212 protein-coding genes and 11 pseudogenes (2 of these 223 only partly in view) are annotated in these 229,447 nt (G+C 69.9%); 102 read left to right on the top strand and 121 right to left on the bottom strand.

Features of this window, described 5'->3' with window-relative positions:
• Both OG828_RS47535 and OG828_RS47530 read left to right on the top strand, forming a co-directional pair.
• Positions 1-1,812 carry the 3' portion of a hypothetical protein gene (locus OG828_RS47535; RefSeq protein WP_328504717.1) on the top strand. It extends 246 nt beyond the left edge of the window, so 1,812 of the gene's 2,058 nt are visible here — the last part of the coding sequence; its start codon lies beyond the left edge, outside the window; it ends in the stop codon at positions 1,810-1,812.
• Positions 1,813-2,593: 781 nt separating this feature from the next.
• Entirely contained in the window at positions 2,594-4,963 is a 2,370-nt protein-coding gene (locus OG828_RS47530; protein ID WP_328504716.1) for a hypothetical protein, read from the top strand.
• A 206-nt stretch (positions 4,964-5,169) separates the two neighbouring features.
• Here the strand turns inward: OG828_RS47530 and OG828_RS47525 are convergent, their stop codons facing one another.
• Both OG828_RS47525 and OG828_RS47520 read right to left on the bottom strand, forming a co-directional pair.
• A complete protein-coding gene (locus OG828_RS47525; protein WP_328504715.1) occupies positions 5,170-5,451 on the bottom strand; it encodes a hypothetical protein in 282 nt (93 codons plus the stop codon).
• An 80-nt stretch (positions 5,452-5,531) separates the two neighbouring features.
• Complete coding sequence (locus OG828_RS47520) at positions 5,532-6,689, bottom strand: RNA-guided endonuclease InsQ/TnpB family protein (RefSeq protein ID WP_328371276.1); 1,158 nt, start codon at positions 6,687-6,689, stop codon at positions 5,532-5,534.
• Between the two features lie 23 nt (positions 6,690-6,712).
• Here OG828_RS47520 and tnpA point away from each other — a divergent pair, with 23 nt between their 5' ends.
• Entirely contained in the window at positions 6,713-7,141 is a 429-nt protein-coding gene (gene tnpA, locus OG828_RS47515) for an IS200/IS605 family transposase (protein WP_328371273.1), read from the top strand.
• Positions 7,142-7,323: 182 nt separating this feature from the next.
• Here tnpA and OG828_RS47510 read toward each other — a convergent pair whose 3' ends face one another.
• From OG828_RS47510 to OG828_RS47485, 6 genes and pseudogenes are all read right to left on the bottom strand, one after another.
• Positions 7,324-7,914 (bottom strand): hypothetical protein, encoded by a 591-nt coding sequence (locus OG828_RS47510; protein WP_328504714.1) that lies wholly within the window; start codon positions 7,912-7,914, stop codon positions 7,324-7,326.
• A gap of 235 nt (positions 7,915-8,149) precedes the next feature.
• Positions 8,150-8,599: a hypothetical protein gene (locus tag OG828_RS47505; protein WP_328504713.1), complete on the bottom strand. Its 450-nt coding sequence runs from the start codon at positions 8,597-8,599 to the stop codon at positions 8,150-8,152.
• Positions 8,600-9,332: 733 nt separating this feature from the next.
• Positions 9,333-9,526, bottom strand: a pseudogene (locus OG828_RS47500) (helix-turn-helix domain-containing protein); the annotation flags it as partial.
• Between the two features lie 143 nt (positions 9,527-9,669).
• Entirely contained in the window at positions 9,670-10,332 is a 663-nt protein-coding gene (locus tag OG828_RS47495; protein ID WP_328504712.1) for a 3-oxoacid CoA-transferase subunit B, read from the bottom strand.
• Positions 10,329-11,024 (bottom strand): 3-oxoacid CoA-transferase subunit A, encoded by a 696-nt coding sequence (locus OG828_RS47490; RefSeq protein WP_328504711.1) that lies wholly within the window; start codon positions 11,022-11,024, stop codon positions 10,329-10,331. Before OG828_RS47490 ends, OG828_RS47495 begins: the two co-directional genes overlap by 4 nt.
• Positions 11,021-12,226, bottom strand: a complete 1,206-nt coding sequence (locus OG828_RS47485; RefSeq protein ID WP_328504710.1) for a thiolase family protein — start codon at positions 12,224-12,226, stop codon at positions 11,021-11,023. Before OG828_RS47485 ends, OG828_RS47490 begins: the two co-directional genes overlap by 4 nt.
• 71 nt (positions 12,227-12,297) lie before the next feature.
• Between OG828_RS47485 and OG828_RS47480 the strand changes: the two genes are divergently transcribed.
• On the top strand, positions 12,298-13,179 hold the full coding sequence (locus tag OG828_RS47480; RefSeq protein WP_328504709.1) for a LysR family transcriptional regulator: 882 nt from the start codon (positions 12,298-12,300) through the stop codon (positions 13,177-13,179).
• A gap of 203 nt (positions 13,180-13,382) precedes the next feature.
• Here OG828_RS47480 and OG828_RS47475 read toward each other — a convergent pair whose 3' ends face one another.
• Together OG828_RS47475 and OG828_RS47470 are read right to left on the bottom strand one after the other, a co-directional pair.
• On the bottom strand, positions 13,383-13,805 hold the full coding sequence (locus OG828_RS47475; protein ID WP_328371253.1) for a GlcG/HbpS family heme-binding protein: 423 nt from the start codon (positions 13,803-13,805) through the stop codon (positions 13,383-13,385).
• Between the two features lie 175 nt (positions 13,806-13,980).
• Complete coding sequence (locus tag OG828_RS47470; protein WP_328371252.1) at positions 13,981-14,622, bottom strand: TetR/AcrR family transcriptional regulator; 642 nt, start codon at positions 14,620-14,622, stop codon at positions 13,981-13,983.
• A gap of 296 nt (positions 14,623-14,918) precedes the next feature.
• On the opposite strand from OG828_RS47470, the gene OG828_RS47465 reads away from it, so the two are divergent.
• The 7 genes from OG828_RS47465 to OG828_RS47435 all read left to right on the top strand — a co-directional run bounded on the left by OG828_RS47465 (position 14,919) and on the right by OG828_RS47435 (position 21,855).
• On the top strand, positions 14,919-16,214 hold the full coding sequence (locus OG828_RS47465; RefSeq protein ID WP_328504708.1) for a Rieske 2Fe-2S domain-containing protein: 1,296 nt from the start codon (positions 14,919-14,921) through the stop codon (positions 16,212-16,214).
• 9 nt (positions 16,215-16,223) lie between these two features.
• A complete protein-coding gene (locus OG828_RS47460; RefSeq protein ID WP_328504707.1) occupies positions 16,224-17,186 on the top strand; it encodes a PDR/VanB family oxidoreductase in 963 nt (320 codons plus the stop codon).
• A complete protein-coding gene (locus OG828_RS47455) occupies positions 17,183-17,587 on the top strand; it encodes a nuclear transport factor 2 family protein (RefSeq protein ID WP_328504706.1) in 405 nt (134 codons plus the stop codon). Before OG828_RS47460 ends, OG828_RS47455 begins: the two co-directional genes overlap by 4 nt.
• Before the next feature lie 170 nt (positions 17,588-17,757).
• A complete protein-coding gene (locus tag OG828_RS47450) occupies positions 17,758-19,248 on the top strand; it encodes an aldehyde dehydrogenase (RefSeq protein ID WP_328504705.1) in 1,491 nt (496 codons plus the stop codon).
• On the top strand, positions 19,248-19,838 hold the full coding sequence (locus OG828_RS47445) for a nuclear transport factor 2 family protein (protein WP_328504704.1): 591 nt from the start codon (positions 19,248-19,250) through the stop codon (positions 19,836-19,838). Before OG828_RS47450 ends, OG828_RS47445 begins: the two co-directional genes overlap by 1 nt.
• Positions 19,838-20,905 carry a maleylacetate reductase gene (locus OG828_RS47440; protein WP_328504703.1) on the top strand — a complete coding sequence of 356 codons (1,068 nt, stop codon included), beginning with the start codon at positions 19,838-19,840 and terminating at the stop codon, positions 20,903-20,905. Before OG828_RS47445 ends, OG828_RS47440 begins: the two co-directional genes overlap by 1 nt.
• Positions 20,906-20,916: 11 nt before the next feature.
• Positions 20,917-21,855 carry a dioxygenase family protein gene (locus OG828_RS47435; protein WP_328504702.1) on the top strand — a complete coding sequence of 313 codons (939 nt, stop codon included), beginning with the start codon at positions 20,917-20,919 and terminating at the stop codon, positions 21,853-21,855.
• A 154-nt stretch (positions 21,856-22,009) separates the two neighbouring features.
• Here OG828_RS47435 and OG828_RS47430 read toward each other — a convergent pair whose 3' ends face one another.
• Both OG828_RS47430 and OG828_RS47425 read right to left on the bottom strand, forming a co-directional pair.
• Positions 22,010-23,707 carry a thiamine pyrophosphate-binding protein gene (locus OG828_RS47430; protein WP_328504701.1) on the bottom strand — a complete coding sequence of 566 codons (1,698 nt, stop codon included), beginning with the start codon at positions 23,705-23,707 and terminating at the stop codon, positions 22,010-22,012.
• 246 nt (positions 23,708-23,953) lie between these two features.
• Positions 23,954-25,153, bottom strand: a complete 1,200-nt coding sequence (locus OG828_RS47425; protein ID WP_328504700.1) for an FAD-dependent monooxygenase — start codon at positions 25,151-25,153, stop codon at positions 23,954-23,956.
• Between the two features lie 147 nt (positions 25,154-25,300).
• On the opposite strand from OG828_RS47425, the gene OG828_RS47420 reads away from it, so the two are divergent.
• Positions 25,301-26,080 (top strand): IclR family transcriptional regulator, encoded by a 780-nt coding sequence (locus tag OG828_RS47420; RefSeq protein WP_328442196.1) that lies wholly within the window; start codon positions 25,301-25,303, stop codon positions 26,078-26,080.
• Positions 26,081-26,108: 28 nt separating this feature from the next.
• Here the strand turns inward: OG828_RS47420 and OG828_RS47415 are convergent, their stop codons facing one another.
• On the bottom strand, positions 26,109-26,297 hold the full coding sequence (locus OG828_RS47415) for a hypothetical protein (protein ID WP_328504699.1): 189 nt from the start codon (positions 26,295-26,297) through the stop codon (positions 26,109-26,111).
• Positions 26,298-26,461: 164 nt separating this feature from the next.
• Complete coding sequence (locus OG828_RS47410) at positions 26,462-27,964, bottom strand: MFS transporter (RefSeq protein WP_328504698.1); 1,503 nt, start codon at positions 27,962-27,964, stop codon at positions 26,462-26,464.
• Here OG828_RS47410 and OG828_RS47405 point away from each other — a divergent pair.
• The 3 genes and pseudogenes from OG828_RS47405 to OG828_RS49790 form a co-directional block, all read left to right on the top strand.
• Positions 27,954-28,286, top strand: a complete 333-nt coding sequence (locus OG828_RS47405) for a hypothetical protein (RefSeq protein WP_328504697.1) — start codon at positions 27,954-27,956, stop codon at positions 28,284-28,286. The genes OG828_RS47410 and OG828_RS47405 overlap by 11 nt on opposite strands.
• A gap of 139 nt (positions 28,287-28,425) precedes the next feature.
• Positions 28,426-28,935: a hypothetical protein gene (locus OG828_RS47400; protein WP_328504696.1), complete on the top strand. Its 510-nt coding sequence runs from the start codon at positions 28,426-28,428 to the stop codon at positions 28,933-28,935.
• A gap of 331 nt (positions 28,936-29,266) precedes the next feature.
• Positions 29,267-29,386: pseudogene (locus tag OG828_RS49790) on the top strand (helix-turn-helix domain-containing protein); the annotation flags it as partial.
• A gap of 49 nt (positions 29,387-29,435) precedes the next feature.
• Here the strand turns inward: OG828_RS49790 and OG828_RS47395 are convergent.
• From OG828_RS47395 to OG828_RS47370, 6 genes are all read right to left on the bottom strand, one after another.
• Positions 29,436-30,500: a quinone oxidoreductase family protein gene (locus tag OG828_RS47395; protein ID WP_328504695.1), complete on the bottom strand. Its 1,065-nt coding sequence runs from the start codon at positions 30,498-30,500 to the stop codon at positions 29,436-29,438.
• A 41-nt stretch (positions 30,501-30,541) separates the two neighbouring features.
• Complete coding sequence (locus OG828_RS47390) at positions 30,542-30,829, bottom strand: hypothetical protein (protein WP_328504694.1); 288 nt, start codon at positions 30,827-30,829, stop codon at positions 30,542-30,544.
• 905 nt (positions 30,830-31,734) lie between these two features.
• Positions 31,735-32,832, bottom strand: a complete 1,098-nt coding sequence (locus OG828_RS47385) for a sensor histidine kinase (RefSeq protein ID WP_328504693.1) — start codon at positions 32,830-32,832, stop codon at positions 31,735-31,737.
• 22 nt (positions 32,833-32,854) lie between these two features.
• Positions 32,855-33,559 carry a response regulator transcription factor gene (locus OG828_RS47380; protein ID WP_328504692.1) on the bottom strand — a complete coding sequence of 235 codons (705 nt, stop codon included), beginning with the start codon at positions 33,557-33,559 and terminating at the stop codon, positions 32,855-32,857.
• 382 nt (positions 33,560-33,941) lie between these two features.
• Positions 33,942-35,093: an amidohydrolase family protein gene (locus OG828_RS47375; protein WP_328504691.1), complete on the bottom strand. Its 1,152-nt coding sequence runs from the start codon at positions 35,091-35,093 to the stop codon at positions 33,942-33,944.
• 773 nt (positions 35,094-35,866) lie between these two features.
• Positions 35,867-36,469 (bottom strand): TetR/AcrR family transcriptional regulator, encoded by a 603-nt coding sequence (locus OG828_RS47370; protein ID WP_328504690.1) that lies wholly within the window; start codon positions 36,467-36,469, stop codon positions 35,867-35,869.
• A gap of 143 nt (positions 36,470-36,612) precedes the next feature.
• Between OG828_RS47370 and OG828_RS47365 the strand changes: the two genes are divergently transcribed.
• Complete coding sequence (locus tag OG828_RS47365) at positions 36,613-37,407, top strand: alpha/beta fold hydrolase (RefSeq protein ID WP_328504689.1); 795 nt, start codon at positions 36,613-36,615, stop codon at positions 37,405-37,407.
• 84 nt (positions 37,408-37,491) lie between these two features.
• A complete protein-coding gene (locus tag OG828_RS47360; protein WP_328504688.1) occupies positions 37,492-37,863 on the top strand; it encodes an antibiotic biosynthesis monooxygenase family protein in 372 nt (123 codons plus the stop codon).
• A 64-nt stretch (positions 37,864-37,927) separates the two neighbouring features.
• Here OG828_RS47360 and OG828_RS47355 read toward each other — a convergent pair whose 3' ends face one another.
• The 6 genes from OG828_RS47355 to OG828_RS47330 are packed head-to-tail and all read right to left on the bottom strand — an operon-like array spanning position 37,928 to position 45,828.
• Positions 37,928-39,589 carry a (2,3-dihydroxybenzoyl)adenylate synthase gene (locus OG828_RS47355; protein ID WP_328504687.1) on the bottom strand — a complete coding sequence of 554 codons (1,662 nt, stop codon included), beginning with the start codon at positions 39,587-39,589 and terminating at the stop codon, positions 37,928-37,930.
• Complete coding sequence (locus tag OG828_RS47350) at positions 39,579-41,639, bottom strand: acetate--CoA ligase family protein (RefSeq protein WP_328504686.1); 2,061 nt, start codon at positions 41,637-41,639, stop codon at positions 39,579-39,581. The genes OG828_RS47355 and OG828_RS47350 overlap by 11 nt, the downstream gene beginning before the upstream one ends.
• Positions 41,636-43,189 carry an FAD-dependent monooxygenase gene (locus tag OG828_RS47345; protein ID WP_328504685.1) on the bottom strand — a complete coding sequence of 518 codons (1,554 nt, stop codon included), beginning with the start codon at positions 43,187-43,189 and terminating at the stop codon, positions 41,636-41,638. Before OG828_RS47345 ends, OG828_RS47350 begins: the two co-directional genes overlap by 4 nt.
• 16 nt (positions 43,190-43,205) lie before the next feature.
• Positions 43,206-43,928 carry a maleylpyruvate isomerase family mycothiol-dependent enzyme gene (locus OG828_RS47340; protein ID WP_328504684.1) on the bottom strand — a complete coding sequence of 241 codons (723 nt, stop codon included), beginning with the start codon at positions 43,926-43,928 and terminating at the stop codon, positions 43,206-43,208.
• On the bottom strand, positions 43,925-44,755 hold the full coding sequence (locus OG828_RS47335; protein WP_328504683.1) for a fumarylacetoacetate hydrolase family protein: 831 nt from the start codon (positions 44,753-44,755) through the stop codon (positions 43,925-43,927). The genes OG828_RS47340 and OG828_RS47335 overlap by 4 nt, the downstream gene beginning before the upstream one ends.
• Positions 44,752-45,828, bottom strand: coding sequence for a cupin domain-containing protein (locus OG828_RS47330; protein WP_328504682.1), 1,077 nt, complete (start codon positions 45,826-45,828; stop codon positions 44,752-44,754). The genes OG828_RS47335 and OG828_RS47330 overlap by 4 nt, the downstream gene beginning before the upstream one ends.
• A gap of 119 nt (positions 45,829-45,947) precedes the next feature.
• Here OG828_RS47330 and OG828_RS47325 point away from each other — a divergent pair, with 119 nt between their 5' ends.
• The gene (locus OG828_RS47325; protein ID WP_328504681.1) at positions 45,948-46,721 is read left to right on the top strand and encodes an IclR family transcriptional regulator; all 774 of its coding nucleotides are present in this window, start codon (positions 45,948-45,950) and stop codon (positions 46,719-46,721) included.
• An 84-nt stretch (positions 46,722-46,805) separates the two neighbouring features.
• Here OG828_RS47325 and OG828_RS47320 read toward each other — a convergent pair whose 3' ends face one another.
• The 7 genes and pseudogenes from OG828_RS47320 to OG828_RS47295 all read right to left on the bottom strand — a co-directional run bounded on the left by OG828_RS47320 (position 46,806) and on the right by OG828_RS47295 (position 55,790).
• Positions 46,806-48,296 carry an aldehyde dehydrogenase family protein gene (locus OG828_RS47320; protein WP_328504680.1) on the bottom strand — a complete coding sequence of 497 codons (1,491 nt, stop codon included), beginning with the start codon at positions 48,294-48,296 and terminating at the stop codon, positions 46,806-46,808.
• A gap of 85 nt (positions 48,297-48,381) precedes the next feature.
• Complete coding sequence (locus OG828_RS47315) at positions 48,382-49,302, bottom strand: NADP-dependent oxidoreductase (protein ID WP_328504679.1); 921 nt, start codon at positions 49,300-49,302, stop codon at positions 48,382-48,384.
• A 62-nt stretch (positions 49,303-49,364) separates the two neighbouring features.
• Positions 49,365-50,555, bottom strand: coding sequence for an amidohydrolase family protein (locus tag OG828_RS47310; protein WP_328504678.1), 1,191 nt, complete (start codon positions 50,553-50,555; stop codon positions 49,365-49,367).
• A 116-nt stretch (positions 50,556-50,671) separates the two neighbouring features.
• Positions 50,672-52,207 (bottom strand): aldehyde dehydrogenase family protein, encoded by a 1,536-nt coding sequence (locus OG828_RS47305; RefSeq protein ID WP_328504677.1) that lies wholly within the window; start codon positions 52,205-52,207, stop codon positions 50,672-50,674.
• A 223-nt stretch (positions 52,208-52,430) separates the two neighbouring features.
• A complete protein-coding gene (locus tag OG828_RS49785) occupies positions 52,431-52,799 on the bottom strand; it encodes a transketolase-like TK C-terminal-containing protein (protein WP_443062481.1) in 369 nt (122 codons plus the stop codon).
• A 236-nt stretch (positions 52,800-53,035) separates the two neighbouring features.
• Positions 53,036-54,574 (bottom strand): annotated as a pseudogene (locus OG828_RS47300) (pyruvate dehydrogenase); the annotation flags it as partial.
• A gap of 424 nt (positions 54,575-54,998) precedes the next feature.
• Positions 54,999-55,790, bottom strand: a complete 792-nt coding sequence (locus OG828_RS47295; protein WP_328504676.1) for an SDR family NAD(P)-dependent oxidoreductase — start codon at positions 55,788-55,790, stop codon at positions 54,999-55,001.
• A 72-nt stretch (positions 55,791-55,862) separates the two neighbouring features.
• Here OG828_RS47295 and OG828_RS47290 point away from each other — a divergent pair, with 72 nt between their 5' ends.
• The 3 genes from OG828_RS47290 to OG828_RS47280 all read left to right on the top strand — a co-directional run bounded on the left by OG828_RS47290 (position 55,863) and on the right by OG828_RS47280 (position 57,960).
• Positions 55,863-56,318, top strand: a complete 456-nt coding sequence (locus OG828_RS47290; protein ID WP_328504675.1) for a MarR family winged helix-turn-helix transcriptional regulator — start codon at positions 55,863-55,865, stop codon at positions 56,316-56,318.
• A 90-nt stretch (positions 56,319-56,408) separates the two neighbouring features.
• Positions 56,409-56,864, top strand: coding sequence for a MarR family winged helix-turn-helix transcriptional regulator (locus tag OG828_RS47285; RefSeq protein ID WP_328504674.1), 456 nt, complete (start codon positions 56,409-56,411; stop codon positions 56,862-56,864).
• Positions 56,865-56,985: 121 nt separating this feature from the next.
• The gene (locus OG828_RS47280) at positions 56,986-57,960 is read left to right on the top strand and encodes an Lrp/AsnC family transcriptional regulator (RefSeq protein WP_328504673.1); all 975 of its coding nucleotides are present in this window, start codon (positions 56,986-56,988) and stop codon (positions 57,958-57,960) included.
• 203 nt (positions 57,961-58,163) lie between these two features.
• On the opposite strand, the gene OG828_RS47275 is transcribed toward OG828_RS47280, so the two are convergent.
• Positions 58,164-60,590: an MFS transporter gene (locus OG828_RS47275; protein ID WP_328505056.1), complete on the bottom strand. Its 2,427-nt coding sequence runs from the start codon at positions 60,588-60,590 to the stop codon at positions 58,164-58,166.
• A gap of 359 nt (positions 60,591-60,949) precedes the next feature.
• Between OG828_RS47275 and OG828_RS47270 the strand changes: the two genes are divergently transcribed.
• From OG828_RS47270 to OG828_RS47255, 4 genes are all read left to right on the top strand, one after another.
• Positions 60,950-61,888 (top strand): ATP-binding cassette domain-containing protein, encoded by a 939-nt coding sequence (locus OG828_RS47270; RefSeq protein ID WP_328504672.1) that lies wholly within the window; start codon positions 60,950-60,952, stop codon positions 61,886-61,888.
• Positions 61,885-62,730, top strand: coding sequence for an ABC transporter permease subunit (locus OG828_RS47265; protein ID WP_328504671.1), 846 nt, complete (start codon positions 61,885-61,887; stop codon positions 62,728-62,730). Before OG828_RS47270 ends, OG828_RS47265 begins: the two co-directional genes overlap by 4 nt.
• 64 nt (positions 62,731-62,794) lie before the next feature.
• Positions 62,795-64,066: a sensor histidine kinase gene (locus tag OG828_RS47260; RefSeq protein ID WP_328504670.1), complete on the top strand. Its 1,272-nt coding sequence runs from the start codon at positions 62,795-62,797 to the stop codon at positions 64,064-64,066.
• Positions 64,063-64,728, top strand: coding sequence for a response regulator transcription factor (locus tag OG828_RS47255; RefSeq protein ID WP_328504669.1), 666 nt, complete (start codon positions 64,063-64,065; stop codon positions 64,726-64,728). Before OG828_RS47260 ends, OG828_RS47255 begins: the two co-directional genes overlap by 4 nt.
• Positions 64,729-64,899: 171 nt before the next feature.
• On the opposite strand, the gene OG828_RS47250 is transcribed toward OG828_RS47255, so the two are convergent.
• The 12 genes from OG828_RS47250 to OG828_RS47195 all read right to left on the bottom strand — a co-directional run bounded on the left by OG828_RS47250 (position 64,900) and on the right by OG828_RS47195 (position 77,580).
• Positions 64,900-66,042 carry an XdhC family protein gene (locus OG828_RS47250; protein WP_328504668.1) on the bottom strand — a complete coding sequence of 381 codons (1,143 nt, stop codon included), beginning with the start codon at positions 66,040-66,042 and terminating at the stop codon, positions 64,900-64,902.
• 154 nt (positions 66,043-66,196) lie between these two features.
• Positions 66,197-68,383, bottom strand: a complete 2,187-nt coding sequence (locus tag OG828_RS47245) for a xanthine dehydrogenase family protein molybdopterin-binding subunit (RefSeq protein WP_328504667.1) — start codon at positions 68,381-68,383, stop codon at positions 66,197-66,199.
• Positions 68,380-69,360 (bottom strand): FAD binding domain-containing protein, encoded by a 981-nt coding sequence (locus OG828_RS47240; protein WP_328504666.1) that lies wholly within the window; start codon positions 69,358-69,360, stop codon positions 68,380-68,382. Before OG828_RS47240 ends, OG828_RS47245 begins: the two co-directional genes overlap by 4 nt.
• 12 nt (positions 69,361-69,372) lie before the next feature.
• Positions 69,373-69,996: a (2Fe-2S)-binding protein gene (locus OG828_RS47235; protein ID WP_328504665.1), complete on the bottom strand. Its 624-nt coding sequence runs from the start codon at positions 69,994-69,996 to the stop codon at positions 69,373-69,375.
• A gap of 342 nt (positions 69,997-70,338) precedes the next feature.
• Complete coding sequence (locus OG828_RS47230; RefSeq protein WP_328504664.1) at positions 70,339-71,142, bottom strand: hypothetical protein; 804 nt, start codon at positions 71,140-71,142, stop codon at positions 70,339-70,341.
• Between the two features lie 475 nt (positions 71,143-71,617).
• Entirely contained in the window at positions 71,618-72,505 is an 888-nt protein-coding gene (locus OG828_RS47225) for an SDR family oxidoreductase (RefSeq protein ID WP_328504663.1), read from the bottom strand.
• Positions 72,506-72,573: 68 nt separating this feature from the next.
• On the bottom strand, positions 72,574-73,674 hold the full coding sequence (locus OG828_RS47220; RefSeq protein ID WP_328504662.1) for a zinc-dependent alcohol dehydrogenase: 1,101 nt from the start codon (positions 73,672-73,674) through the stop codon (positions 72,574-72,576).
• The gene (locus OG828_RS47215; protein WP_328504661.1) at positions 73,671-74,663 is read right to left on the bottom strand and encodes a hypothetical protein; all 993 of its coding nucleotides are present in this window, start codon (positions 74,661-74,663) and stop codon (positions 73,671-73,673) included. The genes OG828_RS47220 and OG828_RS47215 overlap by 4 nt, the downstream gene beginning before the upstream one ends.
• A 120-nt stretch (positions 74,664-74,783) precedes the next feature.
• Positions 74,784-75,527, bottom strand: a complete 744-nt coding sequence (locus OG828_RS47210; RefSeq protein WP_328504660.1) for a hypothetical protein — start codon at positions 75,525-75,527, stop codon at positions 74,784-74,786.
• Positions 75,528-75,638: 111 nt separating this feature from the next.
• Positions 75,639-76,478 carry a fumarylacetoacetate hydrolase family protein gene (locus OG828_RS47205; RefSeq protein ID WP_328504659.1) on the bottom strand — a complete coding sequence of 280 codons (840 nt, stop codon included), beginning with the start codon at positions 76,476-76,478 and terminating at the stop codon, positions 75,639-75,641.
• A complete protein-coding gene (locus tag OG828_RS47200) occupies positions 76,475-77,122 on the bottom strand; it encodes a VOC family protein (protein ID WP_328504658.1) in 648 nt (215 codons plus the stop codon). Before OG828_RS47200 ends, OG828_RS47205 begins: the two co-directional genes overlap by 4 nt.
• A gap of 20 nt (positions 77,123-77,142) precedes the next feature.
• Positions 77,143-77,580: a nuclear transport factor 2 family protein gene (locus tag OG828_RS47195; RefSeq protein WP_328504657.1), complete on the bottom strand. Its 438-nt coding sequence runs from the start codon at positions 77,578-77,580 to the stop codon at positions 77,143-77,145.
• 173 nt (positions 77,581-77,753) lie between these two features.
• On the opposite strand from OG828_RS47195, the gene OG828_RS47190 reads away from it, so the two are divergent.
• Positions 77,754-79,454 carry an FAD-dependent monooxygenase gene (locus tag OG828_RS47190; RefSeq protein WP_328504656.1) on the top strand — a complete coding sequence of 567 codons (1,701 nt, stop codon included), beginning with the start codon at positions 77,754-77,756 and terminating at the stop codon, positions 79,452-79,454.
• A gap of 64 nt (positions 79,455-79,518) precedes the next feature.
• Here the strand turns inward: OG828_RS47190 and OG828_RS47185 are convergent, their stop codons facing one another.
• The 5 genes from OG828_RS47185 to OG828_RS47165 form a co-directional block, all read right to left on the bottom strand.
• Positions 79,519-80,097 (bottom strand): TetR/AcrR family transcriptional regulator, encoded by a 579-nt coding sequence (locus tag OG828_RS47185; protein WP_328504655.1) that lies wholly within the window; start codon positions 80,095-80,097, stop codon positions 79,519-79,521.
• Positions 80,098-80,301: 204 nt separating this feature from the next.
• Complete coding sequence (locus OG828_RS47180) at positions 80,302-81,249, bottom strand: quinone oxidoreductase family protein (protein ID WP_443062480.1); 948 nt, start codon at positions 81,247-81,249, stop codon at positions 80,302-80,304.
• Between the two features lie 102 nt (positions 81,250-81,351).
• Positions 81,352-81,744 (bottom strand): pyridoxamine 5'-phosphate oxidase family protein, encoded by a 393-nt coding sequence (locus tag OG828_RS47175; protein ID WP_328504654.1) that lies wholly within the window; start codon positions 81,742-81,744, stop codon positions 81,352-81,354.
• A 50-nt stretch (positions 81,745-81,794) separates the two neighbouring features.
• Positions 81,795-82,589, bottom strand: a complete 795-nt coding sequence (locus OG828_RS47170; protein ID WP_328504653.1) for an SDR family NAD(P)-dependent oxidoreductase — start codon at positions 82,587-82,589, stop codon at positions 81,795-81,797.
• A 180-nt stretch (positions 82,590-82,769) separates the two neighbouring features.
• The gene (locus OG828_RS47165) at positions 82,770-83,111 is read right to left on the bottom strand and encodes an alpha/beta fold hydrolase (RefSeq protein ID WP_328504652.1); all 342 of its coding nucleotides are present in this window, start codon (positions 83,109-83,111) and stop codon (positions 82,770-82,772) included.
• Positions 83,112-83,167: 56 nt separating this feature from the next.
• Here OG828_RS47165 and OG828_RS47160 point away from each other — a divergent pair, with 56 nt between their 5' ends.
• The 6 genes from OG828_RS47160 to OG828_RS47135 all read left to right on the top strand — a co-directional run bounded on the left by OG828_RS47160 (position 83,168) and on the right by OG828_RS47135 (position 87,559).
• Positions 83,168-83,629: an SbtR family transcriptional regulator gene (locus OG828_RS47160; protein WP_328504651.1), complete on the top strand. Its 462-nt coding sequence runs from the start codon at positions 83,168-83,170 to the stop codon at positions 83,627-83,629.
• On the top strand, positions 83,626-84,621 hold the full coding sequence (locus tag OG828_RS47155; protein ID WP_328504650.1) for an alpha/beta hydrolase: 996 nt from the start codon (positions 83,626-83,628) through the stop codon (positions 84,619-84,621). Before OG828_RS47160 ends, OG828_RS47155 begins: the two co-directional genes overlap by 4 nt.
• Before the next feature lie 172 nt (positions 84,622-84,793).
• Entirely contained in the window at positions 84,794-85,393 is a 600-nt protein-coding gene (locus tag OG828_RS47150) for a flavodoxin family protein (protein WP_328504649.1), read from the top strand.
• 61 nt (positions 85,394-85,454) lie between these two features.
• Positions 85,455-85,847: a nuclear transport factor 2 family protein gene (locus OG828_RS47145; RefSeq protein ID WP_328504648.1), complete on the top strand. Its 393-nt coding sequence runs from the start codon at positions 85,455-85,457 to the stop codon at positions 85,845-85,847.
• A gap of 24 nt (positions 85,848-85,871) precedes the next feature.
• Positions 85,872-86,570 (top strand): type 1 glutamine amidotransferase domain-containing protein, encoded by a 699-nt coding sequence (locus tag OG828_RS47140; protein WP_328504647.1) that lies wholly within the window; start codon positions 85,872-85,874, stop codon positions 86,568-86,570.
• Between the two features lie 119 nt (positions 86,571-86,689).
• Entirely contained in the window at positions 86,690-87,559 is an 870-nt protein-coding gene (locus OG828_RS47135; RefSeq protein WP_328504646.1) for a helix-turn-helix domain-containing protein, read from the top strand.
• Between the two features lie 395 nt (positions 87,560-87,954).
• Here OG828_RS47135 and OG828_RS47130 read toward each other — a convergent pair whose 3' ends face one another.
• The 4 genes and pseudogenes from OG828_RS47130 to OG828_RS47110 all read right to left on the bottom strand — a co-directional run.
• Positions 87,955-88,488 carry a dioxygenase family protein gene (locus tag OG828_RS47130; RefSeq protein ID WP_328505054.1) on the bottom strand — a complete coding sequence of 178 codons (534 nt, stop codon included), beginning with the start codon at positions 88,486-88,488 and terminating at the stop codon, positions 87,955-87,957.
• 113 nt (positions 88,489-88,601) lie between these two features.
• Positions 88,602-88,688: pseudogene (locus OG828_RS49780) on the bottom strand (hypothetical protein); the annotation flags it as partial.
• 242 nt (positions 88,689-88,930) lie between these two features.
• A pseudogene (locus tag OG828_RS49775) lies at positions 88,931-89,705 on the bottom strand (IclR family transcriptional regulator).
• Between the two features lie 370 nt (positions 89,706-90,075).
• Positions 90,076-90,327: pseudogene (locus OG828_RS47110) on the bottom strand (helix-turn-helix domain-containing protein); the annotation flags it as partial.
• A 539-nt stretch (positions 90,328-90,866) separates the two neighbouring features.
• Between OG828_RS47110 and OG828_RS47105 the strand changes: the two are divergent.
• The 9 genes from OG828_RS47105 to OG828_RS47060 all read left to right on the top strand — a co-directional run bounded on the left by OG828_RS47105 (position 90,867) and on the right by OG828_RS47060 (position 100,155).
• Positions 90,867-91,046 (top strand): hypothetical protein, encoded by a 180-nt coding sequence (locus OG828_RS47105; protein ID WP_328504643.1) that lies wholly within the window; start codon positions 90,867-90,869, stop codon positions 91,044-91,046.
• 36 nt (positions 91,047-91,082) lie between these two features.
• Entirely contained in the window at positions 91,083-92,099 is a 1,017-nt protein-coding gene (locus OG828_RS47100) for a zinc-dependent alcohol dehydrogenase family protein (protein WP_328504642.1), read from the top strand.
• Positions 92,100-92,154: 55 nt separating this feature from the next.
• Entirely contained in the window at positions 92,155-92,526 is a 372-nt protein-coding gene (locus OG828_RS47095; protein ID WP_328504641.1) for a DUF2255 family protein, read from the top strand.
• A gap of 67 nt (positions 92,527-92,593) precedes the next feature.
• Entirely contained in the window at positions 92,594-94,180 is a 1,587-nt protein-coding gene (locus tag OG828_RS47090) for a Na+/H+ antiporter (protein WP_328504640.1), read from the top strand.
• A gap of 56 nt (positions 94,181-94,236) precedes the next feature.
• A complete protein-coding gene (locus OG828_RS47085) occupies positions 94,237-95,196 on the top strand; it encodes an amidohydrolase family protein (RefSeq protein WP_328504639.1) in 960 nt (319 codons plus the stop codon).
• 661 nt (positions 95,197-95,857) lie between these two features.
• On the top strand, positions 95,858-96,844 hold the full coding sequence (locus OG828_RS47075; protein ID WP_328504638.1) for an aldo/keto reductase: 987 nt from the start codon (positions 95,858-95,860) through the stop codon (positions 96,842-96,844).
• Positions 96,845-97,683: 839 nt separating this feature from the next.
• On the top strand, positions 97,684-98,805 hold the full coding sequence (locus OG828_RS47070; RefSeq protein WP_328504637.1) for a DUF6192 family protein: 1,122 nt from the start codon (positions 97,684-97,686) through the stop codon (positions 98,803-98,805).
• A 3-nt stretch (positions 98,806-98,808) separates the two neighbouring features.
• On the top strand, positions 98,809-99,237 hold the full coding sequence (locus OG828_RS47065; protein ID WP_328504636.1) for a RacP protein: 429 nt from the start codon (positions 98,809-98,811) through the stop codon (positions 99,235-99,237).
• Between the two features lie 63 nt (positions 99,238-99,300).
• A complete protein-coding gene (locus tag OG828_RS47060) occupies positions 99,301-100,155 on the top strand; it encodes an IS5 family transposase (protein ID WP_328504635.1) in 855 nt (284 codons plus the stop codon).
• 92 nt (positions 100,156-100,247) lie between these two features.
• Here OG828_RS47060 and OG828_RS47055 read toward each other — a convergent pair whose 3' ends face one another.
• A complete protein-coding gene (locus tag OG828_RS47055) occupies positions 100,248-100,664 on the bottom strand; it encodes a hypothetical protein (RefSeq protein ID WP_328504634.1) in 417 nt (138 codons plus the stop codon).
• Between the two features lie 148 nt (positions 100,665-100,812).
• On the opposite strand from OG828_RS47055, the gene OG828_RS47050 reads away from it, so the two are divergent.
• Positions 100,813-101,070 (top strand): hypothetical protein, encoded by a 258-nt coding sequence (locus OG828_RS47050; RefSeq protein ID WP_443062479.1) that lies wholly within the window; start codon positions 100,813-100,815, stop codon positions 101,068-101,070.
• 265 nt (positions 101,071-101,335) lie between these two features.
• Here the strand turns inward: OG828_RS47050 and catC are convergent, their stop codons facing one another.
• The 24 genes from catC to OG828_RS46930 form a co-directional block, all read right to left on the bottom strand.
• A complete protein-coding gene (catC, locus tag OG828_RS47045) occupies positions 101,336-101,614 on the bottom strand; it encodes a muconolactone Delta-isomerase (RefSeq protein WP_328504633.1) in 279 nt (92 codons plus the stop codon).
• Positions 101,615-101,631: 17 nt separating this feature from the next.
• Entirely contained in the window at positions 101,632-102,492 is an 861-nt protein-coding gene (gene catA / locus OG828_RS47040) for a catechol 1,2-dioxygenase (RefSeq protein ID WP_328504632.1), read from the bottom strand.
• Between the two features lie 38 nt (positions 102,493-102,530).
• Entirely contained in the window at positions 102,531-103,634 is a 1,104-nt protein-coding gene (locus OG828_RS47035; RefSeq protein ID WP_328504631.1) for a mandelate racemase/muconate lactonizing enzyme family protein, read from the bottom strand.
• Positions 103,631-104,842: an amidase gene (locus OG828_RS47030; RefSeq protein ID WP_328504630.1), complete on the bottom strand. Its 1,212-nt coding sequence runs from the start codon at positions 104,840-104,842 to the stop codon at positions 103,631-103,633. The genes OG828_RS47035 and OG828_RS47030 overlap by 4 nt, the downstream gene beginning before the upstream one ends.
• Complete coding sequence (locus OG828_RS47025) at positions 104,839-105,354, bottom strand: flavin reductase (protein ID WP_328504629.1); 516 nt, start codon at positions 105,352-105,354, stop codon at positions 104,839-104,841. Before OG828_RS47025 ends, OG828_RS47030 begins: the two co-directional genes overlap by 4 nt.
• A 95-nt stretch (positions 105,355-105,449) precedes the next feature.
• Positions 105,450-106,403: a PDR/VanB family oxidoreductase gene (locus OG828_RS47020; RefSeq protein WP_328504628.1), complete on the bottom strand. Its 954-nt coding sequence runs from the start codon at positions 106,401-106,403 to the stop codon at positions 105,450-105,452.
• Between the two features lie 39 nt (positions 106,404-106,442).
• Positions 106,443-107,204, bottom strand: a complete 762-nt coding sequence (locus OG828_RS47015) for an SDR family NAD(P)-dependent oxidoreductase (RefSeq protein WP_328504627.1) — start codon at positions 107,202-107,204, stop codon at positions 106,443-106,445.
• Positions 107,201-107,725, bottom strand: a complete 525-nt coding sequence (locus tag OG828_RS47010; RefSeq protein ID WP_328504626.1) for an aromatic-ring-hydroxylating dioxygenase subunit beta — start codon at positions 107,723-107,725, stop codon at positions 107,201-107,203. Before OG828_RS47010 ends, OG828_RS47015 begins: the two co-directional genes overlap by 4 nt.
• Positions 107,715-108,974 (bottom strand): aromatic ring-hydroxylating oxygenase subunit alpha, encoded by a 1,260-nt coding sequence (locus OG828_RS47005; protein ID WP_328504625.1) that lies wholly within the window; start codon positions 108,972-108,974, stop codon positions 107,715-107,717. The genes OG828_RS47010 and OG828_RS47005 overlap by 11 nt, the downstream gene beginning before the upstream one ends.
• A complete protein-coding gene (locus OG828_RS47000) occupies positions 108,971-109,330 on the bottom strand; it encodes a hypothetical protein (RefSeq protein ID WP_328504624.1) in 360 nt (119 codons plus the stop codon). The genes OG828_RS47005 and OG828_RS47000 overlap by 4 nt, the downstream gene beginning before the upstream one ends.
• A 13-nt stretch (positions 109,331-109,343) precedes the next feature.
• Entirely contained in the window at positions 109,344-110,456 is a 1,113-nt protein-coding gene (locus OG828_RS46995) for an acyl-CoA dehydrogenase family protein (protein ID WP_328504623.1), read from the bottom strand.
• Positions 110,457-110,526: 70 nt separating this feature from the next.
• Complete coding sequence (locus OG828_RS46990; protein ID WP_328504622.1) at positions 110,527-111,756, bottom strand: metal-dependent hydrolase family protein; 1,230 nt, start codon at positions 111,754-111,756, stop codon at positions 110,527-110,529.
• A complete protein-coding gene (locus OG828_RS46985) occupies positions 111,663-113,234 on the bottom strand; it encodes an ATP-binding protein (protein WP_328504621.1) in 1,572 nt (523 codons plus the stop codon). The genes OG828_RS46990 and OG828_RS46985 overlap by 94 nt, the downstream gene beginning before the upstream one ends.
• Positions 113,231-113,857: a response regulator transcription factor gene (locus tag OG828_RS46980; RefSeq protein WP_328504620.1), complete on the bottom strand. Its 627-nt coding sequence runs from the start codon at positions 113,855-113,857 to the stop codon at positions 113,231-113,233. The genes OG828_RS46985 and OG828_RS46980 overlap by 4 nt, the downstream gene beginning before the upstream one ends.
• A gap of 1 nt (position 113,858) precedes the next feature.
• Complete coding sequence (locus OG828_RS46975) at positions 113,859-114,119, bottom strand: hypothetical protein (RefSeq protein WP_328504619.1); 261 nt, start codon at positions 114,117-114,119, stop codon at positions 113,859-113,861.
• Positions 114,116-114,565 (bottom strand): nuclear transport factor 2 family protein, encoded by a 450-nt coding sequence (locus OG828_RS46970; protein ID WP_328504618.1) that lies wholly within the window; start codon positions 114,563-114,565, stop codon positions 114,116-114,118. The genes OG828_RS46975 and OG828_RS46970 overlap by 4 nt, the downstream gene beginning before the upstream one ends.
• Complete coding sequence (locus OG828_RS46965; protein ID WP_328504617.1) at positions 114,562-115,416, bottom strand: ATP-binding cassette domain-containing protein; 855 nt, start codon at positions 115,414-115,416, stop codon at positions 114,562-114,564. The genes OG828_RS46970 and OG828_RS46965 overlap by 4 nt, the downstream gene beginning before the upstream one ends.
• Complete coding sequence (locus tag OG828_RS46960) at positions 115,413-117,143, bottom strand: dipeptide/oligopeptide/nickel ABC transporter permease/ATP-binding protein (protein ID WP_328504616.1); 1,731 nt, start codon at positions 117,141-117,143, stop codon at positions 115,413-115,415. Before OG828_RS46960 ends, OG828_RS46965 begins: the two co-directional genes overlap by 4 nt.
• A complete protein-coding gene (locus OG828_RS46955) occupies positions 117,140-118,081 on the bottom strand; it encodes an ABC transporter permease (protein WP_328504615.1) in 942 nt (313 codons plus the stop codon). The genes OG828_RS46960 and OG828_RS46955 overlap by 4 nt, the downstream gene beginning before the upstream one ends.
• Positions 118,082-118,120: 39 nt before the next feature.
• Positions 118,121-119,626 (bottom strand): ABC transporter substrate-binding protein, encoded by a 1,506-nt coding sequence (locus tag OG828_RS46950; RefSeq protein ID WP_328504614.1) that lies wholly within the window; start codon positions 119,624-119,626, stop codon positions 118,121-118,123.
• Between the two features lie 100 nt (positions 119,627-119,726).
• Positions 119,727-120,614 (bottom strand): sugar phosphate isomerase/epimerase family protein, encoded by an 888-nt coding sequence (locus OG828_RS46945; protein WP_328504613.1) that lies wholly within the window; start codon positions 120,612-120,614, stop codon positions 119,727-119,729.
• A 14-nt stretch (positions 120,615-120,628) separates the two neighbouring features.
• On the bottom strand, positions 120,629-121,762 hold the full coding sequence (locus tag OG828_RS46940) for a Gfo/Idh/MocA family protein (RefSeq protein ID WP_328504612.1): 1,134 nt from the start codon (positions 121,760-121,762) through the stop codon (positions 120,629-120,631).
• Between the two features lie 36 nt (positions 121,763-121,798).
• Positions 121,799-122,719 (bottom strand): sugar phosphate isomerase/epimerase family protein, encoded by a 921-nt coding sequence (locus OG828_RS46935; RefSeq protein WP_328504611.1) that lies wholly within the window; start codon positions 122,717-122,719, stop codon positions 121,799-121,801.
• Complete coding sequence (locus OG828_RS46930; RefSeq protein ID WP_328504610.1) at positions 122,716-123,855, bottom strand: Gfo/Idh/MocA family protein; 1,140 nt, start codon at positions 123,853-123,855, stop codon at positions 122,716-122,718. The genes OG828_RS46935 and OG828_RS46930 overlap by 4 nt, the downstream gene beginning before the upstream one ends.
• Before the next feature lie 234 nt (positions 123,856-124,089).
• Between OG828_RS46930 and OG828_RS46925 the strand changes: the two genes are divergently transcribed.
• Positions 124,090-125,325, top strand: coding sequence for an ROK family transcriptional regulator (locus OG828_RS46925; RefSeq protein ID WP_328504609.1), 1,236 nt, complete (start codon positions 124,090-124,092; stop codon positions 125,323-125,325).
• Positions 125,326-125,842: 517 nt separating this feature from the next.
• Here the strand turns inward: OG828_RS46925 and OG828_RS46920 are convergent.
• From OG828_RS46920 to OG828_RS46885, 8 genes and pseudogenes are all read right to left on the bottom strand, one after another.
• Positions 125,843-126,040 (bottom strand): annotated as a pseudogene (locus tag OG828_RS46920) (LLM class flavin-dependent oxidoreductase); the annotation flags it as partial.
• A gap of 154 nt (positions 126,041-126,194) precedes the next feature.
• Positions 126,195-127,466 carry a vanadium-dependent haloperoxidase gene (locus OG828_RS46915; RefSeq protein WP_328504608.1) on the bottom strand — a complete coding sequence of 424 codons (1,272 nt, stop codon included), beginning with the start codon at positions 127,464-127,466 and terminating at the stop codon, positions 126,195-126,197.
• A 115-nt stretch (positions 127,467-127,581) separates the two neighbouring features.
• Entirely contained in the window at positions 127,582-128,664 is a 1,083-nt protein-coding gene (locus tag OG828_RS46910; RefSeq protein WP_328504607.1) for an LLM class flavin-dependent oxidoreductase, read from the bottom strand.
• 71 nt (positions 128,665-128,735) lie between these two features.
• A complete protein-coding gene (locus OG828_RS46905) occupies positions 128,736-129,719 on the bottom strand; it encodes an ABC transporter substrate-binding protein (RefSeq protein ID WP_328504606.1) in 984 nt (327 codons plus the stop codon).
• A gap of 53 nt (positions 129,720-129,772) precedes the next feature.
• Positions 129,773-130,537, bottom strand: a complete 765-nt coding sequence (locus tag OG828_RS46900; RefSeq protein ID WP_328504605.1) for an amino acid ABC transporter ATP-binding protein — start codon at positions 130,535-130,537, stop codon at positions 129,773-129,775.
• The gene (locus OG828_RS46895) at positions 130,534-131,556 is read right to left on the bottom strand and encodes an amino acid ABC transporter permease (protein ID WP_328504604.1); all 1,023 of its coding nucleotides are present in this window, start codon (positions 131,554-131,556) and stop codon (positions 130,534-130,536) included. The genes OG828_RS46900 and OG828_RS46895 overlap by 4 nt, the downstream gene beginning before the upstream one ends.
• A 21-nt stretch (positions 131,557-131,577) precedes the next feature.
• Entirely contained in the window at positions 131,578-132,093 is a 516-nt protein-coding gene (locus OG828_RS46890) for a GNAT family N-acetyltransferase (protein ID WP_328504603.1), read from the bottom strand.
• Positions 132,090-133,226 carry an LLM class flavin-dependent oxidoreductase gene (locus OG828_RS46885; protein ID WP_328442184.1) on the bottom strand — a complete coding sequence of 379 codons (1,137 nt, stop codon included), beginning with the start codon at positions 133,224-133,226 and terminating at the stop codon, positions 132,090-132,092. Before OG828_RS46885 ends, OG828_RS46890 begins: the two co-directional genes overlap by 4 nt.
• A 597-nt stretch (positions 133,227-133,823) precedes the next feature.
• Here OG828_RS46885 and OG828_RS46880 point away from each other — a divergent pair.
• The 18 genes from OG828_RS46880 (at position 133,824) to OG828_RS46800 (ending at position 149,362) form a co-directional block, all read left to right on the top strand.
• Complete coding sequence (locus OG828_RS46880) at positions 133,824-134,066, top strand: hypothetical protein (protein WP_328442183.1); 243 nt, start codon at positions 133,824-133,826, stop codon at positions 134,064-134,066.
• Positions 134,063-136,039, top strand: a complete 1,977-nt coding sequence (locus OG828_RS46875; protein WP_328504602.1) for an FAD/NAD(P)-binding protein — start codon at positions 134,063-134,065, stop codon at positions 136,037-136,039. Before OG828_RS46880 ends, OG828_RS46875 begins: the two co-directional genes overlap by 4 nt.
• 219 nt (positions 136,040-136,258) lie before the next feature.
• On the top strand, positions 136,259-136,837 hold the full coding sequence (locus OG828_RS46870) for a winged helix-turn-helix domain-containing protein (protein WP_328504601.1): 579 nt from the start codon (positions 136,259-136,261) through the stop codon (positions 136,835-136,837).
• Positions 136,838-136,850: 13 nt separating this feature from the next.
• Positions 136,851-138,080, top strand: a complete 1,230-nt coding sequence (locus tag OG828_RS46865) for an acyl-CoA dehydrogenase family protein (RefSeq protein WP_328504600.1) — start codon at positions 136,851-136,853, stop codon at positions 138,078-138,080.
• A 132-nt stretch (positions 138,081-138,212) separates the two neighbouring features.
• Positions 138,213-138,995, top strand: coding sequence for a sulfite exporter TauE/SafE family protein (locus tag OG828_RS46860; protein WP_328504599.1), 783 nt, complete (start codon positions 138,213-138,215; stop codon positions 138,993-138,995).
• Between the two features lie 148 nt (positions 138,996-139,143).
• Positions 139,144-139,233 (top strand): putative leader peptide, encoded by a 90-nt coding sequence (locus tag OG828_RS49770; protein WP_443062537.1) that lies wholly within the window; start codon positions 139,144-139,146, stop codon positions 139,231-139,233.
• Positions 139,234-139,365: 132 nt separating this feature from the next.
• On the top strand, positions 139,366-140,412 hold the full coding sequence (locus tag OG828_RS46855; RefSeq protein WP_328504598.1) for an ABC transporter substrate-binding protein: 1,047 nt from the start codon (positions 139,366-139,368) through the stop codon (positions 140,410-140,412).
• Between the two features lie 4 nt (positions 140,413-140,416).
• Positions 140,417-141,265, top strand: a complete 849-nt coding sequence (locus OG828_RS46850) for an ABC transporter ATP-binding protein (RefSeq protein ID WP_328504597.1) — start codon at positions 140,417-140,419, stop codon at positions 141,263-141,265.
• Positions 141,262-142,212: an ABC transporter permease gene (locus OG828_RS46845; RefSeq protein ID WP_328504596.1), complete on the top strand. Its 951-nt coding sequence runs from the start codon at positions 141,262-141,264 to the stop codon at positions 142,210-142,212. The genes OG828_RS46850 and OG828_RS46845 overlap by 4 nt, the downstream gene beginning before the upstream one ends.
• 324 nt (positions 142,213-142,536) lie before the next feature.
• Positions 142,537-142,695: a hypothetical protein gene (locus OG828_RS46840; RefSeq protein WP_328504595.1), complete on the top strand. Its 159-nt coding sequence runs from the start codon at positions 142,537-142,539 to the stop codon at positions 142,693-142,695.
• 75 nt (positions 142,696-142,770) lie between these two features.
• Entirely contained in the window at positions 142,771-143,670 is a 900-nt protein-coding gene (locus tag OG828_RS46835; RefSeq protein ID WP_328504594.1) for a TauD/TfdA dioxygenase family protein, read from the top strand.
• A gap of 93 nt (positions 143,671-143,763) precedes the next feature.
• The gene (locus OG828_RS46830) at positions 143,764-144,222 is read left to right on the top strand and encodes an RrF2 family transcriptional regulator (RefSeq protein ID WP_328504593.1); all 459 of its coding nucleotides are present in this window, start codon (positions 143,764-143,766) and stop codon (positions 144,220-144,222) included.
• A 142-nt stretch (positions 144,223-144,364) separates the two neighbouring features.
• Positions 144,365-144,466 (top strand): putative leader peptide, encoded by a 102-nt coding sequence (locus OG828_RS46825; RefSeq protein WP_328371191.1) that lies wholly within the window; start codon positions 144,365-144,367, stop codon positions 144,464-144,466.
• A gap of 105 nt (positions 144,467-144,571) precedes the next feature.
• Entirely contained in the window at positions 144,572-145,678 is a 1,107-nt protein-coding gene (locus tag OG828_RS46820) for an ABC transporter substrate-binding protein (protein WP_328504592.1), read from the top strand.
• 40 nt (positions 145,679-145,718) lie between these two features.
• Complete coding sequence (locus OG828_RS46815; protein WP_328504591.1) at positions 145,719-146,537, top strand: ABC transporter ATP-binding protein; 819 nt, start codon at positions 145,719-145,721, stop codon at positions 146,535-146,537.
• A complete protein-coding gene (locus tag OG828_RS46810; RefSeq protein ID WP_328504590.1) occupies positions 146,524-147,450 on the top strand; it encodes an ABC transporter permease in 927 nt (308 codons plus the stop codon). Before OG828_RS46815 ends, OG828_RS46810 begins: the two co-directional genes overlap by 14 nt.
• Before the next feature lie 263 nt (positions 147,451-147,713).
• Positions 147,714-148,670, top strand: a complete 957-nt coding sequence (locus OG828_RS46805) for a redoxin family protein (protein ID WP_328504589.1) — start codon at positions 147,714-147,716, stop codon at positions 148,668-148,670.
• Between the two features lie 47 nt (positions 148,671-148,717).
• Positions 148,718-149,362, top strand: coding sequence for an FMN-binding negative transcriptional regulator (locus tag OG828_RS46800; protein WP_328504588.1), 645 nt, complete (start codon positions 148,718-148,720; stop codon positions 149,360-149,362).
• 191 nt (positions 149,363-149,553) lie between these two features.
• Here OG828_RS46800 and OG828_RS46795 read toward each other — a convergent pair whose 3' ends face one another.
• From OG828_RS46795 to OG828_RS46770, 6 genes are all read right to left on the bottom strand, one after another.
• Entirely contained in the window at positions 149,554-150,792 is a 1,239-nt protein-coding gene (locus OG828_RS46795) for a hypothetical protein (RefSeq protein ID WP_328504587.1), read from the bottom strand.
• A 214-nt stretch (positions 150,793-151,006) separates the two neighbouring features.
• On the bottom strand, positions 151,007-152,257 hold the full coding sequence (locus OG828_RS46790; protein WP_328504586.1) for a TIGR02679 family protein: 1,251 nt from the start codon (positions 152,255-152,257) through the stop codon (positions 151,007-151,009).
• Entirely contained in the window at positions 152,254-156,414 is a 4,161-nt protein-coding gene (locus OG828_RS46785; protein WP_328504585.1) for a TIGR02680 family protein, read from the bottom strand. The genes OG828_RS46790 and OG828_RS46785 overlap by 4 nt, the downstream gene beginning before the upstream one ends.
• Positions 156,411-157,703 (bottom strand): TIGR02678 family protein, encoded by a 1,293-nt coding sequence (locus OG828_RS46780; protein WP_328504584.1) that lies wholly within the window; start codon positions 157,701-157,703, stop codon positions 156,411-156,413. Before OG828_RS46780 ends, OG828_RS46785 begins: the two co-directional genes overlap by 4 nt.
• Positions 157,700-159,253, bottom strand: a complete 1,554-nt coding sequence (locus tag OG828_RS46775) for a TIGR02677 family protein (RefSeq protein ID WP_328504583.1) — start codon at positions 159,251-159,253, stop codon at positions 157,700-157,702. Before OG828_RS46775 ends, OG828_RS46780 begins: the two co-directional genes overlap by 4 nt.
• Before the next feature lie 173 nt (positions 159,254-159,426).
• Entirely contained in the window at positions 159,427-160,308 is an 882-nt protein-coding gene (locus tag OG828_RS46770; protein WP_328371161.1) for a LysR family transcriptional regulator, read from the bottom strand.
• A gap of 417 nt (positions 160,309-160,725) precedes the next feature.
• Between OG828_RS46770 and OG828_RS46765 the strand changes: the two genes are divergently transcribed.
• From OG828_RS46765 to OG828_RS46720, 10 genes and pseudogenes are all read left to right on the top strand, one after another.
• A complete protein-coding gene (locus OG828_RS46765; protein WP_328504582.1) occupies positions 160,726-161,475 on the top strand; it encodes an alpha/beta hydrolase in 750 nt (249 codons plus the stop codon).
• Complete coding sequence (locus tag OG828_RS46760; RefSeq protein ID WP_328504581.1) at positions 161,472-162,323, top strand: sulfurtransferase; 852 nt, start codon at positions 161,472-161,474, stop codon at positions 162,321-162,323. The genes OG828_RS46765 and OG828_RS46760 overlap by 4 nt, the downstream gene beginning before the upstream one ends.
• Positions 162,324-162,357: 34 nt before the next feature.
• The gene (locus OG828_RS46755) at positions 162,358-163,257 is read left to right on the top strand and encodes an ABC transporter permease (protein WP_328504580.1); all 900 of its coding nucleotides are present in this window, start codon (positions 162,358-162,360) and stop codon (positions 163,255-163,257) included.
• A 5-nt stretch (positions 163,258-163,262) separates the two neighbouring features.
• Positions 163,263-163,990 (top strand): annotated as a pseudogene (locus OG828_RS46750) (ABC transporter ATP-binding protein).
• Positions 163,987-164,979, top strand: a complete 993-nt coding sequence (locus OG828_RS46745; RefSeq protein ID WP_328504579.1) for an ABC transporter substrate-binding protein — start codon at positions 163,987-163,989, stop codon at positions 164,977-164,979. The pseudogene OG828_RS46750 and the gene OG828_RS46745 overlap by 4 nt, the downstream one beginning before the upstream one ends.
• Positions 164,980-164,987: 8 nt before the next feature.
• Positions 164,988-166,091 carry an LLM class flavin-dependent oxidoreductase gene (locus tag OG828_RS46740; RefSeq protein WP_328504578.1) on the top strand — a complete coding sequence of 368 codons (1,104 nt, stop codon included), beginning with the start codon at positions 164,988-164,990 and terminating at the stop codon, positions 166,089-166,091.
• Positions 166,088-166,837: an ABC transporter substrate-binding protein gene (locus tag OG828_RS46735; protein ID WP_328504577.1), complete on the top strand. Its 750-nt coding sequence runs from the start codon at positions 166,088-166,090 to the stop codon at positions 166,835-166,837. The genes OG828_RS46740 and OG828_RS46735 overlap by 4 nt, the downstream gene beginning before the upstream one ends.
• Positions 166,834-168,219, top strand: a complete 1,386-nt coding sequence (locus OG828_RS46730) for an FAD-binding oxidoreductase (RefSeq protein WP_328504576.1) — start codon at positions 166,834-166,836, stop codon at positions 168,217-168,219. Before OG828_RS46735 ends, OG828_RS46730 begins: the two co-directional genes overlap by 4 nt.
• 12 nt (positions 168,220-168,231) lie before the next feature.
• On the top strand, positions 168,232-168,786 hold the full coding sequence (gene ssuE / locus OG828_RS46725) for an NADPH-dependent FMN reductase (protein WP_328504575.1): 555 nt from the start codon (positions 168,232-168,234) through the stop codon (positions 168,784-168,786).
• Between the two features lie 355 nt (positions 168,787-169,141).
• Positions 169,142-170,773, top strand: a complete 1,632-nt coding sequence (locus tag OG828_RS46720; RefSeq protein ID WP_328504574.1) for a transposase — start codon at positions 169,142-169,144, stop codon at positions 170,771-170,773.
• 8 nt (positions 170,774-170,781) lie between these two features.
• Here OG828_RS46720 and OG828_RS46715 read toward each other — a convergent pair whose 3' ends face one another.
• The gene (locus OG828_RS46715) at positions 170,782-171,432 is read right to left on the bottom strand and encodes a histidine kinase (RefSeq protein ID WP_328504573.1); all 651 of its coding nucleotides are present in this window, start codon (positions 171,430-171,432) and stop codon (positions 170,782-170,784) included.
• A gap of 143 nt (positions 171,433-171,575) precedes the next feature.
• Between OG828_RS46715 and OG828_RS46710 the strand changes: the two genes are divergently transcribed.
• On the top strand, positions 171,576-172,160 hold the full coding sequence (locus OG828_RS46710; RefSeq protein ID WP_328504572.1) for a TetR/AcrR family transcriptional regulator: 585 nt from the start codon (positions 171,576-171,578) through the stop codon (positions 172,158-172,160).
• Between the two features lie 145 nt (positions 172,161-172,305).
• Here the strand turns inward: OG828_RS46710 and OG828_RS46705 are convergent, their stop codons facing one another.
• Both OG828_RS46705 and OG828_RS46700 read right to left on the bottom strand, forming a co-directional pair.
• Entirely contained in the window at positions 172,306-172,848 is a 543-nt protein-coding gene (locus OG828_RS46705) for a hypothetical protein (RefSeq protein ID WP_328442151.1), read from the bottom strand.
• 62 nt (positions 172,849-172,910) lie between these two features.
• Entirely contained in the window at positions 172,911-173,495 is a 585-nt protein-coding gene (locus tag OG828_RS46700) for a TetR/AcrR family transcriptional regulator (protein WP_328371123.1), read from the bottom strand.
• Between the two features lie 145 nt (positions 173,496-173,640).
• On the opposite strand from OG828_RS46700, the gene OG828_RS46695 reads away from it, so the two are divergent.
• Positions 173,641-174,237 (top strand): hypothetical protein, encoded by a 597-nt coding sequence (locus tag OG828_RS46695; RefSeq protein ID WP_328504571.1) that lies wholly within the window; start codon positions 173,641-173,643, stop codon positions 174,235-174,237.
• Between the two features lie 146 nt (positions 174,238-174,383).
• On the opposite strand, the gene OG828_RS46690 is transcribed toward OG828_RS46695, so the two are convergent.
• From OG828_RS46690 to OG828_RS46680, 3 genes are all read right to left on the bottom strand, one after another.
• The gene (locus OG828_RS46690; protein ID WP_328504570.1) at positions 174,384-176,003 is read right to left on the bottom strand and encodes an MDR family MFS transporter; all 1,620 of its coding nucleotides are present in this window, start codon (positions 176,001-176,003) and stop codon (positions 174,384-174,386) included.
• 308 nt (positions 176,004-176,311) lie between these two features.
• Entirely contained in the window at positions 176,312-176,902 is a 591-nt protein-coding gene (locus tag OG828_RS46685; RefSeq protein WP_328504569.1) for a TetR family transcriptional regulator, read from the bottom strand.
• A complete protein-coding gene (locus OG828_RS46680; protein WP_328504568.1) occupies positions 176,903-177,895 on the bottom strand; it encodes an aldo/keto reductase in 993 nt (330 codons plus the stop codon).
• 366 nt (positions 177,896-178,261) lie between these two features.
• Between OG828_RS46680 and OG828_RS46675 the strand changes: the two genes are divergently transcribed.
• Complete coding sequence (locus OG828_RS46675) at positions 178,262-178,867, top strand: GOLPH3/VPS74 family protein (protein ID WP_328442146.1); 606 nt, start codon at positions 178,262-178,264, stop codon at positions 178,865-178,867.
• 84 nt (positions 178,868-178,951) lie between these two features.
• Here OG828_RS46675 and OG828_RS46670 read toward each other — a convergent pair whose 3' ends face one another.
• The 4 genes from OG828_RS46670 to OG828_RS46655 all read right to left on the bottom strand — a co-directional run bounded on the left by OG828_RS46670 (position 178,952) and on the right by OG828_RS46655 (position 184,941).
• Positions 178,952-180,223, bottom strand: a complete 1,272-nt coding sequence (locus tag OG828_RS46670; RefSeq protein ID WP_328504567.1) for a PP2C family protein-serine/threonine phosphatase — start codon at positions 180,221-180,223, stop codon at positions 178,952-178,954.
• Between the two features lie 124 nt (positions 180,224-180,347).
• Positions 180,348-180,701, bottom strand: a complete 354-nt coding sequence (locus OG828_RS46665; RefSeq protein ID WP_328504566.1) for a hypothetical protein — start codon at positions 180,699-180,701, stop codon at positions 180,348-180,350.
• A gap of 35 nt (positions 180,702-180,736) precedes the next feature.
• Complete coding sequence (locus OG828_RS46660; RefSeq protein WP_328504565.1) at positions 180,737-182,224, bottom strand: FG-GAP repeat protein; 1,488 nt, start codon at positions 182,222-182,224, stop codon at positions 180,737-180,739.
• A 446-nt stretch (positions 182,225-182,670) separates the two neighbouring features.
• Positions 182,671-184,941, bottom strand: a complete 2,271-nt coding sequence (locus tag OG828_RS46655; protein WP_328504564.1) for an MMPL family transporter — start codon at positions 184,939-184,941, stop codon at positions 182,671-182,673.
• Between the two features lie 175 nt (positions 184,942-185,116).
• Between OG828_RS46655 and OG828_RS46650 the strand changes: the two genes are divergently transcribed.
• Together OG828_RS46650 and OG828_RS46645 are read left to right on the top strand one after the other, a co-directional pair.
• Complete coding sequence (locus OG828_RS46650; protein WP_328504563.1) at positions 185,117-186,289, top strand: sensor histidine kinase; 1,173 nt, start codon at positions 185,117-185,119, stop codon at positions 186,287-186,289.
• Positions 186,264-186,926: a response regulator transcription factor gene (locus OG828_RS46645; protein WP_328504562.1), complete on the top strand. Its 663-nt coding sequence runs from the start codon at positions 186,264-186,266 to the stop codon at positions 186,924-186,926. Before OG828_RS46650 ends, OG828_RS46645 begins: the two co-directional genes overlap by 26 nt.
• Before the next feature lie 147 nt (positions 186,927-187,073).
• Here OG828_RS46645 and OG828_RS46640 read toward each other — a convergent pair whose 3' ends face one another.
• The 3 genes from OG828_RS46640 to OG828_RS46630 all read right to left on the bottom strand — a co-directional run bounded on the left by OG828_RS46640 (position 187,074) and on the right by OG828_RS46630 (position 190,197).
• Positions 187,074-187,928, bottom strand: a complete 855-nt coding sequence (locus tag OG828_RS46640; RefSeq protein WP_328504561.1) for an alpha/beta hydrolase — start codon at positions 187,926-187,928, stop codon at positions 187,074-187,076.
• Between the two features lie 10 nt (positions 187,929-187,938).
• Positions 187,939-189,153, bottom strand: coding sequence for an MFS transporter (locus tag OG828_RS46635; protein ID WP_328504560.1), 1,215 nt, complete (start codon positions 189,151-189,153; stop codon positions 187,939-187,941).
• 135 nt (positions 189,154-189,288) lie between these two features.
• The gene (locus tag OG828_RS46630) at positions 189,289-190,197 is read right to left on the bottom strand and encodes an alpha/beta hydrolase family protein (protein ID WP_328504559.1); all 909 of its coding nucleotides are present in this window, start codon (positions 190,195-190,197) and stop codon (positions 189,289-189,291) included.
• A gap of 175 nt (positions 190,198-190,372) precedes the next feature.
• On the opposite strand from OG828_RS46630, the gene OG828_RS46625 reads away from it, so the two are divergent.
• Together OG828_RS46625 and OG828_RS46620 are read left to right on the top strand one after the other, a co-directional pair.
• Positions 190,373-190,963 (top strand): TetR/AcrR family transcriptional regulator, encoded by a 591-nt coding sequence (locus OG828_RS46625; RefSeq protein ID WP_328442139.1) that lies wholly within the window; start codon positions 190,373-190,375, stop codon positions 190,961-190,963.
• A gap of 43 nt (positions 190,964-191,006) precedes the next feature.
• Complete coding sequence (locus OG828_RS46620; RefSeq protein ID WP_328442138.1) at positions 191,007-191,579, top strand: GNAT family N-acetyltransferase; 573 nt, start codon at positions 191,007-191,009, stop codon at positions 191,577-191,579.
• A gap of 27 nt (positions 191,580-191,606) precedes the next feature.
• Here the strand turns inward: OG828_RS46620 and OG828_RS46615 are convergent, their stop codons facing one another.
• Complete coding sequence (locus tag OG828_RS46615; RefSeq protein WP_328442137.1) at positions 191,607-192,866, bottom strand: SLC13 family permease; 1,260 nt, start codon at positions 192,864-192,866, stop codon at positions 191,607-191,609.
• A gap of 243 nt (positions 192,867-193,109) precedes the next feature.
• Positions 193,110-194,039, bottom strand: coding sequence for a UTP--glucose-1-phosphate uridylyltransferase (locus OG828_RS46610; RefSeq protein ID WP_328442136.1), 930 nt, complete (start codon positions 194,037-194,039; stop codon positions 193,110-193,112).
• 313 nt (positions 194,040-194,352) lie between these two features.
• On the opposite strand from OG828_RS46610, the gene OG828_RS46605 reads away from it, so the two are divergent.
• From OG828_RS46605 to OG828_RS46555, 11 genes are all read left to right on the top strand, one after another.
• A complete protein-coding gene (locus OG828_RS46605) occupies positions 194,353-195,456 on the top strand; it encodes a LacI family DNA-binding transcriptional regulator (RefSeq protein WP_328442135.1) in 1,104 nt (367 codons plus the stop codon).
• Positions 195,457-195,533: 77 nt separating this feature from the next.
• Positions 195,534-197,144 (top strand): FAD-dependent oxidoreductase, encoded by a 1,611-nt coding sequence (locus OG828_RS46600; RefSeq protein ID WP_328442134.1) that lies wholly within the window; start codon positions 195,534-195,536, stop codon positions 197,142-197,144.
• 122 nt (positions 197,145-197,266) lie between these two features.
• A complete protein-coding gene (locus tag OG828_RS46595) occupies positions 197,267-199,411 on the top strand; it encodes a hydantoinase/oxoprolinase family protein (protein WP_328504558.1) in 2,145 nt (714 codons plus the stop codon).
• Positions 199,408-200,013 (top strand): hypothetical protein, encoded by a 606-nt coding sequence (locus tag OG828_RS46590; RefSeq protein WP_328442133.1) that lies wholly within the window; start codon positions 199,408-199,410, stop codon positions 200,011-200,013. The genes OG828_RS46595 and OG828_RS46590 overlap by 4 nt, the downstream gene beginning before the upstream one ends.
• Before the next feature lie 3 nt (positions 200,014-200,016).
• On the top strand, positions 200,017-201,303 hold the full coding sequence (locus tag OG828_RS46585; protein WP_328442132.1) for a TRAP transporter large permease subunit: 1,287 nt from the start codon (positions 200,017-200,019) through the stop codon (positions 201,301-201,303).
• Between the two features lie 26 nt (positions 201,304-201,329).
• Positions 201,330-202,325 (top strand): hypothetical protein, encoded by a 996-nt coding sequence (locus tag OG828_RS46580; protein WP_328442131.1) that lies wholly within the window; start codon positions 201,330-201,332, stop codon positions 202,323-202,325.
• 72 nt (positions 202,326-202,397) lie between these two features.
• Entirely contained in the window at positions 202,398-203,009 is a 612-nt protein-coding gene (locus tag OG828_RS46575; protein WP_328371057.1) for a TetR/AcrR family transcriptional regulator, read from the top strand.
• Entirely contained in the window at positions 203,006-203,416 is a 411-nt protein-coding gene (locus OG828_RS46570) for a DUF6069 family protein (RefSeq protein ID WP_328442130.1), read from the top strand. Before OG828_RS46575 ends, OG828_RS46570 begins: the two co-directional genes overlap by 4 nt.
• On the top strand, positions 203,401-203,832 hold the full coding sequence (locus OG828_RS46565) for a hypothetical protein (protein ID WP_328442129.1): 432 nt from the start codon (positions 203,401-203,403) through the stop codon (positions 203,830-203,832). Before OG828_RS46570 ends, OG828_RS46565 begins: the two co-directional genes overlap by 16 nt.
• A gap of 90 nt (positions 203,833-203,922) precedes the next feature.
• Positions 203,923-204,054: a hypothetical protein gene (locus tag OG828_RS46560; RefSeq protein ID WP_328371048.1), complete on the top strand. Its 132-nt coding sequence runs from the start codon at positions 203,923-203,925 to the stop codon at positions 204,052-204,054.
• A 135-nt stretch (positions 204,055-204,189) separates the two neighbouring features.
• Complete coding sequence (locus tag OG828_RS46555; protein WP_328442128.1) at positions 204,190-204,324, top strand: DUF1905 domain-containing protein; 135 nt, start codon at positions 204,190-204,192, stop codon at positions 204,322-204,324.
• Between the two features lie 54 nt (positions 204,325-204,378).
• Here the strand turns inward: OG828_RS46555 and OG828_RS46550 are convergent, their stop codons facing one another.
• Positions 204,379-204,972 carry an ArsR/SmtB family transcription factor gene (locus tag OG828_RS46550; RefSeq protein WP_328442127.1) on the bottom strand — a complete coding sequence of 198 codons (594 nt, stop codon included), beginning with the start codon at positions 204,970-204,972 and terminating at the stop codon, positions 204,379-204,381.
• 58 nt (positions 204,973-205,030) lie between these two features.
• On the opposite strand from OG828_RS46550, the gene OG828_RS46545 reads away from it, so the two are divergent.
• Positions 205,031-205,600, top strand: coding sequence for a dienelactone hydrolase family protein (locus tag OG828_RS46545; RefSeq protein WP_328442126.1), 570 nt, complete (start codon positions 205,031-205,033; stop codon positions 205,598-205,600).
• A 9-nt stretch (positions 205,601-205,609) separates the two neighbouring features.
• Here the strand turns inward: OG828_RS46545 and OG828_RS46540 are convergent.
• Positions 205,610-206,385 (bottom strand): annotated as a pseudogene (locus OG828_RS46540) (IS5 family transposase).
• Positions 206,386-206,530: 145 nt separating this feature from the next.
• Between OG828_RS46540 and OG828_RS46535 the strand changes: the two are divergent.
• The 3 genes and pseudogenes from OG828_RS46535 (at position 206,531) to OG828_RS46525 (ending at position 208,854) form a co-directional block, all read left to right on the top strand.
• A pseudogene (locus OG828_RS46535) lies at positions 206,531-207,279 on the top strand (transposase family protein).
• Positions 207,280-207,391: 112 nt separating this feature from the next.
• Positions 207,392-207,652 carry a hypothetical protein gene (locus tag OG828_RS46530; RefSeq protein WP_328442125.1) on the top strand — a complete coding sequence of 87 codons (261 nt, stop codon included), beginning with the start codon at positions 207,392-207,394 and terminating at the stop codon, positions 207,650-207,652.
• Between the two features lie 65 nt (positions 207,653-207,717).
• Entirely contained in the window at positions 207,718-208,854 is a 1,137-nt protein-coding gene (locus tag OG828_RS46525) for an amidohydrolase family protein (RefSeq protein ID WP_328442124.1), read from the top strand.
• Between the two features lie 246 nt (positions 208,855-209,100).
• Here OG828_RS46525 and OG828_RS46520 read toward each other — a convergent pair whose 3' ends face one another.
• On the bottom strand, positions 209,101-209,664 hold the full coding sequence (locus tag OG828_RS46520) for a hypothetical protein (protein ID WP_328442123.1): 564 nt from the start codon (positions 209,662-209,664) through the stop codon (positions 209,101-209,103).
• Positions 209,665-209,835: 171 nt separating this feature from the next.
• On the opposite strand from OG828_RS46520, the pseudogene OG828_RS46515 reads away from it, so the two are divergent.
• The 4 genes and pseudogenes from OG828_RS46515 to OG828_RS46500 form a co-directional block, all read left to right on the top strand.
• A pseudogene (locus tag OG828_RS46515) lies at positions 209,836-210,202 on the top strand (transposase); the annotation flags it as partial.
• 18 nt (positions 210,203-210,220) lie between these two features.
• Positions 210,221-210,910: a group II intron maturase-specific domain-containing protein gene (locus OG828_RS46510; protein WP_328372745.1), complete on the top strand. Its 690-nt coding sequence runs from the start codon at positions 210,221-210,223 to the stop codon at positions 210,908-210,910.
• 353 nt (positions 210,911-211,263) lie between these two features.
• A complete protein-coding gene (locus OG828_RS46505) occupies positions 211,264-211,800 on the top strand; it encodes an aromatic-ring hydroxylase C-terminal domain-containing protein (protein ID WP_328504557.1) in 537 nt (178 codons plus the stop codon).
• An 85-nt stretch (positions 211,801-211,885) separates the two neighbouring features.
• Complete coding sequence (locus OG828_RS46500; protein WP_328371021.1) at positions 211,886-214,036, top strand: MMPL family transporter; 2,151 nt, start codon at positions 211,886-211,888, stop codon at positions 214,034-214,036.
• 305 nt (positions 214,037-214,341) lie between these two features.
• Here the strand turns inward: OG828_RS46500 and OG828_RS46495 are convergent, their stop codons facing one another.
• The 3 genes from OG828_RS46495 to OG828_RS46485 form a co-directional block, all read right to left on the bottom strand.
• On the bottom strand, positions 214,342-215,793 hold the full coding sequence (locus OG828_RS46495; protein WP_328442121.1) for a HAMP domain-containing sensor histidine kinase: 1,452 nt from the start codon (positions 215,791-215,793) through the stop codon (positions 214,342-214,344).
• Positions 215,790-216,473, bottom strand: a complete 684-nt coding sequence (locus OG828_RS46490; RefSeq protein WP_328371016.1) for a response regulator transcription factor — start codon at positions 216,471-216,473, stop codon at positions 215,790-215,792. The genes OG828_RS46495 and OG828_RS46490 overlap by 4 nt, the downstream gene beginning before the upstream one ends.
• 131 nt (positions 216,474-216,604) lie before the next feature.
• Positions 216,605-217,072, bottom strand: coding sequence for a hypothetical protein (locus tag OG828_RS46485; RefSeq protein WP_328442120.1), 468 nt, complete (start codon positions 217,070-217,072; stop codon positions 216,605-216,607).
• A gap of 685 nt (positions 217,073-217,757) precedes the next feature.
• On the opposite strand from OG828_RS46485, the gene OG828_RS46480 reads away from it, so the two are divergent.
• Positions 217,758-218,117: a hypothetical protein gene (locus OG828_RS46480; protein WP_328442119.1), complete on the top strand. Its 360-nt coding sequence runs from the start codon at positions 217,758-217,760 to the stop codon at positions 218,115-218,117.
• Positions 218,118-218,331: 214 nt separating this feature from the next.
• Here the strand turns inward: OG828_RS46480 and OG828_RS46475 are convergent, their stop codons facing one another.
• The gene (locus tag OG828_RS46475) at positions 218,332-219,012 is read right to left on the bottom strand and encodes an NAD(P)H-dependent oxidoreductase (protein WP_328371009.1); all 681 of its coding nucleotides are present in this window, start codon (positions 219,010-219,012) and stop codon (positions 218,332-218,334) included.
• Between the two features lie 34 nt (positions 219,013-219,046).
• Positions 219,047-219,379, bottom strand: coding sequence for an ArsR/SmtB family transcription factor (locus OG828_RS46470; RefSeq protein WP_328371006.1), 333 nt, complete (start codon positions 219,377-219,379; stop codon positions 219,047-219,049).
• A gap of 177 nt (positions 219,380-219,556) precedes the next feature.
• On the opposite strand from OG828_RS46470, the gene OG828_RS46465 reads away from it, so the two are divergent.
• Together OG828_RS46465 and OG828_RS46460 are read left to right on the top strand one after the other, a co-directional pair.
• Positions 219,557-221,803, top strand: a complete 2,247-nt coding sequence (locus OG828_RS46465) for a xanthine dehydrogenase family protein molybdopterin-binding subunit (protein WP_328442118.1) — start codon at positions 219,557-219,559, stop codon at positions 221,801-221,803.
• 44 nt (positions 221,804-221,847) lie between these two features.
• Positions 221,848-222,324, top strand: a complete 477-nt coding sequence (locus OG828_RS46460) for a (2Fe-2S)-binding protein (RefSeq protein WP_328442117.1) — start codon at positions 221,848-221,850, stop codon at positions 222,322-222,324.
• Here OG828_RS46460 and cpt read toward each other — a convergent pair whose 3' ends face one another.
• From cpt to OG828_RS46445, 3 genes are all read right to left on the bottom strand, one after another.
• On the bottom strand, positions 222,325-222,858 hold the full coding sequence (gene cpt, locus OG828_RS46455; protein ID WP_328442116.1) for a chloramphenicol phosphotransferase CPT: 534 nt from the start codon (positions 222,856-222,858) through the stop codon (positions 222,325-222,327). It abuts the gene before it with no gap.
• Between the two features lie 62 nt (positions 222,859-222,920).
• A complete protein-coding gene (locus OG828_RS46450) occupies positions 222,921-223,916 on the bottom strand; it encodes an MASE1 domain-containing protein (protein WP_328442115.1) in 996 nt (331 codons plus the stop codon).
• A gap of 52 nt (positions 223,917-223,968) precedes the next feature.
• The gene (locus OG828_RS46445) at positions 223,969-224,802 is read right to left on the bottom strand and encodes a PP2C family protein-serine/threonine phosphatase (protein WP_328370996.1); all 834 of its coding nucleotides are present in this window, start codon (positions 224,800-224,802) and stop codon (positions 223,969-223,971) included.
• Positions 224,803-225,148: 346 nt separating this feature from the next.
• On the opposite strand from OG828_RS46445, the gene OG828_RS46440 reads away from it, so the two are divergent.
• Both OG828_RS46440 and OG828_RS46435 read left to right on the top strand, forming a co-directional pair.
• Entirely contained in the window at positions 225,149-226,045 is an 897-nt protein-coding gene (locus OG828_RS46440) for a S1 family peptidase (protein ID WP_328504556.1), read from the top strand.
• A 135-nt stretch (positions 226,046-226,180) separates the two neighbouring features.
• Positions 226,181-228,064: a LamG-like jellyroll fold domain-containing protein gene (locus OG828_RS46435; RefSeq protein WP_328442113.1), complete on the top strand. Its 1,884-nt coding sequence runs from the start codon at positions 226,181-226,183 to the stop codon at positions 228,062-228,064.
• A gap of 55 nt (positions 228,065-228,119) precedes the next feature.
• On the opposite strand, the gene OG828_RS46430 is transcribed toward OG828_RS46435, so the two are convergent.
• Positions 228,120-229,447: the 3' portion of a SpoIIE family protein phosphatase gene (locus tag OG828_RS46430; protein ID WP_328442112.1), read on the bottom strand. The gene runs 1,138 nt beyond the window's last position; 1,328 of the gene's 2,466 nt are visible here — the last part of the coding sequence; its start codon lies beyond the right edge, outside the window; the stop codon is at positions 228,120-228,122.

The raw sequence follows: 229,447 nt of genomic DNA, 5'->3' as shown, positions 1-229,447 counted from the left end.
CGCTTCGACCACCCGATCGGTGAGCGGGCCCGTGCCCACCTGATCGCGTTGAACGATGCCGAGGCCGTCGGCCTGTTGTGCCGTACGGCACTCACCTCACCCGAGGCCACGGCCTTCTGCGTCACGCACCACCTGGCTCCCGCCGACGAAGTGGAACGCGCCGCCTTCTTCCTGCGGACCGGGCAGCACGAGCAGTACAGGGCGCTGGACCCCGACGGGGCCCTGCTGGCGCTCGGCTACCGCGGCGCGTCGTCCGAGGAGCGCAGGGCCCTGCTGGAGACGGTGACGGAGACGGGTGACATCGCTCTGCTGCGTGTGCTGGCGGGCCGGCACTCCGGCCCCGGCGGCTTCGCCTCGCTCGGCGAAACGGAACGCAGGCGGCTGCTGGAGCAGTTCGCGGCCCGTCGTGACTGGGACCACTGGTGGCAGCTGGTCCAGCTGATGCCACTGCTCGACGCCGTGCGGGCGGTCCAGGATGCCGGCGCGGCCTGGCGACCGACGGGCGACGACGACCTGAGGGTGTTCGAGGCGTTGCGGGGCGCCGAAGCCGCTGCCTTGGAGGCGTGGACGCGTGACGGTCTCGGTGACGGGTCGTCGCGACTTGTTCCGGCCCGCATCACCATGCCCGGCCTCGGCGAGCCGGTCACCATCGTCCACGACATGGATTTCGCACCGGACGGCACCCAACTCGCCGTCGCCGGACGCGTGGGCGACCGCGGACTCGCCGGGATCATCGACCTCGGCAGCGGGCAGTTGTCGCAGCGGTATCCCGACGCCGCGCGCCCGCTGGACCAGGTGGCGCACCTGGGAGCCGACACCATCATCGCAGTCGACGCGGAAGAGCCCGGCGACATGCACCATCCCAAGCGGATCCACCGCTTCGCCCCGGACGGCGTACGCCCACTCGGCTTCGCGGCCACCCGGATCAAGAGCCTGCAACGCGTCACCGGCGAGGGCGCCTTCCTCGTCTCCTTCGGACAGATCGACGGGTTCCGCTGGCAGGCGAGCGTGTCCATGGGCGACCGTGACGGCTCCCTCGCCGACAGCGGAATCCTCGACGGACTGCCCGACGTCGTCCCACAGATCATCACCGTGGGTCCCGGCGGTCATCGGATCGCCATGGTGAACACCGACACCGCCGTGGTAGCCGACCGTGAGGGAACCGTCGTGAACGTTCTGGACAACGGGCCCAGGAGCACTCGCCCGAGGCCGCTCGCCGCCATGTCGGACACGGTCCTCATCCGCGCCGACGACCTGCGCGGCACCCTGGACATGTGGCACGAACCGCTCGTGTCCACCCGGGCACCGGTGTCGAGAACCGTCTGGTCGTCCACGACGTCCCTGTACGGCCTCGCATGGTCACCCGCGCTGAACCGGTTCGTGGCGATCGGGAGGCCCGACCTGTCGCTGTTCTTGTGGATCCTCGACATACCCGAAACCCGCGACAGCCCCCTGCCCGACGACCTCGTGGCCCGTCAGGTCGGCCTCACCGGCCACCCGGGCAGCGTGCGACTGTCGCCGAAGGGTGACGTCCTGGCCTCGCTGGACTCCGTAAGCCTGACCCCGACCGTCGAGCTCTACTACCTGCCCCTCCTCGCCCTGCGGCCACGCGTCGTACGGCCCATGGGCCTGATGAGTCTCCAGGATCTGTCCGACGTGACCGCAGCGCTGGAGAGCCCCGCCCTGGACCACACATCCCGGCCGATTCTCCGCGCGCTGCACAGCTGCCTGGAACACCGATTCCGGCACGACGTGGGGATCGGGCAGACAACGGACGCGGGGGACTTCGAGATCGAGCTGGGCGAGGTGTGAGGACAATGGTGCTCAGCACGGAAGACGCAGCCCGGCTGGTACGTCAGGCCGCGCGGCGGCGGGCGAACGGTGCCCGCGGACTGTGGACCCGGAGGGCGTGGCGGCGGCTGGTGCGGAGGTGCGCCGCGGGCGATCCGGCCGCGCAGGAGGCAGTGCGGGCCATAGCCGCCGAACTGCCCGACACCGATGTCCAGGAGCTTGTGGCCGTAGCCCCGCAGGAAACCGCCGACGCCGCCTATCTGGTCCTCATCGGGCAGAGCGCCCAGTACAGGGCACTCGATCCGGACGGCTCGCTGCCGGCCCGGGCCTATCCGGCGGCGGCTGCGCAGGCGCGGGCGCGCCTGCGTACGGTCATGGCATCCGAGGGCGACGCCGAGGTGATCCGGGTGATGGTGACCGGCGATCGGCGCGACCGGATCGCGGAGATGTCCACCAACGAGCTCGACTACGTAAGGCATCAGCTGGCGCGGCATCAGAGCCGGGACGAACTGCGCCGGCTGACGCTCGACCTTCCGCCGGCCGAGGCAGCCGAGGCCGCCCGTCTCCTGCCGGAACGGGAGCGCACGGGCGGCGCGGCCGACTCGCTCTCGATGCTCGCGGAGCGCTCTCCCGAGCAGCTACGGGCCCTTGTCGGCCGGCTGCCGCGGGTCCGCCTGATCACTCACAGCACTCCCGGGAACAGGCTGCCGGCATCCTTCTCGCCGGACACGTCCGAACTGGCCGTCACATCCGTGGTCCGGCAGGCGGCGCAAGAATGGCCTCATGTGGAAATGGTCCGGAGGTGCGGGACGCGCTCGATTTGCTGGGGGCCTGTCTGGCGGACCGCTTCAGCGGCGACATCGCGCTGGGCAAGGGATCCAAGTCGCCGGGGAGCGCCACCGACATCGCCCTGGGCGCGCGGAACGGCGGGATGAGGCCGATGCGCCTGCAGACCGCTTCCTTCCTGCTGCTGATCGCCTCGCCTCGCGTCCCCCGTGGCCGGCGTGCTCTTCAGGTCGTCCTCGGCGTGGCGGACACCGGTGATCCCGCCGCTCTGCGGGCCCTCGCACGAGCCGTCGAGCGCCATGGCCACGAGGTGGTGTGGCGGGTCTGGCTGGCGGCAGCGAAGTCCGGCGGGCCGGCCCGGCCGTGGGACTCCCCGGCACTGGCCGGACTGACGGCCGATGTCTCGACCGTTCCCACCTGGGTCGTCGACACCGCGTGGAGCGCCTGGCTGGCGGATCCCGACCCCGCCCTGTGGTCGCTCCTGCGAGGGTGGAACCGTCCCGCCTCGGCCGCCGCCGGCTCCCGCACCCGGAACCTCAGCAGACTCGCGCTCGGCGCCTCGGACCTGTCCCCGGATCCGCTCATGCTCGCCGGTGCCGCCGCCCGCTTCGACCACCCGATCGGCGAGTCGGCCCGCGAACGGCTGCTCACAGCGGCCGACCCCTTGGCCGTCTCCCACTTCTGCGCGACAGCGGTCGAATTGCCCGACGCGCTGGAGTACTGCCTCACCCACGGACTGGCCCCGAGCGACGAGACCGAGCGCGCGCTGTTCTTCGTCCGGACCGGGCAGCAGGAGCAGTACGAGGCACTGGATCCCGACGGCACGCTGCTCGCCCGCGGCTACCGCGCCGCCGGGACGGAGGAGCGGACGGCGCTGCGGACCGCGATGGCGGCCATGGGCGGCGTCGACATGCTGCGGATCCTGGCCGGACAGCGTTCCGACCGGCACGAATTCGCGACGCTCGCGCAGGCCGAACGTGACTTCCTGGTCACGCAGTTGACGCGCAGGGGTGACTGGGAGCGGCTGTGGCGGTTGGTTCCGCTGATGTCGTTGCCGGAAGCCGTCGACACCGTCGACCGGTTCGGGACATGGCGGCCCCCCGTTGAGGCGGATCGCGAGTTGTTCGAGGCCCTGCGTGCGGCGGACGCATGGGTGGTCGACGACGGCCTCAGGGCCGTGTCCGTCCTGCCGTCGAGCATCGAGCCCGTAGCGGTCGACTTCACCCAGAGCGTCGGGACGGCTCCCCATGCTCTCGACTTCTCCGAGGACGGGCGTCACCTCGCCTTCGTCGGACACTCCTTCGCGGGCGTACTGGATCTGCGCACCCGGACGGTCACGCTGATCCAGCGCGGCTTTTCGCACCGGCTGTCCGCAGTGGCGCACCTGGCACCGGATGCCTTCGTCGTCGTCGAGGACGATCCGCGTGCTGTCGGATCCGCGCAGGCGCAGCGGAAGCTCCACCACGTCGACCGGCGCAGTGTGCGGCAGCTCGGCTCCGCGGCAGGCCATGTCCGCGGGCCACAACGCATCGCGGATGAGCGGTTCATGGTGGTGGCGGAGCAGGACACCACAGGGGCCTCCGCGTCGTTCAATGTCTTCCTGGGCTCGGGTGACGGCCCCCCGGCCAAGACGCGGTTGCTGCGCGGTAAGAACGACTTCTCTCCGCGGGGCACCGCCGTGGCCCCGGACGGGCGGCGCGTCGCGGTGTTCGGCGCGAAGGACATCGTGGTTGCCGATCTCGCCTCCGGTGCCGTCAACGTGCTTGACGTCCCCCGGAACGGAGGGCTCTTCCAGGCACAGGCCGCCCTGTCGCCGTCCGCGCTGGTCCGCGTCACCTTCTTCGGCGAGCTGAACGTCTGGCACGATCCGCTCACCTCCGCATCCCCGCCGGCCACGTCGCATGTCTGGCCCCACGACGACCTCCCGACCGGGCTCGCCTGGTCATCCGCCCTGCACCGGTTCGTGACGGTCAGGGACGGGCACGTGGAGCTCCTCGCCGTACCGCCGGCCCCCGGCCTGCGCTTCCCCGACGATCTCGTGCCCCAGCGGATCCAACTGGTCGGCGCCCTGCGCTGGAAACCATGCGTACGGCTGTCGCCCCAGGGAGACATGCTCGCGGTCGTGGGTAAGGGGCCGACCATCCACCTCTACGACCTCACGCCGCGCGCATCGGCCCTCACCGGCCCCATGGGTGCCCTGAGCCGCCAGGACTTGGCGGAGGTGGCCGGGCTGCGGCGAGGTAAGGGCCTCGGGCACACCGCCCGGCAGGCTCTGACCCTGCTGCTGGCCTGCCTGGAGCACCGGTTCCGGCACGACATCGGGATCGGTGACGCGGTGAGCCAGGCGATCGTGTCTGACTTCGACATCGGGCTGCGTGAGGAGTAGCGCAGTGGCCGAGGGAACCATCGCGGAGCACGTCGGCCTCACTCGTGAACTTCCCTTGGAGGTACGCAGATCGTGTCGGAGGCGGGCACACGTTGAGCTGGCTACCCTGCCCCGACGCGGTCGCCCGCATCGCCGCGAACAGCGACACAAGGGGGATGCCGGGGCGGAGTGCACCCCTGTCACACTCCGGCTCCGGCATCGCGCACTCAGCGCTCGGTGGCCGCCTTCAGCCTCTTGTAGGCCTCATGGTCGGGCGAGCCGTCGGCGTCCTCGATCCAGCCGGACCCGGCATCGAAGAAGTCCATCTCGACCACCTGGATCCCGGGGATTCCGGCGATCCCGGGGAGGGCCTCGCGGACCTCGTCGATGCACCTGCCGCGGTGTTCCGCGGTCCCGCGGTCCTCCTCGTCGCCGCCGTACTCGGCGAAGATGTGTGGCTTGGAGGCGTAGTCGTACCTGCCGTTGTGCTTGGCGGATTCGTCCGTCAACTTGACCCGGCCCTGAAGGACCGGGCTTGGAGGTAGTGCCCAACTGGCTGCTGGGGTGGACTCCTCCGTCCAGACACCCCTTATGGGGTGGCAGGGACGCGTGACTCACGCCCCGCATTCCACACTCTCTCGCCACGGGTGGCGATGTTGTGGGAAGCATTCCGGTCGGCGTGGGCAACGACCCCGCACCCCCGGCAGATGAAAAGCCCCTGGTCGACACGGTTGCGCTTGTCGACGTGGCCGCACTCGGCGCACGTCTGCGACGTGTACGCGGGATCAACGAAGACCAGGGGCACACCGGCCCGCTTGGCTTTGTAGACGATGAAGTCTCCGAGCTGGGCGAACGCCCAGGAGTGGAGTGCGACCCGTTGGGGCTTGCGGAGCCGTACCCGGTTGCGGATGCCCTTGAGTTCTTCGAGGGACAGGCCACGCCCGGTGCGTTCAGCCTCGGTCACGATCGTCCTGGAGATGATGTGGTTCTGGTTGGCAGCGTGCCGCGCCTCTTTGCGGGCACGAGCCTTGAGCCGCCGCTTGGCGCTCTTGGTGCGTTTCTTCTGGAGCTTGGCACGCAGGGCAAGCTGTCGCTTGCGGTACCGGTTGAGCCCCCGCCCGGCCGCGAGGTAGCCGGTGGAGGCAGTGGCGATGTTCTCGATACCGAGGTCCACGCCGATGAAGCCGTCCGGCTCGTACTGCTCGGCCTCGGGCACCTCGCAGGTGGCGACGAGGTAGAACACGCCGTCGCGCTCGATCAGGTCGGATTCGCCCTGCCGGTGCGCCTGGAGCATCTTGAGCGCGTCGGCGGAGCACACGAACAGCACGTTCTTGACCCGGCCGTCCACGGTCCAGATGGACACGGTCCGCTGGTCGTACTGCCAGCTCAGGCACCGGTCGTCATACGGCTGGGCTGCCTCGGGGCGAAAGGTGATGGGCTTGGACTCGGCCTTGCGGCGACGCCTGGAGCCTTCCTTGCCGAGGTTGCCGGCCCGGATGTTGGCCTTGAGCGTGGTGTACGAGTCGCGCACCTTCTTGATGACGTGTTGCGCGGCCTGTGCTCCCAGCCCACGGGTTTTGAGTTCGGCGTAGGTGTGCTTGCGCAGCTCGTACTCACGCGGCGCGCCGTGCTCGAACGCCACCTCCGACACCCAGTTCGCGGCGTTATTGACCGTGCCCAGGGTGCGCTCAAGCGCGGATGCCTGCGCGGCGTCCGGCTTGAGCTTGACCTGCGTCACGATCTTCACGGGCGTGATCGTAGCATTGATCTATGTCACCACGCTGGGAGCCAAACCTCGATATTCGCAGGGGCCGTAGCGTTGTCTACACCCTGCACGCGCACTTGGTCTTCACCCCCAAGTACCGGCGCGGACCGTTCACGGACGAGATCCTCCTGCGCTGTGAAGAAGTCATGCGCGACGTGTGCACCGACTTCGGCGCAGAGCTGCGGGAGTTCAACGGCGAACGCGATCACGTCCACCTGCTCGTGCACTACCCGCCCAAGGTCGCCATCTCCCGACTCGTCGGCTCCCTCAAGGGCGTCTCAGCCCGCAGGCTCCGCCAGGAGTTCCCCGGCCACATCCGCAAGTACCTGTGGGGCGAACACTTCTGGTCCCCGTCCTACTTCGCCGCCTCGTGCGGGGGCGCCCCGCTCGCCGTCATCAAGGAGTACATCGAGAACCAGAAACGACCCGGCTGAGGTCAATAGTGCAGACCCGTGCACCCGTGCAGGTCAGCAACTCAGGGCGGCTTCACCGCCTGCCGTGGGACGGGAAAAATCGAAGGTGCCAGAGCCTTGATGACCTTGGAACCGATCTAATTGCGCGTCAGAGCAATGTTAAGAAGCGCTTCCTCCCGGGCGTGAACGCCCGGGGTTCCGCGCTAGGTCACGCTGAACCACTTGGTCCGCTCGATCATGCGCTTCGGAAGATCCTCCGCCTTGTCGCCCCGGTCGATGTAGGGGTCCTGGCCGACGATGTCCACCTTGTCGTTGCCGGGCCACAGGCTGTTGTAGTGCTTCTGGCGGTCCGGGTTGCCCTGGACGACCCAGGCCAGTTTCACCTTGCCGGCGCCCGCGTCCTCGCGGGCCTGGACGACCTTGTCCCACATGTTCTTGAAGTCGGCGTACGTCCAGCCCGGACAGGGCTTGACGGTGGGGCAGTGGTCCCGCCAATCGAGTTCCGGTTCGTGCACGACGGAGAGCCAGACCTCCGGGCAGCGCTCGCCGCAATGGTCCTGCAGCCGGCCCATGGTCTGCCGGAGCATGTCGCCGCTCACGGTACGAGCCCAGCTCCCGCCGTTGTCCGGGTCTTCATACGGACGCCAGGACAGGTGCAGCTTCTTGCCCGCCTTGAGCGCGGCCTTCTCGGCCTGTCCCGTCGGGTTGTCGGCGAGCGGCGGCGCGCCGCCCGCCGGGTGGTAGCCGCGCCAGTGCCCCTCGAACGGCCCGTAGAGGTCTTCCGCCTGCTGCATGCGCTCGCCCCAGTCGCCGTCCTGGCCGGGGTGGTTGCGGAAGTGGCCCCGGGCGGGTAGGTCGGCACGGGGTGTGCCGCCGCCTTGGCGCCGACCGGTGCCACGGTGCCGGCGGACGCGGGAGCGGCGATGCCGAGCGTGGCCGGAAGGGTTGCGAGGGCGGCAGCGGTGGCCGCGCCGGCTGTACGTCGGCGGATGGTGCTCGGGGTCCTCATGTCGTGTCCTCGTCCTTCGGCTACGTGTTGACGTTGCGCCATGCGGCCCAGTCGCAGAACCCGGGAGGCCCTTCGTCCGCCGTCAAGCAGATCCGGAACCAGAATTTCCGCCCCTCCTTGAGGTTGTACTTGCCGCCGTGGGCCGCGCACCGGTAGGGGTCCCACGGGTCGCTGGCGCCCTCGTTGACCAGCTTGTAGATCAGGTCGCCGCGGGTGTCGGAGTCGATGTACTCGTAGACGTAGCCGACGGCGGCCAGTCCGTCGGGCTGCCGGTCGTATACGTAGGTGCAGTCCGTGTTGGTGTTGAAACGGATCTGCCCGCCGGGCTCGCGGTCCTCCGTCTCCATTTCGTGGACCTTCAGGACGCCGGCGTCGCCCCCCGGGGCCGTGGTGTCCGCGTGGGCCTGTGTGGAGGTGGCGACTGCCAGTCCGAGTGCGGCGGCCAGCACCCACTTCGCTCGTGCTCTCACTTCATTCGTCCCCCTGAGGTGTCTTGCGGATCTCGTGAATGGTGGTGCGGGTCTGTCCGTATCCAGCGCCCATTGGGGGGCCGGAGTCTCGACTGTCGGGGCGGCGAGCATTGTCCGTAAGACCAGTTCACGGGAATGGACAACCGGGCGCCGCTACGGACGGGGGCGTTCCGGTGCTCCGTGACTGGCGGTACGCCGCGTTCCCCGGGGCCGGAGCGCCGCCTTGTCCGCCCGATCAGAGGGTGCCTAGCGTGGACGCCGGGCTCGTCGTGAAGGGGACGGGAGACGGGGGTGCCGTGACGGGACGTCGGGAGAATTCTCTGGACCCGGCAGCGGGGCCGGTGGCGCGGTTCGCGTTCGAACTGCGCAAGCTGCGGCAGAAGGCCGGAGACCTCACCTACCGGGACATGGCACGGAAGGTGCCTTACGCCACGGCGACTCTCGCGCCGGCCGCCACCGGCGTGAAACTGCCGTCGCTGCCCGTCACGTTGGCCTACGTGACCGCGTGCGGTGGGGATGCCGAGGAGTGGGAGCGGCGCTGGCACGTGGCCGCGGCGGCCGAGCGGGCGGAGGTGCTCGACGACGGCGACGCCGTACCGCCCTATCCCGGCCTGCGGCGTTTCCAACCGGAGGTGCACGCCATGGTCGACACCCGTCTGAGCCTGCCGGACGGCGGTCGACGCCCGAGATCGGGCCGTCGGCGGTGCCGGCGACGTCGGGTGCAGCCAGAACGGCCTGGCCGTCGAGGGTCCAGACAGGCCAGGCCGATCTCGTTGAGCCGGTGGATCACATCCCGGACGGTGTCCTCGTCGGCCTGGACCAGCTGGGCGATCACCGGGACCGGGTCCCGCCGGCGGAGGCCAGCAGCATCATCGCCCGGCGGAACCGCACCGAGCTGGTACTGCCCCGGCGCACGAGCTGCTGCAGCTTCTACCCTTCCTGATCACTCAGTCTGCGCACCCGCACAGGCTCGGCCACCACACCTCCAGCGGTCGGAACGGACGTCACCGCCCATCCAACCGCCATGACCGCCAGCTCTGCGAACCTACGCGGTCACTGCACTAGCTGACCTAAGACGGCGTGATGCCGAGTCGCTCCGCCAGCTCGTGGGCGCTGACGCCGTACGTCTCCCGGACCCGTACGCCGTCGGGGCCGACGTCGAAGACGCCGTGGTCCGTGTAGACGCGACTGACGCAGCCGACGCCGGTGAGCGGGTAGGTGCACTGCGGCACGAGCTTCGGCTCGCCGGAGCGGGTGAAGAGCGTCATCATCACGTAGACGTCCTTGGCGCCGATCGCGAGGTCCATGGCGCCGCCGACGGCGGGGATGTCGTCGGGCTTGCCGGTGGTCCAGTTGGCGAGGTCGCCGTCGAAGGCGACCTGGTAGGCGCCGAGGACGCAGACGTCGAGGTGGCCGCCGCGCATCATCGCGAAGGAGTCGGCGTGGTGGAAGTACGCCGCTCCCGGCAACTCGGTCACCGGGACCTTGCCGGCGTTGGTCAGGTCGGAGTCGACCGCGTCGCCCTCGGCCTTCGGGCCCATGTTGAGCATGCCGTTCTCGGTGTGCAGGACCACCCCGGAGTCGGCCGACAGGTGGTCGGCGATCTTGGTGGGCTGTCCGATACCGAGGTTGACGAAGGAACCGGCCGGGATGTCCCGTGCGATGACGGCGGCCAGTTCGTCCATCGAGAGCCGGTGGTCGGCGCGCACCTGATCGCTTGACGTGGTGGTCATCGGGCCCCCTGCACGGTGTAGTGACGGGCCGCCACCTGGACGACCCGGTCGACGTAGATGGACGGGGTGACGACGGCCTCGGGGTCGAGCTTTCCGGGCTCGACGACCTCGTCGACCTGGACGATGGTCGTCGTCGCGGCCGTGGCCATGACCGGTCCGAAGTTGCGGGCGGTCTTGCGGTAGACGAGGTTGCCCATCGTGTCCGCGACGTGCGCGCCGATCAGCGCGTAGTCGCCCTTGATGGGGTACTCCAGCAGGTACTTGCGGCCGTCGATCTCCCGCTCCTCCTTGCCCTCGGCCAGCGGCGTGCCGACCGCGGTCGGGCAGTAAAAGGCGCCGATGCCGGCACCGGCCGCGCGCATCCGCTCGGCGAGGTTGCCCTGCGGCAGCACCTCGAGCTCGATCTTCCCCTCGCGGTAGAGGCCGTCGAAGACCCAGGAGTCGGCCTGGCGCGGAAAGGAGCAGAGCACCTTGCGCACCCGGCCGGCGGCCAGCAGCGCGGCCAGCCCCACCTCGCCGTTACCGGCGTTGTTGGACACGATCGTGAGGTCCTTCGCGCCCTGCCGGATGAGCGCGTCGATCAGATCGAACGGCATCCCGGCCAGGCCGAAGCCGCCGACGAGGACGGTGGATCCGTCCTCGATGCCGGCGACCGCGGTGTCGGCGCTCTCGACGATCTCCGCCCGGCTCATCGGTCCGCCCCCGTGACGTCGCAGTTCTCGAGTACGACGGCCAGGCCCTGCCCGACCCCGATGCAGATCGCGGCGACGCCGTAACGCTGCCTCGTCTCGCGCAGCACCTTGGCCAGCGTGGCGAGGATGCGACCGCCTGAGGCGCCCAGAGGGTGCCCGATCGCGATGGCGCCGCCCTTCTGGTTGACGATGGCGGGGTCGACCTTCCACGCGTCGAGGCAGGCGAGCGACTGCACGGCGAAGGCCTCGTTGAGCTCGACCGCGCCCACCTGGTCCCAGCCGATCCCGGCCCGCGCCAGCGCGCGATTCGCGGCCTCGACCGGTGCGTAGCCGAAGGCCTGGGGCTCCAGCGCCATCGTGCCGCGGCCGGCGATACGGGCGATCGGGTCGGCCCCGATCGTGGCCGCGGCCTTCTCGCTGCCCAACAGCACTGCGGAGGCACCGTCGTTGAGCGGGCTGGCGTTGCCCGCGGTGATGGTGCCGCCCTGTTCCGGGGTACGGAAGACGGGCTTGAGACCGGCCAGCACCTCCGGTGTGGATCCGGCTCGGATGCCCTCGTCGCGTGTCAGGCCGACGCCTTCGACCGGCACCACCAGGTCGTCGTAGAAGCCCGACTCCCATGCCTGGTGGGCGAGTTGGTGGGAGCGGGCGGCGAACTCGTCCTGCCGTTCGCGGGAGATCCCGAAGCGCTCCTGGAGCTGCTCGTTGGCTTCGCCGAGGCTGACGGTCCACTCCTTCGGCATCCGCGGGTTGACCAGCCGCCAGCCGAGCGTGGTGGAGACCGCGGTGACGTCGCCTGCCGGGAACGGCTTCGCCGACTTGGGCAGTACCCACGGCGCACGCGTCATCGACTCCACGCCGCCGGTCAGCACCACTTCGGCGTCGCCGGACTCGATGGTCCGGCTGGCCGTCATGGCCGCGTCGAGGCTCGAGCCGCAGAGGCGGTTGACGGTGGTGCCGGGCACGCTCACAGGGAGTCCGGCGAGCAGCGCCGCCATGCGGCCGACGTTGCGGTTCTCCTCGCCGGCGCCGTTGGCGTTGCCCCACACCACGTCGTCGATCGCGGCAGGGTCGAGGCGCGGTACCCGGGCGAGCGTCGAGGTGATCGCGGCGGCGGCGAGGTCGTCGGGGCGGACGCCGGCCAGCGCGCCGTTGAAGCGGCCGAACGGCGTGCGTGTCGCGGCGTAGATGAAAGCGCTCATGGCAGCGACGCTAGTCCCGGGCCGCGATATTCTGAAGTACGCATATCGGAGCTGATTGATATGGACGACATATGGATCTGCGTCACCTGCGGTACTTCGTGGCGGTGGCCGAGGAGCGCCACTTCGGTCGCGCCGCCGAGCGGCTCCACATGGCCCAGCCGCCGCTCTCCCAGCAGATCCGCCAGCTCGAGGCCGAGCTGGGCGTCGAGTTGCTCCACCGCACCACACGCCGCGTGGACGTCACCGAGGCCGGCCGGGCCTACCTCGAGCGGGCACGTGCGATCCTCGCCGACGTCGACGAGGCAGCCCACCACGCACGGCTCGTCGCCGCCGGCTCGGTGGGCCACGTCGCGATCGGGTGCGTGGGCTCGGCGACGTACAGCCTCCTGCCCGCGCTTTCGCGGCGGCTTACGGAGGAGCTTCCCGGCGTCGACTTCGCCTTCCGCGGCGAGATGCTCGCGCCCGACCAGGTCGAGGCGCTGCGCACCGGCGCGATCGACGTCGCGCTGCTGCGCCCGGTGGCAGCCGACCTCTCCCTCACCGTGCACACGCTGCGCCGGGACCGGCTCGTCGTCGCCGTACCGGTCGACCACCGCCTCGCCCGCCGGAAACGGTTGCGGGCAGCGGACCTGGCGGGTGCCGACCTGATCGTGCACTCCGCCGACCGCCGGTCGGTGATGTACGACGTCGTGCTGGGCCTGCTGCGCGACGCCGGCGTCGAGCCGCACATCCGCCACGAGGTTGGCGAGACCTCGACGCTGGTCACGCTGGTGGCCGGCGGTCTCGGCGTCGCGATCGTGCCCGAGCCCGTGACCGCGTTGGCGCTCGACGGCGTCGCCTACCTACCACTGGTCGGAGCCGACGCACGCGTGGAGCTGGCCGTCGCCCACCGCGCCGATCGCTCCGAGCCGCACTTGGTGCGCACCGTGGGGATCATCCAGGCGATGTTCTGAGACGTCCGCTGACGCCGGACAGCCCCCGGCCTGGCGCGACAACCTGCCCTGGCGATGTCGGACGGCCCGGTGGGCGCCGGACTGCGGAGCTGCCGCCCCAACGGCCCGCAGCCGAACCAAAGGGTGCGTCGGAGTAGCCATACCCAGGTCGCGACGACGGCTGCGACGCTCGACAAAGACGCCGTACCGCCCACGAGGAAGACCTACGCAACGATCTTCGCGACGGAATCGCGAGCCTCCTGCGCGATGCGATCGTCAGTGGTGTCGTCCGCTCCGCCCACGCCGATGGCGCCGATGACCTCCCCGTCGGCCGTCACGATCGGCACGCCGCCGGCGACCGGCAGAAGGTTGGAATCGACCAGATGGGGAGGCGCCACCTGCATCTTGGGGGACGCGGCGAAGGCCGCGAACTTGGCTGTGGGGACACCGCTCACGGCCGAGGTGTAGGCCTTGCGTCGCGCGGTCTCCACGCCGAGGAGCCCAACGCCGTCGTCACTGAGCAGAACCTTCGTGACGCCACTTCGGTTGACCACGACAGCGCACACCTTGTGCCCTTCGGCCCTTCCTGCTTCCAGAGCGGCGAGTGCGGCGCCGTGCGCGATCTCGTAGCTGAGGGGCTCTCGCATGGAGCGGTTCCTTCCCTTGACGACCGAAGAGTCATCGACCGGCCGTCTTGCGCGGTCTTCTCGTGCGCCCTCGGTCCAGGCGTTCGCCACCTAGAGGCGCCAGGAGCTCGCTCAGTATGTCGCCGCCCTGCACGAATGTGAAGGGGGGATCGCATTCACATCAGGACGCCAGGGCTCACCGCGCAGCCGTGCCGAGCAGGTACAGACAGGCGACGTCCACCAGCTCGTCGGTGAGCTGACGCCACGTCATGGGCCGGTCGGACTCGAACAGTTCGCCGTACAGCACGCGGTTCTGACAGGTCCCGTAGATCAAGCGATAGACGACATCCAGGCGCACCTCTGGCTCCGACGCGTCGATCGTCGGCACGATCGGCTCCAGGAACTGCCGGAAGACACGGCCGGCATCAATGGCAGCCTCGGACCCGACCCGAGCCACTGCGGGATCGGTGGCGCCCGCAGCCAAGAAGACGCGCATCAGGCGCTCGTGCGCTTGATACGTCTCGGTGAGTCCGGCGACCGCCGAGGCGACCAGCGCGGCCGGATCCGTGCGCAGCGGAGTGAAGCGGCGAATGATGTCGGCGCGAAACTGATCGATCATGTCGTGCTGCAAAGCCGCGATCAGACGGTCCTTGTCGCCGAACCGCCGATAGACGCTGCCCACCGAGACGCCCGCCCGGGAAGCGACGGCCGCGACGGTGAGCGCCTCGGTACCACCCTCTTCGAGCAGGGCCGTGCCTGCCTCCAGGATCCGCTGCTGGGTCAGCCGGCTGCGCGCCTGTTGTGCCGGCGGCAGATCGAGCGACGGTTCGGTACTCACCGCCCCAGCGTATACACCGCCGACTCCCCCTCCGGCAGCCCCGGTACGCGGCACCGCCTGGCCGCGATCGGCGGTGCACCTGGGCGGCATCCTGCTCAACCAGGCCTTCGGCCGGTCGACCACTCCCCCGGCCGACGAGCACCTGAACGTGACCCTTGACGCACTCGAAGGAGAAATGCGAATGTGAATTAACAATCCTATTCGAGGTCGCACATGACGGTGCCCTCGCAGGTGATTCCCCCACGCCCCTGCACGCGCCACCGACTGTGCGTCCGAGCCGCACGGGAGACAGAACGATGACCACCACTTCAGAGGTCGACACCGGCACGGCCTACGGTCGCCCGAAACCCTCGTACAACGCCCGTCTGCGCGAGGTCGGGCCCGGGACGCCCATGGGCGAGGCCTTGCGCCGCTACTGGCACCCGATCGCCAGCTCGGAAACGCTGATCGCCGGTGCCCTGCCGCAGAAGACCCGCGTACTGGGCGAGGACCTGGTCGTGTTCCGGGACGGGCAGGGCAATCCCGGTGTCGTGATCGAGCGCTGTACCCATCGCGGCGCCAGCCTCTTCTACGGCCGGGTCGAGGACGACGGCATCCGCTGCTGCTACCACGGCTGGAAGTTCGACGTGCAGGGCCGCTGCATCGAGCAGGCGTGTGAGCCGGGCCTGGGGCGCAGGCGCGACGCCGCGCGTCAGCCGTGGTATCCCGTGGCGGAGCGCTACGGCCTGGTCTTCGTCTACATGGGCCCGCCCGAGCTCAAGCCCGAACTCCCGCGCTACGACGCACTGGAGGACCCCGCCGAGGACGAGAGGTACTTCGCCAGCTGGCCGGTCCCCCACGCCTCGGTCCTCGGTATGCCGACGGACTTCAGCTGGCTCAACATCTACGAGAACTCCGCCGACCCGACGCACGTCACCTGGCTCCACTCCACGCACAGCGGGTACCAAATGATGGGCACCGGCACCTTCGGCTACCCCGAGAACTTCTTCGACCCGGCCCTCATCGCCGACCGTGTGACGTACGCGCGTACCGACCACGGCCTGAAGTACACCCAGCGATTCGAGATGGAGGGCGAGGACGGCCGGGTCACCGAGTACGGCTTCGCGGTCGATCAACACCTGCCCAACGTCTTCGGCCTGCCGGACTTCGTGCAGGTCACGCCCGACATGCGGCAGGACCAGTTGCTGTGGGTCGTGCCCTCCGACGACACCAGCCACCGAGTCTTCTTCTCGATCCGCACGAACGATCCCGAGCGCATGGTCCGTTTCGTGATCGGCATCACGCAGAACGGCAAGCAGAACCACGAGCTGACCGACGAGGAGCGCCAGCAGTTTCCCGGTGACGCGGAAGCCCAGGGCTCGCAGGGTGCGATCACGCTGGACTCCGAGGAGACCCTGGCCACCGGAGACCGCGGCGTCGTCATGCTGCGTCGCATGCTTCTCGCGATGGCCGACGACGTCGAGGCCGGGCGCGATCCGATCAACATCATCCGGGACGCCTCGGAGGTCCACCATGTGGAGACCGGCGTCTTCACCCTCGGCAAGCCCGCGACGGGTGACAACGCCGACGCCCCGGCTGCCGCCGGCATCTGAGCCAGAACCATGAGCAACGAGTGGCTCGACACCATCGTGGTGGCCCGGCGCGACGCGACTGCCCGGATCGTGGTGCTCGATCTGGTCAGTCCCGACGACGTCGAGCTCCCGGAGTTCGCCGCCGGCGCCCATGTCGACGTACTGGTGGACGGTGCCGCCGGGCTGGTCCGCCAGTACTCCCTGTGCGGGCCGCCGCACGACCGCGCCCGATACCGGCTGGCGGTGCTGGCCGAGACGGCGTCGCGCGGCGGCTCGCTGGGGATGCACCGGCTTCGCGAGGGCGACAGGCTGCGGATCTCCCGTCCGCGCAACAGGTTCGGAGTCTCGGACCAGGCGCGTCGCCATCTGCTGATGGCCGGCGGAATCGGCGTCACTCCCCTGTTGGCCATGGCACACGAGCTCGAAGTCAGGGGCGCGGAGTACACGTTGCACCACTTCGCTCGAAGCCGGCCGGATTCGGCGTTCCTCGACGAGTTGGAGCAGAACCCCCGCGTTCGGCTCCACTTCGACGACGGCCCGGACGACCAGCGCTTCATCTCCGCCACCGACCTCGGTCCGCCCGACCCCGACACGGCGATCTACGTCTGTGGCCCCGGGGGCTTCATGGACTTCGTGATCTCCATGGCACTCGGAGCGGGATGGCCCGCCGAAGCGATCCACAAGGAGCGCTTCGCACCCGTGGAGGACGCCGCCGCCCACACGGCCGGCGGGACGTTCAGGGTGCGGCTGGCCAAGACCGGCGGCGAGTACGAGGTCAAGGACGGCGAGAGCGTCCTCGACGTCCTGCTCGCGGGCGGCGTCGACGCCCCCTACTCATGCCAGCAGGGAATCTGCGGCGAGTGCATCGTGCGCGTACTCGCCGGAGAGCCCGACCACCGCGACGACATCCTGACCGATCGCGAGCGCGCCGACGGCATGTTCACCACGTGCTCGTCCCGAGCACACTCACCGACTCTGGAGTTGGATCTATGACCACCACGTCCACCGCAACCACCAAGGCCGTCGAGGCGATCGAGCAGCTGGAGGCCGCATGGCTCGTGGCTCTCGTCGAGGGCGAGAAAGCGTTGATCCCCCTCATGCTCGAGGACAGCCGCGTCGTCCATGGCCCGGTCGGGAGGGTCGACGACCGGGAGACCTGGGCCCATTTCCATGTGACCCGCCGCCGCTCGGTCTCCGCGAAGGCCACGGAGCTCGAGATCACGGTGCGCGGCAACACCGCGATCACCACGTGCTTCCACGAGATGTACACCGTCCTCGACGAGAGCATCGCGCCGTTCCCGATGCAGGAGGTGGTGACGAAGGTCTGGGAGGAGACCGCGGAGGGCTGGCGCCTGGCGCACATGGTCATGGGCAGGCGGTTTCCGCCGGTCTGACGTCCCGGGAAGAAGGCCGACGGCATGACCCTCACGCCGCTGTTCGATGAACGGACAAGAGGGTTCAGGGCGTGCCGCCGGTCCTGGAGAGTTCGAGATACATGGTTCGTGCGGCGATCGCCCTGCGTGTTCATGCGGCGATCGCCGCTGTTGTGGAAATGAGGCAGCACATGTCAGCCACTGAAACCGATGCACCCACGACCGGCGCGGTCCGGACCAGCGACCTCCTCATCGCGGGCGAGCACGTCGCGGCCAGGGACGGCCGCTACTACGAGACGACCGAGGCCCTGACCGGTGAACCGATCGCGCGGGTCGCGGCGGCCTCCGTCGAGGACGTCAATCTCGCGGTGGACGCGGCGGCGGCCGCCCTCCCGGAGTGGTCGGGCCTTCCGCCGGCCGCACGGCGGTCGGTTCTGGAGCGTGCGGCGGTCCTGCTCGGCGAGCGCACCGACGACATCGTCGCCACGATGAGCCGCGAGATGGGCGCCACGCTCCCCTGGTGCGGCTTCAACGTGCACGTCGCGAAGGGCATGCTCGTCGAGGCGGCGGCCCAGGCGTACGCGGCCGTCGGCGAGGTCATTCCGTCGGACGTGCCCGGCCTCACCGCCCTCGGCGTGCGTCAGCCGGTCGGCGTCGTCGTCGGCATCGCACCGTGGAACGCACCGCTCATCCTCGGCGTACGCGCCATCGTGTGGCCACTGGTGTGGGGCAACACCGTCGTACTGAAGTCCTCCGAGCAGACGCCGCTCACCCAGGCCGCCATCGTCCAGGTGCTGCACGACGCCGGTGTGCCCGCCGGAGCGGTCAACCTCATCAGCAACGCGCCCGAAGACGGTCCGAGCGTCGTCGAGGCGCTGATCGCCCACCCTGCCGTGACCCGCGTGAACTTCACCGGATCCAGCAGGGTCGGCCGTATCATCGGCGAACTCGGCGGTCGCCACCTCACCCGTGTAGTGCTCGAACTCGGTGGCAAGGCGCCTTTCCTGGTGCTTCCCGACGCCGATCTGGAGGAGGCCGCCGCGGCGGCCAGCTTCGGTGCCTTCATGAACCAGGGCGAGATCTGTATGTCGACCGAGCGCGTCATCGTGGACAGAACTGTCGCCGACGAGCTCTCCTCCCGCCTGGCCGAGCGTGCCGCCAAGCTCGTCGTCGGCCCCCCGAGCGACCCCACCTCACAGATCGGTCCGCTGGTCCACGCCACCGCCCGCGACCACGTGGTCGAGCTGATCGAGGACGCCCGTGCCAAGGGCGCCCAGGTCCTGACCGGCGGCACGTCCGACGGCTTGTTCGTGCAGCCCACCGTGCTGCGCGGGGTCACGCCGGACATGCGTATCTACACCGAGGAGACCTTCGGACCGGTGGTCTCCATCATCGAGGTGGATTCGACCGACGAAGCCGTCGCGGTTGCCAACGACACCGAGTACGGGCTCTCCGCCGCGGTCTTCGGCAAGGACGCGGCCGCGGCGCTCGACGTGGCTCGCCGGATCAAGTCGGGCATCTGCCACATCAACGGCGCCACCGTGCACGACGAGCCTCAGATGCCCTTCGGTGGTGTCGGTGCCAGCGGCTGGGGGCGGTTCGGGTCCCGTGCCGCGCTGGAGGAGTTCACGGAGTTGCGCTGGATCACCATCCAGTCCGGGTCCCGGCACTACCCGATCTGATGACTCACGACGACCACCACGAGATCCGTCGGCTCGTCGAGAACTGGGCGCTGTGGCGCGATGCCGGGGACTGGGGCCGCTTCGCCACGGTCTGGCATCCGCGCGACGGCTGGATGAGCGCCACCTGGTTCCAGGGAAGCGCCACCGACTTCATCAAGGCCAGTCGTGAAGGCTTCGAGAACGGAGTCTGCATCCTCCACTTCCTGGGTGGCCACACCGCGGACATCGTCGGCGACCGGGCCATCGCCCAGACGAAGATGACCATCAACCAGCGCGCGAGCATCGACGGAGTCGAGGTCGATGTCGTCTGCACCGGCCGCTTCTATGACTTCCTCTCCCGCCACGAGGGGCGTTGGACCCTCGTCCGTCGGCAGCCGATCTACGAGAAGGACCGGCTCGACGTCGTAGACCCCGCTGCCTCACTGGCGTTGGATCCCGAGCTCCTGGATCGGTTTCCGACCGGCTACCGGCACTTGGGCTACCTGCAGAGCAAGGCGGGTTTCACGGTGAAGGACGGGCTTCCCGGCCTCACCGGCACAGCAGTCGAGCAGCTCTACGGCGAAGGCAAGCAATGGCTGGCGGAGGTCTGATGAGGTTTACCCACGAGACCCTTCCCCAGCGGGTGGTGTTCGCGGCCGGGGAGTCGCCCGTCGCCGTGGCGGCGGAGGTCGAGGCGCTCGGCGGTTCCAAGGTCATGTTGATCGCGTCGGACCGCGAGAAGGAGCTGGCCGACCCGATCGCCCAGGAGATCCCGGTCGTACTGCGTCACGAAGAGGTCGTGATGCACGTACCGGTCGAGGTCGCAGGGCGAGCCCTCCGGGCGGCCGTCGACGCGGGCGCGGACATCCTGGTCAGCGTCGGCGGCGGCTCGACCACGGGTCTGGCCAAGGCCGTTGCGATGAGCACCGGGCTGCCGATCGTCGCGGTCCCCACCACGTACGCCGGCTCCGAGGCGACCAGCGTATGGGGCCTGACCGAAGGCGAGACCAAGACCACCGGTGTGGACAACAAGGTGCTGCCCGCGTCTGTCGTGTACGACGCCGGTCTGCTGACCACGCTGCCCGGCGAGATGACCGTGGCCAGCGGCCTGAACGCGATGGCGCACTGCGTGGACTCGATGTGGGGGCCGCGTGCCGATCCGATCGACCGGGCGCTGGCCCAGGAGGGCATCCGCGCACTGGCGACCGGCCTGCCGGCGGTGGCCGACGACTCGGCCGGCGTCGAGGGCATCGAGCAGACGCTGTACGGCGCCTACCTCGCTGCTGTCGCGTTCGCCTCGGCCGGCTCCGGGATGCATCACAAGATCTGCCACGTCCTCGGCGGCATGTTCAACCTCCCGCACGCACAGACCCACGCGGTCGTGCTGCCCTACGTACTGGCCTTCAACGCCCCGCACGCCCCCGAGGCGGAGGCGCGTATCGCCCAGGCCTTCGGCACGGTCTTCCGCACCGAGGCGGCGAGCGCAGGCCTGGCCGCCCTGCGCCAGGTGCTGGACGCGCCGAGGGCGTTGCGCGACTACGGCATGCCCGAGGACGGCATCGCCAAGGCGCTGGTTCCGATCACGAAGGCGATCCCGGCCGACAACCCGACCACCGTCACCGACGAGAACCTGACCGCGCTGCTGAGGGCGGCGTGGGCCGGCGACCCGATCAACTGAAGGAGGCCGTCATGGCTACCTACGTCAATCCCGCCTCGGCCCAGGCCGGTGCCCGCGGCACGATCTACCGCGAGGTGTCGCCCAAGCAGCAGGCGGTCGAACAGCAGCTCGTCGACAACGTCGTGGCCTCCTTCGACGCCTGTCAGGACCCGCGGCTGCAGGAGCTCATGACCTCCCTGGTCAAGCACCTGCACTCCTTCATTCGCGAGGTCCGGCTGACCGAAGAGGAGTGGGGGACGGCGATCGACTTCCTCACCCAGGCCGGCCACATCACCGACGAGGTCCGGCAGGAGTTCATCCTGCTGTCCGACACCCTCGGCGCGAGCATGCAGACGATCAACGTCAACAACCAGGCATACAAGGGCGCCACCGAGGCGACCGTCTTCGGGCCGTTCTTCGTCGAGGACTCCCCCGCGATCGAACTCGGCGGTGACCTGGCCTTCGGTGCCCCCGGCGAGCCCTGCTGGGTCGAGGGCACCGTCACCGACACCGACGGCACCCCGCTCGCCGGCGCGCGGATGGAGGTGTGGGAGGCCGACGAGGACGGGCTCTACGACGTGCAGTACGACGCCGGCAAGCGCGCAGGCCGGGCGCACCTCTTCTCCGCGGCCGACGGAAGTTACCGCTTCTGGGGCCTCACCCCGACGCCGTACCCCATCCCCGACGACGGGCCCGTCGGCAAGATGCTCGACGCGGTCGGCCGCTCACCGCTGCGCGCCAGTCACCTGCACTTCATGGTGTCCCACGAGGGTGCGCGCACGCTGGTGACCCACATCTTCCCCGAGGGCGACCCGATCGGCCGCAAGGACACCGTCTTCGGCGTGAAGGACTCACTGATCAAGCGGTTCGAGCGGCAGCCCGCCGGTACGCCCACGCCCGACGGCCGCGTCATCGACGGCACGTGGAGCCGGGTGCGCTTCGACATCGTGCTCGCCCCCGCGGGCGTATGACCGTGCCTGCCGCTCCGGCTTGAGTCCGACTTCAGTCCGACTTGAGGAGGCAGTTCTTGCCGCGGAGGCGGCGCGCAGCGTCGAGGAGCGCTGCGAGGGAACCTCGGTTCCCTCGCAGCGCTCCTCGACTTCGTGGGCGGTTCGGAGCGGTCGCTCATGCCTCGCTCTCGTCGCCACCGAACGGAGCTTCACCATTCATGACGCGCTCCTCCGGAGGAATGGGTGCGAGGCTCACGCGCACGTCGATGCACGTCGGCCGGCGGGCCGCGAGGGCGGTCTCGATCGCCGGGCGAAGCTGGTCCAGCTCTGTGACGTCGACGCCGTCCGCACCGAGAGCTCGCGCCACGCCGCTGTAGGAGCCGTTCTCCAGGCGGTTGTTGGTGACGCGGTCCTGTCCGTAGAAGAACTGCTGGGTGTGCAGGGTGGCGCCCCATGCCTGGTTGTTGAGGACGATCACCACGACCGGCAGTCCCGCCCGGACCAGGCTGTCGAACTCGGCGAGGCTGTAGCCGACCGCGCCGTCGCCGGTGACGAGGATCGTCGCCTTGTCGGGGGTCGCGTACTGCGCTCCCAGAGCCACGCCGAAGTTGCACCCCATCGAACTGAGGTAGCCGTGCCCGAGGTAGTGGGCCAGTGGAGCGAGCGCGATCGTCTCGGAGAGCCACAGTTCGGTCAGTGCGCCGTCGACGAGCACGGTGGCCCCGTCGGGAACACTCTCGGCGATCGTGCGGACCGCGAGGTACGGGTGGATCGCGTCGTCCTCGTGCTTCTCGGTCTCGGCGGCGAGCGCGGACCTCCGGACGGCCGAGACGTCCCGCAGGGTCCCCAGCCATTCGCCCCGCCCCGAGGGCACGGGGCTGTCGCCCAGGCGCTCGTTCAGCAGGCCGATCGTGCCGATCGGGTCGGCCTGGATGCCGAGTTCGACATCCTGCAGCCGACCGAGCTCACGGCCGTCGGGGTCGATCTGAAAGATCCGCGCGCTCTTCGGGAGCAGTTGACCCGTGCCGAACCCGGTCGTCATTCCGAAGCGCAGCCCGAGCAGCAGGACCAGGTCGGGCCGCTCGTCCTCGGGGACGGTGGCCAGGGTCTGGACGAGACCGACCTGCCGCTCGGACCCGACGATCGCCCCGAGGCCCTCCCAGTCGGAGAGGAGGGGCACTCCGGTACGGGCGGCGAAATCGTGCAACCGGGCCCGTGCCTCGGCGGTGACGAAGGACTTGCCGACCAGCGCGATCGGCCGCCGGGCGGTGCTGAGCGCCCCGAGGATCTGGTCGACCGCGGCGGCGGAGGCGATGCCGGTGCCGTCGATCTCGACGCGGTAGTCCTCGACCTCATCGACGTCGACCGTCTGGCGCAGGACGTCCCAGGGAATGTCGAGGAGCACCGGGCCCTTGGGCTCCGACTGCGCGGTGCGGATCGCCTGGGCGACCAGGCGAGGGATCAGGTCGGCACGGGTGACGCGGTGCGCGAACTTGGTCACCGGGGCTGCCATGGCGACCTGGTCGAATCCGGCCTGCTGGTCGTTGGTCTCGTCCCTCTCGAGAGGACCGGAGCCTGCGATGTAGAGCACGGGGGTGCGGTCCAGATAGGCATTGGTGATGGAGGTCAGGACGTTGGTGAAGCCGCCACCGGCCGTGACGACGGCGACGCCCAGGTCCCCGGTGACCCGTGCATAGCCCTCGGCCGCGTGGCCGGCGTTCATCTCGTGGCGCACGTCGACGACCCGAAGCTTGGCGTCCAGTGCCTCCTGAAGAATGGGGTCGATGTGTGCTCCGGGCAGGCCGAAGGCCACGTTGACGCCGGCTCGCTGCAGTGTTCGCACGACGAGCCCACTACCGGTTGCGGGTGCCATTCGATGGTCCGCCTCTCTGGACGCACTCAGGGTTGCGACAAAGGTCGCGGGGACAGGGCCGCATCTCGGCCGCCCGTAGGGAGTCTCGGGCGTGGCCTGGGCGACGACAACGACTGTGTTCGTTGGACGGTCAATGGCTTGTTCGGTGTCGAAAGCTCGAGACCCCGTCGAGCGGACCGTTCGCGGAAGCGATGTGGGGCTTACCGGCAGCCCCTCAGCGGTTCACATGTGCCTCCCGGGGCGCATTCACACCGAGGCTGAAACAGCGACCTCGGGGTCGTACTCGTAGATCCAGCCGTTCGCCCTGAGTGGGTCGGCCTGCGAGTACGCCAGGTCGCGCGCCTGCTGCTCCGGGCCGTCCGGAAGGTGGTTGATGTGCGACCTTCCGTGCGACACCTCCTGCAGGCGTGCCGTGCGGGGGCGACGCAGCTCTTCGTAACGCCCCAGCGCCGCGATCGGGTTGTCCGGTGCCTCCGCGAGGCAGAGGGCCAGGACAGCTCCGTCCTCGATCGCCTGGGCGGCGCCCTGGGCGAAGAACGGGAACATCGGGTGGGCCGCGTCGCCCAGCAGGGTCGCGTTGCCGCGGTTCCAGTGGTCGAGTGGCTCCCGGTCGAGCAACGCCCAGCGCCCCGGCGTGTCGGCCGACCTGATCAGCTCCACCAGACGCGGATCCCAGCCGGCGAACTCGTCGAGCAGTTCCTCGAGCGTCGCGGTGGCCGTCCACGACTCGACACTGCTCACCCCGGCCGGAGCGAAGGCGACGAGGTTGACGTACTCCTCGCCGGAGACCGGGTAGTGCACGAGGTGGCGGTCGGGGCCGATCCAGAGGGTCTGGGCGCGCCGCCTGGCGAAGTCGGGGGCCTTCTCCGCCGGCACGAGGGCCCGGAAGGCGCAGATGCCGGACTCCCTGGCCTGGGTCGGCCCGACGACGGCGCCGCGCACGCGTGAATGGACTCCGTCGGCGCCGATGAGGATGTCCGGGCGAACGGTCTCGCCGTCCTCGAACCACAGGACCGCCTGGTCGCCTTCGAACTCGACCGAGACGCAGCGCTTGCCGAGATGGACCGAGTGCTCGGGGACAGCCGACCTCAAGGCGTCCAGCAGGTCGGCACGGTGGGCGGCGTAGGTGTGCTCGCCGTACAGGCGTATGCACCCCTCCTGAAGGTTCTCCGCGGAGAGGACGGCACCGTTCTCCCAGCGCCGGAACTCCCAGCCGATCTCCATCCGGACCGCGCGCTTGACGAACCGGTCCAGCACGCCGAGACGTCGTAGCAGGCGGGCGGCGTTGGGCGCGATCACCAGGCCGGCACCCACTTCGGTCAGGGCGGCCGCCTGCTCGTAGACGTCACTGTCGAAGCCCTTGTCGCGAAGGAAAGCCGCGGCGGCGAGGCCTCCGATGCCGCCACCGAGGATCGCGATCTTCGGGCCTGGTCCCGTACTCGTCATGCTCTTTCACTCCCGTGGACCTCGAGCGAGGTGGTAACTGGTTGCCTTCAAGAGTCCGGCACAATGCGCGCTGAAAGAACGGCCAAATTCATCCAACGAACATTGAAGGTAGGGTGACTGGGGTCACGCGTGATCAAGGAGAGGCCCATGCCTCGTGCGAACGAGCCAGGACGCACAGTCAGTTCTCGACTATGGGACCTGCTGTTTTCCTTCGACCCCAACAACACCGAGCTGAGCCTCGCCGACCTGGCCCGACGTACCGGCATGCCTCACGCCACCGCCAGGCGTCTCACGCTGGAACTCGTGGAGGCCGGCGCGCTGGAGCGCACCAGCGACAACCGGTTCGCGATCGGTCTGCCGCTGTGGCGACTCGGGACCCTCGCACCGCGTGCCGAGACGCTCCGCAGCGCCGCGCAGCCGTTCGTGGAGGACCTGTACACGGCTCTTCGCCAGCATGTGCAGCTGGCGGTCCTCCAGGGCGACCAGGCCGTGATCATCGAGCGACTCTCGGCGGTCAACGCCGTCGGTCTGACGTCGCAGGTCGGCGGTCTTCTGCCCTTGCACTGCTCAGGTGTCGGCAAGGTGCTGCTGAGCCACAGCAGTCCGGCCTTCATCGATGAGGTGTTGGCGGGGAGACTCCAGCGCTTCACTCCCAGGACGATCGTGGACCCAGCGGAACTCCGTCGCGAACTGGCGTCCTGTCGCTCGACCGGCACGGTGGTCGTCAAGGAAGAGCTGAGCGAAGGGGCCGAGTCGGTCGCGACGCGCATCGTCGACGGCCGCGGCCAGGTCGTCGCTGCTCTGTCCGTCGTGGTGGCCGCGGGCTCGATCAAACTGCAAGCGGCCGTTCCCTCCCTGGTCGCGAGCGGACTGGGACTGTCCAGGAGCCTCGGCTGGCGGCCGGGCGTTCCCATTCGCACCTCGTAACCCTTGGCGGGGCGAAGAGACCGGCGCGTCATGCCGGCGGTTGCCGCAGGGAGAGCTGCATGTGGCCGAGGCTCCGTCCCTCGTCGGGGAGCACGAGTTGACGCTGCTCCTCATCGCCCTTGGTGATCGCTACCAGCCATGCCGCCTCCGCCTGAGCGACCGTGTCCGGCGTGCGGACGTCGTTCGTGCTGGTCGGCACTGGGTACGACATGGTCATTGTTCGACTCCTGTCCGAGTGCGTCTGCTGATCGTTGTGAACCTTGTACGCCGTGGCCCGCCGCGACTGCTGCTCCTGAGGAGGAGGTGGAGTCGCGGCGGACGGTCCGGTTGCCCCTGGCCGAGCTGCCGTCCGTGTGCGGGTGCTGCACGTTCGTCAGGCGGTCAGCCGACGAGGGTGTGCGGGTCGTCGTCGAGATGAGCCTGTTCCAGGCCGCCGCGCGCCCCGACGAGTACAAGTGCCGCCGCCACGAGAGCAGCCACGCCACCGAGCACATATGCGAGGGAGTAACTGCTGCTGAGGGCGTCGAAAGCGACGTCCTTGAGTGGGTTGAAGGGCACGACCTGACCATCCGGCAGGGTGATGTCGGCCGGCACGGAGTTGGCGCCGAGCGGGCCCGATTCCACGGCGTGCACTGCCGCCTCGAGCTGCGGTCTCTGATCCGCGGGAGCATGGGCCGCAGAGGCCTGGAAGGCCTCGTAGGCGCTCCTCAGTTCGGGATCGCCGGCCAGCTTGCCGGCGATCTCGTCGGCGGCCCGGCCCAGTGCGACAGCGCCGGCGATCGCGGGGCCGAGGGCGAACCCGAGGTCCCGGAACGTGCTCGTGACACCGCTCGCCATACCGGCGAGGTGGTTGGGCAACGTGTTGACCGCGACCGCGGTGATGGAGGCGAAGGCGAGTGCCGAGCCGACGCCGGCGAGAATCAGAGGCCCGACGATGGCGCCCAGGGACCGACTGGTCGCCGGAACGCCGGCGAACCACAGCCCGCTGGCGCCGATGAGGGTCAGGGCTGTGCACAGAACCCACCGGGGGTTGTAGCGCTCGAGCAGCTTGGAGGTGAGGGGCAGCAGTACGAAGCCGATGCCTCCGAAGAAGAGGTAGGCGACGGAGCTCTTCAGTGGGCTGAATCCCTGGATGGTGGTGAGGCGGATACTGGTGCCGTACATGATCACGAGGAACGCGAACATACCGATCAGGGTGACCACCGAGTTCATGGCGAACGCGCGGTTCCTGAACACACTCAGGAGAAGCAGCGGCTCGGCCGCACGGCTCTCGGCGAAGACGAACAGCACGAGGAAGACGGCCGCGACGATGAACGCGCTGACGATCTGCGAGCTCCCCCAGCCGCTCTCGGGGCCCTGGATCACGGCGTACATCAGCGCGAACAGGCCGAGCGCGGCAGTGATCTGACCCGGCCAGTCGACGGATCGGCCCAGAGGCGAGGCGGAGTTCTGGGCGAGGGCCAGCGACAGAACCACGCTCACCGCGGCGATGACAAGGACACCGACGAAGGCCCAGCGCCAGTTCGCGTTCCCGGCCCAGCCGAGTTCGACCTTGGCGGCGAGGCCTGCCAGCAGCGGCCCGAGGAAGCCGCCGACCGAGAGCGCGGTGGCCCAGATCGCCACGCCACGCGCGCGGGTGGCGGTGGTGTGCGTACCGGCCGCCACCATGGCGAGGCTCGTCGGGAAGACGGCCGCGGCCCCGATGCCGTTGAGGACCTGGGCAAGGATCAGCAACGTCACCCGAGTGTCGGACGAGGATCCCTCACCCGGCACCAGGACCGCGAGAGCCGAGCCCACGACAATGAGCTTGCAGAACACCGTGCCGCTGAGAGACGTGAGGGCGGCAAGTTCGACGGTGTCCTTCTTCTGTTCAATGGGCGGCACGAACGGTGTCTCCGTGCTCGGCGCGGTACTGGCACGGCAGGTCCAGGACCAGATGACGCACGGTCTCGCCGCGGCCAGCCTGCCCTGCACGGGTAGAGCTGTCGCCGACACTCGTCAGCAACCGGGTGTGGTGCGCGAGATCGTGCGCGTCACCTACGGCGACGCGACGGCCCAGGTCTTCCTTCTCTCGGCAACCGCAGCTGTCCTCGCGGTCGTCGCTGCCCTCCTGATGCTGCCGGTCAGGCTGCGCAGCAGTCTCGACCTTCCCGAGGAAATCGTGTCCACTCCTGAGCTTGTTCTTTATCTTCCGTCCGTGTCATAGGGCGGGGAGGGAAGATAAAGAACAAGCTCAGCCTGCATCTGGCAGAGCAACGCCTCGGCCCGCGCTGATCGCCCGTGCGGCCGCCGCCCCCGCTCTGGTACCACGCCTGTCACTGCTGCTGGTCCTGGCCGAAACCGCGATGGAGCTGCTCAACCTCAAGAGCCCCAACGCAGTGCGGTACACCCTGCTGACCGGCGGATCCCTCCTGCTCGCCGACGATCTCGGCCACGGGATGACCATCGAGCACGCACCGAGCACCGCCAACACCTGGGCGCAGTGCCTCCTCGTGCTCATCACCACGGACATCTACTGGAACAGCGCCTGGCAGAAACTGCGCTACCCACAGTTCCGTACCGGCCTGTACCTCGCCCAGTGGGTTCACGACTTCACACAGGTCAGGCAACAGCTGCCGTACCGGCGCCAGTTCGCCGTACCCGGCCTCGTCCGTCGCCACATGGGCAACCTCACCGACCGCGACGTGCAACGGTGGCGGCTGATCGCAACCGCCGTCATCGTGGCAGAGATCGCGCTGCCGCCGGCGCTGCTCGTCCCCGCGACAATGCCGTACGCGGTCGCCGTCGGCATCGGAATGCACGCGGCGTTCACCTGCCTCAAGCCGCGCCAACTCATCACCTTCTCCGCCTCGTGAAACGACACTCCGAACGGCGGAACGCAGTCGGCCTCCGCCGCGGGGACGTTCGTCACCCGCGCCGAGGTCACCGTCCGATTCGACTGCCACCACCACGAGTTCACCGAGTTCTGGTCCATCGCCCAAGGTCGCGGCACCGTCCTCATCAGTGAGATCGAGCACCAGGTCTTGGCCGGTGACATCCCCTCCAGCGCCGTCGGGCAGAACCACGACATCCTCGGCATCTCCGAGGAGATGCACGCCTTCTACCTCTCCGCCGAGTTGCCGCCCGGAGCTCCCTCTCATCATCTGCACCGGTCCCCCGAGGCAGCGCTCAAGCGCCCCGTCGGCGATCAGCGGCAGGCGGCGGCTGCATTCCGGACGCGAGATCGCTCTGTGGCGTGCTCAGGAGGTCGGCGTGCGCGAGATCGCACGGCGCCTGGGGCGTTCGCCTTCGACGATCTCGCGGAAGGGCTGATGGCGACTCTCCCACCTGCATCCTTCGGCGATTGGCCGGGGCATTAGGGCAGGAGGAGTACTTTGCCGGTCTGTCGTTGGCTTTCCAGGTACGCGTGGGCCTCGGCCGCCTCTTCCAGGGGGTAAGCGCGGTCGATGATCGGGGTGATCTTCTTGTCTGCAAGCAGTTGCAGGCACAGTTGCTGGTCCCGCAGGGTGGCGCCGCGCACGCTGGCGATTTTCACCTGCTGGCCGATAACGGCGAGTGCGTCCAGTTCGAGGCGGGATCCCTGGTCGGTCGGTGTGCCCAGGACGATGACCGTGCCGCCGAGCCGTAGACAGGAAAGGGAGAGCTGGAAAAAGTCGTTGCCGCCGACGCAGTCCCAGACGGCGTCGGCGCCCAGACCGCGCGTCAACTCCCTGACCTGTGTCGGCAGTCGGGGATCGGTGGAGTGCCGGATGTGGTCGTAGCCGAGGCTGGTGAGGGCTTCGCCGCGGTCCGGCTTGGTGGTGGTGCCGATGACGGTGGCTCCGCTCAGCTTCGCCAGTTGGGCGCAGGCGATCGCCATCCCGCCGCTGGCGCCGGTGATGACCACGGTGTCGCCGGGGCCGACGGGTGCCTGCCGCGCACAGTTGAGCGGGGTGGTGTAGGTCCACATGGTGGCCGCGGCTGTCTCGAAGTCGACGCCGTCGGGGATGGGCAGGATCGCGTCCTGGCGACGTACGACGTACTGGGCGTATCCGCCGAAGACCTGGTGTCCGGGGTAGGCGGTGTCGATGCACAGGTTTTCGAGTCCGCGTACGCACAGGGCGCAGTTACGGCACGGCGGGTGCGGAAGCTGCACCACCCGGTCGCCGGGGCGCCACCTGGTGACGTTCTCTCCGGTGGCGACGATTTCACCGGCCGCGTCCCGGCCGAGCTGGAACGGCAGGGGCCATGGCGGGCGTCCCGGGAGGGGCTGCGGCAGGTTGCCCGCGCGATAGCGCAGGTCCCAGCTGTTGACGGCTGTGGCGTGCACGCGCATCAAGATGTCGTCGGGGCCGACCTCGGGGATCGGCGCCTCTATGTACTTGAGCACCTCGGGCCCGCCGTGTTCGAACAGGCGGACCGCCATCATGGTCTGTTCCACTTTCACGTTCCTTCAGATCGTTACGCGGTTCATCGCAGGCTCTACACGGCCGCCTGCACCTCACGTACCAGACCCCGCGAGCGGACCGAGGCCAGGCTGCTTACCAGGAGGCAGACCAAGACACCGAACAACCCGACGATCGGCCACTTGGTTTCGGGGCGGATGAATATCAGTTCGAAGATCGCCCCGCCGCGTTCGGGACGGACGGCGGCGTCGGGTTCGCGAGCAGGTCTACGACTGAGCACGGGTCCAGCGCACTCGACGTTCGGCGCAACCGGATCGGCCATGTCGGCGGACAGCAGTCGGCTGCGGAACAGACCCGCGAGCACGCCACGAAATCCGGCGCCGTCCCCGCACAGGCCGTGCGCAGGTCGGCGGTTCCCTCACGCAACGCATACTCGCCGAGCGTGTGTCCAGCCGGATCCCGGTGCCCGCGCTCCTCCACAGGGAGGAGTACGGAGCAGGGCTGAACCGGACAGCACGGTGCGAACCGCCGTAGTCAAGTGGCGCACAACAGGGTGATCGACGGCGGTCGAAGGCGGGACGAGGAGAGCCTGCATGTCGCCCAGGCAACAGCCGCCTCATAAAACCCGTACCACTCGGCGTATGAAGCCTCCGTGAAGCCAGTCGCTCCCTTCTTTCGACCGAGAAGCCGGTGGTGCCTCCACGGAGGTCGTCGGGACCGACCGATTCCGAGCAACGGAGAAGCTAGGGGAAGCAAGGGCTGCAGCCAGCTGCCGTCGACTCCGCGGTCCGAACTGTTGGCGCGGACAGCTATGCCTGCGGCTGGACCTGGCCGGGGCCGACGTGCGGCTCCTCGATCTCCGCGAGCCGCAGGGCCTGGGAGCCGCCGAACTCCTCGTACAGGACGGCCTTCATGCCTGACGCTTCCCGTCATGTGCGTAACGCTGCCGTGGGGGATTTCGGACGACGCCTCCATTCTCGACAAAGCAGGCGCCACTCCCCCTGTCCCTTCGTAGAGTTCCGGCCGGCCGGAAGAACAGAGGGAGTTCGGGACGGGACGACGCCGCTGGTGGCCATGGCCGCGATCGCCGATCTGGTCCGGGCGTCGCCTGCCAGGGTCCTGCGGGACGCCGGCCGTGGCACGTGCCGCGAGCAGCCGCACGCACCCTCGCCGTCGCCGGAGGCGGCGAGGGCGCACTGAGTGCACTGCTCGGCGTCCTTCGCGACCGCGACCCGCTCACCACCGCCGCTCCGGGAAGGGCCGATGGAGTCAGCGGGAGACCAGAGGCACGCCTGCCCCTGGGGCGGGTTCCTGCGGCAGGCGCAGGGTGAACGTTGCTCCCTTGCCCAGGCCATCGGATTCCGCGGTGATGTCTCCGCCGTGGGCTCGGGCGATGCCCCGGGCGATGGTCAGACCGATGCCGCTGCCGCCGGCGGCAGCGGGTCGGCCGGGATGCTTACGGCGTTCGAAGCGGTGGAAGATGCGCTGCAGGTCGTGTTCGGCGATGCCGACGCCGTCGTCCGTGACGCGGACGATCACGTGGCGGACGGGCGACGGTTCGGTGTGCACGGACAGCGCCACATGCCCGTGCGGATCGCATGCGGCCAGTGCGTTGCCGAGCAGGTTCACCAGGACCTGGGTGATCCGGTCCGGGTCGCAGAAGGCGCCGACGGGTGTGCCTGCGTCCACGGCCAGGGTCACCAACTGGTCGTCGTACTGGGGGCGCAGTCGCTCGGCCGTGGTCCTTGCCACCGTGGCCACGTCGGTGGGCTCGCGGTGCAGGTCGAAGGCGCCCTCCTCCGACCGGGACAGGCTGGAGAGGTCGCCCGCCAGGCGCTGCAGCCGGTCCAGGTCGTCGGCGAGGGAGGCGAACATCGCCTCATCGGGGACGAAGATGCCGTCGGCCATGCCCTCGATCTGGCCGCGCAGGAGGGTGATGGGGGTGCGCATCTCGTGGGCGACCTCGGAGATCAGCCGGGCGCGGCGGCGTTCGGTGTCGGCGAGGGCTGCCGCCAGCGTGTTGACGTCCTCGACCAGCGCTGCCAGGCCCGGCTCGCTGGGGAGTTCGAGGATGTCGTCGTAGTGCCCCTCGGCCAGCCGACGCGTGGCGGCGCGTACCCTGTCGAGCGGACGCAGCAGAAACCGGGACAGGGCGACGGACACCGGGAAAGCCGCGGCCAATCCGAACCACAGACCGACCTGCAGGACCACGTCGCCTTCGACGTCGTCAAACCCGAGCCACACCTCGATCAGCGCGCTGATCGCCGCCATGGCCAGCAGCGCCAGGAGAAGCACCATCACGTGCGAGAGCACCAGCCGGTTGCGCAGTGACAGACGGTGGTAGGCCGGGAAGCGGGAGGGCGGCATGGGCGGGTGTCCTTCCTGGCCGCTAGGCGGGGCGTCCGACGAACCGGTAGCCGATGGTGCGCACGGTGCCGACGAACCGGGGTGCGTTCGCGTCGTCGCCGAGCGCTCGCCGCAGCGTGCGTATGTGTACGTCCACAACGCGCTCGTCGCCGAAGAAGTCCTCGCCCCACACCTGGGTCAGCAGTCCGCGCCGGGTGAAGACCCGCCCGGGGGCCCGGGCCATGGCGAACAGCAGATCGAAGTCGAGGGCGGACAGCTCCACCGTCCGGTCGGCGTCGGCGAGGACGGTCCGTGTCTCGGGATCGACGGTCAGTCCGTCGAAGCGCAGTACGTCGTCCTCATGGGCCGCGTCGGACCGGCTGTCGGTGCGCCGAAGGATGGCGCGTACCCGTAGTGCCAGTTCCCGGGGACTGAACGGCTTGGTGACGTAGTCGTCGCTGCCGGTGGTGAAGCCGATCAGGCGGTCGATCTCCTCGTCGCGGGCGGTGAGCATGATCACCGGGATCTGGCTCGCCTCCCGGATGCGGCGCAGGACCTGGAATCCGTCCAGCCCGGGGAGCATCACATCGAGCACCACGAGGTCCGGCCGGTCACGGGTGACCGCCTGCATGGCGGACGGTCCGTCCGCGGCTTCGACGACGTGGAACCCGTCCGCCTCCAGGTAGCCGCGCACGGTCATGCGGATCTTGGGTTCGTCATCGACGACCAGAACGCGCTGCGTGCTCATCGTGCTCGCTTTCCATCGCCGAGGTGAGGAGGGGAAGGGAGGGGAAGCCGTCATGGCTGCGGGGCAGCCGCGGCATGGAGGCAGAGAGCCTCGAATGCGGCCAGCGTACGGTGTCTGTCGTGGTCGGCGACGGCCTGCGGGGAGGCCAGCCCGTGCGCCGTGATCCCCCTCTCCGCACTGGTCGTTCCCACCGGCCTCCGCCGCCGGGCAGATCAGGCACCGGCTTCCCCCTCCTGCGTCCGCGCTCGCCCGGCCCCCGACGTCGATCCGCCGATGGCCTCCCCCGTCAGCCGGCGTCGTCGGCCTTTGCGCAGAGCCCCGTCCGCGCCCCTCGGCGAGGCAGCGGGCGGAGGGCGGGGCCGGGCTGGCGTACGGTCGCGGTTCAGCGAGAGGCAGCGCGGCGTATACGCGCCCGCAGTTTCGGGAACTGACCGAGGGCGTTGTCCCGCTCGAGAGCGATCCGCTGGCGCCGGCTGTAGACCTCGTCGACGGTCGGCTCGGGGTCGCCTGCCTTGAGAATCGGCAGTCTGCCCTTGAGGAAGGGCATCGTCTCGACGTTGTCCGCCGCGTAGAGGTGTCGGGTCGCCGGCCAGTCGCTGCCGAACATGATGTGGTCGGCGGGCACCAGCGACGACAACGGCTCCAACTGCGCGGCGGTGAACGCCTGCGCGTCGTCGAAGAACATCCGCTTGAGGTAGGTGAGGGGGCCTTCCGGCAGCACCTCGTTGAACGGCGGGAAGGCCGAGTGCCGGGTCGCGAGCCGGTAGGCCAGGAACGGCAGCGCCCCGCCGCTGTGCGTGAAGTGCCAGCGGATGTTCGGGTAGTCCCGCAGGACACCGTTGTAGATCAGGCTCGTCATCGCACGGGTCGCGTCGAAGGTGTACTCGAAGACGTTGTTCCCGGCCGGGATGTCGGGGCCGAAGCAGAGCTTGGGAGCCGGGTTCGTCTCCGGACCCGTCGGGTGGACGTAGACGTAGGCACCGCGGTCGTTGAGGATCTCGTACAGCGGCTTGAAGGAAGGATCGCCCAGGTAGGTGCCCTTGTAGTTGGTGAGCAGGCAGATGCCGTCGAGATCCAGTTCGCCGAGCGCGCGGTCCACCTCGGCCACCGAGCCCTCGATGTCGGGCATCGGGGTGACCGCGAAGATCCCGAACCGGTCACCACGGGTCTGTACGAGGTCGCGGGCCCAGTCGTTGACCGCGCGGGCGGTGGCACGCCGGTCGTCGACCGGGCCGACGGTGACCTGGAGGTCGCCGAACGACAGGACACTGGCCTGGATCCGGTACTGGTCCATGAAGGCCACGTGCCGCTCGACCGACCACGGACCGTACGCCCCGGTGATGGCGCCGAGGAGGCCGTAGCGCTTCAGGTAGTCGTTGTACACGTCCGGTGAGTAGTGCGCGTGAGTATCGATACGCCAGTTGCCCTTCGGCAGCCCCGGCCCGGACGATGCCTCCTCCTGAGAAGCCATGGCGGCCGGCACCGTGGCCGCCGCCGCCGTGACAAGCGCCGCGGCCGATGCGCCTTCGATCATCCTTCGACGCGAGATGTTCCGTCGATGGTTCATTTCCAGGTCTCCTCTGGTTCTGTGTGCGAGTCAGGTCGTATGTGCGTACGACACGGCGTCGTCGCCAGGTCGGCAGGGCCTACGCAGGAGGGCGATGCTCCCTGCGGTCGTGGAGACCGCTCCCTCTCCCCGGGCGCGTGTGCGCGCGGTTCAGGCCGATCGGGGAGCGCAAGCGGCCAAGTCGCCCCTTGGCCGGCCGGTTGTCGCCAGCAGGTCGATCCGGCGCTCAGGCGTGGGAGCCCCACGGCGCAGACGTAGCCGCGTCGGCCGGCAGTCGGCTGTGGAGCGGACCCGCGAGCAACACCGCCGAACAGGCTGGCGGCTCCTTCATGCAGCGCGTCATCGCCGGCCTCCTGCCCAGCGGGGTCCACGTGCCTGGCCGACCGCCAAGACCAAGGAACGTGCCGATCACGACGGAACCGGACAGCGCGGTGCCAACCGCCGTAGTCAGGTGCCGCACAGCAGAGTGATCAACGTTGTTCACCGGCGGGACGAGGGGTACGTGCATGACCGCCAGACAACAGGCGCCTCATAAAGCACCTACCGCTCAGCACATGAAGCTTCCATGAAGCCAATCGCCGCGCTGGCGCCCGTGCGGTCGAAAGCCTCGTACCAGTGGCCGTACGGGTGCGGGGCCTCGCTCAGGTCGGTGGTCGGCCGCACCGGCTCGGCCGGCCAAGGCTCGGCAGTAGCGCCTGGCGACAATCGCGAGACGGGTTGCACGAGTCCGCTTTCGGTGACTACTCCCGGGAGTCCTGCGGTGCGTCGGCGCGCTGCAGGGTGGTGAGCCACTGAGCGACGACCGTGTCGATGAAGGCGTCGGTGACCTGGCCTCGGTCGAGGAAGAGCCGGGCGAGGACGGGCCCGTACAGCAGGGTGAACTCGTCTTCGCTGATCTGGATGCCCGCAGGCTCCAGCAGCTTGTTGAAGCCGGCGTGGCGGTCTTCGCCGATGCGGACGAGCGCCCGGGCGCTGTCGGGGTCGTGGTCGGCCTGGGCGGTGACGGCCAGGGCCGCGGCTCGCACGGCCGGCACGCCGACGCCCGCGCGCAGGCTCTTGAGCCAGGCGGTGGCCACGTCACGCACGTCGCTGCCCGGTTCGGGGTAGGTGCCGAGGTCGGGGCCTTCGAGGACGAGGTCGAAGAGGAGTGCGGCTCGGGTGGGCCAGTGCCGGTAGAGGGTCTGGCGGGTGACGTCCGCCCGTTCGGCGAGCAGGGCGTAGGTCAGCCCGGCCGGTCCAACCTGTAGCAGCAGCTCGCGCGCGGTGGCCAGGACGTGGTTGCGGGTCCGCTGCACGCGCGGATTGCTTTGGGCCGGTCGGCGGCGGTGGGCGGGCTGCGTCATGCCGCCAGCCTACCGGCACATCATACGGCGCGTGTGATTGACGTCACAGGCCCAAATCATACGTTCCGTGTGATAGACCTGAGGAAGTAATCACACGCATTGGATGATTCTTGCGTGCCGACCCACTCGAAAGGCAGACCGCCATGACACCTCGCAACCCGATCGAACCCACGTTCGCCCGCACTCGCCTCGGGTCGGGCCCCGGGCTGCTCCTCGCCCACGGCGCCGGCAGCAGCCTGGCCGGCACCTACGGCCCCGTCCTGGAAGCCCTCGCCGCCCGCCACACCGTCGTCGGCATCGACTACCCCGGCAGCGGCGACACCCCCCGCTCCACCACCCCGCTGTCCGTCGACGACCTCGCCGACCAGCTCATCGCCGCCGCCGACGCGGAAGGCCTCGACCACTTCGCCGTATCCGGCTACTCCCTCGGCGGCCCAGTCGCCATCCGAGCCGCCACCCGCCACCCTGAACGCGTCACCGCACTCGTCCTGACCGCCGCCTTCCCGCACCGCGACAACCGGCTCGCCCTCGCCTCCTCGGTCTGGAGCAAGATCGCCGCGTCCGGCGACCGCGAGCTGCTCGCCGAATTCCAGCTCATGATGGCCCTCGGCACCCAGGCACTGGAATCGATGCCGGCCGAGCAACTGCAGCAGACCCTCGGCTACGTCGCCGCCGGTGCGGCCGACGGCAGCTCCGAGCAGACCGACCTCGTCGGCCAGGTCGACGTCCGCGACGACCTCGCCGGCATCACGGTCCCCACCCTGGTCGTCTCGACCACCGACGACCGGCTCGTCTCCACCGCCCTGCACCGCCACCTCGCCGAGACCATCCCCGGCGCCCAACTCGCGGAAATCGCCACCGGCCACCTGCCGATGCTGGAGCGGACCGAGGAGTGGCTGCAGCTCATCACCGACTTCCTCGACAAGCATCACGCCTGAACGCAGACCACAGGAGGGGCCACAGAGCCTGGCCCCTCACCCGGACCGATCACAACTCACCACACGCGAGTTCATGGAGGAATCATGCTCAGCTTCGGCCAGCTCGACGAGTCCACCCACTTCCACGACCAGCAGAAGGAGAAGGCCGGCCCGGTCACCATCATCAACACCTTTGTCGCCCCGGAAGGCAAGGAGGATGAGGTGGTGGCCGCCTGGACGGGCGACGCGGAGTACATGAAGAAGTCGGGGAGCCTGCTCTCGGTGCAGCTGTACCGGGGTATCGGCGGCAGCCGGCTCTTCACCAACGTCGCGGTCTGGAAATCCACCGAGCACCTCCGTGCGGCACTCGGCACGCCGGAGTTCGCCTCGCACCTGGGGCGCTACCCGGCCGGCACCGTCGCCTACCCGCACCTGTACCGGAAGTTCGCGGTCGAGGGCATCTGCGAAGGCGAATGACGCGGCAGGACGTACGCGACGACGCATGGTGCCGGGTCGACGGTGATGGCGGCGGCGAGCGCCGTCACACCGCCTCGACGGAGTCCGCCTTGCCACGGACGACATCCCGCAGCCGCTTCTTGTCGATCTTGCCGACCTTCGTCAGCGGCAACTCGTCCACGACCAGCAGGTCTTCGGGGAGCTTGTATCGCGCCACCTGCATCGCAGTGAGGGCGGCACGGACCGATTCGAGGCTCAAGTGGGTCCCCGGCTCGACGACCACGACCGCGCACACCCGCTCCCCCACGTCGGGGTCGGCCTTCGCGACGGCCGCGACGCGGGCGACACCGGGCAGGCGATAGATGAGGTTCTCGACCTCCTCGGCGGAGATCTTCTCGCCGCCCCGGTTGATGAGGTCCTTGTCGCGTCCTTCGACGACGAGATTGCCCGACGGGTGCAGCCGGACGACGTCACCGGTGCGATACCAGCCGTCGGGGGTGAACGCGCGGGCGTTGTGCTCGTCGGCCCGGTAGTAGCCGCGTGGGGTGTACGGGCCGCGGGTGAGCAGGGCGCCCATCTCGCCGGGCGGGACCGGGTTGTCGGAGGCGTCGACCACGAGGATCTCGTCGGCCGGGCACATGGGGCGCCCCTGCGTCTCGATCTTGATGTCGTCGGGGTCGTCGGGGCGCGTGTAGTTCAGCAGCCCCTCTGCCATGCCGAACACCTGCTGGAGTGTGCCGCCGAGCACGGGTTCGGCGCGGCGGGCGACCTCCGGCGCGAGGCGGGCGCCACCCACCTGCAACAGCCGTAGTGCGGGCGGGGCGGGGTGTCCGCCGGAGGCCACCGCGTCGATCCAGCGCTGGACGACGGCCGGCACGGCAGCGGTGGCCGTCACGCCCTCGGCGGCCATCAGCGGCAGCACTTTGCCGGGTTCCGGGGTGCGGGCCAGGACGACCCGGCCGCCGTTCATGAGGGTGCCCAGGATGCCGGGGCAGGTCAGGGGAAAGTTGTGCCCGGCGGGCAGTGCCACCAAATACACGGTGTCGGGGCCGAGGCCGCACACCTCGGCGCTGCGCCGCGCGTTGTACTCGTAGTCGTCATGGGTGCGGGTGATGAGCTTCGGCAGTCCGGTCGTACCGCCGGAGAGCAGGAAGACGGCGATGTCACCGCTGTCGGGGGCGAGTTGATCGAGCCTCGCCCGTGCGGCGGCCGGGTCATCGGCCGGTTCGGCCAGGGCGCGCAGGTCCGTGGCGTCGGTGCCTGCTGTGCCACCCGCGACGAGCAACAGCCGTACGCTCGAGGTGGCTTCGGCGACTTCCCGCCCCAGGGCCTTGTGGTCGAAGTCGCCGAGTCGGTCCGGTACGGCGATCGAGGTGACCTCGGCATGCGCGGCCAGGTAGCGCAGTTCGTGACCGCGGTGCGCGGGCATCGCCATCACGGGAGCGATTCCGGCCCGCAGGCAGGCAAGGGTGAGTGTGACGAACTCCCAGCCGTTGGGCAGCTGGACGAGCATCGCGTCACCGGGGTTGAGACCACTGTCCAGCAGTCGGCAGGCCAATCCGTCGGCTCTGTCAATGAGTTGACGGTACGTCAGGCGAATGTCGCCGTCCACGACGGCCACCGCGTCATCGTAGGTCTCGGCCCAATCGTGGAGGTACGAGCCGAGCGGCCTGCCACGCCAGTACCCGGCCTCGCGGTAGCGGTCGGCCGCCTCCTTGGGCCAGGGGACGAATCCCTCACGCGTCATCGGATCCTCCTTGATCCCGGGGGTCACGCAGCAGCAGTACGGCGTCGAGCGCGACGACGTCGCCGTCGGGCAGGACGCGCAAAGGGTTGATCTCGCACTCGGCCACGGCGTTCTCGGCGGCGAGGGAGGCAAGGGCGAGCAGCACGTGGGTGAGGCGCGCGCGGTCGACCGGGGTGGCGCCGCGCGCGCCGAGGAACATCTCGCGGGTGGTGAGTTCGTCGAGCATGGCGTAGGCCTCGTTCGCGGACAGCGGCGCGAGCCGTAGGGAGACGTCGCCGAGGATTTCGGCGGCTGTTCCCCCGGCGCCCAGGGCCAGCACGGGGCCGAAGACCGGGTCGCGGCGTACGCCGACGATGAGTTCGGGACCCGCGGGGGCCATCTGCTCGATCAGCTGCGCGGGGCTCGCGGGCAGGCGGGCGAGGGCATCGTCGAGCTCCTCGTGCGTGCGGACGCCGACCTGGACCCCGCCGACTTCCGTCTTGTGCAGGATCTCCGCGTCGAGGATCTTCACGACGACCGGTCCGCCGAGTTCGTCGAGAGCCGCGTGCGCCGCGGCGGGGTCGGCGCACACGCGCCGCAGCGGCGTACGGATCCCCATGTCCGCGAGGATGCCCTTGGCCGCGTGCTCGTCGACCGGACCCGGCAAGGGAAGGGCGGGTGCGTCGGAGGCGGTGCCGACGGTGGCTTCCAGGCGGGCGCGGGCCGCCGCGTCCTCGACGAGCGCGCGCACCATGACCGATCCGGAGGCAGGTGTGGCCGCGCAGGGGATGCCGGCTTCGCCGAGTTGCCGGCGGGTGACCCGCGCCTGCTCCACGGGTCCGCCGACGACGGCGACGAGCGGGGTGGCGGTACGGGCGGCGGCCAGCGCGGCCGGGAGGTCCACGGCGGTGGGTTCCAGCAGCCCGTACACGGCGGTGACGTCGATGCCGGGATCCTCCGAGACCCGCTCCACGACCTGCGTGATCGCGGGTGAGGGGCGGCCGGTGTCGACGGGATTGTTCAGGTAGGTGAGGGCGGGGAGCAGTTCGCGCAGCTCCTTCACCGTCCGTTCGACCAGGGGTGGCACCTGGATGCCGTGGGAGCGCAGGTCGTCGGTGAGCAGCAGTCCGGGTCCGGCCTGTGCGGTGACCAGGCCGATGCCGGGGCGTGGGTGAGCGGGGAGCCGTACCCGGCTGAGCGCGGTGACGGCGTCGACGAGGTCGCGTTCGTCGTCGACGAGGACGGCCCCGGCCTGGCGCAGGGCCGTCCTGGTTACGCGCCAGGAGGTGGCCAGGGCGCCGGTGTGGGAGCGGGCGAAGTCGCCGATGTCGCTGCGGCCGACGACCAGGGCCACGACGGGGACACGACCGGTCAGGTGGCGTACGGCCTCGGTGAGGCGGCGGCCTTCGGCGGCGGTCTCCACGTGCAGGGCGACGGCCCGTACGCCGTCGTCCTCGGCGAGGTGACGCAGGACGTCGGCCTGTGTGACGTCCAGGCTGTTGCCCAGCCCGACCCCGAGGCGCAGGCCGATGCCGGCCTCGGCCAGGGCGAAGGCCAGCGCGTGGTTCACGCCGCCGCTCGCGGCGACGACCGCCACCGGGCCCGGCTCCAGATCGGCCACGCCCGGCACGAAACTGGCCGTGAGCCGCCGGTGGGGGGCAAGGAAGCCTGACGTGTTCGGTCCGAGGACACGGATACCGGTGTCCTCCACCACCTCGGCCAACGCCTGTTGGTGCCGCGCACCGTCGCCGCCGGCTTCGGCGAACCCGCCGGCGCACACGAGTGCGGCGCGGGCCCCTGCGGCCGCCGCCTCGCGCAGTGCGGCGGCGGTCACGGCGGCCGGAATGCAGGAGACGACCAGGTCCGGAGTGATGCCGTGGGCTTCGGTGGCCTCGCCGATGGTGCGGAAGAAGCCCTGAACGGGGTCCGGGCGACCGGTGTTGACCCTCATCACCGGGCCGGGGAAGGAGGCGAGCGAGTCGGTCATCGCCGCGCCGAGCTTCCCGGGCGTGGCGGAGGCGCCGAGCACGGTGATGGCTCGTGGTGCGAACAGCGGGTCCAGGGCGGTCACTTGACGCCTCCGACGAGGTCGGCACGGCCGGACAGGAGGAGCGTGGTCGCGCTGTCGTCGTCGTACGGGCCGATGACCGCGGCGGGCAGGCCGTGCGCGAGACGGGCCTCCTCCGCGACCAGCACACGGGTCAGCCCGGTGCCACCGCGTACGCCGACGAGCGGGACGCCCGCCCGGGCCGCTTCCCGCACCCGGTCGAGTGCGAGGGGCAGCCCTTCTTCGGTGTCCGGGGCGTCGATCCACACTCCGGCGGCGGAGGACCGGCCGCTGAGCGGCACCATCGGGATCTCGGTGCCGTCGCTGCCGGTCAGCGCGCCGTCGGCCGCCGTGACCCAGCGGGAGGGGAGCCGGAAGGGCCCGCCGCTGTACGGCGTCCGAAGCGGAGCCGCCCCGTTGTGGGCCTGCCACCATGCGTCGACGCGGTCCACGTACACCGCGTCGCGCACGGCGAGTTTGCCGCGCGGGATGCTGCGGCTGAGGAAGTGGAAGGCGAATCGCGTCGGATCGTCGAACGAGCGGACGTAGCGGCCGAAGTGCTCCCACCACGACAGGCTGGGCCGCGCCGAGTTCTGGATCCTCTCCACCTTGGGGCGGCGGCGTCCCTCGTAGATGTCGAGTGCCTTCGGCACGCTGTGCGGCGCCTCCCCCAGTGCCTCGGCCAGCGCGACCGCGTCCTCCATGGCCATCTTGGTGCCGGAGCCGACGGAGAAGTGCGCGGTGTGCGCCGCGTCGCCGAGCAGCACCCACTTGCCGCGCCGCCATGAACGGGCCCTGCGGGTGGCGAAGTTGGACCAGCGGGAGTTGTTGCCGACCAGTGGATGCCCGTCGATCTGCTCGCGGAACAGGTCTTCCAGGTAGCTCTTGGTCTTCTCGTCGCTCGTGCCCGGAGGGGTCGACGGATCGAAGGCGTCGAGTCCGGCCTTGGCCCAGGAGTCGGCGTCGGTCTCGACGATGAAGGTGCTCAGCGAATCGCTGATGGGGTAGGCGTGCGCGGCGAACACACCGTCCGGGCCGTCCTGGTGGACGAAGGTGAGCCCGTCGAACATGTAAGTGGTGCCGAACCAGATGAACTTCGCGCTCGCCACCTCGGCGGTCGGTCCGAAGTCGTCGGCGAACAGCGTGCGGAAACGGCTGTTGGCGCCGTCGCACACCACGACCAGATCGAAGTCGTCCAGCTCGGCGGAATCGCGGACCTCGTGCTGGAAGCGCATCTCAACGCCCTCGGCGCGGGCCCGTTCCTGCAACAGGCTCAGCAGCGTCTTGCGTACGACGGCCGCCATGCCCATGCCGCCGACGCGCTCCCGTGCGCCGTGCACACGGGCCTCGATGTCGTCCCAGTGCCGGCCGTGCTTCTCCAGCGCCTCGCTGAGGACGGGGTCGGCGGCGTTGATGGCGTCGAGGGTGGCGTCGGAGAAGACCACTCCGAAGCCGAACGTGTCGTCGGGGCGGTTGCGTTCGAAGACCACGACCTCGGCGCCGGGCCGGCTCCGCTTGAGCAGGGTGGCGAAGAACAGTCCTCCGGGACCTGCGCCGATGCAGGCAACTTTCATGGCTTTTCCTTCGCGCTCACAGCCACGCGGGCAGTTTCGGCAGGGGTGCCCCGCCGGTCGGGTACAGAGGGCCGGGCACGGGCCGTCCGGTCGCATAGGCGGCCAGGCTGGGCAGGTCACCGCGCACCGCGACCGGCTGCGCGCCGCCGGGTGTACCCAGGAGCCAGGTGCGGTCGGCGTCCTCGGCCCGCAGCTCGACGGGGTGACAGTCCGGGCGCGTCCGGAAGGTGGCGGCCACGTCGTCAACGAGCGCCACGCACACCTCGTGCGGGACGTCGTCGAAGGTGGTGAGGTTCAGGTCGACAGTGTGGACCCACACCTCGCGCACTCGCATCCAGGGCACGTGGGAGGCGGGCACCTCGCGTCCCCGCGCCGTCCGCACGGTCGCGCCCCAGCACTCATCCGGCAAGCCGGCGAATTCCTGGGCCAGTCGTCCGTCGGCCGCGAGGAGGTCCTCACGCAGTTCGCCGGCCGGTTGGCGGGCGCCGTCCTCGATCTCGTTCGCGCGCCGGTCGGCACTTGCGTACATCGGTGTCTCGACACCCGTACGCGCCCAGGTCATCAGGTTGACGAGCGCATCGGCATTGCGGGCGACGTGGGCGACGACGTGGGCCCTGCTCCAGCCCGGCAGGTACGAGGGCCTGGTGAGTCCCGAGTCGGTCAGCCAGTGCACGGCGGCTTCGAAGGCAGCCGTGCCCTTGGCCGCCCGCTCCAGCATCGCGGCGGGGCGTGCGCTCACCGCGTCTCCCGGCGGCAGGTGTTGCGGCACTCGCCGATCCCCTCGATCCGGGTGACGAGGGCCGAGCCATCCTGGAGATAGCGGGCGGGCTTGCGGGCATGGCCGACCCCGCCCGGAGTACCGGTGGCGATGACATCGCCGGGCACCAGCGTGATGATCTCGGACAGGTACGCGACCAGCGTGGCCGGATCGAAGACGAGGTCACCGGTGTCGGCCTTCTGGACCGTGTCGCCGTCGACCTCACAGGTCAGGCTCAGGCCCTGCGCGGCGACCGCGGGGTCGTCGGCGGTCACCAGCCACGGCCCGATGGGGGTGGTGGCCTCGAAGGTCTTGCCCTGGTCCCACTGGGTGGTGCGGTACTGCCAGTCCCGGGCGGTGACGTCGTTCAGCACGGTGTACCCGGCGATCGCGGCCCGCGCCTCCTCCGTGCCGGCGTGCCGGACCTCGGACCCGATGACGACGGCGAGTTCGGCCTCCCAGTCCATCTGTGTGGACGCAGCGGGCAGGGTCACGTCGTCGTACGCGCCGACCAGCGCCCGCGCGTACTTCGAGAACAGCGTGGGGTGCGAGGGGAGTTCGCGGCCCATCTCCAGAATGTGGGTGCGGTAGTTGAGGCCGACGCACACGACCTTCTCCGGCGCGACGACCACCGGGGCGTAGTCCAGGGCGCCTTCGTACGTTTCGCCGTCGGCGTTCGCGGCCCGCGCGGTCCAGTCGCCGTGGCGCAGGAAGGCCACCAGATCGCTCTCGCCCAGGTCCACTGCGTTGTTCTCGTCGACGCGGACGGCGCGCGTGATGCCGTTGACCCGGATGGTGGCGAGCTTCACTTGTGTTCTCCTCGGGCGGTACGGGCGAGGCCCAGGGCCTCGTAGACGGGCTCGTCGCTGAACCGGAACAGGTCGACCTGGGTGCGGGCGGACAGCGAGACCTCGCACCAGGACGGGACGACGAACAGGTCGCCCTTGGCTATCTCGAAGACCTTGTCGCCGACATGGGCGACCGCCTCGCCCTCGAACACCTGCCAGACCGCGGAGCCGACCGTGCGCACCGGGACGGTCTGGGTGCCGGCCCGCAGGCGGCGCATCTCGGTGCGCATCGTGACCAGGGCGTCCCTGCCGGTGGTGGGGTTGGAGAAGCGCACTCCGGCGTGCCCGGGCTCCAGCACGCCGGGGACGCCTTCGTTCTCCAGCTCCAGTTGTGCGGTCAGGGCGGCGTCGGTTTGTTCCCAACGGTAGGCGCCCAGCGGGGAGTTGGGCTGGTCGGGCTGCCCGATCGGGCGCAGTCCGGGGTGGCCCCACAGTCGCTCGCCGCGCGAGCGCTCGGGGGTTTCACGGGTGGAGAGTTCGTCGGGGCCGAACTCGAAGAAGCCGGCGTCCAGTTGGGAGACGAGCGGGATGTCGAGGCCGTCGAGCCAGGCCATCGGCTTGTCGGTGACGTTCTGGTGCTCGTGGAAGGCCCAGCTCGGCGTGAGCAGCAGGTCACCGCGCCGCATCGCCACCGCGTCCCCGTCGACGTTGGTCCACACGCCCTCGCCTTCGACGACGAACCGGAAGGCTCCCTGGCTGTGGCGGTGTGAGGGGGCGACCTCGCGCGGGCCCAGGTACTGGATCGCGGTCCACAGGGTCGCGGTGGCGTAAGGAAGGCCCGGCAGGCCGGGGTTGGACAGGGCCATGGCGCGGCGCTCGCCGCCACGCCCCACCGGTACGAGCTCTCCGGAGCGCTGTGCGATGGGCAGCAGCTCCGCCCACCGCCACAGGTGCGGGACCGCGGCAGGCTGCGGTGACATCGGCATGAGGTCGTCCACCTGCATCCACAGCGGGATCAGGCCCGCTTCCTCGAAGTCCGCGTACAACTCGTCGAGCAGCTTGCGCTCGGTCTGTTCGCTGGTGGTGTCGGTCACGGAAACCTCCACGTCGTGTGTACGGCGACCCAGGAAGAAGCGCCCATCTCTTGGCGCTGATTCAAGACGCTACGCCGATGTTTCCCCCTACCGGAATCCTTTGCGTCTAGGATTCTGCTATGGAGAATTCAGTGGACCGCTCGCCCAGCCCCTCGTATCCGGTGAGTGCCGCCGGCAACGCCCTGCGCGTCGTCCGGCTGCTGCACGAGCTCGACGAGCTGCGGGTGATGGACGTCGCGGACCGGCTCGGTGTCGCGCGTTCGACCGCTCACCGGATCCTCGCGATGCTTGTCTTCGAGGGATTCGCGGCGCAGGACCGCCACAAGGTGTACCGGCCTGGACCGGCTCTCCAGGCGATCAGGGGAAGCCAGGCGGCCCCTCCCCCGGACTTGATCACCATCGCCCACCCCCACCTGCGACGGCTGGCGGACGCCGTCCGCGAGACGACCCACCTGATGGTGCTCGACGGCAACGGCACCCGCTTCCTGGACGGCGTGGAGGGCCCCCAGGCGCTGCGCGTCAGCTACCGCACCGGCACCCTCCTGCCCGCGCACACGACCTCGGGTGGCAAGGCCCTGCTCGCGACACTCCCCGCCGACCGGCTCCGGGCCCTCTACCCCAACGGACTCCCCGAGGACCGGGCCAAGACTCCCAAGGACTTCGAGAGCCTGATGAACGAACTGGTGACCGTCCGCCGCCACGGCTACGCCCTCAATCTCCAGGAGAGCGAGCGCGGCGTGCACGCCGTCGGCGCATGCGTACGCGACCGCACGGGCACCGCCGTGGCCGCCGTCGCCGTGGCGGCTCCGTCGGTCCGGTGCACCCGCGCACGGCTCACGGAACTGTCCCGGCCACTGCTCGCAACCGCGCAGGACATCGGCCAGGGACTGTGAACCGCGGCGGCGTGCGGCACCGCCAGACCACGGGTGCCGCACGCCGTACCTTTGGAAGCGGTTACGCCTCAAGGACCGGGTTGTTCACTTGTCGTGTCCGGTCACCTCTAGGGACGGTGCCCAGCGCGGGATCTCGCCCTGTCCGGAGACCAGGCGGATGTTCTTGCTGTAGCCGTACTCACGCAGGGTTTCCGCCGCGGTCTCCCGGCCGAAGCCGCTCGCACCGACACCGCCGAAGGGCACACCCGTGAAATTCCGGTTGTAGTTGTTCACGAAGACGAACCCGGTGCGCAGGGCGCGGCTGACCCGCAGCGCGCGCTCGGAATCCGGCGTGAACACCGCGGCGACCAGGCCGAAGTCGGTGCCGTTGGCGATCTTGACGGCCTCGTCCTCGTCGCGGAACGGGATCATCGAGATGACCGGGCCGAAGATCTCCTCCTGCGCGATGCGCATGTCCGGGCGAACGCCGGTGAACAGCGTCGGCGCGACGTAGAAGCCGCCTGCCAGCTCCGGGTCGTCGGGGAGCGGCGCCTGCGCCGCGATCGTGGCACCCTCCTGGACGCCGATGTCGATGTAGTCCAGCACCTGCTTGCGCTGGGCCGCGGACACCATCGGTCCGACGTGTGTGCCGAGGTCGGCGCCGTTGCCGACGCGCAGCCGCTTCACCGCGTCGCCGTAGCGGCGCGCGACCTCGTCGTAGATGTCGGCGTGCACCAGGACGCGGGACGCCGAGGTGCAGGCCTCGCCCTGGTTGAAGAGGCCGCCCTCGATCGCCCAGGGCAGCGCCTGGTCGAGGTCCGCGTCCTCGAAGATGATGAACGGATCCTTGCCGCCGAGCTCCATCAGGGTCGGCGTCAGGTTGTCGGCCGCGGTCTTGATGACCGAGACGCCGGTGGTGGGCGACCCGGTGAACGAGATTTTGCCGACGAGCGGGTGGCCTGCGAGCTGCGATCCGATCGAGCCGGTGCCGGGAATAATGTGGACCACGTCGTCGGGCAGGACGGACTGGATGATCTCCACCATGCGCAGGGCCGACAGCGGGGCCTGCTCCGGCGGTTTGATCACCACCGCGTTTCCGACGGCCAGTGCCGGGGCCAGCTTGCTGGCGGTGTGAATCGGCGGCCAGTTGAACGGCACGATCGCGCCGATGACGCCGTAGGGCTCGAGCACCGTGATGTCCAGCAGGCTTCCGCCGTCGTTGACCTGGCCGGGCATGGAGTCGCACAGGCTCGCGAAGAACTCGAAGATCCCGATCGCCGCGTTCACGTCCATATGGCGCGCCTGGGTCAAGGGCTTGCCGTTGTCACTGCACTCCAGGGCGGCGATCTCGTCGGCGTGCTCGCGCACCGCCTGGGCGATCTTCCGCAGCCAGCTGCCGCGTTCGCGGGCGGTGCGGGCCTTCCAGGAGAAGTGCGCGTCGTAGGCCACCTGAACGGCCTGGTCGACTTCCTTGTCGCCGGCGCCCTGCACGACGGCCAGGGTCGCACCGGTGGCGGGGTTGTCGACGGTGAACTGATCGGCGGCGTCCTCGGACGACCACCGGGTGCGGATCGCACCTTCGGGTTGTGACGACATTGCCATGGTCGTGCTCCGCTCAGGGGTTTGCTTCGGTGTGACGACTCGCCCATCCATGCGGCGGCCGCCGGTGTATGACGGCCCCTCAGGGCTTGAGAACGATCTTGCCGTTCGTGTGCCGGCGTTCCAGTTCCCGGTAGGCGTCGCGGACTTCGTCGAGCGGGTAGACGCGGGCGATGGGAATCTCCAGCTCACCGTCGGCAATCAGCGCGGCGAGTTCCCCGAGGACGTCGGCGCTTGCCGCCGCCGCGGTGCCCTCGGCCTTGGTGCCGTGCTTCGCCGCGCCCCGGAAGTCGATGATCGTGTTGATCCGTTCAGCGGGTACGCCGAGTTCCAGCGCCAGTTCGATGTAGGGGGCGCCGAAGGTGTCGATGAAGGCGTCGATCGTGCCGTCGGCCGCGGCGCGGACGCGCTCGCCGACGCCTTCTCCGTAGGTCACCGGGATCGCTCCGTGCCGGGCGAGCCATGCGTGGTGGGGCTCGCTCGCCAGACCGATGACGGTGGCCCCGGCCAGCCGAGCGAGTTGCACGACGAGAGAGCCCACCCCACCGGCGGCCCCGGAGACGACGACGGTCTCGCCACGCCCGACCTCGACGGCGTGCACCGCCGCGTACGCCGTGCTGCCGGCGACGAAGAGCGCGCCGGCCTGCTCCCACGGGACGCCGACCGGTCGGGGGGTGAGGTGGTCCTCCTCCACGATCACGTACTCGGCGTGGCTGGCCCGGTTGTCGGTGAAGCCGATCACCTCGTCACCGACGGCGAATCCGGTGACTCCCGCGCCGAGTTCGTCGACGATCCCGGCGAGGTCGCTGCCCTGGCCCGACGGGAACGTCGCCGGAAACCTGTCGTGGAAGAACCCCTGCCGGATCACGGCCTCGCCCGGATTGATCCCGGCGGCCACCACCTTGACGAGCACCTGCCGTTCACCGGGCGTGGGGCGTGGCGCGTCGACCACGTTGAGTACGTCTATGCCCCCGTACTCCGCGAATCGCACTGCTTTCGGCATCGTGGCTCCTCTCATCGCACTGCCGGGAAAAGGGAGTGGGGACTACGCGGACTGTCGGCCGTTCACAGCCCCAGCAGGCGGTCGGCGTTGCCGTGCGCGATGCGCGCGAGGTCGGCCGGCGCGTACGGTGCGGAACGCAGGAACTTCACTGCCTCGGCGCTGGACTCGAAGGGGTAGTCGATGGCGAACAGCACCCGGTCGACACCGACGGCATGGACGGCTCCCAGCAGTGCGGCATGCGACATGACTCCGCTGGTGGTGACGTACACGTTCTTCCGCAGGTAGTACGAGGGCAGGTGCTTCACCCTCTCCTCGACGGGCACGTGGGGGTAGCGGCTGTCGAGCCGGGCCATCTGGAACGGCAGCAGCTCGCCCATGTGCCCCAACGTCACCGAGGCGCGCGGGAACTCGTCGAACACGCCGCCGTAGATCAGCCGGAGCGCGTGGGCACCCACCGTCGCGGTCCAGCCCCAGGTCGGCCCGACCAGCACGGAGTACCCCTCGAAGACACGCCAGTTGTCGACCGGGATGACGGCCGGATGCAGATACAGCGTCACACCGAGACGCTCCAGCCCGGCCCATACCGGCCTGAACCGCGGCTCGTCCAGGTAGTGCCCCCGTACGTGGTCGTTGTACAGCACGCCCTTGAGCCCGAGTTCCTGCACCGCCCGGCGCAGCTCCACGACCGCGGCCTTGGGGTCCTGCAGCGGCAGGACCGCGAAGCCCGCGAACCGTTTCGGATGCGCGGCGACCATTTTGGCCAGATGGTCGTTGACCCGTCGTGCGACGGCCACCGCCTCCGCCGGGTCCTCGATCACTTCCAGGCCCGGCGTGGAGTACGAGAGGACCTGGACATCGACGCCGTTGGCGTCCATGTCCGCCAGCCGCAGCTCGGTCAGGTCGTCCAGGCGCCGGAACCACTCGTGCTTGATCGCCTCCGGCACGTCCATGCGCTGACGGATCGCCGCCTCCTGCCGGATGGCTCCAGGGATGGAGAACGCCTCTTCCACGGCCACGATGCGCATCTTCTTCTCCTTCTTGGCGTTCCGGTCGTCCTTCGAGCCGCCGGCCGCCGTGGCGGCACGGCTGCCCGGCACCGCGTCGGCGGCGAGCGCGGGTTGTCCCGCGGCCAGCCCGCCGACCACGGCGGCTCCTCCGGCAGCGGCGGTCGCGGCGATGAATCTTCGCCGGGTGGCCGCGGTCGGGGGCTCGGCGGGCGGAGTCACGGCTTGGACGGGACGTTCGTTGGACATGTCCGCTCTCCCTCATTGGTGGCGCGGTGATTGTCTGGACGTGCCGATCGCTGTCGCGCTCCGCGAAGGTGCGCGTCGTTTCCCCCCGGAGTGGTCCGACGGCCCGGGTCAGTCCGTCAGTCGGTCTTCTCGCCGCTCTCGGCCAGGATCCTGTCGCGCACGCCGGCGAGGGCTCCCGCCATCGCGCCCGCGGGCCTGCCGAAGGTGGTGGCCGAGAACTGGGCGGGGCCGGTCTTGGCGGTGAAGGAGTGCGGGTAGGCGAACTCCCGGAGTCCCTCCTCGCCCTGCTTGCGCCCGTAACCGCTGTCGCCGCGGCCGCCGAAGGGCACGGCGGGGTTGATGGAGAAGACCAGGGCGTCGTTGATGCTGGTCATGCCGACGCGGAGCCGGCGGGCGATGTCCTCGCCGCGGTCGCGGCTGAAGACGGCGCTGCCCAGTCCGTAGCGGCCGCCGTTGATGTGCGCGACGGCCTCCTCGGTGTCGGTGACCTTGACAATGGCGAGTGTCGGTCCGAACGTCTCCTCCGCCGCCGCCAGGGCGTCGGGGCTCACGCCGACGAGGATGGTGGGAGAGACATAGCGCTCCCCCACTGCCTCGATGCCACCGACAGTGGCTGTCGCACCGCGGTCGAGAGCATCCTGGATGTGCTCCCGGATGATCGGGATCTGGGTGGGCAGGGGAACAGGGCCGATCTCCGCGTCCTCGCCGCTGCCGACGCGTACCTGCTTGGCGAGGTGGCTTATCTTCTCGACGAACTCGTCGTGAACCGACTCGACGACGTAGGCCACTTCGAGACTGATGCAGCCGTGTCCGGTGTTCTGTATGGCGCCCCAGACGACGTGCTTGGCGGCTTCGTCCAGGTCGGCGTCCTCGGCCACGATGACGCCGTCCTTTCCGCCGAGTTCCAGCAGAACGGGGGTCAGGGTCTGCGCGCACTGGGCGGCCACCGTCTTGCCGGTGTTGACGCTGCCGGTGAACGCGAGCTTGTTCAGGCCGGACTCGATGAGTGCCTGGCCCGTGGCCCCGAACCCGTTGAGGCACTGGAGGACGTCGGGGAAGTCGGGGACCGCGCGCTGCCAGGTCCGGACGAGCCACTCCCCGATGCCGGGCGTGATCTGGCTGGGCTTGAGGATGGCGGCGTTTCCGGCCGCGATCGCCTCGACCAGGATGGCCCCCGGCGTGAGCAGGGGGAAGTTCCACGGGCCGATGACACCGACGACGCCGTAGGGCTGGTATTCGACCCACGCACGCTGGTTGGGCACGGTGCGGCTGCCGGGGACCTCCCGGCGTCCCAGCACGCGCTCGGCGTTCTCGACGGCGTACTGCACGTGCTCCAGAATCCCGAGCACCTCCACGCGGGCTTCGTCGAGCGGCTTGCCGTTCTCGGCGTGGATGAGAGCGACTCCCTCCTCGCCGCTGATGGCCATCTCCCGCTGCCACGCGCGCAGTTGCCGGGCACGGCCCTCGAATCCGAGGTCCCACCAGGGCCCGGAGACCGAGCGGGCGGCGGCGACGGCCGCGGCCGCCTCCTTCTTGCCGGCCGCGGGGTACCGGGCGAACTCCGCCCCGGTGGCCTGGTCGACGGTGACCACCTCGCTCCCGTCCTGTCCGATGACTCCGTCACGCGTGATCGTTGGAGTGTTGTTGGTCATGGGTCTCTCCCACTTTCTTGCGACCGCCTGCGCCCGAGCGGCACCCCGAGGGTGGTGGGCAGGTGGCGGACGCCGTGTTCGGCGCGATGAAGGGCCGCCGTGTGACAGCGGGCGCGCGCCGAGATGAATGGCTTCGGCGATGGCTCGAAGACCTTGGCAAGTACTAGATTATCAAGTCACTGACTAGTGTCAATTGTTTGACAGTTGGTAAGGAACTTGTGAATCAGTCGGTCAGGTCGAGGGCGGCACGGACGATGCTGTCCGCGTCGATCCCGTGCTCGCGGTAGACGTCCTCCAGCGATCCGGACTGCCCGAACCGCGTCACGCCGAGGGAGGAGACAGGCACACGGTTGACGGTGGCCAGGAAGGCCAGGGTGTGCGGATGGCCGTCGAGGACCGTGACCAGAGGTGTGGCGCGCTCGGCCGGGAAGACCTGGTCCAGCACCCAGGACTCGGCCTGCTCGTGGCCCTGCCTGGCACGCACCGCCCGGTACAGGAGATCGGGACTGGTGACACACACCACCTCCGCCGGGACCCCGACCTGTGCCAGACGATCAGCGGCCGCCAGCGCCTCCGGCAGCACCGCGCCCATCGCGGCGATGGTGACCTTGGCTCCGTCGGCGCGCAGCAGGGGATACGCCCCTGCGACGACCTGGCGCCGGCGCCGCTCCCGGGCGGCCGGGTCATCGGGCACCGCGGCCAGCGTCTGGTCGATCGGCCGCGTCGACAGCCGTACGTACGCGGAGCTGCCGTCCGGTCTGCCGAGCCGAGCCGGGCCAGGCCGGCGAGCAGCGTCCATTCGGCGTCGAGGGCGAACGCCGGTTCGTAGGTGACGCAGCCGGGCTGCTCCAGGCCGATGGACGGGGTCTTGATCGACTGGTGCGCACCGCCTTCCGGAGCCAGCGAGACCCCGGAGGGTGTACCGACCAGAAGGGACTGCCCGCCGGCGTAGATGCCGAACGACCAGGGTTCCAGGGCGCGTTCGACGAAGGGGTCGTACAGCACGCCGATCGGCAGGAGCGGCTGCCCCCACTTGCTCCAGCAGGCACCCAGTTCGCCGATCAGGCCGACGAGGTTCGTCTCGGCGATGCCCAGTTCGATGTGCTGCCCGGACGGCTTTTCCCGCCAGTGCAGGATGGTCTCGGCGTCGTCGGAGAACCAGTCGCGCCGTTCGGTGGACGACCACACGCCGACCTTGTTCACCCACCCGCCGAGGTTCGTGCTGGAGCTGACATCGGGGCTGACCGTGACGACCCGTGCGGCCGCCTCCGGGGCCGCTCTGGTCAGGTCCAGCAGAAGCCGGCCGAGCGCTGCCTGGGTGGTCGCGATCCCGGACGGTGTCCGCCCGATGTCGACGGGCACGGCCGGCGGCGCGTGGTGCGCCGGCTCGCTTCTGCGCAGCCGCCCGGCGGTCCGCCGGCACAGCTCATGGGCCGCGCTGTCCTCGTCGAAGGCACGCCAAGGATCCGCCGGGTCGGTGCCGAGCCGCTCGGTGAGCTCTCGCATCTGCTCCTCGGTCAGCAGAGCCGAGTGGTTCTGCGGATGTCCCTGGCTAGCCAGCCCGTAGCCCTTGATGGTGTAGGCGAGGATCGCCGTGGGGCGGCTGTCGTCGATCGCCGAGAAGGCCGCGTCCAGCGCGGCCAGGTCGTGGCCGCCAAGGTTGGCCACCGCGTCCACCAACGCTGAGTCCTCGACCTGGCCGACCAGTGCGCGGATCCGTTCGGCGCCGGGGCCTTCGGGCAGCCGCCGGCGCAGTTGCCCGGCATCGCACCGCAGGAGTCGCTGGTATTCCGGGTTGGTCATCGCGTCGATCCGCCGCCGCAGTTCCTCGCCGCCCGGCCGGGCGAACAACTCCTCGAGCCGCCGCCCGTACTTGAGTGTGATCACCTGCCAGCCGGCCGCAGTGAACATGCCCTGCAGTTTCTCGGCGGCGATGTCGGGCACGACCCGGTCCAGCGACTGCCGGTTCAGGTCGACGACCCAGACCACCTCCCCCAGCTCGCCGACAGCGGGATCGAGCACCGCCTCCCACACCGCGCCCTCGTCCAGCTCGGCGTCCCCCACCAACGAGAACTGCCGCCCGGTACCCACGTCGCCGACCGTGGCGTTGACATAGCGCCGCGAGAGCGCCCCCCAGACCGGCGCGGTCGCGCCTATGCCGACGGACCCGGTCGAGTAGTCGACCGGGTCCGGATCCTTGGACCGGCTCGGATAGCTCTGCAGGCCGTCGAACTCGCGCAGCCTCGGCAGATAGGACGGGTCCAGCTCGCCCAGCAGGTAGTTGATCGCGTGCAGCACGGGCGACGCGTGCGGTTTCACCGACACCCGGTCCTGCGGCCGCAGATGCCGGAACCAGAGCGCCGTCATGATCGACACCATCGACGCCGACGACGCCTGGTGCCCGCCCACCTTGAGTCCCGAGGGGTTCGCGCGGACGCGGTTCGCGTGGTGGGTGATCGCCGACGACAGCCAGAGCACCCTGCTCTCCACCTCGTGCAGAACGCCGAAGTCGTCCTGGGTGTCCGGCGGCGTGGTTACTGGGCTGCTCATGACTGACCAACTCCTGCGGTCGGCGGCGACTTCGGAGAGGCACCCGACCATCAGCGCGTGAGCGGTTCACTCAACCCGCTCTTGAACTGGAGCCAAGTTAGTTATGAGGCATTGATCCAGTCAATACTTAGGACAACGGCGTGGAACCTGTCGTGTCATTCTCATGACTCAGCGCCAAGAGTTGAGATAGTCTCGCCGGGGCGGGCAGGAAGCGATCACCTGCCCGCCGGTCATGACCGCCCTAAGCGCGCGGAGCCGCGTAGCGAGCCGCGAGTGCCGGCTGGTTGCCGCCCGAGACGAAAGCGGTCTCCGCGGCGAGCAAGGCGTCCAGGGCGGCCTCCTGACCCTCCAGGCCGGGGGCACAGACGGTCTCACCGAGGCGCAGCCCGGCCAGGCTGGCCGACGCCACGTCCTCGGGCGTCATCGCCCAGGGGATGTTGCGGCCGGCGCCGCCATTCCACTCCGTTGCCACCACGCCGGGGCACAGCACCTGGACGCGGAGCGGGGTGTCGGCAAGTTCATTGGCGAGGGTGCGGGTGAAACCCAGGGTGGCGGCCTTCGCGGCGACGTACAGGGTGCGCCGGGGCGCTCGCGGGTCCGTGACACCCGCACTGAAGGCGAGGAGCGAGGCGACGGTGACGATGGCGCCTTCGCCCGCCGCGAGCATTCCGGGAAGTGCGGCGTGCACCAGCCGGACGGGAGCGACGGCGTTGAGGGTGAGCAGGCGGTCGATGTCGGCCGACTCGACATCGGTGAGCGGGGCGTAGCCGCCGGCGCCGGCATTGCTGATCAGCGTACGTACGTCCCCGGCGGCCAGGCGGTCGGTGACAGCGGTGATGCCGTCGTGGGTCATGAGGTCGGCGGGCAGCGCCTCGACGGCTGCCCCATGGGCGCGGAGTTCCCCGGCGAGGTCGGCGAGCCGGTCGGCGCGTCGCGCCACCAGGATCAGGTCGTGGTCGTCGGCCAGGAGCCGGGCGTAGGCGGCGCCGATGCCGGAGGAGGCGCCAGTGATCAGAGCGAGGGTACGAGTCATGGGGCCAGTGTTATTCAGATGGTGGAGCAGCGTCAAACGCTTGATGATTATGAAGTGTCGTATCCTTCTCCCGTGATACGAAACAATGAGGAGCTCATCGAGCCCAACGCTCTCGACCGGGTGACCTGGGCGTTGCGCCGCGCGGAACTGGCGGTACTGGCACTCAAGGAGCAGCGGCTGCGCCCGCTGGGCCTGGCAGCCTCGCACTACACCCTCCTGATGTCGGTGCACTCCGACCCGGGGCTGACCGGCGCCGAACTGGCCCGCCGCCTCAACGTGACCCCGCAGGCCGTCGCGTCACTGGTGGCGCGACTGGAGAGCCGCGGGCAGCTGGAGAGACGTGAGCACCCGCGACACCGGCATGTGCAGGAGCTGCACCTCACCGACGCCGGGCGCGAGGTCCTGCGCGCGGCCGACAAAGTGATCGCCGACATCGAGCTGCAGATCACCGGTGGTCTCGGCCCGGAGGAGGCAGTGCAGCTGCGGGGGCTGCTCGACCGGGTGGCCGAGACTGTTCGCGAGGACTGAGCCGCTGCAGGCCTTCAAGAAGGACCAGCGGTCAGGCGCTTGGCTGTGATCAGGCGTTTGACATATGACCAGGTGTCGTATTCTCGCGGCGTGAGACACGATGATGAGGGGCTGATCGCTGCCGACGCACTCGACCGGGTGACCTGGGCGATGCGGCGGGCGGAGTGGGCTGCCCAGGCCTGGAAGGATCAGCGGCTGCGACCGCTGGGTCTCGCGGCCGCGCAGTACACCCTGTTGATCAACGTCCATTCCGATCCCGGCCTGACCGGCGCGGAACTGGCCCGCCGCTTGAACGTCACCCCGCAGGCAGTGGCCGACCAGGTGGCCCGCCTGGAGGAGCGTGGCCAACTGGAACGCCGACCGCACCCGCGCCACCGTCACGTGCAGGAGCTGCACCTCACCGACGCCGGGCGCGAGATCCTGCGCGCGGCCGATGCCGTGATCGTGGAGATCGAACAGCAGATCGCCGAGAAGCTCGGTCCCGAGAAGACCTCGCAGCTGAGGGCACTCCTCGATGAGGTGGCTGACGCGGTCCGGGCGCATTGACCGGTCCCTTTCCAGAGGAGGGGAAGCGGGCCCGTGCCCGGCTGCGCCGAGCGCGCTGCTCACCGCTCGTGCTGTTCCGCGCTTCCAGCGGCGCGTTCCGCCCCTGACCGAAGGAGAACCGGTGGGCGCCCCCACACTCGATTCCCTCGACCTCCAGATCATGCAAGCGCTGCAGCTCGACGGGCGCGCCCCGTTCAGCCGTATCGCCACCGTCCTCGGTGTCTCCGACCAGACCGTCGCCCGGCGGTACCGACGGCTGCGCAGCACCGTCAACGTGCGGGTGCTCGGCATGACGGACGAGAACCGCCTCGGCCGCCAGAGCTGGCTCGTACGCATGCACTGCACCCCAGATGTGGCGGAACAGCTCGCGGACGCACTCGCCAAGCGCCCGGACACGCTCTACGTGAATCTCATCTCCGGTGGCACCGAGGTCGTCTGCGGCATGAAACCACGCAGCCGCAAGGAGCGGGACGAGCTGCTCTTCGACCGGCTCCAGCGCACCCCTCAGATCGTCACGGTGACCGCCCACTGCCTGCTGCACTCCTTCTACGGCGGCCCACTCGGCCGGCTGAACAAGTCCAACGCGCTCAGCCCCGACCAGGAGGCCGCGCTGCGCCTGCCGCCTCCGGTGCCGCCGGATGCGCCCGTCATTCTGGACACGGCCGACAAGGCGCTGCTCGCGTTGGTCCGCCGCGACGGCCGGGCCACCCTCACCGACTTGCAGAAGGCCACCGGCCAGTCGGAGTCCGCGGTCAAACGGCGGCTCGAAACCCTGCTCTCCACCGGCGTGCTGTACTTCGACGTGCAGTACGACCACGGGCCTCTCGGGCAGGACGTCGGCGCCATGCTCTGGCTCACCGTGGCACCCCACGCGCTCGCCGAGGTCGGCCGCAGCCTCGCCGCCCACCCTGAGGTGCACTTCGCGTCCGCCACCACGGGCCAGGCCAACATCGTCGCCTCCGTCCACTTCCGGAGCCCCGACGAGCTGTACACCTACCTGAGCGAGAAGATCGGTGCCCTCAGCGGCATCCAAGCGGTGGAGTCGGCGCTCATCCTGCGCCAGCTCAAGCAACTCACCTACGAACCGAGCCGCTGACCCCGGCACGCGATCGCGTAGAGGTCGGCGTGTGGTGGTCCAGGACCCGCGGGAGTGCTGGTCCCGGACCACGTGCGGGCGCCTTCCCGTCCCCACGGACGCGCCCCGTACCGGTACCGGCCGCTCCATGCCCTCGCTGCGGCCCGGTCCGGTACGTTCTGCGGCCCTGCCTCGCGGACGGGCCCGCCGATCAGGTGGCCGGCTCAGCTCTCCGGATGCGCCAATTCCAGGTCGAGCTCACGTCCCGGCCCGTCCACGGATATCGGCGCGGCAACCGGCGGATAGCCGCCGGCGATCACCGAGTACTCGCCCGCGTCCAGGTCGGCGAAGGCATAGCCACCGTCGGATCCGGTGGTCGCCGTGCCGATCACGTTGCCCGCCTTGTCCACGAGCGTGACCCGCGCGTCGGTCAGCGGCCGGCGATCGGCGCCCGCCCGCACGGTGCCCCGAAGGGCCGCCCCCGGCCACAACGCCACGTCCAGCCGGGCGAGTCGAGGGCCGAACACCCGCACCGGCAGAGCGGCGGGCCGGAATCCCGCCGCGGTCACGATCACCGTGACATCGCCTTGCGGCAGCTCTCCGAACGCGAACGCGCCTGCCGCGTCGGTCGTTTCGGCGGCCAGTGCCTCTCCCCGCGCGTCCGTCACCGCCACCGTCGCACCCTGCACGGGCGCCCCGTCTCCGGCGGTGACGACCGTGCCGGCCAACCCGCTGTTCGCGGACAGCAGGACATCGTGCGACAGCGGCTCCTTCCCCACCACCAGGGTGGACGCCTGCGGTTGGTGGCCCTCCGCCGCCGCGATCAGCACGTACGATCCCGCGCTCGGTGCATCCAGACGGTAACGGCCTCCGGGATGCGCCACGGCCCGGCCCAGTTGTCGCCCGCCCAGTGAGATCAGCGTCAGCGTGGCTCCCTCGACGGCCTCCCCGCCCGTCTCGAGTATCCGGCCGTACAGGGCGGGACCTCGTCCGTCGTCAGGGACGAACGTGTCACCACCGGCTGCGGAGCCGGCCGCGCCGAACTGCTGATCAGGCCCACCCGACCGCCCCCGAGCGTGGGCACCGACCAGCACCGGCTCCGGCTCGAACTCGGACTCGACGGAAGGCCCGGCGCCCTCGGGTGCAACCTGATCAGCAGAGCCGGCGACAGGTGCCATGGTGCGCTGCGGAGTCCGCAGCAGTACCGCGCCGACGAGGGCGGCGGCCAGGGCCAGGCACGCGGCCACGATCAGGCACAGGTAGAGGCCGTCGAGGAAGGCCTCACCCAACGCGCCCATGGCCCGGCCGGTGTCCTGGCCGAGGTCCACGCGGGCCGCCGCTCCCAGGCCGCCCGCGTCCACGGCGTCGGTGATCCGGTGGGCGACGGGTCCGGTGAGGCCGACGTCGCGCAGGTGGCCGGGCAGGGTGTCGGCGCTCTTCGTCGTCAGCAGGGTGCCCAGCACGGCCGGGCCGAGCACAGCGCCGACCTGGCGGAAGGCGTTGTTGCCCGCCGCCGCCATACCGGCCAGGTGGTGCGGCACCGCCGCGACCGCCGTGGCGGTCATCGGGGTGATCACCAGTCCGAGACCGAGGCCGAGCAGGGCCAGTCGCCAGACCAGCGGACCGAAACCGGTCCCGGCGTCGATCGCGGTCAAGGACAACAGCGACCCCGCGGTGACCAGCAGACCGGTCGTGATCATGAATCGGGGCGGGATCCGGTGCATGAGGCGGCCCGCCAGGGCGCCCACGACCAGGGACATCACGCTGACGACCAGCAGCCGGTAACCCGCGTGCAGGGTGTCGAGGCGCTGCACCAGGCCGAGATAGAGACTGAGGACGAAGAAGAAACCGATCAGCCCCAGGAACGTGATCATGGCGATCAGGGTCGTCGCACTGAAGGCCGCGCTGCGGAAGAGCGACAGGTCCAGCATCGGGCTGGGGCTGCGCCGCTCGACCAGGACGAAGGCGATGGCACCGGCCACGGCCAGTGACAGGGCCGCGATCACCCGGCCCTCGGTGAACGACGCGGCACCGCCCTCGATGACGCCGTAGACCAGCGCGGTGATCGTCACCGCCGCGGTGATCTGGCCGGGCCAGTCCAGCCGACGCTCACCGGGCGCGCGGGAGTCCTTCACCAGGGGTGCCGCGACCGCCAGGGTGATGGCCGCCACCGGTATGGCCGGCAGGAAGATCCAGCGCCAGGTGGTGTGGTCGAGGATCACACCGGCGATCAAGGGGCCGACGGCCAGCGCGGCCATCAGCGAGGCCGCCCAGAGCCCGACGAACGTGCCGCGTTTGCGCGGGTCGGGTACGGCATGGCTGATCAGCGCCAGTGTCGACGGCAGCAACGCGGCCGCGCCCAGCCCGGCGCACGCCTGACCGACCCACAGAACCTCGATCGACTGCGCCGACAGCGCGATCACGGCTCCCGCGCCTGCCAGCGCTAGGCCTGTCAGGTACACGTTCTTGCGGCCGTGTACGTCACCGAAGACCCCGGCGGTCAGGATGAAAGCGGCCATGGGGAGCTGGAACGCGGACGAGACCCAGGTCAGTTGAGAGGTCGACGCGTGCAGCGCGCTCTGGATGGCGGGCAGGCTCACCGAGACGGTGGTCACCGGCAGATAGGCGACGAACATCCCGAGACAGGCCATGACCACTGTGGCCACCTGCCGTTCTCGTGGCTCGTTCACCGATGGCGCGACGTTCACGAAACTCTCCCTTGTGGCGCGGCGGGGCCGCACTCGACTGACACGTCGACACCTTCCGGCCGCTCCTGCCTCCCGAGCCAGCCACGGTCTCCAGATCCCGGAAAACCGACATCCGGAGCGGTCTCGCGAGGGATTTCCGACGGGCCGACGGCTTTGGAGCGCATGAGCGGGCGTCACCCTAAGGTCGCTGCCACCGGCAGCGGCGTACCGCGGTCGTGGTACAGGCAGTGAACGCCGCAGGGCGACGCGAAAGCAGACCTCCTTGCACGAGCCTTGAGGCCTAAAGCAACCGGAGGTGGATTGTGATCGAGGTGAACGACCTCAGTAAGAGGTACGGGGACAAGCTTGCGGTCGACACATTGAGCTTCACCGTGCGCCCTGGAGTGGTGACCGGATTTCTCGGGCCCAACGGGGCGGGCAAGTCGACGACGATGCGGATGGTCATGGGGCTGGACCGGCCGACGTCCGGAACCGTCCGCGTCAACGGCCGCTCCTACGAGCAGCACAAGGCCCCGCTGCGGGAGATCGGGGCGCTGCTGGAGGCGAAGGCGATCCACCCTGGACGCTCGGCGTACAACCACCTGCTCGCGCTGGCGGCGAGCAATGGCATCGGCAGGCAGCGGGTGCTGGAAGTGATCGACATGGTCGGCCTGACGGAGGTGGCCCGCAAGCGGGCGGGCGGCTTCTCGCTGGGCATGGGGCAGCGGCTGGGCATCGCCTCGGCGCTGCTCGGCGATCCGCACATCGTCATGCTGGACGAGCCGGTCAACGGCCTCGACCCCGAAGGCGTGCTGTGGATCCGCAACCTCCTGAAGGACCTCGCGGACCAGGGGCGGACCGTCTTCGTCTCCTCCCACCTGATGACCGAGATGGCGTTGATCGCAGAGGACCTCATCGTGATCGGGCGCGGGCGGCTGCTGTCCGCGGGCCCGCTCGCCGACTTCATCGCCCAGTCCGCCGGCCGGAGCGTACGGGTGCAGTCGCCGCAGGCCGCGTCCCTGCGTGACCTTCTGGTCGGTGACGGCGTCTCGGTCAGCAGCAGCCGGCCCGGCGTGCTGGACGTCCAGGGGCTGGAGGCCGCCGAGATCGGCGAACGCGCCGCGGCCGCCGGGCTGGTGCTGCACGAGTTGTTCGTTCAGGAGGCGTCGCTGGAGGAGGCGTTCATGGAGCTGACCCGCGACTCCGTCGAATACCACGCCACCACCGCCGAGTTCGCCACCGCCGGAAGGACGAGCCGATGAGCACTACCGCCCTCGACACCCAGGACGCACAGAAGACGACCGGGACCGCCGGTCGGCATGCGGGCGGTCAGCAGGTCACCTTTCCGCGGGTCGTCCACATGGAATGGATCAAGCTGCGGTCGCTCCGATCGACGCTCTACACGCTGGCGATCACCGTGGCCCTGGTCATCGGCTTCGGGCTGCTGTTCAGCAGTGTGGTCGGTTCGGGAGAGGGCCCCGGAGAGGATGATTTCGGTGACCCGACCTCGATCAGCCTGGGCGGCGTGATGCTCGCCGCGCTGGCCGTCGCGGTGCTCGGGGTGCTGATGAGCGCCGGCGAATACGCCACCGGATCCATCCGCGCCACGCTGGCCGCGGTCCCCTCGCGCCTGCCGGTGCTGTGGGGCAAGGTGACCGTCTTCGCCACGGTGAGCTTCGTGCTCATGTTCGTCGCGGTCCTGGGGGCCTTCCTGGCCGGTCAGTCGGTCCTGTCCTCCCGCGGTCTGGAGACCACAGCGCTGTCCGATCCAGGGGTGTTCCGGGCGCTTGTCGGCGCGGCGGTCTACCTCACCGGAGCCGGGCTGATCGGACTGGCGGTCGGCGTCCTGCTGCGCAACACCGCCGGAGCGATCACCCTCGTGGTGGGCTCACTGTTCGTGGTGCCCGGCCTGATCCAGCTGCTGCCGAGCAGCTGGAACGACGCCATCGGCCCGTACCTGCCGTCGAACGCCGCGAACGCGGTCATGACGGTGCGGACGGCCGGCGACTCGCTGTCACCCGGGTCCGGGCTCGCGGTGTTCGCCGCCTACATCGTCGTGCTCCTGGCCGGCGCGGCCGTACTGTTCAAGCGACGCGACGCGTGACCCCGGTCGCCGTGGGCACTGCGTCGACCCGCACGTACGCCTTGCACTAAGGAACGGTGAAGCCGTGATCGGACCGGCGTCGCTGCAACGGGTCACCGGCGCTCACCCGCGCATGCTGGACGCCGCCCTCGCCACGCTCGTGGGCGGTATCGGCCTGCTCCCCCTGCTGTTCGGACGGTGGCCCGACGGCGTACGGCCGTCGGGCGCCGACGCCGTCGCCGCGGCGGCCGCGTTCCTGCTTCTGCTGGCCCGCCGCCGCGCGCCGCTGCCCGTCCTGGCGCTGACAGTGCTCGGGGAGGTGGCCTTCACCGTCCTCGCGTCGTACCCGTCACGGGTGCTGAAGATCGCCGCGTTGATCGCGGTCTACACCGTGGCCCGAACGGTCCGCCGGCGGACCGCCTTGATCGCCGTCTCGGGCACGGCCCTCTCCCTGTACGCGGTCATCACCTATGCGACGGATTCGGCCGCCGGCCCGGAGGCCGGCGCCGTGTTCGCCTGGACCGGGATGTTCGCCGCCGTCGGGGCCACCGTACGCACCTGGCACGCCTACGCCGCCGCGATGGAGGAGCGAGCGCTGCGGGCGGAGGCGACCAAGGAGGAAGAGGCCCGCCGCCGGGTCGCCGAGGAGCGGCTGCGCATAGCGCGGGAGCTCCACGACGTGATCGCCCACCACATCGCCCTGATCACCATTCAGGCAGGGGTCGCCGGTCACTTCCTGCGGGGCCGGCCGGATCAGGCCGAGGTGGCGCTCGGTCACATTCGTGAGGCCGGCCGAACGGTCCTGGACGAACTGGGCCCGCTGCTGCACGTACTGCGCCAGTCCGGTGACGAGACGACGGACGAGACGCAGCCGATCGAACCCGTGCCCGGCCTGTCCCGCCTCGGCGGGCTCCTCGAATCGCTGACCGCCGCCGGGCTGAGCGTCCGCCAGCGGCAGGCCGGCCACCCGCGTCCCCTGCCGACCGCCATCGACCTGGCCGCCTACCGCGTCGTCCAGGAGGGTCTTACCAACGCGCACAAGCACGGCGCGGCCGCCGAGGCGGACCTGCTCGTCGACTACGGACCCGACGAACTGCGCATCCGCATCACCAACCCACTGGACTCCGGCCCGAATCCGGCGTCGGCCGCGACGGGCACCGGACATGGGCTGACGGGCATGCGCGAGCGCGCCCAGGCGGTCGGCGGCAGCCTCCATGCCGGTGCGGACGCCGACGGTCGTTTTCGTCTCGCTGTGCGCCTACCGCTGCCTACGGCCGGACCACCGACCGACACTCGCACGTCGGACCGACCGGCCACGACCCTGCCTGCGACCGCCGCCGAGGGGAGGCAGGGATGAGCATCCGCGTTCTGCTCGCCGACGACCAGGCCCTCGTCCGCGCCAGCTTCCGCATGCTCATCGAGTCGGAGCCGGACCTGGAGGTCGTCGGAGAGGCGGCGACGGGCGAAGAGGCGGTCGCGCTGGCCCGCAGCAGCCGTGCCGACGTCGTGCTGATGGACATCCGGATGCCGGACATGGACGGCCTCGCCGCCACGCGCGCCATCTCGGCGGACGCGGACCTCGTGGGCGTCCGGGTGCTGATCCTGACGACCTTCGAAGCCGACGAGCACGTCTTCCACGCGCTGCGTGCCGGGGCCAGCGGGTTCCTCGGAAAGAGCGTGGAGCTCTCCTACCTCCTCGACGCCATCCGGCTGGTCGCCCGGGGAGAGGCGCTGCTGTCACCCAGGGCGACCAGGACACTCATCGCGCACTACCTCGCCTCACCCGACAGGACGGGCACTCCGCCCCGGGAGCTGACGGCCCTGACCGACCGCGAGCGCCAAGTACTCGTCCTTGTGGCCACGGGCCTCTCCAACGACGCCATCGCCGAACAGCTCCACATCTCGCCCTCGACCGCCAAGACCCACGTGAACCGCATCATGACCAAGCTCGGCGCCCGGGACCGCGCCCAACTCGTCGTGATCGCCTACCAGACCGGCCACGCCCACCCCGTCGCATGACTGGTCCACGCCAAGACTCCCGAGCCATCCGGCGGGGACGCCCCATGCTTGCGTGGTCGACGTCTTGGACAAAGCCGTCGGAGATCGGCCTCGTAGTTCCCATCCGCCCCCTCCCGGCGTGGGCGTGGGTGCCGATGCGCGTCGCACCGCCGGTCGGCGTCTGTCTGGGGGTTACGGCGTCGGCGCCACCAGGTCGGGCAGGGGCTGCGCGGGACGGTGGATGGGGCCGGTGCCGTGCGACAGGGGCAGGCCCGTGCCGCGGTTGGCGTGGGCGATGATCTCCGCGGTGATGGATATGGCTGTCTCCTCGGGAGTACGGGCACCGAGGTCCAGGCCGATCGGTGAGCGCAGCCGGGCCAATTGGTCCTGGGAGATGCCGGCTTCCCGGAGCAGGTCGATGCGGTGCTCGTGAGTGCGTCGCGAGCCCATCGCGCCGACGTAGCCGACGGGAAGGGTCAGCGCCAGACGCAGCAGGGGGATGTCGAACTTGGCGTCGTGGGTCAGGACGCAGACGGCGGTGCGGGCGTCGGTCTCGGTGGCCGCGAGGTAGCGGTGGGGCCAGTCGGTGACGATCTCGTCGGCGTACGGGAAGCGGGCCCGCGTGGTGAAGACGGGGCGGGCGTCGCAGACGGTGACCCGGTAGCCGAGGAAGCGGCCGGCCTGGCTGAGGGCGGCGGCGAAGTCGACGGCGCCGAAGATCAGCATGCGGGGGCGGGATGCGTGGGTGTGGACGAGGACGGTCAGGTTCCGGGGGCAGGTGGCGGTGTCGCCACCCACTTCGATGCGGGCTGTGCGGCCCACTCGCAGCAGCGCACGGGATTGCGCCACGACCTGCCGGTAGTCGCTCCCGGAGCCGAGCGTGCCGTCGTGGGGCCCCTCGCCAGGGACGTGGAGCGTATGGCCGACGAGTTCGTCGGGGCCGTCGACGATGTGGGCCACGGCTGTGGGGCGCCCCGCGAGCACGGCTTCGAGGGCGGCGACGAGGTGGGGCTCGGCAGCGGGTTCCACGCACTGGACCAGCACCTCGATCTCGCCGCCGCAGGTCAGGCCGACGGCGAAGGCATCGTCGTCGGAGTAGCCGAAGCCGGCGCGGGCGGGCGGGCCGCCGTGTGCCAGGACGTGTCGGCACAGCTCGTAGACCGCCGCTTCGACACAGCCGCCGGAGATGCTGCCGACCGCGGTGCCGTCCGTGTCGACGGCCAGGGCGGTGCCGACGGGCAGAGGCGCACTGCCGCTGACGTGGACGACGGTGGCGAGGGCGAAGGGGCGGACCTCGCGGCACCAACGGTGCAATGTGTCCGCGATGTTCAGCATGGCGGGCTTTCCTTGAGTTGGGTGACTTCAGGGGACCGCCGCCGGCCCTCGGGGGGAGGAGGACACAGCGGCGGCCCTGGTGCCCGGCGGTGTGGCGCAAGGCCGCCGGGCGCTGGTGGGAGCGCCCTGATGGGCCGACCGGCCGCCCGGGTGCTCAGAGCAGTGCTTCGGCGGTGATGGGCAGCTCGCGGATCCGGCGGCCGGTGGCGTTGAAGACCGCGTTGGCGATGGCGGGCGCCACTCCGACGATGACGATCTCGCCGAGTCCCTTGACGCCGATCGGGTCGGCCTCGTAGTCCTCCCCCTCGATGTAGATCGCCTTCATGTCGGGCATGTCCGCGTGGGTCGGCACGAGGTAGTCGGCGAGATTGGCGTTGACGATCCGGCCGTCTCGGTGGTCGGTGACCGTGTGCTCCAGGAGGGCATGACCGATACCGCCGGTCATGGCCCCGATGGCCTGGCTGTCGGCGAGCCTCGGGTTGATGATCCGGGCGGCGTCGTACACGCCGACCATGCGCCGGACCCGTACCAGGCCGAGGCGGGCGTCGACGGCCACCTCGGCGAAGGTCGCGGCGTAGGCGTAGAAGGAGAACTTCTCCGATTCCGGCGCCCCGGCGTACGAGCCCATCCCTTCGAGGTGGGTGAGGTCGTTGCGGGCCAGCAGCCGCTGGTACGTCTCCCCGCGTACGGGGTCGTTGCTCACGTACAGCCGGCCGCCGCGTACCACCACATCGGCGGGGTCGACGCCGTGCAGCGGTGAGTCCTCGTCCTCGACCGCGAGCGTGATGGCCTGCTTGCGCACCTTGTCGCAGCCGTCCTGGACGGCGGATCCGACACTGGCCATGGTCTGCGAACCGGCGTGGACGGGGGCCGGGGGCATGAGGGAGTCGCCGAGCCGAAAGGTCACCTGACGCATGGTCAGACCGAGGGCATCGGCGGCGACCTGGGTCATGGACGTGGCCGTGCCGGGGCCCATGTCGCTGGTCGAGGACTGCACCAGGGCGGTGCCGGCGGCATCCAGCCTGACCGAGGCCTGGGCCTGGCTGCGCTGGGTGTCGTAGACACCGGCGGCCATGCCCATACCGATGAGCCAGTCGCCGTCACGCGTCGAGCGGGGCTTGGGGTTGCGCCGGTGCCAGCCGAACTCGCGGGCGCCCGCGCGGTAGCACTCGCGCAGGCGGCGGGTGGAGAACGGCAGATTGGTGGACTCGTCGGCGGCGGGTTCGTTGCGCAGCCGCAGCTCGATCGGGTCCAGGCCCAGTTCGTGGGCGAGTTCGTCCATCGCCGTCTCGACGCAGTAGGCGCCGCTGGCGTAGCCGGGACCGCGCATGAACCACGGGGTGCTCACGTCCAGCGGGACATGGTGATACGCCTGGCGGACGTTGGGCGTGCTGTAGAGCATCTGGCCGGGACCGAGAACGTGCTCGCTGTGCGTTTCGTAGCGGGAGCTCTCGGTGCGAACGTCGTGTGCCGACGCTGTCAGCCGGCCTTGCCGGTTGCCGCCAAGGCTCAGTTCGTACTCGTATGCGGGCCGGCACCCCACGCCGAAGTACAACTGCCTGCGGGTGAGTACGAGTTTCACGGGGCGTTTCACTTCGCGGGCGGCCAGGGCCGCGATGACGACGTGCACCCAGGCGCGGGCGGCGCTGCCGAAGGCGCCGCCGACGAACGGCGAGATGACGCGGACGTTGCCCGGCGGGATGCCGAACTCACCGGACAGGGTGCGCATGGCGCCTTGCACGTTCTGGGTCTTGTCCCAGACGGTCAGCTGGTCACCGTCCCAGCGGGCGACGGTGGCGGCCGGCTCTATCGGGTTGTGGTGGTTGCGGGCCATCCGGTACGTCAGGTCCAGCCGGACCGGGGCGGATTCCAACGCTTCGTCGGCGTCGCCGCGTGCATAGGTCTCCGGGTCGTCGGCGGGTTCGGCGACGCTGATGTCGGTCGAGACGGGCTCGGCGTCGTAGGAGACCTCCACCAAGCTCGCGGCGTGCTGGGCGGTCTCCAGCGTGGTCGCCACCACGACCGCGACGGGCTGCCCGAAGAACCGGATGCGGTCGTCCTGGAAGGCGCGCAGCGGCCGCCCCGGCGGGAATCCCCCTTGTACGGGCGGCATCTTGGGCGCGTTGAGGTGACTGATCACCTTCAGGACGCCGGTCTGGGCTTCGGCGGCGCGGCTGTCGACGCCGGTGACACGGCCCCGGCCGACGCTGCTGTCGACGATGACCGCGTGCACGACCCCGTCGGGGCTGTTGTCGGCGGCGTACTTCGCTTGCCCGGTCACCCTCAGCCGTGCGTCGACCCGGGGCACCGCCGCACCGACCGCTGCCTGTGGCTGGCTCACTTGGTGCCTCCTACGGTGCGCAGCTGGCGTTCGACGGTGCGTTTAAGCAGCTCGGCCTTGAAGCCGTTGTGCGTGAGGGGGCGGGCCCCCTCGGCGGCTCGCTCCGCGGCGGCCGCCCACAACGACTCCGAGGAACGCTCACCCACGAGATGCAGCTCGACGGCGGGCAGCTTCCACGGCACCGTGCCCACTCCCCCGGCGGCCACCTTCGCCTCCTGGATCACGCCACCGCGCACATGCAGTGCGACGGCGGCCGAGGTGAGCGCGAACTCGTACGACTGACGGTCGCGCACCTTCAGATAGCCGGACCTCAGCGGGCGTGGAAGCGCCGGGATCTCGACCGCCGTGATCAACTCACCTTGTCTGACGGCCTGTTCTCGCTGCGGGGTGCTGCCCGGCCGCAGCAGGAAGTCGGCGAAGGGGACTCGACGCTCCCCGTCCGGACCCAGCAAATGCACGGTCGCCTCCAGCGCCGCGAAGGCCACGGCCACGTCGGACGGGTGGGTCGCCACGCACTCGCCGGAAGTGCCGAGGATCGCGTGCGCGCGGTTGAAGCCGTGCAGCGCGGCGCAACCCGAGCCAGGCTCACGCTTGTTGCAGTCGGCCGTCACATCCCGGAAGTACGTGCACCGGGTGCGCTGCATGATGTTGCCGCCGATGGTCGCCATGTTCCGCAACTGAGCCGAAGCACTCAGCTCCAGCGCCTGCGAGATGACGGGATACAGGGTGCGCACCTTGGGATGGGCGGCGGCCTCGGCCATGGTCACCAGGGCGCCGATGCGCAGCCCCCCGCTCTTGGTGACGGTGACCTCGCGCAGCGGCAGGGCACTGATGTCGACAAGCGAGCTGGGCCGTTCGACGGTCTCCCGCATCAGGTCGACGAGGGTGGTGCCGCCCGCGATGTAACGCCCGCCGCGCCGAGCGGCGTTGAGGGCCTCTCGCGTGTCCGCGGCCTTGGTATAGGTGAAGGGGTGCATGGAGTTCTGCCCTCATTTCCGGCCGGCAGCCTGCTCGACCGCCCGCTCGATCTTCACGTAGCAGCCGCACCGGCAGAGGTTGCCGCTCATCCACTCCCGGATCTCCTCCGGCGAGCCGGTGTGACCCTCCTGGATGCACCCGACGCCGGACACGATCTGCCCCGGCGTGCAGAAGCCGCACTGGAAGGCGTCCTGGTCGATGAACGCCTGCTGGAGCGGGTGGAGCCGGTCGCCCTTCTCCAGACCCTCGATCGTGGTGACCTCGGCACCCTCCAGCCGCACCGCCAGCGTCAGACAGGAATTGACCCGTCGCCCGTCGACCAGGACCGTACAGGCGCCGCAGGCACCGGCGTTGCAGCCCTTTTTCGAGCCGGTCAGGTCGAGATGCTCGCGCAGCAGATCCAGCAGCGAGGTGCGGTTGTCGACCGTGACGGTGCGACGGACTCCGTTGACCGTCAAGGAGATACTGCTGCCGGGCGGCGTCTCGGCGGCGAGCGCGGGCGGCCCCGCGACCAGGCCGCCGACCACGGCGGCTCCTCCTACAGCGGTGGTCGTGGCGATGAAGGTACGCCGGGTGGGCGGCACCGAGGACTCGCTGGCGAAAGTCATGGCTTGGAAGGGACGTTCGGTGGACATGTCCGCTCTCCCTCATTGGTGGCGCGGGTGGTTGTCAAAGGCGTACCGATGGCCCTGCCGCTCCGTATAGGTGCACCGCGCCCGTTGCCCCAGGCAGGCAGCTTCTCCCGGTGGCGTAAGGGCAAAGCATGGTGGCTGTGCCAGAGGACGTGTCGGATTCGGCTCCCAGGAGTACGTCGAGCGCGGCGCACCGGCCCTTCAGTCCCGGGAGGAATATCGACTCCCCCCGGTGCAGCCCGGCAAGACTGGCGGAACAGCGCGAAGCCGCCGACTCCAACGCAGCCTTCCAGCAGCCCCACACCGGGTTCGGAACACCTGCCAAGCATTCACCCTTCGCAACCATCAAGCAAGCGTTGTTGCATCAAGCACCTTTACACTCGCGATCCTCGCGAAGTCCCCTCCGGCACCTCCACCGAAAGCCAGGCGGATACCACCGACGGCCGGAATGGGGTCGGCCGAGTCGTAACCCGATACCACCGACGCAAGCCCGGACGGCGTCCGCGCCCAGCCCAAGGGGCCCGGCTTCGACGGGCGTAGCAGGAGGCTCGTGACGATCAGACGCATCTCCGCCCTGCGCATGGCAGGCCGGGTGAGCACCTCGTGTTCGCTGTCGAACTGGGTGAGCATGCCGCCCAGCAGTTCGCGCACGGCCGACGGGCCGGGCCGCGAGAGATCGAGGACCGGATCGAACCGCACGTCCGACCCAGGGTCCTTTCCGGCCAAAGCCGTCAGCTCCCGGTCCACGAACCGTCGCCCCAGACGGATGGCTAGGGACCCGGTCGGCTGCCGCTCGGGCAGGACGAGCAGCCGCTCATCGGGATTCACCACAGCGGCGACCGAGCGCGTGCTGCTCAGCTGCCGCTTCCCCACCTCCAGGGGCATTTCGCCGAAGACGCCGAAAGCCAGGAAGTACGAGGGGTCGCGTTCAGCGGAGACGTTCGCCTTCAGGCCGAGGTCGGTTGAAATGAAGCCGACGGCGAAGTCCTGGTCGGCGAACCCGTTCAGCCGGAAGTAGCCGGGTTCGGACGACAGCGCCTCGATGCCTCTCACGCTGGCCGGAGCCATGAGTGCATTGACGGAACGCATCGCCTCGGCGGGATCCGGGCATTGCGCCAGCGGCCAGCGGGACAGCAGCGTCTGCCTCATCTCTCCCCCGCTGTCATGAATGCCTCGGCCGGTTCGTACCCGTGATTCCACTCGTAGGTGGCGAGTGGTTCGGCTCCGGTGCACGAATGATCGCGGGCGTGTTGTCGCGGCCCACCGATGCGGCCGCCGATGCCGGCGATCGTGGGGATGGGGATGACGCCAGTCATGAGAGCGCTCCTGCATCAGCCTGGATCCGTCGTGGCGGCCCGTCTGTTCTCCGAACCGGCCGTCACGGTCGCGGATGATCGTGGGCACGACACGGGCCGCGGGGGCACTGATCGTGGTCGTCCCGGCTTCGTACGACACCACTGGCCGCGTACCGTACGCCAGTTGAGGCACTCGTGATGCCATGAGCGGTTGAAGCCTGAGTTCACAGGCCTCACCAACGCCCACACGGTGCTGTGGCCGATGAGCGTCGCAGGCCGTGCGCGGCCGCAGCACCGCAATGTGCCATCCCGCCCCCGAAGGAACGGGACTAACCTCGGGCGGCGAACGCGGTGGCCGCTTCCTCGAAGGACGCGGGTTCACGGCCGAGCAGCATCCGCAGGACGTTGCTGTTGCCGCGCAGGCCATGCCGGTCGTAGTCCTGCCACATGGCACGCATGTCAGGGCCCCGGGACGGATCGTCGGCGACTCCTGGCGGGAGCGGCGCTTGTGCCCAGTCGACCGTCCTCGCCTCGAGTTCCACACCTCGTGCACGTCCCGCGATGCGCAGGGCCTCGGCCGGCGTGGTGGTGGGTCCCGCCAACTCGTAGGTCGCCGCGTCGTGACCCTGCTCGGACAGAACCTTCACGCCGACTTCCGCGAGCTCACGCAGATCGATGAACGAGAACTTGTTGTGGACGTCGAAAGGCAGGTTCACCGTCCCCGCGGGAGCCCTTCCCCACGTCGACAGGACGATCTGGGCGAACATCGAGGGCTGGAGGATCGTCCAGTCCAGGTCCGAAACCCGCATGGCTGCCTCGGCGTTCGCCTTGCGCATGTGGTGGCGGAGCCCCGGGGTGTGCGGATGGAGGACGGACAGGTACACGAACCGGCGCGCGCCCGCGTGTTCGGCCGCCTCCAGCGCCCTGATCGCGAAGACGTCTTCCTCCGGGTGGAACGCCGGAGGGATCATGAACACGAAGTCGGCGTTCTTCACCGCCTGGCGGACGGAATCGGGCTCCGCGAGATCGGCCTCGACGATCTCGTCGGCGCCCAGGGCGGCCACTCGCTCACGGCCCGCCGGCCCGTGCACCACCGCGCGGACCCGGAACGGAGCCCGCCGCGCCGCCTCCAACAGGTACGTACCGCAGAGCCCGGCCGCCCCGATCACCGCGAGCAGGGGCGGCTCTTCGCTGCGTACGGCTTCGGTTTCGGACACTTTCCGGTTTCCTCTCGCTGGCTACTTGATGGCTCCGCAGAACACACTGACGGACTCGTGCCCCGGGATCAGGGATTGATCACGGGCATCCACATGGGTTCGTCACGGCGTCGTACGGCGTCGACGGCCGCCAACGCGTCGCTGAGCGGGAACCGATGCGTGATGAGGTCATCGGCGGTGAGGGCACCGGTCTCCAGCAGGCGCAGGACTTCCAGCGCGTCGTTGCGGGTACAGGCGCGGGTCCCGATGAACCGCCACATGTTCATCATGAGTGCCATCGGTGACTGCTGCAGCGGCGTCATATTGCCTCCCATGTGCACCAGTGCGCCGCCGGTCGCGACCCCGGCCATGGCCTGACCGGTGACCGGCCCGTCGGGGACGTAGTCGAGGACCGCGTGTGCTCCGCCGGGTGCCAGTTCGCGCAGCCGGCCGGCGAGCGCGCCGGTGGTCGCCCAGTCGTCGGGGAGTTCGTCCAGGGCGACGACGCTGGTCGGGATGCCACCGGACAGCCCGGCGACGGCCTTGAGCCGGTCTCTGTGGCGGCCGACGAGGATGAGCTCGGCGACACCGAAGTGCTTCGCCAGCTTGACCGTCGCGCTGCCCATGGCACCCGTCGCGGCGGTGACGACGACGGTGGATCCCATCGGCAGCTCGGCCCACTTGAACGCGCGTACCGCGTTGCCCATGGTGAGAACCTTGGCTGCGACGTCGAACCCGACGGATTCCGGCAGCGGGTCGACCAGCCAGTACGGGATGCGTACGTATTCGGCGAGCACGCCGTTGTGGTACTCGTCGTAGAGGGGCATCGCGGAGTCGTTGAAGGCGGCGTAGCCCATCATCGACTGCTGCGGGCACATCATGTCGCGGTCGGTACGGCAGTAGATGCAGGTGCGGCAGTTCAGGAAGGTGTGCGCCCGGACCCGTTCACCGACGCGGACGCCGGTGGCGTCGCTGCCGACGGCGGCGATGGTGCCGGCGGCCTCGAAGCCGAGGGTGGTGGGCAGGTGCTTGAACGCGCCCATTTTGAGCAACCGCATGATTCCCGGGGCCAGGCCTGCGGAGGCGACCCGCACGATGACATCCATCGGACCGGGCTCGGGGACGGGGATGTCCTCCAGGACCAGGGTGCTGGCGTCACGATGGGCGCGCAGGGCGAGCATCGTGGTCATGAGCGGACCTCCGCGGTGAGGGCCGCGAGCCGTTCGGGCGAGTACGGGTCAGCGGTACGGGAGGTCTTGGCGACCTGCGGAACCTCGCTGCGCGAGAGCAGGCTGACATAGTCACCTGCCTCGGTCGCGACGCTGGCGTGCGAGATCCCGAGCGGGATGCGCACGAAGTCGCCGGGCTCGAGGTCGACCAGGCCGTGCTGGGTGATCAGGGTGCGGTGGCCGTTGGCCTGGTACTGGATCTCGTCGGCGTCGAGGGTACGGCGATAGCGGCGTTCACCGCCGGGCACGGTGGTGACGAGCCCAATGCGGATGCGGTCCGTGCCGTACAGCCAGGTGGTGTCCTGGGAACGGTCGGGGCGCAGGACCTGCAGCCGGCGGTCGTCGTTGTGAACATGTTCAAGCAGCTGCTGTTCGTCGACCCCGAAGATGGTGATGTCGCGGCCGGGTGTGCCCAGGTTCCAGCTGACGGCTTCGTTGGCCGGGGCGGGCTGCCAGCCGGGAAACGGCGGGAACACCGCCTGGGACTCGCGCTGGGCCGCTACCAGCTCGGCGACCGGCGCGGGAATGTAGAACAGCAGGTGACTCGCGGCGCGGCTGTAGTTGTCGTGGGCCACGCCCCGGGGAATGCGGGAGAACTCGCCGGCCCGGTGCTCGACCACGCCGAGTTCGGTCATCAGCGTGCGTTCGCCGGCGATCTGGTAGCAGAGCTCGTCCACGTCGCAGTTGCGGTGGTAGAACGGCTGCCGGCCGTCCAGCTTCTGCCACTCGACGCGGATCTCGTCGTTCTCGTACACCCCGCGCGGCGGGGCGTACGCCTCTTCCTGGTACTCCTGCGGGTAGTGCACCACGGTCAGGGGCGGGTGCTCGTCCCACAGCTTCATGGGCACCTTGGACGGATGCGGTGGCGCCAGCAGCAGGTGCTCGTCGCGGACGACGCTCTGCAGCGGCTGGTCCGATGCCATGACCATGAGGTCCTCGTTGACACTCACGGCAACCTCCTCATTCGGGGTGGCGTCGCTTAATGCGGCTCGGGTTGTCAGCCGATCCCACTGCCCGGAACTCGGCAGGATCGAGGTCTTTTCGGAACGGTTTCGGTGCTGTCTGCGCTGTTATTTCTTTCGTCCCCAGAACATCTCGATGCCGCGCCATTCCATCAACTGCGGGCTGTCGACGGTGTCCCCGAATGCTTCGCGGACCTCCTCGCCGGACCAGTAGGGAATGTCTTCCACCGGGACCTGCTGGAACAGCTTGTCGAACCACTGCCGCAGATGGACGTCGGAGTTGATGCGCGCGGTGAACGTCGGCCCCTTCAGAACCGACTCGGCCAGCACGATGCGGCGCCCCGGCTTCATCACGCGCAGCAGGTTCCGGGCCGTCTCCGCCCAGTCGTCACAGTGCTGGGTCGCCTGGAGTACCGCGACGCAGTCGTACTGTTCGTCGGTCTTCGAGTCGGCATAGTCCCAGCGCCAGCAGCCGGTCTGGCCGTTCCGCCCGGGGAGCTTGCCCAGGACCGCCTTCCGCCCGTCGTGGATGATCTCCACCTCATCCACGGCGCCGTCCGGTCCCACGATCTCCCGCATGTCTTCCAGCCACCCCGCGGGGGCGATGCCCTCGCCGATGAGCAGGACCTTGTCTCCGGCGCGGAGTTCGAGAAGGCCATAGACGATTTCGGAGATCGGCCGGGCCAGCTCCCTCCAGATGTAGGGCAGCCCGCCGGCGATCGACACGGCGGTCCCCCATTTGTGCTGCAGGGTGCTGTCGTGGACTTCCTTCCCGAACATCTCCTCGTCCCACGGCTGGACGTGGTCCCACGGGTTTCCGCCGCCGAAACTGCTCTTGGGATCGCTGCTCACCTGAATTGCCTCCTAAGACGGGGCCGTCACCTATGCGATGGCCGCCAGAATTGACTTTTCCCGACACCGAGGAGGCCGCGGCTCCGGCATCCTCAGGATGGTCTCCACGCGTCAGGCGCAGGTGTTCGCGAGGGTGCCGATGCCCTCGATCTCGATCCGGACCTCGTCCCCGGACCGCAGGAACAGGCCTCGTTTGTGCCCCACCCCGGCCGGAGTGCCGGTGGCGATCACGTCGCCGGGTTCGAGGGTCGTCTGCCGCGACAGGTACGAGACCAGCGCGGGAACCGGGTGAATGAGCTGGGAGGTACGCGCGTCCTGGCGGAGCTCGCCTGCGACCCAGGTGCGCAGGTGCAGGTCATCAGGATCGGCGAACTCGTCGAGCGTGGCCAGGGCGGGGCCCATGGGGGTGAAGGTGTCGAAGCTCTTGGCCGCGGTGACGTTGGCGGCCCGGCCGGGAACGCGCCCCTTCTGGACATCTCGCGCGCTGACGTCGTTGCAGATCGTGAAGCCGGCGACGAACGAGTACGCGGCCGCCTCCAGCACGTCGGTGGCACGCCTGCCGATGACGACCGCGAGTTCGCCTTCGTAGTCGACCTCGTCCGGGGCCGCCTTCGGGAAGCGGATCCGCTCTCCCGGGCCGATCACCGAGGACGGGGCCTTCAGGAAGATGACCGGGTCCTCCGCCATGCCGGCGTACCCCACCTCGGTGCGGTGACCGGCGTAGGCGTAACCCACCGCCCAGATCTTGGAGGGCCTGGGGACGGGCGCGACGAGCTGGGCCTGGGCCATGGGGACCCGGTCGCGAACCGCGGCCGTGGCGATGGACGCGATGTCGAGGCCGGACTGCAGGGCCGCACCGAGGTCGGTCGCGTCGAGGTCGAAAAGGGCTACGGTCTCACCGTCGTCCTCCAGCCTGCCGATCCCCTTGGCCGTGCTGACGAGCCTGGTCACAGGGCCACCGCCTGGTTGTCCAGGCGCAACAACTCGTCCTTGGGGTCACCGGCGCGGTAGCGGGCGACGAAGCGCTCGGGGTTGAGCTCCAGGCCGGAGGGGTTCGCCGCGAAGACGGGGCCGGACATGAAGGCCACCTCCTCCTCCGTGGTGGCGAAGTTGGCGCAGGAGAACTCGACGATGTTCCCGTCCGGGTCGCGGTAGTAGAAGCTGGTGGCCTGGCCGTGGTTGGCGGCACGGTGCGGGCGCGCACCCAGGGACGCCATGTGCTCGTACTGGGTGACCAGGTCACCGAGCGAGCCGACACCGAACTGGAAGTGATGCAGGCCCGGCCCTGACGCGTCGGTCCCGATCAGGCTGTCGATGCCGAACAGCGCGAGGACCTGGCTGCTGTGCGGGGCGTCATGCACACGGAAGAAGCCCAGTCGGACATCGACCGCCCGCTCGGGCATCCCCGCGGGACGCGGCGGGGCGTCGGGGTCCGGGGTCCGCTCGTAGAACGGGCCGTGTCCCAGTACGTGTGTGTAGAAGGCGGCCATGTCGTCGTAGCGGCCGGTCTTGAGCACGAGTTCGGCTATCTGCAGCGCGACGGCCTGTGTCTCGGTGGCCGCGGGGGCGGTCGTGCTCTGGGGGGTGGTCGTCATCGTGAAGGACTCCTTGCCCGTCAGACGGTGGGGTGCAGCGGCCTCGAGGTGCGGCGCGTGATCCGCCACTCCCCGCCGGAGTGGCCGAACCGGTGAACGGTGTTGAGGACGCGATCCAAGACATAGGCGCCGTCAGGCTGCCGAACGTGCAGCAGAACCATGGCCTGCAACTCGACCCGCTCGTGGCCACTTCCGTCGTCCTCGTCGTCCTGACCGGCGACGACCTCGTTGACGAGCACATGGACGGTCTGCCGTGCGGTGTCGGCCTCCCGCGCGTTGAGAAAGCCGAGTATCTCGTCCCGCCCTCGGAAGACCCGGCCGTGTGCCTCGAACTCGGCGTCGTCGGCGAACGCACCGATCCCGGCCGTGGCCCGGCCACTGTCGATGTCGCGGTGGTAGCTGACGACCAGGGCCCGACAGTGGCCCACAGCATCGCTTCGATCGGCCGGAGACACCACGACGTTCTCCTATCTCTTGAACTGGGGTCAGCGTAGCACTGAAGCCATCTTGCCGACAGATGCCTGACCCATCTCGCCCTTCCACAAAACTGCCTGAACATGCGACTCTGACTCGGGTTCAAGAGTTTGGGGTCGCAACTGACCCAACCCGTGTTCAGGAAGGCAGGTCCCCTGTGTCTGACCGCAACGAAAGAGCCGGATCCCGGCGTGTCCTGGTCGTCGGGGCGGGCCCCGTGGGCCTCTCGCTCGCGATCGAGCTGGGGTGGCGCGGTGTGCCGGTGACGGTGATCGACCAAGGCGACGGCCGCGTGCCCTTCCCGGCGGGCGAGGCGATCTTCTCGCGCACCATGGAGCACCTTCGGCGCTGGGGCTGTGCGGAGGAGGCGCGCGCGGAGTCGGCACCGCCCACGGACTATCCGCACCGCACGGTGTTCGCCACGTCAGTGACGGGACACGTACTCGCCGAATTCGACTACGGGGTCACCAACCGGTCTCCCGGCGTGTACGGCTCCCTGACGCCGGAGGGCCCCGCGTTCCTGTCCAAGTTCTCGTTCCTGCCGTTGCTCGAACGGACGGCGCGAGGCCTGCCCTCGGTCGAGATCAGGTTCGCCACACGCCTGGAGACGTTCGACCAGGACTCCGACGGTGTCCTCGCCGTGGTGCGTGACCTGGAGAGCGGCGCCTCCGAGACACTGGCCGGCGCGTACCTCGTGGCCTGTGACGGGGGCCGCAGCGGCGTCCGGCGCGCACTGGACATCGAGTTCGAGGGCATGTTCGCGCAGGGCCAGAACTTCGCGGTGCACTTCCGTGCGCCGCAACTGTCGGCCCTGCTCCGGGAGCGGTTGGGCGGCCCGGCGGTGCAGATCCACACACTGTCGTCGGCGCGCAGGCCGTACATCACGGTGGTCAACGGCGTGGACGAGTGGCGGCTCTCGGTCTACCTGGAGCAAGAGCCGGAACCCGGGGACGCTGTCGCCTGGGTGCGGGAAGCCGTCGGTGCGCCCATCGACGTGGAGATACTCGCCGCCCAGCCCTGGAGCGGGCACTGCGTCGTGGCCCGCAGCTACCGCGCGGGGCGGGTGTTCCTCGCGGGTGACTCGGCACATCTGCTGTGGCCGAAGGGAGGCTTCGGCGCCAACACCGGGATCGGCGACGCCGTCGACCTCGGCTGGAAGCTCGCCGCGGTCCTTCACGGCTGGGCGGGCCCCGCACTGCTCGACAGCTACGAGTCGGAGCGGCGGCCGATCGCCGTCCGCAACGTCACGGAGGCGTCGAGCAACTGGCGGTCCGACTCCCGGCTCGCACCCGACGCCGCACTCGGCCGCGCGGACGCGGAGGGCGACCGGGCCCGCGGTGAGATGGGCGAGACGATCCGCCGATCGAGGGGCAAGGAGTTCCGCTGCACGGGCATCCAGCTCGGATACCGCTACAGCGGCTCCCCGATCTGCGTGCCGGACGGCACCCCGGAGCCGCCCGACGAGCCGGACGACTACGTCCCGTCGACCTGGCCCGGTTGCCGCGCACCGCACGCATGGCTACCCGACGGCAGTTCGGTGCTCGACCACTTCGGCCGCGGGTTCGTGCTCGTGGTCTCGGGGTCGGCGGACCCGTCCGCGCTGGTGGGGGCCGCGCACCAGCGTGGCGTGCCGCTGACGGTGCTGCGCCTCGCCGATCCGGCCGCGGCGAGGCTCTACGAGAGGCCGCTGGTGCTGGTCCGCCCCGACGGGCATGTCGGGTGGCGGGGCGAGCAGGCTCCGGCCGACCCCGGTGCGGTGCTCGACCGGCTGCGCGGGGCGGAGGCCGGGAATCCGGCCGCGGGTTCGGTCATGGTGACGCGGGCGGTGTCGGCGGGAGTCGCCACTCGCCAACTCTGACCACTCGCCGACTCTGGCCGTCGCAACTCCGACCGCCACAACTCCGACCCGCCGCGATCAGCGGTCATGTCCTCTTGATCGGTGAACGCCCCGCCAGGACGGACTCCATCAGGAGGCGGATCATCTCGTGTGCCGGTCTGTTCCGGTCGTTGGGCACGTTCGCGCCTTCGAACACGGCGACCACGGTGTCGCGGAGGAGCGCGGCATCGATGTCGGGGTCGCCGTCGAGGCCGCGCTCGGCCACGACCTCGTCGACCAGTCCGACGATCCAGCCCAGGAAGGTGTTGTGGGCGGCCCGAACCGCCTCGGAATGCGGAAGCCGGTCGTGCATGGCCTGGTGCAGCGGCCGGGAATAGCGCATGTCGGACAGCCCCCGCACCAGCCGGCTCAGCGGGTCGGCGCCCGCCTGCTCCGCGCTGAGGGTACGGATCTCGCGGCTGAGCATCCGGTCCATCACCGCGGCGAAGATGTCGTCCTTCGAGTCGAAGTACCAGTACACATTGCCCCTGGCCACCCCGGCGGCGGCGCTGATGTCCGCCATCGTGGTCTTGGCGTAGCCCTTGGCGAGAAAAAGCTCGGTGGCCGCGGCCAGCAGATCACCTGCCCGCTCTTCACGGGGGATCTGTTGGCGGTTCCGCGGCATCCCGGACTCCTCTGATGTGTTCAGCTCGTCTCAACTGAGTGTAGACAGCCAGCTGAACCGGCCCGACGGCAATGAAGAGTTCTTGCCGAAAGGTAGACATGGCTGTGTCCCCCTGCCTGGGGCAGGGGGACACAGCCATGTCGGTCTGCTGACCGGAGCTTCGGCGGCCGAGAGGTTGTCGGCCGAAAGCGCGGTCCGGTCGCGTCAGGGCACCAGGACGATTTTCCCGCTGGTGCGACCGGTCATGACCTGGCGATGGGCGGCAGCGGCTTCGTGAAGCGGGTAGCGGCCGGCGATCAGGACGTTCAGCCGCCCTGCCTTCGCGGCTTCGGTGAGCCGCAGTCGGGCGGCGTCCCGGACCTCCGTGCCCGGATCCGCGCCGGGCCCGCCGCCGAGGAGCTTGATGCCGGCCTGGGCTCCGCGCGCGAACCCCGCGATGGTGGCGATGCGGGAACGGTCCGCCACGACTTCAACGGAGACGTCAACCGCCTCGTCGGTGCCCACCAGGTCGGCCGCCGCGTGGACACCCTCCGGCGCTGCCGCGCGTACCCGGTCGACCAGACCGGGCCCGTACGCGATCGGAATCGCCCCCAGCTCGCGCAGCATGTCGTGCTTGCCGGGGCTCGCCGTTCCCACGACGGTGGCGCCGCCCGCCACCGCCAACTGCACGGCCAGCAGGCCGACTCCTCCAGCGGCACCATGGATCAGCACCGACTCGTCCTTGCGCAGGCCGATCGCATCGAGAACGTGTGCGGCGGTGACGCCGACGACCATCAGGCCGCCGGCCTGCTCCCAGGACAGCGCGGCGGGCTTCGGCACCACCGACGAGGCCGGAACGACGAGTTCGGCGGCGTACGCGCCGGGTGCACGATAGGCGATCACCTCGTCGCCGACCTCGACCGGACCTGCGGGACCGGTCGCGTGGGCGCCCACCGCGGTCACCACACCCGCCGCCTCGGCGCCGAGCCGCATCGGCAGTTTCGCCGGATCGGTCCCGAAGGTGCCGTCGTACATCTTGTGGTCGAAGGGGTTCACCCCGGCGGCGCGGACCGCGATGCGCACCTGGCCCGGCCCGGGGTCCGGGACTGCCACATCGATCACCGACAGCACCTCGGGATTTCCGTACGCGCTCGCCACTACTACTTCACTCATGTCACCAACTCAGTTCCGAGGGACTCATTCCCGCACCGTCGCAGTCGCTCGCGTCGTCCCGCACGGTGCTGAGCAGCCGTGCCCGCCACGAACCGTGGACTGTCATGCAGGGGTGTCGATGCTCCAGGACGTGACGAAGTCGGGTACTACCTCGACCCAGTTGGGACCGAAGCCCGGCCCGAGCACTTCGCCGCCCTCCGTGTGCAGGACCGCTGCTCCCTTGATGAGGATCCCGCGCGGCTGCCAGGTCTGCCCGTCCACCACGTCGTCGACCACCAATGCCGCCTGTGGGTTGACGGTGAGGTGACGGATGTAGAGCCGCTCCTGTCCACGCCCTTCCAAGACGCGCCCCCCGATCTTGATCACCTCACGCTCCGGATCGAAGTGGTACGCGATGGGCACCACGTGCGGCTTTCCGGACGTACCCGTCGTGGCGAGCCGCCCGAGAAGTCGTTCGCCCAGGTAAGCGACTTCCTGCGCGCTGAACCTACCCATGTCGATCTCCGTTTCGTTGGTTGGCACTCCGACGTCCACGGAACGTCTGCTCACTGCGGCAGCGGCTGCCGGTAGCGGAAGGCGAGGTCGGAACGGCGGCCGCCGGACAGTACGGCGCCCTCGGCGGCGAGCAGCGCGTCAAGTGCCGCGGACTGGTCCTCCAGGCCCGGGATGCAGATCGTCTCGCCCAGCCGGAGCCCGGCGAGGCTGGCTCGCGCCACCTCCTCGGCGGTCATGACGACGGGGACGGTCTGTCCGATGCCCTGGTGGAACTCGGTGGCCACCGGGCCGGGGCAGACCACCTGGGTACGGATCCCGGTGTCCGCGAGTTCGTGGCCCAGGGTGCGGGTGAAGGCCACGAGGGCGGCCTTCGCCGCGGCATACAGGGTGCGGCGGGGCGGACGCGGATCGGTCTGTCCCGCGCTGAAGGCGAGCAGCGAGGCGACCGTGACGATCGTGCCCTCGTCGGCGGCGAGCATGCCGGGAAGTGCGGCGCGGACGAGCTGGACGTGCGCCTCGGCGTTGAGCGTGATCAGGTCGTCGATCCTGGCCGGATCGACGTCGATGAGCGAGGCGTAGCCGCCGACACCGGCGTTGCTGACCAGGACGCGGACGTCCCCGGCGCTCAAGCGGTCCCCCACCTTGGCGATGCCCTCGCGGGTGGAGAGGTCGGCGGGAAGGACCTCCACCGCGGCGCCGGCCTTACGCAGTTCCTCCGCCAGATCCTGCAGCCGGTCGGCACGACGGGCCACCAGGACGAAGTCCGAGTCCGCCGCGAGGAGACGGGCATAGGCGGCACCGATACCGGAGGAAGCACCTGTTATCAGAGCAAGGGGCCTAGTCATGACGACATGGTAATTCAGCAGCTTGCCAACCGACAAATGCTTGATACTCATTAAGGTGCCTAAGCCTTTCCGCGCCTGAATCGGCGAACCGGAGGGGCGGATGAGCCGCGGCGGGCGCTCGGGAGATGGACCGAGGGGCCACACCGCCGTTCGCTGCGTGTCCCCTCCTGTGGTCTGCGTTCAGGCGTGGTGCTTGTCGAGGAAGTCGGTGATGAGCTGCAGCCACTCCTCGGTCCGCTCCAGCATCGGCAGGTGGCCGGTGGCGATTTCGGCGAGGTGGGCGCCGAGGATGGTCTCGGCGAGGTGGCGGTGCAGGGTGGTGGAGGTGAGCCGGTCGTCGGTGGTCGAGATGACCAGGGTGGGGGCCGTGATGCCGGCGAGGTCGTCGCGGACGTCGACCTGGCCGACGAGGTCGGTCTGCTCGGAGCTGCCGTCGGCCGCACCGGCGGCGACGTAGCCGAGGGTCTGCTGCAGTTGCTCGGCCGGCATCGATTCCAGTGCCTGGGTGCCGAGGGCCACCATGAGCTGGAATTCGGCGACCGGGCCGCCGAGGGAGTAGCCGGATACGCATCGCGGGGATGGAACAGCTCGTCATCCAGGCACGTACGGCCCTCACCGAGGAGCCCGACCCCTGGTCGGCCTTCGCCCGCTTCCTGCGGGACGTGCTGTCGGCCCAGGGGGCAGGCGGCCCGCTCCTCCCCCTGGTCGGCGGCCGGTTGCCCGCCACGGACGACAGCGCGGGCGCCGCGGACCGGCTGCGGGGCACCCTCGACGACCTGGTGGGAGGCGCGCACCGGGCAGGGGTACTTTGGACCGACTTCACCTCCGCCGACATCCCGTTGCTGCTCGAACACCTCAGCGCACGGATGCCGGTCGCCGGTGAACGTGCCGCCGCGCTCCACCTGCGGTTCCTCGACCTAGTCCTCGCCGGGCTGCGCACCTCGGCCCCCGACCGGCCCACCGCCCTGCCCGGCCCGGCCCCGCATTGGCGGAACTCAGAGAATGATATCCAGGGGAAAGTTTCTTCCCCCTCACCATGAGTGGACATCATCTCGGCTTCGGCGAATCATGGCGGAAGAACCGCCGGTGGCGGACCAAGGCCGAGAAAAGGAAAGAAGCCATGGTCAAAAATGTTTCCTTCAAGAACAAGGCAGTAAAGATTTCGGGACACCTTCATCTGCCGGACAACTTCAGGGAAGACGAGCAGTATCCGGCTCTCGTCGGTGCTCATCCGGCCGGCGGGGTAAAGGAACAGACCATCGGTGCCTACGCCAAGAGGCTCGCTGCGCAGGGATTTGTCACCGTGGTATACGACTCCTCATACCAGGGAGAGAGCGGTGGCGAACCCCGCCTCCTGGAAGACCCGACGACCCGGGTGGAAGACGCCCGCTGCGCAGCCGACTTTCTTACCACTCTTCCGTTCGTCGACTCCGAGCGAATGGGAGTTTTCGGTATTTGCGCCGGGGGCGGCTATGCAATCAGTGTGGCGCAGACCGAACGTCGCTTCAAGGCAGTGGCCACCGTCAGCGCGGCTCCCATGGGCGAGGGTTCCAGAGGCTTTCTGGGGCACATGTCCCCGGTGGCCGAGCAGATCGGAACGCTGGAAATGGTTGCCCAGCAGCGCACGGCGGAAGCGAGAGGAGGCGCACCCCTCTACGCCCCATTTGTTCCAGAAAAGCTGGATGACATCGACGAAAACACACCGGACCTCCTGCGTGAAGGATTCGACTACTACAGGACGCCCCGAGGTCAGCATCCCAACTCCAAGGGCCGCTTCCTGCCGACCAGCATGGACAAGATGTTCGCCTTCTCGGCGTTCGACCAAATTCCGGAACTGCTGACCCAGCCGATGCTCCTCATCGCAGGGAGCAAGGCGGACACAAAGGTGTTCAGCGATCAGGCCTACGAGCTTTCCAAGGGGCCGAAGGAGTTGTTCGTCGTCGAAGGTGCGACTCATATCGCGATGTACGACGTGCCCGAGTACATGGATCAGGCGGTCACCAAGATGGTGGATTTCTTCGCCGTCCTCTAGCACCGCCGAGGCCCGAGCCCACGACCACTGAGCCGGGCCGCGGCCCCCGACGGGGGAACCGCTTACCCGGAGACCGGTAGGCAGGGGAAAATTTCTTCCCCCTCACAGCGCGCTCTTCCGGTGCAAAGCTTGGTCACGAACCGAGCGAATACATCCGAGGAGCCCGATCACCATGGCCCATTCCGGTCGCCCCACAATCGCCATTGCCTTCCATTCGGGCTACGGCCACACAGCCGTCGTCGCCGAAGCCGTGGCGCGTGGCGCAGCGGGAGCCGGCGCCGAGGTGGTCTCGATCTCCGTCGACACCATCACCGACGAGCAGTGGGAGCAGTTGGACGCCGCCGACGCGATCATCTTCGGTGCCGCCACGTACATGGGTACCGCCTCCGCGGCCTTCCACGCGTTCGCCGAGGCCAGTAGCAGGCGCTGGTTCTCCCATGTCTGGGTGGACAAGCTCGCCGCGGGCTTCACCAACTCCGGCGCCAAGAGCGGCGATAAGTCCTCCACCCTGGGCTATTTCGCCACCTTGGCCGCCCAGCACGGCATGCACTGGATCAGCCTGGGTCTGCTGCCGGGCTGGGACTCGACCACGGGCAGCGAGGACGACATCAACCGGCTGGGCTTCTTCATGGGTGCCGGCGCCCAGAGCCCGACCGACGCCGGTCCGGAAGCGGTCCACAAGTCCGACATCGCCACCGCGGAGCACCTGGGGGCGCGTGTCACGCGCCAGGCCGCGATCTTCCGCGCCGGACGGGCCGCCCTCCCCGCCTGATCACAAGGCCCTCCTTCCCGTATCCGATCCCCCACCCCCACACCCCCGCAAGGAGCGCACCATGTCCGAGTCCCCCGACCTCGCCCTCATCCGCCGGGTCTACGAATCCCGGATGGCGCCCGAGGTCACCAAGGAGGTCATGGCCCCGGACTTCGTCTGGGACATCACCCCTGGCTTTCCGAACAGCGGCGTCTACCACGGCTGGGACAGCGTGGCGAAGGACTTCTTCGGCAGGACGATGCCGAACTACGAGTCGTTCGGCGCGGGTCCCGAGGAGTTCTACGCGGACGACGAAGGCCACGTCTTCGTGTTCGGGCACTACCACGCCCAAACCAAGACCGGGAACAAGGCCGACGTCCGGTTCATCCACCTGTGGACCGTGCGTGATGGCAAGGCCGTCAGCATGCGGCAGGCCGCCGACAGCCACGTCCTCCAAGAAGCCCTCAAGGGCTGAGACCCCCGACCAGGAGAACCCCCCATGGCGAAGATCCTCTTCGTGATCACCGCGTCCGACCACTGGACGCTGGCAGACGGAACCCGGCAGCCGGCCGGCTTCTGGGCCGAGGAAGCCATCGGCCCGTACCAGGTCTTCAAGGAGGCCGGATACGAGATCGCGGCGGCCACACCCGGCGGTGTGCCGCCCACAGCGGACGCGCTCAGCCTCACCGCGGATTTCAACGGCGGCGAGGAAGGCGCGCAGCGCATGCGCATCGCCCTGCGCGAGGCCACCGAGCTGGCGCACCCGATGCGCATCGAGGACGTGGACATCGACGACTACGCGGCCGTCTTCTACCCCGGCGGCTGGGGCCCGATGGAGGACCTGCCCGACGACGCCGCCTCCGGCGGGCTGCTCACCCAGTGGCTCGCCTCGGGCAAGCCGGTGTCGCTGGTGTGCCACGGCCCCGCGGCGCTGCTGGCCACCATCGGCCCCAACGGGACGTCCCCGTTCGCCGGCTACCGCCTGACCGGGCTCTCCAACGCCGAGGAGAAGCTGAACGGCCTCGCGGACCGCGCGAAGTGGCTGCTGCAGGACCGTCTCGTGGGCGAACTCGGAGCGGACTATCGCGAGACCGAGCCGTTCGCCCCGCACGTCGAGGCCGACCGCAACCTGTACACCGGCCAGAACCCGGGCTCGGCGGTCCCGCTGGCCCAGGAGCTCGTCAAGGCCCTGAGCTGACGAGGCACTGGGCCGACGCCGCAGCTGTGTGACCTCTCGGCGGTCCGGTACGCACTCCGGGCCGCCGAGTCCTCTTCCGCTTCCGCCAACCGCCGAGCTTGTGTGCAAGGCTGCAAGGCATGAATCGCAGCCCTCATCTGAACGAGCTGGGTGAGTTCCTCAAGGCCCGCCGTGCCGAGCTCAGTCCTTCCGAGGTCGGACTCCGCGGCGGGCAACGGCGGCGTGTGAGTGGTCTGCGTCGTGAGGAGGTTGCCCTTCTCGCGTCGATCAGCACCGAGTACTACACGCGGATCGAGCAGGGACGTCTCCAGGCTTCGGCTCCCCTCCTGAACGAAATCGCCCAGGCGCTCCGTCTGAACGACGACCAGCGCACCTACCTCTTCGACCTCGCGGCGAAAGAGCGGGTGCGCCCGCCTGCGTCAGACGGCCGCCAGCAGGTGGACACGCAGTTGCAGCGCATGCTGGACGATCTCGCCGCCTCCCCGGCCTTCGTCATCGGCCGGCGTACCGACATCCTGGGCTGGAACCAGCTCGCCGCCGCCCTCTGGGCCGATTTCGGGTGCTACCCGGAGCAGGAGCGCGTGTTCGTCCGGCTGCTGTTCACCGAACCCTGGATGCGCGAGCTGTATGCCGACTGGGAGGAGGTCACCCGGCTGGCCATCGCCCAACTCCGTATGGAGAGCGCGCGCTACCCCGGCGACCAGCGCCTCACGGCTCTGGTCGAGGAGCTCTCCGCCCGTGACGAGCAGTTCCGGGAGTGGTGGACGGCGCACGACGTCGCGATGCGGGGCAAGGGGGTCAAGAAGCTCCGTCACCCGGTGGTGGGCGAGCTGACACTCGACTGGAACACGCTCACCTGTGGCACGGACCCCGACCAGCACATCATCGTGTGGAACGCCGAACCCGGTTCCCCGTCCCACGACGGACTGCGCCTCCTGGCCTCCTGGGCCGCGGACCAGAAGCGGACGGCGTCCGACACCGTCGCGTAGGCCTTCCCTGCCATCTGATCCAGGGGTATGGCATCTCTCGCCAACGTCGCGGCCACCCACCGGATATCGAGTCCATCGGGCGCACGGTCCGACCGCCGACGACCATCGCGGCCGCGGCGGCGTTGTCCGCGATGGTGTCGGTGATCGCGCGCGGCACCTCGGTGCGGTAGTCGATGACCTCGAGCGCGGGGACGACGTACTCCGTGGCCCGTAGGACGTCGTGGACGCGCAGGTCCGGGCCGTGCAGGTCCGCGCCGAGCACGAAGGCGAGTTCGACCTCCAGTCTGGGCTTCATGTAGCGGCTCGCGTCGAGGCAGGCGCCGTCGCCCACGACCGTGTCGTCGGTGAGAAAGCCCTCAGAGCGGCTGCGGCTGCGCGACGTTCTACCTCGGTGATCACAGGGTTCCTCTCGGAAGGTACGGCGTGCTGTCGCGCTTGGCCGACACGGGCGGGGTCGGCAGCCAGGCCTCGCCCGGCTCGACGACGAAGGTGAACTCGAGGCTGTACCAAGGCTCGGTTACAACCGGGTCCGGTACCGGCTCGTGCTCGTGGCGCACATACGTGCCGACGAGGCTCCGCACGACGCCGAACTGGGCGTCGGTCTCCAGGATCGGGTCGTCGTGGCTGTAGAGCTGGGACGCGATCGTCTTGTAACCGGGTTTGTGGATCAGCGCGTGGACATGAGCCGGCCGGAAGAGGTGGCGTTGGAGCGCGGTCAGGAGCTCGCCCACGGGCCCGCCCATCGGTATCGGGTAACCGGAGGGCTTGATACCGCGGAAGGCGAACATTCCTTCCTCGTCGCTGAAGAACCTGCCCCGGAGATTCCACTCGGCCTGCTCGGGGTCCTGGTTCTCGTAGAGGCCGTCCGGCGACGCATGCCAGACGTCGTCTTCCGCGCCCGTGACCGCGTTTCCGTCGGTGTCGACGATCCGGCCCGTGAGAACAGCGGCGGTCCCTCGGTCGGGGAGCGGACGATCGACTCGCCGTTGTTCATCAGGGCGACCAGCGTGGACAGGCCCAGTGAACCCGCCATCAGCCTGGCCTCGTTGTGGCTGGGCGTAGTGAGCCGGCCGAGCCTCGTCACGATGTCGAGGACGGTGTCGAATTCCCTCTCGGTCAGCCGCACTTCGCGGGCGAAATCATGCAGGTGCCGCACCAGCGCCTGGATGATCTCCTTGACGCGCGAGTCGTCGGCCCGCTCCGTCTTGGCGTGTACCACCGCGGAAAGCTGGTGTTCGTCCTGGTTGATCACGTCAGCGTCTCCTCGTGACAGTCGGCCGCCGGCCCGCGGCTCGCACTGCCAGGCGAGTACCCTAAGGCCGTCAGGCCCGCACAGCGCCGCTGTCCATCCAATGGACAACGAGCAAGTGATCAGCTGTTGCGGACCTTGACGCCAGGGCGCCAGCCGAGGAGACGGGAGATGCCGAGACCGCTCGCGATCACCGACGGAAGCACCGCCTGATGCTTCACCGAGTCGGTGCGCACGACCACGGACAGCGCCGCTACGACCCGGCCTTCTGCGTTCACGATGCGCGTGGCCACCGAATCGGCACCGAGGGTCAGTTCTCCTCGCACCGTGGCCGTCCCGGTGCGACGGCAGTCGCCGATCTCCTTGCTCAGCATCTCCGGTGCCACGATGCTTCGCGACGAGTACTCCCGGAGCTCGCCCGACAGCACGGTCTCGATCAGTTCCGTACCGCCGTGGCTGAGCAGCGCCTTGCCCACCCCCGTGCAGTGGAAGCCGCCCACCCACCTGGGAGACGAGCTCGGGTGCCTCCGGCGCGGACAGTCTCTCGATGATCACCGCTTCCTGGCCCTCCAGGACCACCAGTTGCACGTGCTGGTGGAGTGCGGTGTAGAGATCCTCGAGGAACGGCTGGGCCGGCGTGCGCAGTGATTCGGTGAGCGGGGCCAGGGTCCCGAGCTGCCACAGACGCAGTCCCACCGTGAATCTGCCGTCCGGCCGCCGGTCCAGCGCGCCGAAGCCGGTCAGTTCCACGGCCAGTCTCCGCACGGTGGCATGCGGCATGCCCGTCCTGCGCACCAGGTCGGCGAGGCTGAGCGCACTGTGCCCCGGCTGGAACGCGAACAGTACCTCCAGCAGGCGGGAGCTCACCGTCCTGCCGGGCTCGCTGGTCCGGGGCATACGTACCGGCTCCTCGCTGCGCCGTACCGCTCGTCCTGCTGCCGCAGCTTAGCCGCGACTTCGAAGGCGGCCGGTGCCTTCCTGCGCCGCGCGGGGTTGACGGCCACCGTCTACGAGCAGGCGCCCGCACTCACCGAGGTCGGTGCCGGGCTCGTGATGGACCCCAACGCCGTACGGCTGCTGCGGCGCCTCGGCGTCATGGACCGGTTCCTCCACCGGGCCGTACCGCTGGACTGGGGTTGGGAGTTCCGCCACTGGACGGACGGGAGAGCGCTCTCGGTCGAGAAGCCGAGCGGTGTCTGCGAGCGGCTCTACGGAGAGCGGACCTATGTCGTGCACCGGGCCGACCTGCTGGACTGGCTCAGGGCGGCTGGTCGTCGTCGAGGTGCAGGACACGGACAAGGGTGGCGAGCACCGCCGTCGGCACGGGGGAACGCCCCTGCTCGAACCGCGTGTAGTAGTCGGTGCTGATCCCCGCGAGCAGCGCGACCTCCTCCCGACGCGGCCCCGGCACCCGCCGGGGCGCCCCGGACTCGGGCAGACCCACGGTACGCGGACTGATTTGCGCCCGGCACATCTTGAGGAATTCTCCGAGTTCTGACAAATGCGCTTTGCTGTACATAGCAGCTAGTGTCGCAGCGCCGAACTGATAACTTTGGTGGAGAGTTTCCTCCCAGGCTCGGGACAACAGCCTTTCTTTTACCTGAGCGAGGCCCTGAATGCCGGCCGGTCAGGCGACCCGGCCGGCTGCGGACGCGCCGAGCCGACGGTCGGCCCACGAAGCGAGGGTGCGCAGTCCGTCGTACGGTGACGTGCCGGGCTCGCGCGTCGCTGGCCATGACGGCCAGTCTCGCACCGCCCGGTCTTCACGAGGGGGGTAAGGATTCCTCCCCTGGATAAGTCATTCCCAGAGTGGAATTCTCCCCTTTGCGGATTCGCGCGATGGCGGGAGGGTCGATGACACGGTCGGCGACCAGGACGGACCCACGGCGAGCATTCACCCGAACAGGCGGGGCCGCCAACCCCCGGGGTCGTAATTGTTTTCCGAACGTCACCGGTATTCGGTTTTCCCATGCGGCAGGCGGAGGAGGCGGGAAAGGAATGTGCGGACGGATGAGTCCGTCGAGCCCACCTCGGCAAGACGTTGGAGAACGGCACACCATGGAACTGCTGAAGCAGCCCCCCACCACCAGGAAGCTTCCCGCCGAGTGGCGCGGTGCCGCGCCCGGCCAGTTCATGATCCACCTCGCTCTGTGGGAGACGGAGGACATCACCTGGCCGGAGCACGTCCCGGACGACGATTACCACGGCCCGCGCGTCAGCACCCGTACACCTCCCTGACGCCCCGGCAGACCCGCCACGAGTTGAGAAGGCATCATGCGAGCAACCATCATTCACGCGCCCGGTGACATCCGGGTGGAGAACGCCCCGGAACCGAAGATCACGGCACCGACGGACGCGGTCATCCGCACCGTCGCCGCCTGCGTGTGCGGCTCCGACCTGTGGAGCTACCGGGGTGTCCTGCCGGTCGCCGAGCCGCAGCCGATCGGCCACGAGTACGTCGGCATCGTCGAGGAGGTCGGCAGCGACGTGTCGAGCGTCAGGCCGGGCCAGTTCGCCATCGGCTCCTTCGTCGCCTCCGACAACACCTGTCCGATCTGCCAGGCCGGCTACCACACCTCCTGCCGGCACGCGCAGTGGGTCAACGGCTGCCAGGCCGGGTACGTCCGCGTCCCCCTCGCCGACGGCACCTTGGTCGCCACCCCGGAGCAGCCGGGCGAGGAGCTGATTCCGGACCTGCTGGCCCTGTCCGACGTCATGGGCACCGGCTGGTACGCCGCCAAGGCGGCCGAGGTCAAGCTCGGTTCGACGGCCGTGGTCGTCGGCGACGGCGCGGTGGGCCTGTCCGGCGTCATCGCCGCGAAGGAACTGGGTGCCGAGCGGATCATCGCCATGAGCCGGCACGAGTCCCGGCAGAAGCTGGCCCTGGGGTTCGGAGCCACCGACATCGTCACCGAGCGGGGCGACGAAGGCGTCGCCCGCGTCAAGGAACTGACGAACGGCCTCGGCGCCGACTCCGTCCTCGAGTGCGTCGGCACGCAGCAGTCGATGCAGCAGGCCCTGCAGTCCACCCGCCCCGGCGGCAACGTCTGCTTCGTCGGCATGCCGCACGACGTGCGGATCGACGGCCTGCAGCTCTTCTTCTCCCACGTCGGCCTGCGCGGTGGTCCCGCCCCCGTACGCGCCTACCTTCCCGACCTGATCGACCGCGTCTTCAGCGGCCGCATCAACCCGGGCAGGGTCTTCGACCTGACCCTGCCCCTGGACGAGGTCGCCGAAGGCTACAAGGCCATGGACGAGCGCCGCGCCGTCAAGGCGCTGCTGCGTCCGTGACCTGAGGCGGGGAGCCAGGTCGAGGAGACGGATCGAGGAGATCGGAGAGACACCGATGACGACATGGACGAGCGAAGAGCTCGACCGCATCGCCGACGCCGACGAGTTGGAGATCGCTCCGCGCCGCGGTGACGGCACCCTGCGGGGGCCGGTGCCGATCTGGGTCGTCCGCGACGGTGACCACCTGTACGTCCGTTCCTTCCGGGGTACGGACGGCGGCTGGTGGCGCATGGCCCGCGCCACCGAAGAGGGGCACATCCGCTCCGGCGGCGTCGACAAGGACGTCACCTTCGTCGAGGTGGCGGACCCCGAGACCAACGACCGTATCGACACCGCGTACCGCACCAAGTACGGCCGTTTCGGCGGCGCGTACGTCGATCCCATGGTGGCGGCACGCCCCACGACGCTGAAGCTGCTGCCCAGATGAGCAGGACGTGCCCGGTGAAGGCCACTGGACTCTCGCCAGTGGTCCTCCCTACTCAGGAGCAAGCCCCTTGATCGGTCTCGAACTCGTCGTACTCCTGGGCGTGGCCGTGCTGGTCGGCCAGGTGGTCGCACAGCGCCTGGGCGTCGCACCGCCCGTCGTGCTGCTGGTCGTGGGTGCCCTGGTCGGGCTGGTCCCCGCCGTGCGGCAGACGCAACTTCCGCCGGAGGTGGTGCTGCTGCTCTTCCTGCCGGTGCTGTTGTACTGGGAGAGCCTCACCACCTCCATGCGGGAGATCCGTTCGAACCTGCGCGGCATCGTCCTGCTCAGCACGGTCCTGGTGATCCTCACCGCGGGTGCCGTCGCGGTCGCCGGGCACGCGCTCGGGCTGCCGTGGGGACCGGCGTGGGCGCTGGGCGCGGCGGTGGCGCCGACCGACGCAACCGCGGTCGGCGTGCTGGCCCGCGCTCTGCCGCGCCGTCAGGTCACGGTGCTGCGTGCCGAAAGCCTCGTCAACGACGGCACCGCACTGGTCATCTTCGGCCTGTCGGTCGGTATCACCGTCGGCGAGGAACACCTCACCCTTCCGCACGTGGGCGCCCTGTTCCTGCTGGCCTACGGCGGCGGGGCCGCCATCGGCGTGGTGGTCGCCTGGATCAACATGAATATGCGACGCCGCCTGGACGATCCCCTGCTGGGCAACCTCGTCATGATCCTGGCGCCCTTCACGGCATATCTGCTCGCCGAGCTGGTCCACGCCTCGGGTGTCCTCGCGGTCGTGGTCAGTGGGCTGATCATGGCCCACGTGGCCCCGAGCCTCATCCGCGCCGAGCACCGCCGCCAGGCGCTGGCCTTCTGGCCGCTGCTCACGTTCATCATCAACGGCGCGCTGTTCGTCCTGGTCGGAGTGGAACTCCAGTACGCGGTGCGCCACTTGAACCGGTCCGACCTCCAGGACGCCCTGATCGCGGTCGGAGTGATCAGCGTGGTGCTGGTCGCCGACCGGTTCGCGTTCCTGTTCTCCTCCGCCTACCTGATCCGCGTGATCGACCGGCGCCCCGAGCAGCGGCTTCGGAGAATCAGTCACCGGTCCCGCGTCGTCAGCGGATTCGCGGGCTTCCGTGGCGCGGTGTCGCTCGCCGTGGCGCTCTCCGTACCGGAGACCCTCGACTCCGGCGCCCCCTTCCCCGACCGCGCCTTCATCGTCTTCGTCACCTCCGGCGTCATCGTGGTGACCCTCGTGGTGCAGGGACTGCTGCTGCCGGGCGTGGTCCGCTGGGCGCGGCTGCCGCACGACACCTCCGTCGACGAGGAAGAGGTCCTCGCCGACAGCACCGCAACCGAGGAGGCCATCCGGGCCCTGCCGCGACTCGCCGCCGAACTGGGCGCCACCCCGAAGGTCACGGAGTGGCTGCGCCAGGAGTACGAGGCCCACCTGGCAACCGTACGGGCCCGAGGCGCGGGCACCGACGACGATCCCGCCCTGCTGCACAACCGTCACTACACCGACCTCCGCCTCGCCCTGATCACCCACAAACGCGCGACCGTCGTCCGCCTGAGGGACTCGTCACAGATCGACGACACCGTGCTGCGCCGACTTCAAGTCGCCCTGGACAGCGAAGAGGTGCGGCTGGCCGGACGCGAGCCGGTGGAGTGAGCCGGGGTCCGACACCCGGCCTCCGCACAAGACCCGAAAGAAGGGATCCCCCTGTCATGTCCTCCGGCCTCATCGACGTCCACGCCCACCTCCTGCCCGACTTCTACGTCCAGCAGACGACAGCGGCGGGCCATGCGCATCCCGACGGCATGGGCGGCTGGCCCACGTGGTCCGTGCGAACCCACCTGGACCTGATGGATCGCAACGACATCAAGACCGCGATGCTGTCCATGTCCTCCCCCGGTGTGCACTTCGGCGACGACAAGGCGGCCCGTCTCCTCGCCCGGCACGTCAACGAGTACACCGCCGAGCTGACCCGGGACCACTCGGGCCGCTTCGGCAACTTCGTGTCGCTTCCCCTGCCGGACGTGGACGGCTCCTTGGAGGAGATCGCATTCGCCTTCGACGAACTCGACGCCGACGGCGTGGCCTTGCTGACGCACACTCACGGCGTGTACCTGGGCGACCGGCGCCTCGGCCCCATCTTCGCAGAACTCGACCGCCGCCGGGCCGTGGTCTTCCTGCACCCCACCTCGCCGGTGTGCTGGGAACAGTCGGCACTCGGCAGACCGCGGCCGATGGTTGAGTACATCTTCGACACCGCCCGTACCGTCACGGACCTGGTGATGGCGGGCGTCCTGACGCGTCATCCGAACATGCGGGTGATCGTTCCGCACTGCGGTGGCGCGGTTCCCGTCCTGGCCGACCGCATCAACGAGTTCATGAGGCTGTTCCTGCCTTCGGAGCAGGCGCCCTCCCTCGATGCCGTGCAGCAACTGCGCGGCCTGTACTACGACATGGCGGGCACAGCCTTCCCACGCCAGATCCCCGCGCTGCTGGAGCTCGTCGATCCGGACCGCGTGCTGTTCGGCAGCGACTACTGCTGGACGCCTCCCCCACTGGCCGACGCCCACATCGCGGCGATCGACGCGACCGAGTCACCGGTGGAGGGGACCACGTGGCGTTCCCTGACGACGGCCAACGCACAGCGCCTGTTCCCGGGGACAGCGCGGTGAACGACAGCCGCGGCGCACTGCGTCAGGCAGCGCCGTTCAGCGCGTCCGGCCCCGTCTCGATCCCGGAAGCCAGGGAACGCACGGTCGCGTACGCCTGGCTGCCGGGTTCGGCGGTCCACACGGCGACATCATGCGAGGTCCACCACAGGAGGACCTGCGGATCCAGTGCGCGATGGCGTCGAGGACCTCCGCGGACGACTGGACGCGGCCCTGCTCGAGCCGGGTGTAGTAGTCGGTGCTGATCGCGGCCGGCTGAACGACTTCCTCACGGCGCAGACCGGGGACCCGCCGGGACTCACTGGCGGCGGGCAGGCCGACCTCCTCAGAGCTCAGCTGAGCACGGCGCCAGTGGAGGAAGCCTCCGCGGGACAGTCGACCAACCGAACAGGGGGAGAATCTATCCGGGGATGAATCCTTCCCCCCTTCAGATATCAGGTGCGGCGTACCGTAATTGACGGCGTGACGCGAGAACCGCAGATGGGCAAGAGTCTGGGCGATGCATGCCGATGCGCTCGGCGGGTTCAGGCCTGCCGTCGCAGTACGCCTCTTCATTTCGCACCTAGCAGCAGAGGAAGAAAGCGGACTTCCTGAATTCACTCGAACGTGCTCCAGACCATTTCGCGCACGTATATGCCAGGAGCATCGAATACAAGGAGAAAACGTGCACACACGAACGCTCGGGCGAGGCCTGCGTGTCTCGGCCATCGGTCTCGGCGCCATGGGAATGTCCCAGAGCTACGGCCCGAACCCCGGCGATCGAGCGGACATGATCGCTGTGCTCCGCGGCGCTGTCGACCGCGGGGTCACGTTTTTCGACACTGCGGAGGTCTACGGCCCCTACGCCAACGAGGAGCTCGTCGGCGAGGCCCTGACTCCGGTGCGTGACCGAGTGGTGATCGCCACGAAGTTCGGGTTCCGCATCGAGAACGGTGCCTCAGTCGGTCTCGACAGCCGGCCCCAGCAGATCCGGGCCGTCGCCACGGCCTCCCTCAAGCGGCTCAGGGTCGACACGATCGACCTGTTCTACCAGCACCGCGTAGATCCAGAGGTGCCGATCGAAGACGTCGCCGGCACGGTGGGCGAGCTCGTCAAGGAGGGCAAGGTGCGCTGCTTCGGGCTGTCAGAGGCCAGTGCCCAGACCATCCGCCGTGCTCACTCGGTCCACCCGGTGACGGCCGTGCAGAGCGAGTACTCACTGTGGACCCGCGACCCCGAACCAGAGGTGCTGCCGGCGTGTGCGGAGCTCGGTATCGGATTCGTGCCCTTCAGCCCGCTCGGCAAGGGGTTTCTGACGGGGGCGGTGGACGCGTCGACTTCGTTCGCGGACGACGACGTCCGTACGAGCATTCCGCGGTTCTCGGCCGAGAACCGCGCGGCGAACCAGGTTCTCGTCGAGCACGTTGGAAAGCTCGCGCAGGCCAAGGACGCCACACCGGGGCAGGTCGCGCTCGCCTGGCTGCTCGCGCAGAGTCCGTCGATCATTCCGATTCCCGGCACGCGACGTATCACGCGCATCGAGGAGAACATCGGCGCCGCCGCGCTGCCCCTCTCCGCCGACGAACTGGCGGACCTCAACGAACTCGCTGGTCACGTCGGGGTGCACGGAAACCGGTACAACGAGCACCACATGTCGCTGGTCGACAAGTAGCCGACTGATCCCGAAGGGTTCACGGTGTTGCTCACGTCCAGATCGGGGCCCAGGCCGGTCCGCGGGCGGACGCCCGCCTCGGCCAGGGTGAACGCGCGCGGTGGCCGACTTGGCCGGCAGGGCAACGGTTGCCCCTGCCGCCCTACGCGGCAAGGCCCACCAGACCCGCGTACGACTCGGCGGTCTCGCCACCTGCAGCGCCTGCCGACCGCGAACAGGGACGCGTTCGGTGCCCTGTTGGGCGGATTCAAGTGGTCGTCGCAACACCTTGATCACAGAGGTGTCGCGTGGGAAACCATCGGGTTGGATGAGTGCCTGTTTTCGATCCTCGGTTTTGGGTAACTTTGAGCCCTAGTCTGGTCGGGTGTCCGAGGGCGCCAGGGAGGCCGCGGGACGGGTGTGCGAGGGCTGTGGTGAACGGTTGAGGCCGGGTGCTCCAGCTCGTACGAGGTTCTGCTCGGCGGCCTGTCGGGCCAGGCAGTGGCGTCGGGACCGGCGGTTGCGTAAGCGGGTAGCCGCTGAGATCGGCGGTGCTGGCCGGGCCGAGTGCCCGGAGTGTGGAGCCAGCTGGGTGGCTGGGGTGGACCGTCGTTCGAACGCGGTCTACTGCTCTCGGCGGTGCGTGACGAGGGCCTGGAGGGCCCGGAATGAATCGTTCGGCGAACGGTCACAGTGACCGCATCGCGAACGCACCCGAATCCCAACTTCAGTCATATCACGGTCAATTACGGTCATTCATTGTGATCTTAGGATTTTCGGTCCGACTCTCGGGTCTATGAGACGGTCGTGTCTCGCCACGGCCAACTGCCGTGCCCGGCCCGTGGGTTGGTGGTGAAACCATGCCCGGAGAGATCGAGACGGCCGAGGACAAGGTCGGCAGCGTCAGCGCGGACCGCTATGCGGAGATTGTGGCTGAGCTGCGGGAACTGGTCCAGGCGGCCAGCGGCGTCATGTTCAAGATCGGTGATTACGCACTGGAGATCGAGCCGATGCGGGAGCATGGCGGTGCGGTGCCGGCCGACGTCCTGTTCACGGTGAAGGACTCGCTGTTTCGTCTGGCCGAGGACATCGGCATGTCCTACTACACGGTGAGGCAGGCCCGGCAGGTCGCGTCGAAGTGGCCGAGGGACCGCCGGGTGGCGGAGGTGTCGTACACCGTCCACAGCATCCTCGCGTCGATCGTCGACGACGAGGAGCGGTTCGCGGCCATCCTCACGCCGCCGCCGGGCAAGCCGCGGTGGACGCCGGACGAGGCCAAGCGCCGCACGGGCCGTCAGGTCGTCAAGCCGGTCACGCCGCAGGAGAAGGTCAGTGCCATCCACACCCTCGCCCAGGACGAGGAGGTGGCCGCAACGGTGACCGGGGACCTGCTGCGGCGCCCGGACGTGGTCGCCCAGGTCGCGCCCGAGGACAAGGTGAGGGCGGCGGCGGAGCTGTCCCGGGAGGACGACGTTGCCGCCGCGCTCGCCCCGGACATCCTGCGCCGTCCCGAGGTCGTCGCGCAGGTCACGGCGGCCGACAAGGTGAAGGTCGTCGAGGAGCTGACCAGGGACGAGGGCGTCGCGACCGAGGTGACGACGGGGCTGCTGCGCCGCCCGGACGTCGCGTTCAAGGCCATGGGCGACGACACCGCCCGCCACCAGGTCGACCGCGCCCAGGTCGAACGGGGCCAGCAGGCCCGCGAGGACTTCGAGCGCAACAGCCCCGTCGCCCCAGCGATCCGCGCGATCGACCGGTCGGTGGAGTTCCTGGACCTGGTCACCGCCTGCCACGCGTTCGTCGCGGCGTCCGGCCGTGTCGTCCCGGGTCTGCGCGACCGCCAGCTCGGCGACGACGAACGCGTCATCATCCACGAGAACGTCGCACGTGTTCGCGCGACCCTCGACTGGATCGAGACGGCCGTGGACACCGGGAAGGTCGACGTCGACGGCGAACTGGCCCGCCTCCTGCAAGGCGAATAAGAGGTGCCGCGCGCTTCCGAGCGCAGATCGGCGGCATCCCAGCGGCACGCTGACACCATCCGGTTCGTGCTCTTCGAAGCTCGGCCGGCCGGGCTGACCTTCGTCCAGCTCATCCGCTCCAGCGAGCTGACGCCCAGCCAGGCCCGTGCGGGCCTGGCCTGCCTGCGCGACATCATCGCCGAACGCAGCTGGCCGCCCCTGATCTGGACGAAAAAGGACGGCTACCGCTTCTGCACCGACACCGCCGAACTCCAGGCATACGAACTCGCGATCGTGAGGGAGAAGCTCACCGAGATCCGACGCTTCATCACCGCCGTCGTCGGCCCGCACGCGGCCCTGCAACCGAAGGGACGGTGGATCAAGCACCTGAACACCCAGCTCGGCTCGGTCGAATCCACGCTCGACATCATCGCCGACTACATCGACGCCTGACCGGGTTGGGGCGGCCGCTCCGCGGCTCGCCCCAACCCCCCGTTCCCCGAGAGGAGGTTCACGTTGCCGCGGCGCCGCTGCTATCCGTCCGACACCTTCGACGACGAATGGGCTCTCATCGAGCCCCTGCTTCCGGTCCCGGCCTGTGAGACCTCCACCGGGGGACGCCCAGAGAAGCACCCCCGCCGCGAGGTGGTCGACGCGATCCGCTACGTCGTCGACACCGGCTGTAAGTGGAGGGCCCTGCCCAACGACTTCCCGCCCTGGCGGACCTGCTACGGCTTCATGGCCCGCTGGGCCGCGGCCGGCATCATCGGACAGATACGCGACCAGCTACGCAAACGCATCCGCCGCGAGATGGGCCGGGCCCCCGGCGCGGTCGCCACCGTCATCGACTCGCAGTCCGTCAAGGCCGCCGAGACCGTCGGCAAGGACAGCCGGGGCTACGACGGCGCGAAGAAAATCAACGGCCGCAAGCGCCACCTGGTCGTGGACACCAAGGGCCTGCCGCTGTTCGTCATGGTCACCCCGGCCGACATAACCGACCGCGACGCGGCCAAGGAAGTCCTGTTCCGGCTACGGCTGATGCACCCCGAGATCACGATCGCCTGGGCTGACGCCGCCTACGCAGGCAAGCTCGTGACCTGGGCGAAGACTCACCTCGGCCTCACTCTCAAGACCGTCAACCGCCCGAAGGACACTATCGGGTTCGTCGTCCTGCCCCGCCGCTGGGTGGTCGAGAGGTCGCTCGCCTGGATCATGCACGCACGCCGTCATGCCCGGGACTACGAACGGCTCATCCAGCACTCGGAATCACTGATCACCTGGGCCGCGATCACCATCATGACCAGGCGCATCACCCGCCGGTCCTCTCGCCGGAGCGGCCAGCCCTCCTCCCGAGAAGCCGCACGGGACTGATCGTCCTCAAGGACAGCGCCATGTCCTCGTGGTCTGCACCGGCTCAAACCGCAATGTCTGCACCGATCCTCCCATTGAAGAACCAGCTGAGACTACGTCCTGGCGATCTCTTGCCGGAGCTGATGGGTGAAGCGGCGTAGGAGATCCTCTGTTTCCCTGTGCTCGGCCCTGCGATCGTCCCTGCCCTCGCTGGGCCGGGAGCTCCAGACCCGACGCGCGAGAGCGTCGGCGAGATCGACGGTGTCGTCGGCGCACAGTAGGTAGAGGGCTGACCGGGCTTCCTGCATCCGGCTCACCAGTTCGTTGGCCCCGGCGCCGTCGTCACTCAGCCGTGTTTCCCGGAGGTAGTCGATGAGCTGGACCACGGCGGTGTTGAAGCCGACCCCGGCTTTCAGCTTCTGTTCGCGCAGCCACATGCGGTCCTGCCGGCGCGCAGTGAACCAAGACCCGAACACGGCCCCTATGAGGCCGAAGCCAGCCCCGATGGCCACGGACAGGATGTTCACCACGCTAGCTCCCCCCGACACACAGCTGACGGCAGGCTACAGAAGCCATCAAGCACCCAACTCGATGGGTGTCCGTTCGAATCTGAGCCGGGCGAACTCCACCGGGGGACTTCAAAAACAGGTACTGACGACGTTGACGGGACGTCCGGCGATGCGTTCGCCGGGCCGGGCTCCCATCCGTGTGGAGCGCGCGTTCTGGAAAAAGATCGCCGAGGCACCGGCCAGCTACACCACGGCATCCCCCTTCGCCACCCTCCTCATCGGCAACCGGCTGCTCAGCCTGCCGGGCTCCGGGAAGGAGGTGCGGCAGTTCGCCAACAGCCCCGCCCTCGTAACCGAATGGCTCGCCCTCACAGGCCTCGACCCCGACACCCGTCGACCTCGGCGACAGCGCACCCCTCCCTCTTGAAGAAGCCCTGCGCACCCGGCTGGATATCTCCCGCATCACCGCCGACCACGCGCAACCGCGGCACCGTACACAGGGCCGACTACCAACCCACCTGACCTGCGGGAATGTGGAGCGGCAGACGAGTCGGGCTGTACGCCGGGGACACTGCGAGGTCCACATGAACGGCCTCTGACCTGCGCGGATGTTCCGTGTAACCAGAGGCCGTGCACAACGCGTGCACACCGGTCAGGGCGAGATCTTCTTGAGGGATCAACCCCTGCCGCGTTCAGTGGAGGGCCGAGGGGTGCCGGGCGAGCGGTGTGACCGTGATCTCCATGTAGGGGAACAGCGGCAGGGCCCACAGGAGTTCGTTGAGCCGGTCGTTGTCGCTCACGTCGAAGACGCTGAGGTTGGCGTACCGACCGGCGCAGCGCCACAAGTGCAGCCACTCACCCGTGCGTTGGAGCTTGTGTGCGTACTCCTTCTCGGTGGCGACGAGCAGGGCGCGGACGTCGGGGTCCAGATCGGACGGAAGGTCTACTGTCATGTGGACGGCGAACAGCACGGCGCATCTCCCTCGGTTCAGGAGGCGGGATCGAGGACGAAGTCGTACGTGACCTGGTTTCCACCGTTGCCTGTGGGGCTCGGGTCGATGACGAGTTCGGGTTTGACCGCGCGGGCCACGTCGTCCTGGACGTGCTCACCGCCCTTGAAGTACAGCTGCGTGGTCAGCGGGTCGTGATCGGGTGCCGACACCTTCAGGTGCAGGTGGGCGGGGCGCCAGGCGTGCCAGCCGGCCGCGGTGATGAGGCGTCCGCAGGAGCCGTCGGTGGGGATCTGGTACGGAGCGGGCTGGATGGTGGTCACCGCGAACCGCCCCTCGTGGTCGGTGGCGATGCTGCCGCGCAGGTTCCATTCGGGGATGCCGGGGGCGAACCGGGAGTACAGCCCGTCGTCGTCGGCCTGCCACATCTCCAGGAGGGCACCGGGCAGCGGCTCGCCCGAGATGCCGGTGACCTGTCCCCGGAACAGGAGTGGGGTGCCGGCCTCGTTGTCGCGCGTCGGCAGGGCGCCGGTGCTGGGCAGCTCGGGGGCTCCGGGCACGTAGTAGGGGCCCTCGATGGTGCCCTTGCTGCCCTGCCGGGACTCTGTGGCCACCTCCTCGACGGCGTGTTCGACCCAGACGTCCAGGAACAGCGGCCACTCGCCGTCCTGACCGACGGAGATCAGCCACGACTTGAGCGCGTTGTACTCGTCGTACGTCACCTGGTGGCGGCGGATGATGTCGTGGACGGCCGTGATCAGCTCCGTGGCCAGGGTGCTGACGCGTGCGGTGTCAGTGCGCGGTACGGCCGTGGACGTGACGGCCTTGTCGGCCAGAAAGCGCTCGGTGGCCGACGCGCCGGATGCGGCGGCCGTGGCCCTGAGGGTGGTGTCGGACATACGGGGCTGGCTCCTTTGCCTGGGGTTGACGGGGCGTTTCAGCGGTCCTGGCGGTAGCGGTCGAGCTTGTCCGGGTCGATCCCCACGCCCAGGCCGGGCAGGTCCCGCACGGCGAGCGTGCCGTCCGTGATGGTGATCGGCTCGGTGAGCAGGTCGTCGCTCATGTCCAGGAAGTTGGAGAGTTCACCGGCGCGGCGGGCGGCGGAGGCGTGGGCGGCTCCGAAGGCGAGGGTGCACAGCGTGCCGAGTTGGCCGTCGATCTGGTTGCCCATCACCACCTCGGCACCCATCCCCTCGCACTGGAAGAGGACGCGTTGGGAGAGTGTGAAACCGGTTCGGGCGGTCTTGATGCTGATCGCGGTGGCATCGCCGTCCAGGAGGGAGCGCGTCACCTCGGCGGGTGTCGTCGCCGACTCGTCCGCCACGAAGGGGACCGGACTGCCGCGTACGAGCAGCCGGCGGCCGAGGATGTCGTCGGCGGGACAGAGCTCCTCGGCGAGTGTGATGCCGATGTCGTCGAGTTCGCGGAGGGCTGCCGCCGACTCCGAGGCCGTCCAGCCGCGGTTGCCGTCGGCGTACAACTCCACGTCCTGGCCCAGCACTTCGCGCAGTGTTCGGCACACCGCGAGGTCGAGACGGACGGGGCGGCGGCCGACCTTCACCTTGAAGACGGAGATGCCGTATGTGCTCCGCATCCGCTCGGCCTCGGCGGCCACCCGCTCGGGGGTGTCGAAGCCGAGCATGTGCGCAACCCGCATCCGGTCGCACCAGCCACCGAGGAGACGGTGGACGGGCTGCCCGAGCGCCTGCCCGGTGATGTCCCACAGGGCCATGTCGATGGCCGACTTGGCGGCCGGATTGCCGACCGTGCGGTGCAGCCGGGCGTGGACCTGTTCGCGGGCGAACACGTCCAGGCCGGTGAGCTGAGGGGCGAAGACCTGCTCGATCACGCCAGTCACGGACGCCTGCGTCTCGCCGTAGGTGAACGGGCGGGGTGGCGCGTCGGCCACTCCGGTCAGGCCCTCGTCGGTGCGGACGCGCACCAGGACGTGTGCGGCGGTGTGCACCTCGCCGCTCGCGAAGCGGAGTGGCTTGGTGTACGGGATGGCGTACGGGATCGTCTCGATCGCGGTGATCTTCAACGGGTGGTCTCCTCTGCCCGGCGGATCCGGATGGCCGCCTCCGTCCTGTGGGCGATGCCCAGCAGGCGGCCCACGCGGTGGGGGTGGCCGACGAGTTGCAGGCCGAGCGGCATGCCGTGCGGGTCGCGGTGGCCGGGGATGGTCACGACGGGCAGGCCGAGCAGTTGCCAGGGGCGGGAGAGGATCGGGGTGCCGGTGGCGTCCAGGCCTCGTGGGGCGGGGCCGGGGGCGGCGGGGGCGAGGATCGCGTCGGCCCGGGTGAGGAGGTCCAGTATGCGGGCGCGGGCCGTGCGTCTGGCGGCGAGTGCCGCCCGGTATTCGGTTTCGGAGGTCTTGCGGCCGCGGTCCAGGAGTGCGTTCAGGTGCGCGCTCAGGGACTCGGGGTGCTCCGCCTCGCCGGCGAGTGAGCGTGCGGCCTCGTAGGCCATCACCACGGCGTGTGTCTCGGCGAGTTCGGGTGTGCCGAGGTCGGGGCTCAGGTCGGTGGCACCCAGTGTGCGGCCGGTTTGGTCCAGCGCGTCGAGCATCGCGGGGTCGATGTCCGCGAGTCCGGTGCCGCGCCACTGCAACACCCGTACGGAACCCGGGTCTTCGGCCGTTTTTCCGTCCACGGCCTCGATCACCTCGGCCAGTTCACGAACCGTGGGAGTGAGCAGTCCCGGCGCGTCCAGGGTCGGGCTGAGCCCGGTGAAGCCTCGTGTCGGCCACGCACCGACCGGGGCGACGTACCCGGCGACTCCGCAGAACGAGGCGGGCCTGGTCAGCGATCCGGCCGTCTGCGATCCCAGGGCGAGGGGCACCACACCCGCGGCGACCGCGGCGGCCGAGCCGCTGGAGGAACCGCCCGGCGTGTGGGCCGGGCGGTGCGGGTTGCGGGTCGGACCGGGCTGGAAGTACGCGAACTCGGTGGTGACCGTCTTACCCAGCGGTACGGCGCCCGCCCGGCGCAGCCGGTCCACCAGCCAGGCGTCGTCCGCGACGATCCGCCCCTGGCGGAGTACCGAACCGCACTCCGTGGGCAACCCGGCGACATCGATGATGTCCTTGACGCCGAACGGCATGCCCCGCAAGGGGCTGCCTTCCGGTGCCCGCCGGGCCGCCCTGCGGGCACCCTGGGCGTCCACGCACACCCAGGCGCGGATCTCCGGTTCGGTCCGCTCCAGACGTGCCAGCGCACGTTCGACGCGGTAGCCGGGGTCGACGGTCATGTGCACGCGCCTTCCGGGACGAGGGGCGCGGCGTCGAGCCGGTGGAAGGACCGGTTGAAGTAGACGAGGCTGGGGCTGCCGGACCGGGTGCGGATCCGGTCGATGTCGACGAAGAGCACACTGTGGGAGCCCATGGACACGGCGTCCTTGATCGTGCCGACAGCCGTGACGAGGGCGTCCTTGAGGACGGGCACGTCCTGTGTGCGGTCCCAGACGTCCCAGGTGAAGCGTTCCGCCATGGGCACCTTTGTGGCTCCGGCGAAGTGCAGGGCCAGTTCCTGCTGGTCGGCGCCGAGGACGTTGACGCACACCCGGCCGTTGGCCCGGAAGACGTCGTGCATGGCGCTGCCACGGTTGACGCAGACCAGCAAGGTCGGCGGATCGTCGGTGACGGAGCAGACGGCACTGACGGTGATGCCGCAGCGGCCGTTCGGCCCGTTGGTCGTCAGGATGTTGACGGCTGCCGGGAGATGCGCCATCGCCTCCCGGAAATCGGACTGGTTGGGGGTCACGGCGGTGCAGGTCCTCTCCTGATCGGTCGTGCGGTTCGGCGCCTGGGGCCGGGTCCGTTCGGCTCGGCGCGAGGCCGACGGAGTCGGGGCGGCGTTCACCACAGCTCCACCACCAGTCGCGGCGACTTCGCGCGCGACACACAGGCGGCGATCTGGTCCCCGGCCGCCTTCTCCTTGGCGGACAGGCAGTGGTCGCGGTGGTCGGGTTCGCCCTCGACCACGCGCAGGACACACGTGCCGCAGATGCCCTCGCGGCAGGAGGTCTCCAGCGGTATGCCGTTGTCCTCCAGCACCTCCGCGATACTCTTCCCGGCCGGCACGGCGTAGATCTCACCCGTGTCCAGCTCGACCTCGAAGCCGTCGTCAGGCCCGGCATGCGGCTCGGCGCCCGCCTGGAACAGCTCCGAGTGGATGTGTTCTTCCGGCACGCTGCGGGCCGCGAGGGCGGTGACGTGCTCCATGAAACCCTGAGGGCCACAGGTGTAGACGTGCGCGTCGGCCGGCAGACCGGCCAGTTCCGCGGCGAGTGCCTCACCTGTCGTCTGCCGGCCGAGCCCGAAGTGGAACATGGTCCGGTCGGCGAACGCCGACTGCCCGAGCAGTGAGGCGAAGGCTGCCTCGGCCCGGCTCCGGGCCACATAGTGCAGCTTGAACTCAGCCCGCTCGCCCTGCAGTTCGTACGCCATCGCCAGCAACGGGGTGATGCCGACGCCCGCCGCCACCAGGTGGTGCTCGACCGCTTCCCGGGCGATGCCGAACAGCTGCCGGGGCGCGCCGACGGTGAGCTCCGTGCCCGGATGGGCCTTGTCGTGCAGGGCCTGGGAACCGCCGCGTGAGTTCGCCTCACGTCGGACGGCGATGGTGTAGGCGCCGGTGTCGTGCGGCGGGCCGCACAACGAGTAGGGCCGCGTGATTCCGGTGGGCCCGGTGACGTCGATGTGCGCGCCGGCCGCGTAGGGAGCGAGGGCGGCGCCGTCGGTGCGGGCGAGCCGGAGGATCTTGATGGTGTCGGTTTCGTCGACGGTGTCGGTGACGGTGACAGGGAACATCCGTCTGCCTTCGGGTCGGGTGGGGAGCTGACGGCTCTGTCAGCGCATGTACAGGCCGCCGTTGGCGTCCCAGCAGGCTCCGGTGACCGCGTCGGCGTGCTCGGCGGCGAGCAGCACGGCCATGTCGGCGATGAACCTGGGGCGCCCCAACCGCCGTACGGGAATGGACTGTTCGATCGCGGCGAGTTGGTCGGGCGGAACCATGTCGCGGACCACCGGCAGGTCCTGCGGTCCGGGTGAGACGGCGTTCACCGTCACCCCGTGCGGGCCGAGTTCGCGGGCGAACACCTTCGTCAGGGTGGCCACTCCCCCCTTCGCCGCCGCGTAGTGCGCGCCGGTCGCCGTCCCGCCGTTCTGGCCGGCGAGCGAGGCGATGTTGACGATGCGCCCGTAGCCGCGCTCGGCGAAGTAGGCGCCGAAGACCTGGCAGCCGTAGAAGGTGCCGTTGAGGTTGGTCGACACGACCGCGTCGAAGCTCTCGGGACTGATCTCCATGAGCGCCTCGGCCTTGGAGTGTCCAGCGTTGTTCACCAGGACGTGTACCGCGCCCCAGCGTTCCACGAGTTGGTCGCAGACCTGGACGAAGGCGTCTTTGTCGCGTACGTCCAGCGGGAGCCCGACGGCGTACCGGCCCTCCGGATCGAGCTCCGCCGCCGCCTTCACGGCGGCCTCCTCGTCCAGGTCGGTCAGCGCGACGCGGTAGCCCCGGTCGTACAGCCGGCCCGCGATACAGGCGCCCAGGCCGCGCGCCGCTCCCGTCACCAGTGCGACGCGCCGGACGTCCTCCCCGTGCGCGCTCACAGCAGGAACCCCGATGCCGTGACGGTGTCCTCGGAATTGACCAGCCGTACGATCTTCCGGGAGATCCGAGGGCCGCCTGGGCCGAACACGATGCGGTGGGTGACATCCGCCGCCAGGACGAAGGTCTCCTCGCGCTTGTAACCGACCAGGACCTGAGCCGAGCACACCTCGATCGCGTCCTGCTCGCGTCCGGTCACCACGAACCGGGAGACCGAGCGGACCGTGCGGGCCGCTGCCGCCGCCGAGATCGAGAGGCCACCGGTGAGACGCTCGACGCGCATCCGGCGCATCCGGTCGTCGTCGTAGACGAGGTTGAGGCGGGAGGCGAAGTCGGTCGTCTCGCGGTCGATCGGGACGACGTACTCGCCGCCCTCGGCCCACAGCGCGTCCCAGTCCTCGTAGCACCGGGCGTCCAGCAGATGCGCCTCGTACCAGATCAGCGAGACGGCGGCGACGGCGCGCGGGTCGTCGAGCGACAGTCCGATGTCCGCGAGGGCCGTGCTGAGGCTGTCAGTTGCCATCGGTCATCATCCTCTTCCACATCGCGTACGCCTCGCGCATCCCCGTCTCGTCGGTCGCGTGGGAGGTCGGCTGTCCGAGGTCGTTCGGCTTCTCCCGGCCAAGGCCCCGGTTGACCAGGATCGGCATGTCCGTGCCGCCGGTGACACCGCGCTGTACGCGGTTCCAGGCCTCGGCGTCGTCGGGGCTGCCGAAGCCGAACGGGCCCTGGAAGTGCTCGTGGATGCGGAGTCGTTCGCGGTTGACGATCTCGGGACCGCCCTCCAATCCGAGGGCCACGTGCCGGATCTCCGTCTCGGCGACCGAGAGGGGCCGCAGGACGCGGAAGAAGGCCATCGACATGGCGACGTTCGGAAACAGGTTCAAGTTGAACCCGGCACCGTGCAGCGAGCGCACGATCCGCCGCACCCGCTCCGGCGGCAGGTCCTTCGACAGTTCCTCGACGATGTGGCTGAAGCGGTCCTGAAGCTTCTCGGTGCCGTCATCGACGTCCAGGTCCACGTGCTCGGCGACGGAGACGGACACACTGTGGCCGTTGCCGAGGGCATGGGTGACCGCGGTCTCGTCGGTCATGATCGACAGCATGCTCGCGGTCTCGGCGTCCACCGAGGACATCCAGGAGCGGTGCACGATCGGGAAGTGGTACCAGTCGGTGGTGTTCTCCAGTTGGATCTTCCAGTTGCCGTTGAACCGGAACCTGTGCTCGCCCTGCACCTTGATCGGATAGCCGGCGCCCTGCTTCATGAAACGGTCGATCCACAGCCGGGCCCCGCCGAGGAAGTCCTCCAGCGGCTCGATGTCGTCGTTAAAGCTGGCGAAGATCATGCCCGCGTACGAGGCGACCTTGAGGCGTTGCAGCGGCAGGTCCTTCTTCTCGACGACGTCCTCGTAGCCCTCGGGGTACGGGATGCCGCGCAGGGTGCCGTCCAGGGCGTACGACCATGCGTGGTAGGGGCAGGTGAAGCCGTTGCCGTTGCCCTTGGGGACGTCGCAGACGCTGGCGCCACGGTGGCGGCAGCGGTTGAGCAGAACGTTGATACCGCCGCGACGGTCCCGGCTGACGATGACGGGGCGGCGGCCCACCCAGGCCGTCCTGAAGTCACCGGGCTTGGCGATCTCGCTCTCGTGGGCGACCCACACCCAGGTGCTGTGGAAGATCCGGTCCATCTCCCGCTCGAAGAGGTCCGGGTCGGTGTAGAGGGTGCCGGCAACTCGGTCGGACTCGACCAGGGAGGACACGTCGGGAGTCATCGGGCGGCCTCCGGTTCGGGAAGCGGGCGGCCGAGGCGCGCCTCGATCTTCATGTAGCGCCACAGGCCGTGCTCGCCGACCTGGACGGTGCGAAAAAGGTTGCAAGCGGCGGCAACGGTCGGCTGGTCGACGACGTCGGCGAGGACGTAACAGGTCCACGGCCAGGAGGCGGAGGGGCCGACCATGTGCTGGTCATCGTCTATGGTGCCCAGGACGCTCACACCGGGCAGCTCGTGCAACTGGGTGAGCATGGTGGTGAAACCGTCCCAGACCGTCTTGCCCTGCCCCGTGGGCAGATCGAAGAAGTTCTGGTTGACGCCGATGCAGAAGAGCACCCTCAGTGGCGCGTCGGACATGGATTCCTGCCTTTCAGAGGTAGCCGGGGAAGGGCTGCACGCCCATCAGGGCCGCGCCCGCGCCGTCGTACATGCCCTCCTGCAGGAAGGCGTGCTGGGGGACGACCGAGGCGTCGCGCAGGTAGCGCTGCATGGGGCTGCCGTCGGTGATGGCGGGGATGCCGGCGAGTTGGTAGGCGGCCCGCACGACTTCGAAGGAGGTCTTGGCGAGGTGTGCGGAGGCCAGCCGTAGCAAGCTCGCCTGTTCGACGGTGGCGGGGTCGCCTGCCTCGACGGTCGCCCAGACTTCTTCGGTGGTCTCGTAGAAGAAGGCCCGTACGGAACGGAGTTGGGCCTCGGCCTGGCCGACCGCGATGCGGTAGGTGGCACGCTCGGCGGGTTTCGGGGCGCCGGTGTAGCCGGAACGGCCGCCCTGGGCTATCACGTGGTCGAGGGCCGCGCGCGCCACGCCGAGACCGACGACCGCCAGCACCTGCGCGGCGTAGGGAACCGTCGGATAGCGGTAGAGCGGCTCGTCGACGGTGGGCCGGCCGCCGCGGACGAACGTCCACTCCTCGGGAACGACGGCCCCCTCGACCTCCAAGTCATGACTGCCGGTGCCGCGCAGGCCGATGACGTCCCAGTTCTCCGCGATCTGGACCTGGTCGGGCCGCAGCACGGCGGTCAGCGGGCGGCCGGCCTTGTCCTGGCCGGCCTTGATGCCCACGCCGAGGACGTCCGCGCCCTTGCAGCCGCTGGCGAACTTCCACCGGCCCGACACGCGGTAGCCGCCCTCGACGCGTTCGGCCGGCTGCACCGGGAACAGGCCGCCCGCGAAGGCCACATCGGGACCGTCGGCATACAGCTCGGCCTGGGTCTCCAGCGGCAGCGCGGCCAGATAGATCGCGGACGAGCCGAAGCTGGCGACCCAGCCGGCCGATCCGTCGACGGTCGCCATCCGCTCGACGAGACGGAGGAAGTCGGCGGGCGGAGCCGCGTCACCACCGAACTTCTTCGGCGTGCCCGCCCGGTAGATTCCCGCCCTCTTGAATTCCGCGATCACATCCCGCGGTATGTGTCGCTGCTCCTCGAATTCGGCCCGCCGTTCTGCGACGACGGCCAGAACCCTTTCCAGTGTCTGGGTCATAAGAAAACGCTATGCGCCGCGACTCGCCCTGCACCATCGGGAATTGGATCCACTCTCTAGGGGAATTCCCCTACATCCCTTTCCGCCGGAGGAGATCCTTCCGTACGACTCCCGCCTGCACGACGAGAACGATGTGCTCCGGCCGGCCGAGGACACCGATGTCGTGCAGGGGATCCCCGTCCACGACCACGAAGTCGGCTGTCTTCCCGGTTTCCAGGGAGCCCAGTCGGTCGTCGACGTCCAGGAGGCGGGCGGCGTTCGACGTGCCCGCCGTGATCGCGTCGAGGGGGTCCATGCCCAGTTCCACCAGGAAGGCGAGCTCGGCGAGATTGCGGCCGTGCGGGACGACACCGGCGTCCGTGCCCAGGGCAATGGGAACTCCACGGCTGATCGCATGCGCGATGTTCTCCTTGGTCACCCCGGACCAGCGGCTCTTCTTGCGGAAATGATGATCGGGCATGGCTGCCGGGTCGAGCGGGGCGAAAACGGTGGCCAGGGTGGGGACGAGGAACGCGCCGCGTTCCAGTGCCAGATCGCACAGCTCGTCCGTCAGTCCGTAACCGTGCTCGATGCTCGTGACACCGGCCCGCAGGGCGCTGTGGATACCGGCCGTGCCCTGGGCGTGGGCGGCGACGCGCTTCCCGCGGTGGCGTGCCGCCTCGTCGACGACGGCCTTCAACTCCTGGTACGTCAGGTCCTCGTCTTCGGGGTCGTCGTACGGACTGCCCATGCCGCCGGTGGCGCAGACCTTGACGACGTCCGCTCCCTCGCGCAGCACGCGCCGGGCCGCCAGCCGGACATCGTCGGCCGTGTCGGCGACCTCGGTGAGGTGGGGGGCGGCGTTCGTCCCGTCAGGCAGTGTGCAGTCGGCGTGCCCGCCGGTGTGTCCGATCACCCTGATCGCCACCTGGAGCCGGGGTCCCTCGATCAGGTCGCGTTCGAGCGCGGTGCGGTAGCCGGACGGCACGCCCCCGAGGTCGCGCACGCTCGTGACGCCCGCGTACAGAGTGGCCCGCAGCCGCTCCGCGATCTCGAACGTCTCCACCGTCCGGTCGGCGGTCAGGCCCGCGACCAAGGGACGTCCGGGGGTCATGCACAGGTGCGTGTGGCAGTCGAAGAAGCCCGGCAGCAGGGTGCGTCCCCCCAGGTCCACCGTGGTCGCCGAGGGTGTCTCGGGCGCGGTGGCGGCGGGGCCCGCGTACGTGATCAGTCCGTCGTCGTCGACGACGAGTGCCGCGTCCGGGACGGGGGCGGCGCCGGTTCCGTCGATGAGGGAGGCGTGCTGGTATCGAGTGGCCATGAAGGGTCCGTTCGTGTTCCGGCCGCCGGCAGCCTGAAGCGGAAGACCGCTCCGCGCGGCCTGTTGGCGCCGGCGGTGAGGCGACCGCCGTGGCGGGTGATGATGCGGTGGCTCAGGGCCAGGCCGATGCCGCTGCCGTTCTCCTTGGACGTGAAGACGCCGTCGAAGATCCGCTCGTCGGGTGGCAGGCCCTGGCCCCAGTCGCGGACGGAGACTTCGGCGGCCCCGCCGTCGACCGCGCGGGTGGCGATGTGCACCCGGCGCTCAGGTTGCGGCCATCGGGCCATCTCCTCAACGGCGTTGAAGGCGAGATTCATGACGACCTGGCCGATGAGGACGGTCTCGCAGCGCACCGGCAGCGGTTCGTCGGTGAGGTCGAACTCGACGGCCACCGCGTGTTCCTGGGCGCGCAGCTCGATGAAGTAGGCGCAGTCGCGCACCACCGTGTTGAGGTCGGCGAGCCGCTCCGACTGCTCCAGCCGGCCCACGTACTGCCGCAGGCTGGCCAGGATCCGCCGCGCGCGTTCGATCTGGCGGACGGCGTTGTCCAGGCCCCAGGCGACGGACTCGTCGACGGAGCCGGTGCCGGTGCCGTCGGTATCGGTGCCGTTGCCTGTACCGGTGCCGAGCCGGCCGCGCGCTCCCTCGACGAAGTTGTACGCGGCGGCGAGCGGCTGGCTCACCTCGTGGGCGATCGCCATCGCCATGTCGCCCATCGCGTTGTACCGGGCGAGATGGTCGACGTGCTGGGTGTCGCGACGGTGCTCCTCCTCGGCACGGACCCGGTCGGTGATGTCGTAGAAGAGCAGCATCCGGCCGCGCAGATCGCTCTCGATCTCGATGTGCTGGCATGTCGCGGCGTACCAGCGGGGCGCGGCGCCGGGTGCGGCGAAGCGGTGGCGGCCCTCGGACGCCGGTACGGGCCCGTCGGGGCAGTAGTCCGCGAAGTCCGCTCCCGGGAGGTCCTCACCGAGCAGCCGTACGGCCGATTCGCTGGCGAAGAGGACATGGTTCGCGTCGTCGAGGACGACTATGCCCTCGGCGAGGGAGCCCAGGAAGGTGCGCAGCCTGCTCTCGGTGCGGGACAGGTCGCGCCGCACCGCCTTCTCCTCGGCGATGTCACGGAACTGCACCATGACCACGGCCCGTCCCGGCAGGTCGACCCGGATCGCGATCGCCTCGGTCAGGATCTCCTCGCCGCGCTTGGACCGGTAGCACCACTCGGTGGCGCTGACGCCGTCCTCGACCGCGCGCCGGAGCCAGCGGTGGCCCAGTTCACGGCTGTACTGGCGGGCGTTCTTGCTCATGTCCGGTGCCTTGAGCGGCCTGAGCTCGTCGACGGGCCGGCCGAGCAGCTCGCACGCGGCCCGGTTCGCCCAGAGGATGTCGTAGGTGCGGGCGTCGTGCAGCAGGACGCAGTACTTCAGGGACTGCATCAGCGCCCCGAAGTCGGCGGGGCCGATGGCGACGGGGTTCACGGCGGTGCCTCCCGTCCTGTGACCGGCAGGCCCAGCCGAACTGTTTCGCCGACAAGCGTGGCGATGCTGTCGGTGCCGGTCTTCTCCCGGATACGGGCCCGGTGGACGTCCACGGTCTTGGCGCTGATGCCGAGCCGTGACGCGATCTGCTTGTTCGCGATGCCCTCGGCGGACAGCGCGAGCACCTCCCGTTCGCGGGCTGTGAGTCCGTCCAGCCGGGCGCGTAGCGCGCGCTGCCCGGCGGCCCGCTCGAAGCGCTCCCGGGCGGTCCGCCGGGCGGCCTGCACGACGTCGAGCAGGTGCTGGGGGTCGTACGGCTTCTCCAGGAAGTCGACGGCGCCGCGCTGCAGGGCGCGCACCGACATCCGGATGTCACCGTGCGCGGACACGAAGACGACGGGCAGCGGCGCGCCCGCGTCGTTGAGGATCCGTTGCACGTCGAAACCGCTGAGTTCGGGCATGCGGACGTCGAGGATCAGGCAGGCGGGCCGGTCCCGGTCGTAGGAGCGCAGAAAGGTTGCCGTGTCCCCGAAGCGCTCGGAGCGGATACCGACGGACTCCAGGAGCCAGGCGAGCGATTCGCTCAGCTCCTCGTCGTCGTCGAGGATGTACACGAGACACATCTCAGTCGTCCCAGGACGCCTGTGCGGTCCAGTATTCGCTGCCGTCGGCACTGATTCCGTGCTGCCAGTCGCTGGTGCGGCGCAGGGTGGGCTCGACACGGGCGGTCGCGGCGTCGGCGCCCTCGGGGCCGTCCTTCTCGACCTGCCAGTGGACCCAGTTGACCTCCCGGTCCGCCGCGTCGTGCACGAACAGGTCGACGTGGTGCCATCCGTAGTCATGGGTATCGGCGTAGCAGGTCAGGAGCATGGTGCGGTCGTTCATCGCTCCCCCAACAGCGGTGCGGTGAAGAGTCGTTCGGTGCGGAAAGCGGAGATACGGGGCTGGTCCGGGTCGAGCCGGAAGGTCACGTCGAGCCGGGCGACCATGACTTCGGTGTCCCCCGACTCGTACCGCGAGAGCTGCTGCATCGGCCAACTGCCTCGCGCCGTCCCGTTCTCCGCGTCGACGTCGACGGTGCCGGGGAACAGCAGGTGCACGTTCGAACGGAAGTGGGGGCTGGGCGGCAGGTAGGCCGCCAGCATCACGACGATCGCCTCCCGGCCCTCGGTGCGGCCGAACTTGTCGGCGTACGCGCTGCCGCCGCCCTCCCAGACCGCGTCCTCGGTGAAGAGGTCCCCCAGCTCTCCGTGCACGCCGGCGGGTACGTCGCAGAGGGCGAGGTAGCGGGTGAGGGTGTCGACCACGCGGGTGTCGGCCACGTCGGTCATGAGGCGGCCGCCTTCAGCCGTTCCGCACGCCGCTCGGCCTGCCGCTCGGGGTCGGGCACCGGCGCGGCGAGCAACAGCCGCTTCGTATAGGGGTGTTCGGGCCGCTCCGTGACCTGAGCCGCGCCTCCGGTCTCCACGATGTCACCGCGGTAGAGCACCGCCACGCGGTGGCTGATGTGCCGGACGACGGACAGGTCGTGGGTGACGAAGAGATACGCCACGCCGGTCGCTTCCTGGATCTCGATGAACAGGTCGAGCACCCGGGCCTGGGTCGTAAGGTCCAGGGCGCTGACAGGTTCGTCGCAGACGATCAGCCGGGGGTCTCGGCACAGGGCACGCGCGATGGCGATGCGCTGGCGCTGGCCGCCGGAGAACTCCCGGGGCAGTCGGCGGGCCGCGTCCTGCGGAAGGTGGACGTGGTCGAGCAGTTTCTGCACCCGGGCTTCGGCGTCGGCGCGGGCGACGCCGGTGACAAGCAGCGGCTCGGTGAGGATGTCCATCACCGTCATGGCGGGGTTCAGGGAGGTGAACGGGTCCTGGAAGACGACCTGGATGTCCTTGCTGAGCGCGCGCCGCTCCCGCTTGCCAAGCCGGGAGACCGTCCGCCCCGCGTACTGGATCTCACCACCGGTGACCGGTGCGAGACCGAGTACGGCCCGGCCCAGTGTCGTCTTGCCCGAGCCGGACTCGCCGACCAGGCCGAGCGTCTCACCGGGCGCGATGGACAGGGAGACGCCATGCAGGACACGGAACGGCTTCTTGCGGCGCCCCTTTCCCGGATACTCCACGACGACGTCGTCGAGTTCGAGGAGCGGGGAGTCCGAGGAGGCCTCGGAGGTCTGTGCGGTCATGACGTCACCTCCTTGAAGGGCCGGCCGGGAACGCGCAGTTCGCCGCGTGCGGGCCCGCCTTCGAGCGTCGAGTCGAGGAGCACGCGCGTGTAGTCGTGCTCGGGGGATGCGAAGATCTGCCGGGCCGGAGCGGTCTCCACGATGCGGCCCTGCCGCATCACCGCGACCCTGTCGCAGATGTCGGCCACCACACCGAAGTCGTGGGTGACGAGGATCATCCCCATGTCGCGCTCCTGTTGGAGCGAGCGCATCAGGTCCAGCACCTCCGCCTGGACCGTCACGTCGAGCGCGGTCGTCGGCTCGTCGGCGATCAGCAACTGCGGATCGCAGGACACGGCGCCCGCGATCAGGACGCGCTGGGCCATGCCGCCGGAGATCTGGTGCGGGTACGACCTGAACACGCGCTCCGGATCCGGGATGCCGACCCGCGCGAGGAGTTCGAGCGCCTTGGTGCGCGCCTCGGCCCGGGACAGCGCCAGGTGTTTGCGCATCGGCTCCACGAGCTGGGCGCCGATACGGAAGCAGGGGTCGAGGTTGGACATCGGCTCCTGGGGGATGTAGCCGATGCCGCGCCCGCGCAGGGCGTTAAGGGCGGCGAGGTCGAGACTCAGCAACTCCTTGCCGTCGAACGCCAGTTGGTCGGCCGTCACCTCGGCCTCGTTGGGCAGCAGTCCGAGGACGGAGAACGCGGTCTGGCTCTTGCCGGAACCGGACTCCCCCACCAGGCCGAGGACTTCGCCGCGTGTCACGGTGAGGCTCACTCCGTCGACGACGGTCTTCTCGCCGTAGGCGACGCGCAGCCCCTCCACAGTCAGGAGCCGGTCCGGGAAGGTCCCGGGAGCCGGTGCGGTGCGCACGACCGGCTTCCGCCGCTTGACGACCCGAGGTGCGGCCGTGCCCAGCGTGTCCCGCACCGCGTTGCCCAGCAGGCTGGACGCCAGGATGGTCACGCTCATCGCGATGCCCGGCCACGCCAACAGCACGGGTGCGGTGTAGACATTGGTGAAGGCATCGCCCAGCATCGCGCCCCAGCTGGCCTGGGACGCCTTGCCCAGGCCCAGGAAGGCGAGGCCTGCCTGGATGCCGATCGCCAGGGCGAACACCTGGGTCGCCTGGACAACGGACGGCGCGCTCACCACGGGCAGGATGTGCCGGCGCATGATGCGCGCGTCGCCGAGCCCGGAGACCCGGGCTGCGTCGACGTACAGCTCCTCGCGGACGGCGAGGACCGAGGCGCGGATGAGGCGGAAGACCATCGGTGCCATGATCACGCCGAGGACGATCATCGCGACGTTGAGGTCCTGTGAGACGGCCGCCATCACCACCAACATCACGATGATCGCGGGCACGGCCATGATGACGTTGACGAGCCAGCCGGCCAACGCGTCGAACCAGCCCCGGTAGAAGCCGCTGACCAGGCCGAGCGGTGCGCCGACCGCGAAGGCGACAAGGACGGCGAGGGTGCCGCCGAGGAGGCTGGTGCGGCCGCCGTACAGCAGCCGGGCCAGGACGTCCCGGCCCACGCCGTCGCCTCCGAGGGGGTGGGAGCCCGACATGGGAGCCAGCGTGTCAGTCAGAGTGCTGCGATCGGGGGCCTGGTCGGTGAGCAGGGGTGCCGCAAGACTCACGACGACGACCAGGGCCAGGACGGCCAGACAGACGACGGCCAGCGGATCACGCAGCATCCGGCGCAGCAGGCCGTCCCGTTGGGACGACGCGGTGGTCATGAGACACGCACCTTCGGGTTGAGCCAGCCGTAGGCGACGTCCAGCAGCAGATTGACGGCGACGACGATGACGACGACCACCACGACCGTGCCGAGCAGCACGGGCGCGTCGCCGCGTACGGCGGCCGAGTTGGCGAGGGTGCCGATGCCGGGCAGGCCGAACACCTTCTCCACGACGACCGCGCCGCCGATCAGACCGATGAACTGCAGGGCGAGCACGGTCAGGGCAGGCGGCGCCGCGTTGCGCAGGGCGTGCCGGAACACGACACTGCGCGTGGTCAGGCCCCGGCTGCGCAGGGTGCGGACGAAGTCGGCGCGCAGGACGTCGATCAGGGCGCCGCGCACCTGCATGGCGGTGGCCGCGGTCGCGCCGACCGCGAGGGACAGGGCGGGCAGGGTGATCGAGCGCAGCCAGCCGGTCCCGGAGGTCCCGAGGGGGACATAGCCGGTGGCGGGCAGCCAGCCGAGGCGGACGGCCAGGGTGACCGCGAGGACCAGGGCGAGCAGGAAGCTGGGTACCGCTGTGCCCAGCACGGCGGCGAACTGCACCACGCGGTCCACCCAGCCGCCGCGCAGCGCCGCCGCGGCGCCCAGCACCACGCTGAACACCGCCGCGAGGAGCATGCCGGCCACCACCACGGACAGGGTGACCGGGACCGTGTCCGTCACGGACTGGTTCACCGAGTCGCCGGTGAACCACGAGCTGCCCAGGTTTCCCTGCGCGGCCTGTTCGATCCAGCGCCAGTAGCGCTCCATCAAGGGCTGGTCCAGGCCCAGTTCGTGGCTCTTGGCGGCCACCGCGGACCGCGAAGCCGTCTCGCCCAGGACGTTGCGGGCCACATCGGTGCCCGTGAGACTGAGCAGCAGGAATGTCGCGGTGGCCACGACGACCACCAGGACGGCGCCGGCGGCGATGCGCCGGAACAGGAAGACAAGCACGGTCGGTTCCTCCTTCCGTGTGCCGGAACGGAGCGGCGGCTAGTTCGCCGGCGCGTAGTTGTAGATCGGCGGGTACTGGGAGCCGGGCTGCGGCGTCACCTTCACGTCCTTCGCGGTCGCGTACGCGTTGGCGATGACGCTCCAGGGCGCGTTCCAGGCCTGGTCGACGACGTAGGTGTTGAGTTCCTCGAAGAGGGCTTCCCGCTGGGTCCCGGTGGCTTCGCCGATGCGGGTGATGAGGTCGTCGGCCTTCGGGTCGTCGTACTTGAAGGGGTTCCAGGTCGACTTCTTCGTCAGCTCCAGCTGCACCTTGTCCCAGGCCGTGGGCGCGCCCAGCTTGAAGTACGACATCGCGTACTTTCCGGCGAGCATGGCACTGAAGATCTGGTCGGTGGGCAGGGTGTCCAGCTTGACCGTGATGCCGATGTCCTTGAGTGACTGGTTGAGCACGGCTTGCTCCTGCGGGAAGTTCGCGGAGAGGTCCGGGATGGTGAGGGAGAAGCCGTTGGGGTATCCGGCCTCCCCGAGCAGCTTCTTGGCCTTCGCCGGGTCGTACGAGTACGCGTCGTCCAGAGCGGCCTTGTGGCCGTCCTCGCCCTTGGCGAACAGCTGGGTGGTTGGCGTGCCGAGGCCGGTCTTGGCCGACTTGATGATGGCGTCCCTGTCGAAGGCGTGGTTGAGGGCCTGACGGACCTTCAGTTTGCCGAGGGCGGGCACCTTCTTGCCGGCTCGGTCCCAGATGTACAGGCCCTCGATGTCGCCGGGCTGGTAGGTGACGACGTTCAGGCCCCGGCCCTTGACGGTCTTGACCCGGTTGAGGCTGAGAGTGGCTCCGTCGAGCTGGCCGGACAGCAGGGCGTTGGTGCGCGCGGTCGGGTCGGCCAGGTACTTGACGACGATCTTGTCGTAGGGGAAGGCCTTCGCGTTCCAGTAGTCGGGGTTTCGGGTGTAGGTGTACGTCTGCCCGGCCGTGGTCGCGCCCGTGTCCAGTTTGTACGGGCCGGAGCCGACCGGAGTCCTGGGGTCTTCCAGCGCCTTGGGGCCGGCGATCATGCCGGAGACCTGGCCGAGCGCGGGCAGCAGGGCCGCTGTGGGGTGGCTCAGCTTGATGGCGACCGTGTGCGTGTCGACGACGTCGACGCCGGTGATGTCCTGGATCTCCCCGGCGGCGGAGGCCGTGCCGCTCTTGGTGTGCAGCAGGCTCTTCCTGACCGCGTCCGCGTCGAGGGCGGTGCCGTCGGTGAACTTCACCCCTTCGCGCAGCTTCAGCGTCAGGGTCGTCTGGGCCTTGTCGTACGACCACGACGTGGCCAGGTTCGGGGTGGGCTGCCCCTTGGTGTCGAGCCGGAGCAGGGTGTCGTAGACCGGCTGGTAGTACTGGGATTCGGGTCCCATGCTCGCCTTGGCCAGGTCCCACGGCGTTGCCGTGACGGACTCGGCGAGCGTGAGGGTCTTGTCGCCGCCGGCGGCCTGGGTGCCGCCTCCGCAGGCGGTCGCCGTCGCGGTCAGGAGTCCGACGCCGACGAGTGCCACTGTTTTGCGCATGATCTCTCCACCTGTCTCATGTCCTGGGTCTCCTTGATGTCCCCCGGGTCGTCCCGTTTCCGGCCGTGCACGGCCGGTCCTCCGCGTAACCCGGCCCTGGTCACGCGTACTTCGCGATCCACTCCCCGCACAGCCGCACGCTCTGTTCGGGGGTCGGCTGTGCCCCCCGGTCGACCTCGACGATCAGCCAGCCGTCGAAGTCCTCCGGCAGTGCGCCGATGAAGCCCTCGATGTCGGCGTTCCCGTGGCCCGGCTCCGACCACAGCCCCGCCAGCACCGTCCTGCGGTAGCCCCAGCCCGCTTCCCTCGCCTTCGCGGCGAGGCCGAGGTCCAGGTCCTTGACGTGGACGCTCGCCACGCGGTCCGCGTAGTCGCGCACGAGCCGTACGGCGTCCGCGCCCGCCCAGGCCAGGTGGCCCAGGTCCGGTCCGAAGGCGAGGACGGAGGCGTCGACGGTGTCCAGAACGAAACGGGTCTCCTCCTCGGTCTCCGCCCAGGTACCGACGTGCGGATGGAAGGCGGGGGTGATGCCCTCGGCCCGGATGATCCCGGCGATCTCGGCCAGCAGGTCGCGGACGCGCTCCAGGCGGCCCGGGTCGGCGAGGTGGCCGACCGCGGGACGGGCCACGCGCTCGGCGTCCTTGGCCATCCCCATGGCGAGGAAGACGGTGGGCACGCCGAGTGCCGCGTGCTGCTCGGCGACCCGTGCCGCGGTGTCCCGGAAGGTCTGCCGCTCGGTCGCGTCCTCGGTGAGGCGGACAGGGATGTAGCCGGGCGCGGGGCTGATGCCGTACTCGGCGAGCCGGACGGCGTACTCCTGCGGTGTCAGGTCGCCGGGTACGGCGCTGTGCAGGGCTTTGATGCCCGCATCGCGGACGACGCTCAACTGCCCGTCCAGGGGCGGGGCGAGCGTGGGATCGATCCAGCCGTCGGCGCTCGCGACCCACTGCAGGGGGTTGATGGCCAGGCGGTCCTGCCTGATCTTCATGGTGTGCGGTCCTCTCAGGGGGCGACAGGGGCTGCGAGGGCTGTCGCGGCGCGCGGCTCGGGGCGGGCGCAGCTGCTCTCCAGTGCGACGAAACGATTCTGCTGCTGCGAGGTCTCGAAGCTCGTCAGCACGTCCAGGATGTGGAAGGCGAAGTGCGGGTTGGCGCGGTGCGGTCCGCCTTCGGTAGCGCCGGCGAGATCCCGCACCCCGAGGCCCCGACGGTGCTGTTCGGGGGTGTCCACGGCGCCGAAGAGCTCGGTGACCGGGGTGAGCACCTGCCAGTCCGTGTCCCCGTGGCGCTTGAGGCGTACGTCGCCGTCGAAGAAGTTGGGGTTGGGCAGGGCGAGGGTGCCCTCAGTGCCGTAGATCTCGATGCGCGGGAGCTCGGTGTCCCAGACGTCGAAGCTCATCAGAGTGGTGGCGATGGCGCCGGACGCGAAGGTGAGGGTGGCGGAGGCGTGGGTGGGGACCTCGACCGTGATCTCGTCGACCACTCGACCCGGGCTGGTGACCTTGCGGGTGGGTGCGCCGATGCGGGTGGCGGCGGCCACCTGGGCGACCGGGCCGAGGCAGTTGACCAGCGCGGCCAGGTAGTAGGGGCCCATGTCGAGGACGGGGCCGCCGCCGGCGCCGTAGAAGGCGCGCGGGTCCGGGTGCCAGGTCTCGGCGCGGCTGGAGCGTACGAAGGCGGTGGCGCCGACGGCGTCGCCGATCAGGCCGGTGTCGACCGCGTGCCGGGCGGTCTGCACGGCGCTGCCGAGGAAGGTGTCAGGGGCCGACCCCAGCAGCGCCGTGCCGCGTGTGGCGGCGTCGAGGACCTCGCGGGCCTCGGCGACGGTGGTGGCGAGTGGCTTCTCCACGTAGACGTGCTTGCCCGACTCCAGCGCGGCGATGACGGTCTTGGCGTGGAACTGCGGCGGGGTGATGTTGACGACGATCTCGACGGTGTCGTCGGCGAGGAGTTCGGCACCGTCGCCCCAGGCGGCGATGTCGTACTCGTCCGCGGCCTGCTTGGCGCGGGTCGGGTCGATGTCGGCCACCCGGACCACCTCGAACTCCGGGAAGGTGCGCAGGCCTTCCGCGTAGCGGCCGAGGATGTTGCCGGCGCCCAGGATCCCGATGCGGTGCCGTGCGTGCTGCTGAGCCATGAATCTCCTGCAATCCATTGGGGGGTTGAGGGGGTGTCAGGTGACGACGAGGGGCCGCAGGGTGCGGTGCGCGATCTCCAGGCCGGTCTTGACCCGCTCCTCGGTGCCGCTCCACACCGGGTCCTCGTGCTCGACGGAGAGGGTTCCGGTGAAGCCGTTCTCGTACAGGACGTCCACCACGGCGTTCCAGTCGACCTGACCGCGGCCCGGCACGCGGTAACGCCACCAGCCGGTGTCCCAGGGGTCGTTGCGCTGTGCCGCCTTGCCGAAGAAGCCGTAGCGGTCGACCTTGCCGGGCAGAATCTGCAGATCCTTGGCCTGGGCATGGACGATGCGATCGGCGTACGGCGCGATGGTCGTGACCGGGTCGATGCCGATCCAGGTCAGGTGCGACGGGTCCCAGTTCAGGTAGAGGCCGAGGGAGAACATCCACTCCCACAGCTCCGGCGAGTAGGCGAGGTTGCCCGGGTAACCGTCGGGGTGCCAGCCCTCCATCACGCAGTTCTCGATGATGAGCTTCACGCCCTTCTCGCCCGCGTACTCGACGAGTTCGGGGAAGACCTTCTGGGCCTCGGCCAGGTTGTCCGCCACCGGACGGGTCCAGTCACGGCCGACGAAGGTGCCCACGTACGGGACGTCCAAGCCGGCTGCCGCGTCCACGACCGCCTTGAGGTGGGCGTGGATCCCGGCCCACCGCCCGGGGTCGGGATGAAGGTTGTTCTCGTAGTACGCGAGGGCGGAGATGCCGAGGTTGTGACGCTCCAGCAGGGCTCGTGTCTCGTCGGCCGCACGGTCGTCGAAGCCGGCCACCGGAAGGTGGGCCGCCTCGAAGTCCCGGCCCCCGGTGTCCGGCCAGGCGGCGACCTCCAGGGCCTCATAGCCGGCCTCGCTCGCCCAGGCGGCGATCTCGGCGAGGGAGAGGCGGGGAAGACAGGCGGTGAGCATGCCGAGTTTCATACGGTGGCCTCCAGGGCTGCGGGTGCGGAAGCGACGTCGGTCCAGGTGAGTGACGCGGCGGAGGTCAGCACGGCTTCGACGATGCGGGCCGAGCGGACGCCGTCCGCACCGGTGGGCAGGCCTTCCGGCGTCCCTCCGCGGATCGTCGTATAGGCGTCGGCGACGAAGGCGGCGAAGCAGTCGCCGTAGCCCTGCGCATGGCCGGCGGGCAGGTGGGCGAGGCGGCGCTGCTCGGACGAGCCCTGGCCGGGGTCACGTACGAGAATGCGTGCTCCGTCCGTGGCGCCGAGCCATGCGGTCTCGGGGTTCTCCTGGTCGAAGACCGCGCTGCCGGCCGAGCCGTCGAGTTCGAACCAGAGCCGGTTCTTGCGGCCGGCCGACACCTGGGACACCGTCAGCGTGCCGAGGACACCGTCGCCGGTGCGCAGCAGCACGGTCGCCACGTCCTCCGTACGCACCCGGTCCCGTGGCCCCCCGGCGCCGTTCGAAAAGCTCACGCCGGTACCGGCGGGGCGGGTGGCGATAGTCGTGCCGAGCCGGGCGGTCAGTTCGGTGAAGCGGACTCCGGCGACCCATTCGACGAGGTCGCACCAGTGCGAGCCGATGTCCGCGAACGCCCGCGACGGTCCGCCGTCCACCGGGTCGACCCGCCAGGACATGACGTCCGGGGAGAGCATCCAGTCCTGCAGATAGCTGCCGTGGATCAGCTGCCACGCGCCGAACTCGCCGCGCAGCCGACGGTCGCGGAGCTCCCTCACGAGCGGGTGGTAGCGGTACACGAAGGGGACGGCGAGCAGCAGGCCCGCCTCCTGCGCCAGCCGCGCCAGGTGTTCGGCGTCGGCGGCGGACGTGGCGAGCGGCTTCTCGCAGATCACGTGCTTGCCCGCGCGCAGGGCCGCCTCGGCCTGCCGTACGTGCAGTGCGTTCGGGGTGCATACGTGGACGACCGAGACGCTGTCGTCGGCAAGTGCCGCCGAGAGGTCGGGATAACGTGCCGGGACTGCCCACTCATCGGCGGTCCGCACGCTGCGCTCGGGGGTCGACGCGACCACTCCGGCCACACAGCCGCCCGCGGCGCGGATCGCCCTGGCGTGTACGGCGCCGATCATGCCGGCCCCGACTACCACTGCCCGCATCGAGCCACTCACGGGTGCACCTCCGTCGACGTCCGGCGACTGACCGCGGCCTGAACGCCGCGTTGCGGAACACCATCGTTTAGTTCGCCAACACAGCACAAGAGCAGCGATTTAATTCTTTTAAAGGTCTAAAAGAGGCTTAATCTCGGGAAACATGTCTGCCAAAGTCCGTTCTGATCCCTGATGACGTGGATCTATTGACGGATCCGAGGAGACGCCATTACGTTCACACGAATGCATAAAAATGATGGCTCCGCCGTAGAAGAGGCCGGGTCCGTGACCGTGCCGCTCGCGCTGCGCCGGGTACTGGGACTCGTGGTCTCCGGGGAGGCGACCAACCGGGCCGAGATCGCCCGGCGCAGCGGTCTGGCCCGGTCGACCGTGGGCCAGCAGGTCGACCATCTCGTCGGAACGGGGATTTTGGAGGAGGTCGAGTCAAAGCGGTCCGTGCGGGGCCGGCCCCCACGGGTGCTGACGATCAGCCCACAGGCCGGGACCGTCGTCGTCGTGGACATCGACACGGCGGAGTCGCAGATCGCTCTCGCCGACCTGACTCGGCAGGTGATCGCCCGGGACACGGTGGACGTCCGGATCGACGCGGGACCCCGGGTGGTGCTGGACGCGGTGACCGAACAGTTGCAGGGGCTGCTGGAGAAGCACCGGCGTGCCCCCGACCGGGTGCGCGAGGTGGTCGTCGGCCTGCCCGGACCTGTGGACTTCCAGCAGGGGTGCGCGGTGCAGCCGACAGGCATGCCCGGTTGGGACGGCTTTCCCGTCGCCGAGTATTTCCGGGAGCGGTTCCACGCGCCCACCGTGGTGGACAACGACGTCAACCTGATGGCTCTGGGCGAGGCCGCGCAGGCCGGGCTGGAGACTCCGCTGCTGTGCATCAAGATCGCGACCGGTATCGGGGCGGGACTCGTCACCGCGACCGGTGACGTGTACCGCGGCGCCGACGGAGCCGCCGGCGACATCGGCCACATCCGGGCCGTGGGCGGTGCCAGCGTCCTGTGCGCCTGCGGCAACGTCGGCTGCGTGGGCGCGCTGGCCTCCCATCGGGCGGTGCTGCGCGGCCTCGGCATCCCCGAGTCGAAGGCCGACGATCCGCTGCACGGCACCCGCGAACTCGCCCGGCGCGTCGCTGCGGGGGACCCGACCGCCCTGCACGCCGTGCGCCAGGCCGCAACGGAGATCGGCGAGGTGGTGGCCATGCTGGTCCACATGTTCAACCCGCGCACCGTGGTGCTGGCCGGACCGCTCAGCGAACTCCGCGACGACCTCGTCTCCGCCGTACGGGCTGCCGTGTACCAGCGGGCACTCCCGCTGGCCACGCGCAAACTCACCATCACCGCGACTCAGCTCAAGGGCGGCTCCGGCCTGCACGGCGGCATCGCCCTGGCCACCCAGGACGTCTTCAGCCAGGCAGGCATCGCACGGCTGCTGGTCGAGGGGCAGAAAGCCGGCGGATAGTGCGTTCGGTGGCCGTACCGGCACGACCGATGCCACGGCCGCGAGGAATCCCGTGCTCAGCGGCCGTGGCGCGGCGCACTCCCTCGGGAAACCAGCCGCAGCGTTTCGGCGACCGTCCCATCGGACAGCGGGAACCCAGCCGCCTCAAACGCATGAGACGGGGGACGCGTTCGCACAGGACCGCCAATACGAGCGTGTCGAGGCCAGGCTCGCGGTGACCTTGCGGAACACGGTATCGACCGTGGACAGGTAGTCGCTCGATTCGAGGTCGGCGGAACTCACTGCGGACCCGGCCCACGCTGTGCACCTATTCGACCATGAGGTGCGTCGGCGCCCTTGCCATGACGACGGCTGCCCCGTACATGCTCCGCCAACTGCCTCGATCGACTCGCCCCGATACGGAGTTCTTTCCGCAGGGTCTCAGCCGAAATGGGGCGCTGATGCAATTCTCGATGGCGGCCTGCCTGTTCCAGGTCGACGCCATCTCGGGATTCTTCAGGTCGCGGAAGATCTCGTCGGCGTTCGGGGAGAGGCCGTCCTCGATGGTCACGAAGTCGAGCAGGCCACGCTCGGCCTCCGCGACCAGATCGGCCCAGTAGGCGGCAGTGAACAGGTCCCGGGGGCGGGACACCGGCTCACGCCAGGAGGCGGGATGCCAGCCGGCGCCGTCCAGGGCGACGGCAAGGTGCAGGGAAGAAGGGGGTGTTGAGGACACGAGTGGGTGCCTTCCTGGAAGTCCTTACGAGATCTGTACAACCGGATGGCCTGTGTGTTGGTCGCGGAGGTGTGCAGCAGGGTGTCCCCCCGTTCCCGGATGCTCGCTTCGCTCACCGGCCATGGCGACAAGCCGCCCTCGGTGCCGGTGCCGCTCACAGGGTGCTGAACAGGTGTGCGGCGTTGCGTAGGGCGTGCGTCGCGATCCGTTCGCCGAGGACGAGACCGGCCTCGTCGGCCGAGCGGGTGTGGATGCCGGAGTACACCCGGGCATCCACGTTTTCCTGGGACAGTCGGCTCCAGGAGGTGTAGGTGCGGGTCACGCCGGGGGCGGTGGGGCTGGTCAGCTGGAAGGGCGCCGTGCGTGGCCCGACGAGCGCCGAGAGGACCGCTTCCGCGGCGCCCGAGTACGTGTTGTGTCCGCTGGGGTGGTCGGGATGGGCCGGCGTGGCGTGCAGCGGCGTCCATGCGGGGTCGGGATCGGTCGAACCGGTGCGGATGGCCGTGACCGGGCGCCACCGCAGATAGGCGTACTTGGTGTCGGAGGTGGCGATCTGCGTGTCCACCAGGGCGACGTGGAACAGGGCCACGAGCCTGGCGCGTCCGGCGCTGGAATGCGGTGACCGGGCAAGGGCCACCCGCAGTGGCTCGGTGTACAGCGTCAGTGAGGAGCCGAGCCAGAAGGTGGCGGTCTCTGTCTGCTTCTCCGTGCGTACGGTGCTGTCCACGGCCCCATATGCACGGACTTCGGCCAGATCTGCGCGGTAACGCGCGGAGTCCAGGGCGGGCGGTGCGGGCAGCCGGTACTGGTCGGCGCTGTCCAACAGGAAGGGCCGGGCGAGCCGGTTGCCGTACTGCGCGGCCGGGGCGTGGTCGGGCGGAGTCGGCTGCCACACTCCAGGGGCCGCCGGCGGGACGGTGAACGGCGCGTTGACCGAGGCCGGGTCGAGGCCGTCGCCCTCGCGGGCGGCGAGCACCAGCCGCGCCTGGCGGGCACCGGCCGCCACGCCCTGCGACTCGGCCGGTCCGTCGGGAACGCCCTGCAGAGTCGTGCGCAGAGCGGCGTCCAGTTCCTGAGTGCGGGAGGGGACCAGCGCCACCAGGGCGTCGTGCACGGCGGACGCCAGGGCCGCGTCCTGGAAGTCGCCCCGGTCGACGCCGGACGGCACCTGACGGGTGGCCCGGGCCGCCGCGAGCCAACTGACGGCCCACGTACGGCTGTTCGTGATCTGCGTCGGGGCGCCGCCCGCCGCGAGGGTGGCCGCTGTCGTGTCGTACCAGTCGAGCGCCACGGACGAGCGATTCTGCTCCTCCACCACGGCGGTAGACGCGGCGGACGGGACGGTGAGGGAGGCGGCCAGCAGGACGGCCGAGCCCAGCGCCACCAGGACGGGGCGGACGGGATGACGGGTTCTGAACGGGTTCACGTGTACTCCTTCGCGGACGTGCGGATGACCGGTGGTGCTGTTGACCCAGGGAAGTGAGCGGTGTGGTGAAGTCGCTTCCGCGGCTTGGGTGTTCCGGAGGTCGTCGTGGTGTGCGTCATCGGACCGGCTCGGTGTCTCGGGCGTAGCGGCCGGCGGGGCGAGGCAGGTCGAGGTGGTCGCGGAGCGTGCGGCCGGTGTAGTCGGCGCGGAACAGGCCGCGTTTTCGCAGCGCCGGTACGACGTCGTGGACCACGGCCGGCAGATCGGCGGGGGCCGAGGTCGGGAGGAGGTGGAAGCCGTCGACGCCGGTGGCGGCGTGCCAGTCGGCGAGCAGTCCGGCGAGGTCCGCGGCGGCACCGGTGATGCGCAGCTCGGCGGGCGGGAGGGCTCCGGGCCCGGTGCCGCCCCCGAGATCGACCGCCACACGTACCAGCACCCGCAGCGTCTCCGGGTCGCGTCCGGCATCCGCCGCCCGGCGCAGCAGCGCCCCGCGGGCGAGCCGGGCCGTGGAGGGCTGGTCGGCGTCCAGGAAGACGACGTCGGCGTGGCTCGCGGCCAGTTCCCACTGCCCGTCCGAGTCGTGCACGTCGACGGCGATGGCGATGGGCGGTCGCCCTTGTGGTGGGCGGGGGACGGTGGAGGGGCCCGGGACGGAGAAGTGAGGGCTCTCGAAGTCGATCTGGTGCGGTCGTTCGCGGTCGAGGAAACGGGCGGTGGCGGCGTTCCGTAGGTCCGCGTCGTCCTCCCATCTGTCCCACAACCCGATGGCGGCCTCGGCGGCGTCGGCCGCCTCCGCCCACAACGCGGCCACGGGCGCGGGCTCACGGCAACCCACGGCGCGAGCCTCTGCCTCGATGGTCGAGACGTCGACCAGCCAGCCGGCCCGGCCCTCGCTGACGAAGTCGAGCGTGGCCAGGGCGGTGGAGATGTGGAAGGGCTCGGCGTGGGTGGTGGACACCGTCGGTATCAGGCCGATCCTGCTGGTCAGTGGCGCGGCGCGGGCGAGGATGGCCACCGCGTCGAGCCGGCCCGCGCTGTCATCGGGCGGTGGGGTGGGAGTGTCGCCGACGGCGACGAAGTCCAGGGCACCTTGTTCGGCGAGGCCGATCAGGTCGGTCCAGTGGGCGGCGGTGAGGGACGCGGCGGCGTGGTCACCGGTCCCGTTGAGTTCGATGGAGACGTGTAGTTCGCGGGGCATGGCCTCGTGTCCTGTACTCCTGTGCGAAGGCAGGGGTGCGCAGGCGTCGTACGGCCTGCGCACCCGGTCGGCTACTGGTCGGTCTTGGGCAGGCCGGGCGGGTTGATCTCCGACTTGGTCACTGCTTCGTCGGACAGGCCCCAGCGCTTGAGCGCCTTCGCGTAGGTGCCGTTCTCGATGACGTGGTTGAGGGCGTCGGCGAGCGGCTTGACCAGGCCGCTGTCCTTCTTGGTGGTGGCCGCGATGAGGCCCTGGAGGGTTGCGCCGGCGCCGGAGTAGGTACCGACGACCTCTGTCTTCCCGGTGGTGGCCGCGTGGTACGCGGCGGTCGGGTTGGGACCGAGGTAGACGTCGATCCGGCCGGACTGGAGGGCGAGGTAGGTGTCGCTGTCGTTCTGGTAGTACTTGATGTTCACCGGCTTGCGGCCGGCCTGCTCGTTCTCCTTGCTCCACTCGACGAGCAGCTTCTCTTGGTTGGTGCCGCTCTGGACGGCGACGGTCTTTCCGGCCACGTCCTTGGGCCCGCTGATCTTCAGCCCGCTGCCCTTCTTCGCCTCGAAGCCCAGGTTGTCCTGGCGGTAGGTGGCGAAGTCGTACTTCTCCTTGCGCTCCTCGGTGACGGTGATGTTGCTGAAGCCGGCGTCGTACTTGGCGCTGTCGAGGCCGACGAAGATGTTCTCCCACGAGACGGCGTGGAACTTCGGCTTGAGGCCGAGCACGTCGGCGACGAGGTGGGCGATGTCGGGCTCGATGCCGATGAGGGTCTTGTTGTCGGTGGCGTGGAAGTTCAGCGGCGCCGCGCTCCCGGAGGACTGGACGAGCTCCAGCGTTCCTCTCTCGCGGATCTCCTGTGGGACCTCGGCGGCTATGGAGTCGACCTTGTCCGTGGTGATCCGTTTCTGGTCGGGACTGATGTTGATTCTCATCTTGCTGCCTGACGTGGCGGCGACCTCGGTCGTGCCGCCGTCGTCGGGGTTGCTGCACGCGGCGAGGACGAGGGCGGCAGCGAGTCCGAGCGCGGCTGCGGCGGTACGGCGGGTGATCGAGGTGGACATGGTCGTGCTCCTTGCTTGCGGGAAGGGGTGAGGGGTGGTCAGTGGGCCTTGGATCAGAGGACCTTGGAGAGGAAGGCGCGGGTGCGCTCGTGCTGCGGGTCGTCCAGGACGGCCGTGGGCGGCCCCTGCTCCACGACGACGCCGCCGTCCATGAACACCACGGTGTCGGCGACCTCGCGGGCGAAGCCGATCTCGTGGGTCACGACGATCATGGTGGTTCCGGTGCGGGCCAGGTCCTTGATGACGTCGAGGACTTCGCCGACGAGTTCCGGGTCGAGCGCCGAGGTGGGCTCGTCGAAGAGGAGCACCTTCGGTTCGAGGGCGAGCGCGCGGGCGATGGCGACGCGCTGCTGCTGGCCGCCGGAGAGCTGCCGCGGGTAGGCGTCGGTCTTGTCGGCGAGGCCGACCCGGTCGAGCAGTCGGCGGGCTGTCTCCTCCGCCTCCTTGCGCGGGCGGCGCAGCGCGGAGACCGGGGCCTCGATCAGGTTCTCCAGCACGGTCAGATGGGGGAAGAGGTTGAAGTTCTGGAAGACGAACCCGATGTGGGTGCGCTGCTTCAGGACGTCCTTCTCCTTCAGTTCGTGCAGCTTGTTCCCGGAGCGGCGGTAGCCGATGAGTTCGCCGTCGATGCTGATCCAGCCGCGGTTGACCTTCTCCAGGTGGTTGATGGTCCGCAGCAGCGTGGATTTGCCGGAGCCGGACGGCCCGACGATCACGGTCACGCCGCCGGCGCGCACCTGAAGGTCCACGCCGCGCAGCACCTCCAGCGGGCCGAAACTCTTGTGGACGCCGTGGACGTCCACCATCACCTCGCTCATCGGCTGTCTCCCAGAGGCTTGAGGGGTACGACGGGCTGGTTGCGCTGGGCCGCCGCGGCCCGCAGGTCGCGGACGAAGCGCCGGGCGCGCTGGAGCGGGGTGGGCGGCGGGGTCCGGTTGGCGCCCCGCGCGTAGCGGCGCTCGACGTAGTACTGGGCGACCGACAGCAGGGTGGTGAGAGCGACGTACCAGGCGGTGGCGACCAGCAGCAGCGGGATCACCCGGCCGTTGCGGCCGTAGACCACCTGCACCTGGTAGAACAGCTCGCCGATCGCCATCACGTAGACCACCGAGGTGCCCTTGAGCAGGCCGATGATCTCGTTGCCGGCGGTGGGCAGGATCGCGCGCATCGCCTGCGGCAGCACGATCCGGCGGATCTGCCGCAGCCGGGGGATGCCCAGTGCGGCGGCGGCCTCCAGCTGTCCGTGGTCGACGGCGATGACGCCGCCACGGACGATCTCGGCGGCGTAGGCGGCCTGGTGGAGCGTGAGGCCGATGATGGCGGCCCCCATGGTGCCGATGATGCTGTTGCTGTCGACGGACCAGAACACCGGGCCGAAGGGGATGCCGAAGCCCAACTCCTCGTACAACGCACTCAGGTTGAACCAGAACACCAGTTGGACGATCATCGGGATGGACCGGAAGATCCAGATGTAGGTCCAGGCGACGGTCTGCAGCACCGGGCTGTGCGACAGCCGCATGAAGGCCACGACGGTCCCCAGAAGGAAGCCCAGCACCGTTGCGTAGGCGGTGAGTTGGAGGGTCACCCACACTGCCTGGACGATCGTCTCGGAGAAGACGTAGTCGCTGAAGACGCCCCACTCCCAGACGGGGTTGGTGGCCAGCCCGTGCACGAACTGGGCGACCAGCACGATCACGGCGACGGCCGCCGCCCAGCGGGCGTAGTGGCGGGCGGGTACGACCTTGAGCGAGGCCGGATCGTCCGGGGCGGGCGGGGCTTCGGGGCTGGTGCCCGGGGTGGCCGCACCGGGCGGCGCGGTGTCGGCTGTGGATGCCATCGTGGTGTTCCTGCTCAACTCTCAGGTGTACTTGGGTGGGTTGATACGCGACGTGACGTTGAGGTGCTTCTCGAACGGCAGTGGGCCGATGGTTTCCGGGTCGGCCTCCGTGTCGAACAGCGGTGTGTAGCCGGTGGCCAGGTACAGGCCGCGGGCCTCGGGCTGGCGTGGGCCGGTCGTCAGGTAGATCCGCCGGTAGCCGCGTGCGCCCGCCTCGCGCTCCAGCTCGGCGATGACACGGCGGGCGAGGCCGCGTCTGCGGTGCGCGGAGTGCGTCCAGATCCGCTTCAGCTCGGCCGTGGTCGGGTCGTACCGGCGGAAGGCGCCGCCCGCGACGGGCTCGCCGCCCTCCAGCAGCAGGAGGAGCTGACCGCCGTACGGCTCGGTGAACTCCTCGTCGGGGTAGCGGGAGATCTCGGCGTGCGCGTCCTTGCCGTAGCGGGCGGAGTACTCGCGGCCGAGTTCGCGCAGCAGGGGCTCGACCCGGGGGTCCGAGACGGGCACCTGGATGACCGTCAACTCCGGTGCGGACGTCATCCGTTCACCGCCGCCGGGGTCTGCGTCACGCGTGCCGCCCGCTCGGCGTCGCGCCTGGCGACCTCCTCGCGGACGATCGGGATCACGTACCGGCCGAAGTCGATGGCATCGCCCAGCAGGTCGTAGCCGCGGGCGGAGAGGATGTCGACGCCGAGGTCGTAGTAGTCGAGGAGGGCCTGGGCCACGGTCTCCGGGGTGCCGACGAGGGCGTTGGAGTTGCCGGCTCCCCCAGTGGCGGCGGCCGTCGGGGTCCACAGGGCGCGGTCGTAGCGCTCCCCCGCCTCGGCGATGGCGATCAGCCGCTGTGAGCCGGTGTTCTGAGGCTGTGCCGACCCGTTGTGGCGCTTGGTGATCGCCTCGCCCTTCTCCTTGCGGGCCTTGATCGCGCCGACCGTGCGGTGGGCCTTCTCCCAGGCCAACTCCTCGGTCGGGGCGATGATCGGGCGGAAGGCGACCTGGATACGGGGCACGTCGGTGCGGCCCGCCACCTTCGCTGCGGCCTTCACCTGCTCGATCTGCTCGGCGGTCTTCGCCAGGGGCTCGCCCCACAGGCAGTAGATGTCCGCCTCGGCGCCACCGGCGGCGTACGCGGCGGGCGACGAGCCGCCGAACGAGACGTTCGGGCGGGGCTGTTGGACCGGGAAGACGTCGCTCACGAAGTCGTGGAAGCGGTAGTGCTCGCCCTCGTGGTCGAAGGGCTCATGGGTGGTCCAGATCTTCTTGACGACACGGATGTACTCGCTGGTGCGGGCGTAGCGCTCGTCCTTGGTGAGGGTGTCGCCCTCGCGGCCCTGTTCGTGGTCGTTGCCGCCGGTGATGAAGTGCACGGTCAGGCGGCCCTCGCTGATCTGGTCGAGGGTGGCGAAGGTCTTGGCGGCGTAGGTGGGGTAGGAGACGTTGGGCCGGTGGGCGAGCAGGATCTGCAGGCGCTCCAGCCTGCTCGCGATGTACGCGGCGGCCGGTGCGGGATCCGGCGATCCGGAGCCGTAGGCGAACAGCACCCGGTCCCAGCCGTGGTCCTCGTGTGCCCGGGCGAGCCGGAGCGTGTAGTCCTTGTCGAATGCGGCGCCGGAGCGCGGCGTGGTTTCGGAGCCGTCGTTGGTGGCGGCGATGCCGAGGAACTCCACGGGCATGGGGGTGGCCTTTCGGGAGCGACGACCGCACGCAGGCATGGCGGAATGGCCTTGCGTGGAGGCATGAGTGACAGACCGTCAGGAAGAGGACGGTTCGGTGCAGGCGTGACGACGCAGGGCGTCGGGAGAGGCGGGGTTGCGGCAGCGCGCGTGAAGGGAGAACTCGGCCCGCGACGGGGTCACCGAGGGAGGGAAGGGCCGGTCAGACGGCCCGCTGCCGAGTCAGGCGCAACACGCCGCGGACCACACCCGACCGAAGTCGATGTGGTCGCGCGAGACCAAGCGCTGCTGGGCATTCATGCGGTCAATTGAGCAGTACATCGTGCTGTTCGTCAAGCAGGGCCTGAATGCCGGACCGCCTCGACCTGCCCTCTCCCACGCGTTGTTGACACATCAGTGCTGTGGGCACATACGATCGACGGCGGATCGGCTCCGCGATGCGCGGCAGCCTCTCCGGCCGCGTTGAGGGACGCGGCGAAGGTGACGACGCCGAGCCCCGGCCGCACCGTATGGACGCAGCGCCTGTGCCGTTGCGCTCCCTGCGAGTGCCCCGAGGGTCACCCACGCCCGCGATTCCCTCCCCCGGAGAGCCTCCCGATGGTCACGTCTTCCGAAGTCACGCCGACCCCTGCCACGAAGCCACCGAATCGGGCGGGCGCCCTGCTGCTCTTCGCGATGGTGCTCAACTCCGTTGTCCGCAACCGGGCTTACCAGTGGGACGTGGTGGGCCGGTACCCCACTCCGCTGCAACGGCCGCGCGGCCACCTGACCGCCCTACGCCACCGGCCGAACGCGGCGACGGCCGCCGGCGCCCGCCCGGTGATCGGCGGTGACCGGTGAGCACCACCCCTTCCACGGCCGTCCTGGTCGTCGTCGGCGCGGGGCCGCGCGCCACGGGGCTGCTGGAGCGCATCGCCGCCAACGCACCCGAACTGTGGGACGGGACACGGGAGTTGCGGATCCACCTGGTGGATCCGCACCCGCCCGGCCCGGGACGCGTCTGGCGACACGAGCAGTCGGCGCTGCTGCGGATGAACTCCATGGCCGAGGACGTCACCATGTTCACCGACGAGTCGACCACCATCGAGGGCCCGGTACGGCCCGGCCCCTCGCTCGCCGAATGGGCCGCCCAGTTCGCCGACCGGATCCCGCGTCACGCCCCGTACACCGAGCCCGCCGACCCGGAGGTGCTCGCCGAACTGCGCACGCTCGCCGGGACGGACTTCCCCACCCGCCGTGCCCAGAGCGCCTACCTGGACTGGGTGTTCCGCAAGGCCCTCACAGAGCTGCCACCGTCGGTCACCGTCGAGTGGCACCGCACCACCGCCACCGCCGTCACCGGCCCCTCGGACGGCCCGCAACACGTGCACCTGGCCGAGCGCACCTCTCCGCTCACCGCCGACCTGGTGGTTCTCGCCCAGGGACACATCGGCTCCACGCCCAGCGCCGAGCACCGCGACCACGCCGCCTTCGCCCTCCGCCACGGCCGTATCCACCTCCCGCCGGAGTTCTCCGCCGACGCCGACCTGTCCGGACTGCGGCCCGGCGAACACGTCCTCCTACGCGGCTTCGGGCTGGCCTTCATCGACCTGATGGCACTGCTCACCGAAGGCCGCGGCGGCAGCTTCCGCCCCCAGGCCGACGGCACCCTCACCTACCTCCCCTCGGGCCGCGAGCCCGTCCTCCACGTCGGATCGCGGCGCGGAGTGCCGTACCACTCCAAGACTCGCTACCGACTCCAAGGGCCCCGCCCCCCGCTGCCGCGCCACTTCGGCCCCGAGGCGGTCGATGCGCTGCTCGCCGGGGGACGCCCGCTGGACCTGCGGCGCGATGTGTGGCCGCTGATGGCGAAGGAGATCGGCTTCGGCCACTACCACGAGCTCTTTCGCGCCCATCCCGGGCGCACCGCTCTCCCCTGGGCGGACTTCATCGCCGCGTACGACCGTCTGGGCTGGTACGACGACGACATGGCGGCCCTCGTCGCCACGGCGGTGCCCGATCCGACGGACCGTCTGGACTTCGAGGCTCTGGACCGTCCGCTGGACGGCCTCGTGTTCCCGACGGCGGACGCGTTCCAGGATCACCTGCGCGAGCACATCGCCGAGGATGTCGCCCGCCGCGAGGACCCGGGGTTCAGCGCCGACCTCGGAGCGTTCCTAGGACTGCTCTCCGTCTACGGCCAACTGCCCGGCCTGGTCGCCGCGGGACGGCTGACCGCCCGTTCCGTCGCCGAGGAACTCGACGGCTGGTGGCACGGCTTCTTCAGCTTCCTGGCCTCCGGCCCGCCCGGCTTCCGCCTGCGCCAACTCCTGGCGCTGTCCCGGGCCGGCATCGTCCACTTCCTGGGCGCCGGTGTCCGGATCGGCACCGACGAGTCCGCCGGCACCTTCACCGCGATCAGCCCCACCGTCCCCGGCCACACCACCCACGCCACGGCCCTGATCGAGGCGTACCTGCCGGGCCCCTCCCTCGACCGCAGCGAGGACGCCCTCCTGCGCGACCTGCACCGGACCGGCGCCCTCAGCGAGGAGGTCATCGCCGACCTCACCCACACCCACCGCTCCGGCCTGCTCGCCGTCTCCCCCGCGGACGGCCACCTCGTCGACCCGTCCCTCGGCGACCTCCACCCCCGCCGCATCGCGCTCGGCGCCCCCACCAGCAGCCGGGCCGTCGCCGCCTTCGCCCGCCCGCACACCGACGCGCCGGCTTTCCGCCAGAACGACGCGGTCGCCCGCGCACTCCTGCGCACGCTGAGAGCCACCGAGGCCGAGCCGGCGACGTCTCCGGTGGACGGCCGACCTCTCAGAGTGTGAGACCTTCCCTACTTTCCCTATGGAATTACTAGGGAAGCCTTGACGGCGTTCACCGAGGGTGCGCAGGATGATGCACATGTCCCGTAAGCAGCAACGACTCGTTCGTCGCCGGCATGTCGACTTCGGTCACGTCGTCAGTGCCGCCTGCTGTCGCCCGTAAGGCACGCGAAGTCACCCACAACGCCTGACGGCTCGACACACTTCTGAGGGACAACCGCCATGACCACGGCACTTCCGGCCCAGGCCACCCCACACGATCCGCGGCTCTCCGACACGCCCCGTCTCCGCCTGGTGGGCGACACCGCGCAGAGGGGCCTTAGGGGACACACTTCCGCGCCGCTCGTCGGCTACCTCCTGCTCGTCCCCGAGGGCACCGATCCGGCCGAACTCTTCGTCAAGGACAGGCCGCGACCTGAGATCCGACCGGTCGCCGCCGCGGACGCAGCGGACCCGGCCCCTGCCCGGCGCACGGGAGACGACGCCGTCCGCATCGATCCCGCGCGCCATGTCGCCGAGGTGGACGGACGCGAACTCGACCTCACCTACCTGGAGTTCGAGCTGCTGGCGCGTCTCGTTCAGTATCCCCACCACGTGCATTCGCGCGCTGGGTTGGTGGCGGCCGTCTGGGGCTACGACCACGTCGGCGACGGCCGCACCGTGGACGTCCACATCGCCCGCCTGCGCCGCAAGCTGGGCCAGGCCTACCGACACCGGATCGTCACCGTTCGGCGCGTGGGCTACAAGTACGTGCCCGATCAGCAGGGGAGCCCCGACGCCGCGCCCTGCGGCCGACCTTGAGGAGACCACTTCCATGGGCCTTGCCTCCGCGCCGTCCCGCCCCACCTCGCCGTCCGACCGAACCGGGCACGGCCATGCGCACTGGCTGCGCGTGGCCCGCGAGGCGGCGGACGACCTGGCCACGGACGCGGTGGCCAGGGAGCAGGCGGGCAAGGCTCCGTTCGACGAGGTGTCCCGGCTGCGCGAGGCGGGACTGCTGACGCTGCTGATGCCGGCCGAGTCCCCGGCAGGCGGCCCGGACTGGCTCACGGCTTACGCCGTCGTCCGGGAGATCGCCACGGCCGACGGCGCGATCGGTCAACTGCTCGGCTGTCACTACTTCTTGTCGTGGAGCGCCCGGTTCTTCGCCGGGCCCGCTCTCGCCGCGCAGACGGAAGAACGGTCCGCGGCCGAACAGTGGTGCTGGGGCGGCGGTTTCGCGCGTCAGGAGCCGCCTCTGATGCTGGTCAAGACCTCCAAGGGCCTGGTGCTCGACGGCCGGCAGAGCTACACCACCGGGGTCCTGGTAGCCGACCGTCTCGCCGTGCGCGCCGTGCGGGAGGACACGGGTGAACCACTCGCCGTCGTGGTGGATCCCACCCGTCGCGGTGTGGCGATCGACGGGGACGCCGACACCTTCGGCCACCGGCTCGCGGCCGGCGGCAGCGTGGAGTTCGACGACGTACGGGTGGGTGCCGAGGACGTGCTCGGCTCCCTGTCCGCGGACGAGGACTTGCTGTCGCCCCGGGCCGCCCTGGCATCTCCGGTCGGGCGTCTGTTCTCCGCCCAGCTCCTTCTCGGCATGGCCGAGGGAGTGCTCGCCGAAGCCCGTGAGTACAGCAGGACGGGCCGCGCGGCCTGGCTCCCCGACTGGCCGGCCGGTACCCCGCACGACCCGCAAGTGCAGACCGCCTACGGAGAACTCACCGTCCTCACCCGCTCCGCGTCGGCACTCACCGATCAGGCACTGGAAGCCGTGCGCGGCGGGCTGGAACGCGGCGAAGACCTCACCTACGACGAGTCCGCCGACATCTCCGCACTCGTGGCCATGGCCGAAGCCGCCGCGGCCAGGGCGGCGCAGGAGTCCACCACCCGCGCCCTCGACATCATCGGCGCCCGCTCCACGTCCGCGCGGCTGGGCTTCGACCGGTTCTGGCGCAATGCCCGGACCCACACCCTGTACGAGCCCGTCACCCACCGGCTCCGCGATGTCGGCCACTACTTCCTCAACGGCGCTCACCCTCCGTTCGTCCTGCCCGCCTGACCGAGAGGCGGGGACGTGGGTGGCTTCGGGGACGTCGGGGACGTTCGGGGAGACCGATTGCGCAGTTCCTGAGGGTCGGCAGTGGAGAGCACGGCGGCGATACTGGCCGGACGTTCGAATCAGAGGGCTGCCGTGACATGGTCAACAGGGCTGGCAGGTCTGGCCGTCGGCCTGCTCATCGCGGTGGTGACCGCGCCGGTGGGCGTTTCGGGAGCGGTGTTCCTGCTTCCCGTGCAGTTGAGCGCACTCGGGGTGCCCAGCCCCGCGGTCACGCCCACCAACCTGCTGTACAACGTGGTGGCCGGCCCCGGCGCCCTGCTGCGCCACCACCGCGAGGGCCTTCTGTACAGCCCGCTGACGCGCCGCCTGGTGACCGGCACTCTGCCCGGTGTGGTCATCGGCGCCGTGGCACGGGTCTTCGCCGTCCCGGGGGCCACCGCGTTCCGCCTTCTGGTCGCGGCTCTGCTGATGCCGCTGGGCTTGTGGCTGATCGGGCGCACCCTCCAGCCCACCCGGCCGGCCCAAGCCGCGGAACCCTCTCCTCGAGCCGTCACCGGACTGGCCCTGGTCGTCGGCGTTGTCGGCGGGATCTACGGGATCGGCGGCGGATCCATCCTCGGCCCCGTCCTGGTCGGCCGGGGCATGCCCGTCGCCCGGGTGGCACCGGCCGCCCTCGCCTCCACGTTCGCCACCTCCGTGGCCGGTACCGCGGCCTTCGCGCTGTTGTCCCTGACCGGCTCCGGTGACATCGCCCCCGACTGGTACCTCGGCCTGGCCTGCGGTCTCGGCGGACTGATCGGCGGCTACCTCGGGGCACATCTGCAACCTCGGCTGCCCGAGACCGCACTGCGCCTCCTGCTCGGCACCCTGGCCACCGCCCTCGGTGCCGTCTATGCCGTTCAGTCACTGTGCTGACGGCCGGGGCCGGCACAAACGGCAGTCGCCACGCCACCCCCCATCCGGAGAATTGTGAACGCCGCACTTCATTCGCATGTCGGCCCATTGAGAATGTGAGACGTATACGCAAGCGACATTGACCCGGCTGGATTTCGCTGCAACTCTCGTGATTGTGAGCAAGTCCGAGAACCTCGCCGCGCGCCTGCACGTCGATCTGCGACGTCAGGCCAGCGCCATCTGTGCCGTCGGCCGCTGAACAGGCCGAAGGGCATCGTTCTCCCGCTCCATTTCACGTCGAACTGACGCGGCCTCATTTCCCTTTTGGAACGGGCGTGCCTGCGTCCCCCGATTTCACGTCAGTCCCCATTCCTTTGAACAGGAACTTTCCATGGCCACTACGGCATCGACCCGACGCCAATTCCTCTCCCTGCTCGGTCTTTCGGCGGTGGCCGTGAGCTGCGGCACGTCCGCGTCCGGGGCCTCTGCCGCCAAGAACCAGACCAAGACCCTCAGATACCAGGGCTGGGCAGGCCAGGTCATCTTGCCCGAACTGGCCGAGGACCTCGGCTACTTGGAGGATGTGACGCTGAAGTGGGTCGGTAACACGATCAGCGGTCCGCAGGACATCCAGACCGCGGCCACGGGCCAGGTCGACTTCGGCGGCGCGTTCAACGGCGCGGTCGTCAAACTGGCCGCGAACAACGCCCCCATCAAGTCCGTCATCAGCTACTACGGCGCCGACAAGTACGCCTACAACGGCTTCTACGTCCTCGACGACAGCCCGATACGGTCGCCCCGGGACCTGATCGGCACGAAGGTCGGGATGAACACCCTCGGCGCCCACTCCGAGGCCATGCTGGACATCTATCTACAGCGCGGCGGCCTGTCCCGGGCGGACATCGGCAAGGTCGAGCCGCTCGTGGTGCCTCCGGTCAACACCGAGCAATCGCTGCGTCAGAAGCAGATCGAGGTCGCCGTACTCGGCGGCATTCTGCGCGACAAGGCACTGGCGGCCGGTGGTATTCGCCCGCTTTTCACGGACTACAAACTGCTCGGCGCCTTCAGCGCCGGCACGTATGTGATGACCGACCGATTCCTGAACCAGAACCCGGACACCGCCCGGACCTTCGTCACCGCCGTGGGACGAGCCATCGACTGGTCCCGTTCCACTCCGCACGACGAGGTCGTCGCCCGGATGACCGAGATCGTGAAGAAGCGCGGCCGCAACGAAGACGCCGCGCCTTTGAAGTACTGGCGCTCCTACGGCGTCGCCGAGAAGTCGGGCCTGATCACCGGTGAGGAACTCAAGCCGTGGATCGACTGGCTGGTCGAACGCGGTGACATCCAGAAGGGCCAGGTCACGTTGTCGGACCTCTATACCAATGAGTTCAACGGCAACCAGAAGTCGTCCTCCGCCACCGAGAGCGGGAGCTGATCCCATGCCGGAATCCACCACGCAGTCCACGACGCCCAAGGTCGTGTTCGAGGACGTACGGAAGGACTTCCCCGTCAAGGACCGCAGGGGGTATGGGCAGACCACCCGGTTCACCGCCCTCGACGGCATCGACCTGGAGATCGCGGCCGGTGAGTTCGTCGTCCTGGTCGGTCCCAGCGGTTGCGGTAAATCGACGCTGCTGGACCTGCTCGCTGGCCTCGCCCGGCCCACCGCCGGGCGGATCCTGCTGGACGGCCGACCGGTCACCGGCCCGGGCCTGGACCGGGGCATCGTCTTCCAGCAGTACGCGCTGCTGCCGTGGCGCACGGCGCAGGGCAATGTGGAGTTCGGTCTGGAGGCCACCGGCGTCCCACGGCGCCAACGACCCGCCCGCGCCCGGGAGTTCCTGGACCTGGTGGGTCTGTCCGGCTTCGAGAACCGCCATCCGCACGAGCTGTCCGGCGGAATGCGGCAGCGGGTGGCGATCGCCCGCAGCCTCGCCTACGACCCCGATGTGCTCCTGATGGACGAGCCGTTCGCCGCACTGGACGCCCAGACCCGGGAATCCCTCCAGGACGAACTGCTGCGCATCTGGCAGCGCACCGGCAAGACCGTCGTCTTCATCACGCACGGCATCGACGAGGCCGTCTACCTGGGACAGCGCGTCGCCGTCATGACGTCGAGACCGGGCCGCATCAAGCAGGTCGTGCCGGTCGCCTTCGGCTCCCGTACGGCGACGGACGACCTCCGCTCCAGTTCCGAGTTCGCCCGACACCGGCACGAGATCTGGTCGCTGCTGCAGGACGAGGTGGCCAGGGCCCAGCAGTTGGAGAGGGAGGCGGTTTCCGTATGAGCACCACATCCGGCACGGCCACCGAGAAGAGCACGGCGCCGGACTCTGTGAGCACCGCAGGGCCCATCCCTCGCCCTCCCTCCGCCACGCACGCGGCGTCCACGCCACCGGGCGCATCGCCGTCGGACGAGCGCCGAATCGCCCCTGCGACGGCCCGGTACCGCCAGGCGGCCCGCCGACTGCCGAATCTGCTGGTCAAGGGGGCAACCAAGTCCGCGGCGATCCTGGCTCTGGTGCTGCTGTGGGAGACGGCCCCGCGGTTCGGCCTGGTCGACCGGACCTTCCTGCCGCCGTTCAGCGAGGTCGCGCGCGCCTGGTGGGAGCTGGCCGTGAACGGTCAGCTCGCCGACAACGCGCGTGCCAGCCTGACTCGTTCGTTCAGCGGATTCGGTATCGCCGTGGCCGTGGCCGTGCCGCTGGGCCTGCTGATCGGCTGGTACCGGCCGGTCGCCGACCTCCTCGGCCCGTTGCTGGAGGTGTTCCGCAACACCGCCGCGCTGGCCCTGCTGCCGGTGTTCGTGCTGCTGCTGGGCATCGGCGAGACGTCGAAGATCTCCATCGTGGTGTACGCGTGCACCTGGCCGATCCTGCTCAACACCATCAGCGCGGTCCGCAACGTCGACCCGACCCTGCTGAAGCTGGCGAAGTCGATGGACCTGCCCGCGCCCCGGCTGTTCCAGAAGGTCATCCTGCCGGCGTCGGTGCCGGTGATGTTCACCGGCATCCGGCTGGCCGGAGCGGTGTCCATTCTGGTGCTGGTCGCCGCGGAGATGATCGGCGCGAAGGCGGGCCTCGGCTATCTGATCAACGCCTCCCAGTACAACTTCGCGATCCCGCAGATGTACGCGGGCATCATCACGATCTCCGCCATCGGCGTTGCCTTCAACCAGTTCCTGGTCGCCGTCGAGCGGCGGCTCAGCTCCTGGCGCGCACCCGCGGGCGACTGACCCGGCCGCCGGCTCGTCCCACCGCCACCCGGTTCCGTCGCAGGGCCCCGCTCGCCTCCTGCCCCGCTCGCCTCCTGCCCCGCCCGCCTCCCTGCCCTTTGCGTCTCACCGCCCCCGATCCGAGGAACCCCATGCCCGCGACCAGCCCCAGACGCCCGCATCTCAACGCCTACCTGGTGAACGCCGGCCACCACGACGCCGCCTGGCGCCACCCGCGCACCCAGCCCGAACGCGTCACCGACCTGCGCTACTTCCAGCAGCTCGCGCAAACCGCCGAACGCGGCCTGCTCGACTCGGTCGGCCGACGCGCTGTACGTCGCGCCCGTGACCCGCCGCCTCCCCGACGACTCCACCGCCCGCGACGAGGACCACCTGGCCCGCAGCAGCCTGCTGGGCAGCCGCTCCCCCGGCTCGCTATGGGCCGTCGGCCCTTCCCTCGGACAGCCGGGAGCCAAGGAAACCTCCCCACCCATCGCCTCCTGACGACCGCCCACTTGATCACCTCCTCGCCGGTCAGCTCCCGACCGGCTGAGGGCCTCCTGAAAGGAACCCCGCCACATGACCACCAGCACCGGCTTCGACGTCCGCAGGATCGGCGGCCGGATCGGCGCCGAGATCCTCGGCGTCGACCTCTCCACCGATCTCGACCCCGCCGTCGTCACCGAGATCAACTCCGCGCTCCTGGAACACAAGGCGTTGGTCTTCCGCGACCAGCGGCTGGACGACGCGGGCCAGCTCCGCTTCGCCTCCCTCTTCGGCGAGCTCACCACCGCACACCCGACCGTCCCCTCCGTCGAGGGCAGGCCGAACATCCTCCCCGTCGACGGCGACGAGGGCATCCGCGCCAACCAATGGCACACCGACGTCACCTTCGTCCGCACGCCCCCGAAGGCGTCCACACTGCGCGGCATCGTGATCCCTCCCTACGGCGGTAACACCCTCATCGCCAACGCGGCCGCCGCCTACCGGGATCTCCCGGAGCCGCTGCGCGAGCTCGCCGACAAGCTGTGGGCCGTACACACCAACGACTACGACTACGCCGCCCCGAAGAGCGAGAAGGCCGCCGAGTACCGCAGGCGGTTCGTCGCGCGGAAGTACCGCACCGTGCACCCGGTCGTCCGCGTCCACCCCGAGACCGGGGAGCGCGGGCTGTTCATCGGCGGCTTCGCCCAGAGCTTCGTCGGCCTCGGTCCCTCCGACTCCCGCGACCTGCTGCGCATCTTCCAGTCGTACGTCACCCGGCCCGAGAACATCGTGCGCGTGGCCTGGACACCGGGCGACCTCGTCCTGTTCGACAACCGCATCACCCAGCACTACGCCCCCGACGACTACGGCGACCTGCCGCGCCTGCTGCACCGGGTGACCGTCGCGGGCGACGTCCCCGCCGGCGTCGACGGCACCCTCAGCCACGTCCTCGAGGGCGACGACGCCTCCCACTACACCCCCGCCTCGGCCTGATGCCCCGCGGTCGCCGGGCACGGACACCCGTCCCTGCCCGGCGACCCGGCCGCAACGAACGCCGACCGAAGAGCCGTACGGGACAATGCACACATGCGGATCTCAGCCAGAGCGGACTACGCGGTACGTGCCGCACTGCAGCTCGCCGCTTCACGGGACGACGGGCCGCTGAAGGCGGAGGCCATCGCCGACGCCCAGGACATCCCGCACAAATTCCTCGAAAGCATCCTGAACGACATGCGCCGGGGCGGTCTCGTCCTCAGCCAGCGCGGCGGCAACGGCGGCTACCGGCTGGCCAAGCTCGCCGAGTCCATCAGCATCGCCGATGTCATCCGCACGGTGGAGGGACCGCTGGTCTCGGTGCGCGGGGTCCGTCCCCCGGACCTGTCCTACACCGGCCCCGCCGAGTCACTGCTCCCCCTGTGGATCGCGCTGCGATCCAACGTGCGCGAGATCCTCGAAGGCGTGTCGCTCGCCGACGTCGCATCGGCCCAACTGCCCGCCGATGTCTCCGCGTTGACCAACACCCCGGGCGCCTGGGTCAACCCCTGACACGCGCCACCATCACCACCGATCCCGAATAGCGAGATCTCGGCGTCCATCATATGAACAACCCCTTGGGGTGGACGCTCCCTTCTGCCACGATCCCCATCAGTCAGGTAGGAAAACTAGGGATCGATGGGGTGGGGTCGTCATGCGAACGCGCAACCGCACGCACTTGTTGCTGCCCCTCCTGACCTCGCGCCGCCACATCGACTTCGGCCGTACGTCCAGCGCCATCTGTCGGCTCGTCTGAGACTCCCCCGCGCCCGCACGCACCGCCGGTGCGCCGGCGTGCACCAGCAGGCTCCATGCCTCCGTGCCGTACGTCCCTGAACGCCTTCCCTGAGAGGACACCTCCGTGTCTGCCGCAAGACCGCTCACCACCCTGCGCACCTTCGCCGCCCTCGCGGCGCTCCCCCTGATGCTGACCGCCTGCGGCTACGGCGCCGAGTCCACCGACGACGGCAAGCAGACCGAGGTCGCGGCGGACGCCAAGAAGCTCTCCACCGACGAAGTGAAGATCGGCTACTTCCCCAACCTCACGCACGCCACCGCGCTGGTCGGCGTCCAGGAAGGCCTACTCCAGAAGGAGCTCGGCGGCACCAAGATCAAGGCGTCCACCTTCAACGCCGGCCCGTCCGAGATCGAGGCGCTGAACGCCGGCTCCATCGACATCGGCTGGATCGGCCCCTCCCCCGCCATCAACGGCTACACCAAGTCGAGCGGCAAGAACCTGCGCATCATCAGCGGTTCGGCGTCCGGCGGTGTGAAGCTCGTCGTCAACCCGGACAAGATCAAATCCCTGAAGGACGTCAAGGACAAGAAGATCGCCACCCCGCAACTCGGCAACACCCAGGACGTCGCCCTGCTCAACTGGATCTCGGAGCAAGGCTGGAAGGTCGACGCGGAGAGCGGCAAGGGCGACGTCTCCGTGGTCCGCACCGACAACAAGATCACGCCGGACGCCTACAAGTCCGGCTCCATCGACGGCGCCTGGGTGCCGGAGCCGACCGCGTCCAAGCTCGTCGCCGAGGGCGGCAAGGTGCTGCTGGACGAGGCCGACCTGTGGCCGGACAAGAAATTCGTGATCACGAACATCATCGTGCGACAGGACTTCCTCAAGGAGCACCCGGACGTCGTCGAGGCCGTGCTGCGCGGCTCGGTGAAGACCAACGAGTGGATCAACGCCAACCCGGACAAGGCCAAGGCCTCCGCAAATGAGGCGCTGGAGGAGCTGTCGGGCAAGGCCCTGCCCGCCGAGGTCATCGACCCGGCCTGGAAGTCGATCACCTTCCTCGACGACCCGCTGGCCGCCACCCTCAACACCCAGGCGGAGCACGCGGTGAAGGCCGGCCTGCTGGAGAAGCCCGACCTCAAGGGCATCTACGACCTCACGTCCCTCAACAAGGTCCTCAAGGCCGAGGGCAAGGACCAGGTCGCCGACGCCGGTCTCGGCGCCGAGTAGCCGAGTAGCCGAGTAGCCGAGCAACTGACAACCGCATCCGATGAGTTCCCAGGAGGTGACGACCATGGCCACGACCACGACCCTCGCCAAGGCCGCAGACGACGCCGCGACGGCCGCACACGCCGCCCGGATCGAGCACGTCTCAAAGTCGTTTCCAGGCCCCGCCGGACAGCAGCTCGTGCTGGACGACATCAGCATCGATGTCGCGCCCGGCGAGTTCGTCACCCTCCTGGGGGCCTCGGGCTGCGGCAAGTCCACGCTGCTGAACCTGGTGGCCGGGCTCGACGCCCCCACCACCGGGTCCATCACCACGGACGGCCGACCGGCCCTGATGTTCCAGGAGCACGCCCTCTTCCCGTGGCTGACCGCGGGCAAGAACATCGAACTCGCCCTCAAACTCAGGGGCGTCGCGAAGCACGAGCGCCGCGACAAGGCCGAGGAACTCCTCGAACTCGTCCGGCTCAAGGGCGCGCACGGCAAGCGGGTGCACGAGCTGTCCGGCGGTATGCGCCAGCGCGTCGCCCTCGCCCGCGCGCTCGCCCAGGAGAGCCGGCTGCTGCTGATGGACGAGCCGTTCGCGGCGCTGGACGCCATCACGCGGGACGTCCTGCACGACGAGCTGACCCGGATCTGGGCGGAGACCGGGGTGTCCGTTCTCTTCGTCACGCACAACGTGCGCGAGGCGGTGAAGCTGGCGCAACGCGTCATCCTGCTGTCGTCGCGGCCCGGCCGGATCGCCCGCGAGTGGACGGTCGGCATCCCGCAGCCCCGCCGCATCGAGGACGCGCCCGTGGCGGAACTGTCCGTCGAGATCACCGAAGTACTGCGTGGGGAGATCCGCCGCCATGGCCAGCACTGACACCGGCGTCGACGCCGAGAAGAACGGCTCGTCGACAACCGGGGAGCCACAGGACCGGCAGGATCTGGCCGGGCTGGAGGCCGGGCTCGATGCCCTGGACTCGGTACAGGGCGGCCGCACTCCACTGCGCGAGACCCTGATCCGCAAGGTGCTGCCGCCCATCACCGCCATCGCACTGGTCCTGGTGGTCTGGCAACTGCTGGTGTGGGCCAGGATCGTCCCCGACTACAAGCTGCCCTCACCGTCCGCGGTGTGGGACGAGGTGACCAACGCCTGGCTGCAGGGCACGCTCCTCGACTACATCTGGACCAGCGTCTCGCGCGGCCTGCTCGGCTTCCTGATGGCACTCGCCATCGGCACGCCGCTGGGCCTGCTCGTCGCCCGGGTGAGGTTCGTCCGCGCTGCCATCGGCCCCATCCTCTCCGGTCTCCAGTCGCTGCCGTCCGTGGCCTGGGTGCCTCCCGCCGTGCTCTGGCTGGGCCTCAACAACTCGATGATGTACGCCGTGATCCTGCTCGGCGCGGTCCCGTCCATCGCCAACGGCCTGGTCGCGGGCATCGACCAGATCCCGCCGCTGTACCTGCGCGCCGGGCGGACACTGGGCGCGACCGGACTGCGCGAGGCCTGGCACATCGTGATGCCAGGGGCGCTCCCCGGCTACCTTGCGGGACTGAAGCAGGGCTGGGCGTTCTCCTGGCGCTCGCTGATGGCCGCCGAGATCATCGCCTCCTCGCCCGACCTCGGCGTCGGTCTCGGCCAGTTGCTGGAGAACGGCCGCAACAACGCCAGCATGTCCCAGGTGTTCCTCGCCATCTTCCTGATCCTGCTCGTCGGCATCGCCATCGACCTCCTCATCTTCAGCCCGCTGGAGCGGCGAGTGCTGCGCGGCCGGGGCCTGCTGGTCACCCGCTGAACGAACGGAAGCACAGCGATCGGGGCCTGCCCGGCGAACAGCACGTCATGACCGGCTGACCACAGGGCCTGGGCGGCTGAATCATCTCCCACCTCCGGCCACGCCCTGCCTTTCCAGGTGCTCCGCGTCAGCTCGGTGGCCGGTGCGATCACCGCGCTGCTCACCGTGAACCCGCCCCTGACGCCCAGCGCGTGATGGCCGGCCGGACCGGCGCTTGACCTTGCCCCTGAGGGCAAGGTTTAGCGTTGAGCGAGGTGAACGACATGAAGATCAGTGAGCTCGCACGTCAGGCCGACGTGACGACCAAGGCTGTGCGGTACTACGAATCGCTGGGGTTGATCACGCCCGAGCGCCTCGCCAACGGCTACCGGAACTACGACGAGGACGACGCACGCCTCGTGCGGGAGATCAGGACACTCCACCTGCTGGGGATTCCCGTCGAGCGCACCCGGCCGTTCCTGGAGTGCCTGGCGGCCGGACGTCTGCACGCCGACGACTGTCCGGCCTCGCTCGCGAGCTACCGGGAGGCCATCGACGAGCTCACGGGACGCATCGAGGCACTGACCGCTCGCCGGGCGACGCTCATCACCAACCTGACCACCGCCGCCCACCGGGGCAGCAGCGTCAAGCCGCCGGAGCGGACCGGAACAGGAGGCGAGGACTACCTGACACTGCCCGCCGACCTGCCCGCCCCCGAGGACGACGCCGCCGCGGACCACCTGCCCGGCACGAAGGCGCCGCGGCTCTCCCTGCCCAGCACGGCGGGCAAGGAGATCCGGCTGGACGCGCTCGGCCCCCGCCGCACGGTGATCTACGTCTACCCCCTCACCGGCCGCCCCGGCACCGACCTGCCCGAGGGCTGGAACTCCATCCCCGGAGCCCGTGGCTGCACCCCCGAGACGTGCGGCTTCCGCGACCACTTCCAAGAGCTCCTCGATGCCGGCGCGGGCCGCGTGTACGGGCTGTCCAGCCAGGACACCGACTACCAGAACGAGGTCGTGGAACGGCTCGGGCTGCCCTTCGACATGCTCTCCGACCCGGCTCTCGGTCTGGCCGACGCCCTCGGCCTGCCCACCTTCCAGGCCGGCGGGATGCGGCTGTTCAAGCGGCTCACGCTCGTCGTCCGCGACGGCGTGATCGAGCACGCCTTCTATCCGGTCTTCCCGCCCAACGAACACGCCCAGCAGGTCCTCACCTGGCTGCGCGAGAACCCGCAGTAGCCCCGTCGCGAGGTCGCATTTATCAACATTTGTACGAAAGGCTGACCATGTACGTCCCCAAACCCTTCGTACCCGACGAGACCGCGGTCCGCGAGCTGCTGACCAACCACGGCGCGTCCGACCTGATCACCATGACCGAGCAAGGCCTCCTGGCCACCTTGCTGCCCTTCGACTACGACCCGGACACCGGAGAGCACGGCGCGCTCATCGGTCACATGGCACGCGGCAACGACCAGTGGAAACGGCCGGTGCGGGGCGAGGCCATGGTGATCGTCCGCGGGCCCGAGGCGTACATCACGCCGTCGTGGTACGCGACCAAGGCCGAACACCACCGCGTGGTGCCCACCTGGAACTACATGACCGCGCACGTGTACGGGCAGCTTGTCGTGCACGACGATCCGGCCTGGATCGAGGCACAGATCCGCCGCCTGACCGACCGCCACGAAGCCGGCTCCGCCGAGCCCTGGTCCATCGACCAGGCCCCGGCCAAGTTCGTCGAGCGGCAGTTGCGCGCCATCGTCGGTGTCGAACTCGCCATCAGTCGGATCGAGGCCAAGTTCAAGCTCAGCCAGAACCAGCCGCAGGAGAACGTCGAAGGCGTCATCGCGGGCCTCGAAACCCGAGGCCACACCGGCGACGCCACGGTCGCGGCAGCGGTCCGCGCCCACAACCGGCAGGCCACCACGTCCTGACCCACACACGACGGCACCGCGCCGGCACCGGAGGCCGACGTCAAGGTCCCCACCTCCTGCCGGGAGTGCACCTGCGGAACCTGCGAGACCAACGTCCTGGCGGGCGTCGTGGACCACCGCGACTCCGAGGGCTGTTCGGGCCACCGATGGTCCTGCTCAGTACGGAGAACGAGGACGGCAGACCGGTCGGATCAACGCGGGCCGGACAGGACGTGGGCGGTGCCGGGCAGGCTCTTTGTGGTTGCAGACGTGGACTTCTTCGGGGTGGCGGTGACCACGGCAGCGCCTTCCCTGCAGTGATCGGTCTTCTCCGCCGCCGTCATGGGGCGGGAGACCCAGTCGACGACGCCCATCTCCTGCGGGACGGGACCGGTGGCGGTGAAGTCACGGACGTACCAGATGTAGTGACCCCATTTGCGGTCCTTGTACGTCACCGTGTACTCACCTCCCGCGGTCTGCATCTTGGTGTTCCGGTTGACCCAGCCGACCTCCCCCGCGGGGACGGTGAGGTCCGTCTCGTCGGTGACTCGGGTCTCCCAGCTCCACTCGTGTCCGTAGGTGGTCTGGAAGCTGAGGCTGTACTCCCCGCCGACCAGGGCATTTCCGATCTTGTAGCTGGCTCCCAGCTCGACGCTGAGCGAGTTCTTGCCGCCGGTCGCGTCCGTCCAGGTCATCTTCTTCACCTGCTCGATGCTCGTGCAGTTGTACGCCCGGGCCACCTCGTGCGCCCCGCCGTAGCTGTAGGTGACGTCGCCCTTGTGCTCGAACTTGCAGGTCGCGATCTTCTCGTCGCAGTCCGCGAAGAGCTGGGCGGCGGTCGGCGACTCCGCGTAGTTCCACTGGATGGAGCTGGTCCGGTCGTCCACACCGTCCCCGACCGAGAGCTGACCGCCGATCTGCCAGCTGGTGGAGTCGCCCTTCAGCTCGGGGTCGGCGAAGTGACGGGCCTGGCAGTCGTTGAAGGTCTGGTACGAGCTGATGGCGTCGTTGAACTCGGCGGGCACCTGGTCGACCTGGAAGCCCGGCCCGTCGGGGGTGCACTTGCTCTCGGCGGTGAAGCTCATGGACTTGCCCGTGTGGTCCGAGTCCAGGTACTCGGTGCCGATGACGACGGCCGGCTCCTCATCGGCCCGCAGCTCGGCGGCGGTGCCCGCGACGTCGATCTTCTTCTGGAAAGCCGGGTTGGCGACGGCCGCACGGACGTCCAGCGGAGCGTCCTTGACCCGGCCGTCGGTGGCTGCCGCGATGGCCGCGCGATAGGTCGGGAAACATTGCACGGGACCGCCGGATATATCGACGGTGCAATGTGATCCGGCTGCCTGCGAACCGGGCTCGGTGGTGGTCGCCAACGCGGTGATCGGCACGGTAAGGGCCACCACACTGGTGCCCGCCGCAGCGATGATCACGGTCTTCTTGGAACGGCTCTTCATCCGGTGCTTCATCTGCGGTTTGCCTCTTCGGGCCAGGGGATCGCCGACCAGCCGCACGAGCAATTGACTGGGCCAGTGCTTACGGGCAGGGAGGCTAGTCCAGCGCATCAGGAGGCTTCTGAGGCTTGAGGGAAACCTGAGGTGCCCGGGACCAAGTCGGCACCGTTTTCCGGACCTTGGGCCGCCCGGAGTTGTTCCAGGAGGCCGCCGAGGTCTACCGAATCGCCTCTGCCAGGTCTGAAAGCAGAACGTCGCCCACCAACTCCTCGACCACAGCGGTGCCGTGTTCGGTCATGGCGCGGGTCAGTTCGGGGTCCCAGGGTGCCTCGGTGAGGCGGCCGGGCTGAGGGCCATGGGGTGTGCGGGCGACCGCGGCGCGGTAGTCCGCCGCCGTCATGCGCCAGGGGCGGGCCGGCGTCTTGTCCAGGAGATACGCGGCGATGCGGATGCCTTCGCCGTCGAAGTCGCCGTGGTAGCGCAGGATGGCGCCCTGGTCCGCGAGGAGACGGAGGACGTGGATGGCCGCGCTGTTGGGCCAGCCGGATGTACACACGAGCGGCGGACAGTCCGGGCCGAAGCGGCGTACGGCGAGGGCCAGGATGCTGGGGTTCTCCACGGCGTGGACGACGGGTGGTGGCTCGGTAGCGAGGGTGAACTCCCCCGGATTTCGCAGTTGAGCGAGGGTCAGGCTGGCGGCCTGTCCGGTCTCGGCACAGACACGGGCCACACGGGCGAGCGGGCCTTCACCGGCCGGGCGCAGTCCACCGACGAGAACGGTGGCGGACAGGTCGTCGTCGGCGACGCCCGCGCGAGTCCACAGAGCGCGCCGGTCCGCCGTGGATTCCGGCGGAGCGGCGTCGTGGAGGGTCGCCAGAGCACGCAGAACGAGGGTCGACAGGCGGGTGCCGTCGTCGAGTGCGTGGGAGTCGCCCCTCAGGACCCGGGCAGCGAAGACGGGCAGGGGCTCAGCCTGAGCGGGAAGTTCCGCGAGCACGGTCAGTGCGTCGGCGAGCAGGGTTCGGGTTCGTTCCGTGGAGCCGCCGACCAGGCCGGCGGCTCGGCATGACGCGGTCCAGTCGGCGAGCGCGGGCTGGGCCCGCACGGTGTCATGACCGTCCAACCATGTCCACAGCTGGGCCCGTTCTCCTTCCTGGCGGCGTCGTTCGCCGGCACGGTCGTCGAGGGGACCGACGAGTTCGGTGACCGTTTCGCGCACCGTACGGCCGCACAGGTCGGTGACGGCCTCTTCCACGCGGGCCAGTGGTATGGAGGGGCGAGGGTCCGGCAGGCGGTCCAGGCCGAGGAAGTCGGCGAGGGCCTCGCGCTGGGCGTCGTCGAGCGGTCCGAGGCGCACCCGTGTGACGGGGCGGCCGGAGGACAGGCGATGGTGCAGGGTGTGCCAGAGCGGGCGGAGTTCGGGGCGGCGCAGGGTGTGTTCGCCCGGGGCGGGTTCCGCGTGGGTCATCCCGCCTCCAGGTCGATGCCGTTCCAGACGAAGCGGGCGCTGGTGACCGCGTCGTCGTCCCCGTCGGTGAGGAGTTGGTGGACGGCGATGCCGGGCAGTTCGCCGTAGGTGCACCACTCGTGGTCGGAGGTGACCATGAGGTCCAGGTCGAGTGCGGTGAGCAGGGCGAAGACCTGTCCGCGGTTGACGGTGTCGACGCCGACGAAGACCTCGTCCAGCAGGATCGGCCGGGGCGCCAGGGGCACGGCCTCGTAGTGGGCGGCGACCGCGGCGAACAGCGGCAGGTGCAGCGCGATGGCCTTCTCTCCGCCGGAGAGCGCGCCGTGCAGCTTCTTGGTCAGCGGCTGCCAGCCGGTCCCGTTCGCCCGGTCGAGGCGGACGGTGAAGCGGTGCCAGGCGGTGTAGTCGAGCACCTCGCCGAGCTGTTCCTCCCAGCTCGCGGCCGTGTCGCTGCCCTTGGCCTCCTCGATACGAGCGCGGAAGAAGGCGTGCAGGGCCTCCCGGTCGGTCTCGGTGACCCGGCCGGGGTCTTTGAGCAGCATCTGACGGGCGGTCCGGGTGCTGTCCGGAAGATCAGGACGGACGTCCCAAATGAGTTGGACGGCGACGTTGGAGGCGGTACGGACCCGCTCCAGGTGTCCGTTCATGCGGTCGACGAGTTCGCCGGCCTGACGGATGCGGGCTGCGAGGTGGCGGCGGATGTCGCCGGTGAGGATCTGGTCGAAGAGGCGTCGCTCGGCGGTGGTGATGTCGTCACGGCTGCGGTCCCGCTCCTGAGTGAGCGTGGTGAGCAGGCCCGTCGCCCCCACGCGTACGCCGTCCAGGGTGGCGGTGAAGAGCTGGATGTCGTCGTCGGGTTCCAGGTCCAGGTCGGCACGGGCGCCGAGGCGCCGGCGAGCCTCGTGCACCGCTTCGGAGAGCCGGGTCGCGGCGTCGCCCAGGTTGCGTGGGGCGTGCGGGATACCGGGCCACTTCGCCGCTGTGGCGCGGGCGGCCTCCAGGGTGGCCTTGGTGCCGTCCCCGGCACCGAGTTCCGGTGCGGTGCCGGCGTCCTCGGCCAGCCCGACCAGGCACAGGTGCCGGAACCGGTGCGCCGCACCGTCCCGGGTCGCGACGGCTTGTTCCCGTCGTTCGGCGTCCTGACCGCTGGTGGCCCGCAGTCCTCCGATACGCCCTTCCAGGTGCAGCAGGAGGTCGGCCGCCCGGGCGGCCTCCTCACGGCAGCGGCGGAGTTCGGCGCGCGCCTCGCCGACGCGCGCCACGATCTGTCGGTAGTCCTCGCCGACGGTGGCCTCCACCGCTTCCAGGCGTGCCTTCAGCCCCGCGGCCTCCGCTTCCGCGGCAGCCGCGTCCTGGGCCTGTTCCTCGGCGGCCCGGCGCGTGCGGTCTGCCTGCACGGCCATCTGGTGGGCCCTGTCGGCGGCGGCGGTCGCGGTGAGGCTGGTGTCCACCCAGGTGTCGGCGGTGTCCCGGAACTTGTCGATGTCGGCGGAGAGTTCACGCAACCGGTCGCGGTCGGTGGGCAGTCCGTGTTCCGCGGCCCGCCGGCTGAGCGTGCGCAGCGCGCCCGCCACCTCGGTCTCACACCGGGCCAGGTGCGCGGCCGAGTCGCGCACTACGTCGTCCCGGGCCGCCACTCTCTCCTCGGCTCGGTCCCAGTCCCGCCGGCGGGCGTCGAGTTCCCGGTGGTCGGGTCGGGCTGCACGGTCGGCGTCCAGGCGGGCGCGGCGGGCGTCGAGGCCACGCAGCTCGTCGTCGAGGGCGGCGAGGGCAGCGTTCGTCTCGCTGATCCGCTCGGTCAGTTCACCGATCTTGCGTTGCCGGGCCCGCTGCCGGGCGAGGGCGCCGACGTACGCGGGTTCCGGCTTGCTCCACGTCCCGGTGGCGAGCGCGAGACGCCAGGCGCCGTCGGCGGAGACGGCCGCGGGGTGACCGCCGGGCAGAGAGGTGCCGTACGCGACCCCGGCGAGGATGCGGGTCACGGTGTCGGCCGGGACGGGGATGTCTTCCTCGGGCCTCAGCACCTCCAGCAGGCTGGGCCCCGGGGCGGTCACGGCCAGAGCCGCCTCGGCCCGGGTGTCGTGGCCCGGCAGCGTGATCCCGTCGTAGGGGCTGACCCAGGCGTCCAGCAGGCCCGACGCCTGGAGTGCCGCCTCCACCGCGGCCTGCACGGGCAGCGGGACCCCTTCACGGAAGCCGACCAGTCGCCACAGGGGTGCTCCCGCCGTCGCCGTGCGGACGGTGGTGCGAGTGGAGGGGGGTGAAGGCGGCAGGTCGGTCTCACCACTCAGCCGTCGTACGTCCCCTTCGAGTCGGGTCCGCTCGTCCAGCAGTCCCTGGCGTGCGGCTCGGGCGGTGCCCTCCGCGGTGGCGATCTCCTGTTCCAGCGGGCGTGCGGAGGCTTCGGCCAAGGCCCTCACGTCGGCTTCGGCCGCCGCTGCGGCCGCCAGTTCGTCGAGGTCGTCGATGCGTAGTTCCGTGCAGCCCTCGGCCCAGCCGAGCAGCCGTTCCGTCTGCTCGGCAACGGCCGCGTCCCAGGCGCCGGACGCCTCGTCCCGCCGGGCGATCGCCTCCGCGAGTCGCGCACGGGCCTCGTCCAGCAGGTCCTCGGCGGCGCCCCGGTCGCGTACCGCGCGATCGTGCTCGTCGATCGCCTCGGTGACGAGGGTGATCTGCTGCCGCCGGGCCGTGACCGCGCCCCGCAGCAGCCGACGGGTCTGCGGGGCGCCGTTCTCGCCCCTCGTGCGGGTGCCGCCGGAGTCCTCGGCCCGACGGTCCCCCGCCTGACGCCTCGTGCCGTCGGGGACGGGCACGGCGAGATCCGCGTCGAGGATGGTCTTCACCTCGTGATGGATGGACTCCATGCCCACCGCCCGGGCCGACCGGCGTGCTTCCTCGGCGGCTTCGCACGCGTGCGCGTCGAGTGTGCGGGCGTGACCCGCCGCGTCGTCGGCGTGCCTCCGGTCCTCCTCGGCCCTGGCTCGAGTGGCCTGGGCAGTGGCACGCTGCCGCCCGGCGGCGGTGACCGCGTCCTCGGTGCGCCGGCGGAGTCGGTCGAGTTCCTCGCCCTGCTTGTACGCGTCGCTCTCGCGCAGCCCCTCGACGGTCTCTTCCAGGGCGTGCGCCCGCATCTCGTGTTCGTCGCGCCGGGCCTGGGCCGACTCGCGCTCCGTCAGCGCCTGTTCGAGTTCCTCGGCACTCTGACGGGCGGCGCGGGTGAGGTCGTCCATCTCGGTGGTCGCCGAGATCAGCGCGGCCGAGGCAGCACGCAGAACCCGTCGCGCGTAGGCGCGCTGCCGGGATGCGACCGTCTCGGCCGCCGTCACCTCCTCGTCGAGCCGCTTGAGGTGTTCGCGTTGACGGTCCAGTCGCTCGAAGCCCTCGGCGAGTTCGGCGACTTCTCCCTCACCCAGCGGAGGCAGAGCACGGGACAGCAGGGTGGACAGCAGGGACGGGTCGAGCCGTTCGGACAGTTTGGGCTGGCGCAGCTGGAGCAGGGCGGAGAGCAGCGACTCATAGCGCTGCTCCCCCATGCCGGCGAAGAGTTCACGCCGTACGGCGGTGCGATAGTCGGTGGCCGAGGCGTGTACGTCGCCGCGGTCGCGCAGGGTGTCGACGAGGGCGGCCCGCGTCAGTGGCTGTCCCGCCTCGTTGACGAGGAGCACGCCGTCGCGGTGGGCGATCCTGGAGCCGGTGGTGAAGTAGTCGGCGTGTACCCCACTGGTGTGCACGCTCGCCTGCAGGCGTGCGCCGCAGCCGAACCACCGCTCGGTGCCGTCGTCGCCGACGCGGTGGAACTCCATCCATACGTACCCGACGCGGGTCTTGCCGGAGGCGCCTTCGCCCAGCAGGTTCCAGTGCATGGTGCGTTCCGAACCGCCGAACGTGGAGAGGCGGTTGGGGCGGAGGCTGGCGTCGAAGAGGAACGGGAGCAGCAGCTCCAGGGCCTTGGACTTGCCGGAACCGTTCTGGCCGCGCAGCAGCAGGCGGCCCTGGTGGAAGGTGAAGGTCTCGTCGTAGTAGCGCCAGACGTTGAGGATGCCCGCGCGGTGCGGCTGCCAGCGGCTGCGGGAGGCGTCCGCCGCCCCCGTCGGCGGCCCGGCCGTTTCGGTGGGCTCCGCCGGCCGTCGCGGGAAGGCAAGCTCTGTCACGCTCACCGCATGTCTCCTTCCTGTTCAGGTCCGGGCTCGTCCTCCGGGACCGAACTCGTCGTCTGAGTCAGGCGGTAGCGGTACGCGGCCGGGCACGCGACGAGACGGCCCCCGGTCCTGCGGGCCAGACCGACGTCACGCAGTACGCGTACGGCGTCGTCGGACAGCCGGGCCGCGCCGTCCTCGGACTGATACGCCTTGGCCCAGCGCGGGAAGCGGCGCAGCAGTTCCGCTCCGGCCTCGGCGAGTTGCTCGGGCAGCATCCCGGCAGGCGCGGCGCAGAGCGGCTCCAGAAGGAGCAGCGCGGCGACCCGGGCAGTGGACGTGTCGTCGGGAAAGCGGACGTCGGTGGCGATCCCGTCCGGGTCGACGAGGAGATATCCCTCGGCTCGTTCCTCCAGGAGGAAGCCGGCCTGTTCCACCGAGCGGCGCAGAATCTGCCGTCCGGTCAGGGAGGTGACGTACGCCAACTCGTCCTCGGCGAGGTCCGCCCGGTACAGCACGGGGTCGTCGAAGAGGCGGCGCAGCACCGAGTGGCGCAGTCTCAGGTTGCGTTGCGCGTCGGTGACGGCGGTCTCGCTGTGCGCGTCGTCGGCCGTCCCTTCGACGGCCGCGCCGCCGTAGCGGCGTTCCCGCGCAAGGCCCGTGAGAAGTTCCTCGAACCGCGCGGGCACCTCGTCCGGGGGCACGGCGAGTCGGGAGGCTCCGACGGGCGCGGCAGGCAACCGCATCAGCAGCGTGGTGTCCACGCGGTAAAGAACCTTCGCCTCCGCGGACTCGACGTACGCCTCGGTCGTCCCGTCCACCGCGCGCAGCACGTCGTACGACTCCAGCAGCTTCAGGACGTCGACGAACGCCGTCCGCTCCGGCCGGCGGACCGGGTCGAACGCGGCCAGCGCCCGGTCGGCAGCCGTCGCCTGCACGACACGGTCGGCGAGCATGCCGATGGTCGTCATCGGCATCGACAGCAATTCCGCCGCGGCCACGCACAGCAGGACGTAACGCCGGCGGTCGAACGGGGCCCGGCCGGAGCGTGCCCTGCGGGCCGGGCGGGAGTCGTCCGGGTGCGCGCGGACCTTGGTGAGGCGGGCGTACCCGCGGCGGGGTTCCACGACCAGGCTCCAGCCGCACGTGTAGTCGAACCACTGGGCCAGCGGCTCGCGACGGCGTCGTACCAGTTCGAAGCCGGCGGGTTCGGCGGTCTCGGTCAGCAGGGGGCGGGCCAGGAGCAGGCGGATGGCGCGGGCGACCTCTTCCCGTTCCGCGGCGGCCAGTTGGTTGGCGAGTGTGCTCATCCCGCCGCCTCCCGCCGCGCGACGCGGAAGGCCGGGAAGGCACTCGCTCCGCCCGCGGCCGTGATGTGGACGACGTAGTCCGGTCCGGTCAGTGTGCCCTTCGCGGTGTGCAGTACGGCGGTGCGCTCGTCCGGAGGCGGCGACAGCGCGATCTCCACCCGGCCGTCTCCCGTCGTGGCCCGCCGCAGACCGCCCGCGTCCTCCCGGGCGCACAGGGCCCGGCCCAGCAGGTCGAGCAGGCGGTCGAAGACAGCGGGATCCAACGCGCCGAAGGAGGAGAGCCGCACGGGTCCGTCCGTCTCCAGCATCTGCCAGGCGCGCGCGAGTTCCGCTCGCTCCGCTCGGGCCCGCTCAGCGCGCTGCGCCCTGATGGCCGCGACGTCCCGCACTTTGGCCGTGCGTGTGAAGCGCTCCGTCCGTCCACTGGTCCGCAGCAGCGCCGACACCGCCACGGGCGGGGCCTCGGACCAGGAATGGGACGACGGGATCAACTCCGGGTCGGGGTGGGCGAGGTGAGCGTGGCGCGCCGGGCCCAGCCCGAAGGCCGCCGACCACAACCGATGCAGATCCTCCTCCGCGGGAGCCGCGGCGAACCAGCGCGCCAGTTCCCGGAAGTCCTGCACGGCGCTGGAGGAGCGGCGCCGTGACTCGTTGATCCGTTCCAGGACCTGCAGGAGCGAGACGATGGCCCGCCGGGCGATGTCGTGCAGCTGCTCGATCCGGGGCCGCGCCCCGTCGTCCGGCAGGAACCACGCACGCAGGCCCGCCCACCGCGCCCGCCTGCTCTCCAGCCAGGCAGCCGCCGGATCCTCACCGGCCACCGGCGGCAACTCGGCACCACGGAGGGCTCGTTCGCGCAGCACGACGATCCCCCGCTCCTCCACCCGGGCCACGGCGCCGGCGACCGCCTGCCCGCGCCGGTCGAGGTTGACCAGGAACTCCTGCAGATACGCGACGGTGGCGGCCTTGACCTCCCGGAACACTTCCAGATCCGCGCCCTCGGCGCGCAGGAGTCGTTGCAACTCCCCGTTGAACGCCTTGGTGTTCTCCACCAGAGCGTCCAGATGCCCCTCCAGCTCCCGAAGCGTGCTGAAGATCCGGCGATCGGCCGAGGCGGGTTCATCGGAGAGCAGGCACAGCTCGTCGAGCCGGTCGGCGATCGCCTCCAGCACGGCCGTCTGCAGCGCGCCCGTGGAGGCGAGAACCTCGAGCGCGTGCCGCACTCCGGCGAGAGCGGCCTCGCCGCGGCGGGTCAACGAGTAGTGCAGATTCCGCCGTTCGTACTCCTCCGCCGTGCGGTAGTTCTCCGCGTGGTTGTGCACCACGTCCAGGAGCTCCCACTGCACCAGTTTCCTGAGCGCCTCATGCAGTTCGTCGTCCTCGACCGCCGCCGCCCAGCCCACCCCGCGCAGTCTCTCGCGCACCGCGTCGATCCCCAGCGCCGTCTCCAGGTGCTCACCTGCCACACCGAATGCGTCCAGCACCGCCCCGTACAGGTCAGACCTCTCCACCGTCGTGAACCGGAACATCTCCGGTGGCACCCTGCGCACGCCTGTCGACCTCCCCTGCCGCCTCGGCGGCTCCCGGATCTCCACGGTAGAGGGCGGCTCCGACATTCATGGGCGAGTCCCAGAACAGGGGATTCATCCGGCGAGAATCGGTCGGACGGCCTCGCGCCGGCCGGGTCTGCGTGGAGTCGGCGTCCGGACAGACGCCGATGTGCTCAGGCCACGCGGCCGGTCTCGCAGGCGGCGAGCAGCGCGCGGACCGCTTCGACGGCGGTGCCGGTCACCGACGGGTCCGCTCCGTGCCGAGGGCGCGCGCTGAGCCGTACCGGAGAGACGGCGGGCAGGCCGTCGACCGGGGTCAGGCCCTCGGGGGACTGGCCGCCGGGCACGGCGAGCAGTGCGGCGCCCAGTCCGGCGCGGGCCGCGTCCAGGACGCCGGCGAGATATCCGGCCTCGGCGACGACGGTGGCCGGGGTGTGGTCGGCGGCCAGCGCGGTAAGGGCGCGGCGGCGGATGACGCACGGTTCGTTGATGGCGACCAGCGGCAGCGGGGCGGGGGCGACCGGCGGCTTCCAGCCGGGGGCGGCGTACCAGCGCAGCGGCAGTCCGCCCACGGGGCTGCCCGCCGCGGCGGTCGCCTCGGTGACGTAGACGGCGAGGTCGAGCTCCCCGCGGTCGACCGCGTCCGTCAGCCGCGCCGAGCGGTCGATCCGCACGCGTACCTCGGCGCCCGGTCGCACCTCCCGTACGGCCTCGGTGAGCACCGGGAGGATCTGGTCGGCGCCGTGCTCCGTGGCGCCGATGACGATGGTTACGGCTTGCGGGCCGTCCTCGCCCAGCAACCGGCGTACGGCCGCGTCGTGTGCCGCGACGACCAGCCGTGCCTCCTCCAGCAGTTGCGTGCCATGGGCCGTGAACCGGGTCTTGCGGCCGTCACGTTCGACGACGGGACGGCCGAGCGTCTTCTCCAGCCGTCGTACGTGCTGGCTGACCGCGGACTGGCTGAGTGCCAGCGCACCGGCGGCGCGATGGAAGCCGCCGTAGTCGGCGACGGCGATCAGGCTGCGCAGCGCCACGATGTCCAGGACCGGTCGCATGGGCGCAGGCTAGCACCGATCGATTATGGATCGTGATCGGTTTTGATGGCGAATCGTCGTTGGACGTACGGCTTTCCCCTCCTGCATGCTGGGCGCATGTCGCGTACAGCCAACGCGTCGGCCTGCGGGCCGCGCCCCCACAGCACCGGACCCCGGCCGTCGGCCGTCGGGTCGGCGGTGTGCTGCGGTGCGGGCACCCGGCTGACGCGGCGGCGGGTGGTCGACCTCGGCCGCGCCGTCACGATGCGCTGTTGCTGATCAGCGCACGCGCAATGCTCCGTTGAGCCACACCCGGTCCAGCTGATCCCGCACGCCCGTCTGCTGCGGGCTCTCCACGCATGTGCGCCTCACACTTTCCCCGCCCACGGCACAGCCGCATCCCGTTGGCCCCTGAGCCCTCAGATGAATCGAGTCAGCATGAGCTCTCCTCAGCCTGTCCACGCCTGGGACGAACCAGAGGGAATCGCCCCGCGCGGCACCCTCGTCGTCCTCCCCGGCCGCGGCGAACACGGCGGCGTGTACGAGCGGTTCGGCCGCCGCGTCGCCGCCGACGGCTACCGCGTACGGGCCCTGACGGATCCGTCCCCCGACCCGGAGCCGGTCACCGACCAGGCCGCCAAACTGCTGCGCGACGAGACCCTGCCCAGTCCCCGGGTGCTGGTCGGCTCCGACGCCGGGGCCCTGTACGCGGCATCGCTCGCGGCACGTGGCACACCGGGCCTGGACGCGCTGATCCTCGTCGGACTGCCCACCGCACCGCACGCCACCGCACCGGTGCCCGACTGGGAGGCCGAACTCGACCAGCGCACCGCCTGCCCCACGCACCGGGGCAGGCTCACCTCCGACGACGCGTTCCGGCGCGACGCTCTCACCGCCCCGGCCCCCGCCGAACTGCCCGCCCTGGACGGCATCTCCGTCCCCGTCCTCGCCCTGCACGGCACCGACGACACGGTCAGCCCGCTCCCGGAGGCCGCCCGCGCCTACCGCGCCCTGCCCGGCGTGGAGCTGGTGAGCCTGGCCAGGACCCGGCACGACGCCCTCAACGACATCACCCACCGCACAGCCGCCGCCACGATCGTGCTGTTCCTGGAGCGGCTGCGGCTCTCCCCGGACCTCGCGCCCATCGCCGTACGGGAAGACCTCGCCGTGCGGGAGGACCTGGCATGACCGTCCAGGTGTTGACCGACGTGGCCGAGCTGCGCTCCCTCCTGCACAGCAGTGATCCGAGCCCCGTCGTGCTCGACGTGCGGTGGCAACTCGGCGACCCGCACGGACGCGAGCACTACCTCAAGGAGCACATCCCCGGCGCCGTCTACGTGGACCTCGACACCGAACTCGCCGCCCCGCCCACGCCCGAGGGCGGTCGCCATCCCCTTCCCGACCCCGCCGAGTTGCAGGCGGCCGCTCGTCGCTGGGGCCTGACCGCGGGCCGCCCGGTGGTCGTGTACGACGACAACGGCAACACCGCCGCCGCCCGCGCCTGGTGGCTGCTGCGCTGGGCGGGAGTCGAGCGGGTGACTCTGCTGGACGGGGCGCTGGGCGCCTGGCGCGCGGCCGGGTTGCCGACGGAAGCCGCAGAGCCCGAGCCCTCCTCGCCGGGCGACATCGTCCTCACGCCGGGTCGGCTGCCGGTGCTGGACGCGGACGCGGCGGCCGAAGTCGCCCGTGACGGTGTGCTGTTGGACGCCCGCGCGGCCGAGCGGTACCGCGCCGAGAGCGAACCGGTCGATCCGCGCGCCGGGCACATCCCCGGTGCGCTGTCCGCCCCCACGGGCGACAACCTCCATCCCGACGGAACCTTCCGCGACGTGGAGGAACTCGCCGTGCGGTTCACGGCGCTGGGTGCCGATGACGCGACCGAGGTGGGGGTCTACTGCGGTTCCGGCGTCACGGCCGCCCACCAGATCGCGGCGCTCGCCCACGCCGGCATCCCCGCCGCGCTGTACCCCGGCTCCTGGTCCGCGTGGTCCGCCGACCCCGACCGCCCAGCCGTGCTGGGCGAACGACCGTACTGAACTGCCCTCCCCCGTCCCCACGAGAGGCCGAGCCATGCCTGCCCCGAACACCGCTGTATCCGGAACCTCCCCACCGACACACGCACCATCACCGCATACGGACACACCGGCCCCGTCCCTCACGAAGACCGACCGCCCCGCAGCCCCGCGAAAGCCCCGCACCCTTCGTGTCCCCCGTGGTGTGCGACGAGCCGCCGGCCCCGTCGGTCTGCTGCTGTTCTGGTTCCTGGCCAGCACCACCGGAGTGCTGCCCGAGTCCGTACTGGCCTCACCCGTCGACGTCCTCCAGCGCGCCATAGACCTCACCGGCACCGGTGAACTGCCGCAGGCCATCGCCGCGTCCGGGCGCCGTGCCGCGATCGGGTTCCTCATCGGTGCGGCCGTCGCCCTCGCGCTGTCGCTCACGGCGGGACTGTTCCGGCTCGGCGAGGACGTCATCGACGCGTCGATGGGCATGTTCCGGGCCATCCCCTGGGTGGGCCTGATCCCGCTGTTCATCGTATGGTTCGGCATCGACGAGACCCCGAAGATCGCGCTGGTCGCGCTCGGAGTGACGTACCCGCTCTACTTCAACATCTACGGCGGCATCCGCTCCGCCGACGCCCAACTCATCGAAGCGGGGCGGATGGTGGGGCTCGGCCGCATCGGTCTGATCCGGTACGTGATCCTGCCGTCCGCGCTGCCCGGAGCGCTGGTGGGTCTGCGGTACGCACTGTCCACCGCCTGGCTCGCGCTGGTCTTCGCCGAGCAGGTCAACGCGGACGCCGGCATCGGCTACCTGATGAGCAACGCCCAGCAGTACTTCCAGACCGACGTCATCGTCCTGTGCCTCGCCGTCTACGCCGTACTCGGGTTGCTGTGCGACTTCGCCGTACGGCTGCTGTCGCGGCGGCTGCTGGCCTGGCGGGCCTCGTTCGACGGCGAAGGAGCGTGACGGAGATGACCGCGAGTGTGGAGGTCCGCGGACTGACCCGCGCCTTCGACGACAAGACCGTCATCGACGGGCTCGATCTGACCATCCGCCAGGGCGAGTTCGTCGCCCTGCTCGGCCACAGCGGCTGCGGCAAGTCGACGCTGCTGAAGTCCTCGCCGGGCTCGACAGCGAGACCGAGGGCGAGGTGACCGTCCCGGAACGGCGCTCGGTGGCCTTCCAGTCTCCGCGGCTGATGCCCTGGCTGCGCGCGTGGCGCAACGTCGTGCTCGGGCTGCCCGGCTCCCCGGACCGGGCGCTCGCCGAACGCTATCTGGCCGAGGTCGGCATCGAGGAGTACGCGGGCCGCTGGCCCAAGACCCTGTCCGGAGGTCAGGCCCAGCGCGTCTCGCTGGCCCGCGCCCTGGTGCGCGAGCCCGAACTCCTGCTGCTCGACGAACCGTTCGGCGCCCTGGACGCGCTCACCCGCGGCAAGGCACAGCGGCTCGTGGCCGATCTGTGGCAGCGGCACGGCTGCTCGGTGCTGCTGGTCACGCACGACGTGGAGGAAGCGCTGCTGCTGGCCGACCGCGTGCTGGTGATGGACGGCGGGCGGATCGCGTACGAGGCCGAAGTCGGCCTGGAGCGGCCGCGCGACCTCGGCTCCCCCGACTTCGTACGACTCCGCGGCGAACTGCTGCGTCGCCTGGGCGTCCACGACGCCTCGGCACATCCCCTGGAAGAGGCATCCGCATGAACCCCGTCCACCGCATCAGCCGGCGTGTGCTGAGCTCCGCACTCGTCCTCACCGCGCTCCTCGCCACCGCCGGTTGCGGCGGGAACAGCGAGGCCGCGTCCGGGGGCTCTTCGTCGCGGGTGACCCTGACCATCGGCGACCAGGCGAAGAACCTGCAGACCCTGTTCGACGCCTCCGGCGCCCTCAAGGGGACGTCGTACGACGTGAAGTGGGCCGAGTTCGAGGGCGCGGCACCGCTCTTCCAAGCCGTGCAGGCGGGCGCCGCGGACACTTCCTACGCCGCCGACCTCCCCACCCTCCAGGCCCTCTCCGGCGGTGTGCCCGTCAAGGCGGTGGGCGCGCTGCACAACGACGGCACGCACACCGGGATCGTGGTCCGCAACGACTCCTCGGTGAGGAGCGTCAAGGACCTCAAGGGCAAGAAGGTCGTGGTGTCCTCGGCCAAGGGATCCATCGCCGAGTACCTGCTCGCGCACGCGCTGCAGCAGGCCGGGCTGAGCTACGACGACGTCCAGGTGCAGTACCTGCTGCCGACCGACGCGCAAGCCGCGTTCACCTCCGGCAAGGTCGAGGTCTGGGCCACCTTCGGCGTCTACAAGGCCGTCGCCGAGCAGCAGGGCGGCCGGCTCCTTGTCAACGGCGCCGACGGGCGTGTGAGCGGCTACGGCTTCATCGGCGCCTCTGAGAAGGCCCTGTCGAGCAAGGGCAAGAAGGCCGCAATCGCCGACTACCTGCGCCGCCTGGACAAGGCCCTCGCCTGGTCGCAGAAGCACCCCGACGACTACGCCAAGGCCATCCAGCAGAACAACGGCGCCTCCCCCGAGGTCGCCAGGACACTCGTGAGCCAAGCCAACAGCGAGCTCCTGCCGGTGAGTTCCCAGGTGGTCGACGCCGTGCAGAAGGTCGGCGACACCATGCACGGCATCGGCGTCCTCACCCCGAACCCGACCGTCGCCGACCACGTCGACACCAGCCTCGTCAAGGAGTGAGCCCCGCCATGCCGGTCGAGTTCATCAGCGCCGTCCACCCCAACCCCGCCACCGAGGACGACCCCACCGCGGGCACGGGCATCGACGTCGACTACGCCCGGCATTACGCCCGCGCGCTGGACGACGGCGGCTTCGACTACACCCTCGTCACCTACCACTCCGCCTCCCCCGACGCCCTGCAACTGGCCCAGTTCGTGGCCCACCATACCGAGCGCATCAAGCCCGTCCTCGCCCACCGCCCCGGCGTGATCTTCCCGACCCACGCGGCCCGCGCCCTGGCCACGCTGGACCGGATCAGCAAGGGACGCCTGGCGGTCCACATCATCTCCGGCGGCAGCGACGAGGAGCAGCGCCGCGAAGGCGACTACCTGAGCAAGAGCGAGCGGTACGCGCGCTCCGACGAATACATACAGATCCTGCGTGACGTGTGGGCGGCCGACGGGCCGATCTCCCACGAGGGCCCGTACTACCGCTTCGAGGGCTTCCGCTCCGACGTCACCCCCTACAACGGCACCATCCCGATCTCGGTGGGCGGCTCCTCCGAGGACGCCTACCGGGTGGGCGGGCGGCAGGGCGACATCTTCGGGCTGTGGGGCGAGCCGCTGAAGGAGACCGCCGAGCAGATCGCCGCGGTCAACGCCCACGCGGACGCCGCCGGACGCCCGCACCCCCGCATCTGGGTGTCGTTCCGCCCGATCATCGCCCCCACCGACGAACTGGCCTGGGAGAAGGCCCACCGCATCCTCGGCTCCATCAAGACCAACCACACCGAGCGCGCCAAGCAGCGCCACTATCCGGCACTCGGCCATGGCACCCCCGCCAACGTCGGCTCCCAGCGACTGCTCGCCATCGCGGAGCGCGGCGAGGTGCACGACCGCTGCCTGTGGACCGCGCCCGCCGCGGCCACCAACGCCGCCGGCGCCTCCACCGCGCTGGTCGGCTCGCCCGAGACGGTCGCCAAGGCGCTGCTCGACTACGTCGACATCGGCTGCGAGCTGCTGTCCGTCCGCGGCTACGACCCGCTCAACGACGCCATCGACTACGCCCGTCACGTCCTCCCGCTGGTCCGGCAGGAACTGGCGCACCGGGCCGCCTCGGGAGCCGCCGCGTGAGGCGGGCCGGGCCCGCGCTCGCACTCGCCGCGCTCCTCATCGTCGTACTCAGCGCCTGCGGTGGCCCCGCGGGCGCGGACGACGACGGCGATACGGTCACGCTGCGCGTGGGCGCGACGGGCTGGCAGCGCGAGGAGGCGCTGCTGAAGTTCGCCCGCCTCGACGACACGCCGTACCGGGTGCGATGGAGCCTCTTCCAGGGTGGCGACAAGCAGTTGGAGGCGGTCCGGGTCGGGGCACTCGACGTGGCCGGCTCCAGCGAGATCCCGCCGGTCTTCGCCGCCGCCGACGGCAGACCCAACTTCGACGGCAGACCCAACTTCAAGGTCGTCGCCGTGCAGCGCGGCACCACACTCAACCAGGAAGTCATCGCCCCCAAGGGCTCGGACGTCACCTCGATCGCGCAGCTCAAGGGCAAGAAGGTCGGCTACGTCAAGAACACCACCGCCCACTGCTTCCTCTACGAGCTGCTCCAGCAGGCGGGGCTCGGCTGGGACGACATCACCGCCACCCCACTGGAACCCGACACGGCGCTGGTCGCGCTGAACGGCGGCTCGATCGACGCCTTCGCCGGCTACGGCAACGCGATCACCGCCGCCCGTCAGCAAGGCGGCAACCCCGGGCTGAGCCGAGACAACCCCCTCGAACGCCACTTCCGAGACGTCCAGTGCGCCCGGGTGCACGCCCCGCAGGAGGACGTGGCACTGCTCACCCTCGGCAGCCGAGCACTGGAGGCCACCGGATGACCCTCACCCACCCTGCCGCCGCCGACACCCTGTTGACCGCCCTGAGCCGCGACCTGCCGGGAGACGCGCTCACCACCGCCCCCGAAGCCACCGCCCCGTACGCCGCCGACCGCTCCGGCAGCCGCCCGGACGGCGAGCCCCTGGCCGTCGTGCACGCGGCGAACGCCGAACACGTGCGAAGGGCACTGCGGCACGCGCACGCGCTGCGGGTGCCGGTGGTGCCGCGCGGGGCCGGGACCGGACTGTCCGGCGGCGCGAACGCCGACACGGGCACGGTCGTGCTGGACCTGTCGCGCATGAACCGGATCCTCGACCTGGACCCACACGACCAGATCGCCGTCGTCGAACCGGGCGTCATCACCGCCGAACTGGACCACGCGGCAGGTGAGTTCGGGCTGCGCTACGCGCCGGATCCGGCCAGCGCGGCCATCTCCACCGTGGGCGGCAACATCGCCACCAACGCGGGCGGGCTCCGCTGCGCCAAGTACGGGGTGACCCGGGACGCCGTGCTGGGCCTCGACGTGGTCCTCGCGGACGGCACGCCGATACGGACCGGCCGGCGCACCGTCAAAGGGGTCACGGGCTACGACCTGACGGCCCTGCTCACCGGCTCCGAAGGCACCCTGGGCGTGATCACGGCGGCCACGCTACGGCTGCGCCCACTGCCGGAGTCGACGGCCACCGTCGCCGCGTACTTCCGCACCTTCGCCGAGGGCGCCGAGGCCGTGTCGGCGCTGACCGCGGCCCGGCTGGAGCCCGCCATGGCCGAGCTGCTGGACGGGCCGGTGCTGGGAGCCGTGGACGACGCGCAGGGCACGGACCTGCGCTCACGCGGCGGTGCGCTGCTGCTTCTGCAGTGCGACGGACGCGCGGCACAGGCCGAGGCGGACCTGGCGGTACGGCTGCTGCGCGGGCGCGCGACATCGGTCGAGACCACCGCCGACCCGGCGGAGGCGGACCGGCTGCTCACGGCCCGCAGGCTCGCCCTGCGCGCTCTGGAACGGCTGGGCCGGGTGCTGATCGAGGACATCGCGGTGCCCAGGACCCAACTGGCCGCCGCAGTACGGGAGATCACGGCCGTCGCCGAGGGTCACGACGTACGGATCTTCACCCTCGCCCACGCCGCGGACGGCAACCTCCACCCCATCCTCGTCCTCGACCCCGACACTCCCGGCATCCCTCACGCGGCCTGGCAGGCCGCGGGCGACATCTTCACCATCGCCCTGCGCCTGGGCGGCACCCTCACCGGGGAGCACGGAGTGGGCACCCTCAAGCGGCGCTGGCTCGCGGACGAACTCGGCCCGCAGCAGCACGCGTTGCAGCAGCGCATCAAGGCGGCCTTCGATCCGCACCACATCCTCAACCCGGGCAAAGCCCTCTGAAGGAGATCCCTCATGGCCACCGTTCTCTCCGTTTCCGGCAGCCCTTCCCCCACCTCCCGCACCGCCCGCCTCCTGCGCGACCTCGACTCCCGGCTCACCACGCAGGGCCACGACGTCGTCCCCTTGGACGTCCGCACGCTCCCGCCCGAGGCCCTGCTGCACGCCGACTTCGGCCATCCGGCGATCGTCGAAGCCACCGCCCTGTTCGAGCGGGCGGACGGGATCGTCATCGGCACCCCCGTCTACAAGGCCGCCTACTCCGGACTGTTGAAGTCCCTGCTCGACCTGCTCCCCCAGTACGCACTGGCGGGCAAGACCGTCCTCCCGCTCGCCACCGGCGGCACCACCGCCCACGTCCTCGCCATCGACTACGCCCTGCGCCCGGTCCTCGCCTCCATGGGCCCCGCACACATCACCCCGGGCTGGTTCGTCCTGGACAAACACATCGAGGTACGGCAGGACGGCGGCATCGTCGTCGAGCCGGGTACGAGGGAGGCGCTGGACCAGGTCACCGACCAGTTCTCCGCAGCCCTCAGCGAACGCCGGCCGCTGGGGGCGGCGGCGTGAGCGACAACCGGCGGCCGTCTCGCCTTTGACGCGTACGTCAGGGATAGGCGTCTGCGCGCCGGCCCCGGCCGCCAGGGCCGACAGCACATGGATCGCCACCGTACGAGACGATCAGTGCCGTCCCCGGCACAGCCCCCTTCGCGACCGGCGTCAGATCATGGTCACCGGATGCCGCACCACCGCGTCGCCGGGTGGCTCATTTTGGGGCGGGCATCCGGGAGGGTGGGGGTTTGGAGCTGGGCGGGCCCTTCGTGAGGGAACGGATTTTCTTGCGTCGAATGTGTGACCTTTACTGTCGGGTCTCGTTGGATGTGGTGACGGGATTTTCGGGCGGGGCCGGGCAGGGGGTGGCGGGGTGGGTGGGCTGCGGTCACCGGCCAAGTCGTTCGTCGTGACCGGCCCGAGCGGTGTCGCCGTGCGGACCCGCCTCAAGTGTCTGACGCCGCAGGACGAGAAGGTTCTCGGGCTGGTCGGCGCGCATCTTGGTTCGCTCGCCTCGAAGGATCTCAAGGCCCGCTGCGCAGAGGGTCTGGAGCATTCCGCGGACGCGTGGGCCGTGCGCAAGCGGGAGCTGACCGCGGTGTCGTCGTCGCGGTGGGCAGGCAGCATCACCAAGGCCACACATGATCAGTGGGCGCTCGCCCGTCGCTGCCAGTCCGCCCACATCCAGGGCCTGGAAGCGGGCATCGCCACGATCGCGCACCGGTTGTCGCTCCCGGTCGGGGAGAAGGGCAGCAAGAAGGCGCCGGGCGGCTACCGTTCCCGTCAGGAGTGGCATGCCAAGACCCGCCGCCTGCATGTCCTCGAAGACCGGCTGGCCGCCGAGCAAGCCGACCGTAAGGCAGGGATCGTGCATGTGGTGAGAGGCGGCAAGCGCCTGGCCCGCTCCCGCCACCACCTCGACACCGCCCAGCTCACCGAGGACCAGTGGCGCAGGCAGTGGGAAGCCGAACGCTGGTTCCTCGCCGCCGACGGCGAGTCCCAGAAGCGATACGGCAACGAGACCATCCGCGTCAGCCCTGACGGCGAGGTGAGCATCAGGCTTCCCGCATCGCTGGCAGAGCTGGCGAACGCCAAGCACGGCCGCTATGTGCTGGCCGCCCGTGTGAGCTTCCCGCACCGGGGACCGGAGTGGGCCGACCGCGTCGAGGCGAACCGGGCCGTCGCGTACCGCATTCACCTGGATGTGGCACGCGGGCGCTGGTACCTCACCGCGTCCTGGCAGTACGCACCGACGCAGACGATGCCGCTTCAGGCTGCCCTGGCCGAGGGCGTGATCGGCGTGGACACCAACGCCGACCACCTCGCCGCCTGGCGCCTCGATGTGCACGGCAACCCGATCGGCAGCCCGCGCCGCTTCTTCTACGACCTGTCCGGCACCGCGCAGCATCGCGACGCCCAGGTCCGTCACGCCCTCACGCGGTTGCTGAACTGGGCGAAGACCTGTGGCGTCACAGCGATCGCGGTGGAAGACCTGGACTTTCGTGCGGAGAAGACCCGGGAGAAGCACGGCCGCAAGAAACGCTTCCGACAGCTGATCTCCGGCACGCCCACCGGGAAGCTCCGCGCCCGGCTCACGTCGATGGCCGACCACACGGGCATCGCGATCATCGCCGTGGACCCGGCCTACACATCCAAGTGGGGCGCCCAGTACTGGCAGCGCCCGCTGACCTCGAAGAACCGCACCACCACTCGCCACGACGCAGCCGCCGTGGCGATCGGAAGGCGCGCCCAGGGACACCCGATCCGGCGACGGACGGCACCGCCCCACGACGACCGGAGTGATCGTCGTGGGCATCGGACCGTCCAGGCCCGACCGGAGGTTGCCGGGCGTGAGGAAACCCGCCCCCGCATTCCCGGACCACGCACCAGATGCGTGCCGCCCGGATGCGGAGCGAACGCGGGAGACCAGAACGTCCAACACCGTTCGGGGCGTTCGGCTGAGCATGCGTCCTGGCAACAGGACTCACTCCCGCTCAGTCTCTAGGAACGGTTTTACCCCGCGTCTGTGGCGGACGCGTCGGCCGGGGCGAGGTTCGGTCCCGGCGTGTCGGTGCCGTCCTTGCTCTTTCGCTCGTCGGCCTTGCGCCCGCGCTCGTCGCGCTTGCGGTCGCGCTTGTCCTTGGCGTCCTGCTTCCTGATCTCGTCGACCGCCTTCTCCATCGCCTTCAGTTCGGCCCGCACGTCGTCGGCGGGGCGGCGTTCGAGGGTCGCGCCGTAGCGCATGGCCAGCAGGTTCATGGCCTCCGTGTCGGCCTCCTCGACGCCGGCCAGGATGACGGTGCCGCCCGGCGGGACATGCGGCGTGAAGGCACCGACGGCTTCGGTCGCTTCGGTGGCCCGCTTGTAGTCGTGTCCTCCGCCGATCAGCGCACCGATGCCCCAGCCCATCAGCAGGCCGAGGGGGCCGCCGAGGATGCCGACGAGTGAACCGACCAGCGAGCCGACCGCGGTGCCGCGTCCGGCCTCGGTGTCCATGCCCTCGGGGAAGTGGACGGTGCCGTCCTGCGTGCGCTCGATCAGGACGGCGCCGCGGACCTCGGTGGTGGCGGAGTTGAGGTGCTTCAGCTCGCTGAGCGCGTGGTAGGCGGGGGCGCGGTCGGCGAAACGGAGGGCGATGGCGTTCTCGGTCGTGGTCACAGACATGAGCTGTCTCCTTGGAGCCTCAAGGGGTGGGTGACTTGCGGGGTCCGCTGCCGCGGGCTCCGCGCCACCTGTGAGACAGTATGTATCAGAGCAAGTTTGTGAGTCAAGTCGTCTCACAAACTGCTCGGAAGGAGAGGTGCCCCATGTCCCGTGCGAACGACGACCCCCGCGCCCGCCGCAGCCGTACCAGCGCCCTGGCCGCCGCCACCGAACTCCTCGCCGAAGGAGGACCGGGACACATCACCCACGCCGCCGTCGCCGCACGGGCCAACGTGGGCCGCGCCACCGTCTACCGGCACTGGCCCGACCTGCGGGCACTCCTCATGGACACCCTGACCACCGCCGCCCATCCCGTGCTCCCCCTGGGCCACGGCCCGGTCCGCGACGAGTTGGTGACGCACCTTCAGCAGCAGACCGACTGGCTCAACCAGCCGGTCTCCGCTTCCGTCATCGCCACCGTCATGGAGCGCGCGGAGCGGGACCCGGACGTACGAAACCTGCGCGACGAGATGGTCAGCCGCGCCGGCGAGCATCTCACCGACGCGCTCGCCGCCGCCGTCGCACGCGGTGAACTACGCGCCGGCATCGAAGAACACACCCGGGACCTGGTCTCCCGAATCCTCGGTCCCCTGCTTTTCCAGCGCCTCATGCTCGGTACCCCGCCGGATGGGGTGACGGTGGCCGACACGGTCGACGCCGCCCTCGCGGCCTGGCAGCCGAACACATGACAGTCGCACGCAGTCCGACACCGAGCGGTTCGAACAGCAGCCGACCGGCACATCGACACCTCACGCGCCCGGCCTCATCCCCGGGCCGCACCGTCGACGGGCGAAGCCGACGCTCAGACCGGGGATATCACCTCTGCCGCGCCGCTCAGTGCCCAGCGATCACCTTCACCATCACCACGCCTGAGCCGATCGCCGCGTCCAGCAGCGCCGCCATGCACGAAGGCAGTACCCCACCGCCCATCCGCAGCCCGCCGGCGAAGCCCCAGACCGCCATCGAGGCGACGTCCACGCCGACCGCGATCCACAGCGCGGTGGACAGATCGAGTGCGCCGACCGCTGACAGGGCGATCATCAGGAGCGGGCCCACGGCGCAGCTGAGCAGCGGGCTGCTGACGAACAGCAGGTGCCGTACCTCGCGGCGGTTCGCCAACCGTTGGTGAACGACGCGGTGGGCCTGCATGTCGGCCACCAGCGTCGCCAGCCACAGGCCCACCGCGGTGCCCGTGACGTACCAGGCCGCCGTGCCGTGCTGGGTATGCGTGTTCTGCGCCAGGCCGACCAGCACGGCGAGCATGGTGATCACCGCGTAGATCCGTTCCTTGAGCCGCTCGCCCAGGACTTCGAGCTTCTGGGCAGAAGGTTCCGGGGAGCCGGAGGCCGACGGTTGTTCGGCGTCGAGGTCGGACATGCCGGAACCGTAGCGGAAGGATGTTGCGGTCGAATCGTCGCCGGCGGCTCCGCATCGGACGGTTACGCGTTCGGCAGCCAGGGTGCGAGCGCGGCGTCGACCGAGCTGATCACCATGTCCTTGTCGAGTCGCGCGCCGAGCATGAACCGCTGGAACAGCAGGGGGCCGAGAATCCGGGAGACCAGTTCTCTGGCGTGTTCCTCGACGCCGGGGCGGAGTTCGCCGAGTTCGACGGCGGCGGCGAGTGCCCCCGCGAAGTGCTCGTCGGCGTGGCCGAACATCTCTTCGCGGATGCGCCGTACGTCCTCGTCCCGTTCGGCCCGTTCGACGACGGTGGCGATGACCGATACGGCGACGGGCTGGTTGAGCCAGTCGGCCATTTGCTCCAGCTGGGTCACCAGCTGGTGGCGGACCGGGCCTTCGTCGAAGGTGAGCAGGGGGCGGACGTCGTTGGCGAGGGCGTCGAAGAGGAGGGTCTGCTGGTCGGGCCAGTGCCGGTAGACGGTGGCGCGGCCGACTCCGGCCCGTTCGGCGACGGCGGCGTGCGTGACGCGTTCGGGTCCGCCTTCGACGAGGAGTTCGGTGGCGGCGGTCAGGGCGGCGGCGCGGCTGCGGCGGGCGCGGGGGTCTTCGTTGGTACGGGACATCGGAACTCCTCTTCCCAGCCTCTCTGAGACAGCTTGACTCACAGATGTTCTTCGATACATACTGTCTCACAGATGAGGGAGACCTCGCCAACCCGGGCACCACCGGCCGTAGGTCGGGATGCCTGCCGACCCCAGGAGTGAGCTCATGACCGTGAACGAGAACGCCGTCGCCCTGCGCTTCGCCGACCGCGCCACCGCCTATCAGGCGCTCAGCGACCTGAAGCACTTCAGCCCCGCCACGACCGAGGTCCGTGCCGCCGTCCTGGTCGAGCGCCTCGAGGACGGCGCGGTGCGCGTCCCGGAGGGCATGGACACCGAGGAGGGACGGAACACCGCGGTCGGCGGGCTGGTCGGCTCGCTCGTCGGCATCCTCGGCGGACCCCTCGGCGTGCTGATGGGCTGGGGCGTCGGCGCGCTGATCGGAGGCGGCCACGACTACAAGCGGGCCGAACGCGGCACCACCGCCGTCGGTGCCTTCGCCCAGCACGTCCCGTCGGGCGGCACAGCCATCCTGGCCGAGGTCAGGGAGTCCGACACCCACGCCCTGGACCAGCTGGCCATACGCTACGACGCCATCCTCGAGCGCCGCCCGGCCGACGCCGTACGCACGGAACTCAAGGCCATGGAAGAGGCCGCCGAGCAGGCGAGGAAGGAGCAGGCGAAGCAACGGCGCGACCGCGAGCGCGCCGAGAAGAAGGCCAGGAAAGGCGGAGCGACACCGCCTCAGGAGGCCACCGCCTGACCGGAACAGGCGCCGCAGACGCGGGGCTGCTCCCCCCTGCCCCGTACGCGAGGGCGGGCCGACCCTGGCCCGCCCTCACCGCATTCGCCCGGCGCCTGTCCGACAGTTGCCCGTCGCATGGCCGTCCTGTGGCTGACGCGTGCGGCTCACTGCCCGGTCGGCGCCGCCGATACCTCAGCGCCGTCCGGCCCTGTCTCACCGGGCTGGACGGCCGGCGTCGTCTCGGGGTCGTTGTCGTTGTCGTCGGCGAGCTTCTTTTCCGGGAGGACGAAGGCGAGCACGAGGCCCAGGGCGAACACCGGGACCAGATAGCGGAACACCGGTGTCAGGGCGTGCTGGTAGGCCAGGACCACCGCGTCCTCGATCTCGTCCGGGAGGGAGTGGACCAGGGCCGGGGTGATCGAGTGGGTGTCGCCCACGGTCCCGGTGGCGTCAGCGGGCAGGCGCGCGGCGAGCTGGTCGGTGAGGCGGTGGGCGAACAGTGAGCCGACGACCGCGGTGCCGAGAGTGGAGCCGATCTCGCGGAAGAAGTTGTTGGCGGAGGTCGCGGTGCCCACGTCGGAGGCGGGGAAGTCGTTCTGGACGGCCAGGACCAGGGGCTGCATCGTCAGGCCGAGACCGGCGCCCAGCAGGAAGACGTAGACACAGACCAGGACGAGTGGGGTCTCGGTGTTCAGGGTGGACACCAGCAGCGCGGCGACGCACACCAAGGCCGTGCCGAGGATGGGGAAGATCTTGTAACGGCCGGTGCTGCTCATCAGCCGTCCGGACGGGAGGGCGGTGGCCATCATGCCGACGACCATGGGGATGAGCAGCAGCCCGGACTCGGTGGCGCTGAGGCCATAGACCATCTGCAGGTACGAGGGCAGGTAGCCGATGATCGCGAACATGCCGATGCCGACGACCAGGAGCCCGATCAGGGTGGCGATGTTGAAGATCCGGCTGCGGAACAGCCACAGCGGGATGATCGGCTCCGCGGCACGGCGCTGGGAGACGAAGAACAGCACCCACGTCAACAGGCCGCAGACAGCCATGCCGATGATGAGCGGATCGGACCAGGCGTACTCCGTGCCGCCCCAGGTGGTCACCAGGACCGTGCACGTCACCGCGGTCGCCATGAGGGCCAAGCCGACATAGTCGAAGGCGACCTCGACGGCTCTGCGCGGCAGGCGCAGCGCGAACGCGCCGACAGCGAGGGCCAGGGCGCCGACCGGCAGGTTGATCCAGAAGCACCAGCGCCAGCCGATGCCGTCGGTGAACCAGCCTCCGAGCAGCGGTCCGGCGACCGCGGAGAAGCCGAAGACGGCGCCCATCGGGGCCATGTATCTCGCACGCTGTCGCGGCGGTACAAGGTCGGCGATGACCGCCTGCGAGGTGATCATCAGTCCGCCGCCGCCCAGACCCTGCACAGCCCGGCCGATGATCAGCCAGGTCATGTCCTGCGCAGCCCCCGCGATCACGGAGCCGGCGAGGAAGACGCCGATGCCGCCGAGGAACAGGAACTTGTGGCCGATCAGGTCGCCGAGGCGGCCGTAGACGGGCATGGCGATGGTGGCCGCGAGGATGTACGCGGTGGTCACCCACGCCATGTGGTTCACGCCGTGCAGTTCGCCGACGATGGTCGGCAGCGCGGTGCTGACGATCGTCTGGTCCAGGGACGAGAGCAGCATCGCGGCCATGAGGGCGGCGAATATGAGGCCGAAGTGGCGAGGTGTGCCGGAGGAGTTGTGTTCCTCCGCCTCTACGACGGGGGGCGAGTCACTCAAGGGGAGCTCCTTGGGGGATGAGTGAGGGCGAAGGAGCCCGTGACGGCCCAGGGGTTCCACGTAGCGTTGGACGTACGGAACCGGGGAGTCGTCCTCGTCACCGGGAGGGCTCCTGGCTCCCCCAGCTCTCCATGCCGGTGCGCACGCCGCGGTCAGGGCGAGCGCGGCGATCAGGGCCTGCGACCGCCTACAGAGCCGCTGTTCACGCCCCATCGACCGCCTCGATGGCTACGCGGTCGACGCGGCAGGCCCAGGCGTGCGTACGCGTGCGGTGTCGGCACACCGGCGGTGGGGACGGTCGGTGCGGGTCAGCGTGGGCGCAGGCCGTCGATGAGGAGAGTGCAGACGGCCTCCAAGGCTGCGTCGCTCTCTGGGGCCTGCCACTGGGCGGCGTGGACGGGGTGGTGATAGCCGATGGTGGCGTCGAAGACGGCGCGTGCCGTCGCGGCGGGGTCGGCGGAGGTGAAGTCACCGCTGCTGACGCCGTCGGCGATGATGACGCGCAGTTGCTCGATCAGGTCGGCGACGTGGTCGGCGACCGCGCTGCTGTGTTCGGCTGCCAGGACGCGGTAGGTGGCGAAGAGCTGCGGGTCCTCGGACGTCACGGCCCGTTTGGAGGCGAACAGCGCGGTGAGCCAGGCGCGCAGCCGCTCGGGCGCTGCCAGCCGGGTGTCGGCTGCGACCGCCGCGAGGTCGCCGTGCGAGCGGCTGATCCAGCGCCGGGTGACGGCTTCGCGCAGTGCCGCCTTGGACGGGAAGTGCTTGTAGACGCTGGCGTGGCTGACGCCCAGAGCGCGCGCCACGTCCAGCACCGTGGCCTTCTCCGGCCCGAAGCGGCGTAGCACGTCCTCGGTGGCGGCCAGGACGGTCTCGGCGTCCAGCGCCGTACCCGAACGCATTCAGCGCTCCCCGTCCTTCATGCCCGGCGCTCCGCGGTCCCCGGCCACCGCGGAGACCGGCACCGCCTGCTCGATCGACGCCAGCTCCTCCTCGGTCAGGACCAGCCCGGCCGCCGGCAGCGCCTCGTCCAGTTGCTGCCGCGTGCGCGACCCGACGACGGCGACGATGTCACTCAGCTCGCGGCCCTGGGCGAGCACCCAGGCAATGGCCAACTGGGCCGCCGTGGCCCCGCGGGCATCGGCGATCTCGTGCAGTGCCTGGACCAGCTTGAGGTTGCTCTCCACGTTGCCGTCCTGGAAGCGCGGCATGAACGCCCGGAGGTCGGTCGGTGAGGGGGCCTGCCGCGTCCAGTTGCCACTCAACAGCCCGTAGGAGAGCACCCCGTAGGCCGTGACAGCGATGCCCAGTTCCCGGCAGGTGTCCAGGACACCGCCCTCGATGCCGCGGCTGAACAGCGAGTACTCGACCTGCAGATCGGCGATCGGGTGAACCGCGTGAGCCCGCCGGATCGTCTCCGAACCGACCTCCGACAGTCCGATCGCGCGCACGTGACCGGCCTGCACCATCTCGGCGATGGCTCCGATCGTGTCCTCGATCGGCACCGTCGGATCGAGGCGTCCCGGCCGGTAGATGTCCACGTGGTCGGTGCCGAGCCGCCGCAGCGAGTAGGTCAGATAGTTCTTCACGGCCTGCGGGCGCCCGTCCATGCCGACAAAGTTCCCACCAGGATCCGTCAACGCGCCGAACTTCACGCTGAGAACGGCCTTCTCCCGTCCCCCGGCGGACAACGCCCGGCCGATCAACTCCTCGTTGTGGCCCGTTCCGTAGAAGTCGCCGGTGTCCAGCAGAGTGACTCCCGCATCGAGCGCAGCACGGATGGTCGCAATGCTCTCCGCCTCATCCGCCGCAGTGGTCCTGTTCGACATCCTCATACAGCCCAGACCGAACGCCGAGACCTGCGGACCACCGGTCCCCAACTGCCGTGTCTCCATGACTCCTACCTCCCGGTGAACAAATACCCGACACCTTCGCGCAGCCCGTGACGGCTCCTGGAACCCGTGCATCCGTACCACTGATCTTACAAGGTTGAAGTAACAGATTTCAAATCTTGTAACCCCGAAACGTGCCGTCGACTGGAGGAGAACATCGCCGCCCAGGCCATCGAGCTCGACGCCGCCACTGCGCTCCCGGGAGAGCGGTTCCCCTCGCCGTTCCGGACGAGCAGTCGGGCGGGCCGACGCACCGTTCCGCACCACACTGTGGTGGTACGGCGCCAACCGCCCCGGTACGATCACCCGCCCCGGCGGACGACGCCGCAGCCGCGGATCGCCGACGCCACTTACAGGGAGTCCGAGACCATGACCACAGCACGGGACCTGCTCATCGTCACCCTGGACTCCGCCGCCGACCGCCCCACCGAGCAGGGCGACGTGTCGCTGGCGCTCGCCGGAGCCGAACTGCTCGACCTCGCCGACGCCGGGGCCGTCACCCTGGACGGCGACCACATCGTCCCGGGGCCGCAACACGACCTGGACGACCGTTTGTTGAGCGAGGCGGTGGCGGCCCTCGTGCGGCAGGCGCCGTACGAGTCCGTCGAGGAGTGGCTGTGGCGCCGGGGCCGCGGCCTGCACGCCGCGTATGTCGCCGCCCTGGAGACGGACGGGGATGTCGCCCGGCCACGCCGTCGCTGGAGCCCCCTGCGCAGCGACCGAACGGCCGTGCCCGACTCGCCGGCCCGGAGCCACGCGGCCGAGCGCTGGGCGTCGGGTGAGCCCGTCCTCGCCGGTCTCACGGCCGCCGTCGGGATGCGTGACGAGCCGTCCGAGGACCTCGCTGACCTCACCGACGACGCGGTCGTCACCGTATTGGCGGCCGTGAGCGACGCCGTGACGGAGCTGGCGGCCGAACGGCAGCGGCGAAGCATCGAAGACGCGGCTTTCGACAACATCTGGCGAGGGCCGTGACCCGCCCGGCGATGACCGGCGGACGTCGGCCATGATCATCAAGTCCCGGCCGCGGACGTCGACTACCGCGGCAGCCGCTCCCGTTCAGGAACTGGAGCGCTGCAAGTCGTAGTCGTGTGCGTGCGCGGAGCGGTGCTGAAGCCGGGCGGCCAGTGCCGCGACGTCGTCCTCGGCGTTGCGGGCGTCGAGGCGGGCGAGCGCCGTGTCGAGTACGTCCTCGACCCCGGCGGCGGCCGAGAAGCTGAGACCGGCGAGCCGGTGCAGGGACTGGTCGATGTCCTCACTTCGGCGCTCGACGAGTCCGTCGGTGAACAGCATGAGTGTCTCGGAGGGCTCCAGCCGGTACGTCGCCGGCTGGTAGCCGCCGAGGCCGGTGCCCAGAGGCGGGCCGACCGGCACGGGAAGGAGTGCGACCCGGCCCTCTCCGTCGATCACGGCCGGCGGCAGGTGACCGGCACTGGCCAGGGTCACCAGCCCGCGGACGGGGTCCACCCGCGCGATGAGGCAGGTGGCCGGGCGGCGGTCCGCCTCCCTGGAGGCGATGTCGTCGAGCTGGCGCAGCACGCGATGCGGCGGCAGGTCGGAGGAGGCTATGTACCGCAGGGCCGAGCGGTAGGCTGCCATGTCCACGGCGGCCTCCAGGCCGTGCCCCATGACGTCACCGACGACCAGGAGCGTACGTCCGAAGTGCAGCCGGACGGTCTCGCACCAGTCACCACCGACCAGGGCCCGCTGCCCCACGGGCAGATAGCGGATGGCGACGTCCAGGTTGGGGTGCGGCCGACCGGGTTCGGCGAGCAGCGCACGCTGCAGCTTGCCGACGATGCCGCTCACCGCGTCGTGCTCCCGGGCATGCCGGATGTTCGAGGAGGCGTGTTCCGCGAGGAACTCCACCAGCTCTCCCTCGGCACGCGTGAACGGCGCACCCTCACGGGCACACACCAGCAGGCCGTACTGGTGCCCGCCGGCGGTGAGCGGCACGCACAGCGCCGGCCGGAAGCCGTCGGAAGCCGCATGTACGATCCCGTCCTCCCCCAGCGCCGCCGACTCCCCCGCGACAGCTGTCGCCCACTCGACGCCGGGCAGCACCGCCGGGTTCCCGCACACGGCCTCGTACTCCGAGCCGCCCCCGCTCCGCACCCGCAGGATCGCCGCCGCGGCGCCCACCTGGCCGGCGACCTCCCTGGTCAGCTCCGCGCAGGTGGTGTCCTCGTCCAGCGTCGTACCGATCCGCCCCGCGGCCGACCGCAGCGCACCCAACAGGGACGGCGCACCCACGCCTCGCGCGGGCACACCGCCGCGACCGCCGGCCTCCACGGCCGCCGGACTGTGAAACGACTCGAACCACTGCGGCACAACCACCACCCTAAGGGCGTTGCAAATCGGCCAACGTAACACCCGGGTTTCATTATATCGAACACACGTTCGCATGGATGCGGCCACCGGCCGCCGACAACCATGTGAAGACGCCGTCCGCCGCTCAGTAGCCGGGTGGGATACGGTCCTGCGGCCCGTCGGCAACCTCTGCCGCGCCGTCGTCCCTCTGCGCCCGCTCGGCCACGGCCGGGTCGGCCGAATCCGAGATCAGCTCGGCGATGCGCAAGGTGCACTCCCACTCCGTCAGCCTGCCTTTGATCACCACCAGGTAGGACTCCTGATCGGCGAGGCGGTACACACGGCGCCGCTTCTCGACGATGTGCTGGCTCGGCACATATGTGTGGACCGCAGCACGGAGTGCCTTCAGTGCCTGGTCCTTGGTTTCCTGCCCATGGCAGATGAACTCGGTCTTGTATACGTCGCTGGAGTACTGCGCGACGACGACCCAGTTGCCCATGCACTCCCCCTCGGAGCCGTCACGGTCGGTGTTCCTCAACGGCCGTGAGGAGCAAGTGTCTCCCCGAAACGGGCGTCGGCGGTGGGGGCACGGAGCGTGCCGCCGTTGAAGGACCATGAGCGGTTGGTGGACAGGCCGCCGCTGGTGCCGGGGAAGGCCCAGACGCGGCCGTCGCCCGTGTCCTCGCCGGGGGCGGAGGCGATCAGGCTGGTCCTGAGGTTGCGGTCGGCGTCGATGAGCCGCAGCGCGCCGCCGAACTGGTCGGCCTTCTCGGGGGTGCCGGGGACGGCCCTGGGGCTCTGGCTGAGGGTGCGGATGCCGTGGGTGGTCAGGCCGGTGGCGGAGCCGCGCATCACCCAGACGGTGCCCGCGTCGAGGGCGGTGCCCATGTCGTTGCCCGGGGCGCCGATCGCGACGTCGCCGTAGCCGTCACCGTCGATGTCACCGACGCTCACGGCACCCCCGAAGCGGTCGCCGACCCGGTTGACGCCCGGGACGCCCGGCGAGTTCTGGGTCCAGAACTGCCTGCTGCCCAGGCCGCCGGGCCCGCCGAGGTGGACATAGATGACACCGGCGCCGGACGGGTTGCCCGCGGAATCGCGCTCGCTGGGCGAGCCCACGACGAGGTCGGCGTAACCGTCCTTGTTGACGTCGCCCGAGGCACCGACGGGGCCACCGCCGGAGATCTCATAGCGGTCCGCCCACCCACCGCCTCCCCCGGACACGTAGACCGCCCTGCCGTACACGCCCGCCTGGCCGTAGCTCCCGGTCCCGAGAATGACGAGGTCGTCCGCGCGGTCCTTGTTGTAGTCGCCCATGGTGAGCGAGGCGGGACGGAAATCCGCGGGTACGAAGTAGGACAGCGCGGTGTAGTCCGAGGTCATGACCCGGCCGTAGGGCATGACCTGGAAGCTGAAGGCCCACAAGGTGCCCTTGGAGATAATGGCGACCGACGAGTCGACGATCTTGAACCATCCGGCGGCCAGTCCCATCCCGAAGCGGTTGCCCGCCACCGGGGTGATCTCCCGCAGCCATCGGCTGTCGGTGGCCTGCAGCCCGGTCGCGGAGCCGAACAGCACGGTGGCCGAGCCCGCGTCGACGGCGGAGCCGACGTCCTTGCCGGGGGCGCCGACGATGAGGTCGTCGTAACCGTCGCGGTCCACATCGGCCGTGGCGGTGGACTGCCCGAACCGGTCACCGCTCTGCGCGAGACCTTCCACGCCGGGGGTGCTCATGCTGAAAGTCGCCCGCCGGGAGGTGGAGAGGCCGGTCGCCGAGCCGTACAACACGGCGACGTAGCCGGCGCTCTTCTTGCCGCTGACGGTGCCGCCGGGGGCGGAGACGACGAGATCGCGGTAGCCGTCGCTGTTGAAGTCGTCGTGGGTGATGGGCGCGGGGGCGGCGGCGGTGGCCGACGTGGTCGTTACGGTGATCGTGGCGCCGATCGTCAGCAGTACGGTCGCCGCGGCCGTGGCCGTCGTCCGACTCGTCCTGCGTCTGCTGGTGGGTCGCTTGCTGCGCACGATGCGCCTCCCGGGATCGCGGCATGGCCGGGCGCGGAACGGCGGGGGCCGGCGAGGGGCCCGTCCCCGCCGTCGCCAGTTGGACCCGGCAGCGGGCCCAAGGGTTGCGCCACACCCAGCGCTCGGAGACGGGCACGCCGGGTTGGTCCGGGAGGCGGTCCGGGGAAACCCACCAGCGGCAGCTCGGGCGGGCTCCCCGGACCCGACCTCACCGCGCCGAGGGCAAACCCCACAGCCAGGCCGTGATCGCCCTCGCCCGTCGCAGAGTCAGCGTCCTGTGGCTGCCGATCCGGTACGGCCGGCCGACAGCTACCTCGCCGGTCTCCACTTGCACTCCTCGATGATCTGGATCAAGGACCTCACCAGGACCACCCGATGATCACGACTCGATATGCCCCTGGGTGACGCGCTGAGGTGCCGGACGCCAAGGGCGGGCAGGAGTTGAGTCAGCGGTCGACCAGCCGTGGACGCGGGGCCTCGCCCGTGGATTCCGCGTCGGTGTCGTCGGTGCCGACCGGGCCGCGGGGAAGCATCCGGTCCAGCCACTTCGGCAGCCACCAGTTGGTCCGGCCGAGGAGTGTCATGGTCGCCGGTACCAGCACCATGCGTACGACCGTGGCGTCGATGAAGATCGCGGTGGCCAGGCCGAGCCCGAACATTTTGGTGGAGGGGTCCTCGGCGACGGCGAAGGACAGGAAGACCGCCACCATGATGAGGGCGGCCGAGGTGATGATCCGGGCGGTGCCCGAGACGCCCTCAACGATCGCCGTGCCGTTGTCGCCGGTGCGCAGGTACTCCTCGCGTACGCGGGAGAGGAGGAACACCTCGTAGTCCATCGACAGGCCGAACAGGATGGCGAAGAGGAACGCCGGGATGAACGACACGATCGGAACCGTCGCTTCCAGCCCGATGAGTGCGCCTCCCCAGCCCCACTGGAAGACCGCGACCATGATGCCGTAGGCCGCGCCGATGCTCAGCAGATTCAGCAGTACCGCCTTCAGCGGAACGAGTATCGAGCGGAAGACAAGCATCAACAGCAGGAACGACATCGCCAGCACGGCGGCGACGATCACCGGCAGGCGTTGGCTGGTGCGTTGGCCCACATCGGACAGGCTCGCGGCGGCGCCGCCGACGTGGGCCCTGGCCGGGCCGTGCCCGATCGCCGTGGGCAGCACGTCGGTGCGCAGCCGGGCGATGGTGTCGGCCGTGGCCTTGTCCTGAGGGCTGGTGGTCGGGAACACCACGAGGGTCGCGATGCCGGTGGCCCGATCGATGTGCGTCGGCGCGACGGATGCGATGCCCGGATCCGCCGCGACCGCCCCGACGAGTTGGTCCAGCACTCCCGGATCACCGGCGGGGTCCGCGGCGATGACGAGGGGACCGTTGGTGCCCGGGCCGAATCCCTCGGCGACGAGGTCGTAGGCCCGGCGCTCGGTACGGCTGTGGGGCAGTGAGCCGTCGTCGGGCAGGCCGACGCGCAGGCCGAGCACGGGCAGCGTCGCCGTCAGCAGCAGCGCCGCGGCGCCGACCGCGTACGGCACCGGGTGCCGGCTGACATGCCCGATCCAGCGACGCCACCCGGCGGCGTGGGCGGCGCCTGCCGCCGGGTCCCGCCGCCGTGCGAGTCGGCCCGGCTTCCTGGTCTGCAGAGCCCGGCCGATCCTGCCGGCCCGGGCCAGGCGCGGGCCCGCCGCGCCGAGGAAGGCCGGCAGCAGCGTCACCGACGCGAGCACCATCGTCAGGACGACGATCGAGACAGCAAGCCCGCCCACCGTCATGAACGGCACGTTCGCGACCGCCAGACCGAGGATCGACACGACGACGGTGCCGCCGGCGAAGACCACCGGCCGCCCCGCCGTCGCCACCGCTCGTCCGGCCGCCGCCTGCGGATCGAGCCCGCGCGCGAGGTACTCCCGGTGCCTGGCGAGCACGAACAGCGCGTAGTCGATGCCCACTCCGAGCCCGACCATGCTGCCCAGGACCGGTGCGAAGGTGGGGACCTCCGTCACCCCCGCCAGTACCGTCATCGTGGCGACCCCGACGGTCAGCCCGAAGACCGCCATGCCGATCGGCAGCGCGGCGGCGACGAGCGAACCGAACGCCAGGAACAGGATCGCGGCCGCGGCGAGGAGTCCGATCAGCTCGCTCGCGCCGCCGTCGGAGCCGGAGAAGGCGTAGAAGAGGTTCCCGCCCATCTCGATGCGCAGCGGCAGCTCGGCGCGCAGCCGGTCGCCGAGATCGACGAGGGCGTCGAGGTCTTCGGCCGACAGCCGGCTCTGGTCGGGGTACTGCACCCGGACGACCGCGATCCGCCCGTCGGCCGAAACGAGGCCGCCGCGCACGGCGGTGTCCCCGCCCGCGTCGAGCGCCCCCGCCGGGTCGCTCGTGCCGAGCACGTGCGGCAGCCCTTTCACCTCGGCCCGCAGCCGCGTGAGAGCGGTGCGCGCGCCGTCGTCGTCGAAGAACGTCCCACCGCCGTCGAGGGGGGTGACGACCACTTGGGCGGTCATCCCCTCCTGGCCGGTGCCTGCCCGCTCGATCAGCTCCGCGGCCCGCTGGGAGTCCAGTCCCGGAGCGGTCAACGAGTCCGCGGTCCGCCCGCCGAACGCGACGGCGGCGAGGACGGCGAGCGTGGCGGCGATCAGCCATGCCGCGATCACCCGCCAGGGATGGCGGGCGGCGCTTGCGCCCAGGCGCAACAGGGCTTTCGAGAGCATCGGGTCCTCCAACCACCTCGTCGACCGTCCGTGTACGGCCGCCGATGCCGAGGCTCGTCGCCACGGCGCTCCGCGACATCGGCCCGCGGGCCGCGGATCCGTCGGCCCCGGGGTGGAGTGACGACCCGTCCTTTCGGCCGATGCGCTGCGCCCCGCGGTCCCTAGGCTGAGAACCGTGCTCCGAGACGACCTGCGAACCCTGTGGACCGAACCCCGGCCGCCCGACGCGCCCGCCCGGGTGCGGCGGGACTGGGCGCTGCTCGCCGCGGGCCTTGCCGGTGTGGCGCTGGAGGCCACCCTGCGCGAGAACGTCGTGTGGCGGCCGGTGGCGGTGGTGCTCACCGTATGGCTGTGCCTGCTACTCCTGTGGCGCCGGACCCGCCCGCTGGCGATGGTGACGCTGGCGTTCGGCTCGATAATCCTGCTTCCGGTTGCCTCGCTCGTCGCCGCACCGCGCGAGCCCGTCGGCCTGGACACCGGCGCGGTCGTGCTCGTGCTGGTGTACGCGCTGCTCCGGTGGGGATCGGGACGCGAGATCGTGCTGGGCGGCGCGGTGATCCTCGCGGTCGGCGCGCTGTGTGTCGTCACCTACGAGAGCCCGGTCGTCGAAAAGGTCGTGGGCTTCGTCTTCCTGCTGCTGCCCGGCGTGGTCGGGGCTGCCGTGCGGTTCTGGGGGACCGCACGCGAGCGGCAGTTGGAGCAGGTGCGCTCCCGCGAGCGCGAGCAGCTCGCCCGGGAACTGCACGACACGGTGGCCCACCACGTGTCGGCCATGGTGATCATCGCCCAGGCGGGCCGGGTGCTCGCGGGCCCCGACCGGTCCGCCGCCGTCGATGCGCTGGAGGGGGTCGAGGAGGAAGGGGCGCGCACGCTGGAGGAAATGCGCGCCATGGTCGCCGCGCTGCGCGACCGCGGGGTCGGCGCCGAACTGGCGCCCCCTGCCGGAGTCGCGGATCTGGAGCGCCTGGTGCGCACCCCGGGTGGTCGCCTCAGGGTCGACCTGGGGCTCGACGGCGAGCTGGACGCGCTGCCCCCGGCCGTGGACGCGGCCGTCTACCGGATCGTGCAGGAGTCGGTGACCAACGCGCTGCGCCATGCGGTCGACGCGACCGACGTCGTCGTCCGGGTCGCCGCGGAACGACACATGGTGCGGGTGAGCGTGCGCGACAACGGCCGGCGCACCGGCCGGGGTCGCGAGGGATACGGACTTACCGGATTGCGCGAGCGCGCGACGCTGCTCGGCGGCACACTACGAGCCGGCCCGGGTACCGACCGGGGCTGGCATGTCGACGCCGAACTGCCGAGCGCGAGGAGCGAGAACGGTGTCCATTCGCGTCCTCGTCGCTGACGACCAGACGATCATCCGCACCGGGTTGCGGATCATGCTGAACGCCCAGCCCGGCATCGAGGTGGTCGGCGAGGCCACCGACGGACAGGAGGCGGTACGTCTGGCCCGCGAACTGCGCCCCGACGTCTGCCTGTTCGACATCCGCATGCCCGTACTCGACGGGCTCGAGGCCACCCAGCAGGTCGCCGGCCCGGGCGTCGCCGACCCGCTGGCCGTGGTCGTCATCACCACGTTCGACCTCGACGAGTACGTCTACGGCGCGCTGCGTGCCGGCGCCCGCGGATTCCTCCTCAAGGACACGGGACCAGACCTTCTGGCCCAGGCCGTACGGTCGGCGTCCGGCGGTGAGGCGCTCATCGCGCCCAGCGTCACCGTCCGTCTGCTCCAGACATTCGCGGACCTGCCCGCCGGCCGGCCCGTGGCCCAGCCGGTCTCCCCCGTCACCGCCCGCGAGGAGCAGGTGCTCCTCGCCGTCGCTCGCGGGCTGACCAACACCGAGATCGCCGATGCACTGCACATCAGCCTCAGCACGGTGAAAACGCATCTGGCCAGCCTGATGGCCAAACTCGGCGCCCGCAACCGGGTCGAGATCGCGATGTGGGCCTACGAAACGCGCCGTATCCTCCCCGGAACCTGAGCCGGGTGCCGGGCCATGCCCCATGAGTCGCCGCCCGGACATCAGTGCACCGGTCGGCTCACGTCGGCTCCACCTGCCTCACCCGCGCGATGATCTGGATCAAAGACCTCACCAGGACCACCCGATGATCACGACTCGATATGCGGCCTAGTTCGGGTGATCAGCAGACCGCCACAACCAGCGCAGAGCATCTGGGAGCAGGACACCACCGTGGTTGGGGCTGTGGCCGCCATCGCCCAGGACGAGGCGGAAGTCGTAGCCGGCTTCCGCGAGTGCCGCCGCGACCCGCAAGTTTTCGGCGAGCCAGTTCGCCTCGGGCTCGTTCCAGCGCAGGTCGCGATGGCCCGCCTGCAGGAAGATGCGCAGCGGCTTGCGGGGGACGCGGGGAATGACGTCGGGGTACGGGTTGCCGCCCGGCATCTGCGCGAAACTGGACAGGTACCCGATGACGCGGCGGAACTTGTCCGGGCGTAACCACGCCGCGGTGAAGGCGCAGTTGCCGCCGCTGCTGCCACCGCAGATGCCCCAGTGATCGGGGTCCTCGGCGATCGAGTAGCGCTTGCTGACCTCGGAGACGATCTCGTTCAGGAGGAAACTGACGTACCGATCGTCGAATGCGTCGTACTCGGCGTTGCGGTTCTTCGGATCTTCGGCGTCGGGGAAGATGCCGGGGTCGACGAACACGCCGATGGTGACCGGGATGTCACCCCGGTGCATGAGGTTGTCCAGGACGATCGCCCCGCGGACCTCACCTGCGGGATCCAGGTACCACCATCCGTCCTGGAACAACATGAGTGACGCCGGGTTGGCAGGGTTGTAACTCGCCGGCACGTGGACCCAGAACTTCCGGGACGTGCCGGGGTACATCGCGCTGTCGTTCCAGTCGAACTCGATCGTCTCCCCGACGGGCACGTCCGGCTGTGGAGCCGAGTCGGGGCCATGGGCGTAGCGAACGTCCGACTGGTCAACCGGAATTGGCCGGTAGGGCACCTCTGTCGTCACGCCGGCCAACCTAGGAGAGATCGCGAACCGTCTCCAAGGGGTTTAGGGCCTGCCTCGCGTGATGTGCGGCTACGGCCATGACGAGGACGGACACCAGGACGATGCCGGCGCCTACGTAGAGCGGTGCGGTGTAGCCGAGGCCCGCGGTGATGGCCAGGCCTCCGAGCCAGGCGCCGAGGGCGTTGCCGAGGTTGGACGCGGACACGTTGGCGCCGGCGGCGAGGGCCGCCCCGTGGGCGTAGTCGGTGACGCGGGTAATCATGCCGGGGACGCCGGCGAATCCGAACAGGCCCATCAGAAAGACCAGGATCACCGAAGCGGTCGCGCTGCCCGCCAGCAGGCCGAACGCGGCCAGGGTGATGGTGAGTCCGAGCAGGGCGAGAACCAGGGCGCGATCACGGTCGCCGTCGGCCGCGCGTCCGCCGATCAGGTTCCCGACGACCAGGCCGACGCCGTACACCATCAGCAGCCAGGCGACATCCGCGGAGGAGAACCCGCCGACCTCGGTGAAGGTGTAGGCGATGTAGCTGAACGCGCCGAACATCCCGCCGTAACTGAGCGCGGTGGCTGTCAGGGTCAGCCAGACCTGCCAGGACCGGAACGCACGGAACTGGGCCCGCAAGCCGATGGGCGGCATCGGGGCGGAGCTGCCCGCCGCGGTCGGAGGTCGCGTTTCTCCCGCCCCGGCGGGGACGAGGGCGACGATGCCCGCCAGGGCGAGTACGCCGATTCCGGTGACCGCCCAGAAGGCCGCTCGCCAGCCCCACCGCTCACCGACGAGCGCGCCGAACGGCACGCCGAGCACATTCGCGACGGTCAGCCCGGCGAACATGACCGCCACCGCACGGGACTTCCTTTCCGGCGCGACCAGGCTGCGAGCGACCAGCGAGCCGATACCGAAGAACGAACCGTGGCAGAGCGCGGCGACGATCCGCCCGAGCAGCATCACCTCGTAGTCAGGCGCAACCGCCGACAACAGGTTGCCGATGACGAACAACCCCACCAGGCCGACCAGGACCCCCTTGCGGGGCAGCCGCGCCGTCGCCGCGGTCAGCGCGATCGCGCCGACCGCGACACTCAACGCATACCCGGAGATCAGCCGGCCCGCCGCCGCCTCGGACACCCCGAAACTCGACGCCACCTGCGGCAGCAGCCCGGCGATCAGGAACTCGGTCAGACCGATGCCGAAGCCGCCGAGTGCCAGCGCGATGAGTCCACTCGGCATCCGTCGCTCTCCGATCGCGAGCCCAACCAGTCATGAGGCAGCGGGAGTTCCGGCCGTGGCCGGCCCGCTGTGCCATCAGAGGAACGGAGTTCGGCAGGCGCTGTCCATGGACTCGACGACTGAGCGCATGCACTTTCACTTGGATTCGATGCGGCCCAATGGATTGCCGCTCGCCGTCAACGCCGTGCGGGCTGCCGGCCAGCTGGGGTCCTGCGGGTCGAGCGCGCTGCGAAGGTAGGCCCAGGTGAGCCGTTGGATGAGGGCAACTCGTTGGGGGTTCTCGTCCGTTGTCTCCTTGGCTTCGTAGCCGGGGATTCCGCCCAGCGAGTGTTCGGCCCCGAACACGGTGAGCAGGCTCTTGCTGCCGGGACTCAAGAAATAGGGGTCGGCGCACCAGTCCGGCCCCCGAACGGTCAGCGGCGAGTCGTCCTGATCCCCCGCGACCACGAGGGTCGGCGTGGTCATGTCCGCGAAACTCGGGTTCATGAACGGGAAGTGCTCGGCCGCGAACGGTGTCAGGTCGGCGCCGCCCTGTCCGGCCGTGGCGAGCAGTACGCCCGCTTTGATGCGCGAGTCGGAAAGGTCCTCTCCCTTCTTGTTCTGCTCATCGAGGACTCGCAGGCCCAGCAGATTGCCGGCGGTCTGGCCGCCGAAGGAGTGGCCGGCTGCGGCGATACGGCTTCGGTCCAGGCGGCCGCTGAGGCCCGGCACGGCGGCTTCCAGGAGATCAAGGTGGTCGAGGATGCGCTTCATGTCCTCGACTCGGTAACGCCAGATCCGTGGTGTGCGGGGATCGTCCGGGGGAAGGGCCAGGGTCCTGGAGTCGAGATGCGTGGGCTGGATGACGACGAATCCGTGAGCGGCCCAGAAGTCGGCCAGCGGTCCGTAGCCGTCCAGCGATGAGCCGAAGCCGTGCGAGAAGACAATGAGGGGCAGTTCGTGTCCGGCCGTCGGGGCGGACACGCGCACGTGGAGGTCGTATCCACGGCCCGGCGCCGGCAGCGGTATCGGCTTCACGGAGACGATGGGAGTGGGCGCGCTCATGGCTGGATCCATGGTTGCCCTGGCTGATTCGGCCATGGGGCGGCCTTCCTTTCAGCAGTTGCGCGGTTGACGTCCTGGGTCTGGCATCATGAAGAAGTGGGACAGTGTCCCGTTTAATAAATACGGGACACTGTCCCGTTTAGCAAGCAAGCACGGCAGCGAAGGGAAGGGTGCGGTGAACGAAGACGAGCGGGACGCAGGACGCGCAGCGCGGCCCAAACGGGCCGACGCCCGGCGCAACCAGGAGACGCTGCTCGACGCGGCCGCCGCGGTCTTCGTCACGGCAGGCGTGGAAGCGCCGATCCGCGACATCGCGGCCAAGGCCGGGGTCGGAACGGCCACGATCTACCGCCACTTCCCGACGCGGGCGGATCTCATCATCGCCGTCTACCGCCACCAGGTCGACGCCCTCGCCGAGGCCGGGCCCGCCCTGCTCGCGAGCAGCGCGACTCCCCACGCCGCGCTCGGGCAATGGATCAACCTCTTCGTCGACTTCCTGGTCACCAAACACGGGCTCGCGGCCGTCCTGCAGTCCGACGACCCCTGCTTCGACCCCCTGCACTCCTACTTCCTCGACCGCCTCGTGCCTGTCTGCACCCAGCTCCTCGAAGCCGCCGCCGACGCCGGTGAGATCCGCCCCGGCCAGGACGCGTACGAACTCATGCGCGGCGTCGGAGGGCTGTGCGCGGGCGCCGGCGACAATCCCCGCTACGACGCACGCCGACTGGTCGAACTCCTCATCGCCGGGCTGCGCCTACCGGGGTGACGGCGGCCGTGCGTCGCGATGTGGGCCGTGACATCGTGGGGCCATGACCATCGAGGTGCGCCCGGCTTCGGTCTTCGAGGATGTCCGTACGCTGCTCGGTCCCAAGTCACCGGGCGCCAACGTCTGCTGGTGCCTGAGCTACCGGATCCCGTCCAAGCTCAACAACGAGCTGCGCGGACCGGCCCGCGGTGAGTACGTCGCCGACCTGTGCCGCGGGAAACCCGCTCCGGGAGTGATCGCCTACGACGGTGAGGAACCCGTCGGCTGGGCCGCCGTCGCGCCCCGATCGGACACCTCCTTCGCACGCAACCGCAAGATCCCGCACGTCGACGACCTGCCCGTCTGGTCGCTGTGGTGCATCCGTGTGCGCCCCGGCCACCGGAAGAAGGGCGTCTCGCACGCCCTCATCGCGGGCGCGGTGGAGTTCGCCCGCGCTCACGGCGCACCGGCGATCGAGGCGTATCCTCTCGACAACGGCGACGCGAGGGTCGACATGACGATGGCGTACGCCGGGCTGCGGAAGAACTTCGAACGCGCCGAGTTCGTGCACGCCGCCGACACCACCTCGGTGCTGGCCGGTCATCCCCGGATCCTGATGCGACTCGACCTGCGCTGACCGGTCAGCAGGGCAAGCAAGGAGCCCTCACTCCCCCATGATCTTCAGCGAGGCCCACAAGGCGAGGGTGGAGGCCAGCAGGGCGAGGGGGACGGTGAGCAGGCCGAGGAGCGTGAACTCCTTGAGCCTGACGTCGTGATCATGATGGTGGGCGATACGCCGCCACAGCAGCGTGGCCAGGGATCCGGCGTAGGTGAGGTTCGGGCCGATGTTGACGCCCAGCAGGACGGCCAGGATCGCGCCGGGCCCGGACGGTGCGGCCAGGGGCACGAGGGCGAGGACGGCGGGCAGGTTGTTGATCAGGTTCGCCAGGAGTGCGGCGAGCGCGGCGATGCCCAGCAGGGCGGGCAGCGTGGTGCCGTCGGGCAGGACATTCCCGAGAGCCCGGCCCAGGCCGTTGTCGACGACGGCCCGTACGACCACACCGAGGGCGAGGACGAAGGCGAGGAAGGGCACGTCGGCGGAGCGTACGATCGCGGCCGCAGTCGTGTGCCGGCGAGCCAGGGCACGTACGGCCATCACGGCCGCGCCGGCCGCCGCAGACCAGGCCGGGTCGACGCCGAGTGCGGAAGCCACGACGAAACCGGCGAGGGTGGCGGCGACTGTCACCAGCGCGAACAGGGGCAGCTCCGCAGGCTCATCCGACGCCGTCGGATCGGTCGGCGCGTTGAGTTCGGCGGCGAAGAAGCGGCGGAAGACGGCGTACTCGACGGCGATGGCCGCCAGCCATGGCAAGGTCATCAGCAACGCGAAACGTGTGAAGGTCAGCCCCGTCGCCGTGAAGGCGAGCAGGTTCGTCAGGTTCGACACCGGCAACAGCAGGGACGCCGTGTTCGACAGATGCGCGCCGGCATAGACGTGAGGGCGCGGCCGGGCCCCCATCCGCGCGGCGGTGGCGAACACCACCGGCGTCAGCAGGACCACGGTGGCGTCCAGACCGAGCACGGCAGTGATCAGCGAGGCGAGAGCGAAGACCGCGCCCAGCAGCCTGTGCGGTCGGCGGCGGGACCAGCGGGCCATCCATGTCCCGCAGGCGTGGAAGAGGCCCTCGTCGTCACAGAGCTTGGCGAGCACCAGTACGGCGGCGAGGAAGCCGATCACCGGCCCGAGCCGGGCCGCCTCCTCCCGCACTTCCGCGATCGGGATCCCGCCGGCCGCGACCACGATGCCGGCCGCGGGTACCGCGAAGGCCGCCTCCGGCCAGCGGAAGGGGCGGACGACGGCGCACACCAGCACCACGACCAGCGCGGCGACCGACAGGGACTCGAGCAGCACGGCATCGATCATCCACGTGGCGCGTCAGGACCGGGTCACCGCCCCGTCGCAGGCCGCCGGGCTCGGCTCGACCCGGCCGCTCACCTGGGGCCGCGCGGCACATCGGGCGGAGGGCCGGCTGTTCGACCACGGCGACGGACACCCCGTCGCCGTGAGAGCAGCGCAGGACGAGCGCGCGTGGCAGGACGTCTCCCCATGCGAGGCACCCTGTTCCGGGCCGCCCCCTGAGGACCGCCCGGAACGGAAGGCGGCAGGTCAGGCGCCGGCTTCCGCCTCGACGGCGGCAGCGCTGTCGACGTCGAGTCCCGCGACCAGGCCGCGCAGGACGGGGCCGTACTGCGGGTGGGCGAGGCCGAACGCCATCTGGGCGACCAGGTAGTCGGCCGGGTTGCCGGTGTCGTACCAGCGGCCCTTGATGACCTGCCCGTAGACCGCGCGGGTGGCGGCGTAGGCGTTGATGGCGTCGGTCAGGTAGACCTCGCCGGTCCTGTGCTCGTACCAGCGACGGGTCTGTTCGCGCAGTTCGTCGATGATGCCGGGGGTGACGACATAGCCGCCGATCGCGGCGTACGACGAGGGGGCGGCGGCCGGCTCGGGCTTCTCGACCAGGCCGGTGATGCGGAGCTGGCCGTCGCCGAGGTCTTCCTTGACGATGGGCACGCCGTAGCGCTGGGACTCGGTGGGGTCCATCGGCAGGAGCGCCAGCACCGGGCAGCCGGTCTGCTCGTACGCGCGGATCAGCTGCTGGGCGCGGGGGACCTCGGCCACGAAGACGTCGTCGGGCCACAGCACCAGCACGGGCTCGTCGCCGAAGGCACGGGCGGCGTTCAGCACCGGAGTGCCGTTGCCGTACGGGCCGTACTGGTCCAGGTAGGTGATGTGGCCCCGGCGGGCCAGCTCGGCGACCTCCTCCACCGCGTCCGCGTAGGCCGGCTTGCCGTCGGCGCGGAGTTGTTCGACGAGGGCGGGGTTGGGGCGGAAGTGGTCCTGGATGAGGCTCTTGCCGCCGGAGACGACGATGGTGATGTCGGTGATACCCGAGTCCACCAACTCGCGGACGGTGTGCTCGATGACCGGCTTGTCGCCGACCGGGAGCATCTCCTTCGGTGTCGCCTTCGTCAGGGGCAGCAGACGGGAACCGAGTCCGGCGGCCGGGATCACGGCCCTGCGAATCGTCGGGGACATCAGGTCTCTCTCGGTCGAGCGGCACACCGCACCGGCCGGCACGGCACACGCCGACGCTACCAACGCCTCCGCCGCCCCTGCCGCTCGCCCGTCCCGCCGATCACCGCCTTGAGCTGGGGGGCTGTCCGGCCTCGGCGGCAGAGGGCGGTGAACGTGTGTTGTCGTCGTCGGCCGAGGTCCGAAGAAATCGTGCAGGAAGCCTTGACCGACGCCCTCAAGGCGCTCACAGTACGGGCTAATGCGCATTACTGATACGCATTACTGATACGCATCAACAGCCCGGACATCGGTCGTGAGCGGCCGGGTGGGGAGCATGGTGGAGCAGCCCAGGAAGCGGTCACGGCGTGGTCGGACCCCCACCGTGGCGGGACGCACGTCACGACCGCGGCAAGCGGAGGTCGCCCGACTGGCCGGGGTGTCCCAGGCCACGGTGTCGCTCGTGCTGTCGGACAAGGCGCAGGCCTCGGCGATCTCCGACGAGACACGTCAGAGGGTGCTCGATGCCGCCCGCAGTCTTGGCTACGCACCGGATCCCGCGGCTCGGCGCCTGGCGGCGGCCCGCAACAACCTGCTCGGCGTCTTCAGCTTCACGGCCACCTTCCCGACGGACGTGCAGCACTCGTACTACCCCTTCCTCGTCGGCGTGGAGCGAGAAGCCGCCGCGCGCGGCTACGACTTGGTGCTGTTCACGGGGTCGAGTTCCGGTGGTGCCGGGGCGGCCGGGCCCGAGGCGTTGAACCGGGTGCGGCTCGCTGACGGTTGTCTGTTCCTTGGCCGGCACGTCCCGCTCGCCGAGCTGAAGCGGATGGTCGCCGACGGGTTCCCGGTCGTGCACCTCGGGCGTCGCGAGGAGCTGGAAGGACTGTCCTGGGTGGGCGCCGACTATGTGAGCGCCAGCAGCGAAGTGGTCCGGCACCTGGCGTCACTGGGGCACCGCCGCATCGTCCTGGTCCGTGAGGACGATGACGCGCCCGCCTCGACGGACCGTCAACGGGGCTTCCTGGAGGGGCTGGAGGCGGCCGGACTGGCCGGCGGGCCCCAGGCCGTCCTCCGCTGCGCCGATCCGCAGCGCGACCTCACACCCGAGAGGCTGGGCCGATGGCTTGCCGAGGGCGTCACCGCCTTCGTCGCGGAGGAGACCGACACCGGGGCCGCCTGGCGCGCTCTGCGCGCAGCCGTGGACGAAGCCGGCCTGACCTGCCCCGATGATCTCTCCCTCGCTCTCCTCGGCAGCCCTCCGCCCGATCTCGTCGAGGGTCCGCAACCCACCGGGTTCGACATCCCCCGCCACGAGTTGGGCGCGGCCGCGGTCCGGTTGCTGGCCGCACTCGTGGCCGACGAGCAGGCCGAAGAACCCCTGGTCACTTGTGTGTTCCGGCCAGGTGCGACCACCGGGAGGCCGCCGGAGCGCCGTTGACCTCCCCGCACCGAATCCACCGAGTCGACTGAGTCCACCGAATCCTCCGTGGACCGGAACAACCAGCAAGGAGAAGCGTGATACCCGAAGCGGACATCCTCATCGTGGGCGGCGGACTCGGCGGCGTCGCCGCGGCGCTGGCCGCCTGCCGGGCCGGACGCAGCGTCGTGCTCACCGAGGAGACCGACTGGATCGGCGGACAGCTCACCTCGCAGGCCGTGCCCCCGGACGAACACCCTTGGGTCGAGCAGTTCGGCACCACCGCCTCGTACCGCCAACTCCGTGAGGGCATACGGCAGTGGTACCGGCAGTGGTACCCGATGCGCTCTCAGGCGCTGGCGCTCAAGGATCTCAACCCCGGCGCCGGACGCGTGAGCAAACTCTGTCACGAGCCGCGGGTGGCACTGGCCGTGCTGGAGGCCATGCTCGCGCCCCACCGGGCCGCCGGACGGCTGACCGTCCTCACCGACCACCGGCCCGTCACGGCGGAATCCGACAACGATGTCGTACGGGCCGTGACGCTGGAGCACCGGTACGACGGCACCCGCGTCACCCTCGCGGCCCGATACGTCCTCGACGCCACGGAGACCGGTGAACTCCTCGACCTCGCGGGTGTCGAGCACGCCTGTGGTGCCGAGGCGCGCTCCGAGTACGACGAGCCGCACGCCCCGGACCGGGCCCAGCCGCTCAACCAGCAGGGCATCACCGTGTGCTTCGCGCTCTCCCATCACGAGGGTGAGGACCACACGGTCGACCGTCCGGCGGACTACGACTTCTGGCGCGCGTACCGGCCGGACTTCTGGCCCGGACCGCTCCTCGGCTTCGGGGCCCCCGATCCGCGCACCCTGGAACCCGTGTCGCGTACCTTCGTCCCCAACCCGGACCACGACCCGCTCGCGGTGAGCGCCGACCAGAGCACGGACGCGGGCGACAAGGAACTGTGGGGCTTCCGCCGCATCCTCGCCCACAGGATGCACCGCCCCGGAGCCTTCGACTCCGACATCACCCTCGTCAACTGGCCACTCAACGACTACTGGTTGAAGCCGCTCGTCGGGGCCGGAGCACAGACCGGAGCCGAAGCGGTCGCCGAGGCACGGCAGTTGTCCCTGTCGGTCCTGTACTGGCTGCAGACCGAGGCGCCCCGCCCGGACGGCGGCACCGGGTTACCGGGCCTGCGCCTGCGCCCCGACGTGACCGGCACCGCCGACGGCCTGGCGAAGGCGCCTTACGTCCGCGAGTCGCGCCGTATCAAGGCCGTCACCACCGTCACCGAGCACGACGTGGCGATCGACCTGGTCGGACCCTACGGCGGCACCAGGCACCGGGACTCCGTCGGAGTCGGCGGCTACCGCATCGACCTGCACCCCTCGACGGGCGGTGACACCTACATCGACATCGGCTCGGTGCCCTTCGAGATCCCGCTCGGGGCACTGGTGCCGCGACGGGTCCGCAACCTGCTGCCGGCAGGCAAGAACATCGGCACGACACACATCACCAACGGCTGCTTCCGGCTCCACCCGGTGGAGTGGAACATCGGCGAGGCCGCCGGTGCGCTCGCCGCCCACTGCCTGGCCGAGGACGTCGAACCGCACCAGGTCCAGGCCGAGGACAAGCGGTTCGAGGAATTCGCCCGCCGGCTCGACCGCGACGGAGTACAGCGCCACTGGCCCGACGTACGCGGCTACTGACCCCGGCACACACGGCGGCCCCGGACGCCGAACCGCGCGCGTGAGCAGGAAGGCCCCGGCTTCCCCTGCCCCGCCCGCGACCACCCGAGCACGACTTTCACAGCACAAGGAGGTGCTGCGACATGACCCATCACCGCATCCGCGTCGGCATCGACGTGGGCGGAACCTTCACCGACGCCGTCGCCGTGGACGCCACGACACTGGGCCTGCTGGGCCAGGTCAAAGTCCCCACCAGCCACCATCACGAGGACGGAGTCGCCCACGGCATCGTCGAAGCACTCGGCAGGCTGCTCGAACAGGTCGACCGCGCTCCCGCCGACATCGCCTTCCTGGCGCACGGCACGACCCAGGCCACCAACGCCCTGCTGGAGGGCGATGTGGCCACGGTCGGCCTGATCGGCATCGGCTCAGGACCGGCAGCCGTCCTGACCCGCCGCCTCGCCGCGCTGGGCCGGCTCGAACTCGCCCCCGGCAAGCGGCTTCCGCTCGCCTACGCCCACGTCGCCGACCCGGATGACGCGACCGCCGTACGTACCGCGGTCGAGGAGTTGAGGGGAGCTGGCGCCCAAGTCCTCGTCGCCACCGAGCCGTTCGCCGTCGACCGGCCCGAAGGGGAGCGGTCCGTACTGGAGGCGGCCGGGCCTGCCGGGCTTCCGATGACGGCGGCGCACGAGATCACCTCGCTGTACGGGCTGCACAAGCGGACCCGCACCGCCGTCGTGAACGCGGCCATCCTGCCGCGCATGCTCACCACCGCCGACCTCGTGGACGCGTCCATCACCAAGGCGGGCGTCACCGCACCGCTCATGGTCATGCGCTGCGACGGCGGGGTCATGGCGCTGGACGAGATGCGACGACGCCCGCTGCTGACCGTGCTGTCGGGCCCCGCGGCCGGAGTCGCCGGCGCCCTGATGCAGGAGCGGATCAGCGAGGGCGTCTTCCTCGAAACCGGCGGCACCTCCACCGACATCAGCGTCGTACGCCGTGGCAGGGTCGCCGTCCGGCACGCCACGATGCTCGGCAAGGCCTCGTACCTCAACGCCCTGGACGTGCGCACCGTCGGGGTCGGCGGCGGCTCGATGGTCCGTATCGACCGGACCGGCGTCCAGCAGGCCCGAGTCACAGGCGTCGGGCCGCGCAGCGCCCACATCGCGGGACTGCCCTACGCCTGTTTCGCCGGCCCCGACGACCTGCGCGACGCGGCTCTCGCCACGGTGGCCCCGATGCCGGAGGACCCGGGTGACTACGCCGTCCTGGACGCGGCGGGCGGCCGGTACGCCATCACCATGACCTGCGCCGCCAACGCGCTCGGCCGCGTCCCCGAAGGGGACTTCGCGCGCTGCGACCAGGAGGTGGCCAGGGCCGCGATCGCCCCCCTCGCCGCCGTCCTGGGCGTGGACGTGCCGACGGCCGCGGGCCGGATCCTCGACGCGGGCGTGACCCAGGTGAGGAAGGTGGTGGACGGGCTCGTCCGCGACTACCGCCTCGACCCCGACACCGCGGTGCTCGTCGGCGGCGGCGGAGGAGCGGCCACCGTCACTCCGCACGTGGCGGCGCTCAGCGGGATGGAGGGCAGGATCGCCCGGAACAACGAGGTCATCAGCCCGATCGGCGTGGCCCTCGCCCTGGTGCGGGAGCAGATCGAGCGGATCATCCCCGGTGCCGGCCAGGAGCAGATCCTCGCCGTACGCGCCGAGGCCGAACAGGCCGTCGTCGCCCAGGGGGCCGCGGCCGACGGGGTCGAGGTCGAGGTGACCTTCGACCCGCAGACCAGCACCGTGCGCGCCATCGCCACCGGCGCCACCGAACTGCGGACCCAGGACCGCGCGCACAGCACCGACAACGACGGACGCCTCGCCGCGGCGGCCGCCAGCCTCAAGACCGACCCCGCCCGGGTCCGCGTCCTCGCCGGCACGCCGGCCCACACGGTCTTCGGCACGGAGGTGCGCCGCCGAATGAGGGCCACCCGGCGACCCGTACGCGTCGTCGACGCCGACGGCGTGGTGCGCCTGCACGCCTCCGACGCGCGCGTGGCCGCCACCACCGTGGCTGCCGCCCCCGAACTCCTCGCCCACCTGGTGCGCGAGGCCACGTCGTACGGCGACGGGGGCGTCCGCGCCCCCGCGCTGCGCCTCCTCCTCGGCTCCCGCATCGCCGACCTCTCCGGAGTCCTCGACCCGCAGCCCCTGCTCGCCCTGGCCCGCAGCGAGATGCGTGACCGCGCGGCCGACGAACCCGTGGTCGCCGTACTGGAGGTGCGGTCATGACCGGCTCCCGCGCGGGACGGGTGGTGGGACTCCTCGGGCCCGCCGCCGATCCGGCCGCGGACGACCTCGACCTGGCGGTACGCCTGCTCGCCGCGACGCCCACGCACGAGGGACGTGAAGGTGCCCGACTGCGCCAATGGGCCCAGGCCGCCGACGCGTTCGGCGCCACACTCGACCCCGGCCCGTGCCGCGCCCGGATCGTCGAACGCGGCGACGGACTCGAGCAGTTACTGCTCGCCCGCTACACCTCGCGTCCCGCCACCGTCGAGTTGTACACCGACACCATCGAACGGGCCGAGACGCTGATCGACGAACTCGGCTGGCGCTCCTGGTATCCCGTGGGATCCGTGCGTGCCGCAGCCCTCGCCCATGAGGCCGCGCACGAACTGCTGCACCGCAAGGAGACGAAGGCCGCCCTCAAGGAAGCGGTCGGGCACATCGCCCTGCGAGTCGGCCGATTCCGGGTCCTCGGCCATGTGGCGGGGGCCGAGGAGATCGCCGCCCACGCCTGTGCCCGTACGGTCTGCGGACTCGGCCGCAGCCCCCTGCTCCTCACCGCCGCGCTCACCGCCGCGGTGACCGCGCCCGGAAGGGAGAGATGAACCATGGGTCTCGTCATCCTGCTCGTCATGGCGGCGGGGGTCGCAGCCATGCTCACCCGCAGACTGCCCACGGCCTTCGCGCTCGTCCTCCTCGCCGTCGTCATCGCCTTCCTCGCCGGCGCGCCGCTGACCGGGAAGAACAGCGTCATCGACACGGTTCTCCAGGAGGGCGCGCCCACGCTGGCCGCCACCATGATCGCCATCGTGCTGGGTTCGTGGCTCGGCAAGCTCCTGGAGGAGACGGGCGTCGCCGCCACGCTCGTCCGCAAGATCGTCGAGTTCGGCGGTGACCGCCCGGTCGTCGTGGCCCTCGGGGTGCTGGCTGTCTCCGCCCTCGTCGGGACCGTCACCGGTTCCGCGCCTGCCGCGATGCTCGCCGGGCTCATCGGTATCCCGGCCATGATCGCCGTGGGCATCCCCAAGGTGACTGCCGCGGGGACCATCCTCATGGGCATCGCCGTGGGCATCCCGTTCGAACTGCCCCTGTGGCAGTTCTTCTCCACGGCTCTGGAACTGCCCGTGCCGACCGTCCGCGGGTTCATGGTCAAGCTGTTCCCGTTCGCCCTGGTGGCCGCCGTCCTCTACGTGTTCGTCGAGTCGCGCCGACGCGGCGTGGAACACACCTGGTCGCTCAAGTCTCTGCAGGAAAAGCCCCGTTCACCCAGCCGACGGGAGAAGCTGGGCGACGCCCCCTGGTACGCGCTGCTCACCCCGGCCGTACCCTTGATCCTCGCCCTGGGCTTCGAACTCGCCATCATCCCCTCCCTGTTGGCCGGCGTCCTGTACGCCCTGGCCACCACCACCCGGCCCCGGGACATGAACAAGCGGCTCCTGCGCACCCTGTACGGCGGATTCGAGGTGGCCGCCCCGCCGATCGCCCTGTTCATCGCCATCGGCATCCTGCTCGCCGCGGTGAAGCTGCCCGGTGCCGTCGACGCACTCGAACCGCTGATGAAGGCGGTCAGCCCGCACAACGCCGTGCTGTTCGTCATCGTCTTCACGCTGCTCGCGCCGCTGTGCCTCTACCGCGGACCGCTGAACGTCTTCGGGCTGGGTGCCGGGATCGCGGGCGTCCTGATCGCCACGGGCATTTATCCCGCCGCGGTCGTCCTCGGTATGGCCACGTCGTACAACCAGGTCTTCGGCGTCGCCGACCCGACCAGTACGCAGACCGTCTGGGCCGCCCAGTATGCGGGAGTCTCCCCGCAGCAGGTCATGGTGCGCACGCTCCCGTATGTGTGGGCTGTCGCCCTCGGCGGGCTGTGCGTCACCGCGGCCACCTACCTCTGACGTTCCCTCTCCCCTTGGAGCCGACCATGCATGAGCGGTTCGACCGTCGTCTGTTCCTGCGCACCACCGCGGCCACCGGCGCCGCCCTCACCCTCGGCGGACTCTCCGCCCCGGCCGCGTCCGCCGCCCCCGGCGGATTCCCCGACTACACGTACGTCCGCACGCTGCTCAAGCCGTCCCAGCTGAAGTACAACCCGACGGGCGAGATCATCTTCCCGTGCATCCGCGGAACGGCCGGACGTCTGGCCAGTCCCCTTGCGAAGTACTACCTGTACTACGGGCCGCACGACGCGCCCGGTGGCATCTGCCTGGCCTACGGGGACTCCCTGGAGGGCCCCTTCACGGAGTATCCGGACAACCCGATCGTCTCGAACAACTGGCAGCCCCACTACTCCGTCAGCCATGTGGCGTCCGCCCACGTGATGTGGAACGAGAGTGCCAGGGAGATGTGGCTCTACTTCCACGGAGAGAACACGACGACGCGACTGGCCCGGTCCAAGGACGGCGTCAACTTCACCTACGACAAGGTCGTCCTGTCCACGTCGATGCTGCCGAGCGGCACGACCGAGACGTCGTACGCCCGTGTCTTCCCGCACGAGCTGCCGTCCCGCGGCGCCCACTACGTCATGGTGTTCATGCTGAACAACACCACCAACCACCGTGACATCCACTGGGGTTGGTCGGCCGACGGGCGCACCTGGAGCTACGACCAGCGCCCGCTGGTCCGTCACTCCGACGTCGGCGCCGTCAACATCGGCGGGCCCCACCTGCTCCACCGCAACAACAGCACGTACGTCGTCTACAACAAGGACAAGGCGAGCGGCGGCGACATCATGATCACCGAGGTCGGCAACGACTTCAGCAAGCGCGCCCACCTCGGCGTCTTCTACAACTCCCGCAACGCGGCCCCCGACAACGGCCGATCAGCCTCCCCGACGTTCGGCACCGACGGCGGCGTGGCGTACATGATCTACGAGGCGGGGGAGCGCCTGGCCGGTTCCATCGCGATGGCCCGCGCCTGACGCGGGCACGCGTGGGCGGAGTGAGGACTCACTCATTGACGGAGTGAGTCCTCACTCCGTACTCTCGTGGTCATGACGGCACCCAAGGAGAAACAGTCCACCCGCCGCCGCGCCCCCGGCATGCTGCCGGAGCAGCGCCGCGCGATGATCATCCAGACCGCTATCCCGCTGATCGCCGAGTACGGCGCCGCGGTGACGACCGCGAAGATCGCCCGCGCCGCGGGCATCGGCGAGGGCACGATCTTCCGGGTCTTCGCCGACAAGGAGGAGCTGCTGCAGGCCTGCGTGGCCGAGGCCCTCTCCCCCGAGCACGCGGTCCGCGAGCTCGGCGCGATCGACGTATCCCAACCGCTGCCCGACCGGCTCGCGGAGGCGGCCGAGGCGCTGCAGGCGCACATGGACCGGATCGGCGCGATTCTCGGCTCGCTGGGGCACCGCGGCGGAAAGCATCCCGGCACGGTGCGTGGCGCGGGCCGCGACGAGTCGATGACCCGTACCCGTGCGGCCCTCACGGAGCTGCTGGAACCCGACAAGGCCGCCCTGCGCCGGCCGCCGGAGCAGATCGCCGCCCTCTTCTTCGGGCTGCTCTTCACCCAGCCGCGCACGGATGACGAGCCCGATCTGACCCCGCAGGAGCTGGTGGAGGTCTTCCTGCACGGGGCGCTCTCGGGGGGCGCCAAGTGAGCGCGCGGAGAAGGCGCCTGGGGGTTACGGCCCTGGCCGTCCTGGCTCCCGTTTTGGTGTGGCTGGTCGCGGACCCGCTGCTGGGGCACCGGCTGCGGATCGCCGACGGCGAGCAGACGCTCGACATCGGCGCCGTGCCCGTGGCGGTCGTCGCACTGCTCGCGTCGCTTGCCGGCTGGGGCCTGCTGGCCGCTCTGGAGCGGTTCGGGGCGCGGCGCGCCCGCGCCATCTGGACCGGGGTGGCCGGCGCCGTACTCGCCGTGTCCTTCCTGCCGTTCACCGGCGACGGCATGGACGGCGGCACCCGGTTCTCCCTCGCCCTGATGCACCTGGCGGTGGCGGCGGTGCTGATCCCGGGGCAGGGCGGCAGGTCCCCCCGGGGCGGGAGTGGGTGCCATCAGGGCTGACCGCCGGCACCAAGTACTCTGCGGGGCCGCGCACGTGTGGCCCAGCTGTCGACCTGGCCGACCTGCGCGGCAGCTCCACTCTGTGGGACGTCTCCGAAGGGGACACCGCCGAGGACGCCGCCCACGCGTGGCAGGACCGGGTCGACGCCATGCGCGCCGAGGTCGTCCGCCGCCAGGCCGCCCAGGTGACCGAAGCCCAGAACACGCCCGCGAGCGCCACAGCGATCACCGGTGAACGCGTCCCGTACTGCAACGACTGCCCCGACGGCGTACCGCAACACTCCCGCGCGATCCACCTGCCGGACCAGGACTGGGTGGACCGAACCGTCCGCGAGTACGGACCCGATCACCCGTACGTCATCGCCAAGGTGCACGCCAAGTTCCGAAGGGCGGTGGAGGCCTCACCATCCCCGTGACCTGGGTCGAATCAGCGCAGCAGAGCGACGATCCGACCGGCGTCGGCTAGCACCGCCTGTGAGCAGCTCGACAGCCGAACAGAGCCGCTCGTGGGTCCCGGTTGGCCGGACGAGGGCGAGACTTTCCCCGTCCGCGAGTGCCTGCTGATCGTCCTCAACGAGGAGTGGTGGCACCGCATGTACGCCGAGCGGGACCTGGCGGTCCTTGAGGAACGGGACTGACCTCGCGGAGCTCCTCTTTCCCAGCCGGGTGATCGAATGGCGCGGGCCGTGGCCGTGCGGCTTGTCTCCGGTGCGGGACGAGGAGTCTGACCGACGTCCGCGAGGTGGCCGCGATGGCCACGTACGGGCTGGGACTTGATCCCGGTCCAGGTCCGACTCGGTGGCGTCGCCTTCGAGACGTCACTCTTCTGCAGGGACGGCTGCTACCTGCTTCCGCTTAACGACGCAGTGCGAATCTCAAGAATCCTTATCAATGGGCCAGGGGCGTGAAGATTCGGGTGCTGTAGGTCGCGGCTGCGGACACCATGACCTGTGTTGCACAGGTCAGTCCGGGTCCTTCACCGCAGGCTCAGCCTCTGGCAGCGCCGGATGGTCTGTCGGGTAGAGCCCGGCCGCGAAGCCGTACACCACATCGCCTCCGCGCGGCAGTTGCGTGTAGTCGTTGGCGAGTTCCAGGACCCGCGTCCAGAACTCGCGGGCCTGCTCCCGGGGAATCCGTACGTGTCGCACGATCGAGGAGAGTTGATCTGCCTGGTGTGCGGGAGCCGACTCGGTCGCGGCCGTGGCGAGATCGTTGTTGCAGTACGGCGTGGTGTCCCCGTCGGTCGGACTGTTGATCGTGCCGACGCGGAAGATGCGCGCGGTGCGGCCGTAGTAGCGCTCGTCGATGGCTCGCACCCGGCGGGTCCGCACGACCTTCAGCAGCTGGGCTTCCGCCAGGGCGCTCACGTGGTGCGCGACCGTGCTCTTGGGGCGGCCGAGTGCGGAGGCCAGTTCGCTCACGGTCGCGGCGCGTTCGAGGAGCAGCTCGAGGATGGCGTTGCGCAGTGGGTTGGCCAGCGCGCGGAGCTGGGCCGGGGCTGTCACATCTGTGACGTCGGCAAGGTCGTAGTCGGGGAGGCGGGTATTGTTCGACACCTCTCGATTATTCTAAAGTTCCGGATCATTCGCTACCCGCAAGGCAAGGGGTTCAGGCATGACAGAGGTCGTACTGTTCCATCACTCGCAGGGGCTGACTGTCGGAGTCGTCGCTTTCGCCGACGAACTCCGCGCGGCCGGGCACACCGTCCACACGCCCGATCTCTTCGACGGGCGAACGTTCGGTTCCCTCGAGGAGGGCATGGGCTACGTGGAGCAGGTCGGGTTCGGCGAGATCACCGAGCGCGGTGTCCGCGCGGCCGAACTGCTGCCGCGGGACACCGTTTACGTCGGCTTCTCGCTCGGTGTGCTGCCCGCACAGAAGCTGGCGCAGACGCGGGCGGGCGCGCGGGGCGCGCTCCTGTTCCACGCTTGCATCCCCCTGTCGGAGTTTGGTGCGGCATGGCCTGATGATGTGCCGGTGCAGGTGCATGCGAAGGAATCCGATCCGTTGTTCGCCGAGGACATCGACGCTGCTCGCGCGCTCGTCTCCGACTGCGCTGACGCGGAGATATTCCTGTATCCCGGAGACCAGCACCTGTTCGCGGACAGTTCGCTGCCGTCCTACGACCCGGACGCTGCCAAGCTCCTGACCCAGCGGGCGATCGAGTTCCTCGGCTCGCGCTAGGTTGGCGGGTCATGCGCAAAGCCAGAGGCGAAGGGCTGCGACGGTCACGGTGCCGTGAAAGACGTACGCCCTCTTGTCGAAACGCATGGCCACTGCCCGGTTGGCCTTCAATCGGTTGATCAGCCGCTCGATTTCGTTCCTGCGGACATAGCGTGCCGCATCGAAGCCGGTGGGCCTGCCGCCGTTACTCCCACGGCGTAGGCGGTGGGCCTGCTGATCTCGGCGTTCGGGGATGGTGTGCTTGATTTGCCGACGCCGCAGGCAACGGCGGTTGCGGCGTGATGAGTACGCTTTGTCGCCGCTGAGGTGGTCGGGCCGGGTGCGTGGACGGCCGCCGTCCGGCCGGGGCGCACGAATGCGCTCGAGAACCGGGATCATCTGTGGGGCATCGCCCCACTGACCGGGGGTTACCAGCATGGCCAGAGGCCGCAGACCGCCCTCACCTGCCAAGTGAATCTTCGTTGTCAGGCCGCCGCGCGAGCGGCCCAGCGCCTCATCGGGACAGTGCTGAGCAGGCCGGGTGCGCTTGCCGGGTTCCGCGGCGCCTGCTTGCGTGCGCCGGCGGCCGCTGGGCAAGCAGGATCCGATGCAGATCGTCGAACACCCCGGCGTTGATCCACCGCTTGATCCGCCGCCAGCACGTCATGCCTGACCTGAAGCCGAGTTACTGCGGAAGGTCTTCCCAGCCGATCCCGGTATGCAGCACGTACAAGATGCCCTGCAGGCACTGCCGATCCGGCACCGGCCGCGGACCGGGCGCCTTCATCGGGCCACGGCGGAAGCATCGGCTCGAGAAGCTCCCACAACTGATCATTGAGCTTCCTCGAGTTGGCCACCGAGCAGGTGAGGGTCCTCGAAGCGCAACGAGCGAGGCTCCCGGGCTGTTGATCGAGATGTCTGACGTCTCAACCACGCTGCTCGGGGGCCTCGTTGGTCATCTATCCTGCCGCACTCGACCTGCCCCATGCCCTCGTGGAGTGGGTCACGATGCTCATCGTCACCCGCGAGGGTGACCGGCGCTGCAAGCTCCGCCCGTCCCAGCGCGCGACGGTGGCACTGGTGTACCTGCGCGAACACACCACTCTGGCGAAGATCGCTACTGGGTTCGGGATCAGCGAGTCCACCGCCCATGCCTACACCAGTGCGGTCATCCACCTCCTCGCCGAACGCGCGCCGGGTCTGCTGAAGGTCCTGCGCGAGACCGACCCCGACTTCGTCCTGCTGGACGGCACGCTCGCCGTGCGACCGGGTCGGCGACGGACGGGCCGACTACTCCCACAAGCACCGCCGGCACGGGGTGAACGTGCAGGTGGTCACCGATCCGGGCGGCCGACTGCTGTGGCTCTCACCCGCACTGCCCGGCCGGACTCACGACCTGACCGCCGCCCGCACCCACCGGATCATCCGCATCTGCGAACGCCAGGGCGTCCCCATCCTGGCCGACCTCGCCTACCAGGGCGGCGGCCCGTGGGTAACCACGGGCATCAAACGCAGGCCCCCGCAGGAACTCACCCTCACCAAGACGCCACTCAACCGCGCGCTATCCGCGGCACGGGCACCGGTCGAACGAGGCGTCGCACACCTGAAGTCCTGGCGTATCTTCCGCAGATCCCGATGCAGTCCCAACCGCATGACGTCAATCGCCAAAGGCCATCCTCACCCTGGAGCGGCAACGCTGAAGAAGCTCATTTAGCAGAGCGCGTGAGCAGCTCTTTAACGTTCGTCTCAGGTTCGCTCGGTAGGAAGTAGGCATGCGGATAAGCGATGCAATCCGTATGCAGGAGGCTAGTGATGGCAGTCGACGCAGCACCATCGGGGAAAGCGCAGCCCGGCCGGTTGCGGTTCGAGGCGGCCATCAGGGCGCTGGCGACGGCGTTCCCTGTCGCCGCATGCGAGGTCACACGCCGACAAGAGTGCGGGGCCCGCCGCGGCCGGCCCGCACAGCGCGCACGCGGGCGGTCGTCAGCTCCACCACAGCCGCTCCGCACCGGCGAGCGGTTCCTCGACCTGAGCGCTGCCGCGGTGCGCGAGCAGGACGCGAAGACCCCCTGAAGCATCTCGCAGACGGATGCCGTACGGATACCTCACCACACAAACGCCTGAAGAGAGGGACTGACATGAAGCCCATGGGACGCCGCGGCTTTCTCACCGCCAGCACGGCACTTGGCATTGGTGCCGGCTTGTCCACGCACGCCATTGTCTCGGAAGCGAGCGAGAACGAGACTTCGGACAAGACTTCGGACATTTCACGGCGGGACCAGGACCTGCCCTTCATCGGCACGGAGGAGACCTTTTCGACTCCCACGTTGTTGAAGCTGAACTCCATCAATCAGGATCACATAGCGTTCCTTGAGGAAATTGGTCTTTCGGATCTAGGCCAACGCCGCATCGGCGATATGGATGCGGGGGGACTCAACGTTCAAATCCTCTCTGCTCATACACCCTCCGTACAAAATGTCCCTGGGCAAAGGGGCATCGACCTTGCCCATCGTCTTAACCGGCAACTTGTAGACGGGCCAATCGCCAAATATCCGGGCCGCTTCAAGGCTTTCGCCACCTTGCCCTTGCAGAGCCCGGAGGCGGCGGCGGACGAACTGGAACGCTCGGTTCGGGAAGATGGCTTCTTGGGCGCACTGACCAACGGACACATCGCGAAGAAGTATCTCGATCATCCCGATTTCGAGCCTGTGCTGGCACGTGCCGTTGCTCTCGATGTGCCGATCTACCTGCATCCCGGCTATCCAGCTGACGAGGTCTTCAAGATCTACTACAGCACCACACGGTCTAAATACACGGAAGAGTACCAAGACTACATTTTCAGTGGGTCTGGATATGGCTGGCACCAGGAGGTGCTGACCCAATGCATTCGGATGATCACGTACGGGGTTTTCGACAGATTCCCCAAACTGAAAATCATCATCGGCCACATGGGCGAAGGTCTTCCCTTCTACTACGAGCGGATCGTCAATGACATGGGCGAGCCGACCAAAGACTCGCTCGAGAAGCCCATCGGGCAATACTTCCAGGACAACTTCTGGGTCACAACCAGCGCATTCCCCCAGACCGAACTGCTCGATCTCCTGCTGAAGTACATAAGCGTGGATCGAGTGATGTTCGCAACCGACTACCCGTTCGCGGACATAAAGGAGCAGACCGACTGGTTCCGCGGAGTCGATTTGCCACGCGAAGACAAGGAAAAGATTGCGTTCCGAAATGCGGAAAAACTGTTCGGAATGAAAGTGCCCGTGAAGTGACGCGCCAGCGTCGGCAGAAGTGGAGAATGCTTTGGCTATAAGGCGAGAGTACAGCCAAAGCATGCGATGCGCGGCTGCCGCATCACGCGGTCTTCATACAACGGCGGATCGCATGCTCTTCTAGAGAGATCGAAGTGTCGCGCTAGTTCGCTGTAGGCAAGCAAGACGAGCGTAGTAGCGACTCTCTTGAGATCCTCAGCGCGCTGACCCGCCTTGTGATTAACCTCGATCTTTCGTGACAGCCCATCAGTTCAACTGGTGAGCAGTTTCGGTTTGTTGGGTTGATTGCGGGCAGGGTGGTGGCCCGGTTGCCGCGTCGGGTGGGCGCCGGGCTCCCGCGTCCCCCTCTTCTACTTCGGCGCCGTCCACGCCGGTCCCGCCGAAACACTGCCAGCCGAGGCCGGGGGTCTTCGCGTCCTGCTCGCGCACCGCGGCAGCGCCGCCCGGCGGCACCGCGTACACGATGGCGTGGTGTGCGATGGCGACGTTCTCCGGCGTGAACTGGGTCCCGGTCAGGAACGCCGCCTTGGTCAGGCCCGGATCGATCATCTGGCACCGGTACTCGTCCGTGCCGCCCTCCGGCGGCGCGGGCGTGTAGGCCTCGGCCATCTTCCGGTCGACGAACCGCTCGCCGGCGCGCAGCGGCTGCGGTGGAGCCGATGACCCGCCCGCGTGCGCGCTGTGCGAGCTGGGCGCGGCGGGCGCCGCACTGTTGTCGGCGTCCGACCCGCAGGCGGCGACAGCGAACGCCGTCGCCAGCGCCATGGTGGCCGCCCCGAACCTCCGCAGTGGACTTCCAGGTCTCGTCATAGCCTGAACGCTAGGCCCGATTCCGTCCTGTTTTCGTCGTACTGCGGTCGTCATCTTCGGGAGGGAGGTGGTACCACGGTACTTCTCTCCGGAGCGCCGTTCGACACCCGCACGAGAATCAAGGCCCGTCGCAACTGGTCCCGAAGTCACGCCCACGAAAGTCCGTCGGCGATGGACGGGAGCCAAACTCAGCTCAGAACCGACTTCTACGCCTGCCTGACCCCGCGGGTCGACGCGCTGTTCGAGCTCACCGACGCGGTGCTCTGTACTGATGGGCCGGTACGAACCCTGGTCGGGTTGTCGTTGCCGCCCGAGCACCGGCGCGGGCACGGCGCGTCGTACGACGCGCCGAACAAGGGCTGGATCGAGGTCGAACGGCTCCGTGGCGTCCTCACAGGGCTGCCGCTACCGCGGTGCGCGGGCTGGCGGCTGGTCCTGGCCGTGGACGTCAGCGCCCGGCTGTGCCCGGACGCCGCCATCAGCCCCGACAGGTTTCTGTCACGTCTACGGCCGCGGCAAGAACCAGGCCCAGCTGATGCGCGTATCGGACCGGTCGATGCTGAAGCTGATCCGAGTTTGGCTGCGGATGGGAATCCTGGAGGGCGGGGTGACGTCCCCGACCGGCGCGGGGAACCCCGCAGGGCTCACCGAGTTCCCGTTGCTGGCCAACATCGCGCTGCACGTGCTGGATGAGGCATGGCAGCACGAAGGCCGCCGGTTGGGGACGTTGGTGCGCTACTGCGATGACTTCGTGGTCCTGTCGCCGACCAGGCAACGCGCCGAGCAGGGGCGTGAACTGGCGGCGAAGGTGCCGGAATGCCTGGGGATGCGACTGCATCCCGAGAAATCCGGCATCGTCTGCCTTACCAAGGGCGGACAGGGCTTCGAGTTTCTCGGCTTCCACCACCGGAAAGTGGAATCGTGGAGATGTCGGGGCAGGTACTACCTGCAACGCTGGCCCTCGGCACGAGCGATGCGTGTACTGCGGGACAAAGTCCGCGCGGCGACCGCGTGTTCGAAGGCGACGCGGCCGGTGTCCGCTGTGGTCGCCGACCTCAACCCCGTGCTGCGGGGCTGGGGCGCGTACTTCCACAACGGGAACTCCGGACGGAAGTTCAACGCCGTCGGTAGCTACGTCCACGAGCAGCTGGCGATCCTCGCCAGCCGCAAACATGGCCTCAGGGCTCGGAACTGGACCACCCGATTCACCTATGGGTGGATCACCCGGCTTGGGTCTATCGCTTGACCGGGACCGTGCGCAGGGCGACGGTGCATGCCAGTCGGTGAACGATGTCGGAAAGCCGTGTGCGGGAGAACTGTGCGCCGTCTGACTCGGCGCCGGATCGCCCCCCAAGGGGGCCGAGATTCGGAAGGAGGTGACCTCGGGGCCACCCGCCTTACCTGAACGGGAAACCGCGATGGAACACCAGCATGGCGGGAAAGCACGGAACGCAGTGAAGGCGTCGAAGGCGTGGCCGTGCAAGGCCCGCGTGACAGGGCGAAGGCCATACTGCTTGAAGCCAAGTTCCCAGCGGTGCAACCGCACACCCTGCGACACGACGCCTGAAGTCGCAGCCACCGGCATCGGACGATGCGGTGTTGTCGTCTCAACCCTTCCGGTCGGTGGGCGGCAGGCAACGAGCCTGCTCAAGTGACCTGCCGCCGCGGGCCCTGATGCGACCCGACCCGCAGACCAGGGCGCTGTGGGAGATGTTCTCCGACCTGATGGACCTCGACGACCACCACCGGTACGTCGCCGCCATGCTCGCCGGCATGGACGTCCGGTACGACCTGGGCGACGACCACCGGTTCGTCGGCACCCTGTGCCCGCACATGAAGTTGACGCTGGAACGGCCCGACCTGGACGTCGTCACTGCGGCAACCCGGTCGGCGGACCTGCTGCGTGAGGGTCGTGGGCTCCTGCTCGACCTCGTCGACCGCGCGGAGGTCCGCGACGCCGCGGCCGCGTGGACCGGACGGGTCAACACCGTCACCGCCCGCACGGACCGGGTGGACGTCGACGCGTTGCTCATCCGGCCCGACGGCTGTGTCCCCTGGGCCTTGCCTACCGGGCAGGACCTCGACGCCACCACGCTGGTGCGTGCGCTGGGCACATGGTTCGGCCAACCGGCCTGAGCACCGTATTAACAGTCGTCTCAGGTTCGCTCAGTAGGAAGTCGGCGTCAGATAAGCGATGCAACCCGTATGTAGGAGGCTAGTGATGGCAGTCAACGCAGCGCCGTCCGGGGAAGCGCCGGCCGGTCGGTTGGCAGGCCGGTGGGTGCCATGGTTGGTGATTGGCTTGTGGCTGGTGCTGGCGGTGGGCATGGTGCCGCTGAGCGGAAAGTTGAGCTCGGTCACCACCGACAGCGCCGTGGACACCCTGCCGGCCAGTGCCGAGTCCACCAAGGTGGCGGCGCTGGACGACAAGCTCCCCGGTGGTGAGGACAACACTTTCGTCTTCGTGTACCACCGCTCCGGCGGCATGACCGACGCCGACCGCGCAACGGTCGAGCGCCACTACGACACCCTTACCAAGAAGTACCCGCCGAAGGGGACAGCGGAGGCCGGCGAGGACGACGAGGGCTCACCGATGAGCCGCTCCGCCGACCGCGAGGCGATGGTGTTCACCCTTGACGTGAACATGTCCTACGGCCCACCGGAGGACCTCGTCGGCCCGGTACGTGACGCCGCGAAGGACCGCCCCTCCGGCCTGGAACTCGACGTGACCGGCCCGGGCGCGATCGACGGCGACATGGATGCCGTCTTCGACGGCATCGACACGCAGGTCCTCCTCACCACCATGATCGTCGTCACGCTCCTGCTCATCATCACCTACCGCAGCCCGGTGTTGTGGATCATCCCCTTGCTGGCTGTCGGCGCGGCCGCACTGACCTCGATGGGCACCGTCTACCTGCTCGTCAAGGGCTTCAACATCGTGGTCAACGACCAGAACTCGGCGCTGCTGACGATCCTGGTGTTCGGCGTCGGCACGGACTACGCGCTGTTGCTCATCGCTCGATACCGGGAGGCACTGCACCACCATGAGAACGTCCGGGTCGCGATGGTCCACGCGCTACGCGGCGCGGCGCCGGCCATCATCGCGTCCGCGGCCACCGTGGTCGCCGGCCTGCTCTGCCTGCTCGTCGCGGACCTGAACAGCACCAGCGGGCTGGGCCCGATCGGTGCGGCCGGCATCCTGTGCGCGCTGGTGGCCATGCTGACGCTGTTCCCGGCGGTGCTCGTGGTGCTCGGCAGGCGGGTCTTCTGGCCGGCCATCCCGCGGTTCAGCACGGCCGTGGAGGAGAAGCCGGGGCTGTGGGGACGGCTCGGCACCGCCATCAACCGCCGCCGGTGGGTGGCGACGCTCGGCTCGCTCGGAGTCCTCGGCGTGCTCGCCCTCGGGCTGGCGGGCAACACCGGCGCCCTGCGGGAGCAGGACCAGTTCCTGAACACGCCGGAGTCGGTCAACGGCTTCACCGTTCTCCGCGAGCACTTCCCGGAGCTCGGCGGCCAGCCGATGACGATCTTCACGCGGCCGGCGCACCAGGAGCGGGTGCTCGACGTCGTCAAGGACACTCGCGGTGTGGCCGGGGCCGTCCCGGAGCAGACCATCGGTGGCTGGGCCAACATCTCCGTGACCCCGAAGGACGCGCCGGACACCACCGCGGAGTACGAGACGATCAAGCGGGTACGCACCGCCGTGCACGCGGTGAGCGGGGCTGAGGCGATCGTCGGCGGGCCGAGTGCGGAGAACCTCGACACCGAGGTGACCACCGTGCGCGACGAGAAGCTGGTGATCCCGCTGGTGCTCATCGTCGTCCTGATCATCCTCGGGCTGCTGCTGCGTGCGATCCTGGCCCCGCTGGTCCTGATGACCACCGTGGTCATCTCATTCGCCGCGGCCTTCGGCGGCAGCGTGTTCTTCTTCGACACGATTCTCGGGTTCAAGGGCATCGACTCTTCGGTGCCGCTGCTGGCATTCCTGTTCCTGGTGGCGCTCGGCGTCGACTACAACATCTTCCTGGCCAGCCGGGCCCGGGAGGAGACCCTGCGTCTCGGCACCAGAGAGGGCATGCTCAAAGCCCTCTCGGCCACCGGTGGCGTCATCACCTCGGCAGGCCTGGTCCTGGCGGCCACGTTCGGAGTCCTCGCCACACTTCCGCTGGTGATGCTGGTCGAGGTCGGATTCCTGGTCGCCTTCGGCGTGCTGCTCGACGCCCTGCTGGTGCGGTCGGTCCTGGTGCCCGCCCTCACCCTGCTGATCGGCCGGCGGATCTGGTGGCCGAGCCGACTGTCCCGTCCAGCGGCGGAGCTGCCGGACGGTCAACACTCGCTCGCCAACGACGCGGAGCCCGCGCTGCAACGGTGAGCGCGGCGGCACGGACGAGATCCGGGACGGGCCCCCAGGCCCGTCCCGGATTTTTTCATGGACCCGACGATCGCCGCCCTTTGGTCCTGCGCCGTGCGGCCGGGGCTGGGGTCGGCGCACCGCGCGGTGTCCTGCCCCGACGGTGAGCCGCGCGGGGCCTTGCCCGAGGGCCGCCATCCCTTGTCCTGCGCCGCGCCGCCGGGGCTGGGGTCCGCGCACCGCGGTGTCCTGCCCCGACGGTGAGCCGCGCGGGGCCATGCCCGAGGGCCGCCGTCCCTTGTCCTGCGCCGCGCCGCCGGGGCGGGTCAGCGCGCCGCGGTGTCCTCCCCGGTGGTGAGCCGCGCGCTCGGGGCGGGCGGGGCCGCGTCCGGAAGGTCGACTCGAAGCAGCGCGCCACCGCGTGCGGACCGGGCGACGGTGACCCGGCCGCCGTGGGCGTCGACGACCCGCTGCACGATCGACAGCCCCAGACCGGATCCCGGCAACGCCCGGGCGCTGTCGGCACGGTAGAACCGGTCGAACACCCGCGGTACGTCGGCGGCGTCGATGCCCGGCCCTGCGTCGTCGACCTCGAGCACCGCCCACGCGCTCTCGGCACGGAGCCGGACCTGGACCGGCTGGTCCGCGGGGGACCACTTGCCGGCGTTGTCGATGAGGTTGAGCACCGCCCGCTGGAGCGCAGCGGGACGCCCGCTCACCCACACGGAGGTCACGTCGAGCGCGACCTCGATGTCGGGCATGCGGGAACGTGCCCGGGTCGCGGCGGCCACCACCACGTCGGCGAGGTCGAGCACCTCGGTGTTCTCGTCGCTGACGTCACCGCGCGCCAGGTCGGTCAGCTCGGCGACAAGGGTGCTCAACTCGGCCACCTGGGCGCCGAGATCGTTGAGCAGCCGGGTCCGGCTCTCCGCCGGCAGTGCGCTGTCCAGGGTGCCGCGCTGATCGAGCCGGATCAGCAGCTCGGCGTTGAGGCGCAGGCTGGTGAGCGGGGTCTTGAGCTCGTGGGCGGCGTCCTCGGCGAGCAGCCGCTGGGCCTGCCGGGAGTCCCGGAGCGCGGCGAGCATGTCGTTGATCGACTGGATCAGCCGCCGGATCTCCCCACCGCCCTCATCCGGGATGTCGGCGTCGAGATCCCGGGTGTGCGCGACACGTACCGCGGCGGCGGTCAGCCGGTCGATCGGTGCCAGCCCGGTCCGTGCCACGGTCCGCCCGACAACGGCGCCGCCGACCACGCAGAGCAGCCCGATCAGCAGCATGCCGAACCCGAACTGGTTGATCGGGCTGTCGTCGGCGACCTGGGCCACCTGGACCGCGCCGTCGCCCGCCCGCAGCGTGTAGATGAGGTAGCCGTCCTCGTCGCTGTCGTTCGACTCCATCAGGTCGGCCGACCCGCCCTGCGCCACGCGCCCGGCGTGCTCGCTGACCGGGGGCAGCGCCGGTTGGCCGGCCGGCGTCCGGGTCGAGCCGTCGGGCAGGATGACCCGCACCAGCCGACCGGATCCGGGATACGGCGGTAGCTGGACCTGCGCCAGACCGGCGCGCTCCGCGTTCGTCGCCAGGACGCGGGAGTCGGCGCGCAGCTGATTCTCGGCGGTGTCCCGCAGCTCCCAGCCCAGTAGCTCGCTGGCCACCTGGAAGGCCACGAACACGCTGACCGCGATGGCCGTCGCCGCGATCACCGTCAGCCTGGCCCGCAGGGACCGCCGGCGCCACCATCGGGTCAGCCGGCGCGGTTCCCGGCCGGCGGGCCTGCTCACGGAGGAGTCTCCCGCAGCACGTAACCCAGGCCGCGCAGCGTGTAGATCAATCGCGGCTCACCCTCGGCCTCCATCTTGCGGCGCAGGTAGCTCACGTACACCTGGAGGTTGTTGGCGGTGGCGCTCATGTCGAAGCCCCAGATCGCCTCGAACAGCGCGTCGCGGGTCAGGACCCGGGTCGCGTTGCTCACGAGCACCTGCAGGAGGGAGAACTCGGTCCGGGTCAGGCGCAGCGGCCGCCCGCCCCGCCACGCCTCGAACCTGTCGGGATCGACCCGGACGTCGGCGAACGACAGGATCTGCGACTCCTCGTCGCCCGGCGCGCGGCGGCGCAGCAGGGCCCGGACCCGGGCCAGCAACTCCTCGGTGGCGAACGGCTTGGGCAGATAGTCGTCGGCGCCCGCGTCCAGCCCCGCGACCCGGTCGAAGACCTGATCCCGGGCGGTCAGCATCAGCACCGGCAGATCCCGACCCGCCGCCCGCAACCGCCGGCAAGTCTCCAACCCGCCGAGGCGGGGCATCATCACGTCGAGGATCAGCAGATCCGGCGCGTCGCCACCGACTCCGTCGAGCACGGCGAGACCGTTGGCGACGGTGCTGGTGTCGTAACCCTCGACCTGGAGCACCCGCTCCAGCGACTCACGGATGGCCGCCTCGTCATCCGCGATCATGATCCGCACGCCGGCCCGCCCCCTTCCGGTCGATGTTTTTGCCGCTCATTGTCCCCGATCAACCTGAGGCCAGGATTAGAGCGTCGCCGCTGTGGTGCCCGCGGGCCGTGCTCTTACGGATGCCTGAGTGGTCCGCGCCGTTAATTCGTCGGGGGTAGGGGCCAGCCGGTGGGGTCGTTGAGGTAGAGGCCGCAGACGCAGTCGAGGGCTTCTTCGGGGCTGCCGGCGGGTAGGCCGCTGGGCAGGATGTCGTCTTCGTATCCGTCGCGGCCGGCCAGGTAGATCGCGAAGCTCCAGATGCTCGCCGAGCCGTTGTATCGCAGCCGGTATGGCGGCAGGATCGTCCCGTCGCTGAGGTGCCCGTCGAAATAGGCGAGCACGCCTCGGTAGCGCAACCTCAGCGACGAAGAATCCGCGCTTCCCGGAGCGTCCGCCGCTGCCCGGTACGTCAAGGTCGGCGCCGACCACGAACGACGGGTTCTGTTCCATGCGGGCCGGCGTGAAGGCATGCCCGCGCCGCCGATGCCGACGAAGTGCATACGGCTCAGGTCGACCGACCCAGCGGTCGACACGTCAGGCTTGATCCTGGGGACTGCGGTTTCTGTCATGAAACAACCTCCTCCAAGGCGGCCCCAGCCGCCTCAACTGGCGTTGAGCGCCTACGCACTGGAAGGCGCACGGAAACCGTCGCGCTCAGCCCTGCAAACCGTCTACGACCTGCCGTGTTGCGAACACATTCGCAACACGATCACACGCCTCACCCTTGTCACATCCGCCTGGGCAGCACGCCGTGAGGGCACCGAACTACGCGCTCGCCCTGGCTCTCTCCGAGGCTGGATGGAACAACAGCGAGACGGCCCGTCGCATCAACGCCCGAGCCCGGGAACGAGGACATCGCAGTGTTGCCGTTGACCGCTCCCGCGTCAGTCGATGGATACGGCACGGTGAGAAGCCTCGGGCGCCCGTGCCTCAACTTCTTGCCGACTTACTGGCAGAGCACCTGAAGACGCCATTGAGCCCGCACAGTGTTGGTATCGGCCCTGGCCGCAACCTGCTCGTCCCCTTGGATCCGGATGAGCGTCGGGCCCTCGCGGCGAGTGCCGCGGCCGCGAACATGCCGCTCGAGCGCTACACGCTTGCGCTGATCCGTGACGGCCTCGCGCGAACGTCGCGCCCCGGCAAACACGTTCCCGTTCCAACGGCTGTCCCAGGTGTAACAGAACGCGGTCGTTGACGTTCCGGGAGTGAAGGGGGTTGCGTTTCACGTCAACCCCGCAGTGATCCGGAGGAACGGTGACGACCGCGATAGCTCCCCTTCCGCCCGAGACCAGCCGCTCTCAACTGCAGGAGAGCCTGTTCTCTTGGCTCGAGCCCGAGACGGCACCCCAGACGCCCGAACCTGAGCAGAAGACCGCTCCCCCGCCGGAGCCGCCGGCCGTCGAGGAGGAAGCTCCGGACCTCTCGCATGTCTGGGTCGTGGCGGCCGAGATCGAGGTCACCCAGAAGATCGCGAGCGTTGCCGACTACCGAGGCAGCTTCAAGGCCGCCGAGGGCCAGCGCGTGGACGCACTCGAGGTCTGTCGCAAGGGCTGCCGCCGCCCCTACGACGAGGGGGCGACGACTGCGCCGCCAAGATCGACAACACGCACCTGATCGGCAGCGGCCAGACCAAGCGAGCCAAGCGGAAGATCCCCACTCCGCCCGCGAACGCGCGGTTCATACCTACCTGCGGTTGTGGCGCGAAGCGGAGCCCGAGTTGGTGGACGCCAACGGCTGTACGGGCGTGATGTCCGACGAGACGCCCAACCGGTCGCGTTCATGACCGCCCCGTCCCGCATTCCTTGGCTCGCGTTCCGCTTCGCAACGGTCAACGAACGGTCAGCTCCGAATCCGCCGCCATCAGCGCGACAGTTTTCCTGACGCGCTCCAGCGCCACCGACCTCTCCTGGTCAGACATGCGGGCCGGTCCGTAGGTGATCACGGGGGCGAGGACCTCGTAACCGACGAACTCCAGCATGCCGCGGTGGATATGGAACAGGAAGTCGTCCATCGCGCCGAAGGCGCCACCGGGGCGGAACGACTCGCTCGAACCGCCCGTCGTGAACAGCAGCATCGCTCGTTTCCCGGCGAGTGCCGCGTCACCGAAGAGCCCGTGGTCGCCACCGAAGACCGCGCCCATCACGAAGACCCGGTCCACCCATCCCTTGAGGATGGCCGGCAGCGAGAACCACCACAGCGGGAACGACAGCACGAGCAGATCTGCGGCGAGCAACCGATCGAGATGGGCCTTTACGGCCGCGTCGAGCGTCCCCTCCCTGACCGCGCGCTGCTGCTCGGCCTGTGGCTTGAAGAGGCCCTCCACCGGCCCGAACTCCTCGCGCGCGAGGGCCGGGGCCCATGCGTCGGCATAGAGATCGAGGATGTCGACTCGGTACCCGGTATCGCGCAGAGCCTGGGCGGTGGTCGCCATCTGGGCGGTGCTGAACGAGTGGGGCTCGGGGTGGGCGTGAACGATCAGGGCTGTGGGAGCAGCATCGAAAGTCGACATGACGAGATCATATCGACGTATTGCGATGTGTCAATCAGAGGGTGGTGCCGATCGCTCGCGCGACCTGCGCAAGCCGCTCTTCATCGCGCCGGTAGTGGGTCCACTTGCCCACCCGGGTGGAGTGCACGAGCCCCGCCCGTTCGAGCGTGCTCATGTAGCTGGAGACGGTCGACTGCGCGAGTCCCGCCTTCGCCTGGATGTGCGTGACGCACACACCCACCGACCGGCGGTCAGCGATCGGCTCGTACTCGCTGAAGTGCTGGTCGGGGTCCTTCAGCCACTGCATGATCTGCAAACGGGCCGGATTGCCCAGGGCCTTGAACACCTCGATCAGATCACTTGACCCCGATGCCACCGCCGCGGCCATGCGTCACCTCTCTCGCCGGAATACTCCGACACACCACGATATCTCGATGTCTCATCGTGGCCCGGAACACTGTGTCCGGTCGCACGACCGCGACCAACCCTTCACGGTTCCCGCGTTGCCCGTGTCAGCGTGCTCGCAACAAACTGGCTGCCACGCGCGGACAAGGGAGATCACGCGATGGCGGAGACCACGGGCGGTGCCGACAAGCCGACCCCGAAGGCCGCTCTGGGCCGACGTACGCTCCTCACTTACCTGGTCTCCGCCCCCACTCTGACCGTGGCCACCGGCCTCTCCCCCGCGACAGCCGCTGCTGCCGCTCCCACCGCGCCGACGCCTCCTTCGCTCGCCGAAGCGGTCGACCTCGGGGATGTGTTGATCCTTGCCGGTCTGCCCACGGCTCATCTGCTGGTGCTGACCGTGGACGAGGAGGGCGCGGTCCACTTCCGGCTGCCGCGGGCGGAGGTCGGGCAGGGCCTCACGACCGTTGTCGCGATGCTGGTGGCCGAGGAGATGGACGTGCCCCTTGCCGCCGTCTCGGTTCATCTCGACGACGCGCGGCCCGAGTTGCTGTTCAACCAGCTCACCGGCAGCTCGAACTCGATCAGGTCGCTCTACGACCCGGTCCGCCGGACAGCCGCCGCGGCCCGGGCCCGCATGGTCGAGGCGGCGGCGCGACGGTGGGAGGTGCCGGTGGACGGGCTCGTCACGCGTGACGGCGTCGTCCATGGGCCGGGCGGACGTACGGCCTCGTACGCCTCGCTCTCCGTGGCCGCGGCGGCGAGTGAGAGCGGCGCCGCCCCCGGCCTCTCCCCCAAGCCCGCGTCCGAGCACGCGCTCGTCGGGACGCCGACCTCGCGGATCGACAGCCGCGCGATGGTCACCGGCCGGATGCGGTACACGCTCGACCTGGATGTCCCGGGCGCGCTCCCGGCGATGGTGCGACGGCCGCCCACTCTGGGCGGAACGGTGGATGCGGTCAGGAACGAGGCCGTCGTACGGGCGATGCCGGGCGTCGTCGATGTGGTCGTCGTCCCCACGGGTGTCGCCGTTGTCGCCGAGACCTTCGGCCAGGCACTCGACGGGAAGGACGCGCTCGATGTCACCTGGCACGGCGGGACGGTCGACGGCCTTTCCGACACCGACATCCGCGCCGAACTACGGGCCGCCGCACCGCCGTTCGTCCTGCCGCCGCTGCTCACCAAGCGGCTGGACGCCGAGTTCGACTTCGCGTTCGTCAGTCACGCACCGATGGAGACGAACTCCGCCGTCGCCGACGTACGGTCCGACCGGGCGACCGTCTGGGCCGGGCTGAAGTCGCCCGTCGTCGCCCAGCAGACCATCGCCGCCGCCGTCGGTCTGCCGCAGGACAAGGTCACGGTGCATGTGGTGCAGGGCGGTGGGTCGTTCGGCCGTCGGCTGTTCTTCGACGCGGCGCTGGAGGCGGCGCTGGTGTCCAAGGCGAGTGGCCGGCCCGTCAGATTGATGTGGACCCGCATCGACGACATGCGCCACGGCCGTATGCGCCCGGCCAGCCACCACCGGATCCGGGCCACCTACACAACGGGCTCCACGGGCCAGGTGCTCAGCTTCCGGCACCGGGTCGCGGCCGTGGAGACGGACTTCCGGCACGGGCTCGGGGAGATCCTCACCGCGTCGGGGGCGCAACTGCCGGGCGGCAACGAAACCTTCGCCCAGACGCTGTTCTCCACCACGGTCCACTCGCCGTACGACTTCGGGCTCACGAGCCAGACCCTCGCCGAGGTCCCGCTGCGGATGCCGACCGCGTCCTGGCGCTCGGTGTACTCGGCGAACACCCGCGGCGCGGAGGAGGTCGTCGTCGACGAGCTGGCGGCGGAACTGGGGCAGGACCCGGTGGCTTTCAGGCGCAGGTTCCTCAAGACCGACGAAGACCGGGCGGTGCTGGACCGGGCCGCCTCGGCCGGGGAGTGGGGGCGTGCGATGGCGGACGGGTTCGCCCAGGGCATCGGCTTCCACGCCGAGTACAAGTCGCGCACGGCCTGTCTGGTCGAGATCGACGCCCGGGACCCGAAGGCCCCGCGCGTGACGAGAGCGGTGATCGCCGTGGACGTCGGGCGGCCGATCAACCCGCGCGGCCTCGAGGCGCAGATGCTCGGCGGGCTGACGGACGCGATCTCCACGACGCTGACCGCCGGACTGCACATCGACAACGGGCTGCCCCTGGAGGGCAGTTACTCGCAGTTCCACTATGCGCGGCAGCGGAATTCGCCGACCGACGTGCAGGTCATCGTCATGCCCGCGCACGGCGAACCGGGCGGGGCGGGTGAGCTGGGCGTCCCGGCCGCGGTCGGCGCCATCGCGAACGCGTACGCCCGGGCCACCGGCACATGGCCGCGCAGTTTCCCCGTCCACTTCCCCGTCGACTTCGAACCCTTCCCGCGCTGAGGCCCCCACCACAGGCCCGGCCCACACCGCGCAGGAGCGCCCGCATGCCCCAGCACACCTTCACCGTGAACGGCACCTCCGTGACCGTCGACGCCCCCGCCGACCTGCCTCTGCTGTGGGTCCTGCGCGATCTGCTCGGCATCCGCGGGCCCAAGTACGGCTGCGGCATCGACGTCTGCAAGGCCTGCACCAGCCATCTGGACGGCGAAGCCGTCAACCCGTGCGTGGTCCCTGTCTCCGAGGCCGCCGGACGCCAGGTCACGACCATCGAGGGCCTCGCCGACGGAGAGCGTCTCCATCCTGTGCAGGAGGCCTGGCTGGAGCAGGACGTCCCCCAGTGCGGTTACTGCCAGCCCGGCCAGATCATGGCCGCCGTCGCCCTGCTGAAGAGGACCAGCACCCCCACCGACGCCGATATCGACGCGATCGACAACGTCTGCCGCTGCGGGACGTACTTCCGCGTCCGTGAGGCCATCAAGCTGGCGGCGGCGAAGATGGCGGCGGCCGAGACGGGCCGGTGATCAGCTGATGTGGGCGGCGATGGTTCGCGCGCACACCAGGGACTCGGAATGCGTCGTGTCCACCTCCAGGTCGTAGACCACACCCTCGTGAACCACATCCGCCTGCGACGCGGCCATCCCCTGGATGCGATCTCCGCGTGCGACCTCCCGGCCTGCGGCGACCGCGCTCTCGCACCTGACGCCGACCCACAGCACGGCCAGTCCGTCCACGGTCTTCTGCCACCGCTCCTGGGACCCCGCCCCGCCGAGGAACACGTCATCGATGATGACCCTGGCGCCCGCACGGGCCATCGCCGCGACGCCCTCCATCCACGCCGTCTGCAGCGCCATGAACTCCGCCCCGACGCTCACCCCGCCGTCCGCGGCGAACACGATGCCGTCGTCCGACGCCCGCATCCTCGCGGGCAGCGCGTCGACGAAGGAGTCGCACCCGAACGCCAGCCACGGATCGGACAGTTCGGCCTGGAGGCACCGTACGATCCCGGACTTTCCCGAGCTCGAACCGCCGTTGAGAATGATCATCTGAGTCGCCACCACGCCACGGTAGGGCGCTCCCCGATCGGCATGAAACGGATTTTGGCGTTGCTCGGCGGGGATCACCGGTCTCGCTGCTGGTCCGGCGGTGGCCGGGTGCGGGGAGTGTCGCCGGCCGTGAGGTGTTCCAGTACCTCGACGAGGTCCTGGCAGGCCCGCTCCACCGAGCGTCTGGTGTGGTGCTGCTCGGTGATGACGGCGGAGAGAAGCAGAGCCGTGAGGGCCATCGAGCCGTTGAAGGCCTGGAGTTTGATCATCACCTCGACATGGGTGAGGTGTGTGAAGGGGCCGGTCTGGTCCGTCGCCGCGATGGTGGTCGTGGTGGAGGCGAGGAGGGCGCACAGCATGCTGCCCGCCAACTGGAAGCGCAGGGCGCCCCAGATCAGGAGTGGGTAGACGAGGAAGAGCATGCTGATGGTGCTGTAGGCGGCCAGGGGGACGAGACCGCAGGCGATGAGGGCCAGCCCGGTCGCCTCCTTCCAGCGGGCGGGGCTCGGCGGCCGGCGCACCGTGTGGAGCAGCAGCAGAACGGGGGTGACGAGCAGGACTCCCATCGCGTCGCCCACCCACCATGCGAGCCACACCGGCCAGAAACCGGGCGCATCGAGTTTGTCCGTGAGAACGAGCAGACCGACGCCGACACTCGCGCTGATCAGCATGCTGGCCAGGGCCCCGAGGAACACCAGCGCGACGCCGTCCCGCAAGCGGCTGAGGTCCGTCCGGAACCCCACCCTGCGCAGCAGGAAGTACGCGCAGAGCGGGGCCGCGGTGTTGCCGGCCAGTGTCCCGATCACCGCGGGCTGCAGCGAGGTGATCGACAGGACCACGAAGAGGACCCCCAGGGTGATGCCCGGCAGGGCACGGATCCCGAAGATCAGCAGGCAGGCCAGCGCGACACCCGTGGGCGGCCAAATGGGTGTCACCACGGCGCCCTGGACGACGAGCTGCCGCATGAGGCCCAGCCGCCCCGCGGCGAAGTAGCAGGCGGTGACTGCCAGCGTCTCGAGGGCGTAGAGGGCTGGTCGCCGTAGATCATGGATAGCCACCACAGCAGCCATCAGACAACGAGGCCGCTCTCTCGGCGAGCCGAGGAGGAAGCGGTGCTCTCCCCTACTGGCGGCGTACGTCTGCCGCGTCGTGGCCTACGACCAGTACGGCCGCGTCGTCCTCGTGTCCGACCCGCTCGGCCCCCTTGATCACGGCGGCGGCGAGCGAGCCGGCGTCCATGCCCGCGACGGCGGCGACTCCCGCGAGCCTCACCACCTGGTCGAGTCCGTCGTCGAGGCTCAGTGAGGGTCCCTCCACCACGCCGTCCGTCATCAGGACGAACACTCCTCCCGTGCTGAGCCGGTACCGGGTCACCGGGTAGTCCTGCCCCGCTTCGATGCCCAGAGGTGGTCCCCCTTCGTCCTCGGCGATGCCGGACTTCCCGTCCGCGGTGGCCCACACGCACGGGATGTGCCCGGCCCTGGCGCTCTCCAGCACTCCGGTGGACGGGTCGAGCCGCATGAAGGTACAGGTCGCGAAGAGGTCGGCGCCGAGCGACAGGAGCAGGTCGTTCGTCCTGCAGAGAAGCTCCCCCGGCTCGCTCGTGACCGAGGCGAGCGCGCGCAGCCCCACCCGGACCTGCCCCATGAAGGCGGCGGCCTCGATGTTGTGGCCCTGTACGTCGCCGATGGACAGGCCGATCCGTCCATCGGGCATCCGGAAGGCGTCGTACCAGTCGCCTCCCACGTTCAGGCCGTGAAAGGCGGGCGAGTACTGGACGGCCAGGTCGAACCCGGGCGCGACCGGCATGTCTCCGGGAAGCATCCCGCGCTGCAGGGCGACGGCCAGCTCCACCAGGGAACGCTGGAGCTCGGCTCGCTCCCGTGCCTGAGCGGTCAGCGTCCTGAGCCTGGCCAGCAGTTCGTCGGCGTCGTCGGTTGAGTGATTGCGGGACATCGACCGCTCCGGAAATTTGGCGTCCCTTCGGGCATTAAAACCTATGTGCCCCATTTGTGTGATGTCAGCTCCTCGGGGTGGTCGCGCCGCCGGGTGGCTGACCGTCGCGTGCGGGCGCCCGCACGGTGAGAGGCAGGATCACCGGCTGATTCCGCCGAGGCGGGCGCCATGGCCCGAAGACGGCCTACCCCCGCCGGGCCCCGCCCGGCACAATGGGCGCTGCCCCGCCTCCGGTACGCGCAGCGCGGCGGCCCCATCGCACCAGCACCACGGGCACAGCACAGCCCACCTGGCGACCGGTGGGGCGTGCCCGAGCCTGACCGACCGTCTTCGGGGAGATGTGGGTATGAGAGCACGGCGTACGACCGTCAGACGCTCACGACTGCTCGCCTCAGTACTGAGCCTGCTCGGCGTGGCAGCCCTCTTGGTGTCCGGCACCAGCGCGACGGCCGCGCCCACGGCCGGCGCCGGAGTGTCGACCGCGTCGGCGTCGAGCGCGGCTTCGGCCGTCGAGTCCCTGGGGATCGACGGGACGGCCTGGGCCGTCGACGAGCGCACCGGGAAGCTGCGGGTCGTCGCCGACTCCACGGTCACGGACACCGAACTCGCCCGACTCCGCCAGGCCGCCGGGCGTTTCGCCGGTGCCATGACCCTCGAACGGCTCGACGGCCGGTTGCGCACCCTCCTGTCGGGCGGCGACGCCATTTACGCCGACGGCGGGCGCTGCTCGGCGGGTGTCAACGTACGCAGCGGATCCGCGTACTACGTCGTCACGGCCGGTCACTGCACCGACGGCACCACCACCTGGTACACCGGTCCCGCCATGGACACCGTCGTCGGAACCACCACCGCAACCAGCTTCCCCGGCAACGACTTCGGCGTCGTCCGGTACTCCAACCCGGCCGTACCGCACCCCGGGACCATCGGAACCGTCGACGTGACCGGGACAGCGACCGCCTACGTCGGCCAGCGCGTCTGCACCCGGGGCGCCACCACGGGTGTCCGATGCGGCCTCGTCACCGGGCTGAACGCGACCGTCAACTACGGTGGCGGCACCATCGTGTACGGGCTGATCCAGACCAGCATCTGCGCCGAGCCCGGCGACAGCGGAGGCCCGCTCTACGCCGGCGACAAGGTCATCGGCATCCTGTCCGGCGGCTCCGGGAACTGCGCGACCGGCGGCACCACGTACTACCAGCCGATCCAGGAAGTGCTGAGCGCCTACGGCCTCTCTGTCTACTGACGGGGCATGAGGCGTCGCGGCGGAGTTGTCATTCGTGCCGCGAACAGAATTCGGCGTTCAGCTTCTTGCCATGGCATGGTCACAAGTGGTCAGCAGTGTGCCTTCCTATCCCAACGGTCGTCATTTGGAGGGCACATGAGCACGGACGGGCACCAACACCGGCTGGACAGACGCGGACTGCTGCAGGCCGCGGTCGTGATCCCCGCGGCCGGTGCCGTGGTCACCGCGGCCGAGGCGCGCCCGGCGCACGCGGACTCGGCTGCCCGCGGCAGCGGATGGTCCCACTTCGACACCGAGAGCCCGCGGTTCGCGCTCGCGGTGCTTCCCGACACGCAGTATCTCTTCGACGCCGACAGCTCCGACCCGGAGCCTCTGCGTGCCACGTTCCGTTACCTCGCCGCCGAGCGGGAGGAGGCGAACATCGCCTTCATGACCCACCTCGGTGATGTCACGGAGCACGGCACCGAGCAGGAAATTGCGCTGGCCGCCGACACGTTCAGGGCGATCCACGGCAAGGTGCCCTACAGCGTCCTGGCGGGGAACCACGACATCCGCTCCTCCACGGACGACCAGCGCGGCGACTCCGCGTACCTCGCGGCGTTCGGTCCGCGGCGCTACGCGTCGATGCCGACCTTCCGCGGCGCGTCGCCGGACGGCTACAACAGCTACCACGTGCTGCGTGCGGCGGGCCGCCAGTGGCTGATCCTCGCCCTGGACTGGCGGGTCTCGGACAAGGGCCTGCGCTGGGCGCAGGGCGTTCTCGACGCGCACCCGACGCTCCCCGCCTTCCTGACCACACACGACCTCGTCTGGTCGGACGGCGACGGCGAGGCCCAGCTGTCGGACAACGGCAGGCGTCTGTGGGACGGTCTCATCCGCGGCAACGACCAGATCTTCCTGGCGTTGGGCGGCCACTACTGGCCGCCCGGGCGGACGGTTCTGACCAACGACTCTGACAACGATGTCCACCTCCACATCACCAACTACCAGGACCGCTACTACGGCGGCGCCGGCATGATCCGCACCTACGCCTTCGACCTCGCCCGCGGTGTCATCGACGTCGAGACCTTCTCGCCGTGGTTCCTCGCCCGCGGCCCGGAGAAGCGGTCACCGCTGGAGGCGGAGACGATCGAACTGACCGGCCCCACCGACCGGTTCAGCCTGGACATCGACTTCGACGAGCGCTTCAAGGGCTTCGCCCCGATTCGCGCGCCGAAGCCACGTCCGGCCTCCGCGGTCATGCCCCGCGGCACGGTCGCGTACTGGCGCTTCGACACCTCCGGGACCTCCGTGGCCGGCACACCGGGCGCCCCCGTGGCCGACGGAGCGGTCGTACGCGATCTCACGGGCAACGGCAACGATCTGACCGTCAGCCGCCTGCACTCCAGTGGACCCGAGGCGCTCACCTGGTCCGCCGACCATCACCCGGGCCAGCCGGCGCATGCCAGTCTCCGCTTCGACGGCGGCAAGAGTCCGGACCGCGGTGCCATCCTGACGACCGCCGCGCGTGCCGCCGTGAACAGCGCGAAGTTCACCCACGGCTACACCATCGAGACGCACCTCATGCTGCCCGAGCCCTTCGAGGGCGACCACAGCTGGATGGGCATCCTGAGCTGGGAGGGCCGCAACGGCGACGCGGGCAAGACCACGGGCTGGTCCCCGCTGGAGCCCACCTGCAGTCTCAACCTGTCTCCGGAGCGGTTTCTCCAGTTCGTCGTCTACCCGTACAAGCAGGACGCCGACCCGACGTCGTGGAGCCACGCCGTGCCGGTCGGCCGCTGGATGCACATCGCCCTCGTCAATGACGGCCGGCGGACGGTGATGTACGTGGACGGCTCGAAGATCGCCCGCAATCCCACGCAGCCGTCGACAGGCATCACCACGCTCAGCAAGCCCTTCGTCATCGGCGCGACACAGTTCGACGAGCGGTTCGGGCAGGGCTTCTACGGATGGATCGGCGACACCCGCATCGTCAACAGGCCGCTGTCCACTGAGGACTTCCTGACGCCGTTCGACTGAGCGGCGTACGACCGCCACGTCCCGGTCCCGGCCGGGGCGTGGCGGTCCGTGCCGTTCACGGGATCTCCTGCTCCGCCCAGATGATCTTCCCGTCGGCCGTGTACCGGGCGCCCCAGCGACGGGTGAGCTGGGCCACCAGGAAGAGACCGCGGCCGCCTTCGTCCATGCTCCGGGCGTGTCTCAGCCGCGGGGCGGTGCTGCTGGCGTCGGCGACCTCGCAGGTGAGGCGGGCGTCGCGGAGCAGCCGTAGCCGGATGGGCGGCGCGGCGTGGCGGATCGCGTTGGTGACCAGCTCGCTCACGATGAGCTCGGTCGTCATGGCCAGATCCGCCAGCCCCCACTCCTCCACCCGGCGGGTCGCCCGCGCTCGGATGTCGGCGACGGCTGCCGGGTCCGCGGGCACGTCCCACGAGGCGACATGGTCGGCGCCCAGGCCGTGGGTGCGGGCCAGGAGAAGGGCGATGTCGTCGGGTTGGGGCACGGGTACGAGCTGCCGCGCCGCGGAGGTACAGAGCGTGGTGAGATCGGAGGCCGGCCGGGCCAGCGCGTCGCCGAGCCGGACCATGCCCCGCTCCATGTCGCGGTCGGCATTCTCGACGAGGCCGTCCGTGTAGAGACCGAGCAGGCTGTTCTCAGCGAGTTCGATCTCGGCGGACTCGAACGCCAGTCCCCCCAGCCCGAGCGGCGGCCCGGCGGGCAGTTCGGGGAAGGAGACCTGGCCGTCGGGGGTGATGACGACTGGCGGTGGATGGCCGGCCCGGGCCATCGTGCAGCGCCTGCGCACCGGGTCGTAGACGGCGTACAGACAGGTTGCCCCCAGGAAGGCGGTCGCGCTCTGTACGGCCGCGTCGTCGTCGCTCTTCGGCTCGCTCAGCCGGAGCACCAGGTCGTCGAGGTGCGCCAGCAGTTCGTCGGGAGGCATCTCCATGTCGGCGAGGGTCTGCACCGCGGTGCGCAGCCGGCCCATGGTCGCCGCCGCGGTGATGCCGTGCCCGACCACATCGCCGACGACGAGCGCCACGCGGGCGCCGGACAGCGGGATCACATCGAACCAGTCGCCGCCCACCCCGCCCGTCGGGTCGGCCGGCTGGTAGAAGGAGGCCACCTCCAGCGCGGTGCCGCCCGTCAGCGCCTGGGGCAGCAGACTGCGCTGCAGCGTGACCGCCGCCGTGTGCTCGCGGGTGTAGCGGCGGGCGTTGTCGACGCAGAGCGCGGCGCGTGCCACCAGCTCCCGGGCCAGCAGGACGTCGTCGGGCTGGAAGGAGACGGGATTGAGCGACCGTACGAACGTGGTCAGGCCCAGGGCGGTGTTCCGCGCGTGCATCGGCACGGAGATGAGGGAATGCAGCCCGAACTCGCGGATGCTCTCCGCTCTCGCCGGCT

Origin of the sequence: Streptomyces sp. NBC_00457 (assembly GCF_036014015.1) — a bacterium.
Taxonomy (GTDB): domain Bacteria; phylum Actinomycetota; class Actinomycetes; order Streptomycetales; family Streptomycetaceae; genus Streptomyces.
The sequence above is the reverse complement of the archived record's forward strand: the minus strand, read 5'-3'. Positions and strand labels throughout refer to the sequence as shown.

Coding starts and splice junctions, on each gene's coding strand:
- tnpA (WP_328371273.1), top strand. CDS start 6,713: ATGTCACCACGCTGGGAGCCAAACCTCGATATTCGCAGGGGCCGTAGC.
- OG828_RS47510 (WP_328504714.1), bottom strand. CDS start 7,914: ATGCAGCAGGCGGAAGACCTCTACGGGCCGTTCGAGGGGCACTGGCGC.
- OG828_RS47495 (WP_328504712.1), bottom strand. CDS start 10,332: ATGACCACCACGTCAAGCGATCAGGTGCGCGCCGACCACCGGCTCTCG.
- OG828_RS47490 (WP_328504711.1), bottom strand. CDS start 11,024: ATGAGCCGGGCGGAGATCGTCGAGAGCGCCGACACCGCGGTCGCCGGC.
- OG828_RS47485 (WP_328504710.1), bottom strand. CDS start 12,226: ATGAGCGCTTTCATCTACGCCGCGACACGCACGCCGTTCGGCCGCTTC.
- OG828_RS47480 (WP_328504709.1), top strand. CDS start 12,298: ATGGATCTGCGTCACCTGCGGTACTTCGTGGCGGTGGCCGAGGAGCGC.
- OG828_RS47475 (WP_328371253.1), bottom strand. CDS start 13,805: ATGCGAGAGCCCCTCAGCTACGAGATCGCGCACGGCGCCGCACTCGCC.
- OG828_RS47465 (WP_328504708.1), top strand. CDS start 14,919: ATGACCACCACTTCAGAGGTCGACACCGGCACGGCCTACGGTCGCCCG.
- OG828_RS47460 (WP_328504707.1), top strand. CDS start 16,224: ATGAGCAACGAGTGGCTCGACACCATCGTGGTGGCCCGGCGCGACGCG.
- OG828_RS47455 (WP_328504706.1), top strand. CDS start 17,183: ATGACCACCACGTCCACCGCAACCACCAAGGCCGTCGAGGCGATCGAG.
- OG828_RS47450 (WP_328504705.1), top strand. CDS start 17,758: ATGTCAGCCACTGAAACCGATGCACCCACGACCGGCGCGGTCCGGACC.
- OG828_RS47445 (WP_328504704.1), top strand. CDS start 19,248: ATGACTCACGACGACCACCACGAGATCCGTCGGCTCGTCGAGAACTGG.
- OG828_RS47440 (WP_328504703.1), top strand. CDS start 19,838: ATGAGGTTTACCCACGAGACCCTTCCCCAGCGGGTGGTGTTCGCGGCC.
- OG828_RS47435 (WP_328504702.1), top strand. CDS start 20,917: ATGGCTACCTACGTCAATCCCGCCTCGGCCCAGGCCGGTGCCCGCGGC.
- OG828_RS47430 (WP_328504701.1), bottom strand. CDS start 23,707: ATGGCACCCGCAACCGGTAGTGGGCTCGTCGTGCGAACACTGCAGCGA.
- OG828_RS47425 (WP_328504700.1), bottom strand. CDS start 25,153: ATGACGAGTACGGGACCAGGCCCGAAGATCGCGATCCTCGGTGGCGGC.
- OG828_RS47420 (WP_328442196.1), top strand. CDS start 25,301: ATGCCTCGTGCGAACGAGCCAGGACGCACAGTCAGTTCTCGACTATGG.
- OG828_RS47415 (WP_328504699.1), bottom strand. CDS start 26,297: ATGACCATGTCGTACCCAGTGCCGACCAGCACGAACGACGTCCGCACG.
- OG828_RS47405 (WP_328504697.1), top strand. CDS start 27,954: ATGGGCGGCACGAACGGTGTCTCCGTGCTCGGCGCGGTACTGGCACGG.
- OG828_RS47400 (WP_328504696.1), top strand. CDS start 28,426: ATGGAGCTGCTCAACCTCAAGAGCCCCAACGCAGTGCGGTACACCCTG.
- OG828_RS47385 (WP_328504693.1), bottom strand. CDS start 32,832: ATGCCGCCCTCCCGCTTCCCGGCCTACCACCGTCTGTCACTGCGCAAC.
- OG828_RS47380 (WP_328504692.1), bottom strand. CDS start 33,559: ATGAGCACGCAGCGCGTTCTGGTCGTCGATGACGAACCCAAGATCCGC.
- OG828_RS47375 (WP_328504691.1), bottom strand. CDS start 35,093: ATGATCGAAGGCGCATCGGCCGCGGCGCTTGTCACGGCGGCGGCGGCC.
- OG828_RS47370 (WP_328504690.1), bottom strand. CDS start 36,469: ATGACGCAGCCCGCCCACCGCCGCCGACCGGCCCAAAGCAATCCGCGC.
- OG828_RS47365 (WP_328504689.1), top strand. CDS start 36,613: ATGACACCTCGCAACCCGATCGAACCCACGTTCGCCCGCACTCGCCTC.
- OG828_RS47360 (WP_328504688.1), top strand. CDS start 37,492: ATGCTCAGCTTCGGCCAGCTCGACGAGTCCACCCACTTCCACGACCAG.
- OG828_RS47355 (WP_328504687.1), bottom strand. CDS start 39,589: ATGACGCGTGAGGGATTCGTCCCCTGGCCCAAGGAGGCGGCCGACCGC.
- OG828_RS47345 (WP_328504685.1), bottom strand. CDS start 43,189: ATGAAAGTTGCCTGCATCGGCGCAGGTCCCGGAGGACTGTTCTTCGCC.
- OG828_RS47325 (WP_328504681.1), top strand. CDS start 45,948: ATGGAGAATTCAGTGGACCGCTCGCCCAGCCCCTCGTATCCGGTGAGT.
- OG828_RS47320 (WP_328504680.1), bottom strand. CDS start 48,296: ATGTCGTCACAACCCGAAGGTGCGATCCGCACCCGGTGGTCGTCCGAG.
- OG828_RS47315 (WP_328504679.1), bottom strand. CDS start 49,302: ATGCCGAAAGCAGTGCGATTCGCGGAGTACGGGGGCATAGACGTACTC.
- OG828_RS47310 (WP_328504678.1), bottom strand. CDS start 50,555: ATGTCCAACGAACGTCCCGTCCAAGCCGTGACTCCGCCCGCCGAGCCC.
- OG828_RS47305 (WP_328504677.1), bottom strand. CDS start 52,207: ATGACCAACAACACTCCAACGATCACGCGTGACGGAGTCATCGGACAG.
- OG828_RS49785 (WP_443062481.1), bottom strand. CDS start 52,799: ATGGGCGCGGTGCTGCCGGAGGCGCTGGCGGCCGCTGATCGTCTGGCA.
- OG828_RS47295 (WP_328504676.1), bottom strand. CDS start 55,790: ATGACTCGTACCCTCGCTCTGATCACTGGCGCCTCCTCCGGCATCGGC.
- OG828_RS47275 (WP_328505056.1), bottom strand. CDS start 60,590: ATGGCCTGTCTCGGGATGTTCGTCGCCTATCTGCCGGTGACCACCGTC.
- OG828_RS47265 (WP_328504671.1), top strand. CDS start 61,885: ATGAGCACTACCGCCCTCGACACCCAGGACGCACAGAAGACGACCGGG.
- OG828_RS47255 (WP_328504669.1), top strand. CDS start 64,063: ATGAGCATCCGCGTTCTGCTCGCCGACGACCAGGCCCTCGTCCGCGCC.
- OG828_RS47250 (WP_328504668.1), bottom strand. CDS start 66,042: ATGCTGAACATCGCGGACACATTGCACCGTTGGTGCCGCGAGGTCCGC.
- OG828_RS47240 (WP_328504666.1), bottom strand. CDS start 69,360: ATGCACCCCTTCACCTATACCAAGGCCGCGGACACGCGAGAGGCCCTC.
- OG828_RS47235 (WP_328504665.1), bottom strand. CDS start 69,996: ATGTCCACCGAACGTCCCTTCCAAGCCATGACTTTCGCCAGCGAGTCC.
- OG828_RS47230 (WP_328504664.1), bottom strand. CDS start 71,142: ATGAGGCAGACGCTGCTGTCCCGCTGGCCGCTGGCGCAATGCCCGGAT.
- OG828_RS47220 (WP_328504662.1), bottom strand. CDS start 73,674: ATGACCACGATGCTCGCCCTGCGCGCCCATCGTGACGCCAGCACCCTG.
- OG828_RS47200 (WP_328504658.1), bottom strand. CDS start 77,122: ATGACGACCACCCCCCAGAGCACGACCGCCCCCGCGGCCACCGAGACA.
- OG828_RS47185 (WP_328504655.1), bottom strand. CDS start 80,097: ATGCCGCGGAACCGCCAACAGATCCCCCGTGAAGAGCGGGCAGGTGAT.
- OG828_RS47180 (WP_443062480.1), bottom strand. CDS start 81,249: ATGAGTGAAGTAGTAGTGGCGAGCGCGTACGGAAATCCCGAGGTGCTG.
- OG828_RS47175 (WP_328504654.1), bottom strand. CDS start 81,744: ATGGGTAGGTTCAGCGCGCAGGAAGTCGCTTACCTGGGCGAACGACTT.
- OG828_RS47170 (WP_328504653.1), bottom strand. CDS start 82,589: ATGACTAGGCCCCTTGCTCTGATAACAGGTGCTTCCTCCGGTATCGGT.
- OG828_RS47165 (WP_328504652.1), bottom strand. CDS start 83,111: ATGGTGGCCCTCGGCACCCAGGCACTGGAATCGATGCCGGCCGAGCAA.
- OG828_RS47160 (WP_328504651.1), top strand. CDS start 83,168: ATGGAACAGCTCGTCATCCAGGCACGTACGGCCCTCACCGAGGAGCCC.
- OG828_RS47155 (WP_328504650.1), top strand. CDS start 83,626: ATGAGTGGACATCATCTCGGCTTCGGCGAATCATGGCGGAAGAACCGC.
- OG828_RS47150 (WP_328504649.1), top strand. CDS start 84,794: ATGGCCCATTCCGGTCGCCCCACAATCGCCATTGCCTTCCATTCGGGC.
- OG828_RS47145 (WP_328504648.1), top strand. CDS start 85,455: ATGTCCGAGTCCCCCGACCTCGCCCTCATCCGCCGGGTCTACGAATCC.
- OG828_RS47140 (WP_328504647.1), top strand. CDS start 85,872: ATGGCGAAGATCCTCTTCGTGATCACCGCGTCCGACCACTGGACGCTG.
- OG828_RS47135 (WP_328504646.1), top strand. CDS start 86,690: ATGAATCGCAGCCCTCATCTGAACGAGCTGGGTGAGTTCCTCAAGGCC.
- OG828_RS47105 (WP_328504643.1), top strand. CDS start 90,867: ATGGAACTGCTGAAGCAGCCCCCCACCACCAGGAAGCTTCCCGCCGAG.
- OG828_RS47100 (WP_328504642.1), top strand. CDS start 91,083: ATGCGAGCAACCATCATTCACGCGCCCGGTGACATCCGGGTGGAGAAC.
- OG828_RS47095 (WP_328504641.1), top strand. CDS start 92,155: ATGACGACATGGACGAGCGAAGAGCTCGACCGCATCGCCGACGCCGAC.
- OG828_RS47085 (WP_328504639.1), top strand. CDS start 94,237: ATGTCCTCCGGCCTCATCGACGTCCACGCCCACCTCCTGCCCGACTTC.
- OG828_RS47070 (WP_328504637.1), top strand. CDS start 97,684: ATGCCCGGAGAGATCGAGACGGCCGAGGACAAGGTCGGCAGCGTCAGC.
- OG828_RS47050 (WP_443062479.1), top strand. CDS start 100,813: ATGCGTTCGCCGGGCCGGGCTCCCATCCGTGTGGAGCGCGCGTTCTGG.
- catA (WP_328504632.1), bottom strand. CDS start 102,492: ATGTCCGACACCACCCTCAGGGCCACGGCCGCCGCATCCGGCGCGTCG.
- OG828_RS47030 (WP_328504630.1), bottom strand. CDS start 104,842: ATGACCGTCGACCCCGGCTACCGCGTCGAACGTGCGCTGGCACGTCTG.
- OG828_RS47020 (WP_328504628.1), bottom strand. CDS start 106,403: ATGTTCCCTGTCACCGTCACCGACACCGTCGACGAAACCGACACCATC.
- OG828_RS47010 (WP_328504626.1), bottom strand. CDS start 107,725: ATGGCAACTGACAGCCTCAGCACGGCCCTCGCGGACATCGGACTGTCG.
- OG828_RS47005 (WP_328504625.1), bottom strand. CDS start 108,974: ATGACTCCCGACGTGTCCTCCCTGGTCGAGTCCGACCGAGTTGCCGGC.
- OG828_RS47000 (WP_328504624.1), bottom strand. CDS start 109,330: ATGTCCGACGCGCCACTGAGGGTGCTCTTCTGCATCGGCGTCAACCAG.
- OG828_RS46995 (WP_328504623.1), bottom strand. CDS start 110,456: ATGACCCAGACACTGGAAAGGGTTCTGGCCGTCGTCGCAGAACGGCGG.
- OG828_RS46990 (WP_328504622.1), bottom strand. CDS start 111,756: ATGGCCACTCGATACCAGCACGCCTCCCTCATCGACGGAACCGGCGCC.
- OG828_RS46980 (WP_328504620.1), bottom strand. CDS start 113,857: ATGTGTCTCGTGTACATCCTCGACGACGACGAGGAGCTGAGCGAATCG.
- OG828_RS46975 (WP_328504619.1), bottom strand. CDS start 114,119: ATGAACGACCGCACCATGCTCCTGACCTGCTACGCCGATACCCATGAC.
- OG828_RS46970 (WP_328504618.1), bottom strand. CDS start 114,565: ATGACCGACGTGGCCGACACCCGCGTGGTCGACACCCTCACCCGCTAC.
- OG828_RS46965 (WP_328504617.1), bottom strand. CDS start 115,416: ATGACCGCACAGACCTCCGAGGCCTCCTCGGACTCCCCGCTCCTCGAA.
- OG828_RS46960 (WP_328504616.1), bottom strand. CDS start 117,143: ATGACCACCGCGTCGTCCCAACGGGACGGCCTGCTGCGCCGGATGCTG.
- OG828_RS46950 (WP_328504614.1), bottom strand. CDS start 119,626: ATGCGCAAAACAGTGGCACTCGTCGGCGTCGGACTCCTGACCGCGACG.
- OG828_RS46945 (WP_328504613.1), bottom strand. CDS start 120,614: ATGAAGATCAGGCAGGACCGCCTGGCCATCAACCCCCTGCAGTGGGTC.
- OG828_RS46940 (WP_328504612.1), bottom strand. CDS start 121,762: ATGGCTCAGCAGCACGCACGGCACCGCATCGGGATCCTGGGCGCCGGC.
- OG828_RS46935 (WP_328504611.1), bottom strand. CDS start 122,719: ATGAAACTCGGCATGCTCACCGCCTGTCTTCCCCGCCTCTCCCTCGCC.
- OG828_RS46930 (WP_328504610.1), bottom strand. CDS start 123,855: ATGCGGGCAGTGGTAGTCGGGGCCGGCATGATCGGCGCCGTACACGCC.
- OG828_RS46925 (WP_328504609.1), top strand. CDS start 124,090: ATGCATAAAAATGATGGCTCCGCCGTAGAAGAGGCCGGGTCCGTGACC.
- OG828_RS46910 (WP_328504607.1), bottom strand. CDS start 128,664: ATGCCCCGCGAACTACACGTCTCCATCGAACTCAACGGGACCGGTGAC.
- OG828_RS46905 (WP_328504606.1), bottom strand. CDS start 129,719: ATGTCCACCTCGATCACCCGCCGTACCGCCGCAGCCGCGCTCGGACTC.
- OG828_RS46900 (WP_328504605.1), bottom strand. CDS start 130,537: ATGAGCGAGGTGATGGTGGACGTCCACGGCGTCCACAAGAGTTTCGGC.
- OG828_RS46895 (WP_328504604.1), bottom strand. CDS start 131,556: ATGGCATCCACAGCCGACACCGCGCCGCCCGGTGCGGCCACCCCGGGC.
- OG828_RS46890 (WP_328504603.1), bottom strand. CDS start 132,093: ATGACGTCCGCACCGGAGTTGACGGTCATCCAGGTGCCCGTCTCGGAC.
- OG828_RS46885 (WP_328442184.1), bottom strand. CDS start 133,226: ATGCCCGTGGAGTTCCTCGGCATCGCCGCCACCAACGACGGCTCCGAA.
- OG828_RS46880 (WP_328442183.1), top strand. CDS start 133,824: ATGGTCACGTCTTCCGAAGTCACGCCGACCCCTGCCACGAAGCCACCG.
- OG828_RS46870 (WP_328504601.1), top strand. CDS start 136,259: ATGACCACGGCACTTCCGGCCCAGGCCACCCCACACGATCCGCGGCTC.
- OG828_RS46865 (WP_328504600.1), top strand. CDS start 136,851: ATGGGCCTTGCCTCCGCGCCGTCCCGCCCCACCTCGCCGTCCGACCGA.
- OG828_RS46855 (WP_328504598.1), top strand. CDS start 139,366: ATGGCCACTACGGCATCGACCCGACGCCAATTCCTCTCCCTGCTCGGT.
- OG828_RS46850 (WP_328504597.1), top strand. CDS start 140,417: ATGCCGGAATCCACCACGCAGTCCACGACGCCCAAGGTCGTGTTCGAG.
- OG828_RS46845 (WP_328504596.1), top strand. CDS start 141,262: ATGAGCACCACATCCGGCACGGCCACCGAGAAGAGCACGGCGCCGGAC.
- OG828_RS46835 (WP_328504594.1), top strand. CDS start 142,771: ATGACCACCAGCACCGGCTTCGACGTCCGCAGGATCGGCGGCCGGATC.
- OG828_RS46830 (WP_328504593.1), top strand. CDS start 143,764: ATGCGGATCTCAGCCAGAGCGGACTACGCGGTACGTGCCGCACTGCAG.
- OG828_RS46825 (WP_328371191.1), top strand. CDS start 144,365: ATGCGAACGCGCAACCGCACGCACTTGTTGCTGCCCCTCCTGACCTCG.
- OG828_RS46815 (WP_328504591.1), top strand. CDS start 145,719: ATGAGTTCCCAGGAGGTGACGACCATGGCCACGACCACGACCCTCGCC.
- OG828_RS46810 (WP_328504590.1), top strand. CDS start 146,524: ATGGCCAGCACTGACACCGGCGTCGACGCCGAGAAGAACGGCTCGTCG.
- OG828_RS46805 (WP_328504589.1), top strand. CDS start 147,714: ATGAAGATCAGTGAGCTCGCACGTCAGGCCGACGTGACGACCAAGGCT.
- OG828_RS46800 (WP_328504588.1), top strand. CDS start 148,718: ATGTACGTCCCCAAACCCTTCGTACCCGACGAGACCGCGGTCCGCGAG.
- OG828_RS46795 (WP_328504587.1), bottom strand. CDS start 150,792: ATGAAGAGCCGTTCCAAGAAGACCGTGATCATCGCTGCGGCGGGCACC.
- OG828_RS46790 (WP_328504586.1), bottom strand. CDS start 152,257: ATGACCCACGCGGAACCCGCCCCGGGCGAACACACCCTGCGCCGCCCC.
- OG828_RS46780 (WP_328504584.1), bottom strand. CDS start 157,703: ATGAGCACACTCGCCAACCAACTGGCCGCCGCGGAACGGGAAGAGGTC.
- OG828_RS46770 (WP_328371161.1), bottom strand. CDS start 160,308: ATGCGACCGGTCCTGGACATCGTGGCGCTGCGCAGCCTGATCGCCGTC.
- OG828_RS46765 (WP_328504582.1), top strand. CDS start 160,726: ATGAGCTCTCCTCAGCCTGTCCACGCCTGGGACGAACCAGAGGGAATC.
- OG828_RS46760 (WP_328504581.1), top strand. CDS start 161,472: ATGACCGTCCAGGTGTTGACCGACGTGGCCGAGCTGCGCTCCCTCCTG.
- OG828_RS46755 (WP_328504580.1), top strand. CDS start 162,358: ATGCCTGCCCCGAACACCGCTGTATCCGGAACCTCCCCACCGACACAC.
- OG828_RS46745 (WP_328504579.1), top strand. CDS start 163,987: ATGAACCCCGTCCACCGCATCAGCCGGCGTGTGCTGAGCTCCGCACTC.
- OG828_RS46740 (WP_328504578.1), top strand. CDS start 164,988: ATGCCGGTCGAGTTCATCAGCGCCGTCCACCCCAACCCCGCCACCGAG.
- OG828_RS46730 (WP_328504576.1), top strand. CDS start 166,834: ATGACCCTCACCCACCCTGCCGCCGCCGACACCCTGTTGACCGCCCTG.
- ssuE (WP_328504575.1), top strand. CDS start 168,232: ATGGCCACCGTTCTCTCCGTTTCCGGCAGCCCTTCCCCCACCTCCCGC.
- OG828_RS46715 (WP_328504573.1), bottom strand. CDS start 171,432: ATGTCTGTGACCACGACCGAGAACGCCATCGCCCTCCGTTTCGCCGAC.
- OG828_RS46710 (WP_328504572.1), top strand. CDS start 171,576: ATGTCCCGTGCGAACGACGACCCCCGCGCCCGCCGCAGCCGTACCAGC.
- OG828_RS46705 (WP_328442151.1), bottom strand. CDS start 172,848: ATGTCCGACCTCGACGCCGAACAACCGTCGGCCTCCGGCTCCCCGGAA.
- OG828_RS46700 (WP_328371123.1), bottom strand. CDS start 173,495: ATGTCCCGTACCAACGAAGACCCCCGCGCCCGCCGCAGCCGCGCCGCC.
- OG828_RS46695 (WP_328504571.1), top strand. CDS start 173,641: ATGACCGTGAACGAGAACGCCGTCGCCCTGCGCTTCGCCGACCGCGCC.
- OG828_RS46685 (WP_328504569.1), bottom strand. CDS start 176,902: ATGCGTTCGGGTACGGCGCTGGACGCCGAGACCGTCCTGGCCGCCACC.
- OG828_RS46680 (WP_328504568.1), bottom strand. CDS start 177,895: ATGGAGACACGGCAGTTGGGGACCGGTGGTCCGCAGGTCTCGGCGTTC.
- OG828_RS46675 (WP_328442146.1), top strand. CDS start 178,262: ATGACCACAGCACGGGACCTGCTCATCGTCACCCTGGACTCCGCCGCC.
- OG828_RS46665 (WP_328504566.1), bottom strand. CDS start 180,701: ATGGGCAACTGGGTCGTCGTCGCGCAGTACTCCAGCGACGTATACAAG.
- OG828_RS46655 (WP_328504564.1), bottom strand. CDS start 184,941: ATGCTCTCGAAAGCCCTGTTGCGCCTGGGCGCAAGCGCCGCCCGCCAT.
- OG828_RS46635 (WP_328504560.1), bottom strand. CDS start 189,153: ATGCCGAGTGGACTCATCGCGCTGGCACTCGGCGGCTTCGGCATCGGT.
- OG828_RS46630 (WP_328504559.1), bottom strand. CDS start 190,197: ATGAGCGCGCCCACTCCCATCGTCTCCGTGAAGCCGATACCGCTGCCG.
- OG828_RS46620 (WP_328442138.1), top strand. CDS start 191,007: ATGACCATCGAGGTGCGCCCGGCTTCGGTCTTCGAGGATGTCCGTACG.
- OG828_RS46615 (WP_328442137.1), bottom strand. CDS start 192,866: ATGATCGATGCCGTGCTGCTCGAGTCCCTGTCGGTCGCCGCGCTGGTC.
- OG828_RS46610 (WP_328442136.1), bottom strand. CDS start 194,039: ATGTCCCCGACGATTCGCAGGGCCGTGATCCCGGCCGCCGGACTCGGT.
- OG828_RS46605 (WP_328442135.1), top strand. CDS start 194,353: ATGGTGGAGCAGCCCAGGAAGCGGTCACGGCGTGGTCGGACCCCCACC.
- OG828_RS46595 (WP_328504558.1), top strand. CDS start 197,267: ATGACCCATCACCGCATCCGCGTCGGCATCGACGTGGGCGGAACCTTC.
- OG828_RS46590 (WP_328442133.1), top strand. CDS start 199,408: ATGACCGGCTCCCGCGCGGGACGGGTGGTGGGACTCCTCGGGCCCGCC.
- OG828_RS46585 (WP_328442132.1), top strand. CDS start 200,017: ATGGGTCTCGTCATCCTGCTCGTCATGGCGGCGGGGGTCGCAGCCATG.
- OG828_RS46580 (WP_328442131.1), top strand. CDS start 201,330: ATGCATGAGCGGTTCGACCGTCGTCTGTTCCTGCGCACCACCGCGGCC.
- OG828_RS46575 (WP_328371057.1), top strand. CDS start 202,398: ATGACGGCACCCAAGGAGAAACAGTCCACCCGCCGCCGCGCCCCCGGC.
- OG828_RS46545 (WP_328442126.1), top strand. CDS start 205,031: ATGACAGAGGTCGTACTGTTCCATCACTCGCAGGGGCTGACTGTCGGA.
- OG828_RS46530 (WP_328442125.1), top strand. CDS start 207,392: ATGGCAGTCGACGCAGCACCATCGGGGAAAGCGCAGCCCGGCCGGTTG.
- OG828_RS46525 (WP_328442124.1), top strand. CDS start 207,718: ATGAAGCCCATGGGACGCCGCGGCTTTCTCACCGCCAGCACGGCACTT.
- OG828_RS46520 (WP_328442123.1), bottom strand. CDS start 209,664: ATGACGAGACCTGGAAGTCCACTGCGGAGGTTCGGGGCGGCCACCATG.
- OG828_RS46510 (WP_328372745.1), top strand. CDS start 210,221: ATGCTGAAGCTGATCCGAGTTTGGCTGCGGATGGGAATCCTGGAGGGC.
- OG828_RS46500 (WP_328371021.1), top strand. CDS start 211,886: ATGGCAGTCAACGCAGCGCCGTCCGGGGAAGCGCCGGCCGGTCGGTTG.
- OG828_RS46485 (WP_328442120.1), bottom strand. CDS start 217,072: ATGACAGAAACCGCAGTCCCCAGGATCAAGCCTGACGTGTCGACCGCT.
- OG828_RS46475 (WP_328371009.1), bottom strand. CDS start 219,012: ATGTCGACTTTCGATGCTGCTCCCACAGCCCTGATCGTTCACGCCCAC.
- OG828_RS46470 (WP_328371006.1), bottom strand. CDS start 219,379: ATGGCCGCGGCGGTGGCATCGGGGTCAAGTGATCTGATCGAGGTGTTC.
- OG828_RS46465 (WP_328442118.1), top strand. CDS start 219,557: ATGGCGGAGACCACGGGCGGTGCCGACAAGCCGACCCCGAAGGCCGCT.
- OG828_RS46460 (WP_328442117.1), top strand. CDS start 221,848: ATGCCCCAGCACACCTTCACCGTGAACGGCACCTCCGTGACCGTCGAC.
- OG828_RS46450 (WP_328442115.1), bottom strand. CDS start 223,916: ATGGCTGCTGTGGTGGCTATCCATGATCTACGGCGACCAGCCCTCTAC.
- OG828_RS46445 (WP_328370996.1), bottom strand. CDS start 224,802: ATGTCCCGCAATCACTCAACCGACGACGCCGACGAACTGCTGGCCAGG.
- OG828_RS46440 (WP_328504556.1), top strand. CDS start 225,149: ATGAGAGCACGGCGTACGACCGTCAGACGCTCACGACTGCTCGCCTCA.
- OG828_RS46435 (WP_328442113.1), top strand. CDS start 226,181: ATGAGCACGGACGGGCACCAACACCGGCTGGACAGACGCGGACTGCTG.